A 223,101-nucleotide genomic window follows, 5' to 3' on the forward strand; every position below is an offset into this window, starting at 1 on the left:
CAGATACTGGATGCCATGCTCGCGCACCAGCGGCCCCATAAGCACCGCAGTAGAAGCCGTCGCCGCCGAAATCATCGCAGGCCGCCCGCCGCAAATCGCCGTCACACAGGCAATGGCGACGGAGGCAAACAGCCCGACTTTGGGATCGACCCCGGCAATGACAGAAAAACCGACGGCCTCCGGTATCAGCGCAAGCGCCACGACAATACCTGAGAGAATATCGGCACGAATGTTGGAGAACCACTCCAGCCGGTAGTTTGAAAGAGATCGCATCTGAGAATTTTTCACAGTTGAAGGCAACGACCGGAGGGACCGGTCCTGGGAGGTAAGGTTGCGTTCACGTGTTGTCTGGCGGATCGGCGGCCAGAAGAGCCACCCGGAGTTTCACCGGGTCCTTGTGGATGGGGCGTTGGTAGCGGAGATTGGGTGGGGACGCAATGGTTGATAGAGTAGTATTGTCGTTGGGCGGACCTTGCAACTCACGGCGGAAAAGGCGCCTATGTCGCGGTATTCAAACTCCGTCCGATTTAGCCTGTTCAACCTGGGTGATAAACGTTTCGACTAGAAAGGTTGCCATTGCTCCCGCCATATTTACAGCCAAGTTAGCATGACGGGGAGAAGGACGGACTGGGAGCTTTCCACCTTTCCCGTGAGCATGTGTCATGACAACTTCGCACTGAATCCTCCCGACGTCCCCCTCACCCCCTAACCTTGATCACATCCCCCAACGGCGCCTCCAGCCGAAACTCAAACCCCGCCGCCGCATAGCTCAGCTCCGCCTTCCCCTGAAACGAAGCCGGCAGCAAGCGTCCGATCATCCTCGTCCCGAACCCGTCCCGCGCCGGCGCACTGATGTCAGGCCCGCCGCTCTCCTTCCATTCCAGCGTAAACTGCCCTTCACCCGCGTCATCCCTCCTGACGCCCCACACGAGATCCACCACCCCCGCCTCACTGCTCAGCGATCCATATTTCAAGCTGTTCGTCGCAAGCTCGTGCAGTGTCAGCGTCAGCATCAGCGCCTGCTGCGGCGCAAGGTCGAGATCGGGGCCGGAGATGCGGATGCGCTCGCTGAAATCGCCGACCGAGATCAGGGATGCCTGGACAAGGCTGCGCAGGCTCGCATCCGCCCAGGCCGTCTCCGTCAGGATATCGGTCGCGCGCCCGAGCGAGACGAGGCGCGCGCTGTAGGTCTCGGCCGCCTCGGTGAGATTGTCGGCCTGGCGAAAGGTCTGGTTGGCGATTGATTGCACGAGGCTCAGCACGTTCTTCAGCCGGTGGCCAAGCTCGTGGTTCAGCATCTGCTGGCGCTGGCGGGCGTTCACCCGCTCGGTCACGTCGGCGGCCATGCCGAACCATTCGGCGATCTCGCCCTTGTCGTCGAAGATCGGGATGGCGCGCGAGAAGGTCCAGCCCTCCTCGCCATCGGCACGGCGCACGCGATGTTCAAGCTCGAAGGGCCGCCGTTCGCGGATGGCATGGGCAACCGCTAAGCGCAGCCGCGACCGGTCCTCGGGAAAGAGATAGTCTTCGATCCAGCGCACCGTCGGCCCCTCGACATCGGAGCCGCGGCCATCGAGCTGGCGCATTTCCTGCCAGTCCGGGCTCATGCGGTAGACGGCATCGGAGGTAGCATTGATCAGCGCGCGGGTGCGCTCCTCGCTGCGGCGCATCGCTTCCTCCGCCCGCCGCCGCTGGGTGATGTCCTGCATCACGGTCAAGAGCCGCGGCGGTTTCTGGCTGAGGCGCGAGACGAACATTTCCAGCACCATCTCCTGCGGCTCGGACTCCCGCTCGAAGCGGATGGGCTCGCCCGTCTCCAGCACCCGGTCGTAATCGTCGTACCAGTCCTCCACCTCGTCGGGGAAGAATTCGCGGATCGTGCGGCCGCTGAGATCGGCGATGCCGAACATCGTCTGCATCGCCTTGTTCATGACGATATAGCGATAGTCGCGCAGACCATCGGCGCCGACAGGCAGCCGCTCGATGATGCAGGCGCCTTCGTCGATGGAATCAAACAGCGCCCGGTATTGCACCTCGCTTTCGCGCAATGCTTCTTCCGCCTGCTTCTTCTCCTTGATGTCACGAAAGATGATGGCGACCTGCCGCTCTTCGGCAGCACCGATGCGGAAGGCATAGACCTCGAACCAGCGCCCGCCGAGCGCATCGGCCTGATGCTCGAAGCGGACGGGCTCGCCCGTCAGCGCAACCTTGCCGTAAACATCGAACCAAAATTCCTCGTGGTCGGGCGCAAGCTCCCGCATCGTCCGCCTGGCCGCGCCCGTCAGCCCCGTCTGCCGCTCGAAGGCCGGGTTGATGAGCAGGAAACGATAGTCCCGCGCCCGCCCCTCTTCGTCGAACAACAGCTTGATTGTGCAGAAACCATCATCGATGGAATCGAAGAGAACCCGGTAGTGATGTTCGCTTTCGTTCTCTGCCATTCCCGCCCGACCGGAGCCATTTGGCTCGGTACCTATCCAACCCGCCTTCGCGGCCGCTCGTGTCTGCACCCGCCACAGGCACATGGCTGGATGCAGATGCATCGGCAGCTGATCGCCCGGGCTGATGAACGGCCATTCCTCAAGCAGGAATTAGCGCTGGGCGGATTATTTCCAAGGGAGGTTTCCCCACCGGGCAGCCGATTGTCGGATGCCTATTGCACGGGTTCCAGGTCGCCCGGTTTCCAGCTCTTGTCGAACCAGGGCTCCAGCGGTGCATAGAGCCGCAGGATCACCTGCCAGCTCTTGCCCGGCCGCGTCTGCACCCAGTTGCCCTCATGCCCCTTGGGCGCGTCGGGGCCGAACCAGACGGTGTAGGAGCCATCGGCATGGGCTTGATATCCTTCGAATTGCTGTCGAGGCCGGCCGCCTTCTGATCGGTCTCGAGCATCGAGCGCGTCTGCGCGTCATAGACGGTGAAGGACCAGAATTGCCTAGCGGGCACCGGCCCCGGCAGCGTTACCTTGTAGGTCTTGCCCCCATCGAAATAGGCGCCCGTGGTGTCGCGCACGGCAAAGGCGTAGGCGGAGCCCGTGCCTGGCTTGGCGGCGGCCATCGCCGGGGTGATCCCGGTTGCCGCATAGTGAAAGAGCGTGCGGGCGTCGAGCATGCGCTCGCCATTGTTGAGGAATTGGTAGCTGTTGCCGATGAAGCCGTTGCCCCATTGCCGGTCGGGATAGAATTTCACTCGGGGATCGCGCGAGGAGAACAGGATGGCGCGCGCCGAAGCATTGCCGACAGCGACCGCATCCACGAGGATCGCCTTCATGCGGGCATCCGGCTGGAAAGGCTCGCCCTTCTTGATGCCAATGGCGGCGAAGAGGCCGACGACTTCCGGGTCGAAGGCATCGTCAGGTTCATGCTGGATGACTTCGTTGATCTCCTCATAGAAGTGGAAATCGTTGGAGTGGATGGTGTTGATCTTCTTGCCTGATATGTCGACATAAGTCGTCGCCGGCGGCTTGGCGGCCGCCGAATAAGGATAGACGCGGGCGTGCTCCCTGACCGCCTTCACCGCCGCCGCAACATCGTTATTCTCCACGAACACGCGGCAGAGGATCCAGTTGATGTAGGTCGGCGAGCGGGTGACGAAATAGCCGCTCTCGGGCAGCTTGCCCTTATAGTCGGGCGGCACGAACAGGTATTTGCCGCCCTTGCCCTTGTCGGGACCGGTCAGCCCTACATCGGTAACGAAACGGAAGAAGGCGTCGTCGACCGGCCCGAGCGCATTGGGCGGGATCTCGATGACGACAGGTCCGTCCTTCAGGTCGATGCAGAAGAAATTATAGACCGTGGTGGCATTCGGGGTCAGGAACAGCGAACGCGCATCCATCAGTTCCTCGGTAATGCCGATAGCCTTGTTGTTTTCCACACCCGCCTCGTTCAACCCCTTGCACATGGCATGCAGAGAGGCGGCCGGAATGCCCGAGAGAAAGGCCTGGATGCCGCGTGAGAAATCCAGCTGGTCGTAGACCTTCCGTACGGTCGCATCATCAGGCAGGCCATCGAAGAAATTCAGCGTGCCGATGCGCGTCTCCACCTTGTCGGGCGTGGTGATATCGGCCGGCACATCCGCTTTGTATTCAGGCTCCCCGGCAAGCGCCGGAACGGCCGACAACAGCAGCAGGGCGGCGCCGGCAAGGCGGCTCGGTAGGCTCATGTCTCATCTCCGCTGGATTGTCTGCCAATGATTGTCGCCCGCTCGCTCGTCCCGGCTTCAGCCGGCCGGTTCCGGCGACGGAAAGGTCCATGTGCCATCGAGGATTGCCGCCCGCGGACGGTAGAGCCGCACCGTGTAGTTCCAGTCCTTGCCGGTCGGCAGGCAATTGACGATCCTGCCGTCGCAGCCGCCGAACTGGACGGTAATCGAGCCGTCGGCGCTCTTGGCGGCGGTCACGTTGTTGAGGCTGTAGGCGTTATATGGATTTTTGTCGTAGAAACCCTGCGCATCATAGACGCTGACCGACCAGAACCCATCGACCGGCACATCCTTGACGGTGAGCTTGTAGATGGTCTTGCCGTCATTCTTCGCCGGCGTGACGTTGAGATACCGGGCGTCCTTGTCGGGGTTTCCGCCCCATCCGGCGGCAGCGCCGATCAGATGGCGGATCGGATCGACCTCCGCCTTCGTGCCGAATGCCCGGTCGAAATTGGAGACGGTGGAGGCCAGCACGAGCACGGCATCATGCACCTTCTTCAGGCTCGCCGTATCCCATCGCGGCAGGTCTAGCGCGCCGGAGCCCTCCTGGCTGATCTTGATTGCGTCCTGAAGGCCGTGCACCTGCGCAATATCCTTCTTGTCATTGGGATCGACCAGGATGCGGGTGCCGATCATCACATAGCGCGTGCCGATCGTCTCCTTGTCGAAACTGTGCGCTCCGGGGCCGTAAACCGTCGTCGCATAGTGATCCTGGCTTACCGCCATCAGCGACATGAAGCGGCTGCCGGGGTCAGGCAGATTGAAGGTGACCGGACCGGCATCAAGATCGAAAACGGCGTAGCTGTAGAGAGTGTCGCGGTTGAGCCGGATGACCGAGTGGTCGTCGATTGCGGCCGGTTCCCGGTGATGGACGAGCTTGGCGAGCCCGCCTGCCGCCTTGGCGAGATTGCCGATATAGGTATCGGATTCCGCCCGCACGAAATTGTCGGCAGTGACCTGCACCTTCGCATCGCCCGCCGCCGCTGTCAGCACACTTGCTGAAAGGCTGAACGCGGCAAGGATCGGCAGCGCGCAAATATCGAATTTCATCTTCATGGCTTGCCCCTGTCAGGAATGGGCCGAACCATGAAGCCGTCCGCGCTGCCGTATAAGTACGTTACCGTAACCGCGTGGGCGCTTTACCGTAAATGCCGCCGTAAACGCCGCTCGGGTGACACAAGCGAGCAGTCCCGTCGGGCGTGCCGAGCCCCCATATCCCGCGGGATATTCAGGCAAAGCTCGCCTGAAAGGTCGTCGCGGTCAACGACACATGCGCCTCCAGCGGCGGGTGGAGCTCGAAGGCCCTTGGCTCGCGTGAAAAGTTCCAGAGGCGCAGCAGGCACCATTCGCTGCGCCATTCCTCGGCCGCCGCCAGTTCGTTGCGCGAAATGTGGAAAGGCGTGCGCTCCCAGCCATTCGTCGTCTTCACCTCGATGCGGCGCGGGCGGCCGCCCGGCTCGAAGCTGGCAATGTCGAAGCCGGCACCATCGCCTTCTTCCTCCGATATCCAGCGGATTTTGCGGGCGAGATCCTCCCGGCCGGCGCTGACGAGCATCGCGCGCTCATGCGCCAGCACCCGCTCTTCGCCTGCCTTTCCGAGATTGCGATTGCGCTCGTCGCGGCCGGCGACATCGAACTTGCGGGCAATGAATTGCATCTGCTCCAGCTCCTGCGGCGGAGCCTCGTTGGAAAGCGTCGGCGGCGGCCCCACCCAGAGTGCAGTTTGCTCACGCAGCCCGGATAGCGCCGGCGCGCCGGGAGCCCGTCTCACCCAGCCCTCATTCTGCGAAAGCCAGCGCATGACGGCGTCCACCAGCGCCATCTGGAAATTGAAGGCCGGCTTGTAGCCGTTGATCCAGTCTTCGCCGAGCCCCTTCAGCACGGCGCTGATATTCTGGTGCTTGAATTCGATCGATGTCCGCGTCCGGCCGATCAGCGCCTGCAGCTGCCTGTTGTGCTCCGCCTTGTTGTAGGGCCGGCCGACAAGGTCGTCGGCAAGCATTGCGAAATAATCCGCAACGATCAGCGCATTCTCTTCCTCACTCCAGGGACCGTCTGCCATCATATCCCCTAGGGCACCACCGCCAGCACCGGCGTCGCCGTCGTGAGCACCGCCTCGCCGATCCCGCCATCAGGAAAAACCACCCTCGCCTCGCCGGTCTTGCGGGCGCGGTCGAGCCTGGCGAGGATCTGCCTGCCGCCGGCAAGGCCGCAGATCGAAAGCGAGCCGATCGCGCCGGGCTCGATGCCGTCGGCCGGTGCAAAGAGCAGCACCGCATCGTCCCAGATCGACAGCGACCCGGAGGAGGCCCGCACTTCAGCGGCGATGATCCGCCGGTTGCGGCTGGCGCCGATCGAGAGCTGCGCCTTGTCGAGCACGGCCTGCGGCAAGGGCTGCGGCTCGGCAAGCGAACGGACTTCGCCATCCTCGCCGATCACGGCCGAGAGCAGGATCTTCGGCCCGAGCCCCTCGCCTTCGCGTGTAATTCCGGCATGATGCATGACCTCGGTCACGGATACGCCAAGGAAGCCGGCGATCTCGGCCGCCTCCTCCATCGTCATGCGGCGTTTGCCCGAAAAGGTGCGGGAAACGGCAGACGCATCCTTGCCGAGATGGCGGGCGAGCGAGCGCAGCGATTGCCCCCTGTCATCAAGCTGGCTGTGAAACCAGCTGCCATCGATCTCAGCCATTCAGCGTCCCCATGCTATATGCAGCGTTGCTCATTTGTTGCAAAAAACGCAACGAGGCGCAAGCAACCGCACCGGGCTTTTTAGCGTCAACCTTTGACACGGTTGATCTGTTCAAGTTGTAGCTTCGCCCGCATTTCTGGTGCAGAACGTCACCGCAGGCGCCAAAAATAAAAGATAGGTATTTTTTCCTATTCTGGATTGACGTTGTGATTTCGACAACATAATCTCAACCACAACAACAAGAGCCGCATGGCAGGAGGAAGATCAGCATGGCAAAGGCCCGGACGCCCTGGCAGAAGGTTGCCGCCAAACTGGCGCTGACGCCGAGCGGGCTCGCAGCCGAGCTCAAGCGCCATCGCTCCAAGATTTCGCGGGCACTGAGGGATGAGCGCGGCCTCATCAATGGTCGCGACCAGCTGATGCTTCTGCAGGCGGCAAGGCGCCTTGGCGTTTCGCTCACGCTCGCCGACCTCATGCCGGAGGAAGAGGATGCGTAGGGAGCCGCTCTCCATGCTGGCGCAGTCCGAGCTGATCGATGCGCTCGTCGGGCGCTGCGTCATGCGCGGCGGGGCGGTCGCCGCCGAAACGCTGCTTTCCATCGATCGCAAAGATGTCGACGACCTCGTGCATCTCGCCAACCGGCTGCGCCGCCTTGCCCTCTTCGAAGACCGCATCCGGGCGATGGTGATGGCCTCTTCCTAGGCGCTGCCACGCCGGCACCAATTCGCATTGTCACAAGAATTCCAGATCCAGTGAGGCTCCATATGCAGACGATCACCACACGCCCGACCCCATCGGCGGGCCCCGCCCCTCTTACAATAACCCGGCCCCTGCTCTGCCCCTGCTGCAAGCAGCCGGTCACCACGCCCCAGCCCGAGATCGTCATCGATCACTTCGGCCTGACGCCGATGGAAGGCCGCATCTTCCATGCGGTCTGGAAGGGCAAGGGCATGCCCGTCATCACCGAGCGCATCTTCACCGCCATGTATATCGACGATCCCGATGGCGGCCCTTCGCCGGACAAGATGTATCTCGCCTTCAAGGTTGCCCTTTGCCACCTGCGCCAGAAGCTCGAAGGCTCCGGCATCGGCATTGCCAATGTCGGCTATCGCCGCGGCTACCGGCTGGTGCTGGAAGGCAAGTTTCCCAATTCCTCCTCGCGATAAGCCGCCCGCCCGACAATCCCCGAAAGCGCGAAATGACCATGGCCGCCGCCCGCACTGCGCCGGCCATGTTGCGATAACGACAACATTCCTTGCAAGAGCCGCAACATGCCTGCAGATCTCGAACGGCTTCGCCGCGATGTGTCGCTGTCTGAGACGGCGGCGCGCTATGGCTGCAGGCTGCAGAGGAACGGGCATGAGCATATCGCCTGCTGCCCCTTCCATGCCGAGGAAACTCCCTCCTTCACCATCTTCAGGGGGCAGGACGGCATCGAGCGCTTCCATTGTTTCGGCTGCGGCGCCGGCGGCGATGTGCTCGATTTCGTGCGACAGATCAAGGGCGTCGATCTGGCGGAAGCCATCCGCCTTCTCGACGGCGGCAGCCGTTCCGATGGCGCCGGGCATATCAGGCCGAACATAGTCCCGCGCGTGCAGCAGGTGCGCGATCCCTATGAAGGCATCACACCGCTTCCGCCTCCCTCCGAGCCGGTCACACCCGGCGTCCGCATCCGCCTCTACAACCCCAAGCGCAAGGGCGACCGCTCCGAATGGGGCGCTTTCGCTCCCTCCATGGTCTTTCCCTATCGGCAGGCCGATGGCGCCCTGATCGGCTATGTGCTGCGCCATGACCTGCCCGACGAGGGCAAGGAAACGCCGATGGTCATGTTCGTCCGCCTGCCGGACGGCAAGGAGACCTGGTGCCGCTACCCCTTTCCCAGGCCGCGCCCGCTCTACGGCCTCGAAACGCTCGGCAAGACAAAGCAGGTGATCGTCGTCGAGGGCGAGAAATGCCGCGACCGGCTCGCGAAAAAATCCGGCCGCACCGTTCTTTCCTGGGCCGGCGGCACGCAGGGCGTCAAACATACGGACTGGTCGCCGCTATCGGGCCGCGATGTGGTCATCTGGCCGGATTTCGATGCGCCCGGCCTTTCGACGGCAGACGAGATCGCAGCCCTCCTCTTGAGCCTCGGCGCGCGCGTCCGGCTGACGGGTCTTACCGATGCCGGAGCAGCCTCCGATCTCGGCCATTTCACCTATGCCGACTGGCAGGCGGGCCGTCTTCCCTGCCGCGGCTGGGACAGCGCCGATGCCGTCGATGCCGGCTGGACGCGCCTGGAGCTCGATGCCTTCATGCGCGCCACGATCCGCCGCCACCTGGCCGCGCCGGTCGAGCCGCCGCCGGCGACAGAAGAACCGGAGCAGAGCGCACCGAAGGCCCCGCCCGTGGGCGCCGATGGCATAGACAGCATGCCGGAATGGTTTCCGAGCCAGCCTTTCGGCTCCGAAGTCTGGCTGGCGCGCATCTTCAACGAACATCTGGCGAAAGCCTGCGGCGGGCGGATCGTGCGCGCCGACGGCAGGTTCTGGGCCTATGGCCCCTCCGCCTGGCGCTCCATCTCCGAACAGAAGATCCGCCTTGCCATGCATGCCTTCGATGCCATTGGCATCGGCCCGAAGGAAAAGCCGCTGAAGCTCGGCCGGCACATGATCGACGGCATCGTCAACGAATTCGGCACACGCACCACCGAGGCCGGCTTCTTCGGCAATTCCGCCATCGGCGTCAATGCGCTGAACTGCACCATCACCCTCGATGAGGCCGGCAAGGTGACCTGCCGCGCGCACGACCCTGATGACCGCTTCCGCTTCACGATCGCAGCGGATTACAACCTGCATACCGAAAGCCATCCGCCCGAGGGCTCGCTCCTGCACAAACTGCTCCACGGCGCCTTTCAGGGTGATCCCGATGCCGCCGGCAAGATCGACCTCGTGGCCGAAATGCTGGGAGCGGCCGCCTTTGGTCTCGCCACCCGCATCCGCCAGCCGAAAGCCTTCATCCTGCTCGGCGAGACCGCGAGCAACGGCAAATCGACCATCGCCTCGCTCTTTCGCGCGCTGCTGCCGGAAGGGGCCGTCTCCTCCATTTCGCCCGCCTTCTTCAATGATGAAAAGCGCATCATCAATCTCGCCGGCAAGGCGGCGAACGTCGCAGACGAGCTGAGTGCTGCGGCCATCGCGGGCGAAGAGTTCAAGGCGGCCGTCACCGGCAACCCGATTGAGGGCCGCAGCCTCTACAAGGATGTCGAAAGTTTCATCCCCCGTGCGCTGCATTGCTTCACGACCAATACCCTGCCCCGCTTCAATGGCGGCATAGATCGAGGCCTGCGCCGCCGCCTCGTCGTCATCCAGTTCAATCGCAGCATTCCCGAGCATGAGGTCATTCCCGATATTGCCGAGCGCATCGCAAGGGAAGAGCTGGAACTGCTGCTCGGCCTTGCCGTATCGGGCGCCCAGCGGCTGAAGCGCAACGGCCACTACACCATTCCTGCAAGCTCGAAGGAGGCGCTGAACGCCTGGCTGCTGCTCGACCCGCTCAACGAATGGTTCGATATCCGCATCGAACCCGCGGAAATCGAGCCATCGGGCGGCTGGCTGCGCACGGCCAAACTTTTCGAGGATTTCCGCAAATGGGCGATCGACCAGGGCTACCGCGAAAACTTCCTGCCGCCCGTCAACACCTTCTCCCAGCGCCTGAAATCCATGCCCGACGTGCGCCTGGTACGGTTTGCAAACGGCATGGTGGCCCAAGGGGTGATCCTGAAGGAAGTCGCACTTGCCGCTGCCAACAATTATGCCGACGTGTTCTGAGCCCTGCCGTGTGGTGTGAAACTCGCGCCGTCCGCTCTGCGCAAAAGACGAAGGCCTCCCTAGCCCAATATGATTAGGAACGATCCGCCCGGAATTCGGGTTGTTTTGTCGGCCCCTCAGTGGCCGGCCGCCGCGCCCCACTCCGCCTTCCTGTAGCGGAGGCGGCGGCCACTCTTTTCCCCCTCAGCCAGATCCGCAGGCGCCGCGATCCTCGCGTCCCGAACGGCCATCGAAGATGCCTGCCGGGCCCCGCATCCGGCCCCGCTTCCTCACATCGGCAACAGCCGCCGCATTGCCGCTTCAACACCTGATCTGCCGGCCGCTCCGCCTGCTGTCACCATGCCACGACCACAACTGTTGCGGTCGGAAGGTTGTCGCGATCCGATCGACAAAGGAACGTGACATGACCGCGGCAAATTTTCCCGAATGCCTCTCCATCACGCTTGCATCGGAAGGCGGCCTCTCCACCGAGCGTACCGACCCCGGCAACTGGACCGGCGGCAGGATCGGCAAGGGCACGCTGAAAGGCACCAAATACGGCATCTCCGCAGCCGCCTTCCCAAATCTCGACATCCGCAACCTCACCCTCGACGACGTCAGCCCCATCTACAAGGCGAAATACTGGGACCAGATCGGCGGCGACACCCTGCCCCCGGGCTTCGACCTCGCCACCTTCGACTACGCCGTCAATTCCGGCCCCGCCCGGGCCCTCCGCGACGCCCAGACCGTGATCGGCGCCCCCGCCGACGGCAAAACCGGCCCCATCACCCGCGTGCACGCAGCCACTGCCGGCGTGAAAGAAATCAAGGCGCTCTGCGCGAGAAGGCTGGGCTTCATGCAGAGCCTGGCCATCTGGAAAACCTACGGCAAGGGCTGGAGCGCACGCGTGGCGAAGATCGAGGCGAAAGCCGTGGCGATGTATCTCCGTGGACAGCCGGGTGTGGATGCCAAGGCCGTGCTGGCGGACGAGGCGGACAAGGCGGAGAAGACGGCGGGTACGCTGCAGAAGGCGGGCGCCGCAATCGCAGTGTCGGCATCGGGCGGCGCTGGCACGGGCGCGGCGCTGCCGGCCGAGCCGAATTTGCTCGTGCTTGGCGTGGTGATGGTTCTTGGACTGGTCGTGGCGGCTATGCTGGTCGTGAAGGCCGCAAGAGAGAAGGAACGCGCAGAGGCATACCGGGCGGCCGGGCGGTAACGACGGAAGCTGGTCCCCTCGGATGTGAACGTCACCGGCTCGCTGAGCAGCCCCATACATCCCTTTATCCCCCAAGGTGCTTCCGCGAAGCGCCTGTCGTTCGCTACTAAACACGCGTTTTCCTGAGGTTTTCAACCAAATCTAGAAGAAATAAGAAATTGCAAAGAACAGAATTCCCGCGTTACGAGAATCAAAATAAAGATACCCCGCCAATCACAGCACAAGAGGCTGTGCGCAGCATAATTGAGGGATAATCATGCGCGCCTATATTGCATTGACATTGATTGCCACCGGATTGCTCACCGGCTGTGTGCCGACCGAGAAACAATATGATGCAGCTGTCAGAGTGGCGCGGGGCAGCGAGAGTCAGAGAAACGGGCTTTTGAACGAGTGTATCAGGCAGCTCGGCTTATCCGACACGAAGGCCCGCCATAACGCCGCACTCTTTCTGAACGTGGCAGAAAAAGACGCTCCGAAGATTGCCTGTGGCCGATACACAAATGCGATCGTTTCCGGCGACATATCCTACCAGGATATGCTCGACATCAAAAATCACCGCTACACCCCGAAGCTGATCAAGATCTTCCGGGGCGGTTGAGGCAGACGCTTCGAGATGCCTCGCCAATCACAGCAAAAAACACTGTCCGCAGCATAATTGAGGAATAATCATGCGTGCCACTATTGCAATAACATTGATTGCCGGACTGCTCGCAGGCTGCGCGCCGACGCAGCAGGAATATCAAGCCACTGTCACGGCGCTGCAAGGCAGTCCTCGGTTGAGGAGCGAGGCGCTTAACAATTGCGTCCAGCGTCTGAGCAGGCTCGACAAGAGCACGCTTCACGACGGCGCCGTTCTCATGAACGTCTCGGATAAGGATGCGCCTCGGGTCGGCTGCGCGCGCATGCAAAAAGCTCTGGTCTCCGGCCGGGCAACCTATCAGGATGCGGTCGATATCACGAACAACCGCATGACGCCGAGAGTCATCAAGATCTTCCAGGACCGCTAAGGCGGAAAGCGTCAAATGTCGCTATGCGCCCGCCCTTGCGAACGGAAGGGCGGGCGCAGGGCGGCAAGACTCAGCCGCTCCATGACATGGCGGTCCTCGCCCAGTTGCCGCGCTGCGCCTCCGGAACGGGATCGATCCTGTTGAGCCTCATCGCTATCGAGCAAACCTCTTCGTCGCTGAGTTCGGCAGGTTTCGCCAGCTTGTTCAATTCGTCCATGGTCACGCCCAGGCGCTGCGTGATCATCTGCACGATGTCCTCAGCGGTGAGCGTAACGGCCGCAGGCCCCCGCACCTTTCCGTCCTCATAGGCCAGGCGCTTGGCTTCCATAACTTGCCAATAGCTCTCCTTGACCTGTGGAACGGCCTGTGCGGCCTGAGACACCCGCAGGCTCATGAGATCCTTGCAGCCCTGCGGATAATATCGCGCGAGAGCCTCGTTGAGCGCAGCTGTCTTCTTCAAGACATCGATAGCAATGGCATCGCTTGCGCGCGACAGCGCAGGATTGCCGTATTTCGCCACCATGGCAGCTACTTGCGCTCGCGGATCGATCTTGCCCCCCGAGGCTTCGACCTTGGCAAACAGCTGCCGCGTTTCAGCTTCGTGATCCATGAAGACCGCGTGAACGAAAGGATTGATACCGGCGAGAACCTTCATCTCCTTTTCGAAGGAGCCAGCCTTCTTTTCCTGCGCAACCGCACCCGGTGTGGCCTTCCCACCTGCGGCTGGCTTCCTCTTTTGCAGGGATGGACCGCCCCCGAGCCACGCCCTCCCCCAATCGCCCTGCAGCTCTTTCGGCAGAGCGCCGACATTGTTGAGCTTCTTTGCAAGAGCGCACATGTCTTCGTCGGTCACGTCGATAGGGGCCGTCAGCGACTTGAACACCTCGTCCGCAGTCATCCCAAGATACTGCGTCATGATGACGTGTCGTTTTTCGAAGGTCATCACTCCCATATCAGCACGGAACTTCCCGTCCTGATAGGCATAAGCTTTCGCTCTTAGATCAGCCATGCGCCCGTCTCTGACTTCGGGAACCAAGGCCCAGTTCGGCATATTGCCCGTGAAGAAATACTCACAGCCTTCGGGATATTTTTCGGCCACGATGTCGACAAGTGCAGCGGTCTTGTTCATGGCTAAGATCACACTACTGTCGCCGGCGCGCCCAAGGGCGGGACTGCCGTATGTCGCGATCACCTCGGCGAGAATGTTCCGCTCCTCATACACATCGGCCCACCCTTCCCCATAGACTTTCCGCGCCACATCCATGTGATCCTGATAGATAGCCTGCAGAAGAGGATTGATCCTCCCCATGAAACGAACCACCCCTTCCAACGGGTCCTTCTTCGCATCTTGCGCAAATGCGCCTGATGCGAAGACCGTGATCGCCGCTAACAGCAACAATAATCTTTTCATGAAATCCCACCCCAAATAGTTGCAATTCTTTTATGTCTGAAATTTCAGGCCGTCCACGGCCCACTCGGAAAATGGTAAAAATATCAGGGGAATGCGCGCGATGCCTCGGCGGCGGCGGCTTGCACATCCCGCAGCGTCAGCCCCCACAGATGATATCGAACGGCAGATTTCGGCCCCCCGTTCGGGCACTCACAAGGATAGTCCACCTCAGCTATTCAGCTTCAGCGCCAGCTGCTGCCCGCCAAACACCTTCAGCACATGTTTGTTGATCGGCCGCATCGCCTCGATGCGGCGTTGCTCTTCCCGCCTGCGCGCTTCGTGACGCTCGCGGTCTGCGCGCAGCTGCGCGGCAAAGGCCATGGCCTTGTCTGCTGCTCCTGAATAACTCGGGCTTGCTGCCATCGAACTCTCCATCAGAACATAGATGAGAACGTTTATTTGTTCTCATTTTGTTCTCATTTTCGGAGAAGTCAAGACGATCGTTTCAGGGCAATACAAAAGGTAGGGTTCCGGCGCGGGAAGAGCGGTGCCGGCAAATAGATGGGAAAGCGCCAAGTCTTTGACGCGAAAAAACTATTCTTTGGTCTGCAGCCACACCATGGCGAAAGACATCAGGCCGCAAAGCGTAGCGATCAGAAGCAGGTTGTCCATCGAAATCCTCCTATTTGTGGCAGAAACGCGGCAGGAGGATTTTGGTTCAATTGCCCTCTATTTAAGGTGATTTGCCGCCATGACCGGGGCGCTGCCTGCCTATGCCGGCCTGATCACGGTCATGATGACGATATTGCCGGCTTCGTCCCTGGCGCTGTCTGTCGTCGCGATCACCTTGCCGGCAAATTCCGCCTCTGCCTCGGCAAACGCCTCCTTCACCAGCCGGAGCGTTTCCAGATAGGCGCTGTTGTCTCGCCTCGGCATCGCCAGCAATGCCTTGATCCCTGCGCTATCGTCGGTCATGACGCTGATTTTACTCCTTTGCGTGATCCCTATATTGGGAATATCGGGACCTTCCTTCGCTGCCTTCCGGGAAAACGGCACCTGCGTCAAGGGCGGGAGCACCCTCCGGCCAGATGACGGCAGACACCCTCGAATGCGCGATCTCGCTTTATCTCCATCTCTCATGTATAAGCCCTCGTCCCGTTGCCAAGCCCGGCGCCGGCCCATCACCGGCAAGGGCTTGCAGGATAAGGCCTCCGCTACGAGATAAGGCCACGGGACCCGCGACCTGACGAAAGAAGACTTGAGATCATGACCACGGCAAAGACGGCTGCATCCGAAGGCATTCAGCGCTATTTCAAGGCGCCGGTTTTCGCGGTTGCGCCGATGATCGACTGGACGGATCGCCACTGCCGCTATTTCCATCGCCAGATCAGCCGCAATGCCCTGCTCTATACGGAAATGGTCGTCGCCGACGCCATCATCCATGGCCCGCGGGAGCGCCTGCTCTCCTTCGATGCGGCTGAACATCCCGCCGCCCTGCAGCTCGGCGGCTCCGATCCGGCCAAGCTTGCAGAAGCCGTGCGCATTGCCGAGCCCTATGGTTATGACGAGATCAACCTCAATGTCGGCTGTCCCTCGGATCGCGTCCAGTCCGGCACGTTCGGCGCCTGCCTGATGCTGACGCCGGAAACGGTTGCCGAATGCGTCGCCGCCATGAAGAAGGTCGCAAACGTCCCGGTCACCGTCAAATGCCGCATCGGCGTCGACGAGCAGGAGCCGGAAGCGGCCCTGCCCGCGCTGATGACCCGCGTGCTCGATGCCGGCGCCGATGCCATCTGGATCCATGCCCGCAAGGCCTGGCTGAAGGGCCTGTCGCCGAAGGAAAACCGCGAGATCCCGCCGCTCGATTACGATATCGTCTATCGCATGAAGCAGCGCTTCCCCGATGTCTTCATCGGCATCAATGGCGGCATCCACACGCTGGATGAGGCAGAAGCTCACCTCGCCCATGTCGATGGCGTCATGCTCGGCCGCGCCGCCTATCAGAATGCCGCTATTCTCGCCGATGTCGACCAGCGCTTCTACGGCGCCCCCGCCTCCGAGCCCGACTGGAATGCGCTGCGCGACCGCATGATGGCCTATGCTGCCGGCCATATAGCTTCGGGTGGCCGCCTGCAGCATGTCGCCCGCCATATGGTCGGCCTCTTTACCGGCCTGCCCGGCGCCCGCCGCTACCGCCAGATCCTTTCGACCGATGCGGCAAAGCCGAATGCCGGCCCGGAAGTGATCGCCGCAGCCTTCGCCGCTGTCGATTTCTCGGGTGCGACGGAAGCCGTCAGCGCCTGAGGCTGGTCAGGACCATGCTGCGGCCATAGGCAATCATGCGCGAACAGACCGGTCCGTTTCCCTTCCATGTTTGAACGAAGTTCGGCTGAACGCGTTTATAACGATCCCCCACGAAGGAAGGTGAAAGGAACCGCTCATGAAAACCCTCATGATAACAGTCGCCGCCGCTTCCCTCGGCTTTGTCCCCGTGGCTGAGGCCGCGAGCCAGCATAAGCAGCCGAAACATGCCGCCCAGCAGGTCGCAAATGAGCCGCAGCAACGTCTCGGCACCCTCTCCTGCGTCGTTGCCGGCGGGGCCGGCATGATCATCGGCTCCAGCAAGGCGATCGATTGCAGCTTCAAGCAGAACACCGGCAAGGTCGAGCACTATTCCGGCACGATCGGCAAGCTCGGTCTTGATGTCGGGGTCACCGGCAAATCCTACCTCAGCTGGATCGTCGTCAACACCGCCCCCACCCGCGTCGGCGACGGCGCTCTTGCCGGCACCTATGTCGGCGCCTCTGCCGGCGCTTCCGTCGGCGTCGGTCTCGGAGCAAACGCGCTTGTGGGCGGCAGTTCGAAGAATTTCGCATTGCAGCCGCTCAGCGGCGAAACCGGAACCGGCGTCAACGTGGCCGCAGGCGTCTCTCGCCTCCAGCTGAAGGCAACGCGCTAAATCCTGCCGGCGGCGGCCACCGGTCGCCGCCGGTATTTTCCGCGACTACCCGACCGGACAATGCCCGCCGCGCGTTTCATCCGGCGCAAGCCGTCCTGCCCAGTGCCATTGGCGTTTCCCAGGAATTGTCGTAATCCGGTGCCCGATCTCAGGCAGGAACGGACATGCGGATCAGACAGGCAACTCGGGACGATTTCGACACCTTGCGATCGATAGAGTTGGCCTCTTTCGAAACGCTGCGCGCCACAGGTGCTGTCAGCGGAGAGCCGGAAGCAAGCAGCGACGCCGAACTACAGCACTATCTCGACCACGCCCTCCTCTATGCCGCATGCGATCAGGATGACATCCCCGTCGGCTATGCCGGCGCCTATGTCGCGGAGGGCTGCCTGCATATCGGCGAAATGGACGTTCATCCGGATTTCCAGAGAAAAGGCCTCGGCCGCAGGCTCATGGAAACGCTTCTTGCAGAAGGCCGTTTGCGAAAGCTTGCCGCGGCAACGCTGACGACAGACCGCCTCGCCCCCTTCAACGCGCCTTTCTATGCATCGCTTGGCTTTCGGCCCCTCGAAAAGGAAGAATGCTCCCCGCGCCTGCGGGCCATCCTCGATTCTGAAGCCGAAAAGGGCCTCGATCCGCTCCGCCGCATTGGCATGGTTCTGCCATTCTGATACTCGACATATGGGAGGCCAGCCAGCATGAAAGATGTCGTCGCGTTGATAACAGGCGCAAGCCGCGGTGTCGGCCGCGGGATTGCGCTTGCCTTGCTCGCCGAGGGCGCCACGGTCCACGTGACCGGCAGGACACGTTCGGAGGCGGAGGCAAGCGCTGGCAAACGCGCAGGCTCGCTGGAGGGCCTCGCGGTCGAGGCCGAGAACCTGCCCGGACGCCTGATCCTTCATCATTGCGACCACGGCAATGACGCCGAGACCGAGCGCGTGGCCGAAGAAATCAAAGCCGGCAGCAGGCTGGACATTCTCGTGAACAATGCATGGCCCGGCTATGAAAACATGGTCGAGGACGGCGATTTTACCTGGCCCCGCGCCTTCTGGGAGCAGCCCCTCTGGCGGTGGGACGCGATGATGGGCACCGCATTGCGGGCGGCCTTCCTGATGTCGCGTGCTCTGGCACCCGTCATGATCCAGGCGCAGCGCGGCCTGATCGTCAATATTTCCTTCTGGGCAGCGCAATTCTACGACGGCAACGCGATCTACGGCATGGCCAAGGCCGCTGCCGACAAGATGGCCGCAGACTTCGCCCATGATCTGCGCCCGCACAATGTCGCCGCCGTCGCCCTCTATCCCGGGCTGGTCCGCACCGAAGCGGTCATGCAGAACGCCGAATATTTCGACCTGTCCAATTCCGAGTCACCGCAATTCATCGGCCACGTCATATCAGGCCTTTGGCGAGACCAGGCGCTGATGTCGAAATCCGGTCATGTCCTGGTCGCGGCCGAGCTCGGCCAGGAATATGATATAGCCGACGTCAACGGCTATAGACCTGCTCCCCTCACAGCAGCGGACTTCGCCAAAAGCTGAAGTCATTGCCGGGAGCGACGGCAAGCCGGAGCGTGGCTTCAAGCCGCCACCAAGAGCAGCACGTAGGCCACGACCGTCACCATCAGGCCGCGAAACGCAATCGTTACGAAGCGGTATTTGCTGCGCGCGATGTGCGAGAGAATATCGGCATTTTCCACATACTGATCGAAGAGATAGCGTTCGTCGCGCCGGTTCGCCGCATCGTAGAAGGCGTCGCGATGCCTGGGCCACGCGCCCCAGAACATCGAGGTGGACTTGTCGAGCCGCCGCGGCAGCACGACGAGGATCGCCGCCAGAATCGAAAAGACCGAGGCCGCAGCCAGGAGCCCGGAAAAGAGAATGGCCTGCGGCGTGCCCTGCGCATAGCGCGCCCAGGTGAAGACCGCCCTCACTTCGACGGAGCTCACAAGAAAGGCGAGCATGAAAGTAAAGATATACGCAGCCTTCTGGTCCGATATCTTGATCTGATCGTAGAATATATCGTTGATTTTCTTGATATGGTCGAAATATTCCGAGTCGACATCGTCCGTAGACGGAGAGCTGGAAGGCAGCTCCGCAAAATTTTCAAACTCACTCAAAGGAAACCCCACCCCGCAATAGTGTTTCCCTAATAATACACTTGACCGCGAAAGCAAGAACACGTGTGCACCCGACTTGACTTTTACACCGCACTTGGCCAAACGGGGAAAAGATGCGGGGGTATCTGAAATGTCGGGGCTGAGGTCTGTTCTGTGCGCAAGTACGTCTCTTGTGCTCATGTCAACGTTACTTTCATTTCCGGTTGCGGCCGAACCGGTTCAGCGCTCGACGCCGGTTGCAGGCTCCGTCATCGCCCGCAAGACAGGCGAGGAAGTGCGTTTCGTCGATGTCACCAACTGGCGCGTCGTCGATCTCAACCAGGACCTGCTCGATGGCGACGTACTGCGCACCAACGCCACCGGCCAGCTCGCCATCCTCTTTTCCGACCACACGCAGATCCGCCTTGGCCGCAATTCCGCGCTGCAGGTCAAGAAGATGTCGGCGACCGGCGACACGATCCTTAACCTGCAATCCGGCACCATCTGGGCCCGCGCCCAGCGCGGCGGCCAGGGCCTGACCGTCGAAACCCCGGCCGCCGCCGCCGCTATCCGCGGCACTGACTGGACGATGACCGTCGAAGGCGCCAAGACCTCGATGATCGTGCTCGAAGGCCGCGTCTCGCTGACCAACCCGCAGGGCAGCGTCGATGTCAACGAGGGCGAAGGCGCTGTGGCCACCATCGGCCAGGCGCCGCACAAGCTCATCAGCGTCAATCCTGACGACCGCGAGCAGATGCTCTTCTATCTCGACCTGCGCGACGGGTTCGGCCTGATGCCCACTTCACCGCTGCGCGCCGACCGCATGGCGACGGAACGGCGCCGCCTGCTTGCCCTGCCGCCAGGGCGCCGCACAACGGAAGACTGGCTGGAGCTTGCCGAGGTGCAGAGCGCCTTCGACGGGCGTCAAGCCGCAGCTGCAACATTGCAGAACATCCGCGGCCGCAAACTGTCGGTGGCCCAGCAGGCGCGCGTCGACCTGCTCGATGCCACCATCGCCGGTTCCGAAAAGCGCTATGGCGACGCCGCAAAGCTTTTCGCCAGGGCGCTGCCGCATCTCGACCCGACACGCCGCAACATGGCGCAATATGGCGGCTATTTCGCCCGCTCGCTGGCCGACCCCTCTCATTTCGAACCGCCGCCGGCAAACACGACCGGTCCCTATGGCGCCATCATGCAGGCCTATACGACAGGCTTCCTGGAAAACCCGCGCGCCGCGATCGAGATCATCCGGAAAGCGGAACAGCGCTATCCCGACGATCCGACCCTGCCGGCAATCCGCGCCCAGCTGGCGCAACTCATCGACGACCGCGCCCAGATGAAGGAAGCAGCCGACCGCTCGCTGTCGCTCGATCCCGATCATCCGATGGCCCTTGCCGCCCGTGCCGGTTACAGGGCGGCCTATGAGAGCGATATCAACGGCGCGCTCGCGGACCTGAACCGCGCGATCGAACTTGCGCCCGGCGCCTCGGGCACGCTCAATTCGCTCGGCCTGCTGCAGAGTTCGCGTGATGCCAACGGCGAGGCGGAGGAAGCCTTCAAGAAGGCGATCGAGCTCGACCCGCAGGACCCGCTGCTGCATGCAAACCTTGCGATCCTCTATCTCGACCAGGCCCGCATGAAGGAGGCCAAGCGCGAGATCGACACCGCAATCGCCCTCGATCCGTCCTTCGATATCGCCCTGCTCGCCCGCGGCCGCTACTATCTGCAGACCGGCGAGCGCGACAAGGCGTTGGAAGATCTGCTCGCTGCCAGCACCGCCAATCCCGGTCACTCGCAATCGCAGCTGATGCTTGCCGCCGCCCATTACGAAAAGGGCGATCGCCTCCCCTCCGAACAGGCGCTCGACAATGCCAACCGTCTGGATGACAACGATCCTGTCATCTCCGCCTTCCGCACCGCCGTCGATATCGACGATTACAATGCCGATGGTGCGATCGCCAACGCGCAGGAATTCCTGCGCCGCTCGCGCGCCCGCGGCGGCGATTTCAGCGGCCTCGGCGCCAATGCCAGCGCCGGCTCGACGCTGAACAACGCCTTCCGCCTGCAGGGTCTGGATGCCTGGGGCCGCTACTACGGCGATGCCGTCTTCGATCCCTTCAAGGGCAGCAGCTATATCGACCAGTCGATCAAGGGCAGCATCTTCCCCTTCGTCAACGCGACGAGCTTCAGCGATGACAATATCATCCAGAACCGCGGCAATGCATCGAGCTACTCGTCCTTCATCCAGGGGCTGCTGCTCTCTCCCCACGTGCTGTCCGGCCGTTCACGCGCAGCAACGCTGTTCGACGTGCCCTTCATCGAAGGCTCGGTCGGCGGCGGCATCAACAGCGTCGATGGCCATACGCGCCGTACCGGCGAAGCCGATATCCAGGGCTATTCGAACAGCACGATTCCGATCAGCTTCTACGGCAACCTGACCTGGGAGGAGCTCGCGCTCGACGGCACCTATTCCAGCTTCGGTGGCTATGCGACCGAGAACAAGCTGCTCGGTGGCAACGGCTATATAACGGCGACCGTGACGCCCGACGATCGTGTGGTGGCTTATGTCAACCATGCCAAGAACGACGGAACGCTGAATGCGCTGTCACAGGGCACGGCGCTGACGGATTTCCTCAATCTTTTTGGCGCCGGCCTTCCGGATATCGTGACCTCGCAATATTCCACTCGGCTCGTGGATGCCGAGATAACCAATGCCGGTATCGGCTGGAGCCATACGTTCGGCTACGAAAACATCCTGAACGGCGCCATCCTCTATTCGGAAACCAAGTCGAAGACAGAAAACTTCCTGAGCGTGGATGATGCACCGCTCTTCGGCCTGCCCGATCCGGACGTCATCCCCTTCCTGGACGGGACGGAGGAAACATCCTCGAAGACCTATATCGGAGCCCTGAGCCATTCCATCGGCAACGGTCCCCTGACGTGGCGATACGGCATTGAAGGCGGCTGGATCGATGGCAGTACGACCACGTCCTCTCGTCTGCATGAACTCTTTCCCAGATTTCCGGTTCTCCCGGCAACCACCGACGGCCCGAACACCGTCAGCAACACCGTCAATATCGGTCGCGCCTATATCGACGTTCTGCACGACATTACCCCCGATCTCAAAGGCGAATACGCTCTCTTTGGAACCCGCATGGAAGGCGACGGCGTCGATATAAGCCGGCTGGAACCGCGCTTCGGCCTTGCCTGGGCACCGGTCCAGAACCATTGGCTGCGCGCCGCCTTCATGCGCCAGAGCCTCGATCTCGGCGTTCCCACCCTTGCCCCGATCGGCATTCTTGGTCTGCAGGCAAATCAGTTTTCGGTCAGTGCCGAAGGTTATGCGGACACGGCAGCCTTCCAGTGGGACGCAGAGTGGACCGACAAATTCTTTACCTCGGTCGAATACCAGCACCAGGAGCTGCATGATTTCTCGATCGACCTGCCGTTGATCGCCCTTCCGGCGATCGAGAGCCTGCCGCTCTCGCGCGGCTCGATCGATCGCGCCGCCGTCACCGCCAACGTTGCGCTCGGCGCAGGTTTTGGCCTCTCGGCCACCTACGCCTATATGGATTCCGAAAACAAGGATCCGGGAACGCTGAATTTCGGTGGCAACCTGCCATATATCCCGCAAAACTCCGGCCAGATCGCGCTAACCTGGGTCAATGAAGCCAAGGTCAAGGCCACCGTCGCCGCCAACTATATCGGCGAGCGACACGGCGACGATATCGGCACCAAGCTCGACGACTACTGGAGCCTCGACGCCCATCTGATCTGGGAGCCCTTCGACAAGCGCATCGCGCTCGAAGCCGCGGCCTACAATCTTCTCGACGAGGACTTCGAGATCACTCCCGGTGTGCCCGGCTGGGGCCGCGCCTTCAAGGGCAGCCTGAAGATCCGCTTCTGATGATGGCGCGCCCGACCGCCCTGCAACGGCTTCAGGCAGAGCGCCCCATCGACACAGGCCGACAGCAGCGCCCGCCCGGCTGGCCTTTCTCCAGCCGCGGCATCCGTCTTCTCGTGCTGGCCCTGGTCACGCTGGTCACGATTTCGCTGATCTCCCGCCTGCCCGCCTGGGCGCTGACGGAACTGCGCACCTTCGACTATCTCTCCACGATCGACGATCCCTCGCCGCCGGCCGGCGGCCCGATCATCGTGGCGATCGACGAGCCGGCGCTTGCCGATATCAACGCCCAGTGGCCCTGGCCGCGCAGCCTGCATGCCGAGCTCGTCAAGCAGTTGCGCGCCGCCGGCGCAAAGGCCATCGCGCTCGACATCATCATGGCCGAGCCTTCGACGGCTGAAAACGATCAGGCGATAACCTCCGCCGTCGGCCCGGACATCGTGCTTGCCGGCGACGAAACGTTGATCGAGGCGCCGCAGGCCGATCAGCTGGTGCGCACCACGCCGCTGCCGCAGATGACGGAAGCCGGCGCGCGCACCGGCATCGCCTCGATCGCGCTGAGTGGCGATGGCATCTTCCGCAACATTCCATCCTATGAGGATGGGTTTGCCATGGAGCTTGCAAAGGCCGCGGGCATGAAGGCGCCGCATCTGCCGGCAGGCGCGCTCGTCCAGTCCCTCGGCCCGGCCCGCTCCTATCCCACCGTTTCCTATTATCAGGCGCTCGACCCGAAGAATTTCCTGCCGCCCGATATCTTCAAGGATCGCGTCGTGCTGGTCGGCCTCAGCCTGCAGAATGCGCCCGAGATCGACCAGGGCGGCGTCGATGCCTATGCCACGCCCTACACCGTTCACACCGGCAAGCTCATCTCCGGCGTCGAGGTGCAGGCCACCATCTACGATAATATCGTTCATGGCCTCGCCATCAATGAAGCCGGCCTGCCGGTCGTTTCGATCTGCATCCTCGTTGCCGTCGCGCTCGCCGCCGCGACGGTCTGGAAGGCCACGAGCTGGCGCACGCTGGTCGCGACCGCCGCCGCCGTCCTTGCCTTCGCCGCGGCAAGCTATGCCGGCATTCGCTTCACCCATGTCTTCGTCTCGCCGCTCGGGCCGACCGTCGCCTTTATCGCCGTCGCCTTCGGCCAGGCAGCCTTCGACTATGCGCAGGAGCGCCACCAGAAGCGCCAGATCACGCTCGCCTTTGCCCAATATATCTCGCCCGATCTCGTCAGGCGCCTCTCCAACGATCCCTCGCAGCTGAAGCTCGGCGGCGAGCGGCGAACCCTGACCGTCCTGTTCTCAGACGTACGCGGCTTCACCACCATTGCCGAGACCATGAAGGACGATCCCGAGCAGCTGACGACGCTCATCAACCGGCTGCTGACGCCGCTCTCGGATGTCGTCATGGACCATGGCGGCACGATCGACAAATATATGGGCGATTGCATCATGGCCTTCTGGAATGCGCCGCTCGACGACCCCGACCATGCCCTGCATGCGGTCAAGGCGTCGATCGCCATGCAGGATGCGATCGGCACGCTGAACCGCGAGCTGGAGCGGGAAGTGGCCGCCACCGGCCGGCCGCTGCATATCCTGAAAATGGGCGTCGGCATCAATACCGGCGAATGCATCGTCGGCAATATGGGCTCGACCCGGCGCTTCGACTATTCCTGCCTCGGCGACAGCGTCAATCTCGCCTCACGCCTGGAAGGCGCCTCGAAGAACTATGGCGTGGCATTGCTGCTCGGCGAGGAAACCGCCCGCCTCGTGGCCGAACATTACGCTGTTGTCGAACTCGACCGCATCATCGTCAAGGGCCGCACCGTGCCCTCGCCCGTCTTCACGGTGCTCTACGGCTCGCACCGCGCGGCGCTCCCGGAGCATAACGCCTTCCTCGATGCAAAATACGCGGGCACGCTCAGCATCTCCGACCCCGCCTTCGACACCCTGCCGAAGGCCATTCCTGAGCTTTCGGCCTATTACGCATTGGTGCGCGGCAGCCTCGCACAGGACATCGCGGCCCCCTAGAGCGATTAAAGCCAAAAAGCGCAGCGGTTTCCGGTCAGAACAAAGGTGGTTCCTTCCGCGCCTTTTGCAGTTGGAAGCGCGTCGCGATCTTTCATATCCGCCTGCCGCGCTCTAGTTCTTCGTCTTGCGCATGTCGTTATCGCAAAACCGCCGCGCAGTTTTGCGCGACATGCTTTACGATATCGCCAGACTCGCCCAGATCAATCAGCCAAGAAGTCCCATCATGTCCCTTCCCGCCACCGTCATTCCACTCCCGCAGCCTGTTCTCCTGCCCGTCGAAGGCAGCGCCGAGGCCTTTCCGGTCCGCCGCGTCTATTGCGTCGGCCGCAACTATGCCGATCACGCCATCGAAATGGGCCATGACCCGAACCGGGAGCCGCCCTTCTTCTTCCAGAAGAACGCTGACAACCTCTTCTCCGGCAGGGATTTCCCCTATCCGCCGCTGTCGAATGACGTGCATTTCGAGGTCGAATGCGTGCTGGCGCTGAAGGCCGGCGGCGCCGATATACCCTCGGAAAAAGCGCTCGACTGTATCTATGGCTACGGCGTCGGCATCGATTTCACCCGCCGCGACCTGCAGGCCGAAGCCAAGAAACTCGGCCGCCCGTGGGAGCTCGCCAAGGCCTTCGAACATTCCGCCCCGGTCTCGCCACTCGTCCCCGCGAGCCGCCTCGGACATCCCGTAAATGGCCGCGTCTGGCTTGATGTCAACGGCGTCCGCAAACAGGACGGCGACTTAAACCAGATGATCTGGAAAGTCCCGGAAATCATTGCAGAGCTTTCGAAACTCTTCGTTCTGGCGCCTGGCGATATCATCATGACCGGCACACCCGCCGGTGTTGCCGCCATCAACAAGGGCGACAGCATTTCCTGCGGCGTCGATGGCATTGCGACGCTCTCGCTGAACGTGGTCTGAGGAGGAAGACATGGCAATCTATGCGCTCGGAGGCCAGCACCCGAAACTGCCGCCGCACGGCACCTTCTGGATCGCCCCCGAAGCGCATGTGATCGGCCATGTGGAACTCGCCGAAGAGGTCGGTATCTGGTTCGGTGCCGTCCTGCGCGGCGACAACGAACCCATCGTCATCGGCAAGGCCACCAACTTGCAGGAAGGCGTCATGGTCCACACCGACCCCGGCTTCCCCACCACGATCGGCGATCACTGCACCATCGGCCACCACGCCATCATCCACGGCTGCACGATTGGCAACAACACCCTCATCGGCATGGGAGCCACCATCCTGAACGGCGCCAGGATCGGAAACAACTGCCTCGTCGGCGCCAATGCGCTCATCACCGAAGGCAAGGAATTCCCCGACAATTCCCTTATCGTCGGCTCACCCGCCCAGGCGATCCGCACGCTGGACGATGAGGCGATCGCGAAGATCACCCAGTCCGCAAAGAAATATGTCGGCAACTGGCAGCGCTTTGCGCGGGATCTCGAGCGGATCGATTGATAGCCGACCGCGGGCGGATCTGACAGCGAGGCGGTTTTCAGTCGGTCGTTGCGGCGAGAATCCTGCCGCCCCTCGGCTCCTGGACGATGACGGCGCTCTTGAGGTCGCCGGCGGCAGCCGGGATCGGCAGCCTCACCATCTTGCCGTCCCAGGTGCCGAGACGCGTCAATTCGTGCACGACATGGGCGTGCGGCAATGTCTCGCCTGCATTCTCGCCTCTGGCGACCGGAACCTGCACGGTGCCCGGAGCGTAGCGGACGAGCCAGACGTCGGCCGGAGCGCTCCGGCCCTTCGCAGCGTCGATGACAGCCACGTTCGGGGCCAGCGCGATCCCGGGGCCTGACAGTGCGGGCTCGGACGCGATCACGCGCCGGATCTGGTTGAGATCATAGCCGACGGTCGACTGGTGACCGTTGACGACCATCTGCGGCGTGAAAGGGCCGGATTGGCCGAGTGCGGGCTCGTAGGTCACCTGCCGCTCGGTGAATTCCTTCTTCCCGAAAATGTCCTTCCATCCGAGATAGTCCCAATAAGTCACCGAGAAGCTTAGCGCGAGCACATCAGGATCGTTGCTGAGCCTGACGAGATTGGCATTGGCCGGAGGGCATGAGGAACAGCCCTGGCTGGTGAACAGTTCGACGACCGCAGGCGATTGCCCGGCGGAGGCCTGAGAGGTGGAACCAAGGCCGAAGATTGCGGCGATGATCGCAAGATTGAACGGGGCTGAATATGTCATGGCGGTGCTCCCTGATGATCTGCATCTCGTTCTCCTTCGCAGGCGGAACACCATTCGTTACAGCCTCACGCACTTGTGACGGTGTCCGGAAAGCCGCACCGCCAGCCTTTCCGGGCCAAAGTCTCCGGCCGCAGCGAAAAAACTTCGGGACGCCTGTAACAAATCCCGCTTCGCCTACGTACATGCAGTAGGGGCGTGACGGTATCGGACATCGAAAACGATCATGGCAACACTCGACGATCACAGCCAGGCCACTCCAGCAGGCCCGACGATAACAGTCATCCGCCGGCACTCGCTGGCAACCCGCATTACACACTGGATCAACGTTCTCTGTCTCAGCCTGCTTTTGATGAGCGGGCTGCAGATTTTCAATGCCCACCCGGCGCTTTACTGGGGCCAGTACGGTGCGGATGCAGACCCGTCCTGGCTGTCGATCGGCGCCGTCGATGGCGGCACGCGCGGCGTGCTTCGCATCGGCAATCTGCAGATCACCACGACAGGCGTTCTCGGCGTTTCGGGAACGGGCGATAACGCAACCGAGCGTGGCTTCCCTTCCTGGATCACCATTCCGAGCTACCAGGATCTAGCAACCGGCCGCCGCTGGCATCTGTTCTTTGCCTGGCTCTTCGTCATCAACGGATCGATCTATGCGCTCATCGGCTTTCTGTCAGGCCATTTCCGACGCGATCTGGCGCCGAGCGGCGAAGAGATCTCGCCGCACCATCTGGGACAGGAGATCGCCGACCACGCGCGCCTGCGCTTCCCGAAGGGTGAAAAGGCAAGGCGTTACAATGTGCTGCAGAAGCTCGCCTACCTGATCGTCATCTTCATCCTGCTGCCGCTGATGTTTGCAACGGGCTTGACCATGTCACCCGCCATGGATGCCGGCTATCCCTTCCTGCTCGACCTTTTCGGCGGCAGGCAAACGGCCCGGTCGATCCACTTCATCTGCGCCTGGTCGATCGTCCTCTTCGTTTTCGTGCATATCGCCATGGTGATCCTGTCCGGCCTCTGGAACAACATGCGCTCGATGATAACGGGCCGCTACGTGATCGAAACCGAAAGGGACGATCGATGACCTTCTCCATTACACGCCGCGGCCTGCTGATCGGATCGGCTGCCGGACTCGGTGCATTCGGCCTGACCGGCTGCGACGATGTCGTCCAGAACCCCAATGTCCAGTCCGTTCTCGACATGGCCGAGACGCTGACGATGAAAAGCCAGCGGCTGCTCGTTCCCAAGGACAAGCTGGCGCCTGAATATTCCGAAGCCGATATCTCGCCGACATTCCGGCCGAACGGTACCAGCCAGCCAGACAGCGAAGCCTATGCGCAGATGATGGCAACCGGCTTCGCCAACTGGCGACTGAAGATTGACGGGTTGGTAGAGCGTCCCGTCGAGCTTTCGCTCGCAGATCTGAAGAAGCTGCCCTCGCGCACCCAGATCACCCGCCACGACTGCGTCGAGGGTTGGAGCGCGATCGGCAAGTGGACGGGCGCGCAGCTCGGACCGCTCCTGCAGAGCGTGGGGCTGAAACCCCAAGCCCGCTATGCCGTCTTCTACTGCGCAGACCAGCTCGAACAGACGCTGGACGGCAGCGGAACCTATTACGAAAGCATCGATCTCATCGACGCCTTCCACCCGCAGACCATCCTCGCCTACCAGATGAACGGCAAGGATCTGGAGGTCGCCCACGGCGCCCCGCTTCGCCTGCGCGTCGAGCGCCAGCTTGGCTACAAGCATGCCAAATACCTGATGCGGATCGAGATGAAGGACAGCTTCGCCGGCCTGTGGGGCGGCAAGGGCGGCTTCTGGGAAGACCGGGGCTACGAATGGTACGCCGGAATCTAGGCACTCGTGCCCCGAACAGTCTTACTGCGGGACAGTCTTGCCGCGCGACAGACTTGCAAAGGGCAATGGCGCCCGCAAGGAGGAGGAGAAGACCATGTTGAAATGCACAGCAGCAGCAATCGTCCTCGCAGCAGCGTCCGCGCTGCCTGCCTTTGCACAGGACGCGATGATGTCGGCGAAGTGCGACGAGGCTTCGATGATGAAAATGCAGGCCGACATGGATGCCATGACGGATCCCGCCATGAAGGAAAAGAAGGAAATGGCGTCCAAGGAAATGATGATGGCCAAGGATTCCATGAAGGCCAACAAGATGGAAGAATGCAAGACGCACATGGAAAAAGCCATGAAAAGCATGAGCAACATGTGAAGCCTGCCGGACAGATGCGGGCGGCCCTGGGGGCTGCCCGCGGCATGAACGCCGCTGCGCGATCGGCGGCAACCGCCCCACCGGCGCCAATGTGTTCGCCGCTGAACTAACGGAATTCCCAGACAACGGCCTGATCGCCGGCTCACCCGGCCATGCCATCCCTTACGCTGGAGGAGTCGGCGCAATCCGTCGGGCGCGCAACGCTCGTGCTGCCCGAGCGCCGGGCAAGCGCATTGTTATGCGCGGAACATCTGGCATCCGCACACCGACGCTGGCATAAATGAGCTTCATCGAGGGAGGCATCATGATGCAGAAGAACGCGCCGGACTTCAGCCTTGCGGGCAAGGTGACTTTGGTGACGGGAGCGAGCCGTGGCATCGGCCGGGCTTGCGCATTTGCCTGCGCCGCAGCAGGCTCCGATATTGTCCTGGGGGTCCGTGATATCGCAGCCTCAGCGGGCCTGGTCGCCGAACTCGAGCGCACGGGCCGAAAAGTTCTCCCGGTTGAACTGGATATTCCCAACAAGGCCCATATCGCACAGGCCGTCGACGCGGCGCTGGCCGCGTTCGGTCGGATCGACATCCTCGTCAACAATGTCGGCGTGGCTCCGGGCAATCTCGCGGAACTCGTCGAGGAGAAGGACCTTGACGAGATCCTCGATGTCAACATCAAGGGCACCTTTCTGATGACCCAGGCGGTCGGCCGTCACATGATCAAGCGCAATGGGGGCCGGATCATCAATATCAGCTCGCAGGCCGGTACCGTGGCGCTGCGTGGTGAGGCCATCTATTGCATGAGCAAGGCGGCAATCAATCACCTCACGCGCTGCCTTGCAGCCGAATGGGCACGCTACGATATCACCGTGAATACCGTATCGCCGACCTTCATTCATACCGACGGTACAGCACCTTTTCTATCCGATGCCGACAATCACAAAGCGACCCTCGGTCACATTCCGCTCGGTCGGATCGGTGAAACCGATGATGTGGTGGGTGCCGTAGTCTTCCTTGCATCACCGGCTGCAAGCCTGATCACCGGCGCAAACCTGCTGGTGGACGGCGGATGGTCCGTCGCCTGAGGCCGGGTCGGCTCCTGCAGCGCAAGTCCTATGCAAGCGAAAGCGACGTGCCCTGACAAGGGCGGCGTTGCATCATCTGCAAAGGCGATGGTGATCCAGCATTTCGACCATCGCACTGGCAATTTTTCAGTCTGTCGCGCGGCCCTTCACCCGGCCACCTTTACCTTCTTCGCAAACGGCACCCACAGCAGCGCGCAGGCCGTCAGCACCGCAACCACCATCCACGCCTCGTTGATTGCCTGAACACTCGCCGCCGTCTGCACCAGCGGATCGAGCATCGCCGTCGTATCCGCGTCGAACTCGCCGTGATGGCCCGCGACCGCCTGCAGCGGTGCGCCGACAAAGGCGGCAATGCCCGTGTCCCCCGCCTTCAGCCGCTCCCAGAGGCTGTCGCCGAGCGGTCCCGAGCGCGTATAGACGATAGTGTCGATCAGCGCGATGCCGATTGCACCGCCGAGATTACGCATCAGGTTGAACAGGCCGCTGGCGTCTGGAATGCGCTCCGGCGGCAGGGTGCCGAGCGCGAGGCGCGTCGGCGGCAGCAGGCAGAACATGATGGCGGTGCCGCGGATGACCTGCGGCCAGAACATCGCGTCGAAATCGGTCTGCGGGTCCTGAAAGGCGCTCATGCCAATGCCGATGGCAAAAAGCGTGAAACCGGCCGCAGACAGCAACCGCGCATCCATCCGTTTTTCGAGCGCCACCGCGATCGGCGCGGTGATGAGCTGGGCGATGCCCGTCACCAGCATCGTCATGCCGATTTCGAGCGCATTGTGCCCGCGCACGAAGGCGAGAAAGACCGGCATGAGATAGACCGAGCCGAAGAGGCCGATGCCGAGAATGAAGCTCATCGCAGAGCCCGCCAGAAAATTCCTGTCCCCGAAATTCCCGAGTTCGACCACGGGCAAGGCGCGATGCAGCGACCGCCACGCGAAGACAGCTCCCGCAACCACCGACAGGCAGATGAGGCCGGCGACGTAAAGCGAGGTCCAGCCGCTCGTCGGCGCTTCCTTCAGGCCGAGTTCCAGTGCCGCAAGGCTCGCCGCCATCAGGAGCAGCGAGACGATATCGAGATGCCACAGCTCGGAGAGATTGACGCCGTCGCGCGGAAGCGCGCGCATGGCAACGAGTGCCGCGACAATGCCGGGGATGATATTGATCAGAAACAGCCAGTGCCAGGAATAGGTCTCGGTCAGCCAGCCGCCGACGATCGGCCCGATGGTCGGCGCAAGCACCGCTAGAACGCCGGCGATCGTCGTCGCCAGCGCCTGCCGTTCGTCCGGAAACAGGATGAAGACGGCCGAAAACACAGAGGGAATGAGCGTGCCGCCGGAAAATCCCTGGATAACCCGCCACGCGACGAGCCCGCCAAAACTGTCGCTCGCCGCACAGCCCGCAGAGGCGATCACGAAGAACGACAGCGACACGACGAAGAGCCAGCGCATCGTCAGCAGGCGCGTGAGAAAACCCGTCAGCGGTATCGCCACCACTTCGGCGATGAGATAGGCAGTCTGCACCCAGCTCATCTGATCCGGATGGATATCAAGTGCCGACTGGATGGTCGGCAGCGAGGTCGCCACGACCTGAACGTCGAGGATGGCCATGAACATGCCGAGGCACATCGCCATGAAGCCGATCCACCGGAGGCTGTGGGGAACTGCTGATAAAACGGTTTGAGACCGGTCGGGCATGCAATGATCCTGCAAAAGCGTCGTTCTCAGGCGCGGCCTGGATGGCCGGAATCAACGCATGGCAGGCGACAATAGCAGGGCATGGCGCAGCATGCCAAAACACAATGGCAGGAGCCGCTTCGCCGCGCCGATGACGCGCTGCGGAACCCCACTATCAGCCGCGTCACGACGGGCGCATGGGCTTCGAACGGGAAGCGCCGTCATCGAGGAAAGGCGTTTCCATTCGCGGCAGCCATGCATGGGTGACAAGCCGCACCATGTGCGTTTTTCGAACATCAAGTGTTCGATCATATCGGTTTTCACATTGCCGCAAAGCATGTTTCATGCCCCTCGTACAAATGATCTGATCCATTCGGGAACAACAGCGCTGCCGTGACCGGCTTCGGCGCGACCACGCCCGCACGACCGCAAGAGGAAATGCCATGAAGGATGAACTGCGCGCGCTGGCTTCGCTTGCCGGCCCCTTCCCGCCATTCGATGCCGATGCCGTGCCCGACGACCCGCGCGATCTCTTCTCCGACTGGCTGCGCGATGCAATAGCGGCAGGCATCCGCGAACCGCATGCCATGGTGCTCTCGACGGTGGACGGGAACGGCGCGCCCGATGCCCGCCTTCTCATCCTGAAGAACCTCGATGCCAGGGGCTGGCATTTCGCAACGTCAGGCAACGGCCCCAAGGGCCGCCAGATCGCCCTCAACCCTTACGTTGCGTTGACCTTCTACTGGCCGGCGCTCGGCCGGCAGGTGCGGCTGCGCGGCACGGCTTTCGAAGCCGGCGAGCCGGAGCGCATGGCCGATTTCCGCAGCCGCTCGGCGAGTGCACGGGCCGCAGCCCTTGCCGGCCGGCAGAGCGAGCCGCTGTCCTCCCGCAGCGAACTCCACGCCGCCATCGACGAACAGGTCCGGCGCATCCAGGCCGAGCCGGATCTCGTAGCGCCGAACTGGCAGCTCTTCATCGCCATGCCGCATGAGGTGGAGTTCTGGCAGGGTGCAGAGGACCGGCGGCATCACCGCCTGCTCTATCGGCGGGAAAAGGCCGGCTGGCGGCGCGAAAGCCTCTGGCCCTAGGCCTTTCCTGGTCAGGCAGGCGATTACCGCGGCCTTTACCAGCGCCGGCGGCCCGAGACGCGCCTTACGGCAAATGCCGGCGCAAACGGCTGCCGGGCCGATGAGAGCAACGCCAGGACAAAATAATCAAGATTTCCGGAACCTGCCTCTTGCAATCGGTCGTGACGCGCATCATATCCCGGCTTCACCTGAAAACGAACTTGCGCTTGGTATCGACGTCGGTCGAGCCGCGTTCGAGCTTCACAGGACAAGGGCGCTCCCCGCAAGGGTCGAGCGCCCTTTTGATTCCGGCTCGTGGCCGCCGCTTCAGGCGTAAGGCGTCCCCTCGAGCGACGCCTTCACGCCAAGACTGCCCTGGTCGGTGAGTTCCAGAAACAGGGCCTTCGCTTTCCCCGTATCGCCGTGCTGCCGGAAGCTTCGGTGCGCCTCGATGAAGGCGACGCTCCAGGTGGCAAGCAGCATTGCGCTCGCAAGCCTTGCCGCGGGATCGTCAGCCGGTCGCCCCGCACTTTCGGCAAGCGCCGCCGCCAGTTCCCCCGCAATCTCGTCCCGGATCGCGCGCGCCCTCGCCTTCAGCGTTTCGCTGTTTTCCACCGTCTCGATGAAAGTCTGGCTCGCCGCCGAAAACAGCAGATAAGGCGTCTGCTGCCGCACAAGCTGATGCGCCAGCAGCCGCAATGCCTCGATCGGCGGCACCCCGCCATCGCGCTGCCGCAAGGCCGCGCGAAGTGTCTCGCGCGCCTCCTCGTCGCGATCGAAGAACATGTCTTCCTTGCGCGGGAAATGGTTGAAGACTGTCATTCGCCCGACATCGGCGGCCGCCGCAATCTCATCGACCGTCACATTCTCGAAGCCCCGCTCGAAAAACAGCCGGTCGGCGGCAAGCGAGATGGCGCGCCGGGTCGCAAGGCGCTTGCGGGATCTGCGATCCGAGGGTGCTTCGTCTGATGGCGTCGTCATGCGGCTTCCATAACAGGATTCATGTACTGAGTACACCGATGTTGACAGGCAGTGTTTCGCAGCCTATTACTGTACTCAGTACATATTAATATGCAGTACATCGATAGCAGATGGACGTGGATCCGTGCCCGGGACCGCGATCGGTCGAGCCTTGTCTGCATCCGCCGAAAGGAGAATCCCCAATGAAAGCCATTCAGTTCAGCCGCTATGGCGGCGCCGAGGTCCTCGATATCGTCGAGATCGATCCACCGCATCCCGGCCCCGGAGAGCTGCGCATCAGGGTGCGTGCAGCCGGCGTCAATCCCTCGGACTGGAAACGTCGCGAGGGACAATATCGCGCTTTCGAGGACGTCCGTTTTCCCTCCGGCGTCGGCGTCGAGGCCTCCGGCATCGTCGATGAAGTCGGCCCCGGCGTCGCCAGCACCTTCGTCGGCGATGCCGTCTTCGGCTATGGCCGGGCCACGATGGCCGAACATGCCATCCTCACCCACTGGGTCCACAAGCCCGACGACCTGCCCTTCGAGATCGCCGGCGGCCTGCCCGTAATATCGGAGACAGCCTGGCGCAGCCTTGATGAGCTCCACGTCAACGCCGGTGAGACGCTGCTTGTCAGCGGCGCCGCCGGCGGCATCGGCTCGGCCGTCATCCAGCTGGCGCGCATTCGGGGCATTACCGTAATCGGCACGGCAAGCCCGCAGAAACACGATTACCTGAAGAACCTCGGCGCCATCCCGACGACTTACGGGCCGGGCCTCGCCGATCGCGTGCGCCAGCTTGCGCCCGAGGGGATCGATGCGGCGCTCGATATCGCCGGCTCCGGCATCATCCCCGAGCTGATCGCCATGACCGGCGATCCCGCCCGCGTGCTGTCCGTCGCCGATTTCTCGGCGGAGGAATATGGCGCGAAATTCTCGCACGGACCGCCGAAGGAGCCCGAACGAGTGCTCGCCGATGTGGCACGGCTCTATTCCAGGGGCCAGTTCCGGCTGCACATCGAGCGAAGCTTTCCGCTCGAACAGACGGCTGAGGCCCAGACCATCAGCGCTGCCGGCCGCGTCACCGGCAAACTCATCATTTCCCCGTGAGCCAGACCATGAACAGACCCCTCATCGTCATCTTCACCGCCATCTGCCTCGATGCCGTCGGCATTGGCCTGATCTTCCCGATCCTCCCCCGTCTGCTTCAGGAGGTGACGCATTCAGCCGATATCGCCTTCTATATCGGCATCATGACCGCGCTCTATGCCGCCATGCAATTCGTCTTCGCCCCCGTGCTCGGCGCACTCAGCGACAGTATCGGCCGCCGTCCGGTGCTCCTGATTTCGCTTGCCGGCGCTGCCGTCAATTACGTCATCATGGCCTTTGCGCCCTCGCTCTCCCTGCTCTTTGCCGGCCGCGCCATCGCCGGCCTCACCAGCGCCAACATGTCGGTCGCATCCGCCTATATCACCGATATTTCGCCCGCCGATCAGCGCGCCCGTCGCTTCGGCCTGTTCAATGCCATGTTCGGCGCCGGTTTCATCATTGGACCGGTCCTCGGCGGCCTGCTCGGCGATTACTGGCTGCGCCTGCCCTTCATCGCCGCCGCCGTGCTCAACGCCGCAAACCTGCTGCTTGCCCTCTTCGTCCTTCCGGAATCCCGGGTGCCCTCCGGCCGGACGATAAATATCGCAGCCCTCAATCCGCTTGCACCCTTCAAACGGCTCGTCTCGATGAAGGCACTGCTGCCGATCGTGCTGGTCTATTTCGTCTTCAGTGCGGCCGGCGAATCCTACGGCACCTGCTGGGCGCTCTGGGGTTTCGATGCCTTCGGCTGGAACGGCGTCTCGATCGGCCTGTCGCTCGGCGCCTTCGGCATCTGCCAGACCGTTTGCCAGGCCTTCCTGCCAGGCCCCGCCACCCGCCTGCTCGGCGAGCGCTGGTCGGTGCTCACAGGCATCGCCGCCGCCTGCCTTGCCCTTCTTGTCATGGCCTTCGCGAACCAGGGCTGGATGATCTTCGCCATCATGCCTGTCTTCACCCTCGTCGGCATCGGCAACCCCGCCTTCCAGGCGCTTGCCACAAGCAGGGTTACCCCCGACCGGCAGGGTGAACTGCAGGGCCTGCTCGCCTCCACGATCAGCCTCGCCTCGATCATCGCGCCGCTGGGTTTCTCATCCCTCTATTTCCTCACGCGGGAGAACTGGCCGGGCGGCATCTGGCTCTCGGTGATCGCGCTTTATGCAGTCGCGGTGCCGCTTGTGCTGATAAGCACGAGAACCCGTGCCGTTGGAGAGGCCGTAAATGCTTGAAGGCTTTGCGTGACCAAAAGCCGCTGTCAGCGCTCGGGCAGCCCCGCCTGCCGCAAGCCCTCGGCCGTCCGGTCTGCCCATTCCGGCACGCCCCGAAACACGGGCCTCGACAGATATCGCTCGATTGTAAAATGCGGCTCGATCTGCAGCAGCTTGCCCGCGGCCCACCTGGCCGTCGTCAGGTCGCCACTCATCGCCGCCCAGGCCGCCATCATCCTGTAGCACCAGGTGACATCAGGATGTTTGTTGACGACCTCGCGGGCGATGGCAACGGCCTCGGAAAGGGAACCTGCCATGGCGAGCGAAAGGGCCATGCCCATCCGCATGTTGAATGTCAGCGGGTCTGCCGGGCTTAGCGTCAGAGCCCGTTCGAACCGTTCCGCAGCACCCGGCTCGCCCTTGTAGCTTGCAACCCAGCCATAGCGCGCCCATGCCCAGGCATTGTTCGGATCAAGCGCAAGGGCCCTTTCGAGATAGGCTGCCGCACGCTCCTGATCGCCGCAATGGCTGAGAGCCCCGCCGACCGCCGTCAGCGCCGTCGGATCATCATCGATGGAGCCCACTGCGGCCTCGACCGCCTTCAAGGAGCGTTCGAGGTCCCGCTCCGGTTCGTCGGTCCAGATGTAGCCGAGATGCTGTGCGTAGCACCATGACAGAAAGGCGTGAGCGCGGCCGTAAGCGGGGTCGATCGCGATGGCATCCTGCAGCAACGGTATCGCTCGCTCGTTCGTCGCCTTGCTCTGCCCCCAAAGGTACGGGTACGCGCGCATGACGAGATCGTAGGCCCGCAGGCTGTTTGGCGGCTTGCGCTTCGAAAGCTCGGTTTCAGCGCTGCGGATGGCCGGGTGGATGGCGCCGGCGACCTGGGCGGCGATCCTGTCCTGAAGCTCGAAAATATCCTCGGCCGCCCCCTCGTAGCGTTCGGACCAGAACTGCGTGCGCGTCTCGGTGTCCACCAGCTGCACCGAGATCCGCAGGCGGTCTCCGCCGCGCCGCACGGTGCCCTGGACCACGTAATTGACGCCAAATTCGCTCTCGAGGTCATGCACGTCGACGAAGCGGCCCTTGTAAGTGAAGGCGGACTGGCGCGCGATGACGAAGAATTCGCGAACGCGCGAAAGCGCCGCGGTGATTTCCTCCACGACGCCATCGACGAAATACTCATCGCCCTGACCGCTGAGATTGTCGAAGGGCATGACGACGATCGACGGCTGGTCCCTGCCGAAGCGCTGCGCAGGTGATGGCGTTGCTGGCCCTGTTCCTCTCGCTGATAGGGCATCCCCGCCTTCAGGCGCCTCCAGCAGCCAGTCGACCCGAAAGACGGATATCGGCCGGGGTATGTTCTTCATGGCGCGTTCGCCGAGGCTCGTCAGTACGAACGGAACCTTGCCATAGAGATGCTCGCGCACGGACCCGGAAATGCAGATGCCCGACGGCGGCGCCATCTCCTGCAGGCGCGCCGCAATATTGACGCCGTCGCCGAGCAGATCGTCGCCCGAAACGATGACATCGCCCAGATTGACGCCGATGCGGAATTCAAGACGGCGCTCCGCGGGTATGTCCTTCGGATTGCCGGCAAGGCGCCGCTGGATTGCGACCGCGCACCTGACAGCCTGAACAGCGCTTGCGAATTCGGCGACAAACCCGTCACCTGCTGTGCCGAAGATGCGGCCCTCATGCTCGCGCATGATCTCGGCTATCTGGCTGAGGCACAGGTTGAGGGTACGGATCGTGCCCTCCTCATCCAGCGCCGTAAGGCGGCTGAAACCGGCAACATCGGCGGAAAGGATGGCTGCGAGCTTTCGATCCACGGTGGTGGTTGCTCCTGCGGCATGGAGTACCGTTGGATGAATATGCGCGGATTTTGCGAGATTCATAGGGTTTTGTCGCAGCGAGAGCCCGCTTTCGGAACGGGCGCGAATAGCGGCTGGTACTTGTCAGCATGCCGAGCAGCCATGCGGGTGGTAAGTTCTGCCCCTTCGTGGTAGCAGGCGCGATACACAACGCACCTCTCCTATCCCTATGCCCGATGCTTCAACCTTCCTGACCTTTTTCATCGCACTCGCCGTTCTCGACATAACGCCTGGGCCAGACATGATGCTCATCGTCGCCCGCGGTGTCGGACAGGGGCGCAGGATCGCATTGCTCACCGTAGCGGGCATGGTTCTTGTGGCCGGTGTCGTGCAGGTCGGCCTTCTGGTTCTCGGGTTGGCATCCCTTCTGAAAGCCTATCCTTCGGCTCTGATCGTCCTTCAATGGGCTGGAGCGGCTTACCTCCTCTATCTCGGCGGCAGGATGATCTGGGCAAGCTTCAGGCATCATCCGGACGGTGGCGGCTTGAAGACGAAGCCTGTTTCGGGATGGACGGCCGTGCGCGAAGGCGCGCTCAACAATCTGACGAACCCGAAGTCACTACTCTTCATGTTCACCTTCCTTCCGCTCTTCGTCGATCCCAATGCAGGTCCGGTCTGGCTTCAGCTTCTGGTGCTGGGCTCGATTCAGAAGCTGACCGGCATCGTCTCACTCGGGGGCGTCGCCCTGGCATCCGGCTCGGTGGGCCAGTTCCTTCATCGCTGGCCGAAATTGCTTGCCTGGCAGGAGCGCTTCACCGGGCTCATCCTGATCGGTCTCGGCGTCAGACTGCTCGTCTCGGGCAATCCTGTGCCGGCGCCGACGGTTCGATAAAGAAGCGGTCGGCCTTCGCGGGATAGGCGAAAATGCGTCACATATCCTTCATCGTCCCCGGCTAGGCAGGCCGAAATCCGGAGACTGACCATGGACACGACCACCCAGCCAAACCGCCCGAAGATCGCCGAAACCGTCATCCACCCGACGGCAAGCCTCAGGGATTCGAGCATCGGCAAATGCTGCGAGATCCTGGAGCATACCTCCCTGCATACGGTCGAGCTCGGCGATTATTCCTATCTCGGCCAGCGCTGCATCGTCGGCGATGCCTCGATCGGGAAATTCTGCGCCATCGCCGCAGAGGTCAGGGTCGGCGCGCCCAATCACCCCATGGACCGCCCGTCCATGCACCGTTTCACCTATTGCCCGGAATATTACTCCGCCGATGCCGTGCGCGATCATTCCTTCTTCGCCGACAGAAAGGCGGACCGCGCCATCATCGGCAATGACGTCTGGATCGGCCACGGCGTCATCGTGCTTCCGGGCGTGACGGTCGGAGACGGCGCCGTGCTTGCGGCGGGCGCCGTCGTCACCAAGGACGTCGCGCCCTATACGATCGTCGGCGGCGTTCCCGCCAAATTCATCCGCGAGCGCTTTTCGCGAACGACAGCCGAAAAACTTGCCGCCATCGCCTGGTGGGACTGGCCGTTCGAGACCATCATGGAGCGTCTCGCCGAATTTCAATCCAGTGATATCGAGGCTTTCTGCGAGCGCTGGTCCGAGCCTGCCCATCTTGCGCAAGAGAGTGAGGATCGCCGGTCATGAGCGATGAAAGGCATCAGCATAGTGCGGCCTGCCACTGCGGCCGCGTGAAATTCCGGGTCCGGCTGGCGGATGAGTTCAACACGATCCGCCGCTGCACGTGCTCCTACTGCCGCATGCGCGGCGCCATCGCCGTCTCTGCCGATCTCAAGGATATCGAGTTCGTGGAGGGCGAAGACAACCTGACGCTCTATCAATTCAACACCCGGACGGCGAAGCACTATTTCTGCAGGACCTGCGGCATCTACACCCATCATCAGCGCCGCTCCAATCCAAACCAGTTCGGCATCAATGTCGCCTGCATCGAAGGCTTCAGCCCCTTCGATTTTCCGGAGGTCCAGGTCATGGATGGCGTCTCCCATCCCGCGGATTCCGGCTCTGCCGCAAGGGTCGCCGGGATTATCCGCTTCGAACAGGCAAAGTGAGCATCGCCACGCCGGCTTTTGCGCCGCTGGCGTGAGACGAGGCCCGGGCATTCGCCGGGCCTCGCTGATTGCGCCGGATACGGGGCCGCGCCCGTCAGTAGTCCCAGAAGATCGGCACCCAGCGAAACGCGTCGCCGTCGACAGCCACATGGCCGATGGACGGGAACGGCAGGTGGGTCGCCACCAGCAATTCGCCGGTCGCGGCCAGCTCGCGCAGAAGCCGGACGCGGACGCGGACCGCCCCCTCGGGGTCGTGCTCGAAACCGTTGAACCAGTCGGGATGCTCGAACCCGACCGCGAACACGGCATCGCCGGCAAACATCAGCTTGTCGCCGCCGGAGGCCACCCGGACGACGCTATGGCCGGGCGTATGGCCGCCTGTACGGGATACGACCACGCCCGGCGCCACTTCATACTCTTCGTCGAACAGCCGCAGCTGGCTCTGGTATTCCGTGCTGAAGCGCTTGGCAGCCGCCCGAAGCGCATCCGGAAAGCCCGGCGGCATGGAAACGTGCGAGAAATCCGGCGCTTCCCAGAATTTGACCTCTGCGGCAGCGACATGGATCCGCAGGTCCTTGCGCAGCCTTTCCTTGACCCCTTCGACCAGCAGCCCGCCGACATGGTCCATATGCATATGGGTCAGCACGACGTCGGTCACGGATCCAAGATCGATACCTGCAGCCTCCAGCCGCTTGATCAGCTGCCCTGCCCGCGGCAGGTTCAGGTCCGGGTCGATCCCCAGGCCGGCATCGACGAGGATGGTCTGGTCGCCGCTGCGCACCACGACCACGTTCAGCGACCAGTCGAAAGCATCCGGCGGCAGGAACATATCGCCCAGCCAGCCGGCTCGCACGGCCGGGTCGGCATTGTGGCCGAGCATCTTGGTCGGCAGCGGCAGCACCCCGTCGCTGACCACCATCACCTCGATCTCGCCGATATTAAGCGCATAGCGCGACGGAACCAGTTCGCCGGTCTTCGCTCCAACGGAGGGCGAAGCGTTTTGCGAAGACATATGTGTCTGCTGCGGCCCGGCGCTCCGGGCTTTTGTTTCTAACTGCGACATCACGCACTCCTGTGTTGTGTGGACATCAGCCCGTCACTCTCCATTCGCCGATACGCAGACGTGGCGTATCGGCATGGATCCGGCACTCGAATCTCACGTTCCAGACGCTTCCTTTTTCGAGCGCTTCTTCTGTGGCTGCCCCCAACAAGTACAGCCGCCCTCGGGCGCCGGTAATCCAAACTTACGTTTAAGAAGCAACGGCTGACGGGATGCCGCCTTCGGATCACGGTTTCAAAGCGATCGGCTTCCGGTTCAAACAGGAAACGAAATCAGGCCCTTGCCATCAAAGCCAGGCTCTTGCGCCTTCCCACTATCAAGGAGCTATCAAGCCGAGTTGGACGCCAGATGCGTAGGGCTCGTTCCCGTCTGTCGTCTGAGCATGGTGATGCGCTGGGCGATCCCCGCCCACGGACGGCGGCCAGCATTCGCCTAGCGAGGGCCCGCCGCCAAAACCGGCTGGAGAGCATCGAGCAGAGCGCCGGGTGATACCGGCGGGCTATCAGCATCCCATGCGTTCTGGAACTCGGCGATTTCTATCCCGACGAAGTCCTGTTCTGCGATAACCTCGCAGCAGGCCCGCACATCCTCCAGCGAAAGGCCGCCTTCGCATTGATAGTCTGTCGGCACGATGCCCGGCTCCAGAACATCGCAGTCGAAATGCACGTAGACGGGACGGCCGGCGATCGCGGTCCTGAGGTCGTTCGCAAGATCGGCCCCGGGTTTGATATGCGGTATGCCGTGTGTTGCGATCAGATCCAGTTCATAGGGATCGAGGTCACGTTGACCGACGAGAACGACCTGGTCCAGGCCGAGACCTGCACCGAGACCGGACGCCCAGAGGCCAAGCGGCCCCGCAAGCGCCAGCCCGCCGAGATAACCGGTGGGGCTGGCCTCCGGTGGGTTCAGGTCGCCATGCGCATCGAACCATACGATGCAGGCTGCGGGACGATGTTTCGCAACGGCCGGAAGGGTCGCCAGCGAGACCGCGCACCGGCTGGTGGCGGCAATCGACACTGCGCCTGCGGCCAGCACCTCCTCAAATCGGGACTGTAACTTCTTGAGCGAAGGCAGTGCCGCGTCGAGCTCTTCGCGCCACCCGCCGTTCGTGGCGGGTTCGGGAGTGCCGATTACTGTGGGAGAAATGCCGGTCCGGCGTTGCAATTCCTCGCCGATCGCCTTGGCACCCGGCATCGCCAGATCGTTGTGATCTCCTGCGCGCCCCTGGAACACGGTATATTCAGCTTTTCCAGCCACCGTCTGCAACCTTGCAATGTGTTGTTCCCACCCGTTTAGCCGGTTTCCAGGCGGAAAGCGAGACGGTCTGCAGGTGCCGCCCTAGCCCGGGAAAGGCTCCAGCGTCCCGAACCAGGCAACGAGCGCAACAACACAGACGGCGATCATGATCTCGCCCACGGTCCCCGCCGCCAGCGCTTTTCCGGCCGAATGCGACCGGCCCATCAGCGGCACCAGCCCGTAGCGGTTGAAGACGGCGATCAGCATCATCAGCACGGCAAGCGCGATCTTCAGGGAGAGCAGCCGCTGATAGGCGACGCTCCAGTCGAGCGGCAGCCCGCCGATGATCAGCAGGCTGTTTGCCACGCCGGATAAAATGACCAGCGCCACGGCCACATGCCCCGCCCTCGAGAAGCGGATCAGCGCCGTCAGGGCATCCGCTCCCGCCATCCCGTCTCCAAGCCGGCAAAGCACGAGCGCCACGGGGATCAGCGCGCCCACCCAGGCGCCGCCCGCGAGCACGTGCACCATGTCGTTCGCCCGGTGCAGCACCCGCAGCCATCCGTCGTTCATGGCCGCATGGCCGGTCAGCGACAGGCCGCAGAGCAGCAGGCCCGAAACGATGGCAGTCGCGGCAACCTTCCGCCGTAACGGCAGCAATGTCACCAGAAGGAGAAGAGCGGCAAATGCCGCCTGCCAGGCCCAGGCCGTGCCGATGGAGGTTGCCGTCAGCACCGATATCATCACATCGCCATCCAGCCCGTCCGCCCAGCCATTGCCGATCATGGCGCAGCGCACCGGCAGCAGCGCCAGCGTGGCGAGGACGGCCAGCACCACCGCCGCAATCCGCCAGGCCGCAAGCCGCGCCCAGATGCTGGCGCTCAGGCGCTCTGGCACGAGCAGCCACAGATAGGCAGCGCTGCCCCAGAGAAACAGGGCAGCTCCGTCAAAGACGAAACGGCAGGCGATGTTGGCGATATCCGGTGTCATCAGGGCTTTACGGTGAAGGTGAAGTTGCCCTCTGTCTTGTGCCCATCGGTCGAAAGCACATGCCAGTCGACCGTATAGCTGCCGGGCGCGAGCCTGTCGGACACCGGCACCATCAGCACCTTGTCGCCGTCCATGAGCATGACATCGCCGAGCTTGACCTCGCCCTTATCGGGGCCGGTGACGGTGACGCCGCTGAACTTGAGGTTCAGTTCCTCGGTGAAGGTGAGATCGAGTTCGCCGGGGGATGCAACGGCTGCCTTGTCTGCCGGCACGGAGCTTTTCAGATGCGCATGGGCGAATGCCTGGCCGGCAAGGGCAATGCTTGCGATGGTGGCAACGGAGAGAATGCGGGTCAGTCGTGACATCGGATTATGCCTTTCGGTTCATGGGGACAGGCGATGGCGCGTTTGGCCCTCGCTGAGTTAGACAGTCGGAGAGCGGATTTATTCCCCTCGATGCCGGAGTTTGTTGCCGGGAACCGCTTTTCACTGGGCGCGATCCCCTTGCTCGTTGCCATGCTCGGGCCATCTCACGCGCCTCCTCCGCCCAGCAACACATCACGGATCTTCGCCAGCGCCTCGTCACGATCCGTTCCATACGGAATCAACCCCTTCAGTCGTCCGTCGGCACCGATCAGCAGCAGCGAAACCGTATGGCTCATGTGATAATTGCCGTCCTCGGACGGCAGTTTCGCCGCATGGATGAACCAGCCGTCCGAAACCTTCCTCATCTCTTCCGGCGTGCCGGTAATACCCATGATCCGGCTCGAGAAGGCGGTGACATAATCATGCATCACCTCCTGCGTGTCGCGCTCCGGATCGATGGAGAAGAAATAGGCCTTCAGCGCCCTGCCCTGATCGCCGAGTGTGCCCAGCCAGTCGGCGACCTCGTAAAGCGTCGTCGGGCAGGCCTCCGGGCAATGCGTATAGCCGAAATAGACGAGCGCCGGATGGCCCCGGAAGATCGACTGGTCGACCGCGTTGCCCCTGTCATCGACCAGCGAAAACTGCCGGTCGAAAGGCCCCGTCCTCGGCTCCGAAAGATAGAGCGAAACCATCAGCGCGACGAGCGCGCCGACGAAGACCGCACTTGCGGCAAGGCCCGTGATGGCAAGGCTCTTCTGTCTCATTGCCCATGCCCCTCATGGCCGCCCTGACCGGCGTCGCCTGCCTCGGCCGCCATCATGACGGTGCCCTCGAAGCTCGCAAACGTCGCCAGCACTTTGGGGTCGAGCCTGGCCTCGGCATCGGCGAGATCCGCCGCCAGCGCCCTGGCATCGTCAGCCGAAAGCCCGGCCTTCTCCAGCGCTGCGGCCTCCCGGATGCCGTCACCGCTGCAGAGAAAGACGCTCCAGCCATGATGGCCCTTCTTCAGCAGTGCGCGGCCGCCGCGCCCATCCTGCTGCCAGCCGGCTATCGCCCAGTCGTTCCTGACGACCACGGGCAGGATTGTCAGAGGCTTGTCCGGCCGTTCGAACATGGTTTTCAGCGTCTCGGGGATCGCCTCCTCAGGCGGCGGCCCCGACATGTCCATGCCCTCCATGCCAGGCATATTCATCGGCCCATGGTCCATGCTGCCATGGTCCATGCCCCCGGCACCGCCGACATCGTCGAGCGGCCCGGCGATCTTGCCGACGGCGAAATCGACGGTGATGTCACCGGCCTTCTCGAAGCGCAGCACCGCGCGGATCGTCTCGCCCTGCCTGAAGGGCTTGGCCACGTCCTGGAACATCAGGTGGTAGTTCGGCGCGAGCGTGATTGTCTGCCCGGCCGGAATGGCGAGCCCGCCTTTCAGCTCACGCATGGTCATGATGCCGTTCGCCATGGTCATCTGGTGCAGCTGCACCGTCTTTGCCCGGTCCGAGCTTGCGGCAACAAGCCGGTCCGGCTCACCGCCGCTATTGGTGATAACGAGATAGCCGTCGCCGACCTTGGCGCCCGGCACCATGGAATGCGAGGCCGCATGCTCGATGCGGATAGTGTCCTGCGCCGCCGCACCGGTCGCAATCAGCAGGCCAAGGACGAGAGAAACTAAGGTCTTCATCATCCCCTCCTCAGGCAAAGGCGCGCTTCAGCGGCGGCACGAAGCGGATCACCGTCTGGTCGAGGGCGATCATCAGCAGGATCGTGAGGCCGCTCATCGGAAAGGCGATGGCGAAGGCGAGCACGATGGCCCATAGCCCGAAATAGACCGAGCGCCGCGGCGGCATCGGTGGCACGCCGAGCCGGCCGGTCGGCCGCCGCTTCCACCACATCACGATGCCGGTTGTGCAGGAGAGAATGATGGCAAGGCAGGTCGCCAGCATCAGCAACTGGTTGAGGAGCCCGAATTCCTGCCCCTGATGCACGTTGACGCCCCATTCGATCGCCCGGCCGAGGAAAGGATATTGCCCGAAGGAGAGATCGATGAGCGGCTTGCCGGAATACTGGTCGATGTGAAGCGTGCGCTCCTTGGTCAGGTCGTCGGGATAGATCGCCGCCGTATAGACGCCGCTCTCGCTGCCGGGAATGGCAAGATCGAAGCCCGGCGCCATGCCGAGACTGCGTGCAATCTCCACCGCCCGATCGAGCCCGATCGGCTTCTTCGACTGCGCGGCCGCAATCTCCGACAGCGGCACCGGCGCCTTCTCGACGATCCAGCCGGCCTTGGGCAGGATATCCTCGGTCACCTTCTGCGATTTCGGCACGGCATCCCAGAGCTGCACCGGATAGCCGAGATCGTGGCTCGTCAGCCAGGCATTGACATTGGCTCCCCAATAGCCGGACCAGGGCATGCCCGTCATCGCCATGAAGAAGATCAGGATGCCGGCAAATGCGCCCGTCACAGCATGCAGATCCCGCCAGAAGACCCGCCGCGAAGGCGTGCCGCGCACGGTGACCACCCCACCCGCCTGCCGCCGCGGCCACCAGAGATAGATGCCGGTCACGACCAGCACCATGGCAAAGCCGCCCGTGATCTCGATCAGCTTGTTGGGCATGCCCCCGAAGAGCGCGAGGCTGTGTATGCGCTTGACGACATAATTGAATTCCTCGGTCGTTCCGACGGTATCCAGCACCTTGCCGTCATAGGGATTGACGAAGACCAGCGTCGAGCCGGCATCCGAAGACGCCGTGACGATCGCCGACCGGTCAGGCCCGGCCGGATCCTTGTAGGAACTCGCAACCGAGCCCGGTACGGCTGCCGCCGCCAGATCGGCGATCCTTTGCGGCGCAAGCGGCTCGCCTGCAGGCTGCACGACGTAACGATAGGCAAAGACCGAATTGTTGATCTCGTCCTTGAAGAGATAGAGCGAGCCGGTAATGGCAAGGTTCAGCAGGAAGGGAATGACGAGCAGGCCGGCGAAAAAATGCCAGCGCCAGATCGCGCGATAGAGCGAAACGCCCGAGACGGCGTTCTCTGCCTCAGTGGCAGTGATGATAGACATGGAAGTAGATCCGGATCCTCGGCCGGCTCAACACAGCCCGGCCATGATTGCAGGAGGCATCACGGCCCGTGCCGCAATGCGGGTTCAGGCAAGGATCGGATTGGCAGGCGGGGCACGCGGCCCCGTATTCGGCGGGAAAAGCTCGCGATGAAAGGCTTCGACGCGGCGCGGCAGTTCGACGGCAACCGTGAAGCCGATCCGCGCACCGGTGATATCGGCAGGCTGCGGCAGCACGACGGAGGCACTGATACGGCAGGCTTCGCACGGATTGAGATGCGCGATCTTGCCGTGTTCCTTGCCGCTGTCGTCGGTGACGGTGACACAAAGCGTGGGCAGCGTACCGTCGGGCAGCACATATTGGGCAAGTGCCGCAGGGCTCAGGTCATTTTCGGCGGCGGCGGGTATCTGGTGTGCAAGACCGACGAAGACGAGCGCGATGGTGCACAGAATGCGCACCAGCCATTGCTCGATCCCGTTCAGACGGTGTTGCATCGTTCCCCTGCGCCGAAAGGCCCCTACCTCAGCATCGAATCCGTGATAGCGGCATCGGAGGGAAAGCTCAATGCGACATTCGTTCGCCGCGGCGAGAACGGTTCACATGCGATGCGAAAGCTCGTCCCGATGCCGCTCGTAGGCGTGCCTGGCATCGGCCAGCGCTTCGTCGATATTGTGCGACCGGCCGGCCAGCGGCAGATCGCCCAGCGTCCCATCGGCAATCAGCAGGCGCCACCCCCAGGGTTTTGCCATCGACAGGCTCTCGCTGCTGCCGGCGATCGTTCCGATATATTGGCCTTCGACAGTCAGGTGGAAGATATTCGGCTCGCCTGACGGCACAAGCGCGAAATTCGCGCCTTGCGGATGTCCGGTCATGACAATGCTCCCACTGATGATGATCGAGCCGAACCGCCCCGCCGTAGCTTTGTTCCAGAAAACCCCTCAGCCGGCGGCGATGAATGCGCCGACGGTAATGACGACAGCCACCGACACGATCAGGCCGATATAGATCGACATATGCTTGACCTGATATTTCGCCGCCGGCGTCATGGCGCTGCCTCCACGGGTATCCCGCCCTCGCCGGGATCGGGCGACGGTTCGTCATTGTCAGGCTTGTCCGGCGCGGGCTCCTTGACGGGCGGAGCGGGTTTTCCGGGTGGCGGAACGGGGACCGACGGAGGTTCCGGCGCCAGGATCCTGATGGCTGTGACAGGACTTGTCATGGTCTCATCCTCCGACTTGCGTGACAGGCTTTCATGACGAACCCAACGGGGCCGGAGCTGCAATGTTCCAGAGAGGGATTTCCGGCCGGCGGGAACCTCGGCCGCCTCATCAGTTTCAAAAGCCATTTCGAAGGGAAAGCCTGCTTCCTGCCGATTTCCCGGACCAGCTTGCCGTTGCAGAAAAAGATCCGCCGCCGCGGGCCGATCGAGCCCGGCAGCGCGGTCTGTCCCGCGCTGCCCTTGAGAAAAGACCGGGGCCCGCCGTGCCTGCCCTTCAACTCACATTTCCTGTTCCCACCAGCCGCGAGTGTTCACGTTGGCGGCGTCAGCGAGCGCTTCCAGTTCCGCAATATCGTTGCCGGAGAGCGTCATGGTGCGGGCTCGGGCCAGACCATCGACATAGTCGGGCCTGGTGACGCCGATGATCGGCGTCGCACCCTTGGCGATCGCCCAGGCTGTCGCGACATCGGGAGCTGCCGCACCCTGGCTCTGGCCAATCGAGACGAGCTTGTCCGTCAGCGCCTTTAGCTGGGACAGCATGCCATTGTAGGCATTCGCCCGGTTGCTGCCTTCGGGCAGCGGGTTCTCCGGACTGTATTTGCCGCTGAGGGCGCCCTGTTCGAGCACCATATAGGCGAAGAACGGGATACCCTGATGGCGGCAGTGGTCCAGGATGCCGGCATTCTCGGAGCCGCGGTAAAGGAGGCTGTAGTGGTTCTGGATGGCCTCGACCCGGAATCCGGCCTCTCCGAGGATCCGGTTGGCGAACTCGATTTCGCCGAGGTTGTGGTTCGAGACGCCGACATGTTTGACCTTCCCGCTCTTGAGCAACGGGATCAGGTAGGGAGTCCAACGCGCCACATCTGCCGGATTGTGAATCCAGTAAAGGTCGATGTAGTCGGTGCCGAGGCGCACCAGGCTCTGCTCCAGCATGTCTGCCACGGGATCATCGCCGGTCCCCGCAGCCTGCGGGGTGAACTTCGTCGAGAGCTGGTAGTCGCTGCGGGCGTAGCGTTTCAGGACCTCCCCGAGCACGGTCTCCGAACGGCCCATGCCGTATACCATGGCGGTGTCCCACAGGGTGAAGCCGGCCGCATGCGCCTTGTCGGCAATGTCTTCGAGGCCAGCCCGGGTCAAAGGGCTGCCGAAATAGCCGTCGCCAGCCTCGCCGCTGTCGCCCCAGGCCCAGGTCCCCAGTGCGACCGGGGGGATCTTCAGATTATCTGATGTCATGTTCGCTCCTGCTTGTTCTGCCGCCAGGTTTGCTGTGACCCGGGCAGTGCTCACATCATGATGCGCAGCGAAGCCGCACCGTTAGCCCGATACGCCGGGATTTCTGCCCAATCCTCCAGAAGCCGCTGCTCGCATTGCCGCCCTTCCGCGCATATGCAATGGTCGCCTCATGGAAATACTGACCGAAATCTCCACGTTGATTGCCCGGCATGTCTCGAAGGATGGCTTCCACGCCACCCCGATCGAGCGTGTGACGCTTGCTCGATCCTCCACGGTGACGATGCCGATGCCGAATGTCTATCGGCCGCAACTGTGCCTCGTCGCCCAGGGGCAAAAGGAGGTCACGCTGGGCAACCACGTATTCAGATATGCACCGGGCCGCTATGGGATCGTGACCTACGACTTGCCGGTGACGGGCCAGGTTGTCGAGGCGACGCCTGACAAGCCCTATCTCTGCCTGTTCATCGATTTCGATCCGGTCATGCTTGGGGAGTTGGCGTTGCGCGTGCCGCCGCCGCCGGGAACGCCCTTCCAGCCCATCGGCAAGACCGTGTCCGACGCCGGCGCCGGCCTGCTCGACGCGGCGCTGCGCCTGTTGCGCCTGCTCGACGATCCGGCGGCGCTGCCCGTGCTCGGGCCGCTTGCCGAGCAGGAAATTCTTTATCGCCTGCTTGCCGGCCCTGATGGCGCCAGGATGCGCTACATCACCTCCAGCCAGGGTCGGGTGGCCCAGGTCGGCCGCGCCATCGCCTGGATCGGGCAGAATTTCCGGGAACGCTTCAGCATCGAGCGGCTTGCCGCGGAAGTCGGCATGAGTCCCTCAAGCCTGCACGAGCACTTCCGCGCCGTAACGGCGATGACGCCGCTGCAATTCCAGAAGCAGCTCCGTCTGCAGGACGCACGCAGCCTGATGCTGGTCCAGGACATGGACATCGCGACTGTGGCCTTCCTCGTCGGTTACGAGAGCCCTTCGCAGTTCAGTCGCGAATATCGCCGCCACTTTGGCGAGCCACCGGCGCGCGACATAGCCCGCTTGCGCGCTTCGCCCGGCCTGGCCGTGGTCGCTTGAGTTCGGCTCCAGCGGCCATCCGCCGCTCGAGCGACCGGGCTTATTGGGCGCGACCGCGGCAAACTTCCCGGCAGCTTTACCTCGCCGCAAGCGATCCTTGGCCCGATTGACCGCAGGCCCTAGGCCGTCGGCTCGAAAACCGCGCGGTTCTGGTTGACAAAGGCCTCGATCGTCATCGACGAGGCCGTCAATGCCTATATTGAAGGCGCCCGGGCCGGCGGCAAGGCCGTACCCTCCTGCCCCATCTCCTCCCTCGGCAGCGAACTCGCCCGCTCCGGCCCTTCCGGCACCAGAGCCAGCCGCCGCGACGGAATTGCCGCCTTCGCCACGCTCGTCGGCGCGCTGACCTTGGCGAAGAGATGGCGGAGGAAATTCTGGATGTCGCCAGACTGAAGCTGCACCGCGCTGAGTGAGCCTGTCCATGCGGCCCTCTTGCGAATCGCATAAGTCTGTGCTTATGTGTTGTCATGATGGAACATGATATCTTTCGCGCTCTCGCCGACCCGACCCGCCGCACGATCTTCGAAAAGCTGGCGAACGGCAGCATGAATGCCAGCGCCCTTCGCCAGGGCATGGATATCAGCCAGCCGGCCATGTCCCAGCATCTCGCGGTGCTGCGGTCGGCACGGCTGGTGCGCGAACAGAAGGAGGGCCGTTTCGTGAATTACGAGGTCGATCCCGAGGGGCTTGCCCTCATCGCCCAATGGCTGGCGAAATACCGCGCCTACTGGCCAGCCCGTATCGATGCTCTGAAGCTCTTGCTGAAGGATATGGACCAATGAACGAGATGAAGGCCGAGATACAGGCCAGGGCGCCGCAAGCCGGCTTCGAACAGAAATACGAGCTGGATGCGCCGCCGGAAAAGGTCTGGCGGGCGATCAGCATTGCGGAATTCCGCGAGAAATGGCTGCCGAAGGAAGCGCTTGCCGAGCCGCAATCCGTCTCGGAGACGCCGGGCAAGGAAATCCGCTACCGAATGCGCGACGATGCCCCGCCCTACCTCGAAAGCACGGTCACCTTCACGATCGCGCCGAATGCAGCCGGCGGAACCAGTCTGCGGATCGTCCACGAGCTGACCGGCGCCACTGTCGAGCAGCTGAGGAAATCGGTCGCCAACGGCAACAGCCGGACCATGATGCTCGCCGCCTGACGCGGCAGGCCTCTCCCCATCAATCACCGGAAAATTGGAGTTCGCCGATGCGCGAAGCGATGCAACTCGTCCCTATGGTCGTCGAACAATCCTCCCGAGGGGAGCGATCCTTCGACATCTATTCCCGCCTCCTGCGCGAGCGGATCATCTTTCTGAACGGCGAGATCAACGACACGGTCTCCGCCCTCGTCTGCGCCCAGCTTCTGTTCCTCGAAGCGGAGAACCCGAAGAAGCCGATCAATCTCTATATCAACTCGCCGGGCGGCGTCGTCACCAGCGGTTTTGCCATGTACGACACGATGCGCTTCATCCGCGCACCGGTGCACACGCTCTGCATGGGAACGGCGCGCTCGATGGGCTCCTTCCTGCTGATGGCCGGCCAGCCGGGCGAACGGGCGGCCCTGCCCAATGCCAGCATCCTCATCCACCAGCCCCTCGGCGGCTTCCAGGGACAAGCGTCCGACATCTTCATCCATGCCGAAGAAATCCGGAAGATCAAGCTGCGCATGACCGGCCTCTACGCCGAGCATTGCGGGCGATCCTATGATGAGTTCGAACAGGCGATGGACCGCGACCGCTTCATGACGGCCGAGGAAGCCCTGGAATGGGGCCTCATCGACCGTATTCTGCAGGATCGCGAAGAACCGACGGAGGCCATGCCGGAATAGTCGATGCCATCTATCGATGACATCGACTCCGTTCGGTTAAGCCTCAGCCGCCGGCCTTGAGCGCCGTATTGCAGAGGCTCCAGTAGCCGCCGCCCTTCTGGATCCATTTCAGATCGTTCAGCGTGCCGGCATCCTTGTTGGCATGGTAGCTGTCGACGCAAGTATGCAGCCGGCCCTTGCCGGGCGTTTCGCTTGCATATTTCTTGTCGATCGCCTTCGGCATGGTCACGCCCTTGGGCGCCTTCATCGTCGCCTTTTCGGGCTCCTTGTCCGTCGTTGCGGCGACTGCCTTGTCATCGGCGGCATCTTCGGCGGCCGCATCCGCGCCGCAGAATTTCGCCCGGAAATCGTTCCACTTCATGTCCTTGGCCGAGCCATCGGCCTTGGCCGTCTGATATTTGGCGCTGCATTCCTTCATGGTCAGCGCAGAGGCCGGGGAGACGAAGAAGGCGGCGGCAATCAACGCTCCGGCGGAAGCGGGCACAAGCAATCTCGCAATCATGGGATATCCTCGGTTGGGGGCAGTCAAGGCACGCACGTCATCGGGGCCGCGCATCACCGTGGCCCCGCATCTTCCAGGCTTACGAAACGGTACCATTGGGCGTTGCCGCATCGACCGCTTGCGGCAGATGCTCGGCAAGCAGCTTGGAGACCTCGTCGGTGTTGACGCCGAACTTGGCGGCAAGGTCGCGCAGCTGATCGGAGGACAAGGCTGCCTCGATCTGTTCTGCCGATACCGGGAGATTGTGGCCGGTGCCGATCCAGGATGAAACCTGCTGGCCGAGACCCGCCGAGTTGAGCTGGGAGACAATGCCCTGCAGGCCGCCGGCATTGTCGAATATTCTGGTTGCAACCGCGACGTAATCGACTTGCCTGCCGGCAAGCACGTCAGAGAGAACGCCGCCTAAGCCATCGAAAATACTCATGGTTACTCCTCCGACCATCAGTAGATTCTACATTAGCACGAAGTCAAATTAGTGTCATTGCGGATTTGCAGGACCAAGGGTCGCACCGGGCACCGATCTTGCAGGCACCCTCGCCCTTGCCCTAAATATGTGAGGCAGCCGCCGCATTCCCTTTCACTCCTGAAGACAGATCAGCAATGAAGCGTCACGATTTCGATGATCTCGCCGCCTTCCTCATCGTTGCCGAGGAGCGCAGCTTCACCAGGGCCGCCGCCCGGCTCGGCATCTCTTCCTCCGGTCTCAGCCACATGATGCGCCAGCTGGAGGAGCGGCTCGGCATGCGCCTTCTCGCCCGCACCACCCGCAGCGTGGCCACGACAGAGGCTGGCGAGCGCCTGCTCCTCACCCTCCAGCCCGCTTTTGCCGAGATCAATCGCGGCCTGCAGGAACTCGGCAATCTCAGGGAAAAGCCCTCCGGCACCGTGCGCATCACCGCGGGCAAACATGCCGCGACATCGCTCGTCATGCCGATCCTGCCGGCGTTTCACCGCACCTACCCGGATATCCGCGTGGAGCTCATCATCGGCGATCGGTTCGAGGATATCGTCGCCTCGCGCTTCGATGCCGGCATTCGCTTCGGCGAACGCATCGACAAGGATATGGTGGGCCTGCGCATCGGGCCGGATATCCGCGCGGCGATCGTCGGCTCGCCCGAATATTTCGCCCGCCACCCGATACCGAAAACCCCGCGCGACCTCGCCGACCACGATTGCGTGACCTATTACATGACCTCTGTAGGAGGCGCCTATGCCTGGGAATTCACCGAGGACGGCCGCGATATCGAAGTGAAGGTCTCGGGCAGCTTCATGGTCAACGATTCGGACATGATGGTCGAAGCGGCGCTGTCAGGCTCCGGCCTCGTCTATGTCTTCGAGGATTTTACCGCCGAGCATATCAGAAGCGGTCGGCTGATCCGCGTGCTGGAAGACTATTGCCCGCCATTCACCGGCTATTCCATCTATTATCCGAGCCGGCGACAGATGCCACCGGCCCTTTCTGTCTTCGTGGAAGCGCTGCGCGCCATTCCGAAACGGTGAGCGACGTCAGGCCGCCTGCGCCGCCGGCATCGTTGCCATGTCGATGACGAAACGGTAGCGCACATCGCCGCGCTCCATCCGCTCGAAGGCCTTGGCGATATCGCCCATGGCAATGATCTCGCATTCCGGCAGGATGTTCTTGCGGCCGCAGAAATCCAGCATTTCCTGCGTCTGCCTGATCCCGCCGCTCGGCGTGCCGGCAATGCGCCGGCGCCCCCTGATCAGCGACAGGTTGCTGAATTTCGGCGTATCGACCAGCGAGCCGGCAATGACCAGCGTGCCGTCAGAATCGAGCGTGTCGAGATAGGGGCCGAGATCATGCTCGTAAGGCACGGTATCGATGATCACATCGAAGGCGAAGGCCGCAGCCTCCATCGCCTTGGCATCGGTCGACAGCAGCACCTTGTCGGCACCGAGTTCGCGTGCCGTCGCGACCTTGCCCGCCGAGCGCGTCAGAACCGTCACCTCAGCACCGAGCGCCGAAGCGAACTTGACGGCGAGATGCCCGAGCCCGCCAAGCCCGATCACGCCCACCCGGCTGCCGGGGCCGACATTCCACGTACGCAGCGGCGAATAGGTGGTAATCCCGGCGCAGAGCAGCGGCCCGACCCGCGAAAGATCCAGCCCGTCGGGCACGCTGAGAACGAATTCCTCGCGCACGACGATATGATCTGAATAGCCGCCATAGGTGGTCTCGCCCGTCACCCGGTCCTGGCCATTATAGGTGACGGTCACACCCTTGTAGCACATCTGCTCTTCATTGCGCCGGCAGTTGGGGCACTCCATGCAGCTGTCGACGATCGTGCCGACGGCAACATTGTCGCCCGCCTTGAAGCGTGAAACGGCGCTCCCGACGGCAGATACCCGCCCGACGATCTCATGGCCCGGCACGACCGGATAGGCCGAAAAGCCCCAGTCGTTGCGGGCCATGTGCAGGTCCGTATGGCAGACGCCGCAATAGAGAATATCGATCGCCACGTCCTCTGGACGCAGGTCCCGGCGGTCGAAAGAGAAAGGTTGCAACGGCGTGTTCGCATCGGTTGCGGCAAATGCTGATGTTCTCAATGGCTTATCCCTTGCAAGGCTGTTGAAAGCTGACGGACACCGGAAGCTGTGCCGGATGGGATATAGCGTCGATGGATTATCCGGATTAGACGAGGAATGCGGGAAAGGCTTGTGAGCTAGGCTCAGCAAACGCTTATCGATGGCCTGCGTCATACACCGCTATCCGGTCATGATGAAAAGCCGGCCAGACATCGAACAAGGCCGGCGCCCTGAATTTCTCAAAAATTCGACAGCCGCGACTGGACAAGGCAAATGTAACTTTATAACAACAGGGATGTAATGTTATTACATTAAAGGAGATTTCATGGCCCGGCACCTTTTCGCTATCTTCGCAGTCGCCACTGCGCTCACATCCGCCACCTTGCCATCGGCTTCCCGCGCCGAGGAGGAACAGCAGGAGAGTTGGCGGCTTTTCGTGGCTGATCACAGCCTGCCGGTCGTCCACGCCATCGATCTTGCGAGCGGCAGACAGATCGGCCGCTTCGATCTCAAGGGTTATGCCGCCCTGTCGCTGAGCGACACCGGGCGCACGGTCTTTGCCGTCCAGGGCGAAGAGAATGTCGTTCATGCCATCGATACCGGCATTGCCCTTTCCGATCATGGAGAGCATCGCGATCTCGAGGTGGCGCCGCCGAAGCTGATCGGCGCGACGATAAAGGGCGAGAAGCCGGGCCATGTGGTGACGCATGGCGATGACGTGGCGATTTTCTACGACCGGACCGACCGCTTCGATCTCTTGAAGGAGAGCAGCCTGCTGCAGGAAAAGCCGGAGCCGAAAGCTGTCAACACCATCGCCGCCCATCACGGCGTCGCTGTGCCGATGGGCAATCACCTGCTGGTCTCCGTGCCGAACATGCAGGCGCCGGTCAAGGAGGGCGAACTGCCGCCACGCCTGGGCCTGCGGGTGCTCGACCGGGATGGCCGGCAGATCGGCGATGTCGCGCCCTGCACCGGCCTGCATGGCGAGGCAACCTCCGCCCGCCTCGTCGCCTTCGGTTGCGAGGAAGGCGTGCTCATCGCCCGCCCCAGCGGCGCGGAAGGCCCGAGCGTGGAAATGCTCGCCTATGGCGCATCGCTGCCGCGGGGCAAGGTCTCGACGCTGCTCGGCGGCCGCTCGATGCAGTTCTTCCTCGGCAATTACGGAGAGGACAAGCTGGCGCTGATCGATCCTGATAATACGGACGCACCCTATCGCATCATCGACCTTCCAACGCGTCGCGTCGATTTTGTGCTCGATCCGGCAAAGTTTCAGAATGCCTATATCCTCACCGAAGATGGCAGGCTGCATCTGCTCGATACAGTCAAGGGCGAGATCGTCAGATCGGAAACCGTGACCGAGCCCTACAGCAAGGATGGTCATTGGCGCGATCCGCGTCCGCGGCTGGCCGTTGCCGGCGATGATATCGCCATCACCGATCCCCGTCACAGCTTGATTCGCCTCGTCAGCACGCAGACGCTGAAGGAGGTGCGTACGATCCCCGTCGAGGGCCAGCCCTTCGCGCTTGTCGCCGCCGGCGGCTCGGGCGCCAGTCACTAAGGCGGCCTCGGACCCGACACACTTCGCATTCCGGCGCTTGACGTCGCCCATGGCGGCGTCATAGATCGAGGCGACGGTTCCCCGAAGAGAACTCCGAGGGGAATAATAGGGAACACGGTGAGGACGACCCAAGAGGGACCGAGACCGTGGCTGCCCCCGCAACTGTAAGCGGATTGTCGATCTCGGGGTTGATCGCTTCAGCGATCATGCCCTCGGCCTCAGGGCCGTGCCACTGCGATTTCGCGGGAAGGCAGATGACCGGCACATATTCGCGAGCCAGGAGACCTGCCGTCGATCACGATCCAATCAAGCCGGGCGGGGATGCCCGGACAAGGAGCAGACATGATTGACGAGACCCCTCCCCACCTGCCGCCATCCATCCGTCTCGATTGGACGATCCGCCGCTAGCCTCCCGCTCGCTGGCCATCGTTCGCGCGCCGGCATCCGCTAGCCCTTTTCCTTTGATCGAGAGTTTTCCATGCGACAGCTTCTGAAGAGCTTTTCCCTCGCGCTCGGGCTGGCCGGCTTTGCTGCGCCCGCACTTGCCGCCACCCAATATCCCCTCACCCTCACCAATTGCGGCCAGCAGGTCACCTTCGAAAAGGCACCGGCCAAGATCGTCTCGATCGGCCAGGGCATGACCGAAGTGCTGTTCTCGCTCGGCCTTGCCGACAAGATTGCCGGCACGGCCGTCTGGGTCGGCCCGGTTCTGCCGCAATATGCCGATGTCAACAGCAGGATCAAACGGCTGGCCGACAATGACCCGAGCTTCGAATCCGTCGTCGGCGCGGAGCCCGATCTGGTGGCTGCCGAATTCGAATGGCATGTCGGCACGCAAGGCTCCGTCGGCAAGCGCGAGCAGTTTGGGGATCTCGGCATCAACACCTATGTCGCGCCGGCCGATTGCGTCGCCAAGATCAATACCGACGGCGGCGATGGCGTGCGCAAGGAACTGTTCACGATGGACCTGATCTATCAGGAAATCGCCGAACTCTCCGAGATCTTCGACGTGAAAGACCGCGGCGATGCTGTCATCGCCGACCTGAAGAAGCGGGAGGCCGCGGCCGTTGCCTCTGTTGCCGGTGCTGCGGCAAAGAACCTGCCGGTCGTCTTCTGGTTCTCCAGCAAGGAAGTGAAAGGCGATGCCTTCATCGCCGGCAAGAACAGCGCGCCAGCCTATATCCTGAAGACGCTCGGGGCGAAGAACGTCGTCACGACGGAAGAGGAATGGCCCCTCGTCGGCTGGGAAACGATTTCGCAGGCCAATCCCGCCGTCATCGTCATCGCCACCATGGACCGCCGCCGCTATGCCGCCGATGATCCCAAGGTGAAGGTGGATTTCCTGGAAAACGATCCGGTTACGAAAGAGCTCGATGCCGTCAGGAACAAGCGCTTCATCATGATGGACGCGCAGTCGATGAACCCGACGATCAGAACCATCGACGGCATCGAGACGCTGGCAAAGGGCATCCAGTCCTTCGGTCTGGCCCAGTGAGCCAGGCTGCCTTGCCACAGAGGAAATGGTGGGCGCTTGCCACGCTCACCATCGCCGCCCTCCTCCTGCTCGGTATCATGATCAGTCTCGCCGTATCGATCGGCGAGATATCAATCCCGCTCGCCACCACGGCAGAAGCGGTTTCCAACCGCCTCTTCGGCACGGCATTCGAGCTCAGCCGCATCCATCAGGGCATCGTCTGGGATTACCGCCTCAGCCGCGCGCTGGCGGCGGCCAGTGCCGGCGCATCGCTGGCAGTGTGCGGCACGGTGCTGCAGGCGCTGCTGCGCAATCCGCTTGCCGAACCCTATGTGCTCGGAATTTCAGCCGGCGCCTCCACCGGCGCGGTCTGCGTCATGATATCAGGTCTCGGCTATGGCGTGCTCAGTCTCTCCGGCGGTGCCTTCATCGGCGCCGTCGTCGCCTTTCTGCTGGTCGGCATCCTGGCGGCCGGTGCTGGCGGCACCAGCGAGCGCATCATTCTCTGCGGCGTGGCGGGCTCGCAGCTCTTCAATGCGCTGACCTCCTATATCGTCACGACCTCGGCCAATGCCGAACAGGCGCGTGGCGTGCTCTTCTGGCTCTTGGGGTCGCTTTCCGGCGTGCGCTGGCCGGATGTCTATCTTTCCGTGCCGGTCGCACTGACAGGCTTTGTCGTCTGCCTTGCCCATGTGCGTGCGCTCGATGCCTTCGCCTTTGGCACGGATGCCGCAGCCTCCCTCGGCATCGCCGTGCGCCGCGTACAGTTCACCCTGCTCGGCGTGACAGCGGCGATGACGGCAGGCGTCGTCAGCATTGTGGGCTCAATCGGCTTCGTCGGCCTCGTCATTCCCCATGCCGCCCGCTTTCTCGTCGGCCCCGCACATGGCCGCCTGCTGCCGGCGACAGCGCTCGGCGGGGCGATCTTCATGGTCGGCGCCGACATCGTCTCACGCATCATCATTCCGCAGCAGATCCTGCCGATCGGCGTCGTCACCGCGCTCTTCGGCGCTCCGGCCTTCGCCATCATCCTCTATCGCGTGCGGAGAAGCGCATGACCATCACCGTCGACAAGGTCACCTATGCCGCCGGCAATACCGTCATCGTCAACGGCGTCAGCATATCAGTCGAAAAGGGCAAGGTGCTCGGCCTGCTCGGGCCGAACGGCTCCGGCAAATCCAGCCTGCTGCGCCTGATCTGCCGGCTGCGGCAGGTCAGATCCGGCGTCATCCGCCTCGGCGACGATGATGTCTCCGGCCTTTCGCGCGCCGCCCTTGCCCGCCGCATAGCCTTCGTCGAGCAGCAGACGACGACGGATACGCAGCTCACCGTGCGCGATATCGTCCGCCTCGGCCGCACGCCGCATCGCGGCCTCCTCTCCTCCTGGGCACCTGATGACGATGCCGCGGTCGAAGAAGCACTCGCCCGCGTCGACATGGGCGAACGCGCCGGCCAGCTCTGGCAGACACTGTCTGGCGGCGAGCGGCAACGGGTGCATATTGCGCGGGCGCTGGCCCAGACCCCGAGCGAACTCCTGCTCGACGAGCCGACCAACCATCTCGATATCCAGCACCAGCTCGATATCCTGGCGCTGGTCGCCAAACTCGGCCTCACCTCCATCATCGCGCTGCACGATCTCAATCTGGCAGCGATGTTCTGCGATCACCTGGCCGTGCTGCAGAAGGGCGAGGTCGTGGCAGCAGGCACGCCCGAGGAAGTGCTGACCGAAGCGCTGATCGCCCGCGTCTTCGGCGTGCGTGCCCATATCGAAAAATCACCCGTGCATGGCCGCGCACATATCCAGTATCGGATGGGGTAAGACATGGATGGAGTGAATTTCGATCTTAAGGAAGAAATCCGCGACTACTGGTCGAAACGCTCGGAAACCTTCGACCTCGCCTTCGGCCACAGGATCGCCCCCGGCCCGGAGGCGGACGCCTGGCAGAAGCCGATCCGCAAAGCCCTCGGCCCCGAGCCGAAACGCGTGCTGGAACTTGCCTGCGGCACCGGCGAAGTGACCCGCCTGATCCACGATCTCGGCCATGACGTCACCGCTCTCGATTTCTCCGAAGCGATGCTGAAGGTTGCCCGCGCCAAACACGCCGGCAAGGAGCGCCTGCGCTTCATCCTGGCAGACGCCGAAAACACCCTGGAGCCGGACGCGAGCTATGACGCCATCATCTGCCGCCATCTCGTCTGGACGCTGACCCGGCCGCAAGAAACCTTTCGCGAATGGTTCCGCATCCTCAAGCCCGGCGGCCTGTTGCTTTTCTTCGATGGTGACTGGGCAAGCCCGAAACCGACCGGCCGCGTCGCCAGCCTGCTGATCTCCTGGATCGACCGCCTCATCGGCGCCGACAAGAACTATGACGGCGCACTCAGCACCCGCCACGCCCGCATCATGTCAGCCCTGCCCTTCGGCCAGGGTCTCCGCCCCAACATGCTCCTGCCGCTCTTGAGATCGGCAGGCTTTACAGACATCGCGCTTCATTCCCACGCCCCGATCGCGAGGGCGCAGCGCAGGAATGCCAATCTCCGAAATAGGCTCCGAACCCTCGTCTACCGCCGCTTCATCCTGGCCTGCCGGCGGCCCTGATGCCTGCATTTGCCGCACGCCCATTTCTGGAGGTGTCGCGATTTGCCGAGGTCTGAAGCCAGCCTGTGCCAAATGCCCGCCACCGTAAATGATCGATGCATTTACCGTTGCGTACTTGTCGGACGCCGTCAGCCGTTCAGGATGATCGACGAACGAAGCGGCAGTTCACCTGATGCAGGAAGGGAAAGGTGTTATGGCAAAGACCACCGCGCCCTCATCCGGCAAAAGCAGGCAACGCGCTCTGCCGTTCGCCATTCTGGCGTTTTTCCTTTGTCTGGCCGGATCCTTCCCACGGCACGCGTTTGCCGCTCCGCCTGAATTTCCGGACCGCGAACTGGTGGTCGGCACTAAGGAGGCCCCGCCCTTTGCCATGAAGGGGCCGGATGGCAGTTGGACCGGCCTGTCGATCGAACTCTGGCGCCAGGTCGCGGAAAAACTCGGGCTCAAATATCGGCTGGTCGAGGAACCCTCGGTGCAGCGCCTGATCGAGGCGACGAAGCGCGGCGACTACGATCTCTCCGTCGCCGCCATCACCATCACGGCCGACCGGGAGCGCAATGTCGATTTCTCCCAGCCATTCTACAATACCGGCCTCGGCATCGCCGTCTCCGTCCACAGCACTTCCGTCTGGTACGAAATCACCCAGACGATGACATCCCTCGGCTTCCTGCAGGCGGTCGGCGCCCTCATCGGCATCTCGCTGGCCGTTGGCGCCCTGATCTGGCTCTTCGAGCACCGCCACAACGAGGATTTCGGCGGCGGCGCCGCCAGGGGGCTCGGCGCGAGCATCTGGTGGTCGGCTGAAGCCATGACGCAGGCAAGTACCGGTCATCGCGGCCCGAAAACGCTCGGAGGACGAACGCTCGCGATCCTCTGGATGGTCATGTCGATCATCACCATCGCCGTCTTCACCGCAAGCGTCACCTCCGCGCTCACGACGCGTCAGATCAGGGGACTGGTGAACGGCGCAGAAGACCTGCCGCGGGCACGCGTCGGTGCCGTGTCGGGTTCGGCGACCACAGGATTTCTCGACGGGGAACGCATCAGGCACCGGGATTTCGCCAATGTGCAGGACGGCTTCCGCGCGCTGACGTCAGGCTCGATCGATGCCTTCGTCTATGACAAGCCGCTGCTTGCCTGGACGGCCGAACAGCAGTTTCCGACCAGCGTGCAAGTACTGGACACCGTCTTCGAGCCGCAGAACTACGGCATGGCGATGCCCGCCGGCAGCCGCTACCGCAAGCCTATCGATGTCGCCATTCTCGAAGCGATCCACGACGAGGCGTGGAAGGAGACGCTGTTTCAGTATCTCGGGGAGAAAAAATGATGGCCCGGGCGAGCGGTCCTCCCCGCCCCGGCACCTGCCATCCCGCCTACCAGTTACCTGGATCGGCAGTGTGATCGACGGCTGCGAATTCATCCGCCTTTGCCCGATCGAGCGTCACAGTCCGCGTCCGCTTCGTCTCATCGGCGACCAGATAGCGAAGCGGCGCCGCGTCCCTGGCAAGCTCCTGATAGAGGAGAAGCGCAGCCTCCTCGGCGGTATCGGCCTCGATCTCTCGCGTGATGGTTACGGTGAACTTGTTCATGGCATCTGGCCTTCTCGATCGTCGCGGGCATGGGCGCAATGTCCACCGCCTGACAATAGGCTGAGAGCGGAATAGTTCAAGCTACCCTGCCCTCGACAACCAGCCGTCCGCCATCCAGCCCCTCAGACCGACCGCATCAACCCGCCATCCACCTTCAGGCTCTGGCCGGTAATATACCCCGCCCCGTCGGACACCAGAAACGCGATGGTCGCCGCCACTTCCGCACTCGTGCCATAGCGCTGCATCGGCACGGTCTCGCGTCGCGCCTCGGTGGCCGGAAGGCTGTCGATCCAGCCGGGCAGCACGTTGTTCATGCGGATGTTTTCGGCCGCATAGGTGTCGGCAAAGAGCTTGGTATAGGCGGCAAGGCCGGCGCGGAAGACCGCCGAAGTCGGAAACATCGTCGACGGCTCGAAGACCCAGGCCGTCGAGATATTGACGATCGCGCCCTTCTTCTGCGCCTGCATGATCGGGGTGACCAGCCGCACCGGGCGGATGACGTTCATCAGATAGACGTCCATGCCCGTATGCCACTGCTCGTCGGTGATCTCGTTGAGCGCGGCGCGTGGCCCATGGCCAGCGCTGTTGACGAGAACATCGATGCGGCCCCAGGCGCCCATCGCGGCATCGACCAGCCGCTTCAGATCGTCGTTCGACTGGTTGGAGCCGGTCACGCCCACACCGCCGAGTTCCCGGGCAAGCGCCTCGCCCTTGCCGGATGAAGACAGGATCGCGACCTTGTAGCCATCGGCCGCAAGGCGTCTTGCGCTTTCGGCTCCCATGCCGCTGCCGCCTGCCGTGATTACGGCCACTTTTTCTACTGACATGCCGGTGCCCTCCTGAAACGATATCGTCGATTGATTGGTATCTGTGTGCACGGTATCATGTTCGCTGCGGGAGCGCGAAACAGTTCTCCTCTTCTTTGCCAGTAGAAAAACTACTCGATGAGCGATATCCCGGGCAAGCTTCCCTCCCTCAATGGCCTCAGAGCCTTCGAGGTCGCCGCGCGACACCTCAACTTCAGGCTCGCCGCCGAAGAGCTTGGTGTCACGCAGGGCGCCGTCGCCCAGCAGGTCCGCGGGCTCGAGGCGCAACTCGGCATGACCCTGTTCGAACGGCTTCCCCGCACGCTGGCGCTGACCGCCGAGGGCAGACGCTACATCGCCGATATCAGGCGCGCCTTCGAGATCATCGCTCGGGCAACGGACGAGCTGAAGCCGCAGGCGATCAAGCTTACGATCAGCACGACGCCGACCTTCGCGTCGAAATGGCTGATCCCGCGCCTGCCTGACTTCACCGCCCTGCATCCCGATCTCGACCTGCATATCCTGGCGACCGAGCGCATTTCGAATTTCGCCGCCGATGGCGTCGATCTCGCCGTCCGCTATGGCCGTCCGCCCTTCGGACCGGGGCTGAATGCCGAGCTCCTGTTCGAACAGGAGGTCATCGCCGTCTGCAGCCCGCTGCTGCTTGCCGGCCGCAACCCGCCGCGCACGGCCGAGGAGCTTTCAGCCTATCCGCTGCTGCACGATGCCCACAATCTCTGGCCTGAATTCGTCGAGCGCCACCTCGCCAACAGCAGCAGCCCCACCTTCAAGGGCATCAGCTTTTCGCAGACCGCGCACGCCATCGAGGCGGCGATTGCCGGACAGGGCATCGTTCTTGCCAATGGCGGCTTCGTCACCGAAGACCTCGCCCGGGGCCGGCTGGTGCGTGTTTTCGAAGCCAGGCTGCGCGGCCCTTCGGATATCTACCTCGTCTGGCCCCGCCACCGGAAATCTGCCGCGCGGGAAACCGTGATCGGATGGTTGTTCGCCGAAGCGCAGACGCCAGGCTGAGCGCTTGCGCCTGGGCCAAGGCCAGGCTGGCGAACATATAGACTGACGAGCCTCTTGTGCAGAACGCCGGAGACACCAGATTCAATCTCTTCATTGCCTCCAATAAGCATCGATAATCACAGGCCTATTTGATGTTCCATTTCGTTCTCGGGCTCCCCTGGCTCGTCGTCGTCCTGAGATTCATTCTCCCCCTGCCATGGATTTGGCCCGCCAAGGCCCTGCTTGCCGGCCTGCTCCTCATCGCCTCGCAGCAGGTGCTGCTGAACCGTATATCCTCGGGTTCCGTCTTCGCGCCCGAATATCCGCGCCCGCTGATTATCGTGCTGAATTTCCTCTTCGGCGCCACGCTCCTGCTCGCCGTCTTCCAGATCGCGCTCGATGTCGTCTCGCTTGTCCTTGCCCTCATCGAGGGCCGATTTCCGGCCGTGCCCCCTGAAGTCCGCTATGTCATCGGACTTGCAGCCTTCGGTCTGGCCGCTTTCGGCGTTGCCGGAGCCGTGCGCATTCCGCCCGTGAAAAATGTCGAGATATCGATCCGGGACCTCCCCGAAGCCTTCGAGGGCTACCGCCTGCTGCAATTGACCGACCTGCATCTCAGCCGCCTCTTCCCGGCCTCCTGGGCCGAAACCCTCGTCAGGAAGGCCAATGAGCTGAAAACCGACCTGATCGTCGTGACCGGCGATTTCATCGACGGCCGCCTCGAAAAGCGGCGGGCGGATGTCGCCCCTCTGGCGAAGCTTCGGGCGCCCGACGGCATCTTCGCCATCCCCGGCAATCACGAATATTATTTCGGCTACGACGAATGGATGCAGCACGACGCCAGTCTCGGCATGCGTATGCTGATGAACGAGCACGCCGTCATCGAGCGCGAGGCGAGCCGCATCGTCATTGCAGGCGTGACGGATCTTGCGGCTTTCGGCAGAACCATGCCGAATCCGGACCTTGCCGCGGCATTGAACGGCGCTCCGGCCGAAGCCCCGGTCATTCTCCTCGATCATCAGCCGAGAATGGCAGCCGAGACCGCCAAGAGAGGCATTGCGCTGCAGCTGTCCGGCCATACCCATGGCGGCATGGTGTTCGGCCTCGATCGTCTGGTCGCCCGCGCCAATGGCGGTTTCGTCTCCGGCCACTACCACGTCGGCGGCATGCAGCTCTATGTCAATAACGGGACTGCGCTCTGGCCGGGCTTTGCGCTCAGGCTCGGCCGCCCCTCGGAACTGACGGTATTCACGCTGCGCAGACGCGCCTGACCTCAATAAGCATGGTATGCCTTGTTATACGCCCCCAAGAGGGTTCAAGCCCGCTATATTCGCTCCGTCGTTTCGCGCGTCAGGATTTAATTGGTTAAGGAACGTTTCTGACGAGCACTTGCTCTACACACCCATCTTGAGTCTGCTCGCCAATATCCACTTCAAGATAAACTGCGACTTCAATGAAGAATATCCTCTCATAGAGAATATCAACTCTCTCCCCCCTATTTATTTTTGAGTTTTTACAGTCAACATAACGAGAAGCAGCAATAAAAAGCTCGTCACCTCGATCTAAAAATTCGAAATTTTTATAATTTTTTTTCAAATAGATCTGGTATAAATCTCTATTTTTATCGAAAAAAACATTATTGTATATAACACATCCCTCGATAGCAATGAAAAACATAAGTAAAAAATCGGTTATTACGATGATGTTTTTCCGAAGGCTTTTTAGATTTTCATATCTCGTTGCAGACATATTTTAAAATCTTCAACTGGTTATACGCCGCGCGATGGCGTGTTCGTCAACAACCATCATCAACAATCTTCGACAGATAGCCAATACTCCGTTTTATTCCATATAAATCAGACCGCGCGGACGAGGCTGCGAATACGCTCGGCGAGATCCGGATCGACGGGATTATAGACGACCATGTTGAGATCCGGCCTGCCGTCGATTGCAAAGCCGGAATATTCAAGCTCGATATCGCCGAGAACCGGATGCCTCAGCCGCTTGGTTCCTTCGCCATGGGCGATCACCTCGTTCTCCTCCCAGATCCGCTTGAACTCGGCGCTCGTGCGGCAAAGCTCCTCCACCAGATCTGCTATTTCCGAGGTCGCCCCCGCCCGCGCAGCATCCGCCCGGAAGGCCCCGACGACGAAACGCGCCATGGCATCCCAGTCGTGCTGGACGTTGCGGACGCCGGGATTGGAGAACAGCAGGCGCAAGACGTTCCGGTCATCAGGCGCAAGCTTGCCATAGTCGGTCATGACGATGGTGGCCGCGCGGTTCCACGCCACGATATCCCAGGCCGCCGTGCGCACCAGCGCCGGGCTCACCTCAAGCGTATCGAGAAGCCGTTGCAGGCGCGGGCTGATGCCCTCCACTGCACGGTAGCGCACCTCGGGCGGCCGGCCGAGGCCGAGGATGAAGAGATGCTCGCGCTCCGGCTCGGTCAGCATCAGGCCACTGGCGATTCTATCAAGGACGTCGGCCGATGGCGCTCCGCCCCGCCCCTGCTCCAGCCATGTGTACCAGGTCGGGCTTATATTGGCGCGCTGTGCCACCTCTTCCCGCCTCAAGCCCGGCGTGCGCCGGCGCCCGGAAAAACCGAATACAGCAGGATCGAGGCGCGAGCGGCGGTCGCGAAGGAAGGTGCCGAGGGAGTTGACGTCAGTGCTCATAGTATTCCTGTTAGCCATTATAATAGGATAACGTCACTACTTTAACAGCATAAAACATAGCGCAATAGTGGGCTTCATCGCAATAAGGAGACACAACATGCGCATTTTCCTCACCGGCGCCACCGGCTTCATCGGCTCGGCCATCGTCCCCGAACTCCTGCAGGCAGGCCATCATGTCATCGGCATGACCCGCTCGGACGCCGGCGCCAAAGCGCTCGAAGAGGCAGGCGTCGAAGCTTACAAGGGCGTGCTGGAAGAACCCGAGACTGTCCGTCGCGGCGTCGAAAAGGCCGATGCCGTCATCCATACGGCCTTCGACCATGATTTCTCCCGCTTCGTCGAGAATTGCCAGAAGGATAGCCGCGTCATTGCCGCCATGGGCGAGGCGCTGAAGGGCTCCAACCGCCCGCTGCTCATCACCTCGGGCACCGGCATCGGCAATGCCCATCTCGGCGAACCCGCGAGCGAGGACGTCTTCAACGACGAGCATCCCAACCCGCGCATCGCGTCCGAACGGGCCGGCAATGCGCTTCTCGACCAGGGCGTCAACGTCTCGGTCATGCGCCTTCCCCAGGTCCACAACACGTTCAAGCAGGGCCTCGTCTCCCCGCTCATCGAAATCGCCCGGCGGAATGGCGCCGTCGGCTATGTCGGCGAAGGCCGCAACCGCTTTCCGGCCGGCCACTTGCTGGACGTTGCCCTCCTCTACCGGCTTGCCATCGAAAGAGCGGTATCGGGCGCCCGCTACAATGCCGTTGCCGAAGAGGGCATCGCCACCCGCGAGATTGCGGAAGCCCTCGGCCGCGGCCTGAAGCTGCCGGTCATCTCGGTCGCGCCGGAAAAGGCGGCCGAGCATTTCGGCTGGATGGCGATTTTCGCCGGCCTCGACTTCCCGGCCTCCAGCGCAAAGACCCGCCGGATCCTCGGATGGAACCCGGTCGGACCCGGCCTGATCGCCGATCTCGACGCGATGGATTATGGCGCTCTCGCAGCCTGAGCCGCAAATGCACCTGCGGGGCCTTTCAGTCCCGCAGGTGCAGAGCGTTCCTGGTCGTCAGATCCCAAGCCCGCCGGCGACATCGATGACGCCGCCGCTCATGTAACCGCCATGCGGCCCCGCCAGATGGCAGATGAGCGCGGAAACCTCCTCAAGCGTCGCAATGCGCCTGATGGGATGCAGGTCGAGAAGTGCGTCGGGCACGGTGTCTCCCAGCGCTTCGACGGACATGTCGGTCGGCATCACGCCGGGCTGGACGACGTTGACGGTGATGTTGCGCCTGCCGAGATCGCGCGCCACACCCTTCGCATAGCCGATGAGCGCGGCCTTCGTACCGGCATAATCGGCGACACCCGGAACCAGCACGCGTGTACCGAACAGCGAACCGATGAAGAGAATCCGGCCGCCATCGGACAGCACCGGAGCCGCCGCCCGCGTCACCGACACCGGCCCCAGCACATTGGTCTGCCATTGGCGGTCGAGATTGACGACGTCGAGTTCGGGATCATCGACCGTCTTGCCCTGCACGGCGATCGCCGCATTGTTGACGAGGATGTCGAGCTTGCCGAAAGTGGCAATGACCGTGTCGATCAGCGGTTTGGCAGCGGCCGTATCGGCCTGGTCGCTCTGGATCGCCAGAGCCCGCACACCCTTCGCCCGCAGCCTCTCGACCACAGCCTCCGCCTTCCCGGCCGAAGCCACGTAGCTGATCGCAACATCAGCGCCCTGATCGGCCAGCGCTTCCGCCGTCGCCGCTCCAAGTCCGCGCGAACCACCGGTCACGAGAGCGACCTTTCCCTTCAAAATCTGAGACATGAGTGTCCTTTCTACCCCGTCCAGGCGCCCGCCTGCCGTCATCGGCAGGCTGTGCATTTTTTCGTAACGACCGTTACAGTAACGATTGGTATGAAATGTAGACAACGCATGTCAAGTAGTTTAATAACGGTCGTTATGAAATTGACCGGACTGACCTGATGGGACGCCATCGCGAATTTGACGTGGAAAAAGTGCTCGATTCCGCCTTGTGCCTCTTCTGGCGCAAGGGCTACGAAGGCACGTCCTATGCTGACCTGACGGAGGCCGCCGGCATCGAGCGCCCCGCCCTCTATTCCGCCTTCGGCAACAAGGAAGCCCTCTTCCGCAAGGCGCTGGACCGCTATTCCGAGCGCTATCTGGATTACCTCCCGGTGGCGCTGAAACTGCCGACCTCACGCGAGGTCGCCGCCCACATCCTCTACAAGGCCATCGAACTGAACACCCGCTTCCCCGACCATACGGGCTGCCTCGGCATCAATGGCGCCATGGCCGGATCGGATGAGACCGAGCCGGTGCGCCAGGCGCTGATCGATTTCCGCGCCGCCGGCCAGGCCGATATTCAGGAACGTTTCGAACGCGCCAGAGCGGAAGGCGACCTGCCGGAAACCGCCAGCCCCGAAACGCTGGCCGCCTTCATCCTGGCTATGACCCACGGCATGGCCGTGCAGGCCAAGGCCGGCTTCAGCCGCGAGATGCTGAACGCCATCGCCGATCAGGCGCTGTCTACATGGCCGACGAAATAGCCCTGAAGCCCGATAGCCGAAAACTATCCCGCCGCCGCATCCATACGGGCGCGCACGTCCAGAAAGGCCGCCGTCAGCCGCGCCAGGACCGGCGACTTGACGGATCCATTCGCCCCGCCGATCGGGTCCACGATATGGATCCGTCTCAGGTCCTCCATGAACTCGTCCCACAGCTTCTGCCCGCCCTCTTCCAGCAGCTCGGCGCGGATGCTCAGATCCTCGCTCACAGGCAGGAACCGCCGCCCCCAGGCGCCGATCATCGCGAACATGGGCACGAGCTGGATGGAGGCTTCCGTCAGGCTGTAGATCGCTTTCTGGCTGTGGGAGGGATCGTCGAGCTTGGTGATCAGCCCGCAGGACATCAGCCGTTTGAGACGCGCCGCCAGGATATTGGAAGCGATGCCCTCCTCCGATTGCGTCAGGAGCTCGCGAAAGTGCCGGCGATTGCCGAACATGATATCCCTGATGATGACAAGGCTCCATCGGTCGCCCAGCACCTCCATCGTCAGGTTGATCGGGCAGCCCGACCGCATCTCGATATCCATATTCGACTCCGTGAGAAAACCAGTTGCATTATAGGATCGGTCATGCGACAAGACAACTGATTTCAATATGCAATCAGATGGAGGCTGACATGGCACGTGTACGCGTTGCTGCATTTTCCCTTTCGGTGGATGGTTTCGGCGCAGGTCCGGACCAGAGTCTTGAAAATCCCCTCGGCAAGCGCGGCATGGAACTGCACCAGTGGTTCTTCGGCACCCGCACCTTCCGCGCCATGATCGGCAAGGATGACGGCTCCACCGGCACCGACGAGAAATATGCCTCGACCGGCAATACCGGCTTCGGCGCCTTCATCCTCGGCCGTAACATGTTCGGCCCGATCAGGGGCGAATGGCCGGACGACGCGTGGAAAGGCTGGTGGGGGCCGAACCCGCCCTACCACGCGCCGACCTTCATCCTCACCCACCATGCCCGCGAGCCCATCGTCATGGAAGGCGGCACCACCTTCCATTTCGTCACCGGCGGCATCGAGGAGGCACTGGAAAAAGCCAGGGCCGCAGCCGGTGACAAGGACATCAAGATCGGCGGCGGCGTCAGTACTGTCAGGCAATATGTGAAGGCCGGCCTGGTCGACGAGATGCATTTCGCCATCTCCCCGGTTGTTCTCGGCAAGGGTGAAGCCATGTTCGAAGGTATCGATCTGCCCGCACTCGGCTTCTCCGTCAGATCCCACGAGATGACGGAACTGGCGGCGCATGTCGTGCTGTCGAAATAGGGCGCAAGAGACTATCACCGGAGCATCCGCCGGGCGCGATCGAGCGTCCGGTTTTTTTTGCAGGACCGCGGCAGGCATTACAGGCGCGAAGCCGCCGTTACCGGGCATTTACCGTAACGTACTTCCGCAGCCCGCTGTTTTTCCCTACCGATCGATCCGCACGGTCAAAACCGCGCACGATCAATCCGGCCGGGAGAGCAGCAATGACATTTGCGGATTTTGTCACGCTCACTCTGAAGGCCAGCCTGTTCCTGATCGTTTTTGCGCTCGGGCTACGGGCAACGTTCAGCGACGTCACCTACTTGCTCGCCCGCCCGGTCCTGCTGTTCAAATCCATCCTGTCGATGAACATCGTCATGCTGGGTTTCGCCCTCGCGGCCGCGTTCTTCTTTCCGCTGCCCCTGCCGCTCAAGATTGCCCTCATCGGCCTTGCAATGGCGCCGGTTCCACCGATCCTGACGATAAGGCAGAGTAAAGCGGCCGGGACGTCTTCCTACGCGATCAGCCTCTGCGTCACGGCGTCATTTCTTGCCGTCGTGCTCGTTCCGCTCGCCATCGCACTGGCAGATGTCGTCCTTGGCGAGCGCTACCAGATGCCTGCCATCCGTGTCGTGCCGATCGTCCTCGTCTCTGTCATCCTGCCGCTCGTGCTCGGGATGATGGTCGAGCGCTTTGCCCCGGTCGTTGCGCGGCAGTTCGTGCAACCGATCGCACGGCTCGGAACCGCCCTGCTCATTCTGGCGGCTGTGCCGGTCCTCATCGTGACGCTGCCTGCGACCTGGGCGCTTGTCGGCAACGGGCTCATCCTGTCTCTGGCACTTTTTACCGCGTTCGGGCTGCTGGTCGGCCACGCCATGGGCGGGCCGCATGCCCACGATCGCGTGGTTCTGGCGCTGGCGACGGGCGCGCGCCATCCAGGCGTCGCGATGGCGATTGCCGCCTACAATTTTCCGGACGAGAAGGCGGCGGTGGCAGTGGTGCTGCTGCATGTTTTCATCGCCGCGCTCGTCGCGATACCCTATCTGAAATTCGCCCGAGTCAACGAGGCACCTGCCGAAAGCCTCGACACGTAGTATCCTCCAGCAGGCGCATCGGCCGATGCACTCGACACCGGCCGATGCCGCGGCAGGCTCAGACCAGCCCCTGGCTGAAGCCGAATTCGCCCTCCGCTTCCGCCGCGCTGACATCCTCGCCGAACAGCATGTCATTATGCGGCCGGCCGCTGCGGACCATCGGATAGACGTTTTCCAGCGCCGCGACCCGGCAGTCGAAGAGAACCGGCCGGTCGGTGGCGATCATCTCGCGGATCTTCTCATCCAGCTCCTCCGGCCTCTCGCAGCGCAGGCCCACGGCCCCATAGGCTTCCGCCAGCTTGACGAAATCGGGCAGCGAGGCGGAGTAGGATCTGTCCCGCCGGTTGCCATGCAGGATCTGCTGCCATTGCCGGATCATACCGAGCTGCGCATTGTTGAGGATGAAGATCTTGACCGGCGCCTGGTGCTGCATGGCCGCCGAAAGCTCCTTCAGCGTCATCTGCACCGAGCCATCGCCGACGATGCCGAGGACCAGCCGGCCGGGATGGGCGATCTGCGCGCCGATCGCCGCCGGCAGACCATAACCCATCGTGCCGAGCCCGCCCGAGGTGAGCCAGCGGTTCGGCCCTTCGATACCGAAGAGCTGTGCCGCCCACATCTGATGCTGGCCGACATCGGTGGTGACGATAGGGTCGAGATCGGTCGTCAGCGCATGCAGCCGCTCCAGCGCATATTGCGGCATGATCGCATCATGGCGCATCTCATAGGCAAAGGAGTTTCGCGTCCGCCATCGCTCGATCTCGCCCCACCAGGCATCCAGCCGCCCGCGCTCCGGTCGGGCCGGAAGCGCCCGCCAGGTTTCGATCATCTCCCGCAGCACATCGGCCGCATCGCCGGTTATGCCGATATCGACGGATACGTTCTTGTTGATCGAGGATGGATCGACATCGATATGGATCTTCCTCGACCCCGGCGAAAACCTGTCGACACGCGAGGTGACGCGATCGTCGAAACGCGCACCGATGGCAATCATCAGGTCGCAATCATGCATCGCCATGTTTGCCTCATAGGAACCGTGCATGCCGGGCATCTTCAGCCAGTTCGGTCCGCTCGCCGGATAGGCGCCGAGCCCCATCAGCGTCGAGGTGATGGGAAAGCCGGTCAGCTCCACCAGTTCCCCCAACAGGCGCGAGGCCTCCGGCCCGGAATTGATGACGCCGCCGCCGGTATAGAGGACCGGCCGCTCAGCCTGCGCCATCAGCCTGACCGCGGCAGCGATCGCCTCCTGATCGCCGGATATCGGTAGCTTATAGTTCGCAGGCATCGAAACCTCCTGCGGCCCGACATAGAGCCCGCTCGCAAACAGCACATCCTTCGGCATGTCGACCAGAACCGGCCCCGGCCTGCCTGACGTCGCGATCCTGAAGGCGAGATGGATGGTCCTTGCGAGATCGTCGATGTGATCGACGAGGAAATTATGCTTGGTGCAGGGCCGCGTGATGCCGACTGTATCGCATTCCTGAAAGGCATCCGTGCCGATCAGCGTCGTCGGCACCTGCCCGGTCAGGCAGACGAGCGGAATGGAATCCATCAGCGCATCCTGCAGCGCGGTGACGGCATTGGTGACACCCGGTCCTGATGTGACCAGCATGACGCCGACCTTGCCGGTCGAACGCGCATAACCCTCGGCGGCATGTCCCGCGCCCTGCTCGTGCCGCACCAGCAGGTGCTTGATCTCGTCCTGCTGGAAGATCTCGTCATAAATCGGCAGCACGGCAGCGCCCGGATAGCCGAATATGTGCTCGACGCCATTGTCGCGCAGCGCCCGCAGCACGATCTCGCCGCCGTTCATCAGGGGGCCGAAAGAAGAAGGATTGGGAGAATTTTGGGTAAAGCTGGCCTTATCGCCGGTCATAGCAATTTTCCGTCGTTGATAGGGTGATTGGGTTGCGACGGGGCACAAAAAAAGGCCCCGTCAGGGACCTTGTGTTCGGCGCATGGGTGGCTGATGCCGGACGGTTACACCGTCCTGCCCATGCGCGATATCACCACGACGAGAACCATTGCGATTTTCATGGGCGTAAGAGCTAACCGCAAATTTGCGGTCCGTCAATCGCATCTCTGCCTGCCCTATTGCTTATGGGACCGGCTGAGCAATATCCGTTGCTGTCGCTGCCCGCATGCCGTGCCAACGCCAGCGGTTAGATCATCCGATACCTGCGTCCACCTCATGCATATCGGACGGCGGTCGCGATCGATGCCTGACATTTTGAGGGCGCGGCTTTCGTCGCGCCCTCGCAGGGAGGCTTTCTCAATCGAATGTCGCCTGCACGATCCAGGCCTCTTCTTCGCTCGGAATATCGAAGCCTTGGATATATTTCGCGAGCAGCTCGTCCGTTATCGGAAACGCGGCATTTGCATCACGCCGTGCCGAGCGTTCTCTCAAGCGGTCGCGCAAAATCGCCTCGTCCACCTGAAGATAAATGATGCGGCACCGGTGATCCCGAGCTTCGACAAGCCCACGGTAGCGGGCGCGAGCCGCCCCATTCCAGAAGGCAAAATCGATCACTGCCTTGGTGCCGCGCATGAGCTGGTCTTCAAGGCGGAGCCGCAGCCGCGTTTCGGCGGCGGCCTGCAGATCGGCATAGGCAGCTTCCGGATAATCGACGCCAAAACGCCCGTCATGCCGCCAGACCTCTTCGTCGATCGAGAAACGCTCACATCCGAGCGCCTCCAGCCGCTGCGCAAAGGTCGTCTTGCCGGAACCTGCCAAACCGCACATCATGAACACGATCCGCGGCTCGGTCCGCACCAGATCTTCGGCGGCAGCCACTGCCTGCCGATAGGACATCACCATCCGAAACCCGCCTCCTGCGATCCTGATCGGCGACGAACCTCCGCGTTTGACATCGTGCCTCACGCCTCGACTGATGAGAGCCGGCCACCACCTATGTGCCTATTTCTATCCCTCTGAACTTGCTCACACAATGCGTCAGCGGCCGACACGCTTTCCGTCAACTGCCAACGAGAAGGCCGTCACCAGGGGATGGCGCCCTGCTCGCTCTGGCAAATGCCTTTCAGGTCCTGCCCTTGAAGCAAGGCCATTCGCACCGGAAATGCCGCAGCCTCCGATGGCGTCCGGTCGCCGCGATGGCCGCTGAGGTCGGTGGCCACGAGGCCGGGGCAAGCCGATACGGTGAGCTCCGCATTGAGCTGGACCGTCAGCATGTTCAGCGCCGCCTTCGACGCATTGTAGCCTATGAGCCGCACGCCATAGAACGGCCAGCTCGGATCGCCGTTCAGCGTCAGGGAGCCGAGGCTGCTGGTCATGTTGACGATGCGCCCGGCCTTGGCCTTGCGCAAAAGCGGCAGCATCGCCTGCGTCACCGCGAGCGCCCCGATGAAATTGGTCTCCAGTTCGCTGCGCACGGCATCGAGCGAGGCCTTGCCGGGAGCGCCGTCCGTGTAGTCGGCAATGCCGGCATTGTTGACGAGGATATCGAGACGTCCGCGCCGCGCATCGATCTCCGCGGCGGCGGCAGCAATGCTTGCCGCATCGCAGACGTCGATCCGGATGAACGATACGTCGAGCCCCTGCCCGGCGAGGTCATCCGCCGCGGCCTGGCCGCGCCCGGCATCGCGTGCGCCGAGAAAAACAGACACGCCTGATCGGGCGAGCTGTCTGGCGATTTCATATCCAATTCCCTTGTTTGCGCCTGTCACGAGCGCGATACGTCCAGTGCTGTTCATCCTGAAGTTCCTTGAAAATCTCGATCGGTGCGCGCAGATTGAAAATAAGAAGGATTCTTCAGGTTTTGAATTCGCATATGGTTTCCGCGCAGATATCAGCCGCAAATGCCCGCAAATCACCGCGTCAGGCGCGGTCGGTGAACACCGTCGAGGCGATTTTCGAAGCGACGATTCAGGTTTTGATAGCGGACGGTCCGGGTGACCTGACGACGACGCGGGTCGCCGAAAGAGCCGGCGTCTCCGTTGGCTCCCTCTACCAGTATTTTCCGAACAAGCAGGCGCTGTTCCACGCCGTCAACGAGCGCTACCTGACGATGCTGGCCGAACGCGTGGAAGCCGCCTGCCTCGCCCATCGCGGCGCGCGCTATGCCGAGATGGCCGATGCCCTCGTCAGCACCTATATCGAGGTGAAAATCGAGCGCCGCGACGTCACGATCGCCCTCTACCGCGCCGCCGCTGAGATCGATGTCGCCGGCATCGTCGAGGCGATGTCGCAACGCATCGAAGCGGCAAGCCATGCCATGTTCGCCACCGCCTCGGACGCAGAGTTCGACAATCTCGCCACCGTCAACGTGATGATGCTGAACGTGCTCTGCGGCACCGTTCGCAACGTCTTCGACCGCCACATGTCGGAACTGCTCATCGACGGCGGTTTGCAGACGCAGCTGAGGCTGATGTTCTGCACCTATCTGGCTGCCGCGAGAATTGCGGCCTGAAATCGCCCGCCTGCATCCTACTCCGCCAGCTCCCGCATGACCTTGATGAGGTCCGACTTGCCTTCGAAGCCGATGCCGGGCAGTTCCGGCATGGTGATGTGGCCGTCGATGACCTTTACCCCATCCGGGAATCCGCCATAGGGCTGGAAGAGATCCGGATAGCTCTCGTTGCCGCCAAGGCCGAGGCCGGCCGCAATGTTGAGCGACATCTGGTGGCCGCCATGCGGAATGCAGCGTGAGGGCGACCAGCCGAACTGACGCAGCACATCGAGTGTACGCAGATATTCCACGAGCCCATAGGACAGCGCGCAGTCGAATTGCAGATAGTCGCGGTCGGCGCGCATGCCGCCATAGCGCAGCAGGTTGCGGGCATCCTGATGCGAGAACAGGTTCTCGCCCGTCGCCATCGGCGCATCGTAGAATTCCGATATCGCCGCCTGCAGCGCATAATCGAGCGGATCGCCGATTTCCTCGTACCAGAAGAGCGGATAGTCGCGCAGCATCTTGGCATAGGCGATGCCGGTTTCCAGATCGAAACGCCCGTTTGCATCGACGGCAAGCCGCGCCTCAGGCCCGATTTCCGCGAGCACGGATTCGATACGGCCGCGATCCTCGTCGATCGAAGCGCCGCCGATCTTCATCTTGACCACGGTATAGCCGCGGTCGAGATAGGTGCGCATCTCCTTGCGCAGCGCGCTATTGTCCTTGCCGGGATAGTAATATCCGCCGGCGGCATAGACGAAGACCCTGGGATCGGCTTGCCTGCCCTTCATCTCCGCCAGCAACCGGAAGAGCGGCTTGCCCTCGATCTTGGCAACGGCATCCCACACCGCCATGTCGATCGTGCCGACAGCGACCGAACGCTCGCCATGGCCGCCTGGCTTCTCGTTCTTCATCATCGCTGCCCAGATCCGCTGCGGATCGAGATTGGTGCCGGCATCGTTGACGAGACTGTCGGGTGCCGCGTCCAGGATACGGTCCCTGAAGCGCTCGCGGATCAGCCCGCCCTGCCCGTATCGCCCATTGGAATTGAAGCCGTAGCCGACCACGCGCCGCCCGTCTCTGACGACATCCGTGACGACGGCGACAAGGCTCGTCGTCATCTTGCTGAAATCGATATAGGCGTTGCGGATCGGCGAAGCGATCGGCTTCGTCACTTCGCGGACATCGATGATGCGCATGGCAGTCTCCATTCTTCAGATGCTGATGTTCTAGGAGACAGGCGCCCTGTCGTCCAATGCCGATCCGGGCTCTTTCAATGCCGAAGCGGCATAGAGAATCTCGAAATTGCTTGAAATAATCGACAGGATGCCATTTCTTTAATGCCATCAAAGCATCACCAAAAGCGGATCGACATCAGTGGAAACGGCCTGGCTTGCCGACCTCAAGGCACTCGCGGAAACCCTGAACTTTTCGCGCGCCGCCGAAAAGCGCCATATCACGCAGCCCGCGTTCGGCCGCCGCATCAAATCGCTGGAGGACTGGTGCGGCGCCGAACTCGTCGATCGGTCCACGCACCGCCTGAAGCTGACCCCCGCGGGCGAAGCCATGCTGGCAGCGGCCGATGATGTCACCGCCCGTCTGGAGCGGGCCATCAGCGAAATCGAACAGATGCGGGCGGCGACCTCGACGGTGACCTTCGCCGCCACCCACGCACTGTCGTTCATCTTCTTTCCCGGCTGGATTCAAGGCCTCGGCCACGAGGCATCGACGATGCCCATCCGCCTCCTCTCCGACAATATGAACGAATGCGAGCGGATCATGATGGAGGGGCGTGCGCAGTTCCTGCTCTGCCACGATCATCGAAACAGCAGAATCCGTCTCGACATGAACGCCTACAGGCAGGTGCAGCTTGCGACCGACCGCCTGATCCCCGTCAGCGCACGGGACCGGGATGGCCGGCCGCTCCACAGCATTTCGGAGATCGCGGATCGCCCTGTCCCCCATCTTGCCTTCGAGGAAACGTCGGGCATGGGCCGCATCCTGTCATCCGCCCTTTCCGCCAGGACATCTTCGCTGCAATTCTCAACGGTCTTCACCTCGCATCTGGCAATGGCGCTGAAGGCACTTGCGATCGAGGGAAAGGGTGTGGCCTGGATACCGGAGAGCCTGGCGGCGGATGAGATGGGACCGGCTGGAAGACTGACCTCAGCCGGATCGGCGGATTGGGTGGTCGAGGTCAGGATCGTGCTGATCAGGCCAAGGGCGCGCATGACGGATATTGCCGAGAGCTTCTGGAACCTCGTTCAAGGCAAGGCTGGCATTCAAGCCGCCCATCGTGGTTCGTCATGACTCCGGCTCATTTCATGAGCGGCGCCTGTCTCAGCGCCGCATGAATATCGCTGACGACGGCAGCACCTTCGCCGACGGCGGCCGCTACCCGCTTCGTCGAACCGGCCCGGACATCGCCGATCGCAAAGACGTTCGGCAGACTGGTTTCCAGCTGCAGGGCGCGCCTTCCGAGCTCCTCTTCGACCTCAGGGCTGAAGGTCGTACCGGTCCTGATGAAGCCCCTGTCATCCGTCTTGATGCGGCACTTGATCCAGTCGGTATTCGGGTCGGCGCCGATGAACATGAAGACGCGGCGAAGATCGAAGTTCTTCTCGGACTGCGCCCTGAGCTCAGTGATGGTTGCCGCCAGCCGGCCATGCGGGTCTTCCGACAGCGCCGTCAGCTCGCATCCGAGATGCATCTCCACATTCGGCAGCGCCGCGATGCGATCGATGAGATAGGTGGACATGGTCTCGGCCAGGCTTCGGCGGATCACCAGGTGGAGACGCCGCACCCGCGGCGCAAGGAATGCGATCGCCTGGCCGGCCGAATTGCCGCCGCCGACGAGCGCGATATCGTCGTTTTCGCAGAGTTTGGCTTCGATCGCGGATGCCCAATAGGAAATGCCGGCGCCCTCGAAGCGCGCTATGTCGGGAATATCGGGCCTGCGATACCTGGCGCCCGAGGCAATGACGACGGTCCGTGCCTTGACCGCCCTGTCCCCGTCAATCCGCAGGACCATAGGGTCGGTCCTGCGTTTGCCGGCCGGGGCCGGAATGAGCTCGTTCACATCAAGCGGCAAGGCGATCTCCGCTCCGAACTTGAGCGCCTGATTGAAGGCGCGGCCGGCGAGCGCCTGGCCTGAAATTCCGGTCGGAAAGCCGAGATAGTTTTCGATGCGGGAAGAACTGCCGGCCTGCCCGCCGATCGAACGGTTATCGATGACGATGACGCTGAGCCCCTCCGATGCCGCGTAGACCGCAGCAGCCAGCCCCGACGGGCCGGCCCCGACGATCGCCACATCATAGACGGTTTCCGGATCGAGTTCCGGTGTTATGCCGAGGCAGCAGGCTGCTTCGGCATCGGTCGGATTTTTGAGCACCGTGCCGCTGGGGCAGACCATGAGCGGCAATTCGCTCGCCAGGATCCCAAGCCTCTCTACCAGGCCCCGGCCTTCATGGTCCGAGGCCGCATCGAGGACGACATGTGGATAACCGCTTCGGGTCAGAAAGCCCTGCAGGCGAACCAGATTGGGCTCTCCGGGATGGCCGATCAGAACGGAGCCGGCGCCGCCGAAATTGATCAGTTCCACACGCCGCAGGATATAGGCACGCATGATGATCTCGCCGATCTCGGCCGATCCGATGATGAGAGCCTTCAGATGCGCAGCATCGAATGCCAGCGCCACACATCCTTCCGGCCCGGCACGCCCGCCCGCAAGCACCGGCCGCCCGGAAAGCTGGCTGACCTCTCCCGAAAACTGCCCTGCATCATGGCTCGTGATCAGGGCTTCCGGCATCGACAAGCCGTCATGCCTGAAAACGTCGAGCCGGCCGGAAAGGATCAGCCATGCCGGCGAATGCCTGTCGCCGATCTGCGAGACGATCTCGCCGGGAGCAAAGGAATGCGGGCCACTGCTGGCAAAACGCCCGGCTATCTGGACTTGCGCGGCGCTCAGCACCGGAAACATCTGGTGACGGCGGGTTTCGAGACTGTCGGAGCTCATCTCGGCGCGCTCAATAATAGATCGGGATCGGGCCGCGCTGCGGCGTCTGATCCGGCAGTTCCACCATCGTCTCGTCGAGATAGCACCAGCCCCAGCCTTCCGGCGGGTCGTAGCCTTCGATGATGGGATGTCCCGTGGCATGGAAATGCGCCGTCGCATGCTTCCCGATCGACTGGTCGCAGCAGCCGACATGGCCGCATTCCCGGCAAAGCCGGAGATGGACCCATTCCTGCCCCTCCTCCAGGCATTCCTCGCAGCCGAGCGTCCTCGGTTCGACGGATCGAACGGCTGCGACATGTTTGCACACCGACATCTGCATCTCCTCTTTCTCTTGAAGTTCGCGCCTGCCGGAGGAAGATAGATCAAAAGACGATTTTCTCTAGCATAACCAGGCGCAGAACCGTTCCCCTCGCCGGCCAATATGCAGCGAGAGGGCCGCGCCCGCCATGCAGGCGAGATCGGTTAGTTCATCTTCCGCTAGAAAATATTGCAGCGCTGTGACCGCGGTCACTATCGGAAACAGCTACTGCTTGTATTTTGCCGCCGCTGGATGCTGCACCTACCAGCTGGAGAAGGGTCGCTGGGCCCCACTTGGTGGCCCTTCTCGTTTTTCCGCTGTCGATGATGGCGTGACGCGTCCGTTTACCGGAACATTTCGACGTGACTGCCGATCCTGCCGCCTTTTCGCACGCTGCTCACCGTGTCCTGCCGCGCGTCGGACGGCGTGTCGCCGAACCATGACACCATGAACAGAAGAAGCGCCGCTGCCATCAGCGGCGGGCCAAGATAGACGATCAGGAGGGAATTCAGCGGTCTCACGGTGGCGTCTTTTTCAGGTTTCTTTGTTTGACACGGATTTCAGGGCCGTTACGGCCGGTGCGGGCTCGTCGTCATCGGGCGTCACCGGGGAGCGCCGCGATATTGGCTGAAGCAAGGGTAACAGTCTGGGAGTGCGAAGCATTCAGCGAGAGATAAAGCCCCTGAACGCTATAGTAGGCCGCAACCCACATTAGCAGGCCGAGCTGAAGTGCAATGATAAAACAGTAGATCCTCATCGTTTCCCTTCGGAATCAGCTTTTACTAAGCCAAAACGTCAGAATTATTCTGTGCATCCAGGCACATAATAACGTCCTTATTTTCACAGATATCGCAAAGTTAGCCGATTTACTATTATCACCCACATAGCAAAAAGGTGGAAAAATAGGCCGACCGGATAAAACGGGCAGCATCGAAAGAATTATACTTGCCGCTCCGTTGGCGCGAGCGCCCGGTCCTCTCGAGCCCCATCATCGACTGGCGTGCCCCTGAACGACACTGATGGTGATCAAAGCTACCTAAACGATCTTGCCCATCACCGAACTGCCTCCGGCCGTCAATCAGATCAACCCAAGGTAGCCATTTACTTCGCCACATGCTAGGGTGCCGGCCAGAATAGGTACGTGAATGTCATTGTAGTTTCACTTGCCCCGGCAGGAGGCACTCAACAATATCCGGATTTAACAGCAATCGGAGGAAGACGCATGAGCGCCTTTTACGGCACAGCTGGAGATGATGTGTTTCGCACGCTGAACTCTACTCTTATAATAATCCCAGAGGCAGGACTTATCTTCGAGAACAGTGATGTTTACCTCGGCGATGAAGGCAACGACACCTTTCGCATCGCGACGTCGACTTTCGACTTGCCGGATCTCTTGGAAACATCAAACGATATTTTCGGGGGAGCGGATAACGACACCCTGATCTTCGCCCCTCCTCATGACTTTCCCGGCCAGATCGACGTCACGTTCTTCGGCAACGCAGGAACGGATTCCGCATACCTGAACTTTCAGCCGATGGGAGCTCTCGACGTCGATTTCACGAATTTCGGGCCGGGCACCTTCACATCCATCCTGGCCCTGACCCACGCAGACGGCAGTTATGCAGGCCAGTTCTTCATCGAACCTGATGTCGAGCATGTCTCGGTCATCGGTTCGAATTTCGCTGACCGGATGGTCGGCAATGCAGGCGACGACAAGCTGGATGGCAAAGGCGGGGCCGATACCTTCTTCGAAACGACTGGCAACGACACCTACATATTCGATGATACGGGCGATCGCGTCGCGGTTTATTCAGGGCCGCTGCTCACCCTTCCCGATGGCGGCGTAGACACGATCTGGACGACGGTCAGCGTGGATCTGCGTGACCAGGGGCCTGTCGAAAACCTGCGTCTGAACGGCACGGCGGATATCGATGCGACAGGCAACGACCTTGCCAACATGATCACCGGCAATGCCGGCAGCAATCTCATCGCCGGCGGTGCCGGCAATGACAGCCTCTACGGCAAGGGCGGCGCCGACACGTTCCATTTCGATGACATGGGCGCAGCCAGCAAGGACTTCATCTGGGACTTCGATTCGGACGACAAGATCAGCCTCGGCCCGGCCTTCGCCGGCCTCGATGTCGACAATAACGGCGTGGTGGACGCAGCCTCTTTCGAAATCGTCAACAAATTGGGTGCCGGCGGAACCAAGGCCGGCCCCGAGCTGATCTACAATTCCGCAACCGGCATTCTGTCCTACGACGCCGACGGCGCCGGCACGACCCATGCTGCCCAGGACATCGCGTTCATCGGCGTGAACAAGACGTTCTTCGACAATACCGACGTCCTGGCAAACAGCTCCCTGCTCGTCTGACCGCACGCCCCACATCTGGAAACGGCCGGTTTACCGGCTGTTTTCGCAGGGTATGGAGCATCCACCGGAAGGTGATTGAACCTTTAGCGATCTGCCCAAATCGCGCGAACGAGCGCATGCTGCCCTTGAGCCTGGCAAATAAGATTCAGGCCGGATGCTGGGGGGCATGAAATGCGCGATTTGCTGTCAAATTTCGAAGAAGACCATCGTAGTCTCGGTTATGGTGCAGAGGCTCCAACCCATGGGCATGGTTTTTCCCGGGTCCATGCGGTCGCCGCGATCTTGATCCTGTGTGCGGCGATCTTCTTTATCGGAGGCCATGGACTGGTCTAGAGCAACTCCGTCAAACGCTTTCAGCGGCATTTCCCGATTTGAAGAAGATCGGGATATCGGCAGCCTGCAATCATCCCGAACCGTCAGAACCCCGAACCGTCAGAACCAGAGATCGCGCACGCACCGCCCCTTGGAGGGCAGGTCTTCAAATGTCTCCAGCCCGTCGAAGTGATCGATCGGCAGATCGGAAACGAGATCCGGCGGCGCCAGCCGCAGGTTGACCGCCATCCGCCGGCGGCCATCCCTGTTGAGCCTCAGGCCGCGCCAGCTGAGCACGCAGGCGCAGGTCGGACAGAACAATATTTCCAGCGACGCAGTCTCCCGGCCGGTCCGCGTATAGGAGCCGGTCTCGCCGCTGACGGTGATCCGCTCGCCCTCGTAATCATAGGCCCAGAGCGCTCCATAGCGCCGGCAGAGCGTGCAGTTGCACGCCGTGATCGAGCCCGGATCGCCTTCCAGCGTCCAGCCCGCCTTGCCGCAATGACATGAGCCGACCAGCATCAGCGCACCGTTTGATCCCTGCCTGTTTGGAAGGATCCATCCTGCCTCAATCGGGCGCCACCTGCAAATTCCGTCCTTGCCGCCTGCAAATCAGATCATGCCTTGACTCCTTCTGAAATGAGAACATAATAAGAACATCCGTGGCGCTGCGGCCGCCATCCCGACAATCTGGAACTGAAATGCTCTGCAAGGAGAATGAGAACATGCGTCCGCAATTGGCCCCCAAAACCGATAGTGATGTCATCGCAAACGAAGACCTGAGCTGGGAGGTCGAGGCAGTGCTCTCCTGGCACGACGAGGATGCCAAGGCAGCTATCGCCACGCTTCTGCAGGACTGTCGCCACCTGCGCCAGCAGCTTGCGCTTGCCGAAGGCGCCCTCAGCCGGGGCATGACCCGCGGCTGGCGGCCTTCCTTCGAGCGCTCCTCCCTTGACCGGACATGAAACACCGCCGCAGCATCGATCTCGTCGCCAGCCATGAGGAGGTCGCAACCGACAGGGAGACGCTCGCCACCCTGCCGCAATGGTATGTCATCCAAGCCCAATGCCCGGCCTGTCAGCGCGAGACGAGGATCGACCGGCGCGTGCTCGCCTACCGCTACGGCAAGGACATATCGCTGGCGAGGATCAGCCTTCGCCTGAAATGCAGCGGTTGCGGCAACCGCACGGGAAACCAGCTGCTGCTCGGCAGGCTGCCACGCGATTGACCGCAATCCCCGCTTATCTGTCGGCCGAGGCAAGCAGCAGCCTTGCCGCCACCATCGCGCCGTCGGTTCGGATCGTGGGGGCAACATCCCCGGCGCGCTGGCGCATGTCGGGCTGCAATGCCGCCGAAAGCGCAGCGGAGAAGGTCTCCGGCGTCGGTATCGTTCCCGCATGCGCGACGCCGATGCCGAGTGCCGCAACGCGACCCGCCCAATAGGGCTGATCGGCTATCTGCGCCACAACCACCTGTGGCACGCCGGCACGGGCAGCGGCCGCCGTCGTGCCAGCCCCGCCGTGATGGACGATCGCCGCAACCCGCGGAAAGAGCGCCTGATGATTGGCCTCCTCGATGAGGAAGCAGTCGCGCGCGCCATCATCGGTCACCAGCCCGGCCCAGCCGCGCGACAGCACCGCACGCCGCCCTGCAGCGCGGATCGCCGCGAGGATGGCGCCCGAGGCCTCCTTCAGCGCATGCATCGGCATGCTGCCGAAGCCGACATAGACGGGCGCTGTTCCATTATCGAGAAAATCTTCCAGAGCCGCCGGCAGCGGCCGGTCGTCATCGAGCATCCAGGCGCCCGTCTGCACCGCGTCGATCAGATCCGTCGCAAGCAGCGGCCCGACCACAGGATCGGCCGCAAGCAACGGCCGGCGTGTCAGGACCGGATCGCGCACATTGTCCACCGTCGCCATGCCCATCGACGCGCGCAGCCGATTATAGGCCCCGCCGAAGATCGCATTCTTCGTTTCGATATCATAGTCCCAGAGGACCCGGTTGTCGGTCACGCCGGGCGGATGCGGACGGCCCTTGAATTCATGCGGCTTGTGATGATGCGACGGCAGGAAGATCGGGCAGAATGTCGCCCCGAAATAGCCGATGCCGGCCCGCTCTGCCACCAGCTGTGCCGCCGCCATTGCGGGAAACAGCCCCGCCGCGACGATGAGATCGCATCCTTCCGCGACTGCCGAAAGCGCCTCGAACTGGCCCGCCAATATCCCGGCTGCGCGTTCGGAAATGCCATCGGCCGAACGCTCCCGCGTATTGCTCTCGGCGCTCTTCATCACCTCGCTCACCCATTGCCGCACGGGCGTGTTTGCTGGCTCGAACGGCACGCCGAGCCGCTCGAGCAGCCCGGCAAACTCCGCATCCGGCGGCGCGCAGACCACCGCCTCTGCGCCAAGTCTCTGCAAGGCAACCGCCAGCGCCGCCAATGGCTGTACATCTCCGCGCGCCCCGTATGTGGAAAGCAAGACACGCATGCTCTTCTCCCGATGCTGTTGATCAGGATAAGCGTTCTACGCCTCGACCGGGGTCTTGCCGCAAGTCCCCCCTGCGCCATATCTAAAGGCATGGCAGGGATGATAATTGTTCTCGGCTGCATAATTTCCCGACATTTCCAGCGATGAGCGGCGGCGAAAGGCCGGCGGGTCTACGTCAGGAACCGGCTGAGATAGGCATAGCTGCGCGCCGCAAATTCGAAGGGCAGCCGCGGATTGTCGTGCTCGACGACGAAGAGCCGCGCGCCGCTTGCAACCGCCGCTCGCCAGAGCGACGGCCAGAGCAGCACGCCGGAGCCGACATTCGCCCAGCCGTCCTCGTCCGGGTCCATATCGTCAGGTGCCTGATCCTTGACATGCACGGAGACCAGCACCGACGCGTAATGCCTGATCCATTCGATGGCATTGGGCTGGGCTCGCGCCAGCCAGGCAATATCCGCCTGCCAGGTAAGCGGGCTGCCCCTGGCTGCCTCGAACATCAGCTCGAAGCCGTAGCGCCCGCCAATGGTGCGCTCGAAGCCCGCCATCTTGTTGTGATAGCCGAGCACGATGCCCTCTGCCTTCATCTGCTCCGAAAGCGACCCGAGCTCGTGGCCGATCCGCTGCCATGCGGCTTTCGTTTCCCTAGCCATCGCCGGCGCCGGATGCGGAACGAAAAGCTGCCCGATGCCGCATTGCTGGCAGGCATCGACAAAGCGCTGCCGCTCGCTGCGCAACGCCTCAAGCCCGACATGGGCGGATGGCGCCGAAAGCCCGTTCCTCAGAAGTCCGGCCTGCAGATTATCGGCATCGCGCAGATGCCCCTCGAGCGGCTCCACGGCGCCGTAACCGGCGCTCGCCGCCTTTTCAAGCTGCGTGCCGAGATCTCCGAGACCGCGCATAGAATAGAGCTGCAGCGAAAGCATCGGCTTCGTCATCGCTCATCCCCAGACCACTGTCGCCCTCGCCGGCAAGGCATCTTGACCGTTCCCTTAATCGAATCCGGGCACAGTTTCGCCTGTGTCGAGACAGATTGCGAGGGCAAAACGCCAAGATCACCCCAATGCCGGCAGGGCGGGCTTCGGCGACAGCTTGCGCTTCAGGTTGACGATATGGCGGCCGAAGGATCTGTCGATGCGTTTCACATCGATCAGCGTCAGGTCCCCGCAGGCGGAAAACGTGTGAAGGCCGTCGGGGTAGTCGGCAGTGGCGAGATCGCCCGTCAACTGCGCCGGCAGATGCGCGCAGGTCACATGCGTTTCGCTGAGCAGGCTGAAGCGCAGGAAGCGCAGGCCGCCGCCATAACTGACGCTGCAGTCCTGGACCGGCAGGATGACCTGACCCTCGGCGCCGATAAAGGGCGTGCCGCCGGGCCGGGCGCCGGAGCGATCCACAAGAACCGGATTTTGCGGATGGGTCTTCCACGGGCCGGTCAGGCGATCGGCAAAGGCGATATGCAGCTCGCGCTGGTCGCGCGCACCGGCACCGACGAGCGTGTAGAACATCCACCACTTGCCCTGATGCTCGATGAGGCAGGCCTCGGCAACGGGCATACCGGTCAGCAGCACCGTTTCCCGCACCCAGTCATCCGGGAACGAGCGGGCACGGTAAAGAGCGACCTCCCCCGCCTTATGGCTTTCCGGCATCATCAGCACCTCGCCATCCTGTTCGATCAGGAAGGGATAGGAGAGATGAAAAGGCCTGGTGAGCGCCACCGCCCTGCCGCGCCATTTGAGGTCCGGCCCCACCAGTTCGTGGCGCTCGATGAAACCGTGCTTGGTATGGTAATCATAGGCCTCCACGAAAACGTGCAGGCTATCGCCCTTCCTCACTGCGAAGGGATCGGCAAGATATCGCCACGGTCCGGGATCGGGCAGCCATGTGATGCGATCGGAAGAACTCGCCAAGGCTTTGGCATCGAGCAGCGTATCGGCGGGCGCCGGGACGATGCCCACCTGCCAGAAATCACTCTTGGGCTTCAGACGCATAGATCAACCGCGGCGGATCGATGTCGGGCACAGCCGGCACTGCGGCTGCGCGGGCAAGCCGGGAATAGAAATCGAGAACATTCGCAATACCTGCCGGACGGGAGAAAGGAGCCAAGTCGTAGCCTACGCGCGACAGGCGGACAACGGGCTGTTCCCGCAAGACATCGGCAAGCGCTTCGGCCAGCTGATCGATGGAGCCGGGCGCGACCAGCGTCACCGGCTGCTCACGCAGATATTCCGACGGGCCTTCGGCGGCCGTGGCAACGATCGGCAGCCCCTCGTGCATGGCTTCGAGAATGGCAAGGCCTGCAGACTCTTCTCGCGATGGTGAGACGAAGAGATCCAGGTTGCGCAGGAACCCCGGCACATTGTTGCAATGACCGAGCAGGTGGATGCGGCTGTCGCCTTTCGCGAGCTTCTCCAGCGCGGCGCGATGCGGCCCCTCGCCGACGATGACGAGAACGGCATTGTCGGGTGCCGACCGCCGGAAGGCCGACACGAGCACATCATAGCCCTTGCTGGGATGCAGACGCCCGACGCTGCCGACAAGCCGTGTTCCGCGCGACAAGTTCAGTTGCGCGCGCAGATCCATGCTCTCGGAAGATTTGACATCGGGCAGCCAGTTGGAAATCAGCGCCGACTGACCGTCAAATGTGCCGAGCCGCGTCGACTGGGCAGTGTTGACGCAGATCACTCCGTCGAGGCCGGCATGCTGCCTGGTCTTGTAGCCGACATGCAGGGTCGCGACCCTGGTGACACTGTCGCGCGCTGCGGCAAGCGCCTTGCAGCCGTGGCTGAGATGCCCATGCGCAATTTCGATTCCTGCCCGATCCATCAGCCGCCGCAGCCTCGGGCCACGCAGAAACGGAAAAGCGAAACCGTGAAAAGCCACCTCTTTCGAGAGCAGGCCGGCAATCGGCGAGCCGTATCGTCCCGCAACGTGAACCTCGTGGCCAAGGGAAGCCTGGCCGTTGGCAAGATCAGCGCAATATCGTTCCGATCCAGCGACCCTGGAGGAGAACAGGACATGCAGGATTTTCAACTTATGAGATGCTGCCGTATCGACAGCCTCATAGGCGCGCGGACGCAACTCACCCACGAAATCTTTTCGAGCGCTCACAATACACCTCAGACCGATAGCCGACCGAGTTGAGTTGTTGGCGAAACACTTCTCGATAGGTTTCGAGGATGATCTACATCGGAGAACCTACGCAAACAAGACTGCGTAACTATACAGAATCGTAAGCTTTTAGCCACGGAATAACCATTTTTTCGGTAACCCGCTGAACTAATTCTTGAAAAATTGCGACAGTATCCCGCACGACTGTAACGCCGATAAAACAGCCTGCCAAAGTGCCAGAAAAAGTCGTGTGACCGACCTTGCCAGCAATTGCGAGGTTGCGCGCTCTGAAAAGCGGGTCCGGTCCGGGCGCCTTATTTTTTCAATGCGTAGTTGATCCTGCGGGCCGTCTCGGCGATGCGGATCGCATAGGTCGGCAATCGCCTCCACCAGGGAAATTTGGTGGCCCTGTAGACTGACCGTGTCCCGATGTTCGAGCCGCCCTCTTTTACGACGGCTACATTCTGACGGGTCGTGTAGATCCGCGCCCGGGACGCCCAGCCCCGCTCCAGTTCGACATCCCAGGGAAACCGCATGGTGCCGATCGCCTTGAGGAGCTTCAGGGCGCCCATCCGCGTTACGACATAACAGGCGGCCGACCCCTGCGGACCATGCGTTGCCCGCCCGATCTCATCGCCGACTGCCGAGGCGGCAACCGGCCTGAAACCGACGATGCGGTGGTTGAAGAGCTTGATCACATCGGCACCCGGCACCGCCGCGATTGCCGCTTCGGCACGCGCGATGAGATCGGCAGACAGAATGATATCGTCCTCGACGATGATGCAGGCGGCCTTGCCGGTCTCCAGAAAGGCTTCGAGCACCTTCAGATGGCTCCGGTAGCAGCCATATTCGCCGGGCAGCATGGTGCGGCCGTTGTTGCGCTGAAAGGCGCGCTCGTCACAGGCCACGCGCTGATCCGCGGGAACCTCCCGACCGTCGACGCCGGCAACGCGAATGAGATCGAACTGCAAGGCTTCGGCCTGATCGGACAAGGCATTCCACCGCTCCGTTGAGCGGTCGAGATTGATCACATAAATGCAGGTCGTCATCGCCCAACCGTGGTTCTGCAGCCCAGGGCAGCCACAAGCCTCCGCGAGGCCGGGCGTCCCGTCATGAAAGTTCGCCTAGCACTTCCCCCGCCGGCTATGCAACCTGTCGTCGTTGCATGACAGCGATGTTGGTGACGAATTTCTCGTTATTCGACCAGGAGCAAGTCCGCGACCGCAATGACATCGGCTTGAATTGCGGGAGCGGAGCCTCTAGCACTCATACCCCATCGAACAGCATTTCAGGACGCATGACTTGCCCGCCTTCCCCTTCTCGCTAAACGACCCTATCCAGCATCACGGCCCTCTTCCGAAAACCTCCGACGTCGTCATCATCGGCGGCGGCGTCATCGGTGTTTCGACGGCGCTGTTCCTGGCAAAGCGCAAGATTTCCGTGACGCTCATCGAGAAGGGCCGCATTGCCGCCGAGCAGTCCTCGCGCAACTGGGGCTGGATCCGCAAGCAGGGGCGTGATGCGGACGAACTGCCCATCGTCATCGAGGCCTGCCGCCTCTGGGAAGAGCTTGCGGCAGAATGCGGCGAGGATATCGGCCTTTTCAAGACCGGCGTCACCTATCTCGCCAACTCGGACAAGGAGATGGCCGGCTTCGAGACCTTCATGAAGCTCGCGAGCGCCTACGATCTCGACACCCGCCTGCTCGATGGCGGGCAGACGGCTTCCCTCTTCCAGGGCATGTCCCGCAAATTCGCCGGCGCCATGACGACGCCGTCGGACATGCGCGCCGAACCATGGCTCGCCGTGCCCGCTCTTGGCCGGCTCGCCGCCCGACTGGGTGTCACGATTATCGAAAACTGCGCGGCGCGAACCCTTGATATTTCCTCGGGCAAGGTGAGCGGCGTCTGGACCGAGGCCGGCCGCATCGAGACCTCGAGCGTGCTCGTCGCCGGCGGTGCCTGGTCGTCGCTCTTCCTGAGAAGACACGGCGTCTCCATCCCGCAGCTCGCCGTCCGCGCCACCGTTGCCGCAACCGAGCCCCTGGCCGAAATCCACGCAGGTGCCGCCGCCGGGGCCGATGTCGCCTTCCGCCGCAGGCAGGATGGCGGCTACACGCTGGCGCCGAGAGACCATCGCCTCTATCTCGGCCCCGATGCCTTCCGCCACGTGACGAAATACCTGCCGGCGCTCATGGCTCACCCGTTCGGCACACGCTATTCGCCCGCGGCTCCCCAAGGCTTCCCGGACAGCTGGTCGACCCCGCGCAACTGGACTGCGGATGCAGAAAGCCCCTTCGAACGGATGCGCGTGCTCAACCCCGCCCCCGAACAATCCAGCCTCGAAGCGATCAGGCGCGATTTCCAGCGCCTCTTCCCGCAGTTCGGAACCGTGCGCCTGAAGGCGAGCTGGGCCGGCATGATCGACGCCATGCCCGATATCGTGCCGATCGTCGACCGCGCCGAGGCCATCGCCGGCCTCTTCGTCGCAACAGGCATGAGCGGCCATGGCTTCGGTATCGGCCCGGGCATCGGCCGCGTCGTCTCCGACCTGATCCAGGGCAACGCCCCCGGCCACGATCTCAACCGCTTCCGGCTGGCGCGCTTCACCGACGGCAGCCGCATCCGGCCGGGACCGGCGATCTGATCCGACGCGAATGCCTGCCACCTTGCCCGGGCAGGACAGATTACCGGATGATCAGGTATAGGGATTTTTCGGCGACACCTCGATCCGGAAGCCCTGCTTCTTCAGGTCGCGAAGAAGCTCCGGAGCAGGCGGTTTCTTCAGGCAGATCATGGTCACCAGCCCCGGCGACAGCAGCCGCAGGCTGCAAGCCATATCCTGCGCATAGATGCCTGACCAGTAACCCGCCAGCCGCGCAGAAGATTTCGATTTGCTTGCGCCGCTGAGCGGCCCCCACCAGAAGCCGTTCATGGGCCGCCAGGCGATCCCGTAATATCCGAGCGCCGTCATGATCTTGAATGTTTCCGATCGCGACAGGCGGAAGACGAAATTGCCGACAGGCTCAAACTGGTCGTAAGCATGCTCGCCGCGCAGGAAGCGCTTGATGCTTCTCTTGAGGTTTCCAAGCGGCGAATGACCATCCAATGGTTCGATGAGCACGACACCCAGGCGGGAAACGCGCAGCATCTCATAGAGGCCGACGGATGGCCGCGGGAAGTGATGATAGGCTTCCTTGCACAGCACATAGTCGAATTGCTCGTCGTCGAAGGATATCTTTTCGGCATTCTCTTCCGAATAGCCGTCGATCCAGTTTCGCCGCTTGGCAATTTCGAGCGTCGATGCGGATATGCTGGTTGCAAGAACCGATTGGACGTGCGGCCGCAGGAAATTGGCATCGGTCCCGAAGCGGCCATCGCCGACCGTCATCCAGCTCGTGCCTGCAGCGTGCCTGAGGAGCGGATTGAGCGACGCATACATCCGGTCGTGATGCAGGCAGTCGACCGTATCCTGGGCGACGTAGCGCGACGGCAGATGGCTTTCTGACGCATTGTTATCTTCATCGGAGCGATGCCGGAGATAGGTATCGCTGATGCGTGCGGAATTGGGATATTGAACTGAAACCATGGGAACCCACCCTCAACTATCAACCACGCGCACTCAAAGCGCCAGACTGTTTGCCCGGCTCACTGGACGCAAGGCCGCCCAACGCGGCCTCCTTCGCCCTAGGCCATCATCACTAGGCTACCGGCCAATAGGCACGCAGCACACATGCTCTTAAGGACAAATTCTCTAGACCGGCCACCAACCTTTGGGGGGCAAGTGCCACCCAAGGGCTTAGATGCGGCAACGTCATGAGCGGATGGCAATGCCCATCGGAAGTATCACCGGAGCGAGCCTGCCTGAGACTACTGCTATTCCATTCCCGCTCTACTTCCGCCTCGCGATGAAAACCGATGTCGTCATGTTCCTGGTGACGACACCGCCGAAATCACCCCTTGCGAGATCTTCCAGCGCGTCCAGCAGCTCTTCCCGCTTCTCCGCCTCCAATGCCACGACATTCGAATAGGTCGCGTAGAGCCGCCGCACCGCGGGCGGATCGAGCGTCAGCGTCCACTCGAACATGACAGGCGGATCGCAATGGAATGAGGCGGCCTCGAAATCCCGGAGCCGGGCCTCGCTGTCGAGCCCGTAAGGCGTCCGCGTCGTTCCCCCGCCCGATGGACTTTCGCGATGCCCCGCAAAGAGATGCGCACTCGCCTCATGGAAGGGATCGGGCCTGATATTGTCCCCGAAGACGTTCCAGATCAGAGCGACCGCGCCGCCATGCCGAAGCAAGGCATGGATATGCCGCAACGCCGGAACGGCATCGAGCCAATGAAATGCCGTTGCGCTGACGACGAGATCGAAGGATTCCGGCGCCTCGTTCAGTTCCTCGAAAGGCTGCTCGATCACCTCGAGTTCGGGGCGATGCAGCCGCGCTCGCAGGAATTCCGCAAGCCGGCTGTCCGGCTCCACCGCCAGAAGCCGCTGCGGCCCGTGATCCAGGAGATGCTCGGTAGCAAGCCCGGTCCCTGCCCCGATCTCCAGTATCGAAAAACCCGGTCGCAAACCCACCCGCTGCCGCAACACCTCCCACACCGAAGAAGGATAGGGTGGCCGGGCCAACTGATAGTTTTCAGGGCTCAGTCCAAAGGCTTGCCGGCCGAACGAACGGGCAAGGATGTCACCAGACATGACGATCTCCGCGCTGACAGCCCGTAGACCTATCCCATTCCGCAAGAAAGCGCATTCACGAACCGAGCAGGGACACGACCCCGCTCGCGATATCGTAGCGCGCCGCGACGACCTTGAGCTTTCCCTCCTTGGCAGCACCCGCAATCACGGTCGAGCTCCGGCTGATCAGCGTCGCCTGCATCTTGGCGTTGGCGTCGACGGCAGCCTCGAGATTATTGCCCGCAGCATTTACCGCAGGCCAGATCGGCGCATAGAGGGCCCCGATCTGACCGGGCACGGCCTTGCCGTCGATCGTGGCTTTCACCGCGCCGCAATTGCTATGGCCGAGCACCATCAGCAGCCGCGCGCCGAGAACGGCAACGCCATATTCGAGGCTGGCGATGATCTCGGGCGTGGCGATATTTCCGGCAACGCGCACGACGAAGAGCTGGCCGATGCTCTGGTCAAAGACGAACTCCACGGGCACGCGTGAATCGGCGCAGGAAAGCACCGCCGCGAAAGGCTCCTGCTTTTCCGCAGTCTTCGCCTTGAGGATCGACAGGTCCTCGTTGAGCGACTGGAGACGCCCCTCGGTGAACCGCTTGTTTCCCTCCATCATCGCCTTCAGCGCTTCGTCCGGCATCATCGTACTCTGCGCCGAAACAGGCCCGGCGGACGCGACGGCAATCCCGGCCGCCAACGCCGCACCTCCCAGCGCGCTGCACAGGAAACGCCGCCGCCCCTGATCGTCAGGCAGATCGGGACAGCTGCCGCAGCCGCAAGCCACACCGGAATATTGCTTGAAATCATGCATCTTCCCCTCCCCGGGTTGAACCCACGATTGACATGCCGAAACCCGCAGCCCGCTTGCCCATGGCAGCGCGAGCGCCGAGCTTGTGCAAGTCGCCCAAACGGGTGAGGCACAACCAGCCGTTATCGGCGGATGAATGGCACCCCCTGCGGAATATTTCACGGCGCGAACGCCCTCGGCCTATCGACGGCTTGTCCTTTCCATGCCCCCGATGCATCGAGAGACACGTCGGGGAGATGGGGGCGGCCAATGACATCGGGCATCGTTTTACTGCTGTTTCTGTCAGGCGTCGCGGGTGGCGTGATCAATGCACTCGCCGGCGGCGCGACATTGCTCACCTTCCCCGCCATGCTCGCAGCCGGCCTGCCGCCCATTACCGCCAATGCCTCGAATGCGGTAGCGATCGTGCCGGGCCATCTGCTCGCCGTCCTCGCCGACCGCGGCAAGGTACTGCCACTCGACGCAAAACTCTGGTCGTCCGTGCTGGTCTGTCTCCTCGGCGGCGCCATCGGCGCGCTGCTGCTGCTTGCCTTGCCCGAACGGCTCTTCGTCCTGCCCGTTCCGGCCCTGATCGGCATTGCCACCCTGCTCTTCCTCTTCTCGCCGCGCATCGCCGCCTGGGCGGAAGCAAGGCGCGGCGATGCCGGGCCCTCACGCGGCCTCGGCCTTTCCGTCCTCGGCCTCTCGTCGATCTACGGCGGCTTCTTCGGCGCCGGCCTCGGCGTCATCCTGACGGCGGTTCTCTCGATTGCCGACCCGGACGATATCCGCCGGGTGAAAGCCTTGAAAAACCTGCTTGCGACCTCGGTCAGCATGGCAGCCGTCGTCATCTTCATCGCCGAGCGCGCCGTCCGCTGGCCGGAGACCCTGACGATGCTGTCTGGCGCCCTGCTGGGCGGCTATCTCGGAGGCACCCTCGTGCGCGTGCTGCCGGCCATCGTGGTCCGCTGGTTCGTCATCGTCACCGGCGCTGCGATGACGATCGTCTACGCGGTCAAATACTGGAGTTGAGGCCCGTCGCGATCCTCACCCCAGCCGCCAGAACCGCTTCAACCCTTGCCACCGTTTCACGATACGGATCACGATGGGCGGCGGGATCTTCTTGGTGTCGGCCACCGTGCCATGCCGCGTGACAGGCGCTCGTGGATCAATCAGGAAGGCCACCATCACGCAGTCGCTCGCCGCCTCTGCCGTCAACACTTCGTCTGACAGCAGCAGCCCCTGCTCGCCTTCGCCAAAGGCCTGCCCGCCGGCGAGAACCGCGCCGCTGAACACGTAGAAATACAGCTCGCACCCCTGCTTATGCGGGAACTCCGCCCGCATGCCCGCCCCCAGCCGGATATCGAAGAAGTCGATCCGGTTGCGAACGAAGAACGGCGCATCGCCGCCTGCCGGCCCGACAAGATGCCGCCAGCAATTGGGCGCGCCGTTAGGCGTTGCCCCATACTGGATGCCGGGTTCGAGATCGACTGCATCGGGCCGCACTAGGATCTGCAGCATGCGCAGCGGCGGATCGGAGGCCAGCGTCTCCTCGGAGTGCCAGAAGCCGCGGCCGGCATTCATGACCATCAGATGCCCGCTGTCGCATACCAGCCGGCCCCGCGCCCTGTCTTCATGGCGCATGACGCCTTCAGGCACCCAGGAGATGATTTCGTCGTTGCGATGCTCGTGCATGGCAACGCGCCGGCCCGGATGCAGGATGGACTCGACCACCATCGCCAGCGGCCCGTGGCCATGGTCCCCAGGCTTCGGCTTTATCCATCCGGGCATGTTGACATGCGCGACAAACCCTCCCGCGTCGCGCACAACGAAGGTTCGTTCGCCCTTGAGCAGCATCGCATCCTCCTTGCCTGCAGGCGGTGACGATACCGGTCCATTAGCGCCCGGATGCCGTTCAAGGTCAATGAAGCGGGCTCCTGGCGGGCGCAGGTCGCGCCATTATTGCCGATGCTGGTCCGCTCCAAGCTTCGATATCAGTTCGGCAACCGCTTGGTCCGCACTCTGCTTCGCAGTGTCGATCACGATCGGGCTTGCGCCCCAATCCTCATAGTCGCGTGTGACGATCTCTTCCCAGCTCGGCTTTCTCAGCCCCGGAACATCGCTTGCACGCGTCTCCGCCCGTCGGCGATGCTCATCCCGGTCCGAGCAGACGATTTCGATCTCGATGGCCGGCACGCCCGATTTCGCCGCAACCGACAGCCAGGCATCCCGGGTCACCTTCAGGGGATTGACCGAGTCCGCCACGACAATCTTGCCAAGCTTGAGATTGTCTTCGGCGAGCCCGTATCCGACCATGTAGCCTGCCGGGCCGACCTCCGATCTCAACATGCCCGAAGCCCGTATGGCCTGCTCGATCGTGTCGATACGCAGATGGACCGCCCCAAGCTCCCTCGCCAGGGCACGCGCAATCGTCGTCTTTCCCGACCCCGGCAAACCGCCGAAAATGATCAGCATGAATAGGCACCTCCCGCGTGCTGATGAACCGCGTGAATTCGATCTTCGATCCCAATCGGGAACCGCGCCTACCTCGCAGGCTTCTGCGGTTGCCCATTCGTTGCCTCACCCGAGGCAGCAAGAATATCGTCCAAGGCCTGACGACGGTCCGCAGCGTGGGACAATCGCCAGCGAACGGCGTCATCCGCACCATCGCCTTCCCTGATCTCGAGATCCACCGGGCTCACCGCTTCGCCGGTTTTCTGATCGATGAACCCCCAGCGAATCTCCGCGCCCGTCTTGCGATTGACGAAGGTCATGGGCGGTCCCGAAGCACCTGACATGCCGAGGCTGTCGCCGATCTGGGCGAGCACCGGCATGATGGGCGCGATCTGCCAGCCCTTTCGGGTCAGGAGGTATTCAAACCGTTCCGGGTTCACCTGATAGCGCCGCCGCTCGATGAGGCCATTGGCTTCCAGGTGCTTCAGCCGGTCACTGAGCGTCGCATTGGTGATGCCTGACGACTGGCGAAAATCCTCATAGCGGCTGAGACCGCAGACGAGATCGCGCAGGATCAGCAGCCCCCACCGATCGCCGATCGCCGCCATGACGCCGGCAATCGAGCACACCATTCCATCGAAACCCTTCGACCGCATCGGATCCTTTCCCGGCACCCGCGTTATTGCCGGCACCTCTCATCATGAGAGCCACACTAGTTTGCCGGAATGACCGTTTCAAGAAAGCTCGACAGCCACGAGGCCTGCGACAAACCGGACCGGCAAACTGCTTGCCGCACAGTAACTCTTATTATAAGAGTTATAAACATCATTGGCGAGTGACCCACTCCCATTGATCGCAGCCAGCGGGCCGATGCCCGATCGAGATCGAGCCGGATCGCTGCAACATATCACCGGTTTTGCCAAAACGGGAGGATCTCACATTGGCGCCGAACTCAACCCCAACCTCCATTACCCCGACGTTTGCATTTGCCGGCAGCGCGGCGGCAACAGCCCTCTGGTTCGCAGCCCTTGTCGCAATACCGGAGCTTCAGCGCTCGGACCTGTCCATCTTCGTCGCGCGCATCGCAGTCCATCTCATCGTGCTCGGTGGAACCTGGGCAGCATTGTCCCGCACCGCCCTCACCACGTCAGAGCGGACGTGGACCTGGCTGGCGATCGCAGTTCCGCTCACCCTATGGCACGGCGCGGCCTGGATCATTGTCGCCGATGGCCTACTCCTGCCGGGAGCAATTTCAATCCCGTTGCTGCCGCTGATGATCGTGGTGCCGACGACGGTCGTCATCACGATCCTGTCGCGCTCGGACCGGATCGGTTTGCTGCTCGATGCCATGCCCGCCAGCTGGCTGATCGGCCTGCAGGCCTACAGGGTGATCGGCGGCCTGTTCTTCGCCAACTGGCTGGCCGGCACGGCGCCGGGCGTGTTTGCCCTTCCTGCCGGCACAGGTGACGTGATCACCGGCCTGATGGCCTTGCCGACAGCCGTATTGCTTGCAAGCGGCCGGCCAGGCAGCGCCCGGGCGGCTCTGTTCTGGAATCTCTTCGGCATGGCCGATCTCGTCGTCGCAGTCACGCTCGGCGCCCTCACGACGCCCGGCCCCCTGCAGCAGCTCGCCCTCGATCATCCCAACCTGACGACCGGGACCTACCCCACCGCCATCATTCCGGCCTTCACCGTTCCCACCTCTCTCGTCCTGCATGCGCTTTCACTGCGCCAATTGCTGAGGCGTACGCGGAATACGGCAGCCCTTGCCGTGTGACGGCGAAATATCTCCGGGCCTGAAGCCCGGAGCCCCCTCAGACAGGAACGCTGAGGCCCACCTTGATCCTGTCCATGGCGACGAACGTCCGAAACCGCTTCACATTTTTGTTGCCGAAGAACAGGCGCCGCGTCAGCGCCTCGTAATCGGCCATAGATGGCACGACGATGACGAGCACGAAGTCGGCCTCGCCGGTCACGTAATAACACTGCTGGATTTCCGGAGCGGCGGCGAATTCTCGCTTCGCCGCTTCGATCTGCTCGGCCGTTTCGCTGATGACCTCGATCTCGACGAAAATGGTGATGGCCTGCCCGACGGCGGCGGGATCGAGCACGGCGATATTGGCCCTGATCACGCCTTCCTCCGTCATCCGCTTGATGCGCCGCTGCACTGACGGCGCCGACAGGTTGACGGCCTCGCCGATCGTCCTTTGCGGCGTGGTATTGTCGCGCTGGAGGATCTCGAGGATCTTGCGGTCGAAGGCATCGAGCGCTGATATCGAAGGGGCAGGCATGGGCATCCCTCATGAAACAAACTTGCAAAAACGCCCTTCAATATCAGCGCATTTTTCGCTCGCTCTGCAATATGTTTCCATGCGGAAGCAAGCGAGGCCTTCATGTTCATTCTCAACACGACAAGCGATTATCGACATCCGCTCGAAGCGGCGGACGCGGAGACACTGGGCATTGCCGCTGCCACGGCCGTGGAAGACCACCTGCGCTATCGCGACGACAATGCGCAAACGCCGCTCATCTCCCTGCCGGCGCTTGCCGCCGCGTCAGGCGTTGCCACGATCCACGTCAAGGATGAGGGAAAGCGGCTCGGGCTCGGCAGTTTCAAGGCGCTCGGCGGCGCCTATGCCGTCAGCCGCCTCGTTCTGGAGGCAGCGGAAGCAAAGCTCGGACGCAAGGTCGAGATGGCAGACCTGCATGCCCCGGACGTGCGAAAACTCGCGGAGACCATGACCTTCGCCTGCGCTACCGATGGCAATCACGGCCGCTCGGTCGCCCAGGGCGCAGCCCTTGTCGGCGCGCGCGCTGCAATTTTCGTCCATGCCGGCGTCAGCGACGAACGCGTCGCTGCAATCGCCCGCTTCGGCGCTGAGATGATCCGGGTCGATGGCAGCTATGACGATTCTGTCAGGGACGCCGCCCGCGTCGCAAAAGAACGCGGCTGGACCGTCGTGTCCGACACGTCCTGGCCCGGCTATGAACGTATCCCCGGTCTCGTCATGCAGGGCTATACGGCCCTGGTGCGCGAGGTGCTGAAACAGATGCCGCAGCCGCCGACGCATGTCTTCATCCAGTCCGGCGTCGGCGGCATCGCCGCTGCCGTTGCCGGTCACCTCGCGATCGTGCTCGGCGCACAGCGTCCGGTCTTCACCGTCGTCGATCCCGCCCGCGCCGCCTGCCTGTTCGAAACCGCGCGCGCCGGCCATCCCGTCACCATTGCCCATGGCGAACCGACGGTCATGGCGATGCTGGAATGCTACGAGCCCTCGCTTGTCGCCTGGCGCATCCTGTCGCGTACCGCCGATGCCTTCATGACCGTCGAAGAGGAAGACGCGGTCTCCGTGATGCGCCGGCTTGCCGAGCCCTTGGATGGAGATCCTGCCATCGTCGCCGGCGAAAGCGGTGGTGTCGGCCTTGCCGGTCTCCTGAAGGCGCTCGCCGACCCCGCGGCAAAATCCGCTCTTTCCCTTGGCCCGGATTCGCGCATCTTCGTGGTAAACACGGAAGGCGCCACCGATCCCGGCCGATATCAGGAGATCGTCGGACGCTCGCCGGATGCGGTCCTGACGCGAGGTGCGGAATGAGCAAGACATCCATCGACGCATCGAGGCTCCTTGGCCGGCTTGCCGAACTCGGCGCGATCGGCCGCGATGCGGACGGCAGGCTGGTGCGCCTTGCCGCCTCCGACGCGGACAAGCTCGGCCGCGATCGTCTCGTCGCCTGGATCGAAGCCGCCGGACTGGAGCTCGCAATCGACCGGATCGGCAATATCTTCGGTATCTGGATGCCCGATGGCACGCAGGATCGCGCCCCGCTTTTGCTCGGCTCGCATATAGATACCGTCATCGACGCCGGCATCTATGACGGATGTTACGGTGTGCTCTCGGCCCTCGAAGTCATCGAAACGCTGAAGGCATCGGGCTTTGCGCCGTCCCGCCCCATCGCCGTAGCCGCCTTCACCAATGAGGAAGGCGTACGCTATGCGCCCGATATGATGGGCTCGCTCGTCTATGCCGGCGGGCTCGATACGGAGACAGCGCTGGCGACCACGGGAACGGACGGGTCACTGCTCGGTGACGAGCTGAAACGCATCGGCTATGCGGGCGACAGGAAACCGGGTTTCCTCACGCCACACGCCTATATCGAACTCCATATCGAGCAGGGTCCGGTTCTGGAGCGCGAGGGTTTGTCCCTCGGCGCAGTCGAAAACCTGCAGGGCATTTCCTGGCAGCGCGTGACGATCGAGGGCGACGCCAACCACGCCGGCACCACGCCGATGACCATGCGCCGCGATGCCGGTCATGCGAGCGCCCGCGTCATCACCTTCCTGCGCGAGCGGGCAATGGCATCGAACACGCCGACGGTCGCGACGGTCGGCTGTATGGAATTCCAGCCGAACGCCATCAACATCATCCCCTCGAAGGCGATTTTCACGGTCGATCTGCGCGATCCGGACGAGGACCGGCTGCGGGAGGAAGAGGCAGCCCTTGCCCGCTTCCTCGAAAGCCTGTCGGCGGAAGAGCAGGTCGCAATCTCCGTGCAGCGGCTTGCCCGCTTCGAGCCGGTCAAATTCGACGAGCGGATCGTCGCCGCGATCGAGACCGCCGCCCGAGCGCGCGCTCTGCCCTGCAGGCGCATGACCTCAGGTGCCGGCCACGATGCCCAGATGATCGCCCGCATCGCGCCATCGGCCATGATCTTCGTGCCGAGCAAGGGCGGCATCAGCCACAATCCCAGGGAATTTACCGAAAATGATGATCTTGTTGCCGGCGCCGACATCCTGCTCGATGTCGTCACCAGCCTGACGGAGGAGAAATGACTATGGATCTCGACCGACTGGCCGCCGACATGCGCGCATGGAGACGCCATCTCCATGCTTATCCGGAATTCGGCTTCGAGGAGAAGCAGACCTCGGCCTTCGTCGCCGAAAAGCTCCGCGAATTCGGCCTCGACGATGTCGCCGAAGGGATCGGCGGCACCGGTGTCGTCGGCACCCTGAAGCGCGGCAGCGGCAACCGCTCGATTGCGCTCAGAGCTGATATGGATGCGCTCCGCATCCCCGAACAGGCAGACCGGCCCCATGCTTCCCGCAATCCCGGCGTCATGCATGCCTGCGGCCATGATGGCCACACCGCCATGCTGCTCGGTGCGGCCAGAATGCTTGCCGAAGACGGCGGTTTCGACGGCACGGTGCGCTTCATCTTCCAGCCCGCGGAGGAATGGGGCAAGGGCGCGCTCGCCATGATCGAGGACGGGATTTTCGAACGCTTCCCCTTCGACGAGATCTACGGCATCCACAACCTGCCGGGCTTGCCCGTCGGCCATTTCCAGACGCGTCCCGGCGCCCTCATGTCGGCGGAAGACAATTTCGAGATCGTGCTCAAGGGCACCGGCGGCCATGCCGCCCGCCCGAACGCCACGAACGAAGTCCTGGTTGCCGCCTGCGCACTGGTCATGAACCTGCAGACCATCGTCTCTCGCCGCCTCGACCCCACCGATATCGGCGTCGTTTCCGTCACCGAACTCCTGACCGACGGCACCCGCAATGCCCTGCCCGGCCTTGCCCGCATCTTCGGCGACGCAAGGAGCTTCCACCCCGATGTCAGCGCCGAAATCGAAAAGCAGATGCGTGTGATCGCCGAAGGCACGGCGCTCACCTACAACCTCGCCGCCGAACTCACCTACACACGGGAGTTCGTTCCTCTGCTGAACGACCCCGCCCTTGCCGAAGAGGCGCTCGCCGCCGCCCGCGACGTCTTCGATCCCGCGAGCATCGAGATCCGGAAGGAACCGATGACGGCATCGGAGGATTTCGCCCGTTTCCTTGGCCTGGCACCCGGCTGCTACGTGTTCCTCGGCAATGGCGAGGATTCCGCACCGCTGCACAATCCGACCTTCGATTTCAATGATGACGGACTGCTCCATGGTGCAAGGTTGCACGCGAGCATCGTCCGCCGCCGCCTTTCACATGCTGACCGGAAATAATTGTCGGCGTCGGATCTAAAAGTGGATTGCAGAACTCCTCTTTAACGCCTAAAGCGACTCCGCCTAGTCTGTGGAGGATACGCAATGGCCACCAACGTCCGGAAATTCGCAACTCTCATCGGCCTCTTGTCCGCGATGGCGAGTGCCCCCGTGTTCGCTGAGGATGGTAAAACCATCTCTGTAATCGACGACCGTGGCGTCAAGGTCGAGGTTCCGGTCCAGCCCAAGCGGATCGCGGCAATTTCCTATTTCGCGGATGACGTCGCCCTTGCTCTCGGCATCAAGCCCGTGGCCAGCACCTACATGACAAAAGGGCGCGAGCCGGACTTCCTTCTCGGCATGACTGCCGGTTTGAAGCAGATCGGCCAGCGGGCAAAACCCAATCTCGAGCTTCTGTCCGAAGCAAAGCCCGACCTGATCGTGGCTATCCGCCGCTACACGGTGGGCAACGCGCCGCAGCTTGAGAAGATCGCCCCCTATGTCGCCTACAATATGGAACTGCTTGATGGCAGCGATCGCGAGATCGCCGAGCTTTCGAAAATCCTCGGCAACCCGGAGCGCGGCGTTCAGTTGAACAAGGAATTCCGGGAGCATCTCGCGGACTACGCCGCCAAAGCCCCCAAGGATGTCCATCCTCGTTTCGCGATCATGTGGGGCGGCGAAACGCCGTTCGCGTTCCACACCGAAAACACCTCCGCTTCGATCCTGGCAGCCATTGGAGGCGACAATATCGCCGGCAACATGACGCCGGGTGGTGAGTTCGGCATCGATCTCAGCCTGGAAACCATGCTGGAGAAGGATCCGGAAGTCCTCTTCATCTACGATTCAGGTCCCGACCGGCCGCATGAAAACAACCCGATCTGGCAGGAATTGACTGCCGTGAAGAACAAGCGGGTGTTCTATGTCGGCGACCAGTGGGTCGAAACGAACGGCCCCATCGCGCGCGAGATCGTGCTGCGCGAAGCGGCTCACTACCTCTATCCGGAGACGTTCCCCGCAGTCGACGTGCGGGCGGAAGCCGCCAAGATCATTCCGGCCGAAGCACAGAGATAACCGGTTGATCGCGACGACGATGAACGCTCGCAAATCCTCTTTTGCCATTGGGTTCGTCGTCGCCGCGACACTGCTGATTGTGCTCGCTGGCTTGCTGCCGGGCGCAAAGATGCTCTCCTTCGATACCGTGCTGCGCGTGCTCCTTGCCCCGGATGCAAAGATCGACTCGATCCTCGTCTGGACCTTGAGATTGCCGCGCAGCCTTGCAGCCGCCGTCGCGGGCACTGGTCTTGCCGTGTCGGGCTACCTTCTGCAGTCGTTGACGCGCAATCCGCTCGCCGATCCCGGCATCACCGGCGTCACAGCCGGCGCTGTCGCGCCGATCGTCGGGTGCTTCGTTCTCCTGCCCTGGATCTCGTCTGCCTATTACCCCCTGGTTGGCCTCGCCGGCGGACTGGCTGCTGCTTCGGTCACCTTCTGGGTGGCCAGAGGCGGCAACGGACGCCCCCTGCACCTGGCGCTCGGCGGCGTCAGCGTTTCGCTCTTCCTTGGCGCAATCACGATCTATGTCCTGCTGCTCGCAGGGCCGCAGTCGACCGCACTTCTCTTCTGGTTATCAGGAGGCTTCCAGGGCCGCACATGGTCGCATCTGGTCCATATGCTGCCGTGGATCGGCGTCGGCGTTGTCGGAGCACTATTGCTGCACCGGGTCATCGCCATGTTTGCGCTGAGCGAGCACGCGGCCGCGGCTATGGGTCTGCAGCTCGACGTCTGGAAGCCGGTCCTGCTTGTTCTCGCAATCTGTCCCGTGGCCGGCGTCGCTCCGGTGGCCGGCCCGGTCGCCTTCGTCGGCCTTGCCGCCCCGCACATCGCTCGTCTTATCAAGCCGCAGGGCACGATCTGGGAGATCGCGCTGACGGCGGCAACTGGAGCATTTATCGTGACCTGCGCGGATCTGGTTGCCCGAACGATCGCCATTCCCAAGGAATTGCCGGTCGGCATCATCACCGCGCTCCTTGGCGGGCCGGTCTTCGTCTACCTGATCCAGCGCGGCCGCCTCGACTTCCAGCGGGATGTCGCATGATCATGGCGTCCCCGGCACAGACCCGATCGGCCGCCTGGCTGCTGCCATCAGGCCTTGCGCTTGTCGTCCTGTCTCTCGTCGCCGCGGTCTTTCTGGGCGTGGTGGATATTCCTGCCGCAGATATCGCCGCCGCCCTGAGCGGACACGGGTCCCCGGAAGCCCGTTCGATCATCATCGATATCCGCCTGCCGCGGATCGTCACCGGCATATTGGCGGGCATTCAGTTCGCCGTCGCGGGCCTCCTGCTGCAAACCATCACCCGGAACCCTCTTGCAGACCCTTCCCTGATGGGTGTCTCGCAGGGCGCGACGCTGACGGTGACGATATTCCTGCTGTTCACCGTCTATATCTTCGACCCGGGCTCGAACACACTCGCCGAACTGCCGATCGCATGGCTGCCGGCGGCCGGCCTGGCCGGCGGTCTGGCAGCAGGCGGGATCATTTATCTGCTGGCCTTCCGGCTCGATCTCAGCCCTCTCCGGATCACCCTCTGCGGCATTGCGATCGGAGCGGTTCTGCATGCGCTCGCCATTGGATTGATTGCAGGCTGGGGTTCGGCGAGGATAGAAATCATTCTCGAATGGCTCTCGGGAAGTCTCTATGCCCGCACCTGGGATCACGCGCTCTTTCTCCTGCCGTTCACGATATCAGGCCTTGCCGTCCTGCCCTTGATCTATCGCCCACTGGTCCTGCTGCAACTGGATGCCTCGGTCGCCGCTTCCTTCGGCCTTTCTTACCGCAGGCAATTCTCCCTGGTGCTTCTGGTGTCCTGCGCTCTTGCGGCAAGCGCGGTCGGCGCAGTCGGCCCCATCATCTTCATCGGGCTTGTCGTCCCCCACCTCGCCCGCTTCCTGGCCGGACGCCACTTCCGGCTGGTCATTCCCCTGACGGTCGTCCTCGGCGCGGTTCTCGTCACGCTCGGCGATCTCGTTGGCCGCCTCGTCGGGGGCGCCGAAGAAATCCCGATCGGCGTGGTCACCGCAATCCTCGGCGTGCCCGTTCTTCTTGCCCTTCTCCGCAAAGTTCCCTGAGATCGCCCATGCCGCTGAGCTGTTCGCAACTATCTGTTTTCTACGGCCGCCGAAAGGCGCTCAGCGGCTTTCGCCTCTCCATGGAAAAAGGCGAAATCCGCACGCTGATCGGTCCCAATGGCTCAGGCAAGAGCACCGCGCTGCAGGCGCTCGCCGGATTGATCAAACCGGCAGAAGGATCTGCCACGATCGAGGATCTGTCCGTCGCTTCGATGTCACGGCGCGCCATCGCCAGGAAGCTTGCCTTCCTGCCGCAGCAGCCTTCGGCCCCTGATGAAATGACAATTGCGCAGCTCGTGCGCCAGGGCCGGTTTTCCCATGTCGGCCTGTTTCGCTCTTATGACGGCAAGGACGAAAAAGCCATCGAATGGGCGCTCGACAGCACCGGCCTGACGAGCATGGCGGACAGGGCACTGCGGGAATTGTCCGGAGGCGAGCGCCAGCGGGCATGGATATCGGCGGCCCTTGCGCAAGAAGCCGGCATCCTGCTCCTCGATGAGCCAACCTCCTTCCTCGACATCGGCTATCAGGTGGAGATCCTCGATCTCATCCACCGCCTCAGCCGGGAAAAGGACGTCACGATCGTCATGGCGATCCACGACATCAATCAGGCGATCGCCGTCAGCGACCGCATTTCACTTCTCGAGCGGGGAGAATTGCGTTTCGATGGTGAGCCGAGAGCGCTCGCAGAAAGCGGCCTGATCGAAAAAACGTTCCGGGTCAAAGGGCGGTTCGTCGAGGTTGATCCCGACAAGCCGCCGCATTTCGACGTCGAACTTACGCGGCTCGCCCGTCCGGGCGCTTGACGAGCCGGAAGACGATCTTGGTCTGGGTGTAGTAATCCAGCGCATCGGCAAAATCGGGTGTCCAGCCATCCTCGACGAAGGGGATGAAACCGTCATATTCCAGCTTCCTGCCTGAAACCTGGAAGCCAGCCTTGGCAAATGCGCGTCCGTAGTCGGTGATCGAGCGATCCTGCACCACCGTGTTCGTCCGCTTGGCGACAAGCTCACGCCATTTCGGCCAAAGTGGATTGTCGGTATGGCAGCCGGTCACCGCATAATAGACGCCACCCGGCTTGAGCGACTTCCAGATATCGGCAGCATGCGCATCGATGTCCTCGACGAGGTAGATGACTTCGTGGCTGATCGCCAGATCGAATTCCTCCACCCATCCGTCAAGTGTTCCGCCGACCGCATGCTGTACAGGAAGGTTGCCCTTGAGCGCTTCGGCCTTGGCGACCGACTGCTCGGCGATATCGATGCCCAGCGCCTTGCGAAACGGGCGGATGGCATAGAGGTGCCGCAGCAGACCGCCCTGATTGCAGCCGAAATCGAGAACGCTTTTTTCCGAAAGGTCGCGCTCGGTGATGATGTCGATGAGGTGTCGCCAGATTGGCGCATGCCCATCCGCCATCCGATCTTCTGCGTCGGGATCGACATACCAGGTGGTTATGGTTTTGCGGACATCATTGCTCATTGTTTCTCCGACGCATTTCATTCGATGCGAGGTTCATAAAGCGGCGAAGACGGTATGAAAAGGTCGGTACCCACTCCGGCTCGAATGACGTTTCGCGCCAACGCTATCAGCAGCCTTGTTCCTCACACCTGCTGCCCTAATTCCCTGACTGATTTAGGAGACAGTATGGACCAAGTTTTGAGCAAGAAGGCGAAGACCGGGGTAGAAGGCCTGGACGATATATTGGTCGGCGGATTTACACGCCGGCATGTATTCCTGCTGGAAGGTTCGCCCGGCACTGGAAAGACCACGATTGCGCTGCAATTTTTGCTTGAAGGCGCAAACCTGAATGAGCGCTGTCTCTACATAAGTCTGTCCGAGACCGAGGAAGAGTTGCGCGACAGCGCAGCCTCGCATGGGATGGAACTTGGCGACGGCATCGAAATCTTCGAACTCGTGCCACCTGAAAGCCTGCTCGATGCCGACCAGCAGCAGAGCCTTCTCTATTCATCGGACCTGGAACTCGGCGAAACCACCAAGCTGATCTTCGAGGCCTTCGAGCGGATAAGGCCGCAAAGGGTCGTCATCGACAGCCTCTCGGAAATCAGGCTGCTCGCCCAAAGCTCGCTGCGCTATCGCCGGCAGATCCTTGCGCTGAAGCATTTCTTCTCGCGGTCGGACGCCACGGTCCTTCTCCTCGACGACATGACCTCGGACAATCTCGACAAGACCGTCCACAGCGTCGTTCACGGGGTGATCCATCTGGAGCAGCTGGCCCCCGATTACGGCTCGGAACGCCGCCGGCTGCGGGTCATCAAATATCGCGGCCAGTCCTTTCGCGGCGGCTACCACGACTTCGTCATCAAGACCGGCGGCGTCGCGGTGTTTCCGCGGCTGCGCGCGATCGAGCACAAGACGGGCTTTGACAGGACGACACTCTCAAGCGGCATCCGGGAATTCGATGATCTCCTTGGCGGCGGGCTCGAGCGCGGCTCAAGCACACTGCTGATCGGCCCGGCCGGCACCGGCAAGAGCCTGTTTGCCCTGCAATTCGTCGATGCGGCCGTCAAGCGTGGCGAAAAGGCCGCGATCTTCATCTTTGACGAAGAGCTTGGGCTGCTCTTCACGCGGACGAAATCGATGGGTATCGACCTCGAGAAGATGAGCGACGAAGGGCTGATCCATATCGAGCAACTGGATGCGGCCGAACTCTCCCCCGGGGAGTTTGCCCAGCGTGTCCGGGACCGGGTTGCAAGCTACGACGCCAAGACCGTCGTGATCGACAGCATCAACGGCTACCAGGCATCGATGCCGCAGGAAAACGCGCTTATCCTGCACATGCACGAACTGCTTCAATATCTGAACCGCCAGGGTGCCAACACGTTCCTCACCGTTGCCCAGCATGGCCTCGTCGGCGACATGAAGTCACCCGTCGATGTCACCTATCTCGCCGACAGCGTGATCCTTCTGCGGTATTTCGAGGCGCTGGGAAAAGTGCGCCGGGCGATTTCCGTCGTCAAGAAACGAACCGGCAGGCATGAGGAGACCATACGGGAATTCCGGATCACGAGTACCGGGCTGACCCTGGGCGGGCCGCTTTCCGGCTTCCAGGGCGTGCTTCGCGGCGTTCCGACATTTGTCGGCGAAAAACAGCCGCTTCTTCAAATGCCAGAAGAGGACAGGGACAATTCCTAACTGGGACGCCATCGGCCTGATCCATGCCCCCATCGGGCGTGACGCGCAGATTGCCGCTTCGCTTCTGCAGGAAGCGGGTATTAAATCAAAAGCGGCGCCGGATCTTCCCTCCTTCGTCGAAAACCTCGATGACAATGTCGCCTTTGCCATTGCCACCGAGGAGGCGTTGCGATCAGCCGACCTTCGCGCCATCTCCGCCTGGATCGAGGAGCAGCCGAGCTGGTCAGACCTGCCGTTCATCATTCTGACCAACAGAGGCGGCGGTCCGGAACGCAATCCCGCAGCCGCCAGGCTTTCCGAAGTCCTGGGCAATGTCAGCTTCATCGAGCGCCCGTTCCACGCAACCACCTTCATCAGCGTTGCCCGCTCCGCCATGCGCGGGCGGCGACGGCAGTTCGAGGCCCGCTCCCGCATGGAAGCGCTCGATGAAGGCGAGCGCCGGCTGCAGACCGCGCTGGAAGCCGGACGGCTCGGCGCATGGGAACTCGACCTTGCCTCAGGCGTGCTGACGACCTCGACGACCTGCAAGGCCATTTTCGGCCGTCGCCCCGAGGAACCCTTCACCTATGACGATTTGCAGCGTTCCATTCACTCTGACGACAGGGAACGCATGCAGGCCGCGATGAGCAGGACCGTTGAAACCGGTGCGGACTATTCGATCGAATATCGCACGGTCTGGAGGGATGGCTCCGTCCACTGGGTCGAAATCCGGGCACAGCTCTACCGGGACCGCTCCGGCAGGGGCATCAAGCTGGTCGGAGTCTCTGCCGATATCACCGCGCGGCTGAAGGCGGAGGAACATCAGCGCCAGATCAATGAAATACTGGAGGAAAGGGTCGCCGAGCGCACACGCGAACTCGAGCAGGCCCATGCCGTGGTCATGGCGGAAGTCAGCCAGCGCGAACGCGCCGAAGAGCAGCTTCGCCAGGCCCAGAAGATGGAGGCGATCGGCCAGCTGACGGGCGGCGTGGCGCACGACTTCAACAATCTGCTGATGGCGGTCCTCGGTAATCTCGAACTGCTGCGCAAATATGTCGGAAACGATATCAGGGCCGCCCGCCTGATCGAGGGCGCCCTGCAGGGAGCAAAGCGCGGCGCCTCCCTCACCCAGAGACTGCTTGCCTTTGCCCGGCGGCAGGACCTGCACATCGATCCCGTCGACATGCGCACCCTCGTGCTCGGCATGACGGACCTGTTGAAGCGCTCCGTCGGCTCCACCATCATGATCGAAACCACGGTTCCCGATAATCTTCCCCTCGTGTCGGCAGATGCCAACCAGATCGAGCTCGCCCTCCTCAATCTCGCCGTCAACGCCCGCGACGCAATGCCGGACGGAGGCACGATCCGCATTGCGCTGAAGCAGGCGGAGCAGATTGCGCCAACCGACGAACTTGCCTCCGGCAGCTACGTCGTCCTGACCGTCGCCGACCAGGGCTACGGCATGGACAAGGAAACGCTGCAAAAGGCGATCGAACCCTTCTTTTCGACCAAGGAACTCGGAAAGGGAACAGGGCTCGGCCTCTCCATGATCCATGGCCTCGCCCTGCAATTGAAGGGCGACCTGAAACTGGAGAGCACGCCCGGCAAGGGCACGACGGCCGAACTCTGGATTCCCGTCTCCACATCGGCCAGCGTCCACGCCGAGCCGGATGAGACAATGCCCGCAGACGCGGACACGCTGTCGGGCCCGAAGCGCATATTGCTCGTCGACGACGACGTCCTGATCGCCATGAGTTCGGCCGATATGCTCACCGATCTCGGCCATGAGGTGGTCGAGGCCCACTCGGGCAAGGAAGCTCTCGAGTGCCTGGGCAGCGGCGCAGACTTCGATCTGATGATCACCGATTACTCCATGCCCGGCATGACCGGCGGAGACCTCGCCAAAGCCGCCCGCACGATCGCCCCCGGCCTGCCGATCCTCATCGCATCCGGCTATGCCGAACTCCCGCCCGGACTGGACCTCGACGTCGCCAAGCTCGGAAAGCCCTACACCCAGGATCAACTTGCGCAGGAGATCGGCAAGCTGATGGTCGCCCACTGAGCCGACGCGCATCTTGCGCACCGAATCCGGATGGCTCAATAGCCACCCGAATCCGATGTCGGGTTTAGATTACCTGTCCGACGTCGATACGGTTCCCGTCGATGTCTTCAAAGACGAAAGCACGCAGGCCATAATCCTTGTTCTGCAGGTTTTTGATGACCCTTGCGCCATGCTGCTTGCAAACCGCATGCAACGCATCGACATCGTCCACCAGCAAGTGGGCAACGTTGAAGTCCGCAGCCTTGTGAGTTTTCTGCAAGGTCAGATGCAGCTCGCCGCCATCCCGCTTCAGGATCATGAAACCGACGGGATTTCCATTTTCGAAGACTTTGTGAAAGCCGAGAACATTGGCGTAGAAGCCATAGGCTTTTTCCATGTCCTTGACGGGAATCATAGCGGCAATCCGACCGAAACGGACACCGTGATCAGCGATTTCATTCATCGCATAACCTCTGCTTGCGAAGCCACGCTCACAGTTCAGACGGTGCTGGATCGATGTGAGGCGCTTCGATGTTGGAATGAGATGGACGGTGCCAACAGGAAAGATCTAACGCGAAACCGCTTGCCTGAGAAGAGGCAGGGCCCATCTCTTGCCTCGCCGCAGCGCGAAACCGTGCAGAACGCCTGCTGCGTCACCATGCCGGCCATTTTGCAGAAGACGTCCCATCTCTTTCGCGCTATGAAGATTATCGATAATCCCGCCCCATCCGACACGGAGATCCCTTATGGCTTTGAAGATCCTTTTCATCGGCGGCACCGGCCAGATTTCCTATCCCTGCGTCGAGCGCGCGGTCGCTGAGGGCCATCAGGTCAGCGTCTTCAACCGCGGCCTCAGGGGCGATCCACTGCCCGCCGGCGTCACCTCCATCGTCGGCGAACTGGGATCATCGGCCTATGCCGATCTCGCAAAGGCCAATTACGACGTCGTCACCCAGTTCATCGCCTTCACGCCGGATCAGATCGCCCGCGATATCGAGATCTTCTCCGGCCATTGCGGCCAGTACATCTTCATCTCGTCGGCCTCGGTCTACGAAAAGCCGGCCCGCCATTACATCATCACCGAGGAGAAGACGCCGGCGATCAACCCGTACTGGCCCTACAGCCAGGCCAAGATCGCCTGCGAGGAACTGCTGAAGAAGGCGAACAATCTCCCCTGGACAATTGTGCGCCCCAGCCACACTGTCCGCACCGGCCTGCCCATCATGATGGGCGACAGCGATGTCATGGCGCGGCGCATGCTGGACGGCGAGCCGACCATCGTTGCCGGCGACGGCCACACGCCCTGGACGCTGACCCGCTCGGTCGATTTCGCCGTGCCCTTCGTCGGCCTCTTCGGCAAGCAGAAGGCCCTGCAGGACATCTTCCACATCACCAACGACCACGCCCACATCTGGGATCACATCCAGCAGGCGATCGCCCGCCTGCTCGGCGTCGAGGCGAAGATCGTGCACGTGCCGACGGATACGCTCGTCAAGTACAATCCCGAATGGATCGGCCCGCTGACCGGCGACAAGGCCTGGACCGCGATTTTCGATAATTCCAAGGTCAAGAGCGTGGCCGGCGACTTCACCTGCGCCCAAAGCCTGGATGAAATCCTGGCCGAACCGATCATGCACCTCAAGCAGCGTTTCGCGAAGGGCCGTCCGCCGAAAGGCGATTTCGACGCTCTGATCGATCGCATCTGCGCCGAACAGAGCGCGCTCGGCCGGGCCTGACTTTCTGGACCCCGGCGCTCGTCGACAGGCGCCGGGCATCCTCTCATATCTGCGTCGAGCCACCGTCGACGCTCAGCGCCACACCCGTCACGGAAGCCGCATCGCTGGAAGCAGGAAACAGCACGGCCCCTGCAACTTCATCGGCGAAGTCGCCGCTTGGGAGCATCCCTGCTACGTCTCGACAGCACGAAGGCATTTCATGACCTCGCGTAGCCCCCGCGTCAGATGTTTGTCGCGCCGGATCACCATGCCCAGCTGGCGCACGAGCGGCGGCTGGACGGCGGACGTCACGAACCGGCCCCGGTCGCGCTTCAGGGCAAGGCCGGGGAGTACCGACCACCCAAGCCCCGCGGCAATCAGTTCCTTGATCGCCTCGACGCTACCGAACTCCATCGCGGGTTCGCTCCTGAGGCCGGCAGCAGCGAACCAGTCGTCGGTCATGCGACGCGTATTGCCGCCGTCGTAGAGCATCATGATCTTGTCCTTGAAGAATTCGGGCGTCGGCCCGTCCTGCGGCATCGCGCTGCCCTTCGGCGCCACGGCGACGAGCTCATCCTCGTAGAAGGGCTCGATCTCGATGGAGCGGCCGGAAGCCGGCAGCGTGACGACGGCGATATCGAGCGCATTGGTTTCGAGATCGCGCACCATCTCGTCGGTATTGCCGACACGCACCACGATCTCCAGACCCGGCATGCGCTTCTTGGCGGCGGCGATCGCCCGCGGCAGCAGGTGGATCGAGGCCGTACCGCCGCTGCCGATCCGCACGCGACCCACCGCCCCCTGCCTGTAGGGCGCCATCGCCTCCTCGGCCGCCGCACATTCGCCGACGATCCGGCGTGCGTGGGCAAGCAGCTCGACGCCCGCCGCCGATGGCTGCGCCCGGCGCCCGACGCGCTCGATCAGCCGAACCCCCATCCGCTGTTCCAGAAGCTTGACCTGCAGGCTGACCGCCGGCTGCGTCAGCCCTGCCCTCTCGGCGGCAGCGGTGAAACTCCCGAGATCGACGACGCTGACAAAGGCAGCAAGCTGGTCGAGATTCAGCATCAGAAGAATTCCTTATGGATTGCATAAAAACCATAAGCTTCCTTGCAGGCGTTCGCCAGTCCATTTTCAAGGCGTCCGAGATGAATGCTGGAGATGCCCGATGGCGACTGACGTGGAACTGCCGATAACAATGGATCGCGCCCCGAGCGGCGGCATCGCCAGGCGCTGCCTCACGCGCCTTACCCTCTATTTCAGCAAGCGCCGTGAGCGACAGGTCCTTTCCCATCTGTCCGATGATCAGCTTCGCGATATCGGCGTCAGCCCTTCCGAGGCGAGGAACGAGATCAACAAATCCTGGTTCTGGGGGTAGCGGTCACGGTTTTGTCGCGCGGCCGGACTGGAGAAAAACGCTTTCCCCCTTATGTCTCTGCCATCAGGGAGAAAGCGACGGAGGAACGCGCAATGCACAAGAACACGATCTGCGTCTGGTATGACAAACACGCCGAAGAGGCCGCCCGCTTCTATGCCGGGGTCTTTCCGGACAGCAAGGTCGGCGCCGTCCACCGCGCCCCCGGCGATTATCCCGCCGGCCAGCAGGGAGACGTGCTGGTGGTGGAATTCACGGTTGCCGGAATCCCCTGCATCGGGCTCAACGGCGGCCCCTCGATCAAGCATAGCGAAGCCTTTTCCTTTCAGATCTCGACCGAAAATCAGGAAGAGACCGACCGCTACTGGAACGCAATCGTCGGCAATGGCGGCCAGGAAAGCGAATGCGGCTGGTGCAAGGACAAATGGGGCGTCTCCTGGCAGATCACCCCGCGCGTTCTGATGGAAGCGATGCAGGCTGGCGGAGCCGAGGCCAAGCGTGCTTTCGACGCGATGATGACCATGCGCAAGATCGACGTCGCGGCAATAGAAGCAGCCCGCCGCGCCTGAGGCCCCAATCGCAGGGTCGCAAGCGGCGCCTGTTCTCGGCGTCGTCTCTCCAGGCGGGGATCGCTTCGAACATGGCCCGTCATGGGCATGTTGAACTGATCCTCCGCTCGTGGCACATTCGAAAGTGCCGCTGCCGCTCGCAAGCGCCACACCCGGCATCTTCCCCGAAATCGCGATGTTCAATCCCCACGAAACAGGAGCTTCCGATGGCCGATGCCCGATGCAGCTGCGGCGCGCTCAGATTGGCGCTGCCGGATAATCCACATGCGGTGATTGCCTGTCACTGCATCGAATGCCAGAGACGGACAGGCGCCCCTTTCGGCGCCGGTGCCTTCTATCCCGCCGAAGCCGTCACTGTGTCCGGTTTCGGCAAGCAATACACGCGCGATGCGGCAAGCGGCGGAAAGGTGCATTCCTACTTCTGCCCGAACTGCGGCTCCTCGGTCTATTGGACAGCCGACAACCTGCCCTCGATGATCGGCGTGGCTTTGGGAGCCCTGACCGACGTGAGCGAGCTCCCGGCACCCGCCAAATCGATCTTCGAGCAATCGAAACATCATTGGGTGGGTATCGACGCTGCCGGCGAGCACTTCCGGCAAGGCAGCGTCGTGCGGACGTCGAGTTGATAGCGATCTCGAGATTTCCAAAATTTCTGATTGAGATTGCAGCCGGAAGATGATTCGATATGACGCGCGTCGCCTGATACGCCCGCCCTCTTCCCGATGCTGCACCCGAGAGGCTCAAGTCGGTCATGTCGATTTCAGATGCGATCTACCGTCCCTTCGAAACGCTGATCCGGCCGCTCGATATCCCCTACCGTCCGCTGCCGTCGAAAGGGCCGGTGACGGTGCTGCTGCACTTCATCTCGATGTTTCGCGGCATCCTGATCGCGCTCGCCCTCTGCACCATGGCGATCGAGGCCATGAATCTGACGATCGTCTGGGGCCTGTCGGTCATCGTCGATGGCGTCACGCAGCAGGGTGCCTCGGCTTTCCTGCGCAATGACCGGCCACTGCTGATCTTGCTCGGCCTGATGCTCTTCCCCGCCATCCCTATTGCCTCCTTCCTCGTCAACACGCTGAATTCGCATACGCTCGGCATCGGCATGCCGGCTGCCATTCAGTGGCAGGGCCACCGGGCGGTGGAGCGGCAGGATCTCGCCTTCTTCCACGATCTCTATGCCGGCCAGGTCGCCTCGCGCCTCCAGCAGGTGGCCTCCGCCGTCCAGCAGCAGGTCATATCGGCCTTCCAGTCCATCCCGCGCTTCATCATGCAGATGGTCGGCTCCGTCATCCTTCTGAGCGCACTGTCCTGGCAGCTTGCGCTGCCGACCATCGTCTGGATCACGCTCAACGTGGTGCTCGCCGTCAGGCTGGCGCCTGTCTTCACCGAACGGGCACGCCGCTCCGCCAAGCGCCGCAGCCTGATTTCCGGCGCCATTACCGATCTCTACGCCAATATGCAGATGGTGAAACAATTCGCCGCCGAAGACAGCGAGGCGGGCACTATCCGCGGCATCATCGGCAAGGCGATCAAGGCCCAGCAAAGCGAACAGCGTATCTATCGGACAGCAGAGGTCATCGTCGTCGTCCTCAACGTGACGCACTGGCTGGCCATCCTGTCGATCGGCTTTACCGGGCTCGTTGACGGCTTCGTCACGATCGGCGAATTCACCGCCGCCGTTTATGTTCTCAACCGGCTGTCCGGTCACACATTTACATTCCTGCAGATGGGCCAGCAGATTTTCCAGGCGATCGGCACGATCAAGGACGCCATGCCGGTCATGACGACACCGCCCACCATCACCGACCGGCCGGATGCGCGAGACCTTGTCGTCCCGAACGGCGAAATCCGCTTCGACGACGTTGGTTTCGCCTACAAATCCGGGAAGCCCGTCATCGACAACCTGTCATTGACCGTCCGTCCCGGCGAGAAAGTCGGCCTTGTCGGCCTCTCCGGTGCCGGCAAGACGACGCTCGCCAACCTGCTCCTGCGCTTCTACGACATCAAGGACGGCGTGATCCGGATCGACGGGCAGGATATCCGCTCGGTCACCCAGTCGAGCCTGCGCCGCGCCATCGGCGTTATCGCCCAGGATGTCGCGCTGCTGCACCGCTCCGTCGGCGACAATATCCGCTACGGCCGTCCGGAGACCACGCAGGAAGAGATCGAGGACGTGGCGAAGATGGCAAGCGCCGATCTCTTCATCGCCGACCTCGCCGACAGCGAAGGCCGCACGGGCTACGAAGCCTATGTCGGAGACCGTGGCATAAAACTCTCGGGCGGCCAGCGCCAGCGCGTGGCGATCGCCCGCGTGCTCTTGAAGAATGCCCCGATCCTGGTGCTCGACGAGGCCACCTCGGCCCTCGACAGCGAATCCGAAGCCGCCATCCAGGAGCGTCTGAACCTGGTGATGGAAGGCAAGACGGTCATCGCCATCGCCCACCGCCTGTCGACCATATCGAGCATGGACCGCATCATCGTGCTCGACCACGGCCGCATCGTCGAGGAAGGCCGGCCGGAAGAGCTGATCGAAGGCGACGGGCTGTTCGCGCGCCTGTGGCGGCGCCAGACCGGTGGCTTCATTCCGGAAGAGATTGAAGAGGGTGTGTCGGGTTAGCGGCAGCGGCGGGCAGTAATTGCGCCGACGCCGGAGAGCTTGACCCCTATTGCTCGCCAGCCTGCTCGGGCACATGAGAACATGCCCATTCGAACGCTTCGTCGATCGCCGCAAACTTGACCGCCTGCCAATACCGATAGTCCCGGACCAGCTCTGCCGAAATCCAGAAATCGCCGCGGTCGCCGGAAGCGTCCCATCCGGCAATTTCAAGCATCTGAGCACGCTCGAAAAGGCGCCGCGCGTGGGTTCGGGAGATGGCGTAGCGCTTGGAGAATTCTCCGACGCGCAAAGGCCCGATGGACATGCGCGTTTCCAGCTCCTTTTCCGGCGGCAATCGCGACATCAGGTCGTGCAGGATGTTGCTGCCGGAAGCGGTTCGAACGAAAGTATCCACGCTTTGCCGAGGGCTGGCCCAGTTCGGGTCGCGAAAGAGGCTCTCTGACATTCTTGGCTGCGCATACCACAGCAAGCGCCGATCGGCCGATGATCGCTGGAATCGGGTGCCCCGATCGAGCATATCGAGTGATTTCAGATGTTCGTCGAACCATTCGCGAATCAGCGTTTCGGCAGTTTCGGAAATTCTGAGCGGGCGAGCGCGCTTGTCCGCGCGTTCATGAACATCGACCAGAAGACCGTAATTGCGCATCTCCGCCAGATGCGCGAATACCGTGTTCTTGGAGGCAATGTCACTCTCGGCGATGAGGGCCTTCAGCTTGGCAGCCGTCAGGCCCGGGTGGGATGGCGATGTGACACGCCGAAAATGAAAAGCCAGAATTGACTGCGTCAGCAACCATCGCTTCATGTCGGCGGTATAGCGCACGATACGGGGCGCGGCGTCGTGCATGGCGATGAGCTTCAGCGCCGCATCCTTCAGGGCGAGTGCGTAAAGGCGATTTTCCACAATGGCTTCGACGGTCAAAACCTCGGCCGCATCAGTGGCGGAGCGCATTGCGGCTGATATGGACGTCAACGGATCTCTCCAGGCAAGTTCGAATTGGACAAACTACGGCCTGAGCGACCTGCAGCTGGCCTTCGCGGCGTTGGTATGCCCTTGCGCGCCCCAAGTTCTCGTGCGTGCACTTTCTTGAACGCGAAGCTTCGCCGGCAGTCGGCCATCACCTGCTGCACTATGTCCCTTAAAATAGAATTGCAAACTACAGCCACCCATCCCGCCGGGGCCGGTTTTGGCGCAAGACCGATCAAAATGCCGCACCGGTCCGCAATCATCACGCATCCGATACCGGCGATCCGAAAAGGCCCTGAGCGATATTCTCCAGCTCTATCGGCTTGTCGCAGAGAATATAGCCGCCAAACCGCTCCGGAATGATGGATGGATCGTACGCCGTGGCGAAAACGAACGGTATGCCGAGCTCTTCGAGCCGTTCCGCCACGGGAAAGACCATCGCGTCGGACAGAAAAACATCAAGGATGGCGGCATCGATCTGCTCATCTTCGATCAGGAAAAGCGCATCGTCGACGCGTGGCGTCGGACCGATCACGACCGCGCCGAGCTTGACAAGCTCCCTGCGGGTTTCCTCTGCGAGCAGAAATTCGTCCTCGACGACAAGCACCCGCTTTCCTGCAAAGAGGGAACTCCTGGGAAAGCTGGATTTCAATTGCTCACTCCACTTGGCCGCTAGCTGAGCGGGAACGAGAGGCTAACGGTTAAACCACCGGGAGCGAAATTAGTTTCAACCTGTCCGCCAAGTCGGTAGCCGATCTCCCCCTGCATCAGCGACATGCCAAAACCGTCCGACTGCGGATCCTTGACTGCCGGACCCCCACGTTCACTCCAGTCGAGGATGAAGGAGCGATTCCCGAGCTGCCAGCGGATATCTATGTGCCCCTCGCCATTACTCAAGGCCCCGTATTTGGCAGCATTGGTCGCGAGCTCGTGGATGACCATTCCGAGCGCAAGCCCGCGTGGCGGATTGAGCTTGTATTCCGGGCCGTCGAGCGTGACCCGATCGGCGCCGAATGGCGTCAGTTCCTGGGTGATCAGCTCCAGCACCGACGCTTCTTTCCAGTTCTCGCGTGAAAGCAGGCCGTAAGTCCGCGACATGGCTTTGAGCCGGCCGACGAAAGCTGCGTGAAACGCCTCCGGCGAGGCAGCCGATTCCAGCGTCTGGGTCGCGATGCTGATCGCCACCGCCAGCATGTTCTTGACACGATGATTGAGCTCGGAAATCAGCACCTTCTGGTGCTTTTCGGCTTCGGCCAGCGTGGTGACGTCGATCAGCGTCACGATCACACCGTCGATCCTGTTGTTGTCGCCGCGATAGGGAATGAGCCGGGCCAGAAAATGACGCCCCTGGTCGTCGCGCGGAAGGTGATGATCGAGGTTTTCCCCCGAAGCGAAAACCTCGCCAATATGGTCGTTCAGCTCCGGATAGTCGATATCGCTGGAGAGTTCGGTCAGTGGCCGGCCGACATCGGATGCACGTAGCTTGAAAAAATTCGACGCTGTCGGCGTGAAATTGCGGATCACCAGATTGCGGTCGAGGAAAATCGTCGGGATCTGTGTGGCGTCGAAGAGGTTTTTCAGATCGTTGTTGGCCCGGTCGAGCTCCTCGATCTTGCTGTTGAGCTCGGCATTGATCGTGTTGAGCTCCTCGTTGAGGGACTGCATCTCCTCCTTGGAAGCTTCGAGCTCCTCGTTGGAAGATTGAGCCTCTTCGTTGACCGATACCAGCTCCTCGTTGGAGGACTTCAGTTCTTCGAGCGCCGTCTCGTATTCCTCGATCGTCGACTGCAGGCGTTCGCGCGTGTCGCGCAACTCCCTCTCGAGGTCGGCCGTCCCTTCCAGGCTCCGCTGGACGCGTTCGGCTTCCGAGCGCGCCTGCGGCGGTCCAAGCGTCTGAAACAGGACGACGTAGAGCGCTTCGCCTGACTCGCGATTGCCGAGCGGCTCGACCGCCAGCGACACCGGCTGAACGCGGCCATCATCGTCATCAACGACGATATTGTCCTTGGTGACACGCTGTCTCGACGAGACGCATTCCCGCAGGGCTGCCCTGAGATCAAGCCGCAGATCCCGTCTTGCCATGTTGATCAGCTGGCGGCTCGGCGCGCCCTGCGGCACTTCCAGAAATTTGCTCGTGCGCCCGGACGAATAGACGACATCACCGTCCGCATTCACCACGACGTGAGCCGGTGCGAATGATTCCAGCACCTGCGCTTCGACCGCCTGCCGCAACTGCACACCGCCCAATCCACGCGGCTCGATTTTTGCAGAGGCCGTGAACGGCGCATATCGTTCGTCCCCGATCAGGATCGGAAGACGGTGCGCGCTGGCATGTTCCCGCGTCTGGAAGATGCGGTTCTTCTTGTCGACGGTGGTAAAGAGATCGCCATGCTGGGCGATCCCCTCCGACGTACCGAGAAAGAGGTAACCGCCGGGTTTCAGCGCATAATGGAATGTCGGGATGACCCGGTTCTGTACTTCAGGTCCGAGATAAATCAAAAGGTTGCGGCAGGACACGAGGTCCATCCGGGAAAACGGCGGATCGCGGATGACGCTATGCGGAGAGAAGATGCACAACTCGCGGACGCTGCTGCTGACGACGAAACTGGCTCCGTCGCTGCTGAAGAATTTCTTCTTGCGCGTGCTCGAAACGCCCTCCAGCAGCGCCTCCGGATAACGCGCCGTCCTGGCGATCTGCAGCGCCGGCTCATCGATATCGGTCGCAAATATCTGCACCCTTGGTACGTGCGACAGCCGCTCCATGTGTTCGCGCATGAGAATGGCGATCGAATAGACTTCCTCCCCCGTTGCGCAGCCCGGCACCCAGATACGCACGGTATCGGTCGCAGTTCTGGAGGCGAACAATTGCGGGATGACGGTGGTTTCGAGCACCGCAAACGCGTCGGCATCGCGGAAGAAATTGGTCACGTTGATCAACAGATCGCTGAAAAGCCGCGAAACTTCATCGGGATCCTGCTCCAGCACGGCGACATAGGCCTCGATGGTCTTCAATTGCTTGACCTGCATGCGTCGACGCACGCGCCGCAGGAAGGTCTTGGTCTTGTAGCCGGAAAAATCATGGCCGGTCTGATTGCGAAGGATCGCGTAGATACGCTCGCGTGCCTGTTCGAGATCGCTCGCCTTGTTATGTTCGCCAGCCTCCCCGACATCTGAAAGAAGATCGAAGCTGCGTGCGAAGGCGACCAGCTTTTCACCCATCTGCTCGGCCGGCAGGGCGAGATCGATGAGACCGCTGGAAATCGCGCTTTGCGGCATATCCGGATTGCGGGGGCCGGAACCGTCGGCAATCTGCGCGATCGTCAGCCCGCCGCGCTCCTTGATGGCCTTGACACCGAGCGTCCCATCCCCGTCGCCGCCGGACAGGATAATGCCGACGGCATAGTCGCCCTGGTCTTTCGCAAGCTCGCCGAAGAAGACGTCGATGGGCTTGCGCTCCCTGGAATTGACGTCGAGCGGCTTGACGGAAAGCACGCCGTCATGAAGGCTCAGCACCACATTTTCCGGCATGACGTAGACTGTTTCGGAAACCACCTTCAGCTTGTCGGCGGCAAGCACCACTTCCATGTCGGTATAGCGGGCAATCACCTCATGCAGGCGGCTTTCGCGGTCCGGGTTCAAATGGGTCACGACGACGAACGCCATGCCGCAGCGCTCCGGCAAGCCCTGAAAGAACCCTTCCATGGCAGGGATCCCTCCCGCCGAAGCGCCAATGCCGACGATCGGGAATTTCGGATTTGCGTGTACCATTTCACCGCTCCTCAAGACCGAAGATGGCGGCCTTACAATCGGTAGAATTAGGGAGCGGAAGTCTCTTTGGCAATCTCCATTTACTCAGCGCGTTTCTGCCATATTTCACTCTTGAAACCGCGACGATATGGAGCGCTCAGGTGGAAGAAAAGCTCGGCCATGTGCTCATTCTGGAAGATGAATATCTGATCGCATTCGATCTTGCGGAAGCGTTCGAAAAGTACGGGGCAATGATCGTCGGCCCGTTTGCAAGCCTCGCGTCTGCCAGGGCAGCGATCGAAAACACTCCAGAGCTCGACGGCGCCGTGATCGATATCAATCTCAGGGGAGAATTGAGCTTTCCTATCGCCGAGATGCTGCGGGAAAGGCACGTCCCCTTCATCTTTACGAGCGGTTACGACCAGCTCGCCATACCCTCATCCCTCTGCCAGGTGCCGCTGGTAGCGAAACCCGCCGATGCCGGAGAAGTAGCCGGGCTGCTCGCAAACCTCATCGGCAAGGGGCGCCCGACCCTTCAGTGACCGCACATCGCCAGCCACGCGCTCTTCGCGCGTGACGCAGGCCCCCGCCAAAAACCTAGGCCAGCGGCTTCGTCGCGCAGATCGCAAAACGGTCCTGCACCATGCGCTCGAGCCCGCGCAGGAAGGGCATCTTGCGCGCCTGCGCCCAATGGATGTCGGAGAGCTTGCGGTCCACGACGATATTGTCGAAGCCCGCCTGGCGCAGAAGGTCGACGATCGCTTCGGCCGGCATCTTGTCGGAGAAATGGACACGCGAGCGGATCGCCTGGTGACGGGCCATCATCTCGGGCTTCATGTGGCTCGCCGGCGCCTTGCCCGTCAGCTTCGTCCAGACTTTCTGCAGACTCTTGACCCAGGTCTCCTTGCCCATGTTGCCGTCGACGATCAGCACCTTGCCGCCGGGCTTCAGCACGGAGAACCATTCCCGGAAGGCCGAGGCCGGATCGACCAGCGTCCAGACGAGGTGCCGGTTGGTGATCACGTCATAGCTATCCTTCGGCTCCATGGTGTTTTCCGCGTCCCCCGAGACGAAGCGGATATCGGTGCCGCGCTTCCTGGCCTTGGCGCGCGCCTGCGCCAGCATCGCATCCGACCAGTCGAGCCCCGTCACCTTGAAACCCGCCCCGTGCATCAGATGCGAAATGACAGCCGTGCCGCAGGCAAGATCGAGCGCTGCCCGCCCCTGTCCCTCGCCGAGATGCTTGCGGATCAGCCGCTGCCAGCCGGTGCGCTCGGCTTCGGAAAAGATTTCATGGCCGACACTCTCGTCGAATGTCGCTGCGCGTTCAGACCAGAAGTCCCGGATTTCATCGCGAATAGAGTAATTTGTGTTCATCGTGTTCATTATCTGCACCCAGGCGCCGTACTACTTTGGAAATGCTCTAAAACATAAAACTTGATTCCGAAAGTCAGTTTTTCTATGCCTCGGGACATTACCAAGGACCGGGGGAGTTTCCAGTTGAATCTTTTGAGTTTGCTTAGACTATCCGTAGTTGCAGTTGCAGCCATTCTGCCACTCCAGGCTATGGCCGAGCCCTTCACCATCAAGGATGTGGCTGGCCGCGAGGTCACCTTCGACAAACCGGTCGAGCGTGTGATTCTCGGCGAAGGCCGCATGCTCTATGCCGTCGCCCCGATCGAGAAGGATGATCCCTTCGCCAAGATCGTCGGCTGGCGCAACGATCTCTGGACCACCGACAAGGATGGCTTCAACGCCTATGTCGAGAAATTCCCTAGGGGCAAGGACCTGCCCTTCCTCGGCAACCTGACGGACGGCACGCTGCAGACCGAGACCGTCGTCGCCCTTCACCCCGACGTCATGCTGCTGCCGATCGGCAACAAGAAGGCGGCCGACGAGGTGAAGCTCGAGGACATGCTGAACAAGATCGGCGTGAAGATCGTCTATATCGATTTCCGCGAACACATCCTCGCCAATACCGAGCCGAGCCTGGAAATCCTCGGCAAGCTCTTCGGCCATGAAGACCGCGCCGAGGCCGTCGCCGCCTACTGGAAAGAGCAGATGGCGCGCGTCACCGACAAGCTTAAGGAAGCCAATCCCAAGAAGCCCAATGTCTTCATGTATCGCGCCGCCGGCCTCGTCGAGTGCTGCGGCACGTTCGGCCCCGACAATTTCGGCCTGATGGTCGATTGGGCCGGTGGCCACAATCTCGGCTCCGATTTCCTGCCCGGCTATACCGGCTCGATCAATGCCGAACAGGTCGTCGCGTCCAATCCTGACGTCGTCGTCGTCACCGGCTCGAACTGGAGCCAGACCAAGGACGCCAAGGATTACGTCAATGTCGGCCCGGCCGCTGCCGGCACCATCGACGACAGCCGCAAGGCGCTCGATGCGCTGATGCAGAACCCGGCCTTCACCGGCTCCAAGGCCGTTGCCGGCGGCAATGTCCACGCGATCTGGCACCAGTTCTACACGAGCCCCTACCAGTTCGTCGCCGTGCAGCAGATGGCAAAGTGGTTCCATCCGGACCTCTTCGCCGATCTCGATCCGGATGCGACTTTCAAGGAATTCCACGAGAAGTTCCTGCCCGTCGCCTATCAGCCGGGTTACTGGGTCGACGCCAAGGCTGGAAAGTAAGGCCAATGGCAGAGATCGCCGCCATGCCGATCGAAGCCGAGGAAGGCAGGGCGCGTTACCGCGCCCTCGCCCGCCGCAAGTTTTTGATCCTCGTTGCCATGACGGCAGCGCTCTGCCTGTCCTTCGCCGTCGATCTCGCCTGGGGGCCGGCCCGCTACGGCCTCGACGAGGTCGTGACGGCGCTCTTCGACCCCGACGCCGTCTCGGCGCAGGTCCGCGCCGTTGTCTGGGATATCCGCATGCCGGTCGCCGTCATGGCGATCGTCGTCGGCGCCTCGCTCTCGGTCGCGGGCGCGCAGATGCAGACGATCCTTGCGAATCCGCTGGCAAGTCCATTCACGCTCGGCATTTCCGCCGCCGCAAGCTTCGGCGCGGCACTCGCGATCGTCACCAGCGTGCCGATCCTGCCCGTTGCCGCCGGCCTGCTCGTGCCGGTCAATGCCTTCATCATGGCGCTGGTCGCAACCCTCTTCATCCATTTCATCTCGCAGGCGCGCGGTGTCTCGGTGCAGACGGTCGTGCTGCTCGGCATCGCGCTTGTCTTCACCTTCAATGCGGCTCTCGCCTTCCTGCAGTATCTCGCCTCCGAACAGGCGCTCTCGGCCGTCGTCTTCTGGACCATGGGCAGCCTCACCAAGGCCACCTGGCCGAAGATCTGGATCACCCTTGCCGTATTGCTCTTTGCGCTCCCGCTCTTTGCCCGCCATGCCTGGGCGCTGACGGCGATCCGCCTCGGCGAGGACAAGGCGGCAAGCTTCGGCGTCAATGTGCGCCGCATCCGGCTGGAGACGATGCTGATCATCTCGCTGCTGGCGGCCGTGCCCGTCAGTTTCGTCGGCACGATCGGCTTCGTCGGCCTCGTCGGCCCGCATATTGCCCGCATGATCCTCGGCGAGGATCAGCGCTTCTTCCTGCCGGGCTCGATCCTTTCAGGTGCGCTGCTGCTCTCGCTGACCTCGATCGTCTCGAAGTCGATCATTCCGGGCGTCGTCTTCCCGATCGGCATCATCACCGCACTCGTCGGCGTGCCCTTCTTCTTCTCGCTCATCCTCTCGAACAGGAGCCGCTCATGGTAGCACTTCAGCTGCAGTCGGTCGGCGCCTATCACGGCCGCAAGCTCTTCGTCGAAGACGTGACCACGCCGAAGATGAATGCCGGCGAACTCATCGCCGTCATCGGCCCGAACGCCGCCGGCAAATCGACCCTCTTCAAGCGCATCACCGGCCTGCTGAAGGGCCCGGGAAACGTGCTGGTCGAGGGCGCCAGGACGAAAAACGCCATCAGCTACATGCCGCAGGATACGTCGGCCAATGCCGTGCTGACGGTCTATGAATCCATCCTGCTTGCTCGCAAGCAGGGTCACTCCTGGGGCGTCAGCGATCAGGAACTGCGGCTGATCGACGACATCATGAAGGCGCTCAACATCGAGGCGATCGCCTTTCGCGATCTCGGCGCACTCTCCGGCGGCCAGCGCCAGCTCGTCTCCATCGCCCAGGCGCTGGTGCGTGAGCCCGAAATCATGCTGATGGACGAGCCGACCAGCGCGCTCGATCTTCACCGCCAGGTGGAAGTCTTGGATTTCATGCAGCGTCAGGCCCGCAAGCGCGGCATGATCGTGCTGATCGCCATCCATGATCTGAACCAGGCGCTCCGCTTCGCCGACAAGGTTCTGATCATCCAGAACGGCCGCATGCGTGCCTGCGGTGAACCGCGCGACGTCGTCACCGTCGATATGCTGCGCGAGGTCTACAAGATCCACGCCCGCATCGAGAAATGCTCCAGGGATCACGACCACGTCATCGTGGACGGCACGGCGCATTAAAGGCGCACCGGTAAACCGGCGCGCCCTTATGTCAATGCATCACTGATTTATAATCGCTATCGGCCCCGCGGCAGCGTCTGGTCCTGCCGCATCCCGTCGATATCCTGAGCCTGGCGAAGCTCGCGTTCCGCGCGCTCCTGGGACTCTTCCACCGTGCGGTGATGTCCTGTCGGCGCGATGTCATCGCGCAGATCCTGATCGAGCGGCGCCTCGTCGTCGAGATCATAGGCGCGGACGCGCGGGGAGTTGGGATCGAGCCGGCGGGTGTAGTGTCCGGCAGGCATCGCCGGGCCGGCAACGCCTGCGGCATCGGCGGCAAAGACGTCGTCCTGTGCGGCACGGGCCTGCCGCGCCCGCTCGGCCTCATCCGCCTCGCGAGCCCTGCTTGCATCATATTGCGATGTTGCGAAAGCCTCGTTCGACTTGCTCGTGTTCCAGCCCTCGGCGCGCCAGAGGTCGGCCCGTTCATCCATGTCGATGGAGCCTTCGTCATCGAGGATATCGTGGGCGATGCCGTAGGTCGCGTCGTCGACCTCGACGGAGATCAGAAAGCCGCCACGGCGCAGGCCCTCGGCATAGACCGACCGGTCCTCGTCAGGGAAAAGCCAGTCCTCCAGCTTCGACCAGAAGCCGCCACGGTCGTCCCCGGCAACGCCGGCCTTATCGCCGTCGGCTTCATATCCCGGCATCATTCGGACATTGCTGATGTCGAGGTTCTTCAGCCGGTCGATCGCACGCTCGGCGTCGTCACGGCTGTCGAAGAAGGCACTGAGCGTACTGTGGCCCCCGCCGCCTGAGAATGCGGGAGCGCTGTCATTGCGGAGATTGCTCATCGGGATTCCTCCTCCAGGTTTTCCTCTCCGCAAACGGACGAAAAAGCCCGATGTTCCCCATCCATGTGGAGAAATGCGATCTTCTAGGAGCGCAATGTCCTGAACGCGGCCCGGACCTCCCCGGCGAAGAGTTCCGGCTCCTCCCAGGCAGCGAAATGCCCGCCCTTTTCAGCCGCATTGTAATAGATCAGCTGCGGGTAGGCCCTGGCGAGCCAGTGCCGCGGCGGCCGGTAGACCTCGCCGGGAAAAACAGTGACCGCGACCGGAACCTTGAGCGGTTCCAGCTTCGCTCCCCCTGCGACATTCTCCCAATAGATGCGCCCGCTCGAAGGCCCGGTATTGGTGAGCCAATAGAGCGTGATATTGTCGAGAATGGCCTGCCGGCCGAGCGCCTGTTCGGGATCTCCGCGGGTAAACACCCAGTCGGCGATCTTGTCATAGAGCCAGGCCGCAAGCCCGACGGGAGAATCCGCAAGCCCGTAGCCGATCGTTTCCGGCCGCGTTCCCATGATCGCGGCATAACCGAAGCCATTGGCGAGGAAATCCCGGGCTTCCGCGAAGATCACCTTCTCCTCCGGTGACAGGCTGTCGGGCGCCGGCGCACCGCTCATCAGCGCCTGAGCGGCGTCAGGCGGAAAGGTGGTAGCGCGCTCGACCCTGTTGACGTGAATGCCGAGCAGCCCCTCCGGCGCCTGCCGCCCCAGCGCATCGCTGATGATCGCACCCCAGTCGCCGCCCTGCGAGACATAGCTGGAATAGCCGAGCCGTTTCATCAGCGTGTCCCAGGCGGCCGCGATGCGTTGCGAGTTCCAGCCCTTTTCCGTGGGCTTGCCGGAGAAGCCGAAACCGGGGATCGAGGGGATCACCAGATGGAAGGCATCGCCAGCCGTACCGCCATGCGCGGTCGGATCGGTCAGCGGGCCGATCACATCGATCAGCTCGAACACCGATCCCGGCCAGCCATGCGTCATGATCAGCGGCAGGGCGTTCTCATGGCGGGAGCGCACATGGATGAAGTGGATATCCACCCCGTCTATCCCGGTCACGAATTGCGGAAAGGCATTCAGCCTCTGCTCCGCCTTGCGCCAGTCGTAGGAAGACTGCCACTCGTCCACGAGTGCCTTCAGCCGCTCCGGCTGCACACCCTGCGCACGGTCACGCACGGTTTCCCCGTCAGGCCAGCGGGTGGCGGCAAGCCGCCGCCTGAGATCGGCAAGTGCCGCCTCGGGAATATTGGCCCGGAACGGCCGGATTTCGCCGGCCGGCGCTTCCGCCGCGACGGGATCGGCCGCAGCCGCAACCGAAGCAAGCGTCGCTGCAACCCCGGCCGCCGCGCCCGCAAATAACAGCGAACGCCGCGACATCTTCAACGTCTCGATTGATTGCCCTGATTTCATGACATGCCTCCATTCCATCGGAAGGTTCGCGGCCACATTTCAGACGCCTGACATCATGCGCCTGAAATGGACCGGAAGCGATCTCAGGCCTCGTCAGGTCCGGCCCGGTAAACCAGGAACTTGTTGCCCTCGGGGTCGCGGAAATAGGCGCAGTAAGGCCCCTCGCCGTTCTCCCCGCGCGGCCCCGGCGCGCCCTCGTCCGAACCTCCTGCCTGCAGCGCAGTTGCATGGACTTCGCGTACCTGAGCGCGGGAGCGTGCCTCGAAAGCCACCATGCCGCCATTGCCGACATTGGCCGGCCGGCCGTCGAAGGGCTTTATCACGCCGAATTCCAGCGTGCGCTCGCCGTAATAGACGGCCCTGCCGGGCTGGACCAGAAACCGGCCAATCCCGAAGACGGCCATCAGCCTGTCGTAGAATTCGGCCGCAGCCTCGAGATTATTGGTGCCGACGGTCGAGTGACCCGGCAGGCCGCGCACTCTTTGAGGCTCGGCGCTTTTCAGATTTACGGTCATGTCGTTCATGTCTCATCATCCTTTCATGCGACAGCACGGCCTCTGCCTGCTGCCTGCGTTGGACGCGGGCCATTCCCCGGCGCCGCGGATGGAGACGATTTACGGCGTGGACGGATCATCCGGTACTGCGGGAAAGTGAGAGGCAGGCTCTCACCGATGCGCTCTACCGGCGCCAGGCGCGATGCACGATCCTTGTCATCGAGAATGCACCCGGCCGCGACCACGAGGCTCAACAACAGCCAGCACGGCCGCCGGAGAGAAGGACAACGGACATGATGACATCGTCACTTGGAGCATTGCTCGCCGCCGCCGCAATCACAGGCGCGACACTGACACCCGCAAGCGCCGGCGCGATTGCAGCCGCAAGGCCTGAAGCCAGCACCATTGCCATCGGCGGCGATATCACCCTCAGGCAGTTTGTCGTGCACAATCCGGCCGCGAAAGGCACCGTGCTCTTTCTGCACGGCTTTCCCGAAACCGCTGCCGTCTGGGGCGACATTGCAGCCGCGCTCGGCGATGAATTCGAGGTGCGCGCCTTCGACTGGCCGGGATACGGCCTGTCATCGCGGCCCGAAAACTTCTCCTATTCGCCGCGTGATTATGCCGGCGTGCTGAAGGCCTATATCGACAAATCAGGCATCGACCGCTCGAAGCTGACCATCTATGCCGCCGATATCGCCGCCCTGCCCGCGCTGCTCCTGGCACTCGACGAGCCCGATATCGCACGGCGTATCATTGTCGGCGACTTCGCCCCCTTCAACCGGCCGGCCTATATGCATGAGCGCCTGCAGAACCTGAAGAGCGAGCCGGCGGCTTCCCTTACCCGCGAAGTCATGAACCAGACGAGCGACGAGATCCTTCAAAACGTCTACAGGCGCGGTCTGGCAGAGGATGAGCAGTTCGATCTCGCTGCCGGCGTGAAGGAAGACATGGTCCGCGGCTGGAGCAACGGCGCCCTTACTTCCGCCGATGCCTTCTACCATTATTATGCGGCCTTCACCCGCGACCAGGATTGGCTGGAAACAAACCTCGGCAGTCTCAGGACGCCGTTAAAGGTGATCTGGGGCGAAAAGGACATCTATATCGACAGCCGCATGGGCGCAGAATTTGCCGAAAGGACCGGCGCGCCGTTCGACGTCCTGCCCGGCATCGGCCACTATCCGCATCTGCAGGCGCCGGAACGCGTCGTCGCCGAAATCCGTGCCTTACTGGATTGAACCATAGCTCCGGCAGGCTTCGCGCAGCCGTGGCAGGGTCCAGTCGATGAAGGAGCGAACCTTGAGCGCCAGGAAGCCCTGGCGCGAATAGACGATATGGATCGGCTGCGGCGCGCCAGTGTAACCATCAAGAACAGGCACGAGAGAACCGGAGGCAAGTTCGCCGGGGATCTGGTAATCGAAAAGCCTGGCGATACCGGCTCCGCCCACGGCGGCGGCAACGCAGTTTGCCGCCGTATTGACCTCTATGCGATGGCGCGGCACCACCTCCACCGGCCGGCCATCGATATCGAAGGTCCAGAAGAAGGTCCTGCTGTTGAAGATGATCCCGTCATGATCGGGCAGATCGCCCGGATGCTGCGGACACCCGCAACGCCTGAGATAATCCGGGCTCGCGCAGGTCAGGACCCGAAACTCGGCAACCTTGACGGCATAGAGCGAACTATCCGCCAGCGCCCCCAGCCGGATGGCGACATCCACCTGCTCGCTGACGAGATGAACGGTGCGATCGAGCGAGAGCAGGTTCAGCGAAACCTCCGGATGCTCGGCCATGAAATCCAGCGCGATCGGCAGCACATAGCGATTGCCGAATTCCACCGGCATGGTGATCGTCAGCGTTCCCCGCGGTCGCTGATATTCGCCGGAAGCCCGGCGCTCCGCCTCCTCCATATCGGCAATGATCTTGCGCGCCGCCTCCACATAATCGCGCCCGGCATCGGTGAGCTGCAGTTTCCGGCTGGTGCGGATGACGAGACTGGCGCCGAGCGACCGCTCCAGCTCGGCCACCTTGCGGCTGACGCTCGGTAGCGGCGCATTCAGCCGCTTGCTGCCCGCCGACAGGCTGCCGGCATCGACAACGGCAAGCAACACGCGCATGGCATCCAGCCGGTCCATCCCCGCAGCCTTATCCCGCCTTCCCCGTGGAGATCTTAAACCCTCGAAACTCCGACCGATAGATGGGTGGCTGCCGATCGCAGTCAGCTCATCCGCTCCGCCCGACACCGCGGAAACGATCTCTTCGGCCTCGGCATGGGAAGTGGTGATCATGGTGGACGGATGCTCGCCTGCTCGGATACGGATAATTGCGAGAACAACCGGAACCCGGAATGAAAACCGTCCGCATCGCCGCCGCCCAGACCTTGGAATATCGCGAAAATGTCGAGGCCGCCCTGACATGCGCGCTCGATATGATCCGTCAGGCCGAAGCGGAAGGCGCCCGCCTCCTCATCTTTCCCGAAGGTTTTCTGCAGGGCTATCTGACGGAGCCCGAAACGGCACGACGAGCCGCCATGGATCTCGGATCCCCTGCATTCGCCGCCGTGATGACCCGGCTCGCCGATGCCGGCCCCATGATCGTCATGGGCATGATCGAAGCTGAAGGCGAAGCGCTGTTCAACACCGCCGTCGTCATCGAAAACGGCAACCTGATCGGCCGATATCGCAAGGCGCATCTGCTCAAGGGAGAAAACTTCTTCCAGCCGGGCGCCGAGACATCCGTCTTCACGGTCGAGGGTCTGCGCTTCGGCATCAATATCTGCTACGACACCGGCTTCCCCGATGCCGCCCGCAAGGTCGCACTCACAGGCGCATCCCTCCTCGTCTGCTGCGCCAACAACATGATGCCGCGCGCCAATGCCGAAAAATTCCGGGACGTGCACAACGCCGCCAGAGGCGAGCGCTGCCGGGAAACCGGCCTGTGGCTCATCTCCGCCGACGTGACGGGCGAACGCGAGGGACGCATTTCCTGGGGACCGACGGCGGTATTGAACCCCGCGGGAGACGTTGTCGCACAGCTCCCACTCGAAGCCCCCGGTCTGCTCGTGTTCGATATCGCCGGAGATATGTAGAGCGCAGCAGCGCTGCTGGATGTCCGACCGGATCAGTCGGTTCACAGATATCTGGGAACCTTGCGCTCCAATAGGCTGACCAGCATCGGATCCATGAATTCGTAATCATCGGGAATGTCGAGGCAAATGATGCGCTTGCCGTTCAGCGACTTGCGGAATTTGCGGGTGATTTTGCCACGATGCGCCTTCTCCATCACAAAGATGATGTCGGCCCACTCCACCTGTTCGGCATCGAGCGGATTGCAAGCATCGTTGTTTGTTCCCGCCGACGATACCTCGATGTCCTCGCGCGTAGAAAACACCTGCTCGGCAGTGGGGCTTCTAAGCTTGTTCTGGCTGCAGACAAACAGCACGTTTCGAGGTTTGATCGACATATCGGAGCCTGTCCGCAAACTGGGATCGAACGGATGATTGCACCAGCATAAGCATCGTCCTTGCGTCCGGCAAAACGATTCCGTTGCGGGGAAGCGCCCTCCGCGCGCGCCAAAACAACATCACGCCTTCGTTACCACCACGCCTGTAACAACCCGCTTTCCCGTTGCGAATACCTCGACGTGCCCCGCTGAAACAGGGGCGTTTCAAGCAACGGAGACTACCAATGTTGAAGACTTCCATCAGCACCGCCCTTCTTGCCGGCGCGATCACGTCAGCTCTTGCCACGATGGCCAGTGCCGCCCCGCTGACCAAGGCTGAAGCTGCTGCTGCAACCGCCGCCCACAAGGAGAAGTGCTACGGCGTTGCGCTCAAGGGTCAGAACGATTGCGCCGCCGGCCCGGGCACGACCTGCCAGGGAACTTCGGTGAAAGACTTCCAGGGCAATTCGTGGAAATTCGTCCAGGGCGGAACCTGCGCCTCGCTCGATATTCCAGGTGGCCGTCACGGTTCGCTGAAGCCGCTGACGCGCGACATCTAAGCCGCCCGCAATCAGACCAGGATCAAGGAAAGCGGAGGCGAAGATGAAAAACGTCGACAAGGCGTCCAACCTTCCCATGGAGACGGAGAGCACCCTCCGCTTTCCGACATATCAGCTTGCCGGCGTGGCCGGTACCAGCTTCAAGCCGGAACATCTTGCGGCGATCTCGGCCATATCCGGCCCGCAGGGCTTCTTCGAGATCCATGCCGAGAATTACATGGGCGCCGGCGGCCCACCGCATCGCGCACTCGAAAGAGTGCGCCGCGACCACCCGATTTCATTGCACGGCGTCTGCATGTCGCTCGGCGGCCCGCAGCCGCTCGACAAGTTACACCTCAGGCGCTTCAAGGACCTCGTCGACCGCTATGAGCCGGCGCTGATTTCAGAGCATCTCGCCTGGTCGACGCATGTCGATACCTATCTGAACGACCTGCTGCCGCTGCCCTATACCGGTGCGACGCTCGCCCATGTCTGCGATCACGTCGATGAGATGCAGAACGCGATCGGCCGGCAGATCCTGCTGGAAAACCCATCTACCTACGTGCTCTTTGCGGAATCCTCGATGAGCGAGACGGATTTCATTCGCGAGATCGCGCGGCGCACCGGCTGCGGCCTGCTGCTCGACATCAACAATGTCTTCGTGTCCGCCACCAATCACGGCTTTTCGGCGCTGGAATATCTGCGTGACTTCCCGCTGTCTCAGGTCGGCGAGATCCACCTCGCCGGCCACGCCGAACAGGAGGATGACGAGGGCGAGCTGCTCTTGATCGACAGCCATGACGGCCCTGTCGCCGATGCCGTCTGGCAGCTTTACGAGATCGTCATTGCCAGATGCGGGCCGATCTCGACCCTGATCGAATGGGACAGCAAGATCCCCGACTGGCCGGTGCTGCGCGCCGAGGCACTGGCTGCGCAGGCAATTCTGGATCGCCATGCCAATAACAGGGGAACTGCCCATGCGCTCGGCTGAAATCGTGCCGATCCGGCCAATGCTGCCAGATTTCGCCGGGCAGTTCTCCGCCACGCTGCTCAATCCGGATGCCCCGGCGCCCGCTCTGGTCACCGGCCCGCGCGGCAAACGGGCGGAGAAGCGATACAATGTCTATCGCAACAATGTCACTGTCAGCCTGATTGCCGCATTGTCGTCGATCTTCCCGGCGGTCGAGCGTATCACCGGGCCGGATTTCTTCCGCGCCATGGCCCGCTTTCATGTGCGCGAGACGCCGCCCTCCTCGCGGTTGCTGTTCGAATACGGACGTGACTTTCCCGACTTCATCGACCGCTACGAATATGCGCAGGAAATGCCCTGGCTCTCGGACGTGGCGCGCATCGAACGCGCCTGGCTGGATGCCTATCACGCCGCCGATGCGGCTGCATTGACGGCCGAAACACTCGCCGCCGTGCCGCAGGAAGAGCTGGGCGGCGTAACGTTTCGTCCGCATCCGGCAACGCGGCTGGTTTCATCCGCCTATCCGGCCGTCACCATCTTTGCCATGAATCGCGGCACGGATCCCGTTACCCGCGTCGAAAATCGCCCCGAGGACGGGTTGATTACGCGTATCGACGACGACGTCACAGTACGCCTCCTGCCGCCGGGCGGAGCCGCCTTCTTCAATGCGCTGCTCTCGCGCGAATGCCTTGCCGCAGCCGTCGCCGCCGGCCTCGACGCCTGGCCTGCCTTCGATCTGTCCGCCGCCATCGGCGAGACGATCGCAGCCGGCGCATTTTCCGCGATCGAACTGGAGAATTCCAATGTCTGATATGCTTGGCTCCAATGCCCACAACAAGCCTCGCAACGGCGCTCTCTCCCCGCTGACGAGGTTGGTGGCGACGGCCGACGGACTTGTCCGGGCCGTCGCCCAGCCCGATATCGTCCAGGCCGTCATCCGCGTGGCGCTTGCCGTTCCCTTCTGGCGCTCCGGCATCCTGAAATGGGATGGCTTCCTGCAGCTGAACGATACGGCAATCGATCTCTTCACTCAGGAATTCATGCTGCACCTGCCAGGTGGCCCCTATCCCTTCCCGATGCCCGCGGTCATGGCCTTCCTGTCCGGTTGCGGCGAGATCACCTTTCCGACGCTGCTCGTCTTCGGTCTTGCTACCCGCTTTGCCGGTCTCGGCCTGCTGTTCATGACCCTGATCGTCGAACTGACAGTGCCCGATGGCTGGCCGATCCATATCACCTGGGCGGCAATGGCCCTTGCCATCATGCGCTACGGGCCCGGCCGCCTGTCGCTCGACCATCTGATCGCGCGGATGTCAGGCACTGCCAAAAGCTAGAACATTCGACGTCAGTCATCGACATGATCAACCGCCCGGCTCCTCATCGCGCCGGGCGGCTTTTGCGCTTTGTTGCCGCACCACTCTTGCCGTTTGCCCGCCGATGCGCTCAATAGGCGCCGACGCCGGCTCTGCCTCACGCGCCGCGTCATCAAATTTTTCAGGATGACGGTAACAAACACGTGGCTACGTGCGTAGAGGTGAGTAGCGGATGAAATATTCGGCCCGCGAAGAGGAATGGGCGGCCTGGATGCGCGCGGCGATCGCCGGCGACGCAACGGCCTATGACCGTTTCCTGAAGGCCGTGACACCTTATCTGCGTTCGATCGCGCGCAGGCGCTGCGACCAGTTCGGTGCCCCGCCGAGCGAGGTGGAAGACGTGGTGCAGGAAGTTCTGCTGGCAGTGCACCTGAAGCGCGGGACCTGGGATATATCCCGCCCCATCGGTCCCTGGCTCTCGACGATCGTGCGCAACAAGCTGATCGACAGCCTGCGCCGGCGCGGCCGCCATGTCTCGGTCCCGATCGAGGATGTGATGGAGACGCTCGAAGCCGACCACCAGGAGGATGGCGCCGACCGCATCGATGTCGACCGCATGCTGGAAGGCCTGCGCGACCCGCAGCGCGAGATCGTGCGATCCATTTCGCTCGGCGGCGCCGGCATCCGCGAAACGGCCGAGCGGCTACAGATGACGGAGGGCGCCGTGCGAGTGGCGCTGCACAGGGCGCTCAAGGGATTGGCGGCCCTCTATCGGAGCAATACGCGTGAAAACGGATGACCTGATCAACATGCTGGCAAAGGATGCGCGCGTTCGCATCCGCTTCGGTCGCGTCTTCATGATCGCGCTTGCCATCGGCGTGGTGATTTCAGCCGCACTTCTCATCTCCACCATCGGCATCCGCAGAAATATGGCCGAGATGATCGAGACGCCGCGCGTCCTCTTCAAGCTCGGTACCACCCTGCTGATCGCCGTGACGGCCACCCGCCTCGCCTTCCGGATCGGCAAACCCGGCCTGTCCTTGCGCTCCGCGGCCCTGACCCTCATCCTGCCGCTGGTGGTATTGATCGCCGGTATTGCGACCGAGCTCTTCGTCGTGCCGCAGGCGGACTGGGCGGCGAGCATGGAGGGGCATTTTTCCGCCTTCTGCCTGTTCTTCGTGCCGACGCTTTCGATCGCGCCGCTTGCCGCCATCCTCTATTCGGTCCGTCAGGGGGCGCCGGAAAATCCGGGCACGGCGGGCGCGGTGGCGGGTCTTGCCGCAGGCGGCATTGCGGCCGCCATCTATGCCTGGCATTGCCCCGATGACAGCCCTCTGTTTCTGGCGACATGGTACTCGATCGGCATCCTGGTCGCGACGGCAGCCGGGTTCTTGCTTGGCCGGAAAATTCTTCGCTGGTGAGGCGCGCGAGGTCTGCATCGATCGATGCCGCGCGGACTTGGCAAAATATCGCCAACCACCGGGAACTTTTGGCGCCGCTCCCAGTCTGATACCCGGACCGTACGGCGTCCTTTTCTTTGATAAAAGCATGCACCACACGGGCGTCGTGCGATCCAGCCTGTTGTTTCCCAATTGTTGGCCCGCTTCGGCGGGCCTTTTTATGCCAGGCGGCTACAACGCTCTAGCGTATGCGCTTGCCTGTCAGCGCCTGCCAGGCAAGCCGCAGCGTATCGAGGCGGGAGCGTATGCGCTCCTGTTGCGGGATGGCCAGCCGGTTGCGAAAATCGGCGAGCGCCTGGGCCTCAAGCCTGCTTCCGAGTTTTTCCGGCAGATGCGGCACGGGTGCGCCCGTCAGCCGGTCGATCACAGTCCAGTCGTCGTCATTCCGGCGCTCGATGTCGTAACGGTTCATTGCGGTCGTGAGGTCTCTGAAAGAGGGATGAGGATGACAAGAAAGCGGCTTTCCCGCAGACATGCAATCGGCGAAATGTGAGTGAACGTCAGAAAATACGTTCATGGTCAAAATTGCGTTGCCAAGGCCTGATGTCATAGGTCCAGCTTTGCCATTTTCCTCTTGCCGATGCGCTTGCGCACCTTTGCGGGCCGGGCCTTCAATACGGCCGGCGCATATATCAAGTCCATGAGAGGCAGGGGTTTGCCGTTGGTCGTGCTGCTGTCAGTCTCTCGCGGGGCCATCCGCATGATGATCTCGTCGAACATTCTTGCTCCCCCATGCCTGCCTTCCATATGACCGTCCTCCCCTACGGTTTCTTCTGGGGCGCTACGGTAGCATCCGATAAAATGGCAGACCAATCGCACATTGGAGCTAGCCCGAATGAACCTCAAATGCCGTCTTTTCGCCATCGCTGCGACATGCATTGATAGCAATACGGATCTAGAATGCCGCAAGCGTCGGAAACCAGTCACTGGAGATAACCATGCACGAGATGACACCATCGGAAATGCTGAGAGATCCACTGATCCGCCAGATGCTTCGCGCTGACAAGATCAGTCTGGCAACCTTTGCAGCCCTGCTCGACGCTGCAGCCCGTCAGCACGCCCGTCCCGCAGGCGATGGCAGCTTCCCGACATCGAAGATGTCGGAAACCTGGAGCGTCGATGCTGCGGCCTATATCTGACCGACCGTTTTTCCGCGATGCCCGTCCGACTCCGGGCACCCCTGAGGCCCGCTCCCTGGTGAGCGGGTCCTTTTTATTTGCGAAGACGCAAACCTCGAAAATTCCATTGAAATCCGCGGATCCGGCCGAAATGGCAGATGATGAAGGCGGCAGGCCCTCATGTATGCCTGCCGCCTCCCGCCTCCGAGCGTCCGCCGCCCAGCGCTCAAGGAGGGAGGGACACCATAGCCCGGCATTGTGGCCTTTAGGGCAGTTTGCCCGGAAGATATTCCCGGTGTCGTCCGAGAGTCACATCACCCATCTGGAGCACGCTGGTCGTGATCTGGCATATGTTGTTGAAAGCGTTGGCCGAGATCGGGCCGTGCCTGTGGATAACCTGTGGAAATCTTGTGGACTGCAGACCGCTTGCAGGCGTCGCCGGGCGCCGAGCGTTGCCATTTCGTTCCAAATGCGGTCTTCTGATCTCGCCTGCCATCGGCCTCCGCCGCAACTGACGCCGATGCAGCCACAGGGCGCTCCGACATCAGGTCGTGGAGCGCCCTTTCTTTTGGCCGCGGCAAATAAGTCACGCACTCAACATTCACGCATTCCGCAATTCCGAATTTCATAATTCACGCGTATAGTGTGTTTGAGGGTCTCAATCTCCGTGCCTTGAGGGGTCGAGGACAATGAGTTGGAATACGTCATCGGTATTCGCGCCGGTCGGGCTGGTTTTGCGCGGTCGGGAGACGCACACTGTCGTGCGTACCCTCGGCGATGCCGCATATCTGCTGATCCGGGATTGGCCTTTCGATGATGGCGAGGAATACATGATCGCCGTCAAAGCCTGCATCGACGCCATCTGTGGAGAAGTCGCTCCGGAACAGTTCCGCGAAGCATTTCTGCGCGCCGCCGACGAGGCGGGTATCGCGGCGTTGACGATTGTCCATTGAAGGACGCCTTTTGGGCAAAAGACATAGACTGCATTGATTTTCTCGGTAGAACCGTCATCTGCTTCGGCGGCGCCATGACGCGCGCAGGTTCGAAGACCCGAGAGGCAATGAAGACAGCAGCAATAACAGGGGCAATCGTCTGCATGGCCTTTACGCAGGCCGCGGTTGCACAATCGACGCTCGATGCCTCCCCGCTCCAGCCGGACTACGTCGCCGTGATGCAGGCGCTCGACAAGGATGGCAGGCCGGTCGACCCGACTGTCACCATCATCCATCACGACGGCATGTTTCTGAGCGAGACGCTGCGCGGCGGCCGGACCAGCATCGGCTTCGGACCGGATGAGGCCAGGCCCGTTCTGCGCTGGAGCAGGCAGGCGGATGGTGAAATTACATATCTCGAGCTTCTTCTTCGCGCCCGCAAACCTGACATCGCGAAAGCGGACGCGCCGCAGCCGCTCGCGGAGGTCTCGTCCATCGCCGGCGAAGGCTGCACATGGAGCGAAACGGTAAGCAGGCCGCCCTCACCAGGGACGTTCATTTCGCGCGAGCAGAATTGCGCCACCAAGGACGGCATCGTCATTGAGACAAGGCTGCTGACCCCGAACGACGTGCCGATCTACCACACCCGCCTCGTCAGCCTCCAGCGCCGTGATGTCGCCCCCGCCGAGGTCCTTCCGCCACTGGAAATCCTCACCCCGGAATATTGGCTCAGACCGACCCGCAGCAGCAATGCCGATCCCTCCCAGCCCGATTTCGACATCACGCTGGAGAGCCCCGGCGGCGCGACGATCCGCTTGTTGCGGCATTATCCCTGGCACTACCGGGAACAGCGGCACGGCGATGGCTCCGTCAGCATCAAGATCTGGAACAAGCGCGAAGATCGGGGCGTCTCCTATCAGCAGGCAGACGGCTATCGCCGGCTCACCGCCGCACGTCCGGCAGACGACGGCTCATCGTCGTTGAAAGTCGATGAGGCAACCGGAAGGACTTCGCTCGACAAAAGCGAAACAATCCTCGGCGAGACCTGCGAATGGTTCGATCTGATGCCGGGAGTTCAGGACGCGGGAAACAGGCAGTGCCTCACACCTGACGGCCTGCCGCTCAAGCTTGATGCCAGCGGCATGAATTTGGCCTTCCCCTACACCGCCACATCATTCCGCCGCCGCCCGGTCGATCTCTCCGAAATGCGCTTGCCGGCCGCAGCCTTTTCGCTGGACGAATGGGGCCTGCCGGCACTGCGGTGATGCAGATTGCATGAGCTTGAACTGTGCCGTGGACACTGTTGGCAGTCATGCCGGACGCCCCTATGGCATGCCTATCGAAAAGAGACTTGATCAGATTCCGCTAAAAAACGCCTTGCATCCCAGCGACAGCATAAAGACATAGGAAATACGCTTACCCCGTGTCGCAATCAGCCCGGCACTTTCGTCTTAAGGCAGAACTCCTTCTTTCAGATATGGATATAGGAACGCCATGACCAGTGAACCTTTGCTTTCAGAGATCGAAGAACAGGCCGAATTGCCGGTCGAAGACCATAGTGCCCGCAACAGGCTGGTGATTGGCCTGCTGCTTGTCTCCGCCTTCGTGGTCATCCTCAATGAGACCATCATGGGTGTGGCAATCCCGCACCTGATGGCCGATCTCAAGATCCCCGCGAGCTCCGCCCAATGGCTGACCTCGGCCTTCATGCTGACCATGGCCACCGTCATCCCCGTGACAGGCTATCTCCTGCAGCGGCTGAACACGCGGCCGGTCTTTATCCTCGCCATGGCGCTCTTTTCCGCCGGCACGCTGGTCTCCGCGCTTGCCCCCGGCTTCCCCATGCTGGTCGTCGGCCGCATCGTCCAGGCCTCGGGCACGGCGATCATGATGCCGCTCCTGATGACCACGATCATGAACCTCGTGCCGCCGCATTCGCGCGGCAAGACGATGGGCAATATCTCGATCGTCATATCCGTCGCGCCGGCCATCGGCCCCACGATTTCGGGCCTCATCCTCTCCTCGCTCGACTGGCGCTGGCTCTTCCTGCTGGTGCTGCCGATCGCGCTTGCGGCTCTTGCGCTGGGTGCTGCGAAAATCGAGAACGTCACCGTGCCGTCGAAGGCACCGCTCGATATACTCTCGGTCATACTTTCGGCTATCGGCTTCGGCAGTTTCGTCTTCGGCATCAGCGAGCTCGGTGCGCCCGAGGGCGGTGCGACGCCGCTCGATCCCCGCGTCATGCTTATTGCCGGTGCTGCCGTGATCGCCATCTTCATCTGGCGGCAGCTTTATCTCCAGAAACACGAAAGGGCGCTTCTCGACCTGCGCACTCTTCAGACGAAGACCTTCACGATCGCCGCTGGCATGATGGCGATCCTGATGATGTCGATGTTCGGTGTCTTCATCCTGCTGCCGATCTATCTTCTGTCGGTTCTCGGCCAGACAACGCTGACGACAGGCCTCCTGCTTCTGCCGGGCGGCCTGATCATGGGCCTTTGCGCCCCCTTCGTCGGCAGGCTTTTCGACCGCTACGGCCCTGCCCGCCTCGTCATCCCCGGCGCCATCCTCTTCAGCGGCGTGATGTGGAGCCTGACCTTCATCTCCACGACGACCCCGGTCTGGGTCGTGCTCGCCATCCATATCGTGCTCAGCATCGGCCTTGCCCTGATGTTCACGCCGCTCTTCACCGTCAGCCTCGGCTCGCTGCCGCCGAACCTCTATTCTCACGGCAGCGCCATCATCGGCACCACCCAGCAGGTCGCCGGTGCCGCCGGCACCACGCTCTATGTCGCCATCATGACCTGGCGCGCCGGCGTGTTGACTCAAGGTGAGGCAGATGCCGCAACGGCAACCGTCGGCGGCATGCAGTCCGCCTTCTTCGTCGGCGCGCTGATTTCGCTGGCAGCGGTCGTGGCATCTCTTTACGTGAGACGCCCGCCCAACCAGCCTGACGGCCAGCCGATGGGCGGGCATTGAAGGCTTCCGGCGAGCCTAGAGCAATTCCAACAAAAGTGCGCAGCGGTTTTGTGTCCGGAATTGCGTGAAAACAAAGAGTTAGAACATTTCCGTGTTTCGAAGAAAAACGGAAATGTTCTAACGCGCGTAATAGCCGGGCTGGTCGAGATCGTCGATGAGGCCCCGGCAGGTCGGCTGCCAGCCGAGCAGCCAGCGCGTATGGGCGCTGGAGGCTGCCATGTTCGTTGCTGCCATGGTGGCGAACCAGCCGAAATGTTCGCGGGGGCGAGACTCCACCGGCAGGCCGAGCTGGCGTCCGATCACCTCTGCTATCTGCCGGAACGGCACCGCCTCGTCAGCGACAGCATGATAGGCCGCTTCGGTCACGCCGCTTTCGAGCGCCAGGCGATAGAGGCGGGCCGCGTCCAGCCGATGCACGCCCGACCAGCAATTCGTCCCATCGTCAGGATAGGCGGATACGCCGGTCTCGCGGGCAATGCGCACGAGGATCGGGATGAAGCCGTAATCGCCGATGCCATGCACGCTCGGGGCAAGCCGCATCGTCGCCGCACGGATCCCCTGCCCGGCAAGCGCACGGGCGGCGGCTTCCGATTTGCGCGGTGACGCCGGGTTCGGCAGGTCCGCTTCCGTGGCGCCCCGCGGAAAGCCCAGCAGCCCCGATGTGACGATGAGCGGGCGATCCGACCCGGCAAGCCCATTCCCGAGCGCATGGATCGCGCGCTCGTCCTGCGCCGCATTGTCGAGAAATTTCGAGAAGTCATGGTTGAAGGCGGTGTGGATCACCGCATCGGCCTTGGACGCGGTCTCGGCGAGAAGGTCGAGGTCATCGAGCGATCCTGGAACGAGCTTTGCGCCGATGACCGCAATCGCCTTTGCTTTTGCGATCGAGCGAACAAGCCCGCTGACCTTGTGTCCGGCGCGGACCAGTTCCTCGACGATGGCGGTGCCGACCCAGCCGGTCGCACCCGTTACGAATATGTGCATTGCTGAGATCTCCATTGCCGGACTGCCGTCAGGCAGCCGGTGTTGAGGTTATTGCGTTGTGCGAAGACTAGTCGAAGTCACGCCACGCGCATCGACAGCTCGATGTCGTCGGCAAAGGGCGTGGACATGTATCCGCTCGTGGGCGAACGCACGTGGTCGAGATATTGCGGGCAATAATCGGCATCGTCGGCAATGACGAGCGCCCCAGGCCGAAGCCGGCTTTCGACCAGCGCCAGCACCTCGGGATAGAGCGACTTCGCCCCGTCAAGCAGAAGCAGGTCGATACAATCGGGAAGATCGGCGCTCAATGTCTCGAGCGCATCGCCTGGTCGGATTTCGACGAGATCGGCAAGGCCGCCTTCGGCAATGTTCTGGCGAGCCCGCGCAACCTTCGAGACCTCGAATTCGCTGCTGATCAGCCGCCCGCCGCCATTGTCGCGGAGGGCCGCGGCAAGATAGAGCGTCGAGATGCCGAAGGACGTACCGAACTCGACGACGGTCTTCGCGTTGGTGCTGCGCGCCAGCATGTAGAGCAGCTCTCCGGTCTGGCGCGAGACGGGCAGCCACAGATCCTTCAGGCGACCGTAGAAATCGAGATATTCGGTCTTGCTGTGTATCAGCCGCTCCCGCTCGTCGTGCGAGAGCCCGGCCATGGCCGGGCTGGTGGCTCTGTCGGCCTCGGCAAACAGCTGATCGAGAAGCGGCGCGAGCGGTGCGCTTGTCATGGTGTTCATCAGGAAAATCCCTCATTTCGGATGGCTTGCTTTCGAAATGAAAATACGAATAATCCGTCGCATTCGCTAATCGCATTTGCGGAACGTCAATATGGCAGAACGTCCAAGCCACGGAATTTCCTCAAGAAAATCACCGAGACAAGCGCGCTCGAACGAGCTCGTAAACGCCATTCTGCAAGCTGCTGTTCAGGTTTTGGAGCAGGAAGGTGCGCAGCGTTTTACGACCGCTCGCGTAGCCGAAAGAGCCGGCGTCAGCGTTGGCTCGCTCTATCAATATTTCCCCAACAAGGCGGCCATCCTCTTCCGGCTGCAGAGTGACGAATGGCGGCAGACCTCGAATCTGCTGGGCGACGTCCTTGGTGACGAGGCCCGTCCGCCGCTCGACCGGCTGCGCTCCCTGGTCCACGCCTTCATCCGCTCCGAATGCGAGGAAGCCGCCGTCCGCGTCGCGCTGAACGATGCCGCACCCCTCTATCGCGACGCTCCCGAAGCGCAGGAGGCACGGGGTGCCGCCGATGACATTATCGAGCAGTTCATGCGGGAAGCACTGCCCGATGCCTCGGACGCAATCCGGACCATGGCCGGAGACCTGATCATGACGACGATGAGCACGGTCGGAAAGGATTTTTCCGAGGCAGCGCATGCCGAGAACGAGATCTCAGCCTTCGCGGACGCGATGTCGGACATGTTCTGCGCCTACCTCCGCAGCCTCAACTGACCAGCGCGGCTGGCTGCCGGCTCAATGATAGGTCACGACGGGATTGAACATCCTTTGCAGGAAGGAGCGCTGCGCGGCCTGCGCATATTCCCGGGGAATGTCGTGCCCGCACTCGAAGACATGGAGCGTCACCGGCACCCCGGCGTCGGTCAGCGCATCCGAGAACTGTTCGGCCTGGGCAACGGGAGCCCGCTCATCAAGCCTCCCGTGCAGCAGAAGGGTTTCCGCCCGGATTTTTGATACGTGATGCAGGGCGGAGCGGGCCAGGAAGGCTTCGCTCGACAGGCCGGCCTCCTGCTCGATCGTCCACCGCAAACCTTTCGAACTCACCTCATAGGCAGCCTTGAGATCGTAGACCCCGCTGCGCAAAATGACGGCCCTGAGATCGGGAACCTGGGCCGCGACCATGGCCGAGGCAACCGCTCCCCGGCTGTTGCCGTAAAGAACGATCCGACCGGCATCGACTGATGGCTGCTCCCGCAGGAAAGAGAGTGCGGCCATGATTGCTCGCTGGGTGTTTGGACCGCAAAAATCCGCAGGTCCGTCAGAAGCTCCGAAGCCCGGCTGCGAGACCGCCGCCGCGGTGATATTCAAACCGGAGCAGAACCGAAGGAGCGTGCCGCTATCGACCGCCTCCTGCGCGCCGATCAGACGGCCACCCTGGTTGCCGTGGACAAACAGGATTGCGCCGGCAGGCGTAGTGCTTTCAGGCTGCGCCTGAAAAAGCTCCACATTCGCCCCGTCGCCCCTGTCGATCAGATGTCGCGTCACATCCAGCATCGCCACCCCGCCCTTCGATCCGCCGAAACTGCCATGCGCAGACGGCGCGGTCTCCATAAATTTTCGCAGTATTTGTCGGCTAGCCCTCGCCCAATTCGTCCTGTGGCCGAGATCATCTGAAAGACCATCACCACGAGGAGACCATAATGAGAAAGATCATAGCCTCTACCTTCGTCAGCCTGGACGGCGTCATGCAGGCTCCGGGCGGCCCGCAGGAAGATCCCGTCAACGGCTTCAATTTCGGCGGCTGGGTATTCCACTACTGGGACGAGGAATCCGGCAAGGTGATCGACGAGCTCTTCGCAAAGCCCTTCGCCCTGCTGCTCGGCCGCAAGACCTACGATATCTTCGCGGCCCATTGGCCCTATCAGGATGACTCGATCTCCGCGGTCTTCAACCCCGCAACCAAATACGTGGCGACGCACCGGCCTGATACGCTCACATGGGAAAACAGCAAGGCTCTCGGCTCCGATATCGTCGCCAGCCTGAAGAAGATCAAACAGGAGGATGGACCCGACCTGCTCATCCAGGGCTCCGGCAATCTCATCCAGACCCTGCTTGCCAACGACCTGATCGACGAAATGACGGTGATGACCTTCCCGCTCCTCCTCGGCAAGGGCAAGCGCCTGTTCGAGGGCGGCGCCACGCCTGGTGCTCTCAAGCTTAACCGCTCGTCGATCTCAGGCAAGGGCGTCATCATCGCCACCTATGAGCGGAGCGGCGAAGTCCCGACCGGCTCGTTTGCCGACGACAATCCGTCCGAGGCCGAGCTGGAACGCCGGCGGAACTGGAAGTAGTCGCACTCGTTTCGCGGTATCCTGCCTGCCCTGAAAGAGAGGCCTTCGTGCCGTGCCGAAGCGCGGCTTCTCACAAGCGCCGTGAAAAGCCACCTTCGCCTCAGGCTGCGTTGCGCCCCTGCTCCTGCCCGCCGCGATTGCCGGTCCAGTTCGACTTGACGGACGATCCGTCCTCGCGCTGGACGGCGCGGCGGTTGAGCTTGAAGAGGCTGACGAGTTGGGCGAGCGCATCGGCTCCGACGGCAAGCGTGGCGCTGATGACGGTCGTGCGCGCGCTCATGGCGGCGTTGTCCTGCGTCAGGCGGTCGAGCCGCAAAACGGCCTTGCTGATCTCGCCGAGACCTGTCGTCTGCTCGTCTGCAGCCTTGGCGATCCTGTCCACATTGCCGTCGATCTGGCGCACGAGCACATCGATCTGCTTCAGCGCCTCGCCGGTCTCGCCGACAAGGCGCACGCCTTCGAGAACTTCCGCACCGGAATTGTTGATGAGCGCCTTGATCTCCTTGGCGGCGTTGGCCGAGCGCTGCGCGAGTTCGCGCACTTCCTGCGCGACGACGGCAAAACCCTTGCCGGCCTCGCCCGCACGCGCAGCTTCCACGCCGGCATTCAACGCCAGAAGATTGGTCTGGAAGGCGATCTCGTCGATCACGCCGATGATCTTGCTGATTTCGCCCGACGCCGTCTCAATGCGCTGCATGGCATTGACGGTCTGGCGCACCACCTCGGTCGAGGATGCCGTCGAGGCGCGGGCGCTCTGCACGAGTTGGCGCGTCTCCTTCGTGTTCTCGCTCGACGAGCGCACGGTGGCGGTGATCTCGTCCAGCGCCGCCGTCGTCTCTTCCAGCGCCGTGGCCTGCTCGCGGGAGCGTTCGGCGAGATGTTCGGAAGCTTCACGCACTTCCTGGCTGCTTTTCGAAAGGTCGCCGGTCTGGCCGAGCACATTGACCAGCGTCTTCTGGAATTCGCCGATCGACTTGTTGAAATCGCGCCGCAGCCGCTCGAACTCGCCGACGAAGGGTTTGTCCAGCGTGATGCGGATATTGCACTCGGAAAGCCGCTCGAGTGCCGCTCCCAGTTCCTCGACCGCATCCATCCGGTCGGTCACGTCGATCGCGAATTTGACGACCTTGAAGACCTGACCTCGGTGATCGATGATCGGATTGTAGGATGCCTGGATGAAGACGCGCTTGCCATCCTTGCCGAGCCGCATGAACTGGCCGGTCGCAAATTTGCCGGCGCGCAGCTCATCCCAGAAGCTGCGATACTCGGCGGAGCGGGCATAGTCAGGCTCGCAGAACATCGAGTGGTGCTTGCCGATGATCTCTTCCGCGCTGTAGCCGAGTGCGGCGAGGAAATTCTCGTTGGCACCGAGGATCTTGCCGTCGGGCGTGAATTCGATAACGGCCTGCGCCCGAGACAACGCCGCAAGCTTGCCTTCGTCTTCGGCACTCTTGCGCTTGATTGCCGTAATGTCGGTAGCGATCTTCACCACCTTGTATGGCTTGCCGAAGCGGAAGACCGGATTGTAGGAGGCCTCGATCCAGATTTCCTGGCCATTCTTGGCCCGACGGCGATACTGGCACTGGTCATACTCGCCGCGCGCCAGCTTCGCCCAGAAGGCCTTGTACTCCCTGGAGGCCGCCTCCTCCGGCAGGACGAACAGGCTGTGATGGCGTCCGACGATTTCCTCGCGCCGATAACCGACCGCTCTGCAGAAATTCTCGTTCGCCGTCAGGATAGTGCCGGTAAGATCGAACTCGATGATGGCCTGCGACCGGCTCAGGGCATCAAGCACGGCCGATGCGTCGAGGCCGGGTATGGGAAAGCGAGACATGCCTTTGGACCCTCAGAGGTGGGAAGAACCGGACCACTTCGGGTAGCCGCAGCACTTTCTCAAGACATTAGTCGGACACCCTTAATTAGCCATTAAGCATATCTGAAATTGCCGTCTGGTCGCGCATCGAAAGCCGTCCTGCCGCGTCGAATTCGCCTGGAGCGCGCGCTAGGCTTACCTTGCCGCTGACATCCCGCCCTCGCGAAAAACGAGTTCCAGCAGGATGCCGCCCGGCGTGCGCACGAAGAGGCGCCGTTCGCCAAGCTCGACAAGATCCATGGTCGAATAGACAATCCCGTCATCGTCGAGCCGAGCCCGGAAGGCATCATAACCTTCCAGCCGGAAGCCGATATGGTCGATCGCCTCAACATCCCGGCCGATGGCCCTGCCGCCGCCCGGAATGAGATGCACGACGGGTTCCCCGTCATTGTAGAGCCAATAGCCGGCAAAGCCGAAATCCGGACGGTAGCCAACCGTCAGGCCCAGCAGGTTCTGGAGGAACTGTCGCGTCCCTTCCAGATCCGCCGTGCGCAAAGTCACATGATCGAGCTGCATGGCATCACCCGATCACTCCGCCGCCATCGACGCGCACCGTGGAGCCGGTGGCAAAGGGCGTCATCATGAGGAAGAGCACGGCATTGGCTATATCGGAGGCCTGCCCGACCGTCTTTGCCGGCAGCGAGCCTGCGACACGTTCGAACATTGCGTTACGGTTGCCTTCCTCCATTTTCGACCAGAGCGGCGTGTCGATCAGACCGGGCGAAACCGCGTTGACCCTGACCGGTGACAATTCCAGTGCCAGGCCACGAGCCAGGGATTCCAGTGCGGCATTGATGGCGCCCTGCAAGACGGAAGACGCTGACGGACGTTCGCTGAGGAAGCCGGAAATAAAGGTCAGCGTGCCGCGCTCGGCAAACCGTGCCGCCCGCGCAACCCGGTAAGCGCCCCAGAACTTGCTGTCCATGGCCCGCGCAGCATCATCGAGTGAAAGCTTGCGCACCGGCCCGCTCGGCGTCTGGGCGGCGGAGATGACGACATGATCCCATGCCTCGTGCGAAGCGAAGAAAGCTTCGACACTGCTGTTATCGCCGGTATCGAGCACTGCCGTCTCGACCTTGCCTTCGATCGACTTTGCAGCCTCGGCAAGCTTGTCTGCCGAGCGCGAAGCGATCGTCACCTCAGCACCGGCAGCTGCCGCCTGCTGCGCGACCGCAAGGCCGATGCCGGAGCTCCCGCCGACGACGAGAACGCGTTGTTTGGCCAAGGATTTCATGGTCGAAGTCATCTTTTCTCTCCGGTTTGCGGCAATCCCGCCCTGTTTCGATGTCTGGAAGTTAGCGCGACAGGGCTCTTGCCGGAATGGATATTGTCGTAGACTGTCTCTTGCGATATCAGCAAGAATATGAGCGACAACTTCCTCGACATGCTGGTCTTCGTACGCGTGGTTCAAGCCGGCAGCCTCTCCGGTGCGGCCCGTGATCTGAACTTCTCGCTGACCGTCGTCAGCCGCAAGCTGTCGCGTCTGGAGGAAAGGCTCGGTGTGCGTCTCGTCAACAGGACGACACGCTCCCTCTCCCTCACCGAGGAAGGCGTGCGCTTCTACGAACGCTGCTCTAAGATCTTGACCGAGATCGACGATGCCGAAACCGAGGCGACGAGCGGCAGGGATACGGCAAGCGGCCTTCTGAAGGTCACCGCCACCTATGCCTTCGGCCGCCGCTGGCTGGCGCCGCTCCTGCATGACTTCCGGGAGGCTCATCCCGATCTCACCATCCATCTCGATACCGAGGATGGCCTGGTGAACATCGTCGAGGCGGGCTACGATCTCGCAATTCGTTTCGGCGCGCTGTCAGACTCCAGCCTGATCGCCCGGCAGATCGCGCCGAACCGTCGTGTCATCTGCGCCTCCCCTGCCTATCTCGACCGCCGCGGCCGTCCCGAGACGATCGACGATCTGCCCGCCCACGAGGTCATCGCTTTCGGCGAGCCGCCCAACACGCACTGGACCTTTGCGGATGGGCGCAGCGCCAATGTCACCGCCAGGCTCACCACCAACAATGGCGAGCTCGCCCATCGCTGGGCGCGTCTAGGGGCCGGGCTCGTGCTGAAGTCGATCTGGGACGTCAAGGACGACATCGACAGCGGTGCGCTGGAGATTGTGCTACCGGAGGCAAGGCTCGCCGCCGCCCCGATCCATGCCGTCTTCCCTCACAGTCGGCTTGCCGCCGCCAAGGTCCGCCTCTGCATCGATTTCCTGTCGCAGAGACTGCGCAAGGCATCGCCGGCGGAAGTGTCGACGGATCACAGCTGATTTGTCGAAAAAGTGATTTCGTTCCAAAGACTTCTGGCTTATGTGGACTTGCCAGACGCAAGCAATGCCCATCTTCTGCCCGATTGTTGGCGCTTTAGTCAGCCAATGCCCCCACTCAGACTGCCCGCGCGCGCTGGGCCCAAGACTGCGCGCCGAGACAGTGTTTCAATCAGCTTTCAAGGACGTCAGAATGTCGCTGAAAACATCTTCCCGCTGGATCGCACCGCTCGCCGGTCTTCTGGTGCTCTCGGGGAGTGCAATTGCCGTGCGCGCCGAGCCGCTGCCGGCATCGCCCGTCACCCAGGCGAGCCCGAGGCCCAACTATACGGTTCCAGCCCGCCGCCCCGTCCATATCCTCCGGCAGGATACGGGCGCGTCGCTGTCGGCCCTCTTTGATTCAGCCAGCGGCAATCAGGCCAAGGTGCTGAACGAGATGGACGGCCTCCAAGTCTTGATGAACAACGACATCGCCGAGGCGGTCGAGGCCTATTACGCCCAGCCGAAGGCAAAGCTCATCTGGGTCGATGGCAAGGGACCGACCCCCAAGGCCGCGCAGGCGCTCAGCCTCCTGAAGCAGGCTGAGGACTGGGGATTGAATGCCGGCGACTATGCCGTTGCTCCTCCTCAAGGATCGGACCGCGCGAGAGCACTGGCCGAGTTCGAAGCCTCCCTCTCGGCCAAGATGCTGATGTTCCTGCAGGATAATTTCCGCGGCCGCATCGATCCCAACAAGCTGTCCAACTATTATGACTTCAAGCGCAAGCCGGTCGATCTGAGGGCGACGATCGCCCAACTCTCGGCCACGCCCGACCTCATGGTGGTCTTCGACCGCCTTCTGCCGAGCAATCCGAAATTCGCCCAGCTTGCCGCCGAGTTGCATTACCTGCGCACCTCGGGCCAGGGCGGTGACACTGCCGCCAACATCAACAAGGTGATCGTGGCGATGGAGGAAATGCGCTGGCTGCCGCAGGAATTCCCGGAGCGCTACGTCTTCATCAACCAGCCGGCCTACATGGCCTATTATTACGAAAACGGCACGCTGACGCTCTCGATGAAGGCGGTGATCGGCCAGCAGGATCACCAGACCAACTTCTTCGACGCCTCGATCAAGACGGTCGAATTCAACCCCGACTGGGGCGTGCCGCAATCGATCATCCGCAACGAGATGCTGCCGCATCTGAAGCGCGACCCCGCCTATCTCGACAAGGAAGGCTATGTGGTCTCGGTCAAGGGCAAGACGATGCCATCGGCCAAGGTCGACTGGTCACAGCCACTTGAGAATATCGGTGTCGTCCAGCCGCCCGGTCCCGATAATGCGCTCGGCCAGCTGAAGATCCTTTTCCCGAACTCGCACGACATCTACATGCACGATACCCCTGCCCGCGGTAAATTCGCCTCGCAGGACCGCATGTTCAGCCATGGCTGCGTGCGCCTGGAAAACCCGAAGGCGATGGCCGCCGCCGTCCTGAAGACCTCGGTCGAGTTCGTCGACCAGCAGATCGCCGATGGCGCCAAGAAGGACATGCCGGTTCCGGAACAGGTTCCGGTCTACGTCTCCTATTTCACCGCATGGCCGACGGATGATGGCGTCATCCACTATTTCGACGACATCTACGGCCGCGATGCGGAAACCTTGACGGCGATTTCAGCGACGACCGCAAGCCGCGCTCAATCGTAACTCGGCCGGGGCTGTGCCAGCCCCGCCCCTTCATCGCCAGCTGCCTCTGCCAATCCTCTCGTCGTCCCTGCCGACAATCGTCGGCGGATGAAGATATGTGCATTTTACACATATTCATTGACGACATGTCGCGCCCCTGATATATGTGCATTATACACATAATGGAGTGGATATGGCACAGCAAATCTCAACCGGCGCACGCAAGTGCGGCGCCGGCGCAGCAGAACCGCGCGCGGCAATCATCGGGAGCAGCTCCGATGGCCGCTAGGATCACCACACGCAGCTGGGCGACACCCCTGACGATCGGCTCCTTCCTGCTGATGGCAGGCACGGGCGTCATGATGTTCTTCGAATGGGAACGAGGCCTGATGACCGTCGTCCACCAATGGTTCTCCTGGTTTTTCGTTATTGGCGCCATCGGCCACATCGTCGCCAACATCAAGCCCTTCCAGTCGCATCTGAAGGCGCGCTGGGGCCGCTACAGCATCGCGGTTTTCGCGATCGTGCTTGCCGCTTCCGTCTTCAGCTGGGGGCAGATCACCGGGCCGCAGCTGGAGCGCCCGATCGAACAGGCGCTTGTCTATGCCCCTCTCTCGGCCCTTGCCGATGTCACCGGCCAGTCACAGGCCGATCTCCTGGCCAGGCTCAGGCAGCAGGGCATAGAGGCGGAGGCGGATCAATCCGTCGGAGATCTCGCCCGCCTGCACGGCATCGATGAGAACCGCGCCCTTGCGATCATCTTCGGCGTGGAAGGATAAGCCTGCGTCCTACCGCTTATTGCCGACAGCGCCTTCACCTGTGCGGCGCCCGGAATTTGTGGCATAACTGGGCGATGGCGATACATGTCTTGGCAGTCCATGGTGATAGTGTCGGGACGGAACGGGCGGCAGGCGGCTCGCTTGCAGGCGCCTATTCCGTGGGCGTTCTCTGCTGGCTCCTCTCAGCCGGCGTCTATATCGCCGCCAAATGGGTCTCCACCGAAATGCCGCCCTGGGCACTCTGCTTCTGGCGCGTGCTGATCGCCTTCGCGATCCTGTTGCCGATCGTCCAACGCCATTTTTCAGAGATGCTCGCGCTGGTGCGGGGGCGCGGCATGGAATTGCTTTTCATCGGCGGCATGGGGCTTGCCATCTGCCAAGGCATGATCTTCATCGGCCTCGAACATGCCGATGCCACCACCGCCGGCATCATCATCGCGCTGATCCCGATCATCACCATGATCCTTGCCCGCGTCATGCTGTCAGAGCCGATGGGAAGCTGGCAGGTGGCCGGCTCCATCCTTGCCTTCCTCGGCATCCTCCTCATCATCGTCAAGGGCAGCCCCGATGCGCTGCTGCGCCTCGACTTCAATCCCGGCGAACTCTGGATCGTCGCCGGCGCCTTCTGCTTCAGCCTGTATACGGTGCTGCTGCGGCGCGCGAAATTCGACCTGAACCGCCTTGCCCTGCTCGTCCTGCTGCTCGGTGCCGCGGCGCTGACTGCACTGCCCTTCTACCTCTACGAGCTTACCGCCGACGAACGCACGACGCTGAATACGAGCGGCCTCATCGCGCTCGCCTATGTGGCAATCCCCGGCGGCGCGCTCATGTACTATCTCTTCAACCGCAGCATCGAGGCACTGGGTGCCGCCCGCGCCGGCGTGCTCCTCTACATACAGACGATCTTCATCGCCGTGCTCGCCTATCTGATCCTCGGCGAAAAGCTGCAGACCTATCACCTCGAAGGGGCGGCCCTCATCATCGCCGGGTTGCTGCTGATCATTTTGCTGAAACCGAAGGAAAAGACAGCGGCGGCCTGAAGACAGGCGGCGAGGATCAGGACCCTCAGCCCTTCACGCCCGCCCCATAGCGCAGCCCGTCCACCAGCAACGCAAGCATCCGCCGCGTCGTCGCCGGATCATCCCCCTGCCCGAGATTGGAAAGCTGTGCGCCGGCGCGCAGGAGTTCGCTCGCCTCGATATCGCCGCGTGCGGCTCCGGCGGCAACGGCCCTGTCCAGCAGGCCCTGCAACGCCGGGATCATGCGCTGCTCGAAATAGACGGGCAGCGCCTGATAGGCCGGGTCGCCGGAATGGAGTGCCGCGGCAAGGCCGCGCTTGGCCATGATGAAGTCCGTGAAGCGCAGCATCCAGCGCGACAACGCCTCTCCCGGCTCGTGTTCGGCGGCAAGCGTCACGGCGGCATCGGCGCAGGCATCCATCTCGTTGCGCACGACCGCCTTGATGAGATCCGAGCGCTGCGGAAAATGGCGGTAGAGCGTGCCGACGCCCACCCCTGCCTTGTCGGCGATCTCGCGCACCGGCGCATCCACGCCGGAAGTGGCAAATACATCCAAGGCGGCTTTCAGCAGCGAATCCAGGTTGCGCCGCGCATCCGCCCTTACAGGCCTCTCATGGCCGCCATCAGCCTCACGCGCCTCGCCCGGGCGGTCCGTCCCGTCAGTCACATCAACACCTCTTGCAAAACGGAACATTGTTCCGTATAAACGGAACCGCGTTCCGGATGCGCTCTTATACCTCGTTTGCCAGGACTTTGCCAGCCGCAAAGCCTGCCTGACGGGCAGCTCAAGATTCACCTGCTCCCGCGAGCAGTCCAAGATTCGAAGGAAACGAAGATGCAATACCGTCCCCTTGGCCGCACCGGCATCAAGGTCAGCCCCTATTGCCTTGGTGCCATGATGTTCGGCGCCATCGGCAATGCCGATCACGATGACTCCATCCGCATTATCCACAAGGCCCTCGACGCCGGCATCAACTTCATCGACACCGCCGATATGTATAGCCACGGCGAATCCGAGGAGATCGTCGGCAAGGCGCTGAAAGGCCGGCGCGACAATGTGGTTCTCGCCACCAAATGCTTCATCCCGATGGGCCAGGATCCGAACCAGCAGGGCAGCTCGCGCCGCTGGATCTATCGCGCCGTCGAAGATTCTCTGCGCCGCCTGCAGACCGATTATATCGACCTCTTCCAGATGCACCGCCCGGCACAGGATACCGATATCGAGGAAACGCTCTCGGCCCTCACCGATCTGATGCGCGCAGGCAAGATCCGCGCCATCGGCTCCTCCACCTTCCCCGTCTCCGAGATCATCGAGGCGCAATGGGTGGCCGAAAAGCGGGGGCTCGCCCGCTTCCGCACCGAGCAGCCGCCCTATTCCATCCTGCATCGCGGCATCGAGCGCGAAGTCCTCCCCGCCCTCGAACGCTACGGCATGGGCGCGCTGGTCTGGAGCCCTCTCGCCATGGGCATGCTGACCGGCCGCTACCGCAGGGGTGCGGCCCAGCCGGACAGCACCCGCGTTGCCTATTTCCCGAAGCAGATGTCGAACGAGAACAGCCTCGATGCGGTCGAGCAGCTCATTCCGCTCGCGGAAGGGGCCGGCATCTCGCTCACCCACATGGCGCTTGCCTTCGTCATCGCCCATCCGGGCGTCACGTCGGCTATTCTCGGCCCCCGCACCATGGCACAGCTCGACGATCTCCTGGCCGGCGCGCAAGTGCGCCTGAGCGACGAACTGCTCGACGCCATCGACGCCATCGTACCCCCAGGCACCGAAACGGGCCCGCTGGAGGCCAATTACCAGCCCCCGGCGATCAAGACCGCGAGTTTGCGCCGCCGCCCGCCCGCCGAACGCGCCGCCGGCTGATCGGAAACACAGGTTGAAGGCTCCGCCATTCCGGCGGGGCCTTCAGCACGTCGGCAATATGGTCGGGAACAAGGCCTTGTTGGCAGCAGCCAGTTCGCCGGAACCAGGTTCGGTGCATGTTTGCCGAACGGTTTCGAAAATCGGGCTGATCAAAGGTCTGCGGCAGGCAATTGCTGCAGCCGGCGCTGCGCCTCTTCCACCTCGATCGCAAGCCCTTCCAGAAGCTCGTCCCACATATCGAGCGCCCGCAGGCCTTCACGTGTACGAAACAGATAATCGGCGGAACTGCCGATACTGCCTGCCGCCGTGGCAAGCCGCTGTACGGTCGCTTCCCTGGAAAGGCCGCCGGCATAGGTATTTGCCAGCGGGTTCATGGTGAAAGCGATACCGCTTCCAAAACGCGCGCCGTCTTCGTCAAGCAGGTCGACCCAGCGTGGGATATAGGCCTCGGCCACCATCTCCCGCCGCCACAGCAGTTCGAGCTCGTGCAGGAGATCGTCTTCCTCCAGGCGCAAGGCCACGCCGTCGCAGTTGCCGCCTGCATCCAGCCCGAGCACGAGGCCCGGATTTTCCGGCGAGCCGCGTCCGGAAGCGGTGGCAAGGCAAAAGGACCGGCGCCAGCCCTCGATACGGGCTTTCCGGCTTTCCACACTCAGAATGATCGGATTCCAGATCAGCGACCCATAGGCGAAAATCCAGACAGGGCCTTCCGGCCGCTCGGCAAGGATCGATGCGAGCGACGCCTGCCGCTCCTCGTCGCTCAGAAGCCGGAGCGTCGGCGCCGCCCCGGCAATCAGGTCTGCGAAAACGCCGCTCAGCAGCAGTTCGCGCGACAGGATTTCCTCGCCGCAGCAGGCGACCGTTTCCGAGTTTTTATTCTTGATGGTCATGACACCCCCAAATACCGGCCGCGGACATCGTCAACGGCCTTATTCCGTCGCCATCATCCACGCCTCGCGCGCCGGATAAAGCCCGTCGGCACGGACACAGTGTCTCCGCAGGCGCAACAATCGACGCATCGTCGCCTCCCTCTTCCCGCCGCAAAGATCAGCACCACATGTTTCTCGAAGAGACTCAATGAACGGGAGCCCGACATGAGCGAAATCGGCCGTCTGCTCGGCGCCGGCAAGGAAGCGGAAGTCTTTGAACATGGCACGCTGGCGCTGAAGCTCTATAAGCCCGGCCGGCCGAAAGCCCCCGCCTTTCGCGAAGCCGCCAGTCTGGCGATCGCCGAGAAACTGTCGCTGCCAGCGCCCAGGGTTCACGTCGTCGGCGATTATCACGGCCGTTGGGGCCTTTTGATGGATCGCGTGACCGGGGCAAGCCTTGCCGATGAGATGGCGCCCGAACCGCCATTGTCAGCCATCAAGGAAATGGCCGCCCTTCACCTGCGCCTGCACCGCGAACCCGGCACCGGCCTCCCCTCGCTGAAATCGAGGCTGTCGGCCAATATCGAAAGCGCCGAACCCCTGACACAAGACCTGCGCGACCGGCTGCTTCTCACACTTGCCGCCCTGCCCGATGGTGACAGGGTCTGCCACGGTGACTTCCATCCCTGGAATATCCTGGGCTCCGGCAGTGACGCGATGATCGTCGACTGGCTCGATGCCTGCAGCGGCAACCCGGCCGCCGATGTCTGCCGCACCTACCTCCTGATGCGCCGCGTGCTCCCGGCAATCGCCGAGGCCTATGTCGTCACCTATGCGAAGGCGGCCGAATTACCCGCGGACGAGATCTTCACCTGGCTGCCGGTTATCGCCGCAGCCCGCCTGGCAGAGGAAGTGCCCGAGGAGAACGAAGATCTCTTGCATCTTGCAGCACTCGCCCCTGTCGACGGATAGGGCCACTTCCTGATTCGCATCGCCTTTCGCCGTCTGCACCTGATCCTTGCCAAGCTGCCTCAGCCTGGAGAGGAATAGTGCCAGCGTCGGCGAGCTGTTCGGCCTCTTATGGCCGACGGCAAGATCGATCGTCGGCGGTTCGCCTTTCAGCGGGCGGCTGGTGACGGACCAGGGAAGGACGTTTTCGGCATGGGCGGGCAAGAGCGCCACGCCGCTCAGCTGGTGGTACGCGGCGGTCTCCGCCCGCCCCAGCGCCAGTGCTTGATCATGAAAGACGTGACGGCCCTCTCAATGCCCCTTCCCGATTACACCTTCGGTTCGACAGGGCAGCAGATTCCTTCGTTTTCTGTTGCGAATAGTTCGCAATTATGTTTTGCTAATGCAAGTGATTAGCAATCGCATTTCAAGCAGATTCCGGATTGATCGTTGGGGGCGGTCGTGGCTCAGACCAAGGGTATCGACGAAATGACGAGGGAAGAGATCGAGCGGCTGCTGCTGAAGCTCAGCAACATGCTCCACGCCTCTTCGACCGCACTCGAGGAAAGCAATAGCCTGTCACAGGCAATGGAGAACATTGCCGACCTGCTGCAGAACTACGAGACCATTTCAGGCGACGCGGATGAGGTCGCAAACCGGATCGCTGAAGCGATAAAGATGGTCGGACAGGCCGATTTTATCCGCCCTGATGAATCGACGGTCCACTGAGCATCGGCCCTGTAACCAGGCCCCGCTTCCGGTTCAGGCCGCACAAGCCTCGCAGGTGCCGCGGATTTCGATCGTCGTTTTCGCCGGCTTGAACTTCTGGCTGCGCACCCATCCCATCAGGCGGTGGTCCACCTCATGGTCGTGGAATTCGATCACCTGGCCGCAGCTTTCGCAGATCGCGAAAGCGACGATGCCGTGGCTGTGGCAATCCTCGCCCGGGTGGGCGCAGGCGACGAAGGAATTGATGCTTTCGAGGCGATGCACGACGCCATATTCGAGCAGCTTTTCCAGCGCCCGGTAGACCTGCAGCGGTGCTCGAAAACCCTGGTCGCGCAGCTTGTCGAGGATCGTATACGCGCTGAGCGGTCCCTCGGCCTTTTCGAGCACGTCGAAAACGAGCGCCTGGTTGCGGGTCATTTGCGGTGCGGTCATGAGCCTTGTCCTTGCAGGTCCCTGCGCCCGCGCCAGGCGGGAAGCAGGCTCAGAATGAAGAGAATGAGGGCGGCCACCACGATCGACGGGCCTGATGGCGTGTCATAGGTCAGCGAGCCGAAGAGCCCGCCGACGACGGCGACAGCGCCGACCAGCGAGGCAAGCACGGCCATCAGTTCCGGTGTCGAAGAAAAGCGCCGCGCGGTTGCCGCCGGAATGATCAAGAGCGAGGTGATCAGCATGATGCCGACGATCTTCATGGCAATGGCAATGACGACCGCCATCAACAGCATGAAGAACAGCCGCGCGCGCTCCGGCTGAAGGCCTTCGGCCTCAGCCAGTTCCGGATTGACGGTGGCCGCAAGCAGCGGCCGCCACAGCCAGGCGATGGCCGCCAGCACGAAGATGCCGCCGCCCCAGATCAGCGCGATATCCGTGGTGGAAACCGCAAGAATGTCACCGAACAGGAAGGCGATGAGATCGATGCGCACCCATGTCATGAAGGCGACCATGACGAGGCCGATCGCAAGCGTCGCATGCGACAGAATGCCGAGCAGCGCATCGGCCGACAGCGCCTGACGCTTCTGCAGGAAGAGAAGCAGGATCGAGACGACAGCGGCCACCACGAAGACGGCAAGCGTCAGGTTGAGTTCGAAGAGCAGCGAGAGCGCCACGCCGAGCAGCGCCGAATGGGCGATCGTATCGCCGAAATAGGCCATGCGCCGCCAGATGATGAAGCAGCCGAGCGGCCCCGTCGTCAGTGCCAGACCGACGCCGGCAAGAATGGCGCGCACGAAGAAATCGTCAAGCATGACGGTCCTCCGCGCTGCTGGCCGTGCTCTGCGCGCCACTCTGAGAATGCGTGTGAGTATGGGCGTGAGCCTCCGCATGCGCATGCCCGTGGTGATGATCGCCATCAGCCTGCGCATGAGCATGAGCGTGCGAATGCGCGTGCCCGTGATCATGGTGATGCCCATCCTCGGGATGGCAATGATCGGTCACCGAGCCGTCTTCATGCAGAACGCGCCCGTCGGGCAGATGCGTATGGTCGTGATGGTGGCTGTAGACGGCGAGCGTCGGCGCAGCCCGACTGCCGAAGAGGCGCACATATTCCGGGCTCTGGCTGACGGCCTGCGGCGTGCCGCGGCAGCAGACATGGCCGTTGAGGCAGATCACGGTATCCGTTTCCGCCATGACGACATGGAGATCGTGCGAGATCAGCAGGATACCGCAGCCGGTCGTATTGCGGATCGACTTGATGAGTTCGTAAAGCGCGATCTCGCCGGCGAAATCGACGCCCTGCACCGGCTCGTCGAGCACCAGAAGATCGGGTTTGCGGGCAATGGCGCGCGCCATCAAGGCGCGCTGGAATTCGCCGCCGGAGAGGTGCTGCACCTGCGCATCCAGCATATGCGCCATGCCGGAGGCTTCAAGCGCGGCCATGATATCGGCCTCGGGCAGCGGCCCGGTCAGCGTCATCAGCCGCCGCACCGAAAGCGGCAGCGTCCAGTCGACGGCAAGCTTCTGCGGCACATAGCCGACCTTGAGGCCGGCAATGCGCGTCACCCTGCCCTCATCCGCCTTCAGGACGCCGATCGCCGCCTTCGCGCTCGTCGATTTGCCGGAGCCGTTCGGGCCGATCAGCGTGACGATCTCGCCGCGAGAAACGGAGAAATCCACACCGCGCACCAGCCACCGGCCGCCGCGGCGAATGCCGACATTCTCAAGCGAAACCAGCGGTTCGGCCTTCATACCAGCAGGGGTATTTGCGGGAGAGAGCATCAAATTTTCCGAAAGTGCTGTTGCGTCCTGCTATTGCACACGTTATAGCATAACGCAATTGATGTAATAACATAACAATTGCAATTCAAGCGGAGCATGCTGATGAAACTGGCGATGGGCATTACCCTCGCGATCCCGGCCTTCCTCATCGCCGGGGCTCTTCAGGCGGCCGATGCACCTGTCGTCGTCACCTCGATCAAGCCGATCCATTCGCTGGTATCCGCCATCATGGACGGCGTCGGCAAGCCTGAGCTGATCGTCGATGGCGCCGCCTCCCCGCACACCTATAATCTGAAGCCTTCCAACGCCCGCGCCCTGCAGGAAGCCAAGGTGATATTCTGGGTCGGCCCCGGCCTCGAAGCCTTCCTCGAAAAACCACTGGAATCGCTGGGTTCCGACGCGATCGTCGCCCGCCTGGACGATGCGCCGGGCCTGGTGAAGCTGCCCTTCCGCGAAGGCGGCGCGTTCGAGGCTCACGACGACGACGCGGACCACGATGGTGCTTCCGCGGAGCACGATGGTGCTTCCGCGGAGCACGATAGTGCTTCCGCCGAGCACGGCGAAGCCGGCCATGACCACGCAGCTGATGCCCACGCTCACGATGAAGACGGCCACCACGGCTTCGATACCCATCTCTGGCTCGATCCCATGAATGCAAAAGCCATGGCAGCCGAAATCACCACCACGCTGGTTGCCGCCGACCCCGCCAACGCTCTGACCTACGAGGCCAATGCAAAGGCGCTGGACGACAAGCTGGATGCTTTGGACAAGGAAGTCGCCGCGACCGTTGCGCCGGTAAAAGACAAGCCTTTCGTGGTCTTCCACGATGCCTATCAGTATTTCGAGCACCGCTACCATATCCGCGTCGCCGGCTCGATCACCGTCAGCCCGGAAACCATCCCGGGTGCGGAGCGCATCTCGGAGATCCACAAGAAGGTCGGCGATCTCGGCGCAACCTGCGTCTTCGCCGAGCCGCAATTCGAGCCGCGTCTCGTCAACGTGGTCATCGAAGGCACCAAGGCGAAGTCGGGCGTGCTCGACCCCGAAGCCGCCACCCTGCCTGCTGGCCCCGATCTCTACTTCTCCCTCATGCGCGGCATCGCCGACAGCATGAGGAACTGCCTTGCCAGCGCATAGTCCGAACGAGTTTCGGCAGCGGTGTGCGCATTCTACAAGTAGGGAAATGCCCAAAAGGCACCCTGTCGAACTTGCAGCCCGCCCCCGCGAGCGCTGCGGCGAAAGAAGGCGGCGACACCCCCGTTCCGCCTTTTTTTGTCGACCCATATGTTACGTTATAACATAATAGGATGATATCATGGACAAGAGACTTCCGGTTACTGTGCTCTCCGGCTTCCTCGGCGCCGGGAAAACGACGCTGCTCAATCATGTGCTCGGGAATCGCGAAGGCATGCGCGTCGCCGTCATCGTCAATGACATGAGCGAGGTGAATATCGATGCCGCCCTTGTGCGCGACGGCGGCGCCAATCTCTCCCGCACCGAGGAACAGCTGGTGGAAATGACCAATGGCTGCATCTGCTGCACGCTGCGCGACGATCTTCTGAAGGAAGTCCGCCAGCTCGCCGAACAGGGCCGCTTCGACTACCTGCTGATCGAATCGACAGGCATTGCCGAGCCCCTGCCCGTCGCCACCACCTTCGAATTCCGCGACGAGAATGGGCTGAGCCTCTCCGATATCGCCCGCCTCGACACGATGGTGACCGTCGTCGATGCCGCCAACCTGCTTGCCGACTACGCCTCCGCCGATTTCCTCGCTGACCGCGGCGAAACCGCCGGTGACGGCGACAACAGGACGATCGTCGATCTCCTCGTCGAGCAGATCGAATTCGCCGATATCGTCGTTCTGAACAAGATCGGCACGGCAAGCGAGGAGCAAAGCGATGCGGCAAGAAAGATTATCACCGGCCTCAACCCCGATGCCCGCATCATCGAGACGGATTTCGGCAAGGTCGGGCTGAAGGATGTGCTCGGCACCGGCCGCTTCGATATCGACAGGGCCGAGACTCACCCGCTCTGGTACAAGGAACTGCACGGCTTCAAGGATCATGTGCCGGAAACCGAGGAATACGGCATCCGCTCCTTCGTCTATCGCGAAAGACGCCCCTTTCACCCCGCCAGATTGCAGGCCTTCCTCGATAAATCCTGGCCGGGCGTGGTGCGCGCCAAAGGCTTCTTCTGGCTTGCCACGCGCCCGCATTATGTCGGCGAAATCAGCCAGGCCGGCGCGATCGTGCGCACCGGCAAGATGGGCCTCTGGTGGGCGGCCGTCCCGCGTGAACAATGGCCGCAGGAGACCGGCTTCCTCAACGGCATCGGCCCCTATCTCGACCCTATCTGGGGCGATCGCCGCCAGGAAATCGTCTTCATCGGCGCCGATCCGATGGATGAGTCCTGGATCAGGCGGGAGCTCGACGCCTGCCTGGTGGAGAGCGCCAGCTTCACGCCGGAGCGCTGGCGCAATCTGCCCGACCCCTTCGCCAGCTGGAGCCGGCAGGCAGCATGAAGGCGACGGCGATCAGGCCCTATCGTTGCCTGTGCATCGAATGCGAACCGCTGCCGCCGATCGAGGGGCTGCATCCGCTCACTTACGGAGATGGAACCGGGAATGAAGCAAGCAAACCGAAGCCTGTCCTAAGAACCATCGCCGAACTGGTCATGCCTTCGCGCCGGCGGGACTAGGCATTGAACAGGGTCGCACCTGCGCCTGCCGGGTCGAGCCTCGCCTTGGCAGCCTGCCCCTCGGATGAAACTTTGCGCAGATCGACTTTATGATCTTTTTTTCATCATCCCAAATTCAATAAATGGGCACGAACCCCAAAACTGTGGGCCCTCCCCGAGCCGATCTCCCGCAGCCGCGGGGCTCGGCCGAAATTCCCGCGACTGGCACACCGCTTGCAACGGCTTCGTTCGAAACAATCGGATGTGCCATGCCGCCTGTCTTTACCGACCTCCTGCTCGGAGCCGCCCTCGCCCTCAGCCTGCGGCGCTTCATTCTCCCCTATGTGGTGGAGGATGACATCGTCCGGGCGTCGGCACCGGTGACGATGGTGGCGAGCGCGGTATTCCTCGCCGCCCTCGCGCTCACTTGCGCCGACAAGAGTTTCTGGAGCGCCAGCGTAACGCTCACCGGCGGAGCCTTGCTCGCCTTCGTCTTTGACGACAGGTGGCCGAAACTTGCCGTCACCGCTGCGGCAGCATGCCTTCTCGTCTATCTCGGGATGCGCTGATTGCGCGTCGCGCCCGCGGATTTGCTTTAGGCCGCGACTTCCGGCCGCTTGCCACCCTTCGGTAAGGCCCGTGCAACAGCGCTCAGCAGATCCGTCTGAGAAATCAATCCGAGAATACGCCTCTCCCCATCGACGATAATGACTGCGTGGGTGCGCCCGTCCGTCAGATCCGGCAGCAGGCCCATCGCCACGTCATCGGCACGCGCAGTCGTCGCCGGCGAGACCAGCCGCTCGACCGAACCGGCGGCGACTGCGAGCTCCCGCAGACCGACGGTGCCGATCAGCTTTCCGGCCTCGTCGCGCACCGGCAATGTCCTGATATTGTGGTTCAGCAGCAGCCAGCGCGCCTGCTCGACCGTTGCATCGGCATCGATCGCGATCACATCGCGCGACATGATATCGGCGCATCGGATCTCGGCATTCGAACGGGCAACCGCCTCAAACTCCACTTGGCGCAACAGCCGGCCGAGATCGGCGCGGTCGATATCGAAGGTCTCGTTGAGCTTGGCGAGTGCCGCATCGATATCCTCCTCCTGAAAGCCGGTGCGTTCAGCCGCCGGCCGGTCCGCCGTCAGGTGCGTGTTGACGGGTACTGCCACCACATGCGGGTAATTGTGCCGCGACAGCTTGTGAAAAACGAGGCCGAGCACCACCAGCAGGCAGGAATTCAGCGCGACCGGCACAAAGGGAAAGAGCATGCCCCAGCTGGCGACAACCGGACCGCCGAGCACGGCCGTCAGTGCCGCCGCCCCGCCGGGAGGATGCAGGCAGCGGGTGAAGGACATGGCGGCGATCGCCAGTGACACGCCGACCCCGGTTGCAATGATCGGATCATGGATCAGGCTCGCCGCCACCACCCCCATGATCGCCGAGATCGTATTACCGCCGATGATCGACCAGGGTTGCGCGAGCGGGCTCGCCGGCACCGCAAAGAGCAGCACGGCAGACGCCCCCATGGGCGCCACGATCAGCGGCAGATGAGAACCTTCGCCGAAAAGCGCGCCGCAGAGCAGGCCCGTCAGCGCAATGGAGACAAGCGCGCCGAGACAGGCCAGCAGCCGGTCGCGCAGCGTCGCACCGGCAAGAATGGGGTGGAAGAGCCGCGAAATGGAGGACCGGCGGGGCTCGTCGGGATTTGGTAAGCGCATGAGAAACTCTTTGAAGACGACTGCGAGCGAAGTTGAAAGGCGCTGCTATTGCAGCATGGCGGGCGGATTGGCCGACATGAGCATGACCTGCTCGAAGGCCTGCAACGGATCGGATCGCTGCTGCCGCCTGGAAATCAGCAGCGTATCGACCAGGCCGAGCCGGTGGATGGTAACTTCTTTGTTCCAGGGCAGCATGTCGAGCACCGAGCGCGGCATGACGCCGACGGCATTGCCGGCGATGACCTGGGCAAGGATTGCATGATAGGACGTCATCTCCACCGTCGGCAGATTGGCGCCGGCGCGCATCCATCGCTCGGCAATCTGCCGGTAGGTACAGCCGGGCTCGAGCGCGGCGAGCGCCGGAAGGCGGATATCCTGAGGTACTGCGACCGAGGCATGATGCGGCGGCATCACCAGCAGGAGGTCCTCCTCGTAGACGCGCGCAGAATGGAGATCGCCGACATCCGGACCTGCGGATGACAGCCAGCCGGGTTCGCCCTGTGGTGTGGCAATCAGCGCGCAATCGAGCTCGCCGGATAAAACCGCCTTTGTCAGCTCCCGCGTGGCGCCAAGCGTGAGCTTCAGGGCAATATCCGGGTTCTGCTCATTGAAACGGGCAAGTACAGGCGGAAGCCGGCTTGCGGCCGTGCTTTCCATTGTACCGAGACGCAGCACCGGTTGCGGACGGATACCCTTGAGCGCAAGCTGCGCCTCCCCGGCCAGGGCCGTCAACCGTTTCGCATAGGAAAGGAAGGTCTGCCCCTCCGGCGTCAGCGTCATGCGCTTGCCGTCGCGGCTGAACAGCACCGCATCCATCTGCCCTTCCAGGGCCTGGATACGGGTCGTGACGTTGGACGGCGCGCGCGAGAGCCTCCTGGCTGCGCGGGTCACGCTGCCCTCTTCGGCGACGGCAAGGAAAATTTCCAGGGAAGACAGATCCACATCGATCTCGCTTGATGAACGAACTTGTCTATTATTCCAAATCAGAGAATGATCGCAATCGTCCCACGGCCCAAAATCGTCACATGAACTGAAAACTTCTTCCGATCGGACCGCCAGATGCAGAAAGACGAACCAGAGGCCTATGCCTCGCCCGCATGCCTAATGCACGAAGTCGATCCCGCCTATATGGGTCTCGAAGAGCCGTGGGAGGTGGTGCGGGAATGGCGCCGCGGCGAGCGCAGGCGGCTGATCGACGCCCGCAAATCGATAGGATCAACCGATCGGGAGCAGAAGACGGCGCTGATATCGGCGCAGCTCGACCGCCTTCTGGGTCCTGTCGTCGCGGGAAAATCCGTCAGCGTCTACTGGCCCTTTCAGGGAGAGCCGGATCTGCGCGGCTGGATGAAGGAGATCGTGGGGCGCGCGGCCTGCCTTCTGCCTGTCGTGGCAGAAAAAGCGGGTCCGCTGACATTCCGCGCCTGGACGCCGGGAGCCAAGCTGGAGCGCGGCGTGCTCGGCATTCTCATTCCCGCCGGCGGCGAGGAGCAGCGGCCCGATATCGTCATTGCGCCTGTGGTCGGCTACGACCGCGGCTGTTATCGTCTTGGTGTCGGCGGCGGTTATTTCGACCGGACATTGGCGGCACTCTCCCCCAAACCACTCGCAATTGGCATCGGATACTCGCAACAGCAAATCCGAACGATCAAGCCGCAGCCGCACGATGTTCCAATGGATGCAATCGTCACGGAGGATGGCGTGATCATGCGCCCCGGCGGTGCATTGGCCTGACGGCTAAAGACCGCGATTCGCGCGGCGAACAAAAAAGGGCGGCCGAAGCCGCCCTCTTTTCGGGATTGCGCGTGAACTCAGCGATTGGCGGCGATGATGCTGGAGATCACGCCGCTGGCGATACCGACGAGAAGGTAGTCGTTATCGGCCCTCACCCAGTGATAGCCGCGCGGCGGCGGTGCCAGGCGATAGCGGCGATAGTCGCGGACTTCGCCGTAGCGGCCACGCTCGGCAGCCGACATGCGGTAACCCCTGGCCCAGTAATGCGGACGGATGACCTTTTTGTGGACGATGACCTTCTCGTGAACGACGACCGGCGGACGGCGATGATCGGCGGCGCTGGCTTGCGATGCGACGATCGGCGAGAGCAGGAAAGAAGTAGAAAGAAGTGCTGCGAAGATCTTTTTCATGGGGTTTCCTCGTGTTGAACACGCCCCGAAATTACGTCCCTGAAAATGAACGGAATCTGAAAATAAAATTAAAGATCTGTAATGGAATCGGGCACTTATGCGCGATTCCTAATATCCTAATTTCAGGATAACGGAAGGTGGCGAGATCATGTTGCCGGATATCACGTCTGCGTAATCGGGCGTGATGAAACGGTGTTTTGAACGGGCGGTTTCCCCCTCTCCTCAGCGGGGGGGTCGAAGGACGGGTCGAGACCCGTGGCTCGACCCTGGTCGGTGGCGTAAAGCGTCGGATGAGGAGACCACGCCCATTGCTTCCACAGCCCCTGCAGGCACGGTCTCTCCGATGGGGAAGCGAAAACCCGGCAGCCGCCGCTCGAAACCTATCGCGCAATCAACGCCATTTCGATCACGTCCTTATAAACCCCATCGACGCAAAACGCATCGCGGCTCACCCCTTCGCGTACGAAGCCGATCCCCTCGTAAAGCCGGATCGCCCTTGCATTGTCGGCATGCACGCCAAGTTCGATACGAAGCATGCCCACCTGCTGCGCGCCCTCAATCGACGCCTCGATCAGCCGGCGGCCGAGCCCCTGTCCACGGTAGGCGGGAAGCAGGCCCATGCCGAGCGTGCCGCGATGGGCGTGGGAGGGAAAGTGATGCCGGCGGATGTCGCACCAGCCGATCACCTCGCCGCCATCGAGGGCGACGAAGTGCACATTGCCGCTGGCAATGGAAGACAGCGCAAACCTGCGCGTCTCCTCCGGCGGCGGGGCTTCAAGCAGGCTCAGATATTTCCGCTCGCGCACCACAATGTCGAGAGCCCGGTGAAAGCCCTCGACATGCGTTTCGTTCAGCCGCTCGATGCCGGTATCGCCAGCCATGAAGCCCTCAAAGCTCGTCGTAATTGAACCAGTCGAAATCGGCCGTCTTTGCCCGGCCCGACGTATCGAAGGCGAAAACGCCGGCAAAGGCGCCGGTAAAGGAGCCATGCTCGCCGCGCCCGCCCTCGTCCGAGATGACACCGGCATCGAGAACCGGGCCGATCGGCTGCCAGGCGCCCTTGCCTTCCGTCTGCCAGAAGAATTGCAGGTCGTTTTCGCGGATCTCCATGGAGAGCTGCACGCGCCCTTCAGCCGGGATCGCGACGCCGGCTTCCGCCGGGAAGCTCATGCGCCCATGCGGATAGTCGCCGTCGCAGGAGAAAATCGTGACACAGCGGCCGAGCTTTTCATGCAGGGTTACGACGACGGCATGGAACTTGTGGCGGTTATAATAGTGTATCAGGCCGGCGACCTGCTGATAGGTATCCGGCGCAAACTCCACCACCGTTTCCGCGCGAAAACTGTGATGCTCCTGCCGGCGGGCGACGAGCGCCTGCTCGAACCAGGAACCGATGCTCTCGCGGCCGATCAGGCGCAGATGGCCGGGGCGCTCCGTCAGGTTGAAGATGCGCTCCGGCTGCGGCGTGCGCAGCCACTGGAAATCACCCGGCAACTTGCCGCCATCGAAGGAATACTCGCTGCGAACAGGTTTTTCAGCGCGCTTTGCATCGCCAAGACCCGGCACCTCGACATCGGGAACAACAGTGCCGTTTTCCAGATAGAGCCAGCCATCCTCGCGCCAGACACATTTCTGCAGAGCCGTCTCGCGCCCCAGCGTGCACCGACGCTTCGGCGGCAGCGGCCGGCCGCAAAGATGCGTGTGATAGACCTGGCCATCTGGTGTCTCGACGTATTGCCCGTGCCCTGCCCTTTGCAGCGCCGCTTCCGGATTGTCCTTCGAGGTGACCAGGTGCCGGTTCGGATGCAGCTCATAAGGGCCGTCGATATTGCGCGAACGCGCCATCGTCACCGCATGGTCGTAACCGGTGCCGCCTTCGGCCGTCGTCAGGTAGTACCAGCCGTTCTTGCGGAAGAGATGCGGTCCCTCGACCAGGCCGAGCGGGCTGCCGGCGAAAATGTTCTTGATCGGGCCCTTCAGCGCCTTCGTCTGCGGATCCCATTCCTGCAGCAGGATACCGTCAAAGGCTGGGGACTTCGGCGAGCCGCCATAGCTCTCGGTGCGGTGGTTCCACTGCATGTTGACGAACCACTTGCGCCCGTCCTCGTCATGGAAGAGCGACGGGTCGAAGCCCGAGGAGTTGACGTAGACAGGTTCGGACCATTCGCCCTCGATCGTGGGCGAGGTCACGATGTAATTATGCGCATCCTTGAAGTTGCCGTCGAAGCGCTTGACGTCGGTATAGACCAGCCAGAACTGCCCGTCCGCATAGGAAAGGCACGGCGCCCAGACACCACAGCTGTCGGGATTGCCGCGCATGTCGAGCTGCGAAGCCCGCTCCAGCGGCCGGCGCACCAGCTTCCAGTTCACCAGATCGCGCGAGTGATGGATCTGCACACCCGGATACCATTCGAAGGTCGAGGTCGCGATGTAATAATCGTCACCGACGCGGCAGATGGACGGGTCGGGATTGAACCCGGGCAGGATGGGATTGCGGATCATGGCGGCTCCTCCGTTGAGCAAGGTTCTTGCTATACGTACGTCAAACTATACCAGAAAAACGCCCGGGGTTTTGCCCCGGGCGATCAAAACTTTTCCAGCTCTGCGGACTTGGCCCAGAGGTTGATGTCGGCCTCCTTGGCATAGACATCGATCTGCTTCAGCTCCTCTGCCGAGAACTCGAGATTGCCGAGTGCGGCAACGCAATCGACGATCTGCGAGGAACGGCTGGCGCCGATGAGCGCCGAGGTCACGCGTCCGCCGCGCAGCACCCAGGCGATCGCCATCTGCGCCAGCGTCTGGCCGCGCTTTTCAGCGATCTCGTTGAGCTTCTTGATATTGTCGATGATCGAAGGACGGATGAAGTCCTTCTTCAGGAAGTGGTTCTGCGCCGCGCGGCTGTCGGCGGGAATGCCGCCGAGATATTTCGTCGTCAGCATGCCCTGCGCGAGCGGCGAGAACACGATCGAGCCCATGCCGACCTCGTCAAGCGTATCGAGCAGCTTGTCGTCCTCGACCCAGCGGTTGAGCATGGAATAGCTCGGCTGGTGGATGAGGCACGGCGTGCCGAGATCCTTCAGAATGGCAGCTGCCTCGCGGGTGCGCTGCGAATTGTAGGAGGAAATGCCGACATAGAGCGCGCGGCCCGAGCGCACGATATAGTCGAGCGCACCGCAGGTTTCTTCCAGCGGCGTTTCCGGGTCGAAACGGTGCGAATAGAAGATGTCGACATAGTCGAGGCCCATGCGCTCAAGGCTCTGGTCGCAGGAGGCGACGAGATACTTGCGGCTACCCCACTCGCCGTAAGGACCCGGCCACATGTCGTAGCCGGCCTTGGAAGAGATGATCAGCTCGTCGCGCAGGCCGGCGAAATCGGTGCGCAGGATCTCGCCGAACGCCGTCTCTGCACTGCCGGGAGGCGGGCCGTAATTGTTGGCGAGATCGAAATGGGTAATGCCGAGATCAAAAGCCGTGCGGCACATGTCGACCTTGCGGTCATTCGGGGTGTCGCCGCCGAAATTGTGCCACAGGCCGAGGGAAACGGCCGGCAGCTTCAGGCCGGAACGGCCCGTGCGGTTATATTTCATCTTCGAATAACGGTCTTCGGCCGGTTGCCAGCTCATCTGAGGTCTCCTCAACCTGTAAAAGTGCTTCTCTTTCGTGACCGCATCAGGCGGCAGTCGAAAGCTGAAAACGTCGCTGCCCCTCGTATGGGGCCGGGCGCGACGGCACTATTGGATCAAGCACACCGATACGGCAAGCGCGTGGCGCGTGTTCTCGACAACTTCAACGGAGCCAGCTTTGGGGCCGGCCCTCCCCGCCTGTCGTCACCCTCGGGCTTGTCCCCAGGATGACGGAGGCGTGCGCCGCACGACAAGCGTACGGCGCACCGCTTACCTTACTTCAAGAGCGCCTGCGCCTCTTCGATACCGAGCGCCGCCGGCTGCGTGCAGGTCGTGGTGAGATCCACGAACCGGCCTTCTGCACCCGACTTCAGGATCGAAGTCATGATGTCGACGCCGTGCAGCGTGCGGTCGAGCGAGCAGCGTGCATCGCGGCCCTCGATCAGCGCCATGGCCATGTCGGCAAGGCCGGCCGTGCGGTAGTTGGCGCGCGGGCCGTTCGGGCTTTCCTGGTTGAACTTGCCGAACGGGTGGTCCCAGGCTTCCAGCGCCTTGATGTCCTTGTCGCGGCCGCTGGCCTCTACGACGCCGCCGAAGAAGTTCGGGTCTGGCACGTAGAGCGAACCATCCGTGCCGTAGAGCTCCATATTGGCATGGCGGTGCGACCAGACATCCCAGCTTGCCGTCAGCGTGATGGTTGCGCCGGAAACGAATTCCAGGAGCGCCTGGATCGTCGTCGGCGTCTTGACCGGGATGATCTCGCCATTGCGCGGCTGGCTGGTGATCGTGCGGGTTTCCGACGCCATCGAAGTCAGGCCGGCAACGCGCTTCACTGGTCCGACCAGGTTGATCAGGTTGGCGATGTAATACGGCCCCATGTCGAGGATCGGGCCGCCGCCCGGCAGGAAGAAGAAGTCCGGGTTCGGGTGCCACATTTCCATGCCCGGGCCCATGACGTAGCAGGCGCCCGACGTGATGCGGCCGATACCGCCGTCGTCGATGAATTTACGCGCAAGCTGGTGCGCGCCGCCGAGGAACGTATCGGGCGCGCAGCCGACGGCGAGGCCCTTTTCCTTGGCGATGCGGCGAAGCTCTTCGCCCTGCTCGAGCGTCAGCACGAGCGGCTTTTCCGAGTAGACGTGCTTGCCGGCTTCGAGCGCCGCCTTCGACACCGGATAATGCGCATCCGGGATCGTCAGGTTGACGACGACGTCGATCTCGTCATTGGCGAGAAGCTCTTCGATCGTCTGCGCGACAACGCCATATTCTTCGGCGCGCTGCTTTGCAGCCTGCGCGTTGATATCGGCGCAAGCCAGCACCTTCAGCCCCTTGAAGAGCGGTGACAGCGAAAAGTAGGTGGTGGAGATGTTGCCGCATCCGATGATGCCGACGCCAAGTTCCTTGGTCATGATCTGCCTCAGTAGGTCTTGAAGGAAGCGATCGAGCGCGTGATGTTGCGGTCGATATCATTGGGATTGTCGTGCTCGACGACGAAATGCTTGGCCTTGGTTTTCGCCTTGACGACCGGAAGCAGCTTCGCCCAGCCGATCGTGCCATGGCCGACATCGGCCCAGCCGCCTTCGTCTGTGGCTTCGCCAGCCGGTGCGATATCCTTGACGTGAACGGCGCTGATACGGTCACCGAGCTTTTCGACCCAGGCATAGGGATCGGCACCGCCGCGAACGACCCAGGCGATATCCGCTTCCCAGGTGATGCCGGGGGCGGCTTCGAAGATGCGCTCGATCGGCAGCGAACCGTCCGAAAGCTTCACGAATTCGAAGTCGTGATTGTGCCAGCCGAATTCATAGCCCGCATCCTTGTAGGGCTTGCTCATTTCCTGCAGGCGCTTGCCGAAGGCGAGCCAGCCGGCTGCATCCGTCGGGCGCTGGTCGGGCATCAGGTGCGGCGCATAGATCGAATCCATGCCGAGGATCTTGGCGATCTGCAGCGACTTCTCGACATTGCCGTCGAGGAAATCGGGGCTGAAATGGCCGGTCGCCATCACGAGGCCGTTCTTGTCGAGATCGGCGCGCAGGCTCTTGAGGCCAGCCTCATCGAGTTCCGCATAGATGCCGCCGAAACCTTCGACTTCGGCGTAACCGGCCTTGCCGAGCTTTTCGAAGATCGTCGAAAGCGGCGGGAAATTGCGGGCGCTATAGAGCTGATAGCTGAGCTTGGTCATGTCATCCTCCTCGGGCCTCGTGCCCGTTCTCACGTAAGATCAATCTGCCGACTGGCAGGAATGCAGGTCATAGAAGCGGAATTCCGGCAGCTTGCCCTTTTCGAGAGGCTTTGCCGGGGTAAAGGTGATGCGGCGGCTTTCGCCGGCAGCCAGGTCGAAGGCATTGTCGGAATATTTGCCGTCAACATCCGTCTCGATCATCACGAAGAGCGCCAGGCCCTTGGCGGTGACGTCGAGGTCGATCGAGCCGTTCTCCTCGACGAATTCGCGGACGACGGAAAGACCCGCCGGCTCCAGTTCCAGCGCCTTGTAGGTGCCGTTGACGAAATGCCCCTCGCCGCCCATGCCATTGGAGGCGGTGAAATGCCAGGCAAGCAGCGTGCCCTCCGGAATCTCGGAGATGTCGAGCGTGGCGGCAGTGCAGGCCGCATCCGGCGCGCACATGGCCTGCACGTTCTTCAGATGCTTGCGCTCGCCCTTCATCGTCAGGACCGAGATCGAAAGATCGACGCTGACATCTTCGAGCGTGTCATTGACCAGCGAGAAGCGGATCGACTTGCCATCCTCCGAGGGGATCGCGGCCACCGCCACCGGCTGGAAGAAGCGCTTGACGAGATAGTGCATCGCCTTCCAGCGACCGCCGTAATCGAGGCTCGACCAGGACGCGACCGGCCAGGTATCGTTGAGCTGCCAGTAGATCGTGCCCATGCAATGCGGCTTCAGCGAACGCCAGTATTCCACCGCCGTCTTGATCGCGAGACCCTGCTGGATCTGGCTGAGATAGACGAAATTCGGGAAATCCTTCGGGAAGCGGAAGTAGCGGAACATCGTGCCGGCAATACGCTCGTTGCCGCCGGCATTCTTCTGGTGCAGCTCCATGACGGGCGATGCCACGTTCATGTCCTTGGCGTCGGCATAGGTCTTGATGACGGGCAGCGACGTATAGGACTGGAAGCCGAATTCCGAGCAGAAGCGCGGGCGCACCGAGCGGTAATTGTCGAACGACTTGTTCTCATGCCAGACCGACCAGTAGTGCATGTCGCCGGAACCATCGGCATGCCAGGCATCGCCATAATCAAGATAGCCGGAGGCCGGGCTCGACGGCCACCAGAGGGCGCCGGGCAGCGCCTTCTTGACCGCTACTTCGATGGTGCGGTTCAGGCGGTCGTAGGAAACGAGATAGCGGTCACGATCCTTGCGGGACTCCTCGAACCAGGTGAGCGCGCCGACGAGCTCGTTATCGCCGCACCAGAGCGCGATCGAGGCATGCGAAGAGAGCCGGCGGACCTGATAATCCACTTCGACTGCAACATTCTCCAGGAAGTCCTCGGTCGAGGGATAGAGGTTGCAGGCGAACATGAAGTCCTGCCAGACCATGAGCCCGAGCCGGTCGCAGATATCGTAGAACCAGTCGTGTTCGTAGAAGCCACCGCCCCACACACGGATCATGTTCATGTTGGCGGCCTTGGCCGACTGTAAGAGATCCTCTGTCTTTTCCTCAGAAGATAGCGAGAAGAGCGCGTCCGCCGGGATCCAGTTGGCGCCGCGGCAGAAGATTTCACGGCCGTTGACCTTGAAGGCGAAGCGGCTGCCGGCAGCATCCGGCGTGGTGATGAGCTCGATGGTGCGCAACCCGATCTGCTTCGTCACGCTGTCGGCCGGCAGTTCGACGGTCAGTGTATAAAGCGCCTGCTCGCCGCTGCCCGAGGGCCACCAGAGGCGCGGATTGTCGATCTGGAAGACGTGGTTGACGCTGGTCTCGCCGGCACTGACGCCGACATCGAGCCTTACGCGCTCGCCGTCGAGATCGAAATAGAGCTGCGCGATGCCGGGATCCTTGGCAAAAAGCGTCGCCGTAACCTGCAGTTCCACCGAACCGTCGGAATTGTGCGTCTGGCGCGTCAGAACATGCTCGATGCGCGCAGTCTCCAGCTTCTTCAGCGCAATCGTGCCGTAAAGCCCGAGCGGGGCAATGGCGATATTCCAGTCCCAGCCGAAATGGCACTGCGCCTTGCGCAGCATGTTGCCGTCAGGGATCGGCGAGTTGCCGGTGCTGTAGGGAATATAGAAGGGCTGCTGCTTTTGCCGCGCGGCACCGGCTGCGACGTTGGAGGCAAACACGATGCGGATCGTGTTCTCACCCTTCTTCAGCATGCTCGAAACATCCGGCCGGTAGCGGCGGAAGCTGTTATCGGCCTCGAGCGCCAGGAAGCCGTTGACGTGGACGCTGGCGACCGTGTCGAGATAATCGATGTCGAGATACCAGTCGCCCTCGGCGTCAGGAAGCGTGAAGCTGCGCTCCACCGTCCATTCGCGCTCGGCGACCCACTGCACCTTTTCCTCGTTTCGGCCGAAATAGGGATCCGGGATCAGTCCCGCGCGGTGCAGCGCCGTGTGCACGTCGCCCGGCAGCGTGATGACGCTGCGGATCTCGCCATCGGCGGAAGCAAGCTGCCACGAACCCGAAAGTTCGATGTTGAAACCGTTCTTCGGCAAGGATGTCATAGTCTTATCCTGATCGCGCCGCTCCTGGGAGTGCCGGGCAAGCCGGACTGCGGCCGAAATTGGCTGGCCAGACGGCCAATTGGAGGATCGGGCAACGCCGTTTCCGGCGCCGCCCGCAGAACTTTCTAGAGGCGCAACTCGCTTTCGGCATCGAAGACCGAGGCGAGCGCCATGTCGAAGCTGAGCTTCACCTTGCTGCCGACATTGAAGCGGCGCGCACCATTGATGCGTACCGACATCGTGTGACCGGCATGTTTCAGCCAGAGAAGATTGTCCGCACCCATCGGTTCTTCGATGTCGACGGTGGCGTCGTGTTCTTCGCCGCCGGTATTCTCGTTGACCTTGATATGCTCGGGGCGAACGCCGAGCACCACCTTGCGGCCGGGCTGCAGCTTCTCCACGCCGTCATAGGCGGCGAGCGAGAAATTCACGCCGTTGGCGGCGAAAGCAATGCCATCGCCTGATTTCACCAGTTCGCCCTGCAGGAAATTCATGGACGGCGAGCCGATGAAGCCGGCGACGAAGAGATTGCGCGGCCTGTTGTAGATCGTCGTCGGATCGTCGAGCTGCTGGATGATGCCGCTCTTCATGATGGCGATACGGTCGGCGAGCGTCAGCGCCTCGATCTGGTCATGCGTGACGTAGATCATCGTGTTCTTCAGCGACTGGTGCAGACGCTTGATTTCGACGCGCAGTTCCGAGCGCAGCTTGGCGTCGAGGTTCGACAGCGGCTCGTCGAAGAGGAAGACGTCGACATCGCGCACCAGGGCACGGCCGATCGCCACGCGCTGGCGCTGGCCGCCGGAAAGCTCGGCCGGCTTGCGCTTCAGGAGCGGCTGGATCTGCAGGATCTCGGAGGCACGCGCCACGCGCTTGTCGATCTCGGACTGCGGCACCTTGGCGACGCGAAGGCCGAAGGAGAGGTTCTTCTCGACAGTCATCTGCGGATAAAGCGCGTAGGACTGGAACACCATGCCGATGCCGCGGTCCTTGGGCTCTTCCCAGGTGACGTTCTTGCCCTTGATGAAGATCTGCCCTTCCGAGGCGTCGAGCAGCCCGGCAATGCAGTTCAGCAGGGTCGACTTGCCGCATCCCGAGGAGCCGAGAAGCACCAGGAATTCGCCGTCGTTGATGTCGAGGTTCAGATCCTTGAGCACGCTGACCGCGCCGAAGTTCAGCGACAGGTCCTTGATGGAGACACTTGCATTCATGTTCATTGGATCAACCCTTCACTGCGCCAGCGGCGATGCCACGGACGAAAAGTCGCCCCGACACGAAATAGACGACGAGCGGCACGAGTCCTGTCAGGATCGTTGCGGCCATGTTGACGTTGTATTCCTTCACGCCCTGGACGGAATTGACGATGTTGTTGAGCTGTACGGTCATCGGATAGGTATCCGGCCGGGTGAAGACCACGCCGAACAGGAAGTCGTTCCAGATGCCGGTGACCTGCAGGATCATCGCGACGACGAAGATCGGCAGCGACATCGGCAGCATGATCTGCAGGAAGATCTGCCAGAAGCCCGCCCCGTCGACACGCGCCGCCTTGAACAGTTCCTCCGGCAGAGACACGAAGTAGTTGCGGAACAGCAGCGTCAGGATCGGCATGCCGAAGATCGAATGCACGATGATGAGACCGGTGAGCGATCCGTAGATGCCGATTTCGCGCAGGATGATGACGATCGGATAGATCATGACCTGATAGGGAATGAAGGCGCCGATGATGAGGACCGAGAAGAAGAATTCCGATCCCTTGAAGCGCCAGTTCGCCAGCGCATAACCATTGACCGAGGCGATCGCGATGGAAACGATGACCGACGGAACGGTGATGCGGACCGAGTTCCAGAAACCGCGCGAAAGACCGTCGCAGTTGAGGCCGGTGCAGGCCGTCGCCCAGGCCTTGACCCAGGGTTCGAAGGTGATTTCCATCGGCGGCGCGAAGATGTTGCCGAGCCGGATCTCCGGCATCCCCTTGAGCGACGTGACGACCATCACGTAAAGCGGGATCAGATAGTAGACGGCGGCCACGAAAAGCGTGCCGTAGACGATGATGTTGCGGGCCGAAACCACCGGCCGCGGCTTTGGTCCGGCCGGACCGGAAACCGCCCCCTTCTGGAGGGAAGTATCGCCGTCGTTAACGGCCTTGAGAGCGATATTGTCAGCCACGTTTGCGCCCTCCGCCAAATTCCAGATATGCCCAGGGAACGATGATGATCGCTACTGTCACCAGCATCATGGTCGAAGCCGCGAAGCCCTGACCGAGATTCTGCGCCTGGAACATGTAGTCGTAGACGTATTTTGCCGGAACTTCCGACGAGATGCCCGGACCGCCGCTGGTCTGGGCGACCACGAGGTCGTAGACCTTGACGATGCCGCTGGCGATGATGACGAGCGTGGTGATGAACACCGGGCGCATCATCGGAATGACGACGAAGAGATAGGTCCGCCACATCGGAATGCCGTCGACGCGGGAAGCCTTCCAGATATCCTCGTCGATGCCGCGAAGCCCGGCGAGCATCAGGCACATCACGAGGCCGGTGCCTTGCCAGAGGGCGGCAATCAGCACCCCGTAGATGACGATTTCGGACGTATAGAGCGGATCGAAACTGAAACTCGTCCATCCCAGCGACCGCACGACCGCCTGGACCCCGAATTCCGGATTGAGGATCCACTGCCACACGAGACCGGTGACGATGAAGGACAGCGCGAAGGGATAGAGGAAGATCGTGCGGAACGTATTCTCGAAACGGATCTTCTGATCCATGAGAGCCGCCAGCATGAAACCGATGACCAGGCTGAAGATCAGCGACAGAATGCCGTAGATCGCCAGATTCTCGATGGACACGACCCAGCGCGGGGCGGCCCAGAGACGCTGATATTGCTCGATGCCGACGAAGTTCAATCGCGGCAGGAGCTTGGAATTGGTGAAGGAATAAACCACCGTCCAGACCGTGCCACCGAGAAAGATGACCATGGCGGTGAGGATCATGGGAATGGAAGCAATCTTCGAATTCAGATTGCGGAATAGTTTAAACGGTCGGCCGGCTTTCGCTTGACCTGTCATTGAGTTTCCTCCTGAAGCACGGTCGCTTCGGTGATCGGGGCTCCATCCGAAGACGGCCACCCTTCCCGCCCCCGTCTCGACCGCAACGCGGTCCTGGCGCGATCGCACCCGGGTGTGACGTGACGTCGCCGGAAGGACCGGAGATCAGGGCGGCGCGATCCGGTCCTGCAATGCGCAGGACCGGACCTGATGGGCTTGAGGACCGAGGATCAGTCGGCGGCGGCGATGATGTCGGCGAAGCGCTTCTGCGCTGCGTCGGGCGTCATCGTGGTATTGGCGAAGAACTCGGCGAAGAGGTCTTCGATCTGCTTCGTCGTATCCGGCGAAGCGAGCTGATCCGAGCTGGTGACGATATTGCCCTTGGCGAGGATTTCGAGACCCTTCTTCATGCAATCGTTGGCGGCCGAGATATCGACGTCACCGCGAACCGGCAGCGAGCCCTTCTTCAGGTTGAAGGCAACCTGCGTCTTCGGGTCGAGAAGCGTGGCGGCAAGCACGTCCTGAGCCTTAGCCTTCTCGGCATCCTTCTGGAGCGGGAAGTAGAAGGCGTCACCGCTGGTCGAGATGATCTCGTTCACGCCGAGGCCCGGAAGGCAGGTATAGTCCTTGCCGGCGACCTGCTTGGCGACCTGGAATTCGCCCTGCGCCCAGTCACCCATGATCTGGCCGCCGGCCTTGCCGGTGATGACGAGATTGGTGGCCTGGTTCCAGTCCTGCACGTTGCTGCCCTTGGACATGCGGCGTGCATCGTCGGCAGCCTTGAACACCTTGGCGATCTCGGGGCCGGCTGCCACTTTGGCATCCTTGTCCTTGAAGACCTTCAGGTAGTTGTCCTTGCCGCCGATGGCGATCATCAGAACGTTGAAGGCGCCGCTTGCCTGCCAGCCCTGACCGCCGACTGCGAGGGGAACGATGCCGGCCTTTTCCAGGGCCGGAGCGGCAGCGACGAACTCATCCCAGTTCTTCGGAACCGCAACGCCAGCCTTCTGGAAGGCTGCATTCGACAGCCACAGCCACTGCCAGGAGTGGATGTTGACCGGTGCGCAATAGATCTTGCCGTCGATCGTGCAGGAATCGAGCAGGGTCGACGGACGGATGATGTCCTTCCATTTGCCTGCGGTCGCCACATCGGTCAGGTCCTTCATCAGGCCAGCCTGGACGAGTTCCTCGGCCTGGCGGCCGTGGTTGAACTGGGTCGCGCCCATCGGGTCACCGCCGGTGATGCGGCTGATCATGATCGGGCGTGCTGTGCTGCCGGAACCGGCAATTGCGCCGTCAACCCAGTGGTTGCCGGTGGCGTCGAATGCCTTTGCCAGCTCAGCCACGGCGGCAGCTTCGCCGCCAGAGGTCCACCAATGGGTGACTTCGAGATCGGTAGCCTTTGCGGCGCCAAAAGGAATAGCTACGGAAGCGGCAAGCACAGCCGCCATAATACGGATTTTCATGAGTTCTCCTCCCTCACTGAAACGTTGCCGGAAAAACTTAGAGCAATCGATTTATCCGCGCAACCGCCCGCTCGTAAAATTTTCTGTGAAAGTCACCATTACATCCTATGAGGGCAATCAACGGCTCGACCTTTGCTTCACAAGAAAAGCGTAAGCAAGCAATTTCGCAATTGCGGCATTGCATTATACATTTGATTCTGCTTATTAATTTTTGATTAATCTGATAATTTCAACCTTTCCTGGCTTCGCAGGTGCAAAAAATCGCGTGCGGGACAGGCGATTCAACCAGAGAGGATCCCTATGCAACGCTGGTCAGAAAAAGCGCTCGACATTTCTACTGTATCGTTACAGATTGTCTGGCTCAGGGAGGAGAGCTTTTCCGCAGCGGCGTACTTACAGCGCGGCGAAAAGCCTCTATAAGGCGAAGCAAATCGCGCGAGGCGGGCCTAGAGGGATGGAAAACAACGGAAATTTCGGCGGAGCGGCATCCGGTTCCGTTCCGCGCGAGCGCCCGACATTGAAGACGATCGCCTTCATGACGGGCCTTGGCGTGACCACCGTATCGCGGGCACTGAAAGATGCACCGGATATTGGCGCGGAAACCAAGGAACGCGTGCGCATGGTCGCCCGTCAGCTCGGCTACCAGCCGAACCGGGCCGGCGTGCGCCTGAGAACCGGCAAGACCAATGTCATCGCCCTCGTGCTCAGCATCGACGAGGAGATCATGGGCTTTTCCAGCCAGATGGTCTTCGGCATTTCAGAGGTGCTGACCGGCACCCCCTACCATATCGTCGTCACCCCGCATTCGCACAGCAAGGATCCCATGCTGCCGGTGCGCTATATCCTCGACACCGGCTCGGCGGACGGCGTCATCATCTCGCGCGTCGAGCCTGACGATCCGCGCGTGCGCCTGCTCGCCGAAAGCGGCATGCCCTTTACCACCCATGGCCGCACCGATGCCGGCCTCGTCCACCCCTATCACGACTTCGACAACGAGGCTTATGCTCATCAGGCCGTCGAGAAGCTGGTCAAGCGCGGCCGCAAGCGCATCGCCCTGCTGCAGCCGCCGAGCAAGCTCACCTACTACACGCATACCCGCATAGGCTTTCAGACCGGCCTCCACGATTACGGCGCCGAGGAAGTGCCGCTGCGTGTCAACATTGACGCCCCGCTCGCCGAAATCCGCAACGCCGTGGAGCAGCTGATGCGCTCCCCCGGCGCCCCCGATGGGATTGTCTCGTCGGCCGGCAGCGCCACCATCGCCGTCAACGCCGGCATCGAAGCCGCCGGCAAACGCCTCGGCCATGACGTCGACCTCGTCTCCAAGCAATCCGCCTCTATCCTCAACTGGATCCGCCCCGAGATCATCACCGCCCACGAAGACGTCCGCCACGCCGGGCGCGAGATGGCCAAGCAGGTGATTGCGCGCATCGATGGCGTGGATGCCGAACTGCTGCAGAGCATCAGCAAGCCGGAATGGCCGGACGGACGGTAGAACGGCTGATCACTTGTCGCGGCTAAGGTTTTTCCGGGCCGGCGTAAGACGACCGGCTGCCCGGGCCTTCCCATGCCGGAACCCGGAGTCTTACTTGCCTACCGCGCGTTCTCCAGATCCGCCCGCGTAAACACCGGGAATACCCCAAGCTCGGGCACGCCATCGATGCGCGCGGCGCCCTCGCCGCGCCAGATCGCGCAGACGACACCAAGCACTTCTGCCTTCTCCCCGATCGCCAGCTGGTAGGCATCCTTTACCGCACCGCCGGTGCTGATCACATCCTCGATGAAGGTCACGCGCCGGCCAGCCACGTCCTGCCCCTCGATCGCCCGGCAGGTGCCATAGGTCTTGGCCTCCTTGCGGATGAAGGCGGCGGGCAGGCCGGTTTCCAGCGAGATCGCGGTCGCGAGCGGCACGCCGCCGAGTTCCAGCCCGGCGATGATTTCGGTATCGGCGGGCAGAAGGGCTGCCATTGCCTGCGCCAGCGGCTTCAGGAGAGCCGGCGTGCCTTCGAAACGGTATTTGTCGAAATAGCGGTGCGATACCTGGCCGGAGCGGAGCACGAATTCGCCCTCCAGCGTGGCGATGTCGGCGATCTGCCGGGCGAGAGCCGCGTGGTCGATGGATTCCTTGATCATTTTATCCCCTGCCAAAATAAGTCCGGACGGCGCTTGCTCGCCTTAAGCCATAAGATCCCGGCCCTGCCCTTTCAGAATAGGCAGCGCGCGGCAAGAGACGAGATACGGAAAGCCGTTCAGCCCCCGCACTTGTGCTGCGCATCGGGCAGTATCCAGCTTTCTTTCGTCCTGCCATTGGTGACGAGGAAAAGCCGGCCATCCTCATCCGGCTCGCAGTCGCGATCGATCTCTACCAGGCATTGGGTGACCGGATCGCCGGGCTTGGAGCGGATCAGCATCTGCTCGCGGTTATACGAGACCTGGTAGCCGTCATTGGCATAATCGATGCCCGTGCCATTGCCAAAATCCTCATCGGTCACGGGTGCGTCGCCACTCTCGACGCGCGGATGCACCGCCAGGATCGTGGTTGCAGCGCATTGCCCGGGCTTTGTCGGGATGTCCGAAGTCCCGGGCTGCTTGCCGCCCGTCAGCGACTTCGCGGAGATGCCCTGCATGAAGCTGCTCTTGTCCGGTGATATCTCCCAGAGAATGGCAAGATAGGTGCTGAGGATACAGGCCCGGTCGTTACCGCAATCACGCCGGTCGGCCAGGAAATTACGGGCCGAGTGGACGACATCATCCTCATCGGGAGCTGTCTTGCGTGCCGCGCCATAGCGGGCATTGAAGACATCGTCGAGGTGGGAAAGCTGAGTATCGCCGCAGACGATCTTTTCGTCGGCGCTGGCTGCCTTGGCGCAATTGAAGCCCGCGGCTTCTGCTGATGCGGTGAAGAGGAGGCCGAGGCAGAAGGTAATGAGAAAGGTGGAAATCGGTCGCATGATGGTCCCCTCTGTCCGGCGGGTCGGCCTCAACCTAAATGCGGCGGCGAGCTTGTGCGAGTGTTGTGCAGCGTCGTTCTAATGTCTGGCGGGGGTATTCCACATCACAACGTGAACCGAGGCATGCCGGATATACGTCCGCAGCTCTGTTCCAATCGGCGCGCCAGCCTCACTTCACCTGATTGAAAACCGCCTCGATACGATATCCATCGGGATCGACGACAAATGCAGCAAAGTAATTCGGCCCGTAGTGCTGCCTGAGCCCCGGCGCACCATTATCGACGCCACCCTGGGAAAGCGCTGCGGCATGGAAATCAATGACCGACCGCTGATCCGGCGCGGCAAAGGCCAGATGGAAGCCCGCACCCGGCGCACCCTGCCCCGCCTCGACCGATTTGATCGCCAGCTTGTCGCCGCCGCCGGGCATACCATAGCCGACGGCCTGTCCGGCCTCCCCGGGGCGCAGATCCTCCCAGACCCTGACATAGCCAAGCGCGCCGAGGGCAGCATCATAGAACCGCGCGGCTCGTTCGATATCGGCCACCCCGAAAGATGCATGGTGGAGCATATTATGGACCTCCCGATTGCAATCAGCCGCTTCGCGGCAGGATAACAAAAAGCCCGGCACAATGGCCGGGCTTTCAACTCTGTTTTCGCAAACCTCAGAAGGTCGATGCACCACTGCCCCAGGGGCCATGGTGGAAGTCCTTGCCGTCGAGGCGGTCGAAGCCGTGGGCGCCGAAGAAGTCGCGCTGCGCCTGGATCAGGTTGGCAGTGCCGCGGCCCTGGCGGTAGGCGTCGAAATAGCTGAGCGCCGAGACAAGCGCCGGAACCGGCAGGCCGGCGGCCAGAGCTGCGGTGACGACGCGGCGCAGTGCCGGGATCGATTCCTTGACCATGGCCGAGAAGGCTGGCGTGACGATGAGGTTCGCCGCATCAGGCGCATCGGTGAAGGCCTTGGTGATCTCATCCAGGAACTGCGAGCGAATGATGCAGCCTGCGCGCCAGATACGGGCGATGACAGGCATCGGTAGCGACCAGTTGAACTCCTTGGAAGCTTCCGCCATCACCGCAAAGCCCTGCGCATAGGCGCCGATCTTGCCGGCAAACAGCGCCAGTTCCAGATCCTTGTTGAACTCGGGGCCGTAGGCGACCGGGAAGGCAGCACCGAGGTCACCGAAGATCTTCTGGGCGGCCTCGCGCTGGTCCTTCATCGAGGACAGGCTGCGGGCCGCGACAGCGGCTTCGATGCCGGTTGCCGGAATGCCCATGTTCTGCGCTTCGATCGCCGACCACTTGCCGGTGCCCTTCTGGCCGGCCTTGTCGAGGATCATGTCGACCATCGGCGTCTTGGAGATCGGGTCGGTGGCGGCCAGAACCTTCTCGGAGATTTCGATCAGGTAGGAGTTCAGGCGGCCCTTGTTCCATTCGCCGAAGATGCTGGAGATTTCCGATGCGCTCTTGCCGAGGCCGTCGCGCAGGATGCCGTAGATTTCGGCGATCATCTGCATGTCGGCATATTCGATGCCGTTATGGATCGTCTTGACGAAATGGCCGGCGCCGTCATTGCCGAGCCAGGCAACGCAGGGATCGCCATTATACTTGGCGGCAATAGAGGTCAGAACCTTCTCGACACGCTTCCAGGACTCTTCCTTGCCGCCGACCATGATCGACGGACCGTGGCGGGCACCTTCCTCACCGCCCGAAACGCCCATACCGATGAAGGTCAGGCCGGTATCCTTGAGGCGGTCGAAGCGGGCAACCGTATCGCGGAAATTGGCATTGCCGGCATCGATCATGATGTCGTTCTTTTCCAGATGCGGGCGCAGCGCCTCCATCTGCTGATCGACAGGCTCGCCGGCCTTGATCATGATGATGATCGGACGCGGCGGGCGGATCGCCTCGACGAACTCCTCGATCGTCTTGCAGGGAATGATCTGCTTCTTCAGATCGCCGGCACTCTCGTAGAATTCATCCGTTTTTTCAGGCGTGCGGTTGAAAACCGCGATCTTGTTGCCCTTTTCCGCAATGTTGAGAGCCAGGTTGGACCCCATGACGGCAAGGCCGATCAGTCCGATTTCTGCCTTTTCCACGACAAACCTCCGATGAGTGAAATGGTGCGATGTTGTGGCACTCTCTCGCTCAAACGGCAAGGTCGAAGACGGCGATTCGGGTCGAAAAAAGGCTGTCGGAACAGGCTTTTCGAATGACCGGGGAAGCACCATATGCATGGGTTTGGGAGGCTGAAATGACTGTTGCTGCAAGGCAAGTCGATATCGGGCCGCTGCTCGCGAAGAGTGCCGGGCGCTACCGCGAATATGCGCCCCTGCCTGCCCTTGCGCCGCATTTCCGCTGCCTCTGGTCGCACGAGATTCGAACCGCAGGCCCGGTCGCCATTGTGCCCGATGGTTATTGCGACCTGCTTTTCGCGAATGGCCGCCTCTTCGCTGTCGGGCCGGACCGCACCGCCGCCTTCCCGCCGATGGCGCCGGGCATGCGCATTATCGGCGCGCGTTTTGCACCGGGCGCCGGCGCCGCATGGCTGAAGCTGCCCCTGTCGGAGATCACCGGCCTCTCCATTCCCCTCAGCGATCTCGCGCCCAAAAAGGCTGCCCTCCTCGAACCGCGCCTTTCCGACTGTCCGGATGGAGCTGCCGCCCTCTCGCTCTTCGCCACCCTCTTGAGCGAACTGGCAAGGGAAGAAGCGGAGCCGGACCCCGAGGCGCGCCTGATCTTTGCCGCCGCCGACCATAGGCCCGGCCGCATCGGCGAGCTGCAGCAGAGGCTCGATATCGGCGAACGGCAATTGCGGCGCCGCGCCCACCATCATTTCGGCTACGGTATCAAGACGCTGGAACGCGTCCGCCGGCTGCAGCGTTTCATGACCTTGTGCCGCGCTGGCGAAACCCTGTCCCTGGCCGCCCTCGCCCTCGAAGCCGGCTTTTCCGACCAGGCGCATATGACCCGCGAGATCGGCGACCTGACGACACTGACGCCATCAGCCATGCTGGCTCAATTGACGGCCCGCTGACCGTTTTGTTCAAGACGGTCCGTGCCGGCCTGCTAGTCTGACGCAAAGCAAAAGGACAGACCGATGAACACAATGCCCGCACGCATCGTCCACATCACGATCAAAAGAGACTGGCGCGATGTCTATGATTTCGCCGGCAGGCCGGAGAACATGCCGCTCTGGGCCTCCGGCCTTGCGAGCGGCCTGGAACCCGATGGCGAGGACTGGATCGCCCATGGCCCGCTCGGCAGCGTCCGGGTGAGCTTCGTGCCACCCAACGAATTCGGCGTCATCGACCATACCGTCACCATCGAATCCGGCCTGCGCGTCTATAACGCGCTGCGCATCGTGCCGAATGGCGACGGCTGCGAGGTGATGTTCACGCTGCTGCGCCTGCCGGGCATGACCGACGAACAATTCGCGGCCGACGCCGCCCATATCCAGAAGGATCTGGCGTCCCTGAAATCGATGATGGAGAAGTTAGATGGCTGAGAACGATGCTCGAAATGACCGCCGCATCGACTATGTCGAGTTCAACGTGAAAGATATCGGCGCTTCAAAAGCCTTTTACGGTGCGGCCTTCGGTTGGCGCTTCACCGATTACGGCGAGAACTATTGCGAGTTCGACGACGGAAGATTGAAAGGCGGCTTTACCAATCTCGGCCCGGTGCGAGCCGCAGGCGGCCCGCTCGTCATTCTCTATGCCGAGAAGCTGGAAGACGTGCTGGCAAGCGTCGAAAAGGCCGGCGGCACCGTAGCAAAACCGATCACGCCCTTCCCCGGCGGCCGGCGCTTTCATTTTCTCGACAAGGACGGCTACGAACTCGCCGTCTGGAGCAAGGATTAGACGTCCGCGGATACGGGGCCGTTCATGTTCTGGATGGTGATCAGCGCGCCGATCACCTTCCTCGCAGCATCATGCAGCGGCAACATGCGGCAGCGGCTGCGCATCGCCGAGCGCTCGTAGATGTAGTCGACCGTCGCGCCGTCGAAGCAGGCGTCGAGCTTTTCCTTCACCTCGCCGGCAAACCGTTCTTCGCCGATGAATTCGAGGATATGCCGGCCGATGAGCTGCATGGCATTCTTGCCGAGATGGGCGCAGTTGACGGGATTGGAATAGAGGTAGCGGTAATCCTTCGTCAGCACCGCCACGCGGTCCGGCAGCGTCTGCAGGATCGCCGCATTGAGGAACTGGCCATTGTCGGTGTCGGGAACATAGGCGGGCGGCGGCCTGAGTTTCATTTCTACCGGCAACGGCACCCGCCAATCCGGCGCATGGGCGCCGAAATAGCGATCAAGCAGATAGGAGAGCACGGCGGCATATTGCGTCACGAAAGCACCGTCATCGGCGTCTTGAGCAATGAGGTAGCTTACAAACTGAAGTTGCATGTAGACTTCGATGAGATTGGATGCCCTGCATGCGAGGATCGCCTCGACAAGCGGCTGGATATCACGGTCGAGCGCCTCCACGCGCCCATCATCCCCTAGCCTTATCGCTTCCTCGATCTGCGCGCAGCGCAAGGAAAAGGCCCTGAACAACTCAAGCAAGATACCCCCAATATCCATTTCCTGAGAAACGTTCCGAACACCGGTCGAGGCCTATGCTTCATGCAAGATTACGCCTTACGGTAGGCACTTTACGCGCCCTAGTAGAGACGCGTAACATGAACTGTGCTCATTTTCAACTGACGCAAACCTGTCGCTTTTCACTGATTATAAATCGGGAGCAAAAACTTACAGGCAGAATCTTACAGGCTGACGGAACGTTTGATATCCCACCGGTCGTGATACCACAGCCATTGGGCCGGGTATTCGCGCACCCAGCTTTCCACCTTGTCATTCATCATCTGCGCCGTGGCGGGAAGGTCCAGGTTGCCCTTCTCGTCGCGCGGCATTTCCATCTTCGGCTCGATTTCAAGCCGGTAGCGATTGCCCGGAAGACGGATGCAGCGGGCAGGATAGACCTCGCAATTGAACTGGCGCACCAGTTTCGGCAGCAGCGGATTGGTCTTGGTTTCCAGGCCGAAGAACGTCGTCTTCAACCCGCGGCTGAATTTCTGGTCAACGAGCACGCCAACGCCCTGCCCTGCCTCGAGCTGACGGGCAAGCGCAAAGGAAGAGCCGGCATGCGAAGGCACCAGCTTGCCCATGCGGCCGCTGCGGAAATCGAACACCTTCTGCGCCACATAAGGATTGTTCGGCGGGCGAAAGAGCACGGTCACACTGAGACCGAAAGCGTTACCGGCGACCGGCAAAAGCTCGAAATTGCCGGTATGGCCGGTAAAGACGATGAAGGGACGCGGATTGTCGCGCAGTTCCAGGAAGATCGGAATGCCCGAGACTTCCACTCTGCCCGGCTTGTCGCTCGTTGGATCGAAATCGAATAGCTGGTCGAGAAAAACATATTCGGCCGCGAGCCTGCCCATATTGCCCCAGCTTTCGAGCGCGATCTCTTCCAGCTCGGCATCGCTCTTTTCCGGGAAGGCCCGGCGCAGATTGTAGAGCATCAGCTTATGGCGCTTCATCCGCTTGCCGACCCGGCGCGTCAGCCAATCGGCAAAGCGCATGGCGCCGTCAGCCGGGAAAAGCTTGAGGAAGTTCAGGAAGCCGAACATCAGCTGCGCCACCAGCCATTGCTGGAAGTGCCTGAGCGCCAGAACGATCCTCGTGATGAAAAGCTTCACGCGGATCAGTCCATCTTCAGGATGATCTTGCCGAAGATCTGGCGGCCTTCCATGCGTTCCAGCGCGCGGTCGATATCGTCGAAGCCGACTTCGGTATCGATGACGGGATGAACGAGGCCACGGCCCATCTTCTGCATGGCGTCGGCCATGTTCTCCATGCGGCAGCCGAAGGAGCCCAAGAGCTTCAGCTGCTGCTGGAAGAGCATCATCAGGTTCATTTCGGTCGAAACACCCGAGGTCGAGCCGCAGGTGACGAGACGCCCGCCGCGCTTCATGCAGAGCATGGAGCCCGCCCAGGTATCCTTGCCCACATGTTCGAAGACGACATCGACGCCCTTCTTCTTGGTGAGCTTGCGCACAACGCCTTCGAAACGGTCGGTGCGGTAATTGATGACGTGATCGGCGCCGAGCGCCTTCGCCTTCTCGATCTTGTCGTCCGAGCCGACTGTCGTGATCACAGTGCAGCCGATCTTCTTGGCAAGCTGGATCGCCGCCGTGCCGATGCCGGAGCCGCCGGCATGAACGAGGATCGTCTCGCCGGGCTCGAGCTTGGCATTGTCGAAGAGCATATGCTCGACCGTGCCGAAGGTGACGGGTGCAAGGGCTGCGCCGATCGCATCGACGCCGGGAGGTGCGGGAACCAGCAGACGCGCCGGCAGGTTCACCTTCTCCTGCGCAAAGCCATCGAGATGGAAGCCGTGCACGCCGGAGACATGTTCGCAGAGATTGTCACGGCCTTCGCGGCACGGACGGCAGAGGCCGCAGGTGCGCGCGCCGTAGATCGACACGAGCTGGCCCGGCAGGACGTTTGCAACGCCGGGACCGATCGCTTCTACCACGCCGGAGGCTTCCGCGCCGATGACGAGCGGCATCTTGCGTTTGGCAAAAGCCATGCCGCGCCAGCCCCAGACATCGATATGGTTCAGCGCAACTGCCTTGACGCGCAGCGTCACTTCGCCGGCGGAAGGTGCATCCGGTTCCGGCAGGTCGGTGATCTCAAGCTTGCGGTCATCGATCAGTTGCAAAGCGCGCATGGCAAAACCTCTCGCCTCTGGGGCGTTTTTTTATCGGTTGATTTGTCGGGAACCGCTTATGCCGGTTCGAGCGCCATGACAAGGCTTGCGTTCTGTCCGCCGAAGCCGAAAGAGTTGGAAAGCACGGCCGAAACCTGGGCTTCCCGCTTCTTGTTCGGCACGACATCGAGAACGATCGACGGATCCGGATTGTTGTAGTTGATCGTCGGCGGCAGCGTGCCTGATAGCATCGTCTGCAGCGAGAACACCGCCTCGACCGCTCCTGCCGCCGTCAGCGTGTGTCCGATCATCGACTTGTTGGAGGATACCGGAATGCCGACCAGCCTTTCGCCGAAGACGGCGGACATGGAGCCGTATTCCATCTTGTCGTTTTCGGGCGTCGAAGTGCCGTGCGCATTGATATAGCCGATATCGTTCTCGCTCATGCCGGCATCGGCGAGCGCTGCGCGGATCGTGGCAATCGCCGGACCGCCATCGGGCGAAGAGCGCGTGCGGTGGAAGCTGTCGGCCTTGTCGCCGGCACCCTTCATGATGCCGAGCACCCTGGCGCCGCGTGCGATGGCGGATTCAAGCGATTCCAGCACCAGCGTCGCCGCACCCTCGGCAATGACGAAGCCGTCGCGATCCTTACTGAAGGGCTTGGAGGCCTTGGTCGGAGGATCGTTCTGCGTGGAAAGGGCCGAAAGCAGCGAGAAGCGGATCAGCGCTTCCGCACTCAGCGAACCGTCGGTCGCAACCGTCAGCGCGCGCTCCGTGCGGCCCTGGCGGATCGCCTCGATACCGAGCTGGATCGCCGTCACACCCGATGCACAGGCCGTCGACAGCGTCACCGGCAGGCCGCGCGTGCCAAAGCGGTCGGACAGGCGCTCGGAGATCGCGCCGAACAGCGCTGCCTCATGGAAGGCCGGATCGGGACGCTGGCGCATGGCGGCTAAAAATCGCTCATAGGCATCGCCGGGATGATCGGCGGCCGGCGAACGGTCGGCAAGCTCGAAACGGGCGCTCCATTCCGGCTCGATCGGCGGTGCTGCCAGGAACAGCGGACCGTTGAAATCGCCGGAAAGACCGGCATCGGCAAGCGCTTCGATCGTCGTCTCGCGCGCAAAGGCATAGGAGCGCTCGACAGCGTTCGGCACCGGGATGCCGATGAAATCGACCGTTCCGGCAATGCGTGTCGAAAGCCCATCGGTCGGGAAGCGGGTGATATCGTGAATGCCCGATGTGCCTGACGAAAGGGCTGCCCAATTGTCCTTCAAACCCTGGCCGAGCGAAGTGATGATGCCCATGCCGGTGACCGCGACGATCGGACGGCCGAGATGATCCTTATAAGCGGATGCTGTCATTTCAGTCACTCCTCACGCTTCTGCCGAGAGAACGGCGACGCCTTCGCCGCGCTGATGTCCAACTGTCGTCACGACGGCAGCCTTCGTAGCTGATTTCATCGGTGCCTCGTGCGCGGCATCGAAAGGCGGAACCTTGGCCTTGGCATCGATGGCAAGCGCTGCGAGTCCCAGGCCGAGCGTGAACTGCGCCTCGAGCGTGTGACCGGAAACGCCGCCGAAGCCGCGGATCGCGGCGCCCGGAAGCTGATGCTCGAGCACGGCCTTTTCGCGGGCAGCAAGCTCATGCATGCCGGTCGAGCCGGAGAAAACAGCCGTGCTCTCGGCCGGCAGATCGGCAGCAGGCTTCAGCAGCCGCTCCATGCGCACTTCGAAATTGCCCCCGGCGCGATTGCCGCGATCGCCTTCGACGGCACCAATCGTTGCATAGATATGCGCGCCGCGCTCTTCTGCATGTTTGCGCGATTCCAGCACCAGGAAGGCACCGGCGGAACCCAGGATTATGCCACCGCCCTCAAGGCCGGTGCGCGACCAGAGCGGCGCCCAGTCGCCGCGCGTATTGGCGCCGATCGATTCGGTCAGCAGGATCATGTCCTGACGCTCGGCAGCAAAGGCGGCGCCGACGAGCGCATGGGTGGATTCGCCCGACTTGATGCGCCAGAAGGCCGTCTCGACGGCGGAAACGCCGGATGCTTCCTCACCCATGAAGGTGCGCGAGGAGCCGGTGACCTTGTGAACGATGGAAATATTGCCCGCCAGCAGGTTGGAAAGCTGCGCCAGGAACAGCGTCGGGCGCAGCTCCGTCGTCAGCTTCTCGTTGAGCAGCAGCTCGCGGTCGTTGCGCTTCAGGCCCTCGTCGACGATCAGCGTATCGACATTGATGTCGCGTTCGCCGCCGCCGGCTGCAACGATCATGTCCATCGTGCCGCAGGCTTCGAGATCATCCTTGAAGCCCGCATCGTCGAGCGCCAGACCGGCCGCAAAAACGCCGATGCGCTGCCAGTTTTCCATCTGGCGCTGGTCGCCGCGCTTGGCGATCTGCTGCGACCAGTCGATCTCAGGCAGCGGATGGACCGGATAGGGCTTGAACTTCTCGGTTTCGACAATGGTCGCGGGCGCGGCATCGGCCGTCAGCAGCGCAATATGCGCATCCTTGCCGACGCCCTGACAGGTTACGATGCCGACACCGGTGATGACGACGTCATTGGCGGCCTTGCTCATCTATTCACTCCCCTGGGCTTTCGCCCGCTGCGCAGCGATGGCGTCCATCAGGCCCACTTCGCCGGCACGTTTCTTGACGATATCACCGAGCGGAATTTCGCTGAACGGCATGGTGCGCAGCTTGAGCTGCGCGTCGCAGACCTTCTTGCCGCCGCTGGTGATCTTTGCCTTGGTGACGGCAAAACCGGAGCCGTCATGTTCGAGGAAGGCCTCGATGTCGAGTACCGCTTCCGGCTCGACGAAGGTGCGCATCTTGGCGCCATCGACCGACATCAGGAAGGGCATGGACGTAAAATCGGTGGCGGCAAGCACCAGCATGCCGGAAGCCTGCGCCATGGTTTCGATGAGAAGCACACCGGGAACGAGCGGCATGCCCGGGAAATGCCCTTCGAAAACGGGGCTCTTGGCCGGCACGACCGAGCGCGCAACGAGCGTGCGCTTCTCAAGGTCTACCGCCTCGACACGGTCAATCATCTGGAAATATTCCAGCAGCATCAGACTTCTCCGGCGCGACGCGCAAAAAGCCCGTCGGAAGGCCTACTTAGGAACAAAATCGCCCGGCCGCCATATCAATGGCGGCAGGGCGTGAAAAAAACCTGATGACTTGGCGTCAAGCCTTGGCGGCGCGCAGCTCGTCGATCTTGGCACAGAGGTTCTTCAGCACGAAGTATTCTTCGGTGGAAACCTTGCCTTCATTGACTTCCTGCGTCCACTTCTCGAGCGGAATCTTGATGCCGAATTCCTTGTCGATGGCGAAAACGATATCGAGGAAGTCGAGGCTGTCGATACCGAGGTCGTCGATCGTGTGGCTCTCCGGCGTGATCGTTGCGCGGTCGATCTCGCTGGTTTCAGCAATGATGTCGGCAACTTTATCGAATGTAGCGGTCACTCGCTCTACCTCTTGGGAAATGAAGATTCCCCTCCTCATAGGCAAATCCATTTCAAAAGCCAATGCTTTCGTCCCGGTTGCAAGCCAATTTGACGAACAGGTGTTGCTTAAACAGCAATGGAATGGCGCCCTTTGCCCTCGGTGAGATAGGCATCGAACCATGAAGCGACCACCCGGCTAAGCACTTTTCCGCTCTCCGTGATGCAAAAACAGTCCGTCTCGACGGCACAAAGACCGTCCTGATCCATGGCTGCAACACGCCGCGCCTGCGATATCAGCGGCTCGGCAGCAGCACCGAATTTCTGCCTGAGATCACGGAAGGAAAAGCGGAAATCACACATCAGCCGCTCAATCACATGGCCCCGTAGTCGGTCATCGTCGGAAAGCGCAATGCCGCGCACCACGGCAAGCCCGCCGGCGTCGGCCATGCGCTGATACTCGCCCGTCGCGGGTATGTTCTGCACGTAACCCTGCGGCAATCGCCCGATCGAGGATGCGCCGAGCCCGATCAATACCGGCGCCTCGTCCTCCGTATAACCCTGAAAATTGCGGTGCAGGCGCCCCTCCCGGGCTGCAACCGCCAGCCCGTCGTCAATCTTGGCGAAATGGTCGATGCCGACGGGCTGGTAGCCTGCCGCGCGTAGCATTGCGGCCGCATGCGACATCTGCCGGAAGCGTTCGGCCGCATCGGGCAAGGTCTCCTCTGCGATCATCGTCTGGTGCTTCTTCATCCACGGTACATGGGCATAACCGAAGAGCGCGATCCGGTCCGGGTCGAGTGTCAGGATATCGGATACGGTGCGCTCGAGGCTTTTGAGCGTCTGGTGCGGCAACCCGTAGAGCAGGTCGCAATTGACGGAGCGAACGCCCCTCGCCCGGACGGCATCGACGACATCCTTGGTCTGCTCGAATGTCTGCAGCCGATTGATCGCCTGCTGCACGACGGGATCGAAATCTTGCACGCCGAGGCTTGCCCGCGTCAGGCCGATCTCCGAGAGCGCCTCGTAGCGCGCCTCGTCGAGATCGTTCGGGTCCATCTCCACGCTGATGGAAGCATCCGCGTCGAACCGGAAGCGTGCCTTCAGATGGCCGACGAGGTCGATCATATCCTCTGGCTTCAGCATGGTGGGCGAGCCGCCCCCCAAATGCAGCGCGTTGATGCGCGCCTCAGGGATCAGTTGCGCCACCATGTCGATCTCGCTCTTCAGCGAGCGCAGATAGGCGGCAATCGGCTCGTAGCGCAGCGTCTGCTTCGTATGGCAGGCGCAGAACCAGCAGAGCCGGTCGCAATAGGGAATATGCACGTAGAGCGAAACCGCGGTGCCGGGCGCAATCTCGTCCAGCCACAGCGCATATTCGCCGGCTCCTATACTTGCGTTCAATTGCGGCGCTGTCGGATAGCTCGTATAGCGCGGAACAGGGCCGGAATATTTCTTCAGCAGATCTGTTTTCAAGGCCGGAACTTCCTTCACGGATGTTCCCCTTCAAATAAACCTGCTGAAAAAGGAAACTTTGACATGGATCAAATCGGATCCGTGGCGGAATTGATAAAGATCAAGACGTAACCGCAAGAAATCGGGATAGATGACCAGCGGGCCAAGGCGTATCACGAACGCAGGCCGAATGGTCGGATCGGGGCATCGACATGGATATCGCGCGCAGTGAAGATCCAGACATAAGCATTCCCGCAGCGTGCCGCGTCTGCGAGGCACGCCACGGCGCCGTCTGCAGCGCGCTGACAACCGCACAGCTTCGCGAACTCTGCAAGCATTCGATGCGCCGCAAGATCGATGCAGGCAGCGAGATCGTCGCCCAAGGTGAGGAAGTTTCGTCCTATTCCAACATCATGAATGGCGTGGTGAAGCTCTGCAAGGTGATGCCCGATGGCCGCCAGCAGATCGTCGGCCTGCAATTCGCGCCCGATTTCATCGGTCGCCCCTTCCTGCCGGAAAGCACGCTGTCGGCCGAAGCGGCCACGCCGGCGGAAATCTGCGTCTTTCCCCGCCGCCTGCTCGATCGCATGATCACGGATACGCCGGAACTGCAGCATAGCCTGCACGCCCAGGCGCTGAAGGAACTCGATGCTGCGCGGGAATGGATGCTGACACTCGGCCGCCGCACGGCCCAGGAAAAGGTCGCAAGCCTTCTCTATCTCATCGCCACGCATGCGGAGCCGGAAACGACCTGCAGCACGGCTTTCGATCTGCCGCTCTCACGCGCCGAAATCGCCGATTTCCTGGGGCTGACGATCGAAACCGTCAGCCGCCAGATGACGAAGCTGCGCAAGCAGGGCGTCATCCGCATCGAAAACAACCGGCATATCACCGTTCCCGATATGGACGAGCTGGAGCGTCTGATCACTGCGTGATGTGATTACCGCGTGATGACCACGCGCGTATTGGCGAGACCGTTTTCCCGCGTCATCGAGAAGAACTCGGCCGCATTGGCAGGATCGAGGCGCACGCAACCATGCGAGGCCGGCGTGCCGAGCCGCTTGCGCTCGAAGGTGGCGTGAACGGCATAACCGCCGTTGAAGAACACGGCGAACGGCATCGGCGCATTGTCGTATTTCTTCGAGCGGTGATCGCGCGACAGCCACTTGGCGCTCCACGAACCCGTCGGCGTGGAATAACCCTTGCGCGCGGTGGAAACCTTCCAGCGATACTTCACCCAACCATTCTCGGTAACGGTCATCGTCTGCTTGCTGAGACTGACATTGGCAACCAGCGTTGCTGCCTCAGCCGCAACGGGAGCAAATTGCAATAACAATACTGCGGTCGCCGCCGCCAAAAACGTCTTCATGGTCGTCCCTCTATCGAACCTTTAAAGGCTTTTTTCTGCCTAACGAGAGAAGACAGTACGGCAATACTCACTATTTTGCTTTAAGCCGAATGGTAATCACATTTTTAACAAGTGAGGGCGAATTACGGCACCGGGCAATGTTGGTAACACTGGATTTCAATCAATTCTTGCAGTTAAACGGAGCATAATTCTTCATGGAAATGTCAGAAGATATTAAAAACTTGGTCGACAGGCTCTTCCAGGAGGGAGAGTCGTGGGAGCGCCTGATCAAGGATATCAGAGAGGCATTGGGGGTTGGGATCGTCGAGGCGCAAAGGATCGCGCTCCAGCACAAAGGCTGGCGGCGCCTATGCAACTACCGCATCAACCATGAGCGTCAATGCCGCAAACAGGCACTCTCACATATCAAGCAACATGGACCGGATGCGTTCGTAGCCGCGCATGGCAATATACTTCTCGTGGTAGAGGAAAAATTAGGTAAGGACGCAGCCACTTCAGAGATTAGCTGACGCACTCACTCCGGAAACCCGGCCTTGCGATAGCGATCGATGAAATGCGCAAGCGTGGCTTCGTCGTCACGGGCGGCATATTGCGCCCGTCCGAGTATGAGATAATACCAGCTGGCCGGAGACAGGTTCAGCTAGAGGGCAGCCCTTCATCGATGTAAGGCGTTGCCGAGCAAAGTCCTTTATGTTCCAACAACGCAGCCAGTTGATCCCGAGGTGCCAATGCGCAGTGAAAACGTCGAAATACTGTCGGACAAGACCAATGCTGCCATCATGCGCCATCCTGATCGCGCCTTCCCGGGCGTCCTCGTCCAGGGCGACAACCTCTACGCCATGTGCTGGAAGGCGGACCTGATCTGCAACGAGGTCGGCAGAGCCGCGCCGGGCTATAAGAAACTCAACGAGCTTCGCAACACTCTATGGGCCTATCTGAACCACTATAAGGTAACGCTGATCGAGCACGGCCACAAATTGCCGTTCGACGACGCGCAATCAGCTGACGCATTCACTCCGGAAATCCGGCCTTGCGATAACCATCGATGAAATGCGCAAGCGTGGCCGCATCGCGGAAGGGCTCCATCTCGGCCCAGTGGCCGATCGAAAATTGCGGATTGGCGACGAGAAACAGCTCGACCTCGGCGCGCGCCTCTTCGATCTGCCCGAGCTGTGCCAGGGCTGCCGCCAGAAACCGGCGTGAACTGGTGCGATAGGTCTCGTCGCGCCGCAGCGTCTCTATGACGGCTTCATAGTTGCGGCAGGCATATTGCGCCTGACCGAGCGTCAGATAATACCAGCTGGCCGGAAACGGGTTCAGCCGGAAGGCCTTGCCGATCTGTTCGAGACCTTCCTCGATCCGCCCGGCGAGAACGGAAATGTCCGACAGCGCCGCCCATGTGTCGGCCTCGTTCGGGTCGAGTTCGATCGCCTTTTCGAACTCCGCATCCGCCTCCGTAAAACTCCGCTCATAGGCAAGGAGATAGGCAAGCACCCAGCGGCAGCCGGCATCGTTGGCATCGAGCGCCACCGCCTTGCGCGCCAGTTCCAGCGCCCTGCCGCGATCGGCCTTGGTCGGACCGCCGCTATGCACCCATCCCATCCAGTGGTTCAGCGCAAGCCAGCGATGCGCCTCGGCATAATCAGGATCGAGCGCAATCGCCCGCGTCAGCATCAGCTGCGTTTCCCGCGCAGTTTGCGGCGCATCGTCCATCAGCGTGCGCGCCCGCACGCAGAGATCATAGGCCTCCAGATTCTTCGGCCGATTGCGTGGCGGCAGAGGGCGCAGCCTGCCAAGCAGCGCTTCGACGATCTTTGCGGTGACTTCGTCCTGAACGGCAAATATATCCTCAAGGCTGCGATCGAAACGCTCCGCCCAGAGATGATCGCCGCTTTCGGCATCGACGAGCCGGGCATTGATGCGCACGCGCCCGGCGGCCCGTCTGGCGCTGCCGTCGAGCAGATAGCGCACGCCGAGTTCGCCTGCGATATCACGCACATCGATCGCCCTTCCCTTGTAGGCGAAGCTCGAATTGCGGGCGATGACGAAGAGATCGGAAGTCCGGGAAAGATCAGTGATCAGGTCTTCGGTCAGCCCATCCGCAAAATCTTCCTGCTCCGGATCGCCTCTGACGGTGACAAAGGGCAGAACGGCAATCGAGGGTTTGTCCGGCAGCGCCAAATGCTTCCGCTTCTCGCCGCCAAGCTGTCTTATGGTGCCGGTGAAGCGGTAGCCGATGCGCGGAATCGTCGAGATCCATTCGCCGCCATCCGCGGCAGGCCCCAGAAGCTTGCGCAGCTGCGCGATCTGGACGGTGAGATTGCCCTCCTCGACCGCCGTGCCCGGCCAGGCCGCGTCCATCAGCTCGGTCTTGGCCAGGATTTCGCCGGGCCTCCCGACAAATGCGGCAAGCAGCCTTACCCCGCGATGCCCGACCGCAACGGGATCTTCATTCCGCAGAAGCGTTCCCGCCTCCGGATCAAGCACGAACGGACCAAAGGCAAAACGCGCTCCCTGCATGGCGCGCATCCTAGAGGCTTTCATGCCAGGTTGGAACCGCTCTGCCTGGTGCCGATGCTACGACAGCAGGCAGTGCTTCAGCCCTGCCTGACGATGGCGCCGATCGCGTTGACGAGCAGGCGCGATGCGGTGAGCGCTGACAGGCCGTCAATGTCGGCCGGAGGATAAAGCTCCACGAGGTCGAAACCGGCGATGCGCGCCCGCCTGCCGAGCCCGGCAATCAGGTCGATCGCCTGCGTATAGGTGAGCCCACCCGGGCTGCGCGCTGCCACTCCCGGCATGATGCCAGGATCAAGGCCATCGCAATCGAGAGTGACGACGACCCGCGCGCCCTCGGGAATATGCTGCAAGGCAGCTTCGACACCGCCGGCATGAACCTCGCGCGCCGTGACGAGACGGCTGCCATAGCTTAGTGCGGCTTCGATCTCGGTCGGCCGCGCACTGCCGACGCCACGCATGCCGACCTGGACGATGCCCGCGACATGCGGCATCTCGCTGACCCGTCGCATCGGGTTCGAATAGCCATGGCGCTCGCCATGAAGTTCGTCGCGCCAATCGATATGGGCATCGATCTGCAAGACCCAGACAGGCCCGTGATCCGCAAAGCCCGCAAGGAAGGGAATGGGCACGGAATCATCGCCGCCGAGCAGGATCGGCACGGCCGGCAATGCCAGGATCTCACGCGTCTTCGCCTCGATCCGTCCCCGGTTGCCGGCATTGTCATGCATGATGGTCTTGATGTCGCCGGCGTCCACGCAGGAGACCGGCCCGCCGGCAAAGAGCGGGCCGCCGAGATCGAAATCCCAGTGCTCGACGAGATCGGCATCCTCCCGGCTCGCGGCGCGGATGGCGGCGGCCGCGAGCGCATAGCCGCTGCTGTCCTTGCCGGGATAGGTGCTGCCGTGCGCGGCCGAGAAGATCACCGCATGCGGCGTGCGGCCATCGGCGAAGTGATCGGGAAGACCAAGAAAGGAAGATGGGGCCGTCATGTCCTGATGCGTCATGCCGATAGTCTCGTATCCGTTGCCAGGAAGTCCTCCAGCGATTTCAGCAGCGCCGTCCACCCGTGTTTGCGGCCGTCTGCGCCGTCACTCGGAGGAATGACACACATCTGTTCGGTATATGTCATCCGGGTGCCGCCGCCGTGGTCTGCAAATATGACTGTGGCAAGCGACACCGTGTGAACTCTCCCATTCAGTGCCATCGAATAGGCAAAGACGATCCGTTCACGGTCCTTGATCTCGAAATACCGCGTTTCGTTGGTGTGCGTGCCCATATCCGAGACATGCGTGAGATGCTCGGCCCCGCCGGGCCAGAATTCCAGTTTGGTCATGCCGTGGCCGAACCACGCTTTCTTTTTCTCGATCAACGCCCAGGCGGACCAGACATGGTCGCGGCAATTCGGCAGGACGCGCTCGATCACTATGGTTTCGTGAACTTGTTCCGGACTCGTCATCTCATTGCTCCTGATTAAGAAACGTGGCCAGGCGATCGAAGCGATCTTCCAAGGCCCGGCGATGCGTGTGCACCCATGACTCGACCCAACCCAGTGCAACCGGCGAAAGACTGACGGTCCGAACCCTGCCCGATTTGACGGATGTCACAAGCTCGGCCTCTTCGAGAACCCGCAGGTGCTTGAGAAAGGAAGGGCGTGCGAGATCAAAGGGTTCGGACAGTTCGGAGACCGACGCCGGGCCCCTCACGAGCCTTTCGACGACCGCGAGCCGCGTCGGATCGGAGAGAGCGCCAAAGATACGGGGCAAGTCTGGTTGATACGTAGCCATATGGCTACCTAAGCATGAGGCGGCCTCGCTGTCAATATAGGTAGCCAAATGGCGACCTTTCGACGGTTTGGAATTTTTTGAGAACTTTTTGGAAGCGCTTAATTACGGCGCCCGCCGCATCGTCCAGACTCCAGGCCCGTTCGAAGTCGAAGGTTGCGAACCTTCAATGCCAATGGAGGTAATCATGAGCGATTGCTGCACCCTTGCTTGCGCCCCGCATAGCAGACCGCCGCGCCAGCATCAGGGCCTGCTCATCCCGGCAGGCGTGATCGCACGCTGGTTCCGGCAGATCCTCATCCGCCGGCAATGGAAACAAAGGTCGAAGATCAGCCCCGCTCTGCTCGACGACATCGGCCTGACGCCGCAACAGGCAGGGTTCGAGGCCTCTGGGTTCTTCTGGCACGTGTGAGGAATGTCGCGATGATGGATGATCGCCAGTTTTCGCTGGCAGCAACAATCGACGGGTCGGCAGCGACACCGCCACAAGATGCGCGCCTCCCATGGGCCGCTATGACAGGCATCATCGCCACCGTCACGGTCTTCGCGATGGCGCAAGGCCTGACCTATCCGCTCCTGAGCTTCATCCTTGAGCGGCAGGATACACGATCCGGCCTGATCGGCCTGTCCGCGGCGATGACACCGACAGGCTTCATCGTCTCGGCCCCCTTCATTCCTGCCCTGTCGCGCCGCTTCGGCCCCATCAGGCTTGCCATCCTCTGCTCGGTCCTCGCAGCCTTGAGCCTGATCGCCATTGCCGCGATCCAAGACGTCTGGGCCTGGATGCCGCTGCGCTTCCTGCTCGGCGTCTTCGCCAATCCGCTCTACGTCATCAGCGAAACCTGGCTGCTCGCCGTCACGCCCGCCGCGCGCCGCGGCCGCATCCTGGGCCTCTATTCCTCGGTCGTATCAGGCGGTTTCGCCCTCGGCCCGCTAACCCTCGGCCTTGCCGGCACGGAAGGCTGGCCACCCTTCCTGATCGGTATCGCGGCCTTCCTCCTCTGCGGCCTGATCGTATTTGCCGTCGCAAGGCGCCTGCCCGCCATGCCCCAGGAAGGCGAAGCAACATCGGTCGCCGGTTTTTTCCGGCTGGCTCCGCTCCTGCTCCTTGCCGTCTTCGTCGCCGCCGGTTTCGAACAGGTTCTGCTCGGCCTCTTCGCCGTCTATGGCGCCGCCCTCGGCAGCCCCGAGCAGCGCATCGCCGCGCTGATTACCTGCTTCATCGCAGGCAATGCGGCGCTGCAGATCGTGCTCGGCCGCCTCGCCGAACTATCCGGCTCGCGCCGCACACTTTTCGGCTGCGTGCTGAGTTCGCTCGCCGGCTGCCTGCTCCTGCCCGTGCTGTTCGACACATGGCTCGTCTGGCCGCTGTTTTTCGCCTGGGGCGGCGTCTCCTTCGGCATCTACACGCTGTCGCTGATCCAGCTCGGCGAGCGCTTCACCGGCCAATCCCTGATCGCCGGCAACGCCGCCTTCGCCCTCGTCTGGGGCCTCGGCGGCATCGTAGGCTCGCCCGCAACGGGCATGGCGATGCAACTGGCAGGCCACCAAGGCCTGCCGCTGTCGCTCGGACTGCTCAGCTTGGCTCTTGCGGTACTGTTGATGGCGGAGAAACGCCGATACTGACTGCCGTGTTGATCCTACGCTACGCCGGCAAATCCAATCGACTTTCCCACTCCGCGTCGAAGTTATCTCTCCAGCGGGATAAAACGCCATAGAAAAGGTCAGCGTCCAACCACACTTCCCTGATCGTACCAATCATGTCGTCGGCGACGTCGGTATTGTTGAAGGCAATAAGACGAACCCTATTCTCCACGTCCAGATGGAGAACGACGCTCCCATCATCAAACGCCTCGTCACCATCAGGCGCCCATCTGATCGCGCTGGAGTGGACCACCTCAACAAAACCCTGATGCGACAGTCCAAAATAATCAGTTCGCGACGTGTCTCGGTAAATGGCATCGAGATAAGCCTCCGCTACATCCGCAGCGTTAATATCGCGCAGGACACGAGCGCAATGTGTTCCGCAGCGCTGCAGACGGCTATTCACCTCCTCGAAGGAGCATCCAAGCATCGAAGCATCAGGTTCCCGCACACCAAATCTTCGTCCACAAACGTGAATGACAAAGAATCCGAGAGCGCGCTGGGAAATACTGGGAACGACTTTCGTGATCTCGCTTTCGATGGCAAATAGGCTGGCTTCTCCGACAATCACTGCGCCCATCTCCGGTGACATTACCCCGATATCATCTACGAGGCTTAAGCTAGTACATCGTCACAGCAGGCAGACGAAGGCCACGAAGGTAAGCAGCGTCAGCGCCATGCAGCTTGCCTGGAAGACCGAAATCCCGTCCTCCACATCGCCTGCCGTCGCCACATCCCGGCCCGTGCCGTTGATCATCGGCTCGCGTACGACAACGCCCGAATAGACGCGTGGGCCGGCAAGCTGGAGATCGAGCGCGCCGGCCATGGCCGCCTCCGGGCGGCCGGAATTCGGCGAACGGTGCAGCTTGCCGTCGCGGACACCCACGCGGAAGGCATGGCTGAAGGCGGTTGTGCCGCGGCGGATGCCGGCGCCGACGGCGATCAACAGGATGGAGAGGCGCGCCGCCGGCCAGTTGGCGATATCGTCGAGCCGGGCCGACGCCCAGCCGAAATCGACATATTTCTCCGAGCGGTGGCCGATCATCGAATCTGCGGTATTCAGCATCTTGTAGAAGAACAGGCCCGGCAGGCCGAAGATCGCATACCAGAGCGCCGGTGCGACGACGCCATCGGAGAAATTCTCGGCGAGGCTCTCGATCGCCGCACGGCAGACACCCGGCTCATCCAGCGTTTCCGGATCGCGCCCGACGATGCGCGACACCGCCTTGCGCCCGCCGACGAGACCTTCGGCCCTGAGCGCGGTTGCGACAGCCGCGACGTGATCCGACAGGCTCTTCTGCGCCAGGAAGATCGCCACGCAGAAAACCTCGAGCAGGATGCCGACGGGGCCGAAGAGCATGAGAAACCAGTGCAGCACCAGCCCGGTGACGACGGCGAGCACCGACAGCGCCAGGATCACCACAACACCATTCTGCCGGCGTTGTGCCTTGCTCAGGATCTCGCGGTTGAAATGCTGGTCGAAATAGCCGATCGCCTTGCCGAAGATCGCGACGGGATGCGGCACGCGCATCCACAGCCATTGCGGATCGCCGATGATGCGGTCGAGCAGCAGCGCCAGAACCAGCACCAGAAAATGTTCATCGAAATTCATCGGTCAATGCTCCGAAGGGCCGCGGCAAGTCTTGCATCATCGGCAGCGTCGGGGGCAAGGCCGAAGCGCAGCCAGTCCGGCGCATAATCGAACCGGCGGACGAGAATATGATGGCGGCAGAGAGTCGTGTAAATGTCACCGGCCCTGGCGTCGGCAACAAGCGTAAAAAGCGGTGTACCACCGGCAATGACGAGGCCGGCCCCGGCCAGCACCGCATGCAGGCCCGCCTGCCGCTCGGCAATCGAGGTGGCGATCCCGGAGACATCAGAATTCAACAGCGAACCGGCAATCGAAAGAGCCGGCCCCGATACGGCCCAGGGGCCGAGCCAGTCCTCGAAACGCGCGAGAATATCGCCCCGCGCAATGGCAAAGCCGAGCCGCAGCCCCGCCAGCCCGAAGAATTTTCCGAAGGAGCGGAAAATGATCAGGTTCGAAAGCCTCGCTGCACGCGGCGCAAGGCTCGTGTCCGGGCTTGTGTCCCCGAAAGCCTCGTCGACAACAAGGAAACCGCCGCCCGCCTTTAGCCGTTCATGCAGCGCTTCCAGCCTGTCGGCAGCATGGATCCGGCCATCCGGGTTGTTCGGATTGACCACGACTGCCAGCCTGTGCTGCGCGCCGATATCATCGATATGATCAACCGCATCGACGACGAAACCGGCCGCCGTAAAAGCTCGCGCATACTCTCCATATGTCGGGGAGAGGATCGCCACGCGCCGGCCCTCGGCGGAAGGCCCGCCGACCGCAACCAGGCGCGGCAGAAGCTGGATGACGGACTGCGTGCCCGGAACCGGCAGCGGCAGGATTCCGCCGCTGCGATAGTGATCCCGCGCCGCATGCCGCGCCGTCTCGATAAGATGCCGATCCGGCAGGCGATGCCAGGCCCTTGCAGGGATTTCCGGCAGCGCCGCCGGAATGGGATTGATGCCGGTCGAAAGATCGAGCCAGTCCTCCAGCCGGCCGCCGAAGCTTGCCGCCGCCGCGGTAATGCCGCCGCCATGCACGATGGGCGCGTTCATGCGGCTGTCCCGGCAAGATCGATCAGGTGCATGTAGGAGCCGGCCACCTGCCCGCGCCTGAGACCCGCCGCGCCGAGATCGTTTCCAAGCGCATCCTGCGTCGAAAACAGCCGGTCGCCCTCGCCTTCGGAGACGATGGTGGAATAGTGGAATTCATGCGCCGTCATCGCCTTGTCGAAGAAGGCGCCCGCAAGCGGCGTCACCTGCCGATAGCCGAGGTGCCGCTGGCGCGTCTCATAGCTGGTGACGACCGGCAGCAGGCCGAGCATTTCATGGCGCACGCCTTCCCCATCGATCAGTCCGTCGCCGAGCACCATGTAGCCGCCGCATTCGCCGTAGATGCGCAGGCCGCGGGCCGCCGCGGCCCTTATCGCCCTGGCAAAATTCTGTGCGGCCGCCAGCTTTCCTGCATGCAGTTCCGGATAGCCGCCGGGAAGATAGATCGCATCGGCGTCGGCTGCCGGCGCTTCATCGGCAAGCGGCGAGAAGAAGGAAATCTCCGCCCCGCGCCGCCGCCAGCCGAGCAGCATGTGCTCATAGCAGAAGGCAAAGGCGATATCGCGGGCAACGGCGATGTGCCGGCCGAAGGGCATTAGCCGGGCGATATTGGCAGCCGAGGGCCGGTTCAAGCCCTGCCGCGCGATGCGCATCAGGAATTCGAAATTGCACTCTTCGGAAACGGCATTGGCCGCATAATCGATGAATTCCTCGAGCGCCCCATGCTCGCCGGCCTGCACCAGCCCGAGATGCCGCTCGGGCAGCGCCAGCATCGCATCCTTGCGGATGACAGCGACGATGGGCATGCGGATAGCTTCCAGCGCCTGACGCAGCATCATCTCATGCCGGTCGCTGCCGACCTTGTTCAGGATGACGCCGGCAATGCGCACATCGGCGCGAAATCCCGCAAAGCCGCTGACGAGGGGCGCCACCGATTGCGACAGCCGCGAGGCATCGACGACCAGCACCACGGAAAGCCCAAGCTGCGCCGCAAGTTCCGCCGCCGTGCCGCGCCCGTCGGCCGCCCCGTCGAACAGGCCCATCATGCCCTCGATGAGCAACACGCGGTCGCCGGAACGATGCAGTGTCGCGTTGGCTGAAATCAGCTCCTGTCGCATGCCCCAGGGATCGAAATTCAGGCAGAGCGAGCCACTCGCCGCGGCATGGAAGGCCGGATCGATATAGTCAGGGCCGGCCTTGCCGGGAGCGACGGCCACGCCGCGGTTGCGCAGCGCCCGGAGCAGCCCGAGTGTCACCGTGGTCTTGCCGGAGCCGGAGGATGGCGCAGCGATCAGCAATCCGCTCATGCCGTCTCCTTTCCCTGCCCGCCGGCATGACGAAAGGGATCGGGCTGCAGGCGGCGCCCGCCGAGCGCGCCGAGCCAGTCAAGCGAAGCGCGAAGCCGTACCACCTCGCCGACGACGACGACCGCCGGTGGCTCCAGCCCGGAAGCGGCAACCGCTGCAGGCGCTTCTCCAAGCGTGGTTTCCAGCACCTGCTGATCGCCGGTCGCAGCATTGCAGACGAAGGCGACAGGCTCGGATGCCGAACGGCCCGATGCAATCAGATTGGCGCTGATCTGGGCGATATGTTTCATCGCCATATACATGACGATGACGGGCGAACCCTGGCCGATCGCGCCCCAGTTGATCGCATCGGGCACGATGCCGGAGGAATCATGGCCGGTGAGGAACGTCACGGCATGGTTGATCTCGCGATGCGTGACCGGAATGCCGGCATAGGCCAGCCCGCCGATGCCGGCCGTGATGCCCGGCACGATGCGGAACGGGATATTGTGCTCGACCAGCGTCAGCGCCTCTTCCCCGCCACGGCCGAAAACGAAGGGATCGCCGCCCTTCAGCCGCAGCACGCGTTTGCCCGCCCGCGCCAATTCCACCAACCGCAGGGAAATATCCCGCTGTTTGGCCGAGGGCTTGCCGCCGCGTTTGCCAGCATATTCGAGCTCCGCACCCCGTCGTGCGAGCTTCAGACAGTCTTCGTTGACCAGCGCGTCGTGGACGACAACATCGGCTTCCGCCAATCCCTTCGCAGCTAGCAGCGTCAGCAGGCCCGGGTCACCCGGACCAGCGCCGACAAGCCAGACGCTGCCCGGCTCCAGCGCCGGCAGATGTGAGAATGCACCATCGATCATCCAGCTGATCTAGGCCCGCCGGATGACGAGGTCAACGGCGTCGAGGGCCGCGCACTGGAAGTTGACAAAACGCGATTGAATCAACTCCGCAAGAACCGGAATCAAGCTCGCAAACAATCCAGATAAACGATTGATTGGATTCCGGAATCAGAATCGGGCCGGCAGCAGATCGCGCATCCGGCCCGTCTGAGGCAATCAGACGCGCAGCAGTGTATCGCGGATCAGGGAGAGCACCTTTTCCGACTCGATACCGGTTGCAACCACCTGGCTCGGCAGGCCATCCCAGTCGCCCGGCGGGAACCGACGGCCGTCCGGCTTGATCACCGTCTGGCCATCGGCAATGCCGCCGCAGACGACGCGCAGCGCGCCGGTAATCGTCTTGAACAGGTCCGGCGCCACGACATAGACGGCAGCACAGCTGTCATGCACCATCATTCCGTCCTCGACCGCATGCTTGTAGAAGTCGATATAGGATTGCGAGAGCTCGTCGAGCTGCTTGACCGCCTTGTCGCCCTTGTCAGCCATGTCGCGCAGATAGGCCCTGCTCATCGTCGTGATCGCGGTCACATCGAGACCGATGACGACGACCTTCCACGGCGCGGTCAGCACGATATCGGCCGCTTCCGGATCGCCATGAATATTGGCTTCGGCAACCGGCGAGACATTGCCCGGCACATAGAAATTGCCGCCCATGATGACGACTTCCTTCACGAGGCCTGCAATGCCGGGATCTTCCTTCAGCGCCAGCGCGAGGTTCGTCATGCGCCCGACGGCAACCAGCGTCACCTCGCCCGGATTGGCCCGCACGGTCTCGATGATGAAGCGATATGCCGGACGTGGATCGAGCGGCAGGTCGATCGTCTCGGGCACCGGCATGTCGCCAAGCCCATTTTCGCCATGCACCATGGTCGGCCAGGGGCGCTCGTGACGCTTGGGATCGACGGTGACGCTTGCACCCTTGGCAACGGGGGCCGCGATATCCCATTCCCGCTTCAGGAACAGCGCATTGCGCGTCGTCGTCTCGATCGAGGCATTGCCGAAGACAGTGGTGATGCCGATCAGATCGATCTCCGGATGACGGTGCAGGAAAAGCAGCGCCATTGCGTCATCAACGCCGGGATCAGTGTCATAAATGACCTTGTGCATGTGTATCCTCCAGAACAATTCCAGCAAAACCGTGCGGCGGCCTTGTACTCGAAATTGCATAAAAACAAAGGGATAGAGCAAATCCGTGAATCAGGATCGGAAGTGCTCCGGATGCGAGTCGCCGGCAGCCGGATGGCGCCGCGAAGTGCCGCCACCATAGCGCGCGTCAGGCTTTGTGCAACCCGATGCGGGCGACGGCCACTGTCGCATGTCGAGATTTGATCTTGCCGAGCACGAGTTCAGCATCCGCGCCTAGTGCCGCCAGTGCTGCCGCTTCCGCCACCCCATGGCAGCCGACACGGGCAAAGACGATCTCGGAGGGATTTTTCAGCCGCGGCGTCTCCGCTTCCAGTCGCGCCGCATCGAAGAACACGGCAGGCACGGAAAAATGCGCGGCAACGGCAAGGATCGCCGGCTCTTGCCTGCGGCTTTCGATCGAGGCAACCGCAGCCAGCGCCATGCCCGCGATACCGGCCGCGTCCAGCGCCTGGGCTGCTAAAGCCATCACCTCGGCAGGCGGCGTCCCGCGCTCGCAGCCGAGCCCGAGCACATGCCGCCTTGTCTCATCAATGGTGATGTCGCTCATTCCCATCAGCCGATTGCACCCCGCTGTGTCCGCCATGCCATTGCAGCTCATGGCCGGAAATGCAACAAGGCCGCCCGAAAGCCCCCGCCCCGAATGCCCCTCCCGGAATAATCTCTTGCCTGACATCGCCATCCATCTGCTTCTGCTGCTCTGCGCGGCTGCCTTCTTTGCCGGTTTCGTCGATTCCATCGCCGGCGGCGGCGGCCTCATCACCGTCCCTGCCATGCTGATCGCAGGCATTCCACCGCTGCAGACCCTCGGCACCAACAAGGTGCAGTCCCTCTTCGGCGCCGCCTCTGCAACCATCGCCTATGCCCGCAAGGGCCATGTGAAGCTTTCGGAACAATTGCCGATGGCGCTGATGGCCGTCATGGGTGGCTCGCTGGGCGCGGCCCTTGCCACGCTCGTGCCCGGCCAGGTTCTGCAGGCCGTGATGCCGGTGCTCCTGATGGCGATCGCCCTCTTCTTCGCCGTCAAGCCGAACCTGAATGACTCAGACACGCACCGCCGGATGACGCCCTTCCTCTTCGGCCTGACGCTGGTGCCCCTCATCGGCTTCTATGATGGCGTCTTCGGCCCCGGCACCGGCTCCTTCTTCATGCTGGCCTTCGTCACGCTTGCCGGCTTCGGCATGCTGAAAGCAACCGCCCATACCAAGCTTCTCAATCTCGGCTCGAATTTCGGCGCGCTCATCGTCTTCGCAAGCTTCGGCGCCACGCTCTGGAAAATCGGCCTGCTGATGGGTGCCTGCCAGTTCCTCGGCGCGCAGCTCGGCTCGCGGCTCGCCATGCGCATCGGCGCAAGGCTCATCAAGCCGCTGCTCGTCATCGTCTGCATCGCCTTTGCGATAAAGCTGCTCTCCGACCCCGCAAACCCGCTGCGTGTCTGGCTTGGCGTCTAGAATTTGATCTCGTCGATGGTCGTCAACACCGTCTTGGCCGAAACACCCGGCGCATTGGCGAAATGCCAGGCGACATATTGCTCGGCATAGGGATTGGTCGACGACATGCCGTCGACCGGCAGGATGATATTCATGCCGGTCAGCGCCGCATAGGCCGCCGTATTCAGCACCGCCCCTTCGGATGCCGTGCCGGCCACAATGATGGTCTTGATATGCTTTTCGGTCAGGATCTTTTCGAGATCGGTGTTGATGAACTTGTTGGCTCCACCCTGCACCACCGGATCGCCCTCTCTCGGCGCCAGTACGCTGGCGATATCGCCCTTCGTTGCGCCGCCGGTAATGCTGTAGATGATGGGCACGCCGCTCTTGCGTGCCTCGTTCAAAAGCTTTTCCACCTTCGGCAGCGAGGCGATGCAGCGGGGCTTGGTCTTCGCGTTGCACGGGCCTTTCGATGGGTCCTGCGCGCCGTTGAAATCGAGCAGCAGCAGCGCCGTATCCGATAAATTCACATTGACCGGCCTCAGCACCGGTGCAGCGGGCACCTTGATCGTATTCCAGTCGTCGATCACATTCGCTTGCGTGGCCGAAGCGCCGAGAAGTGCGATGGCGAAGGCGGCTAAAGCCTTGCAGGAACGGGTTTTCATGGGGTTTCTTCTCCCGGGGCAAAAGAGTTGCCGCAAATCTTCGGGCTCGCTCCTCACCTGTCAAATCACCAAGCCGCGACCTGGATTTGATTCCGGCAATCAGGCTTCCATTACGTCAGGCGTAATTGATAGGCTGCACCGCTTTCGCCGATGATCGCCCTGCCTGAACATGGCAGGAGATCAAAAGGAGACGACCCGATGAACGACACCCAGATGAACAAGGCAAGGACCAGCGCCGAGCGCTATCTCGCAATCTGGAACGAGACGGATGCCACCCGCCGCCGTGCGCTGATCGCCGAGAGCTGGACGGAAGCCGCAACCTATATCGACCCGCTGATGCGCGGCGAAGGCCATGAGCAGATCAATTCGCTGGTCGAGGCCGTGCAGAGCCGCTTCCCCGGCTTCCGCTTCGAACTGATCGGCACCGCCGATGGCTACGGCGACAACCTGCGCTTCTCCTGGGGCCTCGGTCCCGACAATGGCGAAGCGCTGATCAAGGGCACGGATTTCGCCGAACTCGAAGACGGCAAGCTGAAATCCGTCCGCGGGTTCATCGACCAACTGCCGGAAGCCGCCTGATGAGCCCGACCGCCCGCTCTCTCGGAGATCATCTGCGCGAATGGCGCCAGCGCCGCCGCATGAGCCAGCTCGATCTCGCGCTGGAAGCCGATATCTCGCAACGGCACCTGAGCTTCATCGAGAGCGGGCGCTCGACCCCGAGCCGCGAAATGCTGTTGCATCTGGCCGAACGCCTCGGCGTCCCCTTGCGTGATCGCAACCCGCTGCTTCTGGCAGCGGGTTTCGCCCCCGTCTTTGCCGAACGCAAAATGGACGATCCGGCCCTTCTTCCTGCACGCCGCGCCATCGACAGGGTGCTGAAAGGCCATGAGCCCTATCCTGCCATCGCGATCGACCGCCACTGGACGTTGATCGCGGCCAACGCCGCCCTGACGCCGCTGCTCGAAACCATCGCCGATCCCACATTGCTGGAACCACCCGTCAACGTGCTCCGCCTCAGCCTGCACCCGCAGGGCCTGGCACCGCAAATCGCCAATCTCGCCGAATGGCGTGCCCACCTGCTCGATAGGCTACGCCAGCAGATATCGGTCTCGGGCGATCCCGTGCTGGAAAAGCTCTTGAAGGAACTGCTCTCCTACCCCGCGCCCCAAGAGGCGGCCGAGCCCCACACCGACCTCGCCGGCATCGCCGTGCCCCTGCAGCTTTCGACCAAAGCCGGCCTTCTCTCCTTCATCTCGACGACAACAGTCTTCGGCACGCCCGTCGATATCACCCTGTCGGAACTCGCGATCGAAACGCTCTTCCCGGCCGATGAGGAAACGGCCGCAATCCTGCGCAGCCATCTGGCCAATTAGACCTTTTCCGCGCAATTCCGGACGCAAAACCGCGGACATATTTGCTGGAATTGCTTTAGAATTCGACCCCCGGCTGCCCCTTGATGCCGGAGCGGAACGGATGCTTGACGAGCTCCATCTCGGTCACCAGATCGGCAATCTCGATCAGTTCGTCCTTGGCATTGCGCCCCGTCAGCACGACATGCGTCATGTAAGGCTTCTCGTTCTTCAGGAATTCGACGACTTCGTTGATATCGAGATAGTCGTAGCGCAGTGCGATATTGATCTCGTCGAGCAGCACCATGGAATTGCGCTCGTCGCGGATCAGCTCCTTGGCCTTTTCCCAGGCAGCCCCCGCCGCCGCCACATCCCGCGCCCGGTCCTGCGTCTCCCAGGTAAAGCCTTCACCCATCGTGTGGAACTGGCAGAGATCGGAGAAGTGCTTCTCGATCAGATCCCGCTCGCCTGTCCACATCGCGCCCTTGATGAACTGCACGACGGCCGAAGGCTTGCCGTGGGCGATGTGGCGGAAGATCATGCCGAAGGCGGACGACGACTTGCCCTTGCCCTTGCCGGTATGGACGATGATGAGGCCCTTCTCATCCGTCTTGGTCGCCATGATCTTGTCACGCGCGGCCTTTTTTTTCGCCATCTTCTCGTTGTGACGGGCATCGTCCTTTTCGGCTGGTACGACTGGCTCTTCGCTCATGATTGGCTGCCTGCTTTTTTCTTGGTTTCGTTGATGTCTGTAAGATCGAATTGCGCCGAGTTGCTGCGCGGCGTCCAGAGCCTGCGCTCGATCGCCTCCAGCAGCCGCTCCTTCATTTCGGAGAGCGCCGCCGGGTTCTTCTCTTCCATGAAATCGCGCACTTTGGGATCAGCGACGAAGGCCTGATAGACCGCCTCGAAATGATGGTTGCCGACAGCCCCCGTCGTCGCCGCGAAGGCGAAGAGATAGTCGACCGTCGCAGCAATCTCGAAAGCCCCCTTGTAGCCATGGCGCATCACGCCCTCGATCCATTTCGGATTGACGACGCGCCCGCGCACCACCCGCCCGATCTCCTCTTCGAGCGAGCGGATCACAGGCTTTTCCGGCCGTGAATGATCATTGTGATAGATCGCCGGCCGCACTCCGCGCAACGCCTCGGCCGCCGCCGCCATGCCGCCTTCGAACTGGTAATAATCATCGCTGTCGAGCAGGTCATGCTCGCGGTTGTCCTGATTCTGGACAACCGCCTGAATGGAGCGCAGCCGCTCCTCGAAGACGCCGCGCTCGGCCTTGCCTTCTTCACCCGCACCATAGGCATAGCTGCCCCAGACGAGATAGGCTTCGGCAAGATCGGCCCGCCGCTCCCAGCCCTTCTCGTCGATCAGCGCCTGCAAGCCCGCCCCATACGCACCCGGCTTGGACCCGAAGATGCGATAGCCCGCCCGCTTTGCCGCCGCTTTCTCGTCGAGCCCGGCAGCGATTAGCCGCGCCGCCTCGCCGCGCATGCGCCCGGCTATCGGATTGTCGGCCGCATCCTCGTCGAGTGCGCCGACAGCGCGGATCGCCTTGTCGAAGAGCGCGATCTGCTCGGGAAAGGCATCGCGAAAGAAACCGGAAATGCGCAATGTCACATCCACCCGCGGCCGCCGCAGCATGGCTGGCGGAATGATCTCGTAGCCGGTGACGCGCCGCGACGCCATGTCCCAGACCGGCTTCACGCCGATCAGCGCCAGCGCCTGGGCGATATCGTCGCCGCCGGTGCGCATGTTGGACGTGCCCCAGGCCGTCAGCCCGAAGGAGACAGGCCATTCGCCGTGATCCTGAACGTAGCGGCGGATCAGCAATTCGGCCGATTTCTTGCCGAGTTCGTAGGCGGCCGGTGTGGGCACCGCGCGGCTGTCCACGGAGTAGAAATTCCGCCCGGTCGGCAACACGTCAGGCCGCCCGCGCGTCGGTGCACCGGATGGACCGGGCGGGACGAAACGACCGTCGAGGCCGCGCAGCAGACTGGTGATTTCAGCCGGACCGCAGGCGAGAATGGAAGGTTTGAGGCGAGCTTCGATTTCGTCAAGCACCCGTCTGGTTTGGGACCAGAGGGTTGAGCAAGCGAGTTCGCCGGAGACGAGCTTGGCGGCGAGCAGCTCGATGCGCTCGACGGTGTCGCCGTTTGTGCGCCAGGGGGCATCGGTGATTTCTGCTAGGATTGCCGGGCGTGAGCCGACCCAAGTGCCGGCCATGTCACAATCAAGTGGATCGAAGGAACGCTGAAGCACGCGACTCCCCTTCTCCCCAGCGGGGAGAAGGTGGCCCGTAGGGTCGGATGAGGGGGCCATAGGCTCGGCCTCGCCTTCGCTCAGCCGCTCGCTCCTCACGTCGCTTGCCCCCTCATCTGTCCTGACGGACATCTTCTCCCCGCTGGGGAGAAGGGGGAAAGTCAATACATCCCCCGCAATCGCCCGCTGCAAACTCGCATCCCCGCCCTCACCCAACCCACGCGGCACCCGCGCCAGCGCCACGGTGAGATCCGTCAGCAGCCGGCCCTCGGGCGACACGCCAAACACATGTAACCCGTCGCGGATCTGCATTTCCTTGAGATCGCACAAATAGGCATCGAGCTTCTTCAAAGCCTCGCCTTCGCTCTCACCCTTTGCAATCCCCGCGTCCCGATCCAGCCCGATATCGGCAACAAGCTCGAGGATCTGCCGCGACAGCAGCCGGATACGCCGGGGATCGACGCCCGAGGCCTCGTAATATTCATCGACCAGCGTCTCCAGATCCTTGAGCGGCCCGTAGCTTTCGGCCCGCGTCAGCGGCGGCGTCAGATGATCGATGATGACGGCGGCCGTGCGGCGCTTCGCCTGAGTGCCCTCGCCGGGATCGTTGACGATGAATGGATAGAGATGTGGCAGCGGCCCGAGAATCGCTTCGGGATAACAGACCTCCGACAGCGCCAGCGCCTTGCCCGGCAGCCATTCCAGATTGCCGTGCTTGCCCATGTGGATCACCGCATCGGCGCCGAACTCTTCGCGCAGGAAGGCATAGAAGGCGAGATAGCCGTGCGGCGGCACGAGATCGGGCGAGTGATAGCTTTCCTTCGGATCGATATTGTAGCCGCGTGCCGGCTGGATGCCGACGAGCAGCCCGCCGAAACGCGCAAAGGGGAGCGCAAAAGCACCCTCGCGCATATAGGGATCGGCCTCCGGATCGCCCCATCGCGCGTTGACTTCATCCTGAATCTGATTGGGAAGAGAGGCGAAGAAATCCTTGTATCGACTCAAGGAAAGCCGCTCGCGCACAACCTTGCCGTCGAGACCGGAATTGGTCGGCCCGGCCATCAGATGCCGCATGAGCGCATCGCCATCATCGGGAATATCGGCGAGCGGATAACCAGCCTCCGCCATCGCCCGCATCACCTCGATCGTCCCGGCGGGCGTATCGAGCCCGACGCCATTGCCGAGCCGTCCGTCCCGGTTCGGATAGTTCGCCATGACCAGCGCGACACGCCGCTCCGAAACCGGCCGCTGCCGCAACCGCGCCCAGTTGGCGGCAAGGGCTGCGACATAGGCCATGCGTCCGGCATCCGGCTCGCTGGAAACGATATTAGCCTCGACCGCGGCATCGTAGCGAGCGGCAGCCTTGAAGGAGACGGCGCGCGAAAGCACGCGGCCATCCACCTCCGGCAGCGCGACGTTCATGCCGAGATCGCGGGCCGACAAGCCTTGCGATGAGGCTGCCCAGGCCTCCCGCGACGAGGCGGAAAAGATCGCCTGCAGCACGATCGCGTCGTTGGCCTCCAGCACCGTCGGCTCGCGATCAGCACCGGGTGCGGACACGGCAAAGCCTGTCGTGTTGATGACCACGTCGGGTTGGAGATCGGCGAAGATGGCTTCGAGGATGCCCTTGGAAACCGGGTCCTTGAGGCTGTAGGCAAAGACCGGCAATGGGCGAAGACCCTGCGCCTCCAGGGTTTCGATCAGTGCCTCGACAGGGCGGGTTTCGCCGCTCTGCACGAGTGCGCGGTAGAAGGCGATGGCAACGACGGGTGCTGCCTGTCCCTTCTCCCCAGCGGGGGTCCGGAGGACGGGTCGAGACCCGTGGCTCGACCCCGGTCGGTGGCCCGAAGGGTCGGATGAGGGGGCCACTCCACAAACCTCGAAATCGTGCTCCTGTTGCTCGCTCTCTCCGTCGCTCGCCCCCCTCATCTGCCCTGCCGGGCATCTTCTCCCCGCTGGGGAGAAGACAGAACCGGTGAGCTTCCGCCACTCCTCGACCCCAACAAGCCCCCGCCCCGGCCACCAGATCCCGGCCTTCATCAGCGGCACAGCCGGCGCCGGCTTCTCCTCTCCCGAGAGCATCGCCGCCGCATAGGCCAGAAAGCCCCGTGCATTGGCATCCCCGCCCTCGATCAGATAGGCCCAGAGCGCATTCAGATCATCCAGCGCCACATTGGAAAACGGCGTCAGCCCGGCATCCGGCTTCGAATCCCCCGGCAGCACCGCAATCAGCGCACCGCTGCGCGCCGCGATCGCATGCAGCGCCTCCAGCGCATAGTGGAAATAGCTCGCCCCGCCGAGCGCCCGCACGATGATCAGCTTCGCATGCCGCGCCGTCCGCTCCACATAGGCATCGACCGACATCGGGTGCTTCAGGCTCATCAGGCTCGCAAGCCTCAGCGAATAGCCTCCTTCTCTGCCGCTATGGGCCGCGGCAATCGCCGCAAGCTCGGTATCGGCAGCGGACAGGAACAGGATATCGCCGGGCGACTGGCCGAGGTCGATCGCCTCGTCCCCGTAGCTGATCGTCCCCTGTTGAGCGAGAAGCAGATGCATTGTTTACCCTCGGACGAGCGCTTCGATCGCCTTGCGCACTGCGTCCTGATCCATCTCGTGCAGACCGATGACGACGAGACGCGTATTGCGGGCCTCACCCGGCGCCCAGGCACGGTCGAAATACTGGTCGATGCGGGCACCCACGGCCTGTAGCTGCAGGCGCATCGGCTTGCCGGAGACATCGATGAAGCCCTTCAGGCGCAGCACGTCATGCTCGGCGATGATGCCCTTCAGCTTCTCGACGAAACCTGCCGTATCCGAGACAGCGCCGAGTTCGACGACGAAACTGTCGAATTCATCGTGGTCGTGCGGCTCGCCATCCTCATGCTCCAGCTCGTGATGGGACTTGCGGTTGACGATATCGTCTTCCGTGCCGATGCCGAGGCCGAGCAGCACGCTTGCCGGCACCTCGCCGTTCTTCGCTTCGATCATGACAGGCTTGCGGGCAATGCGCGAGGCGACTTCGCTCTTCACGCGGCCAAGCCCGTCCGCGTCGATCAAATCGGTCTTGTTGAGCACGATCAGGTCGGCGCAGGTCAGCTGATCCTCGAAAAGTTCCTCGATCGGGCTTTCATGATCGAGCGATTCATCCTCGACACGGCGCGCATCGACGGCATCGTGGTCATCGGCAAAACGACCGGCAGCAACGGCCGCACTATCGACCACGGTGATGACGCCATCGACGGTGACTTCGCTGCGGATATCCGGCCAGTTGAAGGCGGCGACGAGCGGCTGCGGCAGGGCAAGGCCCGAGGTTTCGATGACGATATGGTCAGGGCGCTGGTCGCGCTCCAGAAGCTTGGTCATGGTCGGAATGAAATCGTCGGCAACGGTGCAGCAGATGCAGCCATTGGTGAGCTCGATGATGTCGTCCTCGGTGCAGTTTTCCGCACCGCAGCCCTTCAGCACGTCACCATCGACGCCGAGATCGCCGAACTCGTTGATGATCAGCGCGATCTTCTTGCCGCCGGCATTGGTGAGCAGGTTGCGGATCATCGTCGTCTTGCCGGCGCCGAGAAAGCCGGTGATGACGGTTGCGGGGATTTTCTGCTGCATGGAACTAACCCTTCATTTTCAGCGGCAGACCCGCTGCGATAAAATAAACATCCTCGGCCGAAGCCGCGATCATCTGGTGCAGCCGGCCTGCATGGTCGCGAAATTCCCGCGCCATGCGGTTCTCGGGCACGATGCCGAGGCCGACTTCATTGGAAACGATGACGAGCCGCGCCTTAGCATGAGGCAGAAAGCCAGCAAGGGCGGCAGACTGGGCGGCGATATCGCGCCCCTCCATCATCAGATTGGTGAGCCACAGCGTCAGGCAATCGACGAGGATGGCCCTGCCCTCCGCGTCGATGGCGGTCAGGCGCTCGGTGAGATCGAGCGGTTCCTCATGCGTCGTCCAGGAGGGGCCGCGATCGGCCCTGTGCTGGTCGATGCGCGCCTGCATCTCGTCGTCCCAGGCGCGGCCGGTGGCGATGTAATGGCGCTCGAGACCGCTCGTGGCAATAAGATTTTCGGCGAAGCGGGATTTGCCGGAGCGAGCGCCGCCGAGGATGAAGGTGGTGGTCATGACAGCACCGTCCGTTGAGGATGGGCACGGCCTTCGCCGCACCCCTCATTCCTGTGCTTGTCACAGGAATCAGGGAAGAGAAAACGGCCTGCGCCAGAAGCTCATCACAGAGGGGCGGCGGAACACCGCGCCCATATCGCACCACCAGAGGCAGCGCTGAATAACATCCTTCAGCCAAGACAACCTCCGTGCTGGCAGCGGGCAAAGCGCCCAAATTGGGCATTATGCCCGGCACGGATAGCAGGTCTCCTGGCTCGCAGTTATCGGCCGCGACAGGGGCGACCGCTCGGTCGCCCCTTATCGTGCCAGCGGATCCGCCTCGCCTTCCCGGCTGCATCTCGTGAAAAGGCGGACGATTCGTAGAATTAGAGGCGTCCTGCCCCGGCTGATCACGATGCATTTCCAGTGGCTTTTCCGGCACTTGTCCGCCTTGCCCGCTTGCAGAATGCAAGACTGTCGGCGCCGCAATCCAAATGCCGGATGGAAGACCCTGACTGCTCTACAGTCGCGGGGTCGGCTGTGATGAAGGCGCCCGGCTTGGGTCCGCCCCGTCACATTCCCTTTTAATCCGGAAGGCGTTTGCCGATCCGGAACCATCCATTATGTGGATTCATGGTTAGGCGCGTGCAACCCCCATGTCAATTGCCGCGCAACGTCCCGCTCATGTTCATCTCGACTTACACTACCGATATTATCGTCTTTAATCAAAGGCTTACGTCACAAAAACTTTACGGCCCGGCCGGTTTTTTGCCGCAATTGCCGCTCATGCGGATGCCGGCTCCGCCCTTGACCCCTATTCTTGCCGCCTAATTTCCCCATGATGCTCTCCCGAATGCACATTCGCCGCCTCGGCCCTCTAGGCACCGCCTTCGATCCGGGGCGCCTGCGCGCGCTCATTCGCCACAGCGAAATGGGCATGGTCTTTGCCGGCGCGCTTGTCGGCATCGTATCGGGGCTTGCGGTCTCAGCCATGAGCTATGCCTCGGAAGAGATGCACAGCCTGATCTTCGGCATAGACGGCACGACGAGGCTCAGCGCCTCGCAGATCGACAGCAAGTTTCTGCTGATGTCGGCCCCGGTAGCCGGCGGCATGCTTCTCGGGCTCTTGCTCTTCATTCTCGCCAAATGGCGCAAAAAGCCGATGGTCGACCCGATCGAGGCCAATGCGCTGCATGGCGGCCGCCTGTCGCTGACGGACAGCATCCTTGTCGCGATCCAGAACCTCGTTTCCAACGGCTTCGGCGCATCCGTCGGCCTGGAAGCCGGTTATACGCAGCTTGCGGCCGGCATCGCCTCGAAATTCGGCCTGAAGCTGCAGCTGCGCCGCGCGGACCTGCGTGTGCTCGTCGGCTGCGGCGCAGCCGGCGCCATCGCCGCCGCCTTCAATGCGCCGCTGACCGGCGCCTTCTACGCCTTCGAGCTTATCATCGGCACCTACACCATTATGTCGCTGACGCCTGTCGTCGTCTCAGCGCTTGTCGCAACTCTTGTTGCGCGCCTTCTTGCTGGCAGCGATTTCATCATCGATGTCGGCAGTTTCGGCGCTGTACAGCCGGCAGACTACGTGCCGGCCATTGCGCTCGGCGCCTTCTGCGCCGGCGTAGGCATCCTCATCATGCAGGGCGTCTCCTTCGTAGAGGAATTGGCGCGCAAGAGCGCCATCGCGCTGCCCTTCCGCCCGGCGCTCGGCGGCATCGTCGTCGGCCTGCTGGCGCTGGTCTCGCCGCAGGTGCTGGCCGCCGGCCACGGCGCGCTGCATCTGAACCTCTCCCACGAGATCACGATCCCCGCGCTGATCGGTCTCTTCCTTCTGAAGTCGGTGGCATCCGCCGTCTCCATCGGCTCCGGCTTCAGGGGCGGCCTGTTCTTCGCCTCGCTTTTCATGGGCGCGCTGCTCGGCAAGCTCTTTGCCTATTCCGCCCCCTATTTCGCCGATGCGACGCTGACGCCCGTGATCTATGCCGTGGTCGGCATGAGCTCGCTCGCCGTCGCCGTCATTGGCGGGCCGCTGACCATGACCTTCCTGGCGCTGGAGATCACCGGCGACTTTCCGATCACCGCACTGGTGCTCGCAGCCGTCATCACCTCCTCGCTCGTGGTGCGCACGACCTTCGGCTACTCCTTCGCCACATGGCGCTTTCACTTGCGCGGCGAAAGCATCCGCAGCGCCCATGATGTCGGCTGGATCCGCAATCTCACCGTCGACAAGCTGATGCGTTCAGACGTGAAGACCGCAAGACTCGGAATAACGCTGGACGCATTCAGGGAGGCTTTCCCCATCGGCTCGACGCAGCGTGTCATCCTCGTCGATGAGGGCGACAAATATGCCGGCCTCGTGCTCGTGCCGGAAATCTACGCAAACCCCACCAGCGCGCAGGACGAAGCCCAGAATCTCGGTGATTTCATCCGCTATAAGAACGATTTCCTGCAGCCGCAGATGAATGCCAAACAGGCGGCCGCGATCTTCGACAAGACGGAAAGCGAAGCGCTTGCCGTCGTCAACAACCTCATCGAGCGCAAGGTGATCGGCCAGCTCAGCGAAAGCCACACGCTGCGCCGCTACAGCGAAGAACTCGACCGCCGGCGCCGCGAGGTGTCAGGCGAGATCTGAGGCCTTTGCCGCCGATTTTCGAGCCGATGCCACGATCGGATCCGCAAGCTTGAACACGTCGGCCTTCCTCGAAACGCCGCGCAACTCGAACGATCCCAGGCGTTCGCAGGCGACACCGCAGGCAGCCGCGAAGCTTTCCGACATCAGAAGCGGCTGGCCAAGTTCGCCGCAGAGTTTCTCGATCCGCGAGGCCTCGTTGACGGCCCTGCCGATCACGGTGAAGTCGAGCCTGCCGCGGGCGCCGATATTTCCGTAAAACACTTCTCCGAGATGCAGGACGACGTCCACACCGATGTCAGGTCCACCGTTGCCTGCCCGCTCCCGGTTCAGTGCCTCGTTGGCCTTCAGCATGTTCCGGGCCGAGGCGAGTGCTGCGCGGCAAGCCTTTTCGGGATCATCCCCCTCTTCGCTGCCGGTCGGAAAGATCGCCAGCACGCTGTCGCCCATGAACTTGAGGATCTCCCCGGAATTTTCCTCGACATGCCTGCCGATCAGCTCGAAATGCGCATCCAGAAACCCAGCGATTTCGCCCGGCTCATAGACGTCGGTCAATGCCGTGAAATTCCTGAGATCTGCAAGCAGGACCGCAGCACTGATGGATCCGCCCTTGCCTCTCTGAGCCTCGCCCGCAAGGATGCGTGCGCTTGTCCTGGCGCCCGTGTAGACGGCCAGAATATCGGCAGCGGTTTTCGATGCGGCCATGCGGTAGCAGGCGAGCCCCAGAGCCGGAATAAGCTCTGCGACCGTCCTCAGCTGCTCGTCGGAAAATCCACCCGATGCGTCGCTGGTCAGCGCGAGGCTGAAGCCGCGCAACGCGACCTCCTTCGGAAACTCGAAAATGCTGACCACGTGATCGGTCGCTCCGGCAAGGGCGAATTCCTTGAGCCGCGGGTACTCGAGACCCTCTCCCTTGGCTAAGCTCCAGCGCCCCGCTCTCTCACCGCGGCTCAGCAGATGAAATGTCGGCGTTTTCTCGAAGTTGCGCTCGTCCACGCCGCCGTGCTCGGAATTTTCGAGGGTCGTTACCCCGCCTCGCACGAAATTGGCGGAGATGCCGCGGTACATCGGATGAAGGGATGGCATCATGATACTGGCCCGCCAGATCGGAAACCCGTCAGCGACCAGCCGGTCGCACAGGCCTCCAACGAGGTCGCCAATATTGTCGCTCGCGATTCCCTGCTCTATAAGCCACTGAATATGATCGTTAATTTCGGAATCTCCAGATGGTTGAAACCGTTCTATGATCGGGAAATCCGGCGAATGGGCGGCAAGGCCGGACCGTGCCGGCACAAAATCCGGCAATCGTCGCGCCAGCCGGGGTTCCTAGCCATCGCGCCCGGCGACGACAACCGCCGGGCAGGCACGGAGAGAGTGATACCTGGCATCATCAATCGCCTGCTTCACCTCATCATGCCATTCACGGGCGACCGAGGCAGTGCGGAATTCGATGATGATCAGCCTGTTCATCTGCCGCTCTCCCTGAACCGGATGGACCGCGCCGCCACAGGATCGCACATTGCCTCCATGGAACGTCACGTCGGGCGATATGCATGCGAGATAATCATCGATCGTCTGATCTTCGATATCGGGATGGATTTCGAGAATGAAATAAGCGCTCATCGATCGCTGCCTCCGACAAGGACCGGGCAGCCATGCGAGAGTATCGACATGACGCCGACAGTTCCTTAGAATATCGAAACAATTATTAGTTCGGAGATCTAAACGTTTTGCCGCAAAAGTCAACCGGCCGCCTCGCGCGCTACATCCCGACGGTCCAGCTGTTTTCAGCCAGGCTCGTACTGTTCCATCAGAAGATGGCCGAGAAAGTTGGTCTGACCGGCACCGAATTCAAGTGCTTCCGGCTGTTGGAGCAGCTCGGTCCGCTGTCGATGACGGCCCTGTCGCGCGAGGTCGGGTTGAAGGTCGGAACGGTCAGCGGATTGATCGACAAGCTGGAGGCGACCGGTTTCGTCGTCAGGCAACGTGATGAGACGGACAAGCGCCGCCTTGTCCTGGTTGCCTGTCCCGAGGCCTCGGCACGCGCCAGCTCGCTATACGAGGAGCATGGCGAGGCGATGGCCGCACTGCTGGAGACCTACAGCGAAGCCGAGTTCAATCTGCTGCTGACGTTCCTCACCGATATCGGCAATGTCCTCGCCCGGACCTCATCCGCACCATCGGAAGAACCGCTTCCCGAGCGGACCTCCGCCCTTTGAGGAGCGGCGGGAACGCCCGTCTGCGCTTACATCCTGACGGTCATGCCGCCGTCCACGGTCAGCACATGGCCATTGACGAAGGAGGCGGCACTGCTCGCAAGAAACAGCGCTGCACCGGCGATCTCATCCGGGCGACCCCAGCGCTGGACCGGGATGCGCTGGCGCACGAAGGGCGTCAACTCCTCGTTCGCAGCCATCTCCGCGTTCGTCTCGGTGGCGAACCAGCCGGGTGCAATCGCGTTGCTGGTGATGCCGTATGGGCCGAACTCGACCGCCATGCCGCGCATCAGGCCGGTCAGGCCCTGCTTGGCCGCCGGATAGACGCAATCGCCGGGCATGACGACATGGCCGCTGATCGAGGTGACCGCGATCAGGCGGCCATGATTATGCCGCTTCATCAGCGCGGCGGCATCCCGCGAGAGCGTCATCGCGGCCGCCAGATCGGTGCGCAACAGCTCGATAATGGCATCGTCATCGAATTCGGCCAGCGGCCGCCTGTCGCGGGCGCCGACATTGTTGATCAGAATATCGAGACGGCCATGGATCTTTTCGATGT

General features: G+C 62.2%; 234 protein-coding genes, 1 pseudogene, 2 riboswitches and 1 other annotated feature (2 of these 238 cut by a window edge). Of the genes and pseudogenes, 109 read left to right on the forward strand and 126 right to left on the reverse strand.

All coding sequences use genetic code 11. From position 1 onward, the window contains the following. From FHX06_RS00890 to FHX06_RS00920, 7 genes and pseudogenes are all read right to left on the reverse strand, one after another. Positions 1-273 carry the 5' end (the start) of a SulP family inorganic anion transporter gene (locus FHX06_RS00890; protein WP_113015246.1) on the reverse strand. The gene continues 1,215 nt to the left of window position 1, outside the view, so only the first 273 of its 1,488 coding nucleotides appear in the window; the start codon lies at positions 271-273; its stop codon lies off the left edge, out of view. Positions 274-342: 69 nt separating this feature from the next. Further along, positions 343-398 (reverse strand) — a sequence feature (sul1 is cis-regulatory element that is thought to sense ions involved in sulfur or methionine metabolism; They are found in Alphaproteobacteria). Positions 399-511: 113 nt separating this feature from the next. Continuing rightward, positions 512-664, reverse strand: a complete 153-nt coding sequence (locus FHX06_RS00895; RefSeq protein ID WP_246715459.1) for an abortive infection family protein — start codon at positions 662-664, stop codon at positions 512-514. Between the two features lie 34 nt (positions 665-698). Then, positions 699-2,438, reverse strand: a complete 1,740-nt coding sequence (locus tag FHX06_RS00900) for a PAS domain S-box protein (RefSeq protein ID WP_183877690.1) — start codon at positions 2,436-2,438, stop codon at positions 699-701. A 212-nt stretch (positions 2,439-2,650) separates the two neighbouring features. Next, positions 2,651-4,155 (reverse strand): annotated as a pseudogene (locus tag FHX06_RS00905) (DUF1254 domain-containing protein). Positions 4,156-4,212: 57 nt separating this feature from the next. After that, on the reverse strand, positions 4,213-5,244 hold the full coding sequence (locus FHX06_RS00910) for a DUF1214 domain-containing protein (protein ID WP_183878372.1): 1,032 nt from the start codon (positions 5,242-5,244) through the stop codon (positions 4,213-4,215). Between the two features lie 178 nt (positions 5,245-5,422). Continuing rightward, on the reverse strand, positions 5,423-6,256 hold the full coding sequence (locus FHX06_RS00915; protein WP_183877692.1) for a DUF3883 domain-containing protein: 834 nt from the start codon (positions 6,254-6,256) through the stop codon (positions 5,423-5,425). Positions 6,257-6,264: 8 nt separating this feature from the next. Then, complete coding sequence (locus FHX06_RS00920; protein WP_183846658.1) at positions 6,265-6,885, reverse strand: helix-turn-helix domain-containing protein; 621 nt, start codon at positions 6,883-6,885, stop codon at positions 6,265-6,267. 269 nt (positions 6,886-7,154) lie between these two features. On the opposite strand from FHX06_RS00920, the gene FHX06_RS00925 reads away from it, so the two are divergent. From FHX06_RS00925 to FHX06_RS00955, 7 genes are all read left to right on the forward strand, one after another. After that, complete coding sequence (locus tag FHX06_RS00925; protein ID WP_112546760.1) at positions 7,155-7,382, forward strand: hypothetical protein; 228 nt, start codon at positions 7,155-7,157, stop codon at positions 7,380-7,382. Next, a complete protein-coding gene (locus FHX06_RS00930; RefSeq protein ID WP_183877694.1) occupies positions 7,375-7,587 on the forward strand; it encodes a hypothetical protein in 213 nt (70 codons plus the stop codon). The genes FHX06_RS00925 and FHX06_RS00930 overlap by 8 nt, the downstream gene beginning before the upstream one ends. Positions 7,588-7,649: 62 nt before the next feature. Continuing rightward, positions 7,650-8,051, forward strand: coding sequence for a helix-turn-helix domain-containing protein (locus FHX06_RS00935; RefSeq protein WP_183877696.1), 402 nt, complete (start codon positions 7,650-7,652; stop codon positions 8,049-8,051). 105 nt (positions 8,052-8,156) lie between these two features. Continuing rightward, complete coding sequence (locus tag FHX06_RS00940; RefSeq protein ID WP_183877698.1) at positions 8,157-10,694, forward strand: CHC2 zinc finger domain-containing protein; 2,538 nt, start codon at positions 8,157-8,159, stop codon at positions 10,692-10,694. Between the two features lie 403 nt (positions 10,695-11,097). Then, positions 11,098-11,889, forward strand: a complete 792-nt coding sequence (locus tag FHX06_RS00945; RefSeq protein ID WP_183877700.1) for a glycosyl hydrolase 108 family protein — start codon at positions 11,098-11,100, stop codon at positions 11,887-11,889. Between the two features lie 256 nt (positions 11,890-12,145). After that, positions 12,146-12,487, forward strand: a complete 342-nt coding sequence (locus FHX06_RS00950; RefSeq protein ID WP_113016803.1) for a hypothetical protein — start codon at positions 12,146-12,148, stop codon at positions 12,485-12,487. Positions 12,488-12,557: 70 nt separating this feature from the next. Next, positions 12,558-12,896: a hypothetical protein gene (locus tag FHX06_RS00955; protein WP_183877702.1), complete on the forward strand. Its 339-nt coding sequence runs from the start codon at positions 12,558-12,560 to the stop codon at positions 12,894-12,896. A 70-nt stretch (positions 12,897-12,966) separates the two neighbouring features. On the opposite strand, the gene FHX06_RS00960 is transcribed toward FHX06_RS00955, so the two are convergent. From FHX06_RS00960 to FHX06_RS00970, 3 genes are all read right to left on the reverse strand, one after another. Then, entirely contained in the window at positions 12,967-14,307 is a 1,341-nt protein-coding gene (locus FHX06_RS00960; RefSeq protein WP_162738736.1) for a hypothetical protein, read from the reverse strand. A 207-nt stretch (positions 14,308-14,514) separates the two neighbouring features. Continuing rightward, positions 14,515-14,709 carry a hypothetical protein gene (locus FHX06_RS00965; protein ID WP_007818517.1) on the reverse strand — a complete coding sequence of 65 codons (195 nt, stop codon included), beginning with the start codon at positions 14,707-14,709 and terminating at the stop codon, positions 14,515-14,517. Between the two features lie 348 nt (positions 14,710-15,057). Then, on the reverse strand, positions 15,058-15,261 hold the full coding sequence (locus tag FHX06_RS00970; protein ID WP_112547103.1) for a hypothetical protein: 204 nt from the start codon (positions 15,259-15,261) through the stop codon (positions 15,058-15,060). 291 nt (positions 15,262-15,552) lie between these two features. On the opposite strand from FHX06_RS00970, the gene dusA reads away from it, so the two are divergent. The 4 genes from dusA to FHX06_RS00990 all read left to right on the forward strand — a co-directional run bounded on the left by dusA (position 15,553) and on the right by FHX06_RS00990 (position 18,780). Beyond that, a complete protein-coding gene (dusA, locus tag FHX06_RS00975) occupies positions 15,553-16,590 on the forward strand; it encodes a tRNA dihydrouridine(20/20a) synthase DusA (RefSeq protein WP_183877704.1) in 1,038 nt (345 codons plus the stop codon). Between the two features lie 136 nt (positions 16,591-16,726). Continuing rightward, entirely contained in the window at positions 16,727-17,245 is a 519-nt protein-coding gene (locus FHX06_RS00980) for a DUF992 domain-containing protein (protein WP_018114544.1), read from the forward strand. 164 nt (positions 17,246-17,409) lie between these two features. After that, on the forward strand, positions 17,410-17,913 hold the full coding sequence (locus FHX06_RS00985) for a GNAT family N-acetyltransferase (RefSeq protein WP_183877706.1): 504 nt from the start codon (positions 17,410-17,412) through the stop codon (positions 17,911-17,913). A 27-nt stretch (positions 17,914-17,940) separates the two neighbouring features. After that, entirely contained in the window at positions 17,941-18,780 is an 840-nt protein-coding gene (locus tag FHX06_RS00990; RefSeq protein WP_183846675.1) for an SDR family NAD(P)-dependent oxidoreductase, read from the forward strand. A gap of 38 nt (positions 18,781-18,818) precedes the next feature. Here FHX06_RS00990 and FHX06_RS00995 read toward each other — a convergent pair whose 3' ends face one another. Then, positions 18,819-19,358, reverse strand: coding sequence for a Pycsar system effector family protein (locus FHX06_RS00995; protein WP_018114541.1), 540 nt, complete (start codon positions 19,356-19,358; stop codon positions 18,819-18,821). Positions 19,359-19,536: 178 nt separating this feature from the next. Here FHX06_RS00995 and FHX06_RS01000 point away from each other — a divergent pair, with 178 nt between their 5' ends. The 4 genes from FHX06_RS01000 (at position 19,537) to FHX06_RS01015 (ending at position 26,725) form a co-directional block, all read left to right on the forward strand. After that, the gene (locus FHX06_RS01000) at positions 19,537-23,244 is read left to right on the forward strand and encodes a FecR domain-containing protein (protein ID WP_183877708.1); all 3,708 of its coding nucleotides are present in this window, start codon (positions 19,537-19,539) and stop codon (positions 23,242-23,244) included. After that, positions 23,244-25,268 carry an adenylate/guanylate cyclase domain-containing protein gene (locus FHX06_RS01005; protein WP_210300359.1) on the forward strand — a complete coding sequence of 675 codons (2,025 nt, stop codon included), beginning with the start codon at positions 23,244-23,246 and terminating at the stop codon, positions 25,266-25,268. The genes FHX06_RS01000 and FHX06_RS01005 overlap by 1 nt, the downstream gene beginning before the upstream one ends. A 223-nt stretch (positions 25,269-25,491) precedes the next feature. Beyond that, the gene (locus tag FHX06_RS01010) at positions 25,492-26,184 is read left to right on the forward strand and encodes a fumarylacetoacetate hydrolase family protein (RefSeq protein WP_113115312.1); all 693 of its coding nucleotides are present in this window, start codon (positions 25,492-25,494) and stop codon (positions 26,182-26,184) included. Positions 26,185-26,194: 10 nt separating this feature from the next. Beyond that, positions 26,195-26,725, forward strand: a complete 531-nt coding sequence (locus FHX06_RS01015) for a gamma carbonic anhydrase family protein (protein ID WP_183877710.1) — start codon at positions 26,195-26,197, stop codon at positions 26,723-26,725. A gap of 37 nt (positions 26,726-26,762) precedes the next feature. Here FHX06_RS01015 and FHX06_RS01020 read toward each other — a convergent pair whose 3' ends face one another. Then, complete coding sequence (locus FHX06_RS01020; protein ID WP_183877712.1) at positions 26,763-27,461, reverse strand: DUF1223 domain-containing protein; 699 nt, start codon at positions 27,459-27,461, stop codon at positions 26,763-26,765. A 223-nt stretch (positions 27,462-27,684) separates the two neighbouring features. Here FHX06_RS01020 and FHX06_RS01025 point away from each other — a divergent pair, with 223 nt between their 5' ends. The 4 genes from FHX06_RS01025 (at position 27,685) to FHX06_RS01040 (ending at position 30,757) form a co-directional block, all read left to right on the forward strand. Continuing rightward, a complete protein-coding gene (locus FHX06_RS01025; RefSeq protein WP_183877714.1) occupies positions 27,685-28,539 on the forward strand; it encodes a cytochrome b/b6 domain-containing protein in 855 nt (284 codons plus the stop codon). Beyond that, positions 28,536-29,312: a molybdopterin-binding protein gene (locus tag FHX06_RS01030; protein WP_112969485.1), complete on the forward strand. Its 777-nt coding sequence runs from the start codon at positions 28,536-28,538 to the stop codon at positions 29,310-29,312. The genes FHX06_RS01025 and FHX06_RS01030 overlap by 4 nt, the downstream gene beginning before the upstream one ends. 94 nt (positions 29,313-29,406) lie before the next feature. After that, complete coding sequence (locus tag FHX06_RS01035; protein ID WP_112547111.1) at positions 29,407-29,679, forward strand: hypothetical protein; 273 nt, start codon at positions 29,407-29,409, stop codon at positions 29,677-29,679. 307 nt (positions 29,680-29,986) lie between these two features. After that, positions 29,987-30,757, forward strand: coding sequence for an SDR family NAD(P)-dependent oxidoreductase (locus FHX06_RS01040; protein ID WP_183878376.1), 771 nt, complete (start codon positions 29,987-29,989; stop codon positions 30,755-30,757). Positions 30,758-30,903: 146 nt separating this feature from the next. On the opposite strand, the gene FHX06_RS01045 is transcribed toward FHX06_RS01040, so the two are convergent. Next, positions 30,904-32,448, reverse strand: coding sequence for a DHA2 family efflux MFS transporter permease subunit (locus FHX06_RS01045; RefSeq protein WP_183877716.1), 1,545 nt, complete (start codon positions 32,446-32,448; stop codon positions 30,904-30,906). A gap of 422 nt (positions 32,449-32,870) precedes the next feature. Here FHX06_RS01045 and FHX06_RS01050 point away from each other — a divergent pair, with 422 nt between their 5' ends. Further along, positions 32,871-33,515: a pyridoxal 5'-phosphate synthase gene (locus FHX06_RS01050; protein WP_183877718.1), complete on the forward strand. Its 645-nt coding sequence runs from the start codon at positions 32,871-32,873 to the stop codon at positions 33,513-33,515. Positions 33,516-33,821: 306 nt separating this feature from the next. Here the strand turns inward: FHX06_RS01050 and FHX06_RS01055 are convergent, their stop codons facing one another. Beyond that, positions 33,822-34,475 carry a TetR/AcrR family transcriptional regulator gene (locus FHX06_RS01055; protein ID WP_113203921.1) on the reverse strand — a complete coding sequence of 218 codons (654 nt, stop codon included), beginning with the start codon at positions 34,473-34,475 and terminating at the stop codon, positions 33,822-33,824. 182 nt (positions 34,476-34,657) lie between these two features. On the opposite strand from FHX06_RS01055, the gene FHX06_RS01060 reads away from it, so the two are divergent. Beyond that, the gene (locus FHX06_RS01060; RefSeq protein WP_183877720.1) at positions 34,658-35,560 is read left to right on the forward strand and encodes an NADP-dependent oxidoreductase; all 903 of its coding nucleotides are present in this window, start codon (positions 34,658-34,660) and stop codon (positions 35,558-35,560) included. Between the two features lie 8 nt (positions 35,561-35,568). After that, the gene (locus FHX06_RS01065) at positions 35,569-36,765 is read left to right on the forward strand and encodes a TCR/Tet family MFS transporter (protein WP_183877722.1); all 1,197 of its coding nucleotides are present in this window, start codon (positions 35,569-35,571) and stop codon (positions 36,763-36,765) included. Between the two features lie 26 nt (positions 36,766-36,791). On the opposite strand, the gene FHX06_RS01070 is transcribed toward FHX06_RS01065, so the two are convergent. After that, positions 36,792-38,576, reverse strand: coding sequence for an adenylate/guanylate cyclase domain-containing protein (locus tag FHX06_RS01070; RefSeq protein ID WP_183877724.1), 1,785 nt, complete (start codon positions 38,574-38,576; stop codon positions 36,792-36,794). 211 nt (positions 38,577-38,787) lie between these two features. Between FHX06_RS01070 and FHX06_RS01075 the strand changes: the two genes are divergently transcribed. The 3 genes from FHX06_RS01075 (at position 38,788) to FHX06_RS01085 (ending at position 40,637) form a co-directional block, all read left to right on the forward strand. Next, a complete protein-coding gene (locus FHX06_RS01075) occupies positions 38,788-39,450 on the forward strand; it encodes a LysE family translocator (protein WP_183877726.1) in 663 nt (220 codons plus the stop codon). Positions 39,451-39,540: 90 nt separating this feature from the next. Beyond that, a complete protein-coding gene (locus tag FHX06_RS01080) occupies positions 39,541-40,215 on the forward strand; it encodes a DapH/DapD/GlmU-related protein (protein ID WP_183877728.1) in 675 nt (224 codons plus the stop codon). Then, positions 40,212-40,637 carry a GFA family protein gene (locus FHX06_RS01085; protein ID WP_018115064.1) on the forward strand — a complete coding sequence of 142 codons (426 nt, stop codon included), beginning with the start codon at positions 40,212-40,214 and terminating at the stop codon, positions 40,635-40,637. Before FHX06_RS01080 ends, FHX06_RS01085 begins: the two co-directional genes overlap by 4 nt. Positions 40,638-40,731: 94 nt before the next feature. Here FHX06_RS01085 and FHX06_RS01090 read toward each other — a convergent pair whose 3' ends face one another. The 11 genes from FHX06_RS01090 to FHX06_RS01140 all read right to left on the reverse strand — a co-directional run bounded on the left by FHX06_RS01090 (position 40,732) and on the right by FHX06_RS01140 (position 49,797). Further along, positions 40,732-41,649 (reverse strand): MBL fold metallo-hydrolase, encoded by a 918-nt coding sequence (locus FHX06_RS01090; protein ID WP_246715460.1) that lies wholly within the window; start codon positions 41,647-41,649, stop codon positions 40,732-40,734. A gap of 480 nt (positions 41,650-42,129) precedes the next feature. After that, positions 42,130-42,954: an arginase family protein gene (locus FHX06_RS01095; RefSeq protein ID WP_183877732.1), complete on the reverse strand. Its 825-nt coding sequence runs from the start codon at positions 42,952-42,954 to the stop codon at positions 42,130-42,132. An 81-nt stretch (positions 42,955-43,035) separates the two neighbouring features. Beyond that, positions 43,036-43,923, reverse strand: a complete 888-nt coding sequence (gene copD / locus FHX06_RS01100) for a copper homeostasis membrane protein CopD (protein WP_183877734.1) — start codon at positions 43,921-43,923, stop codon at positions 43,036-43,038. Next, positions 43,923-44,288, reverse strand: coding sequence for a copper homeostasis periplasmic binding protein CopC (gene copC / locus FHX06_RS01105; RefSeq protein ID WP_183877736.1), 366 nt, complete (start codon positions 44,286-44,288; stop codon positions 43,923-43,925). Before copC ends, copD begins: the two co-directional genes overlap by 1 nt. Before the next feature lie 164 nt (positions 44,289-44,452). Further along, positions 44,453-45,052 (reverse strand): SCO family protein, encoded by a 600-nt coding sequence (locus FHX06_RS01110; protein WP_112969471.1) that lies wholly within the window; start codon positions 45,050-45,052, stop codon positions 44,453-44,455. Further along, positions 45,049-45,969: a copper uptake system-associated protein gene (locus FHX06_RS01115; protein ID WP_246715461.1), complete on the reverse strand. Its 921-nt coding sequence runs from the start codon at positions 45,967-45,969 to the stop codon at positions 45,049-45,051. Before FHX06_RS01115 ends, FHX06_RS01110 begins: the two co-directional genes overlap by 4 nt. 7 nt (positions 45,970-45,976) lie before the next feature. After that, positions 45,977-47,347, reverse strand: coding sequence for a PepSY-associated TM helix domain-containing protein (locus tag FHX06_RS01120; RefSeq protein WP_183877738.1), 1,371 nt, complete (start codon positions 47,345-47,347; stop codon positions 45,977-45,979). Positions 47,348-47,431: 84 nt separating this feature from the next. After that, positions 47,432-47,839 (reverse strand): hypothetical protein, encoded by a 408-nt coding sequence (locus tag FHX06_RS01125; protein WP_113115021.1) that lies wholly within the window; start codon positions 47,837-47,839, stop codon positions 47,432-47,434. A gap of 102 nt (positions 47,840-47,941) precedes the next feature. Continuing rightward, positions 47,942-48,217 (reverse strand): hypothetical protein, encoded by a 276-nt coding sequence (locus FHX06_RS01130; protein ID WP_113147307.1) that lies wholly within the window; start codon positions 48,215-48,217, stop codon positions 47,942-47,944. Positions 48,218-48,387: 170 nt separating this feature from the next. Next, positions 48,388-48,564, reverse strand: a complete 177-nt coding sequence (locus tag FHX06_RS01135) for a hypothetical protein (RefSeq protein WP_162733363.1) — start codon at positions 48,562-48,564, stop codon at positions 48,388-48,390. 279 nt (positions 48,565-48,843) lie between these two features. Then, positions 48,844-49,797, reverse strand: coding sequence for an aldo/keto reductase (locus FHX06_RS01140; protein ID WP_183877741.1), 954 nt, complete (start codon positions 49,795-49,797; stop codon positions 48,844-48,846). Between the two features lie 169 nt (positions 49,798-49,966). On the opposite strand from FHX06_RS01140, the gene FHX06_RS01145 reads away from it, so the two are divergent. From FHX06_RS01145 to FHX06_RS01165, 5 genes are all read left to right on the forward strand, one after another. Beyond that, on the forward strand, positions 49,967-50,866 hold the full coding sequence (locus FHX06_RS01145; protein WP_183877743.1) for an AraC family transcriptional regulator: 900 nt from the start codon (positions 49,967-49,969) through the stop codon (positions 50,864-50,866). A 153-nt stretch (positions 50,867-51,019) separates the two neighbouring features. Next, the gene (locus tag FHX06_RS01150; RefSeq protein WP_183877745.1) at positions 51,020-51,259 is read left to right on the forward strand and encodes a hypothetical protein; all 240 of its coding nucleotides are present in this window, start codon (positions 51,020-51,022) and stop codon (positions 51,257-51,259) included. 74 nt (positions 51,260-51,333) lie between these two features. After that, on the forward strand, positions 51,334-51,648 hold the full coding sequence (locus FHX06_RS01155) for an ArsR/SmtB family transcription factor (protein WP_018115049.1): 315 nt from the start codon (positions 51,334-51,336) through the stop codon (positions 51,646-51,648). Then, positions 51,645-52,016, forward strand: a complete 372-nt coding sequence (locus FHX06_RS01160) for an SRPBCC domain-containing protein (RefSeq protein WP_113210497.1) — start codon at positions 51,645-51,647, stop codon at positions 52,014-52,016. Before FHX06_RS01155 ends, FHX06_RS01160 begins: the two co-directional genes overlap by 4 nt. Positions 52,017-52,063: 47 nt before the next feature. Next, complete coding sequence (locus FHX06_RS01165; protein ID WP_112969464.1) at positions 52,064-52,684, forward strand: ATP-dependent Clp protease proteolytic subunit; 621 nt, start codon at positions 52,064-52,066, stop codon at positions 52,682-52,684. Between the two features lie 43 nt (positions 52,685-52,727). Here the strand turns inward: FHX06_RS01165 and FHX06_RS01170 are convergent, their stop codons facing one another. Further along, positions 52,728-53,186, reverse strand: coding sequence for a hypothetical protein (locus FHX06_RS01170; RefSeq protein WP_112969463.1), 459 nt, complete (start codon positions 53,184-53,186; stop codon positions 52,728-52,730). A gap of 79 nt (positions 53,187-53,265) precedes the next feature. Then, the gene (locus FHX06_RS01175; protein ID WP_018115045.1) at positions 53,266-53,610 is read right to left on the reverse strand and encodes a YidB family protein; all 345 of its coding nucleotides are present in this window, start codon (positions 53,608-53,610) and stop codon (positions 53,266-53,268) included. Positions 53,611-53,786: 176 nt separating this feature from the next. Here FHX06_RS01175 and FHX06_RS01180 point away from each other — a divergent pair, with 176 nt between their 5' ends. Continuing rightward, positions 53,787-54,686 (forward strand): LysR family transcriptional regulator, encoded by a 900-nt coding sequence (locus tag FHX06_RS01180; RefSeq protein ID WP_113115026.1) that lies wholly within the window; start codon positions 53,787-53,789, stop codon positions 54,684-54,686. Positions 54,687-54,692: 6 nt separating this feature from the next. Here the strand turns inward: FHX06_RS01180 and FHX06_RS01185 are convergent, their stop codons facing one another. Continuing rightward, positions 54,693-55,751: an NAD(P)-dependent alcohol dehydrogenase gene (locus FHX06_RS01185; protein WP_113210496.1), complete on the reverse strand. Its 1,059-nt coding sequence runs from the start codon at positions 55,749-55,751 to the stop codon at positions 54,693-54,695. Positions 55,752-56,055: 304 nt separating this feature from the next. On the opposite strand from FHX06_RS01185, the gene FHX06_RS01190 reads away from it, so the two are divergent. The 6 genes from FHX06_RS01190 to FHX06_RS01215 all read left to right on the forward strand — a co-directional run bounded on the left by FHX06_RS01190 (position 56,056) and on the right by FHX06_RS01215 (position 62,685). Then, positions 56,056-57,288, forward strand: coding sequence for a metallochaperone AztD (locus FHX06_RS01190; protein WP_113210495.1), 1,233 nt, complete (start codon positions 56,056-56,058; stop codon positions 57,286-57,288). Positions 57,289-57,345: 57 nt separating this feature from the next. Then, positions 57,346-57,596, forward strand: a riboswitch (cobalamin riboswitch). A 170-nt stretch (positions 57,597-57,766) separates the two neighbouring features. Beyond that, positions 57,767-58,783 carry an ABC transporter substrate-binding protein gene (locus FHX06_RS01195; RefSeq protein WP_112969459.1) on the forward strand — a complete coding sequence of 339 codons (1,017 nt, stop codon included), beginning with the start codon at positions 57,767-57,769 and terminating at the stop codon, positions 58,781-58,783. Between the two features lie 11 nt (positions 58,784-58,794). Further along, positions 58,795-59,820 (forward strand): iron chelate uptake ABC transporter family permease subunit, encoded by a 1,026-nt coding sequence (locus FHX06_RS01200; RefSeq protein WP_210300365.1) that lies wholly within the window; start codon positions 58,795-58,797, stop codon positions 59,818-59,820. Next, entirely contained in the window at positions 59,817-60,581 is a 765-nt protein-coding gene (locus FHX06_RS01205) for an ABC transporter ATP-binding protein (RefSeq protein WP_183877749.1), read from the forward strand. Before FHX06_RS01200 ends, FHX06_RS01205 begins: the two co-directional genes overlap by 4 nt. A gap of 3 nt (positions 60,582-60,584) precedes the next feature. Then, a complete protein-coding gene (locus FHX06_RS01210; RefSeq protein ID WP_183877751.1) occupies positions 60,585-61,358 on the forward strand; it encodes a class I SAM-dependent methyltransferase in 774 nt (257 codons plus the stop codon). Positions 61,359-61,551: 193 nt separating this feature from the next. Beyond that, on the forward strand, positions 61,552-62,685 hold the full coding sequence (locus FHX06_RS01215) for a transporter substrate-binding domain-containing protein (protein ID WP_183877753.1): 1,134 nt from the start codon (positions 61,552-61,554) through the stop codon (positions 62,683-62,685). 46 nt (positions 62,686-62,731) lie between these two features. On the opposite strand, the gene FHX06_RS01220 is transcribed toward FHX06_RS01215, so the two are convergent. Then, positions 62,732-62,947 carry a hypothetical protein gene (locus FHX06_RS01220; protein WP_018115036.1) on the reverse strand — a complete coding sequence of 72 codons (216 nt, stop codon included), beginning with the start codon at positions 62,945-62,947 and terminating at the stop codon, positions 62,732-62,734. Positions 62,948-63,069: 122 nt separating this feature from the next. After that, complete coding sequence (locus tag FHX06_RS01225) at positions 63,070-63,774, reverse strand: SDR family oxidoreductase (RefSeq protein WP_113016774.1); 705 nt, start codon at positions 63,772-63,774, stop codon at positions 63,070-63,072. Positions 63,775-63,891: 117 nt separating this feature from the next. Here FHX06_RS01225 and gcvA point away from each other — a divergent pair, with 117 nt between their 5' ends. Then, entirely contained in the window at positions 63,892-64,785 is an 894-nt protein-coding gene (gene gcvA, locus FHX06_RS01230) for a transcriptional regulator GcvA (RefSeq protein WP_113016773.1), read from the forward strand. Between the two features lie 131 nt (positions 64,786-64,916). Next, complete coding sequence (locus tag FHX06_RS01235) at positions 64,917-66,035, forward strand: metallophosphoesterase (protein WP_183877755.1); 1,119 nt, start codon at positions 64,917-64,919, stop codon at positions 66,033-66,035. Positions 66,036-66,129: 94 nt separating this feature from the next. On the opposite strand, the gene FHX06_RS01240 is transcribed toward FHX06_RS01235, so the two are convergent. Next, the gene (locus tag FHX06_RS01240) at positions 66,130-66,513 is read right to left on the reverse strand and encodes a hypothetical protein (RefSeq protein WP_183877757.1); all 384 of its coding nucleotides are present in this window, start codon (positions 66,511-66,513) and stop codon (positions 66,130-66,132) included. Between the two features lie 107 nt (positions 66,514-66,620). Further along, positions 66,621-67,439: a helix-turn-helix transcriptional regulator gene (locus tag FHX06_RS01245; protein ID WP_018115032.1), complete on the reverse strand. Its 819-nt coding sequence runs from the start codon at positions 67,437-67,439 to the stop codon at positions 66,621-66,623. Positions 67,440-67,536: 97 nt separating this feature from the next. Between FHX06_RS01245 and FHX06_RS01250 the strand changes: the two genes are divergently transcribed. After that, complete coding sequence (locus FHX06_RS01250) at positions 67,537-68,436, forward strand: SDR family oxidoreductase (protein ID WP_183877759.1); 900 nt, start codon at positions 67,537-67,539, stop codon at positions 68,434-68,436. Positions 68,437-68,493: 57 nt separating this feature from the next. Here the strand turns inward: FHX06_RS01250 and FHX06_RS01255 are convergent, their stop codons facing one another. Next, entirely contained in the window at positions 68,494-69,252 is a 759-nt protein-coding gene (locus tag FHX06_RS01255) for an SDR family NAD(P)-dependent oxidoreductase (protein WP_029616452.1), read from the reverse strand. A gap of 158 nt (positions 69,253-69,410) precedes the next feature. Between FHX06_RS01255 and FHX06_RS01260 the strand changes: the two genes are divergently transcribed. After that, positions 69,411-69,995: a TetR/AcrR family transcriptional regulator gene (locus FHX06_RS01260; protein WP_183877761.1), complete on the forward strand. Its 585-nt coding sequence runs from the start codon at positions 69,411-69,413 to the stop codon at positions 69,993-69,995. A gap of 23 nt (positions 69,996-70,018) precedes the next feature. Here FHX06_RS01260 and FHX06_RS01265 read toward each other — a convergent pair whose 3' ends face one another. After that, the gene (locus FHX06_RS01265) at positions 70,019-70,540 is read right to left on the reverse strand and encodes a winged helix-turn-helix transcriptional regulator (RefSeq protein ID WP_183877763.1); all 522 of its coding nucleotides are present in this window, start codon (positions 70,538-70,540) and stop codon (positions 70,019-70,021) included. A gap of 89 nt (positions 70,541-70,629) precedes the next feature. On the opposite strand from FHX06_RS01265, the gene FHX06_RS01270 reads away from it, so the two are divergent. Then, on the forward strand, positions 70,630-71,271 hold the full coding sequence (locus tag FHX06_RS01270; RefSeq protein WP_113147319.1) for a dihydrofolate reductase family protein: 642 nt from the start codon (positions 70,630-70,632) through the stop codon (positions 71,269-71,271). Positions 71,272-71,474: 203 nt separating this feature from the next. Next, positions 71,475-72,344: a Na+-dependent transporter gene (locus FHX06_RS01275; protein WP_112546942.1), complete on the forward strand. Its 870-nt coding sequence runs from the start codon at positions 71,475-71,477 to the stop codon at positions 72,342-72,344. Between the two features lie 58 nt (positions 72,345-72,402). On the opposite strand, the gene FHX06_RS01280 is transcribed toward FHX06_RS01275, so the two are convergent. From FHX06_RS01280 to FHX06_RS01290, 3 genes are all read right to left on the reverse strand, one after another. Next, positions 72,403-74,220: an acetolactate synthase 3 large subunit gene (locus FHX06_RS01280; protein ID WP_409564299.1), complete on the reverse strand. Its 1,818-nt coding sequence runs from the start codon at positions 74,218-74,220 to the stop codon at positions 72,403-72,405. A 396-nt stretch (positions 74,221-74,616) separates the two neighbouring features. Next, on the reverse strand, positions 74,617-75,162 hold the full coding sequence (locus tag FHX06_RS01285) for an AAA family ATPase (protein WP_183846742.1): 546 nt from the start codon (positions 75,160-75,162) through the stop codon (positions 74,617-74,619). A 179-nt stretch (positions 75,163-75,341) separates the two neighbouring features. Continuing rightward, on the reverse strand, positions 75,342-76,055 hold the full coding sequence (locus FHX06_RS01290) for an SDR family NAD(P)-dependent oxidoreductase (RefSeq protein ID WP_183877765.1): 714 nt from the start codon (positions 76,053-76,055) through the stop codon (positions 75,342-75,344). A gap of 137 nt (positions 76,056-76,192) precedes the next feature. Between FHX06_RS01290 and FHX06_RS01295 the strand changes: the two genes are divergently transcribed. Beyond that, positions 76,193-76,771, forward strand: coding sequence for a TetR/AcrR family transcriptional regulator (locus FHX06_RS01295; protein ID WP_312866390.1), 579 nt, complete (start codon positions 76,193-76,195; stop codon positions 76,769-76,771). Between the two features lie 17 nt (positions 76,772-76,788). Here the strand turns inward: FHX06_RS01295 and FHX06_RS01300 are convergent, their stop codons facing one another. After that, a complete protein-coding gene (locus tag FHX06_RS01300) occupies positions 76,789-77,952 on the reverse strand; it encodes a mandelate racemase/muconate lactonizing enzyme family protein (protein WP_183877767.1) in 1,164 nt (387 codons plus the stop codon). A gap of 178 nt (positions 77,953-78,130) precedes the next feature. Here FHX06_RS01300 and FHX06_RS01305 point away from each other — a divergent pair, with 178 nt between their 5' ends. Beyond that, positions 78,131-79,063, forward strand: a complete 933-nt coding sequence (locus FHX06_RS01305) for a LysR family transcriptional regulator (RefSeq protein WP_112546936.1) — start codon at positions 78,131-78,133, stop codon at positions 79,061-79,063. 7 nt (positions 79,064-79,070) lie between these two features. Here FHX06_RS01305 and FHX06_RS01310 read toward each other — a convergent pair whose 3' ends face one another. From FHX06_RS01310 to FHX06_RS01320, 3 genes are all read right to left on the reverse strand, one after another. Beyond that, complete coding sequence (locus FHX06_RS01310) at positions 79,071-80,768, reverse strand: FAD-dependent oxidoreductase (protein ID WP_183877770.1); 1,698 nt, start codon at positions 80,766-80,768, stop codon at positions 79,071-79,073. Positions 80,769-80,778: 10 nt separating this feature from the next. Continuing rightward, positions 80,779-81,081 (reverse strand): UBP-type zinc finger domain-containing protein, encoded by a 303-nt coding sequence (locus tag FHX06_RS01315; protein WP_112969439.1) that lies wholly within the window; start codon positions 81,079-81,081, stop codon positions 80,779-80,781. Positions 81,082-81,410: 329 nt separating this feature from the next. Beyond that, positions 81,411-81,587 (reverse strand): hypothetical protein, encoded by a 177-nt coding sequence (locus FHX06_RS01320; RefSeq protein ID WP_018115235.1) that lies wholly within the window; start codon positions 81,585-81,587, stop codon positions 81,411-81,413. A gap of 701 nt (positions 81,588-82,288) precedes the next feature. Here FHX06_RS01320 and FHX06_RS01325 point away from each other — a divergent pair. Beyond that, positions 82,289-83,440: a calcium-binding protein gene (locus tag FHX06_RS01325; RefSeq protein WP_183877772.1), complete on the forward strand. Its 1,152-nt coding sequence runs from the start codon at positions 82,289-82,291 to the stop codon at positions 83,438-83,440. Between the two features lie 432 nt (positions 83,441-83,872). Here FHX06_RS01325 and FHX06_RS01330 read toward each other — a convergent pair whose 3' ends face one another. Beyond that, the gene (locus tag FHX06_RS01330; RefSeq protein WP_113147437.1) at positions 83,873-84,274 is read right to left on the reverse strand and encodes a GFA family protein; all 402 of its coding nucleotides are present in this window, start codon (positions 84,272-84,274) and stop codon (positions 83,873-83,875) included. A gap of 203 nt (positions 84,275-84,477) precedes the next feature. Here FHX06_RS01330 and FHX06_RS01335 point away from each other — a divergent pair, with 203 nt between their 5' ends. Beyond that, on the forward strand, positions 84,478-84,717 hold the full coding sequence (locus FHX06_RS01335; RefSeq protein ID WP_113206027.1) for a hypothetical protein: 240 nt from the start codon (positions 84,478-84,480) through the stop codon (positions 84,715-84,717). Further along, positions 84,714-84,980 carry a hypothetical protein gene (locus FHX06_RS01340; protein ID WP_018115229.1) on the forward strand — a complete coding sequence of 89 codons (267 nt, stop codon included), beginning with the start codon at positions 84,714-84,716 and terminating at the stop codon, positions 84,978-84,980. The genes FHX06_RS01335 and FHX06_RS01340 overlap by 4 nt, the downstream gene beginning before the upstream one ends. A 13-nt stretch (positions 84,981-84,993) precedes the next feature. Here the strand turns inward: FHX06_RS01340 and FHX06_RS01345 are convergent, their stop codons facing one another. From FHX06_RS01345 to FHX06_RS01365, 5 genes are all read right to left on the reverse strand, one after another. Beyond that, positions 84,994-86,238: a glycosyltransferase gene (locus FHX06_RS01345; protein WP_183877774.1), complete on the reverse strand. Its 1,245-nt coding sequence runs from the start codon at positions 86,236-86,238 to the stop codon at positions 84,994-84,996. A gap of 170 nt (positions 86,239-86,408) precedes the next feature. Then, complete coding sequence (locus tag FHX06_RS01350; protein WP_183877775.1) at positions 86,409-87,173, reverse strand: sugar phosphate isomerase/epimerase family protein; 765 nt, start codon at positions 87,171-87,173, stop codon at positions 86,409-86,411. Between the two features lie 117 nt (positions 87,174-87,290). Then, the gene (locus tag FHX06_RS01355; protein ID WP_183877778.1) at positions 87,291-88,223 is read right to left on the reverse strand and encodes a glycosyl hydrolase family 43; all 933 of its coding nucleotides are present in this window, start codon (positions 88,221-88,223) and stop codon (positions 87,291-87,293) included. Then, on the reverse strand, positions 88,201-89,343 hold the full coding sequence (locus FHX06_RS01360; RefSeq protein WP_312866392.1) for a glycosyltransferase family 4 protein: 1,143 nt from the start codon (positions 89,341-89,343) through the stop codon (positions 88,201-88,203). The genes FHX06_RS01355 and FHX06_RS01360 overlap by 23 nt, the downstream gene beginning before the upstream one ends. A gap of 314 nt (positions 89,344-89,657) precedes the next feature. Next, a complete protein-coding gene (locus FHX06_RS01365; RefSeq protein WP_183877780.1) occupies positions 89,658-90,392 on the reverse strand; it encodes a glycosyltransferase family 25 protein in 735 nt (244 codons plus the stop codon). A gap of 253 nt (positions 90,393-90,645) precedes the next feature. Between FHX06_RS01365 and FHX06_RS01370 the strand changes: the two genes are divergently transcribed. After that, entirely contained in the window at positions 90,646-91,989 is a 1,344-nt protein-coding gene (locus FHX06_RS01370; protein ID WP_183877781.1) for an NAD(P)/FAD-dependent oxidoreductase, read from the forward strand. Between the two features lie 51 nt (positions 91,990-92,040). Here FHX06_RS01370 and FHX06_RS01375 read toward each other — a convergent pair whose 3' ends face one another. From FHX06_RS01375 to FHX06_RS01385, 3 genes are all read right to left on the reverse strand, one after another. Further along, a complete protein-coding gene (locus FHX06_RS01375) occupies positions 92,041-92,931 on the reverse strand; it encodes a class I SAM-dependent methyltransferase (RefSeq protein WP_183846759.1) in 891 nt (296 codons plus the stop codon). 303 nt (positions 92,932-93,234) lie between these two features. After that, positions 93,235-94,041 (reverse strand): class I SAM-dependent methyltransferase, encoded by an 807-nt coding sequence (locus FHX06_RS01380; protein WP_183877783.1) that lies wholly within the window; start codon positions 94,039-94,041, stop codon positions 93,235-93,237. Between the two features lie 55 nt (positions 94,042-94,096). Next, positions 94,097-94,834: a carbonic anhydrase gene (locus FHX06_RS01385; protein WP_183877785.1), complete on the reverse strand. Its 738-nt coding sequence runs from the start codon at positions 94,832-94,834 to the stop codon at positions 94,097-94,099. A gap of 246 nt (positions 94,835-95,080) precedes the next feature. On the opposite strand from FHX06_RS01385, the gene FHX06_RS01390 reads away from it, so the two are divergent. After that, a complete protein-coding gene (locus tag FHX06_RS01390; protein WP_183877787.1) occupies positions 95,081-95,842 on the forward strand; it encodes a sulfite exporter TauE/SafE family protein in 762 nt (253 codons plus the stop codon). A gap of 15 nt (positions 95,843-95,857) precedes the next feature. Here the strand turns inward: FHX06_RS01390 and FHX06_RS01395 are convergent, their stop codons facing one another. The 3 genes from FHX06_RS01395 to FHX06_RS01405 form a co-directional block, all read right to left on the reverse strand. Then, the gene (locus FHX06_RS01395) at positions 95,858-96,667 is read right to left on the reverse strand and encodes a pirin family protein (RefSeq protein WP_183877789.1); all 810 of its coding nucleotides are present in this window, start codon (positions 96,665-96,667) and stop codon (positions 95,858-95,860) included. A 102-nt stretch (positions 96,668-96,769) separates the two neighbouring features. After that, positions 96,770-97,285: an AAA family ATPase gene (locus FHX06_RS01400; protein ID WP_183877791.1), complete on the reverse strand. Its 516-nt coding sequence runs from the start codon at positions 97,283-97,285 to the stop codon at positions 96,770-96,772. Between the two features lie 68 nt (positions 97,286-97,353). Continuing rightward, positions 97,354-97,920: a winged helix-turn-helix transcriptional regulator gene (locus tag FHX06_RS01405; RefSeq protein WP_183877793.1), complete on the reverse strand. Its 567-nt coding sequence runs from the start codon at positions 97,918-97,920 to the stop codon at positions 97,354-97,356. 284 nt (positions 97,921-98,204) lie between these two features. Here FHX06_RS01405 and FHX06_RS01410 point away from each other — a divergent pair, with 284 nt between their 5' ends. Then, the gene (locus tag FHX06_RS01410) at positions 98,205-99,041 is read left to right on the forward strand and encodes a hypothetical protein (RefSeq protein ID WP_183877795.1); all 837 of its coding nucleotides are present in this window, start codon (positions 98,205-98,207) and stop codon (positions 99,039-99,041) included. A 37-nt stretch (positions 99,042-99,078) separates the two neighbouring features. Here FHX06_RS01410 and FHX06_RS01415 read toward each other — a convergent pair whose 3' ends face one another. Then, complete coding sequence (locus FHX06_RS01415; protein ID WP_183877797.1) at positions 99,079-99,555, reverse strand: Lrp/AsnC family transcriptional regulator; 477 nt, start codon at positions 99,553-99,555, stop codon at positions 99,079-99,081. Between the two features lie 102 nt (positions 99,556-99,657). On the opposite strand from FHX06_RS01415, the gene FHX06_RS01420 reads away from it, so the two are divergent. From FHX06_RS01420 to FHX06_RS01450, 7 genes are all read left to right on the forward strand, one after another. Beyond that, positions 99,658-100,857: a diaminopropionate ammonia-lyase gene (locus FHX06_RS01420; protein WP_183877799.1), complete on the forward strand. Its 1,200-nt coding sequence runs from the start codon at positions 99,658-99,660 to the stop codon at positions 100,855-100,857. Then, positions 100,854-102,092: a Zn-dependent hydrolase gene (locus FHX06_RS01425; RefSeq protein ID WP_183877801.1), complete on the forward strand. Its 1,239-nt coding sequence runs from the start codon at positions 100,854-100,856 to the stop codon at positions 102,090-102,092. Before FHX06_RS01420 ends, FHX06_RS01425 begins: the two co-directional genes overlap by 4 nt. A 2-nt stretch (positions 102,093-102,094) precedes the next feature. After that, positions 102,095-103,258 carry a M20 aminoacylase family protein gene (locus tag FHX06_RS01430; protein WP_409564328.1) on the forward strand — a complete coding sequence of 388 codons (1,164 nt, stop codon included), beginning with the start codon at positions 102,095-102,097 and terminating at the stop codon, positions 103,256-103,258. Between the two features lie 84 nt (positions 103,259-103,342). Further along, positions 103,343-104,311, forward strand: a complete 969-nt coding sequence (locus tag FHX06_RS01435) for an ABC transporter substrate-binding protein (protein ID WP_113203967.1) — start codon at positions 103,343-103,345, stop codon at positions 104,309-104,311. A gap of 19 nt (positions 104,312-104,330) precedes the next feature. Then, on the forward strand, positions 104,331-105,335 hold the full coding sequence (locus FHX06_RS01440) for a FecCD family ABC transporter permease (RefSeq protein ID WP_183877806.1): 1,005 nt from the start codon (positions 104,331-104,333) through the stop codon (positions 105,333-105,335). Then, entirely contained in the window at positions 105,332-106,366 is a 1,035-nt protein-coding gene (locus tag FHX06_RS01445) for a FecCD family ABC transporter permease (protein WP_183877808.1), read from the forward strand. The genes FHX06_RS01440 and FHX06_RS01445 overlap by 4 nt, the downstream gene beginning before the upstream one ends. A gap of 8 nt (positions 106,367-106,374) precedes the next feature. Beyond that, complete coding sequence (locus FHX06_RS01450) at positions 106,375-107,172, forward strand: ABC transporter ATP-binding protein (RefSeq protein WP_183877810.1); 798 nt, start codon at positions 106,375-106,377, stop codon at positions 107,170-107,172. On the opposite strand, the gene FHX06_RS01455 is transcribed toward FHX06_RS01450, so the two are convergent. After that, positions 107,144-107,845, reverse strand: coding sequence for a class I SAM-dependent methyltransferase (locus FHX06_RS01455; protein ID WP_018115206.1), 702 nt, complete (start codon positions 107,843-107,845; stop codon positions 107,144-107,146). The genes FHX06_RS01450 and FHX06_RS01455 overlap by 29 nt on opposite strands. Before the next feature lie 165 nt (positions 107,846-108,010). Between FHX06_RS01455 and FHX06_RS01460 the strand changes: the two genes are divergently transcribed. Both FHX06_RS01460 and FHX06_RS01465 read left to right on the forward strand, forming a co-directional pair. Further along, positions 108,011-109,519, forward strand: a complete 1,509-nt coding sequence (locus tag FHX06_RS01460) for an ATPase domain-containing protein (RefSeq protein WP_183877812.1) — start codon at positions 108,011-108,013, stop codon at positions 109,517-109,519. Continuing rightward, the gene (locus tag FHX06_RS01465) at positions 109,512-111,560 is read left to right on the forward strand and encodes an ATP-binding protein (protein WP_183878382.1); all 2,049 of its coding nucleotides are present in this window, start codon (positions 109,512-109,514) and stop codon (positions 111,558-111,560) included. The genes FHX06_RS01460 and FHX06_RS01465 overlap by 8 nt, the downstream gene beginning before the upstream one ends. A gap of 64 nt (positions 111,561-111,624) precedes the next feature. On the opposite strand, the gene FHX06_RS01470 is transcribed toward FHX06_RS01465, so the two are convergent. Further along, positions 111,625-112,002 (reverse strand): VOC family protein, encoded by a 378-nt coding sequence (locus tag FHX06_RS01470; protein ID WP_183877814.1) that lies wholly within the window; start codon positions 112,000-112,002, stop codon positions 111,625-111,627. A 283-nt stretch (positions 112,003-112,285) separates the two neighbouring features. Here FHX06_RS01470 and FHX06_RS01475 point away from each other — a divergent pair, with 283 nt between their 5' ends. Continuing rightward, positions 112,286-113,275 (forward strand): SDR family oxidoreductase, encoded by a 990-nt coding sequence (locus FHX06_RS01475; protein ID WP_183877816.1) that lies wholly within the window; start codon positions 112,286-112,288, stop codon positions 113,273-113,275. Positions 113,276-113,318: 43 nt separating this feature from the next. Here FHX06_RS01475 and FHX06_RS35990 read toward each other — a convergent pair whose 3' ends face one another. Together FHX06_RS35990 and FHX06_RS01480 are read right to left on the reverse strand one after the other, a co-directional pair. Continuing rightward, a complete protein-coding gene (locus tag FHX06_RS35990; protein WP_018115201.1) occupies positions 113,319-113,441 on the reverse strand; it encodes a hypothetical protein in 123 nt (40 codons plus the stop codon). A 5-nt stretch (positions 113,442-113,446) separates the two neighbouring features. Beyond that, on the reverse strand, positions 113,447-114,319 hold the full coding sequence (locus FHX06_RS01480; protein ID WP_183877818.1) for a LysR family transcriptional regulator: 873 nt from the start codon (positions 114,317-114,319) through the stop codon (positions 113,447-113,449). A 100-nt stretch (positions 114,320-114,419) separates the two neighbouring features. On the opposite strand from FHX06_RS01480, the gene FHX06_RS01485 reads away from it, so the two are divergent. From FHX06_RS01485 to FHX06_RS01500, 4 genes are all read left to right on the forward strand, one after another. Beyond that, complete coding sequence (locus FHX06_RS01485) at positions 114,420-114,629, forward strand: DUF1127 domain-containing protein (protein WP_183877820.1); 210 nt, start codon at positions 114,420-114,422, stop codon at positions 114,627-114,629. A 92-nt stretch (positions 114,630-114,721) separates the two neighbouring features. Further along, entirely contained in the window at positions 114,722-115,195 is a 474-nt protein-coding gene (locus FHX06_RS01490; protein ID WP_183877822.1) for a VOC family protein, read from the forward strand. A gap of 206 nt (positions 115,196-115,401) precedes the next feature. Next, positions 115,402-115,821, forward strand: coding sequence for a GFA family protein (locus FHX06_RS01495; protein ID WP_183877824.1), 420 nt, complete (start codon positions 115,402-115,404; stop codon positions 115,819-115,821). Between the two features lie 125 nt (positions 115,822-115,946). Next, complete coding sequence (locus FHX06_RS01500) at positions 115,947-117,815, forward strand: ABC transporter ATP-binding protein (RefSeq protein WP_183877826.1); 1,869 nt, start codon at positions 115,947-115,949, stop codon at positions 117,813-117,815. A gap of 46 nt (positions 117,816-117,861) precedes the next feature. Here the strand turns inward: FHX06_RS01500 and FHX06_RS01505 are convergent, their stop codons facing one another. From FHX06_RS01505 to FHX06_RS01515, 3 genes are all read right to left on the reverse strand, one after another. Beyond that, positions 117,862-118,785 carry a hypothetical protein gene (locus FHX06_RS01505; RefSeq protein WP_246715462.1) on the reverse strand — a complete coding sequence of 308 codons (924 nt, stop codon included), beginning with the start codon at positions 118,783-118,785 and terminating at the stop codon, positions 117,862-117,864. Positions 118,786-119,041: 256 nt separating this feature from the next. Then, positions 119,042-119,431, reverse strand: a complete 390-nt coding sequence (locus tag FHX06_RS01510; protein ID WP_210300367.1) for a response regulator — start codon at positions 119,429-119,431, stop codon at positions 119,042-119,044. A gap of 20 nt (positions 119,432-119,451) precedes the next feature. Then, complete coding sequence (locus tag FHX06_RS01515; protein ID WP_113203978.1) at positions 119,452-122,547, reverse strand: CheR family methyltransferase; 3,096 nt, start codon at positions 122,545-122,547, stop codon at positions 119,452-119,454. Positions 122,548-122,687: 140 nt separating this feature from the next. Here FHX06_RS01515 and FHX06_RS01520 point away from each other — a divergent pair, with 140 nt between their 5' ends. Continuing rightward, a complete protein-coding gene (locus tag FHX06_RS01520; RefSeq protein WP_018115192.1) occupies positions 122,688-123,068 on the forward strand; it encodes a response regulator in 381 nt (126 codons plus the stop codon). A 55-nt stretch (positions 123,069-123,123) separates the two neighbouring features. Here the strand turns inward: FHX06_RS01520 and FHX06_RS01525 are convergent, their stop codons facing one another. Beyond that, positions 123,124-123,912 carry a class I SAM-dependent methyltransferase gene (locus tag FHX06_RS01525; protein WP_113203979.1) on the reverse strand — a complete coding sequence of 263 codons (789 nt, stop codon included), beginning with the start codon at positions 123,910-123,912 and terminating at the stop codon, positions 123,124-123,126. A gap of 180 nt (positions 123,913-124,092) precedes the next feature. On the opposite strand from FHX06_RS01525, the gene FHX06_RS01530 reads away from it, so the two are divergent. From FHX06_RS01530 to FHX06_RS01540, 3 genes are read left to right on the forward strand one after another with little or no spacing between them, the layout of a single operon-like run. Then, positions 124,093-125,163, forward strand: coding sequence for an ABC transporter substrate-binding protein (locus FHX06_RS01530; RefSeq protein ID WP_409564329.1), 1,071 nt, complete (start codon positions 124,093-124,095; stop codon positions 125,161-125,163). A gap of 5 nt (positions 125,164-125,168) precedes the next feature. Then, positions 125,169-126,239 carry a FecCD family ABC transporter permease gene (locus tag FHX06_RS01535; protein WP_183877829.1) on the forward strand — a complete coding sequence of 357 codons (1,071 nt, stop codon included), beginning with the start codon at positions 125,169-125,171 and terminating at the stop codon, positions 126,237-126,239. Next, complete coding sequence (locus FHX06_RS01540) at positions 126,233-126,985, forward strand: ABC transporter ATP-binding protein (protein ID WP_018115188.1); 753 nt, start codon at positions 126,233-126,235, stop codon at positions 126,983-126,985. Before FHX06_RS01535 ends, FHX06_RS01540 begins: the two co-directional genes overlap by 7 nt. A 56-nt stretch (positions 126,986-127,041) precedes the next feature. On the opposite strand, the gene FHX06_RS01545 is transcribed toward FHX06_RS01540, so the two are convergent. The 3 genes from FHX06_RS01545 to FHX06_RS01555 form a co-directional block, all read right to left on the reverse strand. Continuing rightward, a complete protein-coding gene (locus tag FHX06_RS01545) occupies positions 127,042-127,818 on the reverse strand; it encodes a hypothetical protein (protein ID WP_112546899.1) in 777 nt (258 codons plus the stop codon). A gap of 83 nt (positions 127,819-127,901) precedes the next feature. Then, positions 127,902-129,215, reverse strand: a complete 1,314-nt coding sequence (locus FHX06_RS01550; RefSeq protein ID WP_183877832.1) for an epoxide hydrolase family protein — start codon at positions 129,213-129,215, stop codon at positions 127,902-127,904. An 83-nt stretch (positions 129,216-129,298) separates the two neighbouring features. Then, positions 129,299-129,739 (reverse strand): VOC family protein, encoded by a 441-nt coding sequence (locus FHX06_RS01555; protein ID WP_113115075.1) that lies wholly within the window; start codon positions 129,737-129,739, stop codon positions 129,299-129,301. A 263-nt stretch (positions 129,740-130,002) separates the two neighbouring features. Between FHX06_RS01555 and FHX06_RS01560 the strand changes: the two genes are divergently transcribed. Then, the gene (locus FHX06_RS01560; protein ID WP_113016722.1) at positions 130,003-130,947 is read left to right on the forward strand and encodes an alpha/beta fold hydrolase; all 945 of its coding nucleotides are present in this window, start codon (positions 130,003-130,005) and stop codon (positions 130,945-130,947) included. Here FHX06_RS01560 and FHX06_RS01565 read toward each other — a convergent pair. Next, positions 130,936-131,841, reverse strand: coding sequence for a LysR family transcriptional regulator (locus FHX06_RS01565; RefSeq protein WP_113016721.1), 906 nt, complete (start codon positions 131,839-131,841; stop codon positions 130,936-130,938). The two genes, FHX06_RS01560 and FHX06_RS01565, sit on opposite strands and share 12 nt — an antisense overlap. Positions 131,842-132,053: 212 nt before the next feature. Between FHX06_RS01565 and FHX06_RS01570 the strand changes: the two genes are divergently transcribed. Further along, a complete protein-coding gene (locus tag FHX06_RS01570) occupies positions 132,054-132,794 on the forward strand; it encodes a carbon-nitrogen hydrolase family protein (protein ID WP_183877837.1) in 741 nt (246 codons plus the stop codon). Between the two features lie 41 nt (positions 132,795-132,835). Here the strand turns inward: FHX06_RS01570 and FHX06_RS01575 are convergent, their stop codons facing one another. Next, a complete protein-coding gene (locus FHX06_RS01575; RefSeq protein WP_113203988.1) occupies positions 132,836-133,168 on the reverse strand; it encodes a low molecular weight protein tyrosine phosphatase family protein in 333 nt (110 codons plus the stop codon). A 224-nt stretch (positions 133,169-133,392) separates the two neighbouring features. On the opposite strand from FHX06_RS01575, the gene FHX06_RS01580 reads away from it, so the two are divergent. From FHX06_RS01580 to FHX06_RS01605, 6 genes are all read left to right on the forward strand, one after another. Beyond that, positions 133,393-133,707 carry a DUF2282 domain-containing protein gene (locus tag FHX06_RS01580; protein ID WP_018115181.1) on the forward strand — a complete coding sequence of 105 codons (315 nt, stop codon included), beginning with the start codon at positions 133,393-133,395 and terminating at the stop codon, positions 133,705-133,707. 43 nt (positions 133,708-133,750) lie between these two features. Beyond that, positions 133,751-134,677 (forward strand): DUF692 domain-containing protein, encoded by a 927-nt coding sequence (locus tag FHX06_RS01585; protein WP_183877839.1) that lies wholly within the window; start codon positions 133,751-133,753, stop codon positions 134,675-134,677. Further along, the gene (locus FHX06_RS01590) at positions 134,664-135,467 is read left to right on the forward strand and encodes a DNA-binding domain-containing protein (protein WP_018115179.1); all 804 of its coding nucleotides are present in this window, start codon (positions 134,664-134,666) and stop codon (positions 135,465-135,467) included. Before FHX06_RS01585 ends, FHX06_RS01590 begins: the two co-directional genes overlap by 14 nt. Before the next feature lies 1 nt (position 135,468). Beyond that, on the forward strand, positions 135,469-135,987 hold the full coding sequence (locus tag FHX06_RS01595) for a DoxX family protein (RefSeq protein ID WP_409564330.1): 519 nt from the start codon (positions 135,469-135,471) through the stop codon (positions 135,985-135,987). 211 nt (positions 135,988-136,198) lie between these two features. Beyond that, on the forward strand, positions 136,199-136,765 hold the full coding sequence (locus FHX06_RS01600) for a sigma-70 family RNA polymerase sigma factor (RefSeq protein WP_018115177.1): 567 nt from the start codon (positions 136,199-136,201) through the stop codon (positions 136,763-136,765). After that, complete coding sequence (locus FHX06_RS01605) at positions 136,752-137,387, forward strand: NrsF family protein (protein WP_018115176.1); 636 nt, start codon at positions 136,752-136,754, stop codon at positions 137,385-137,387. The genes FHX06_RS01600 and FHX06_RS01605 overlap by 14 nt, the downstream gene beginning before the upstream one ends. Before the next feature lie 220 nt (positions 137,388-137,607). Here FHX06_RS01605 and FHX06_RS01610 read toward each other — a convergent pair whose 3' ends face one another. Both FHX06_RS01610 and FHX06_RS01615 read right to left on the reverse strand, forming a co-directional pair. After that, positions 137,608-137,838, reverse strand: a complete 231-nt coding sequence (locus FHX06_RS01610; RefSeq protein ID WP_029616469.1) for a hypothetical protein — start codon at positions 137,836-137,838, stop codon at positions 137,608-137,610. A 134-nt stretch (positions 137,839-137,972) separates the two neighbouring features. Then, a complete protein-coding gene (locus FHX06_RS01615; RefSeq protein WP_246715463.1) occupies positions 137,973-138,146 on the reverse strand; it encodes a hypothetical protein in 174 nt (57 codons plus the stop codon). A 218-nt stretch (positions 138,147-138,364) separates the two neighbouring features. Between FHX06_RS01615 and FHX06_RS01620 the strand changes: the two genes are divergently transcribed. The 4 genes from FHX06_RS01620 to FHX06_RS01635 all read left to right on the forward strand — a co-directional run bounded on the left by FHX06_RS01620 (position 138,365) and on the right by FHX06_RS01635 (position 142,455). Next, positions 138,365-138,565 carry a hypothetical protein gene (locus FHX06_RS01620; protein ID WP_018115173.1) on the forward strand — a complete coding sequence of 67 codons (201 nt, stop codon included), beginning with the start codon at positions 138,365-138,367 and terminating at the stop codon, positions 138,563-138,565. Positions 138,566-139,233: 668 nt separating this feature from the next. Further along, entirely contained in the window at positions 139,234-139,497 is a 264-nt protein-coding gene (locus FHX06_RS01625) for a DUF982 domain-containing protein (RefSeq protein ID WP_018115171.1), read from the forward strand. 107 nt (positions 139,498-139,604) lie between these two features. Further along, positions 139,605-140,741, forward strand: a complete 1,137-nt coding sequence (locus tag FHX06_RS01630) for a hypothetical protein (RefSeq protein ID WP_246715464.1) — start codon at positions 139,605-139,607, stop codon at positions 140,739-140,741. Between the two features lie 229 nt (positions 140,742-140,970). Further along, positions 140,971-142,455: a DHA2 family efflux MFS transporter permease subunit gene (locus tag FHX06_RS01635; RefSeq protein ID WP_183877845.1), complete on the forward strand. Its 1,485-nt coding sequence runs from the start codon at positions 140,971-140,973 to the stop codon at positions 142,453-142,455. A gap of 117 nt (positions 142,456-142,572) precedes the next feature. Here the strand turns inward: FHX06_RS01635 and FHX06_RS01640 are convergent, their stop codons facing one another. Then, complete coding sequence (locus FHX06_RS01640; protein WP_183877847.1) at positions 142,573-143,439, reverse strand: SDR family oxidoreductase; 867 nt, start codon at positions 143,437-143,439, stop codon at positions 142,573-142,575. Positions 143,440-143,516: 77 nt separating this feature from the next. Continuing rightward, positions 143,517-144,173, reverse strand: coding sequence for an O-methyltransferase (locus FHX06_RS01645; RefSeq protein WP_183877849.1), 657 nt, complete (start codon positions 144,171-144,173; stop codon positions 143,517-143,519). 91 nt (positions 144,174-144,264) lie between these two features. Here FHX06_RS01645 and FHX06_RS01650 point away from each other — a divergent pair, with 91 nt between their 5' ends. Next, the gene (locus FHX06_RS01650) at positions 144,265-144,891 is read left to right on the forward strand and encodes a TetR family transcriptional regulator (protein ID WP_018114416.1); all 627 of its coding nucleotides are present in this window, start codon (positions 144,265-144,267) and stop codon (positions 144,889-144,891) included. Positions 144,892-144,912: 21 nt separating this feature from the next. Here the strand turns inward: FHX06_RS01650 and FHX06_RS01655 are convergent, their stop codons facing one another. Beyond that, positions 144,913-145,671, reverse strand: a complete 759-nt coding sequence (locus tag FHX06_RS01655; protein WP_183878387.1) for an alpha/beta hydrolase family protein — start codon at positions 145,669-145,671, stop codon at positions 144,913-144,915. A gap of 146 nt (positions 145,672-145,817) precedes the next feature. Between FHX06_RS01655 and FHX06_RS01660 the strand changes: the two genes are divergently transcribed. Further along, positions 145,818-146,468: a dihydrofolate reductase family protein gene (locus FHX06_RS01660; RefSeq protein WP_113016710.1), complete on the forward strand. Its 651-nt coding sequence runs from the start codon at positions 145,818-145,820 to the stop codon at positions 146,466-146,468. A gap of 100 nt (positions 146,469-146,568) precedes the next feature. Here the strand turns inward: FHX06_RS01660 and FHX06_RS01665 are convergent, their stop codons facing one another. From FHX06_RS01665 to FHX06_RS01675, 3 genes are all read right to left on the reverse strand, one after another. Then, on the reverse strand, positions 146,569-148,302 hold the full coding sequence (locus FHX06_RS01665) for a methyl-accepting chemotaxis protein (RefSeq protein WP_112969385.1): 1,734 nt from the start codon (positions 148,300-148,302) through the stop codon (positions 146,569-146,571). 174 nt (positions 148,303-148,476) lie between these two features. Further along, complete coding sequence (locus tag FHX06_RS01670) at positions 148,477-148,857, reverse strand: VOC family protein (protein ID WP_183877851.1); 381 nt, start codon at positions 148,855-148,857, stop codon at positions 148,477-148,479. Positions 148,858-148,861: 4 nt separating this feature from the next. Beyond that, a complete protein-coding gene (locus FHX06_RS01675; RefSeq protein ID WP_183878389.1) occupies positions 148,862-149,575 on the reverse strand; it encodes an SDR family oxidoreductase in 714 nt (237 codons plus the stop codon). A gap of 129 nt (positions 149,576-149,704) precedes the next feature. Here FHX06_RS01675 and FHX06_RS01680 point away from each other — a divergent pair, with 129 nt between their 5' ends. From FHX06_RS01680 to FHX06_RS01695, 4 genes are all read left to right on the forward strand, one after another. After that, positions 149,705-150,613, forward strand: a complete 909-nt coding sequence (locus FHX06_RS01680; protein ID WP_183877853.1) for a LysR family transcriptional regulator — start codon at positions 149,705-149,707, stop codon at positions 150,611-150,613. Between the two features lie 190 nt (positions 150,614-150,803). Beyond that, entirely contained in the window at positions 150,804-152,291 is a 1,488-nt protein-coding gene (locus FHX06_RS01685) for a murein L,D-transpeptidase (RefSeq protein ID WP_112546878.1), read from the forward strand. 257 nt (positions 152,292-152,548) lie between these two features. Further along, positions 152,549-153,049 carry a DUF4405 domain-containing protein gene (locus tag FHX06_RS01690; RefSeq protein ID WP_018114287.1) on the forward strand — a complete coding sequence of 167 codons (501 nt, stop codon included), beginning with the start codon at positions 152,549-152,551 and terminating at the stop codon, positions 153,047-153,049. Between the two features lie 74 nt (positions 153,050-153,123). Continuing rightward, entirely contained in the window at positions 153,124-154,089 is a 966-nt protein-coding gene (locus FHX06_RS01695) for a DMT family transporter (protein WP_183877854.1), read from the forward strand. 25 nt (positions 154,090-154,114) lie between these two features. Here the strand turns inward: FHX06_RS01695 and FHX06_RS01700 are convergent, their stop codons facing one another. Further along, positions 154,115-154,735, reverse strand: coding sequence for a TetR/AcrR family transcriptional regulator (locus FHX06_RS01700; RefSeq protein WP_112546959.1), 621 nt, complete (start codon positions 154,733-154,735; stop codon positions 154,115-154,117). A 168-nt stretch (positions 154,736-154,903) separates the two neighbouring features. Here FHX06_RS01700 and FHX06_RS01705 point away from each other — a divergent pair, with 168 nt between their 5' ends. Next, entirely contained in the window at positions 154,904-155,935 is a 1,032-nt protein-coding gene (locus FHX06_RS01705) for an aldo/keto reductase (RefSeq protein ID WP_183877856.1), read from the forward strand. A 149-nt stretch (positions 155,936-156,084) separates the two neighbouring features. Here FHX06_RS01705 and FHX06_RS01710 read toward each other — a convergent pair whose 3' ends face one another. Continuing rightward, a complete protein-coding gene (locus FHX06_RS01710; protein WP_112546874.1) occupies positions 156,085-156,825 on the reverse strand; it encodes a gamma-glutamylcyclotransferase in 741 nt (246 codons plus the stop codon). A gap of 204 nt (positions 156,826-157,029) precedes the next feature. Here FHX06_RS01710 and FHX06_RS01715 point away from each other — a divergent pair, with 204 nt between their 5' ends. Both FHX06_RS01715 and FHX06_RS01720 read left to right on the forward strand, forming a co-directional pair. Next, entirely contained in the window at positions 157,030-157,776 is a 747-nt protein-coding gene (locus FHX06_RS01715) for a phosphotransferase family protein (protein WP_183877858.1), read from the forward strand. Between the two features lie 438 nt (positions 157,777-158,214). Further along, positions 158,215-158,481, forward strand: coding sequence for a hypothetical protein (locus tag FHX06_RS01720; RefSeq protein WP_113144569.1), 267 nt, complete (start codon positions 158,215-158,217; stop codon positions 158,479-158,481). Positions 158,482-158,514: 33 nt separating this feature from the next. Here the strand turns inward: FHX06_RS01720 and FHX06_RS01725 are convergent, their stop codons facing one another. The 3 genes from FHX06_RS01725 to FHX06_RS01735 are packed head-to-tail and all read right to left on the reverse strand — an operon-like array spanning position 158,515 to position 160,695. Continuing rightward, a complete protein-coding gene (locus FHX06_RS01725; RefSeq protein ID WP_112546871.1) occupies positions 158,515-158,913 on the reverse strand; it encodes a Fur family transcriptional regulator in 399 nt (132 codons plus the stop codon). After that, positions 158,910-159,725, reverse strand: a complete 816-nt coding sequence (gene znuB, locus FHX06_RS01730) for a zinc ABC transporter permease subunit ZnuB (protein ID WP_113016702.1) — start codon at positions 159,723-159,725, stop codon at positions 158,910-158,912. Before znuB ends, FHX06_RS01725 begins: the two co-directional genes overlap by 4 nt. Then, positions 159,718-160,695 (reverse strand): metal ABC transporter ATP-binding protein, encoded by a 978-nt coding sequence (locus FHX06_RS01735; RefSeq protein ID WP_183877860.1) that lies wholly within the window; start codon positions 160,693-160,695, stop codon positions 159,718-159,720. Before FHX06_RS01735 ends, znuB begins: the two co-directional genes overlap by 8 nt. Positions 160,696-160,797: 102 nt before the next feature. On the opposite strand from FHX06_RS01735, the gene FHX06_RS01740 reads away from it, so the two are divergent. The 4 genes from FHX06_RS01740 (at position 160,798) to FHX06_RS01750 (ending at position 163,940) form a co-directional block, all read left to right on the forward strand. Further along, positions 160,798-161,832 carry a zinc ABC transporter substrate-binding protein gene (locus tag FHX06_RS01740; protein ID WP_183877862.1) on the forward strand — a complete coding sequence of 345 codons (1,035 nt, stop codon included), beginning with the start codon at positions 160,798-160,800 and terminating at the stop codon, positions 161,830-161,832. Between the two features lie 178 nt (positions 161,833-162,010). Next, positions 162,011-163,216 (forward strand): zinc metallochaperone GTPase ZigA, encoded by a 1,206-nt coding sequence (gene zigA, locus FHX06_RS01745; protein WP_113210638.1) that lies wholly within the window; start codon positions 162,011-162,013, stop codon positions 163,214-163,216. Then, positions 163,213-163,392, forward strand: coding sequence for a hypothetical protein (locus FHX06_RS35520; protein ID WP_112546866.1), 180 nt, complete (start codon positions 163,213-163,215; stop codon positions 163,390-163,392). Before zigA ends, FHX06_RS35520 begins: the two co-directional genes overlap by 4 nt. Positions 163,393-163,640: 248 nt before the next feature. Beyond that, positions 163,641-163,940, forward strand: a complete 300-nt coding sequence (locus tag FHX06_RS01750; protein WP_112546865.1) for a hypothetical protein — start codon at positions 163,641-163,643, stop codon at positions 163,938-163,940. Positions 163,941-163,966: 26 nt separating this feature from the next. On the opposite strand, the gene FHX06_RS01755 is transcribed toward FHX06_RS01750, so the two are convergent. Beyond that, on the reverse strand, positions 163,967-165,088 hold the full coding sequence (locus FHX06_RS01755; protein ID WP_112969368.1) for an HPP family protein: 1,122 nt from the start codon (positions 165,086-165,088) through the stop codon (positions 163,967-163,969). A gap of 45 nt (positions 165,089-165,133) precedes the next feature. After that, positions 165,134-166,030, reverse strand: coding sequence for a LysR family transcriptional regulator (locus tag FHX06_RS01760; RefSeq protein WP_113210639.1), 897 nt, complete (start codon positions 166,028-166,030; stop codon positions 165,134-165,136). A 117-nt stretch (positions 166,031-166,147) separates the two neighbouring features. On the opposite strand from FHX06_RS01760, the gene FHX06_RS01765 reads away from it, so the two are divergent. Then, a complete protein-coding gene (locus FHX06_RS01765) occupies positions 166,148-166,819 on the forward strand; it encodes a 5-formyltetrahydrofolate cyclo-ligase (protein ID WP_113016697.1) in 672 nt (223 codons plus the stop codon). 77 nt (positions 166,820-166,896) lie between these two features. Here the strand turns inward: FHX06_RS01765 and FHX06_RS01770 are convergent, their stop codons facing one another. The 11 genes from FHX06_RS01770 to FHX06_RS01820 all read right to left on the reverse strand — a co-directional run bounded on the left by FHX06_RS01770 (position 166,897) and on the right by FHX06_RS01820 (position 180,048). After that, positions 166,897-167,229: an RcnB family protein gene (locus FHX06_RS01770; protein WP_112546861.1), complete on the reverse strand. Its 333-nt coding sequence runs from the start codon at positions 167,227-167,229 to the stop codon at positions 166,897-166,899. A 380-nt stretch (positions 167,230-167,609) separates the two neighbouring features. Next, the gene (locus tag FHX06_RS01775; RefSeq protein WP_183877864.1) at positions 167,610-168,110 is read right to left on the reverse strand and encodes a GNAT family N-acetyltransferase; all 501 of its coding nucleotides are present in this window, start codon (positions 168,108-168,110) and stop codon (positions 167,610-167,612) included. Between the two features lie 7 nt (positions 168,111-168,117). Then, the gene (locus FHX06_RS01780) at positions 168,118-169,731 is read right to left on the reverse strand and encodes a glycoside hydrolase family 43 protein (RefSeq protein WP_113210641.1); all 1,614 of its coding nucleotides are present in this window, start codon (positions 169,729-169,731) and stop codon (positions 168,118-168,120) included. Between the two features lie 83 nt (positions 169,732-169,814). Continuing rightward, on the reverse strand, positions 169,815-170,852 hold the full coding sequence (mgrA, locus tag FHX06_RS01785; RefSeq protein WP_183877866.1) for an L-glyceraldehyde 3-phosphate reductase: 1,038 nt from the start codon (positions 170,850-170,852) through the stop codon (positions 169,815-169,817). Positions 170,853-171,127: 275 nt separating this feature from the next. Next, complete coding sequence (locus tag FHX06_RS01790; RefSeq protein WP_112546857.1) at positions 171,128-172,261, reverse strand: Gfo/Idh/MocA family protein; 1,134 nt, start codon at positions 172,259-172,261, stop codon at positions 171,128-171,130. Positions 172,262-172,269: 8 nt separating this feature from the next. Then, on the reverse strand, positions 172,270-173,034 hold the full coding sequence (locus FHX06_RS01795; protein ID WP_113204825.1) for a sugar phosphate isomerase/epimerase family protein: 765 nt from the start codon (positions 173,032-173,034) through the stop codon (positions 172,270-172,272). 39 nt (positions 173,035-173,073) lie between these two features. Beyond that, complete coding sequence (locus FHX06_RS01800; protein WP_183877868.1) at positions 173,074-175,539, reverse strand: beta-mannosidase; 2,466 nt, start codon at positions 175,537-175,539, stop codon at positions 173,074-173,076. A gap of 125 nt (positions 175,540-175,664) precedes the next feature. After that, positions 175,665-176,756 carry an ABC transporter ATP-binding protein gene (locus tag FHX06_RS01805; protein WP_183877870.1) on the reverse strand — a complete coding sequence of 364 codons (1,092 nt, stop codon included), beginning with the start codon at positions 176,754-176,756 and terminating at the stop codon, positions 175,665-175,667. Positions 176,757-176,760: 4 nt separating this feature from the next. Further along, positions 176,761-177,693 (reverse strand): carbohydrate ABC transporter permease, encoded by a 933-nt coding sequence (locus FHX06_RS01810; protein ID WP_112969564.1) that lies wholly within the window; start codon positions 177,691-177,693, stop codon positions 176,761-176,763. A gap of 4 nt (positions 177,694-177,697) precedes the next feature. Beyond that, entirely contained in the window at positions 177,698-178,603 is a 906-nt protein-coding gene (locus FHX06_RS01815) for a carbohydrate ABC transporter permease (RefSeq protein WP_112546854.1), read from the reverse strand. Positions 178,604-178,812: 209 nt separating this feature from the next. After that, positions 178,813-180,048 (reverse strand): ABC transporter substrate-binding protein, encoded by a 1,236-nt coding sequence (locus FHX06_RS01820; protein WP_112546853.1) that lies wholly within the window; start codon positions 180,046-180,048, stop codon positions 178,813-178,815. 454 nt (positions 180,049-180,502) lie between these two features. Between FHX06_RS01820 and FHX06_RS01825 the strand changes: the two genes are divergently transcribed. After that, complete coding sequence (locus FHX06_RS01825; RefSeq protein WP_112546852.1) at positions 180,503-181,543, forward strand: LacI family transcriptional regulator; 1,041 nt, start codon at positions 180,503-180,505, stop codon at positions 181,541-181,543. A 98-nt stretch (positions 181,544-181,641) separates the two neighbouring features. Here the strand turns inward: FHX06_RS01825 and pyrE are convergent, their stop codons facing one another. From pyrE to gndA, 4 genes are all read right to left on the reverse strand, one after another. Next, positions 181,642-182,181 carry an orotate phosphoribosyltransferase gene (pyrE, locus tag FHX06_RS01830; RefSeq protein ID WP_183877872.1) on the reverse strand — a complete coding sequence of 180 codons (540 nt, stop codon included), beginning with the start codon at positions 182,179-182,181 and terminating at the stop codon, positions 181,642-181,644. Positions 182,182-182,297: 116 nt separating this feature from the next. Continuing rightward, positions 182,298-182,999, reverse strand: a complete 702-nt coding sequence (locus FHX06_RS01835) for a lysozyme inhibitor LprI family protein (protein ID WP_183877875.1) — start codon at positions 182,997-182,999, stop codon at positions 182,298-182,300. A 169-nt stretch (positions 183,000-183,168) separates the two neighbouring features. Further along, a complete protein-coding gene (locus tag FHX06_RS01840) occupies positions 183,169-183,567 on the reverse strand; it encodes a VOC family protein (protein ID WP_113147387.1) in 399 nt (132 codons plus the stop codon). A 94-nt stretch (positions 183,568-183,661) separates the two neighbouring features. Then, positions 183,662-185,092, reverse strand: a complete 1,431-nt coding sequence (gene gndA / locus FHX06_RS01845) for an NADP-dependent phosphogluconate dehydrogenase (protein WP_183877877.1) — start codon at positions 185,090-185,092, stop codon at positions 183,662-183,664. A gap of 155 nt (positions 185,093-185,247) precedes the next feature. Here gndA and FHX06_RS01850 point away from each other — a divergent pair, with 155 nt between their 5' ends. From FHX06_RS01850 to FHX06_RS01860, 3 genes are all read left to right on the forward strand, one after another. Continuing rightward, entirely contained in the window at positions 185,248-186,030 is a 783-nt protein-coding gene (locus FHX06_RS01850; protein WP_183877880.1) for a DUF6597 domain-containing transcriptional factor, read from the forward strand. Between the two features lie 63 nt (positions 186,031-186,093). After that, positions 186,094-186,501, forward strand: coding sequence for an SRPBCC family protein (locus FHX06_RS01855; RefSeq protein WP_112546846.1), 408 nt, complete (start codon positions 186,094-186,096; stop codon positions 186,499-186,501). Continuing rightward, a complete protein-coding gene (locus FHX06_RS01860) occupies positions 186,494-186,856 on the forward strand; it encodes a VOC family protein (RefSeq protein WP_183877882.1) in 363 nt (120 codons plus the stop codon). The genes FHX06_RS01855 and FHX06_RS01860 overlap by 8 nt, the downstream gene beginning before the upstream one ends. Here the strand turns inward: FHX06_RS01860 and FHX06_RS01865 are convergent. The 8 genes from FHX06_RS01865 to hemN all read right to left on the reverse strand — a co-directional run bounded on the left by FHX06_RS01865 (position 186,853) and on the right by hemN (position 194,631). Then, a complete protein-coding gene (locus FHX06_RS01865; RefSeq protein ID WP_183877884.1) occupies positions 186,853-187,557 on the reverse strand; it encodes a PAS domain-containing protein in 705 nt (234 codons plus the stop codon). The genes FHX06_RS01860 and FHX06_RS01865 overlap by 4 nt on opposite strands. A 200-nt stretch (positions 187,558-187,757) precedes the next feature. Continuing rightward, positions 187,758-188,693, reverse strand: coding sequence for a lipid A biosynthesis lauroyl acyltransferase (locus FHX06_RS01870; protein WP_113210646.1), 936 nt, complete (start codon positions 188,691-188,693; stop codon positions 187,758-187,760). Between the two features lie 5 nt (positions 188,694-188,698). Next, on the reverse strand, positions 188,699-189,727 hold the full coding sequence (locus FHX06_RS01875) for a zinc-binding dehydrogenase (protein ID WP_112546842.1): 1,029 nt from the start codon (positions 189,725-189,727) through the stop codon (positions 188,699-188,701). Positions 189,728-189,783: 56 nt separating this feature from the next. Further along, entirely contained in the window at positions 189,784-191,070 is a 1,287-nt protein-coding gene (locus FHX06_RS01880; protein WP_112546841.1) for a beta-ketoacyl-ACP synthase, read from the reverse strand. Between the two features lie 12 nt (positions 191,071-191,082). Then, the gene (locus FHX06_RS01885; RefSeq protein ID WP_113147392.1) at positions 191,083-192,288 is read right to left on the reverse strand and encodes a beta-ketoacyl-ACP synthase; all 1,206 of its coding nucleotides are present in this window, start codon (positions 192,286-192,288) and stop codon (positions 191,083-191,085) included. After that, on the reverse strand, positions 192,289-192,783 hold the full coding sequence (locus FHX06_RS01890) for a 3-hydroxyacyl-ACP dehydratase FabZ family protein (protein WP_112546839.1): 495 nt from the start codon (positions 192,781-192,783) through the stop codon (positions 192,289-192,291). A 115-nt stretch (positions 192,784-192,898) separates the two neighbouring features. Next, complete coding sequence (locus FHX06_RS01895; RefSeq protein ID WP_112546838.1) at positions 192,899-193,216, reverse strand: acyl carrier protein; 318 nt, start codon at positions 193,214-193,216, stop codon at positions 192,899-192,901. A 68-nt stretch (positions 193,217-193,284) separates the two neighbouring features. Then, positions 193,285-194,631 carry an oxygen-independent coproporphyrinogen III oxidase gene (gene hemN / locus FHX06_RS01900; RefSeq protein ID WP_113210766.1) on the reverse strand — a complete coding sequence of 449 codons (1,347 nt, stop codon included), beginning with the start codon at positions 194,629-194,631 and terminating at the stop codon, positions 193,285-193,287. Between the two features lie 191 nt (positions 194,632-194,822). On the opposite strand from hemN, the gene FHX06_RS01905 reads away from it, so the two are divergent. Next, entirely contained in the window at positions 194,823-195,545 is a 723-nt protein-coding gene (locus FHX06_RS01905; protein WP_113210648.1) for a Crp/Fnr family transcriptional regulator, read from the forward strand. Positions 195,546-195,550: 5 nt separating this feature from the next. Here the strand turns inward: FHX06_RS01905 and FHX06_RS01910 are convergent, their stop codons facing one another. Further along, complete coding sequence (locus FHX06_RS01910; RefSeq protein ID WP_113210649.1) at positions 195,551-195,979, reverse strand: L,D-transpeptidase; 429 nt, start codon at positions 195,977-195,979, stop codon at positions 195,551-195,553. Positions 195,980-196,173: 194 nt separating this feature from the next. On the opposite strand from FHX06_RS01910, the gene FHX06_RS01915 reads away from it, so the two are divergent. Both FHX06_RS01915 and FHX06_RS01920 read left to right on the forward strand, forming a co-directional pair. Further along, positions 196,174-196,488: a hypothetical protein gene (locus FHX06_RS01915; protein WP_113210650.1), complete on the forward strand. Its 315-nt coding sequence runs from the start codon at positions 196,174-196,176 to the stop codon at positions 196,486-196,488. Between the two features lie 219 nt (positions 196,489-196,707). Continuing rightward, the gene (locus FHX06_RS01920; protein WP_113210651.1) at positions 196,708-197,028 is read left to right on the forward strand and encodes a DUF6959 family protein; all 321 of its coding nucleotides are present in this window, start codon (positions 196,708-196,710) and stop codon (positions 197,026-197,028) included. Here the strand turns inward: FHX06_RS01920 and FHX06_RS01925 are convergent. From FHX06_RS01925 to FHX06_RS01940, 4 genes are all read right to left on the reverse strand, one after another. Then, positions 196,991-198,499, reverse strand: coding sequence for a winged helix-turn-helix domain-containing tetratricopeptide repeat protein (locus FHX06_RS01925; protein WP_183877886.1), 1,509 nt, complete (start codon positions 198,497-198,499; stop codon positions 196,991-196,993). The genes FHX06_RS01920 and FHX06_RS01925 overlap by 38 nt on opposite strands. Before the next feature lie 77 nt (positions 198,500-198,576). Further along, complete coding sequence (locus FHX06_RS01930; protein ID WP_113210768.1) at positions 198,577-199,488, reverse strand: agmatinase; 912 nt, start codon at positions 199,486-199,488, stop codon at positions 198,577-198,579. A gap of 11 nt (positions 199,489-199,499) precedes the next feature. Then, the gene (locus tag FHX06_RS01935; protein WP_113210652.1) at positions 199,500-199,955 is read right to left on the reverse strand and encodes an SRPBCC domain-containing protein; all 456 of its coding nucleotides are present in this window, start codon (positions 199,953-199,955) and stop codon (positions 199,500-199,502) included. A 1-nt stretch (position 199,956) separates the two neighbouring features. Continuing rightward, positions 199,957-200,283, reverse strand: a complete 327-nt coding sequence (locus tag FHX06_RS01940; protein WP_113210653.1) for an ArsR/SmtB family transcription factor — start codon at positions 200,281-200,283, stop codon at positions 199,957-199,959. Between the two features lie 67 nt (positions 200,284-200,350). On the opposite strand from FHX06_RS01940, the gene FHX06_RS01945 reads away from it, so the two are divergent. Further along, positions 200,351-200,692, forward strand: coding sequence for a DUF1127 domain-containing protein (locus tag FHX06_RS01945; protein ID WP_183877888.1), 342 nt, complete (start codon positions 200,351-200,353; stop codon positions 200,690-200,692). Between the two features lie 101 nt (positions 200,693-200,793). After that, positions 200,794-201,906, forward strand: coding sequence for an MFS transporter (locus tag FHX06_RS01950; protein WP_246715488.1), 1,113 nt, complete (start codon positions 200,794-200,796; stop codon positions 201,904-201,906). A gap of 19 nt (positions 201,907-201,925) precedes the next feature. Here the strand turns inward: FHX06_RS01950 and FHX06_RS01955 are convergent, their stop codons facing one another. From FHX06_RS01955 to FHX06_RS01985, 7 genes are all read right to left on the reverse strand, one after another. Continuing rightward, positions 201,926-202,516 (reverse strand): Imm42 family immunity protein, encoded by a 591-nt coding sequence (locus FHX06_RS01955; protein WP_113115110.1) that lies wholly within the window; start codon positions 202,514-202,516, stop codon positions 201,926-201,928. Positions 202,517-202,555: 39 nt separating this feature from the next. Further along, on the reverse strand, positions 202,556-203,536 hold the full coding sequence (cbiB, locus tag FHX06_RS01960; protein ID WP_112969347.1) for an adenosylcobinamide-phosphate synthase CbiB: 981 nt from the start codon (positions 203,534-203,536) through the stop codon (positions 202,556-202,558). Further along, a complete protein-coding gene (gene cobD, locus FHX06_RS01965; RefSeq protein WP_113210656.1) occupies positions 203,533-204,552 on the reverse strand; it encodes a threonine-phosphate decarboxylase CobD in 1,020 nt (339 codons plus the stop codon). The genes cbiB and cobD overlap by 4 nt, the downstream gene beginning before the upstream one ends. Continuing rightward, positions 204,549-205,856, reverse strand: coding sequence for a cobyrinate a,c-diamide synthase (locus FHX06_RS01970; protein WP_113210657.1), 1,308 nt, complete (start codon positions 205,854-205,856; stop codon positions 204,549-204,551). Before FHX06_RS01970 ends, cobD begins: the two co-directional genes overlap by 4 nt. Next, positions 205,853-206,701 (reverse strand): uroporphyrinogen-III C-methyltransferase, encoded by an 849-nt coding sequence (cobA, locus tag FHX06_RS01975; RefSeq protein ID WP_113210658.1) that lies wholly within the window; start codon positions 206,699-206,701, stop codon positions 205,853-205,855. The genes FHX06_RS01970 and cobA overlap by 4 nt, the downstream gene beginning before the upstream one ends. Before the next feature lie 195 nt (positions 206,702-206,896). Then, positions 206,897-207,847: a nucleoside hydrolase gene (locus FHX06_RS01980; RefSeq protein ID WP_113016674.1), complete on the reverse strand. Its 951-nt coding sequence runs from the start codon at positions 207,845-207,847 to the stop codon at positions 206,897-206,899. A gap of 166 nt (positions 207,848-208,013) precedes the next feature. Beyond that, the gene (locus tag FHX06_RS01985) at positions 208,014-208,433 is read right to left on the reverse strand and encodes a cobalamin biosynthesis protein (RefSeq protein WP_113210659.1); all 420 of its coding nucleotides are present in this window, start codon (positions 208,431-208,433) and stop codon (positions 208,014-208,016) included. A gap of 115 nt (positions 208,434-208,548) precedes the next feature. Between FHX06_RS01985 and FHX06_RS01990 the strand changes: the two genes are divergently transcribed. Further along, positions 208,549-209,334 (forward strand): TSUP family transporter, encoded by a 786-nt coding sequence (locus FHX06_RS01990; RefSeq protein WP_113210660.1) that lies wholly within the window; start codon positions 208,549-208,551, stop codon positions 209,332-209,334. On the opposite strand, the gene FHX06_RS01995 is transcribed toward FHX06_RS01990, so the two are convergent. Beyond that, positions 209,331-209,978, reverse strand: a complete 648-nt coding sequence (locus FHX06_RS01995) for an isochorismatase family protein (protein WP_113210661.1) — start codon at positions 209,976-209,978, stop codon at positions 209,331-209,333. The genes FHX06_RS01990 and FHX06_RS01995 overlap by 4 nt on opposite strands. Positions 209,979-210,191: 213 nt before the next feature. Between FHX06_RS01995 and FHX06_RS02000 the strand changes: the two genes are divergently transcribed. Continuing rightward, positions 210,192-210,557 carry a nuclear transport factor 2 family protein gene (locus tag FHX06_RS02000; protein ID WP_113210769.1) on the forward strand — a complete coding sequence of 122 codons (366 nt, stop codon included), beginning with the start codon at positions 210,192-210,194 and terminating at the stop codon, positions 210,555-210,557. Then, positions 210,557-211,351 (forward strand): helix-turn-helix domain-containing protein, encoded by a 795-nt coding sequence (locus tag FHX06_RS02005; RefSeq protein WP_113210662.1) that lies wholly within the window; start codon positions 210,557-210,559, stop codon positions 211,349-211,351. Before FHX06_RS02000 ends, FHX06_RS02005 begins: the two co-directional genes overlap by 1 nt. A gap of 55 nt (positions 211,352-211,406) precedes the next feature. Here the strand turns inward: FHX06_RS02005 and cobO are convergent, their stop codons facing one another. Genes cobO through cobU form a run of 4 tightly spaced genes read right to left on the reverse strand, consistent with a single transcriptional unit; the run spans position 211,407 to position 217,718 of the window. Then, positions 211,407-212,039: a cob(I)yrinic acid a,c-diamide adenosyltransferase gene (gene cobO, locus FHX06_RS02010; RefSeq protein WP_112969338.1), complete on the reverse strand. Its 633-nt coding sequence runs from the start codon at positions 212,037-212,039 to the stop codon at positions 211,407-211,409. Further along, positions 212,036-216,148: a cobaltochelatase subunit CobN gene (cobN, locus tag FHX06_RS02015; RefSeq protein WP_183877890.1), complete on the reverse strand. Its 4,113-nt coding sequence runs from the start codon at positions 216,146-216,148 to the stop codon at positions 212,036-212,038. The genes cobO and cobN overlap by 4 nt, the downstream gene beginning before the upstream one ends. Positions 216,149-216,151: 3 nt before the next feature. Further along, on the reverse strand, positions 216,152-217,204 hold the full coding sequence (gene cobW / locus FHX06_RS02020) for a cobalamin biosynthesis protein CobW (protein WP_113204803.1): 1,053 nt from the start codon (positions 217,202-217,204) through the stop codon (positions 216,152-216,154). A gap of 4 nt (positions 217,205-217,208) precedes the next feature. Next, complete coding sequence (cobU, locus tag FHX06_RS02025; RefSeq protein ID WP_183877892.1) at positions 217,209-217,718, reverse strand: bifunctional adenosylcobinamide kinase/adenosylcobinamide-phosphate guanylyltransferase; 510 nt, start codon at positions 217,716-217,718, stop codon at positions 217,209-217,211. 221 nt (positions 217,719-217,939) lie between these two features. Next, positions 217,940-218,331: riboswitch (cobalamin riboswitch) on the reverse strand. A 207-nt stretch (positions 218,332-218,538) separates the two neighbouring features. On the opposite strand from cobU, the gene FHX06_RS02030 reads away from it, so the two are divergent. Beyond that, a complete protein-coding gene (locus FHX06_RS02030; RefSeq protein WP_183878391.1) occupies positions 218,539-220,329 on the forward strand; it encodes a chloride channel protein in 1,791 nt (596 codons plus the stop codon). On the opposite strand, the gene FHX06_RS02035 is transcribed toward FHX06_RS02030, so the two are convergent. Together FHX06_RS02035 and FHX06_RS02040 are read right to left on the reverse strand one after the other, a co-directional pair. Continuing rightward, positions 220,315-221,574: an adenylate/guanylate cyclase domain-containing protein gene (locus tag FHX06_RS02035; protein WP_312866439.1), complete on the reverse strand. Its 1,260-nt coding sequence runs from the start codon at positions 221,572-221,574 to the stop codon at positions 220,315-220,317. The genes FHX06_RS02030 and FHX06_RS02035 overlap by 15 nt on opposite strands. Before the next feature lie 78 nt (positions 221,575-221,652). Continuing rightward, complete coding sequence (locus tag FHX06_RS02040) at positions 221,653-221,949, reverse strand: DUF1330 domain-containing protein (protein ID WP_112969335.1); 297 nt, start codon at positions 221,947-221,949, stop codon at positions 221,653-221,655. 107 nt (positions 221,950-222,056) lie between these two features. Here FHX06_RS02040 and FHX06_RS02045 point away from each other — a divergent pair, with 107 nt between their 5' ends. Beyond that, complete coding sequence (locus FHX06_RS02045; protein ID WP_113210666.1) at positions 222,057-222,545, forward strand: MarR family winged helix-turn-helix transcriptional regulator; 489 nt, start codon at positions 222,057-222,059, stop codon at positions 222,543-222,545. A 26-nt stretch (positions 222,546-222,571) separates the two neighbouring features. Here the strand turns inward: FHX06_RS02045 and FHX06_RS02050 are convergent, their stop codons facing one another. Continuing rightward, positions 222,572-223,101 carry the 3' portion of an SDR family oxidoreductase gene (locus FHX06_RS02050; protein ID WP_113210771.1) on the reverse strand. Its footprint extends 241 nt past the window's final position, so the window shows 530 of its 771 coding nt (coding positions 242-771); the start codon falls outside the window, past its right edge; the stop codon is at positions 222,572-222,574.

Origin of the sequence: Rhizobium sp. BK512 (assembly GCF_014194915.1) — a bacterium.
Classification (GTDB): Bacteria; Pseudomonadota; Alphaproteobacteria; order Rhizobiales; family Rhizobiaceae; genus Rhizobium.

Excerpts from the sequence above, each read along its gene's own strand:
- FHX06_RS00895 (WP_246715459.1), bottom strand. The coding sequence starts at position 664 with ATGACACATGCTCACGGGAAAGGTGGAAAGCTCCCAGTCCGTCCTTCT.
- FHX06_RS00900 (WP_183877690.1), bottom strand. The coding sequence starts at position 2,438 with ATGGCAGAGAACGAAAGCGAACATCACTACCGGGTTCTCTTCGATTCC.
- FHX06_RS00910 (WP_183878372.1), bottom strand. The coding sequence starts at position 5,244 with ATGAAATTCGATATTTGCGCGCTGCCGATCCTTGCCGCGTTCAGCCTT.
- FHX06_RS00915 (WP_183877692.1), bottom strand. The coding sequence starts at position 6,256 with ATGGCAGACGGTCCCTGGAGTGAGGAAGAGAATGCGCTGATCGTTGCG.
- FHX06_RS00920 (WP_183846658.1), bottom strand. The coding sequence starts at position 6,885 with ATGGCTGAGATCGATGGCAGCTGGTTTCACAGCCAGCTTGATGACAGG.
- FHX06_RS00925 (WP_112546760.1), top strand. The coding sequence starts at position 7,155 with ATGGCAAAGGCCCGGACGCCCTGGCAGAAGGTTGCCGCCAAACTGGCG.
- FHX06_RS00930 (WP_183877694.1), top strand. The coding sequence starts at position 7,375 with ATGCGTAGGGAGCCGCTCTCCATGCTGGCGCAGTCCGAGCTGATCGAT.
- FHX06_RS00935 (WP_183877696.1), top strand. The coding sequence starts at position 7,650 with ATGCAGACGATCACCACACGCCCGACCCCATCGGCGGGCCCCGCCCCT.
- FHX06_RS00940 (WP_183877698.1), top strand. The coding sequence starts at position 8,157 with ATGCCTGCAGATCTCGAACGGCTTCGCCGCGATGTGTCGCTGTCTGAG.
- FHX06_RS00945 (WP_183877700.1), top strand. The coding sequence starts at position 11,098 with ATGACCGCGGCAAATTTTCCCGAATGCCTCTCCATCACGCTTGCATCG.
- FHX06_RS00950 (WP_113016803.1), top strand. The coding sequence starts at position 12,146 with ATGCGCGCCTATATTGCATTGACATTGATTGCCACCGGATTGCTCACC.
- FHX06_RS00955 (WP_183877702.1), top strand. The coding sequence starts at position 12,558 with ATGCGTGCCACTATTGCAATAACATTGATTGCCGGACTGCTCGCAGGC.
- FHX06_RS00960 (WP_162738736.1), bottom strand. The coding sequence starts at position 14,307 with ATGAAAAGATTATTGTTGCTGTTAGCGGCGATCACGGTCTTCGCATCA.
- FHX06_RS00965 (WP_007818517.1), bottom strand. The coding sequence starts at position 14,709 with ATGGCAGCAAGCCCGAGTTATTCAGGAGCAGCAGACAAGGCCATGGCC.
- FHX06_RS00970 (WP_112547103.1), bottom strand. The coding sequence starts at position 15,261 with ATGACCGACGATAGCGCAGGGATCAAGGCATTGCTGGCGATGCCGAGG.
- dusA (WP_183877704.1), top strand. The coding sequence starts at position 15,553 with ATGACCACGGCAAAGACGGCTGCATCCGAAGGCATTCAGCGCTATTTC.
- FHX06_RS00980 (WP_018114544.1), top strand. The coding sequence starts at position 16,727 with ATGAAAACCCTCATGATAACAGTCGCCGCCGCTTCCCTCGGCTTTGTC.
- FHX06_RS00985 (WP_183877706.1), top strand. The coding sequence starts at position 17,410 with ATGCGGATCAGACAGGCAACTCGGGACGATTTCGACACCTTGCGATCG.
- FHX06_RS00990 (WP_183846675.1), top strand. The coding sequence starts at position 17,941 with ATGAAAGATGTCGTCGCGTTGATAACAGGCGCAAGCCGCGGTGTCGGC.
- FHX06_RS01000 (WP_183877708.1), top strand. The coding sequence starts at position 19,537 with ATGTCAACGTTACTTTCATTTCCGGTTGCGGCCGAACCGGTTCAGCGC.
- FHX06_RS01005 (WP_210300359.1), top strand. The coding sequence starts at position 23,244 with ATGATGGCGCGCCCGACCGCCCTGCAACGGCTTCAGGCAGAGCGCCCC.
- FHX06_RS01010 (WP_113115312.1), top strand. The coding sequence starts at position 25,492 with ATGTCCCTTCCCGCCACCGTCATTCCACTCCCGCAGCCTGTTCTCCTG.
- FHX06_RS01015 (WP_183877710.1), top strand. The coding sequence starts at position 26,195 with ATGGCAATCTATGCGCTCGGAGGCCAGCACCCGAAACTGCCGCCGCAC.
- FHX06_RS01020 (WP_183877712.1), bottom strand. The coding sequence starts at position 27,461 with ATGACATATTCAGCCCCGTTCAATCTTGCGATCATCGCCGCAATCTTC.
- FHX06_RS01025 (WP_183877714.1), top strand. The coding sequence starts at position 27,685 with ATGGCAACACTCGACGATCACAGCCAGGCCACTCCAGCAGGCCCGACG.
- FHX06_RS01030 (WP_112969485.1), top strand. The coding sequence starts at position 28,536 with ATGACCTTCTCCATTACACGCCGCGGCCTGCTGATCGGATCGGCTGCC.
- FHX06_RS01035 (WP_112547111.1), top strand. The coding sequence starts at position 29,407 with ATGTTGAAATGCACAGCAGCAGCAATCGTCCTCGCAGCAGCGTCCGCG.
- FHX06_RS01040 (WP_183878376.1), top strand. The coding sequence starts at position 29,987 with ATGCAGAAGAACGCGCCGGACTTCAGCCTTGCGGGCAAGGTGACTTTG.
- FHX06_RS01045 (WP_183877716.1), bottom strand. The coding sequence starts at position 32,448 with ATGCCCGACCGGTCTCAAACCGTTTTATCAGCAGTTCCCCACAGCCTC.
- FHX06_RS01050 (WP_183877718.1), top strand. The coding sequence starts at position 32,871 with ATGAAGGATGAACTGCGCGCGCTGGCTTCGCTTGCCGGCCCCTTCCCG.
- FHX06_RS01055 (WP_113203921.1), bottom strand. The coding sequence starts at position 34,475 with ATGACGACGCCATCAGACGAAGCACCCTCGGATCGCAGATCCCGCAAG.
- FHX06_RS01060 (WP_183877720.1), top strand. The coding sequence starts at position 34,658 with ATGAAAGCCATTCAGTTCAGCCGCTATGGCGGCGCCGAGGTCCTCGAT.
- FHX06_RS01065 (WP_183877722.1), top strand. The coding sequence starts at position 35,569 with ATGAACAGACCCCTCATCGTCATCTTCACCGCCATCTGCCTCGATGCC.
- FHX06_RS01075 (WP_183877726.1), top strand. The coding sequence starts at position 38,788 with ATGCCCGATGCTTCAACCTTCCTGACCTTTTTCATCGCACTCGCCGTT.
- FHX06_RS01080 (WP_183877728.1), top strand. The coding sequence starts at position 39,541 with ATGGACACGACCACCCAGCCAAACCGCCCGAAGATCGCCGAAACCGTC.
- FHX06_RS01085 (WP_018115064.1), top strand. The coding sequence starts at position 40,212 with ATGAGCGATGAAAGGCATCAGCATAGTGCGGCCTGCCACTGCGGCCGC.
- FHX06_RS01090 (WP_246715460.1), bottom strand. The coding sequence starts at position 41,649 with ATGTCTTCGCAAAACGCTTCGCCCTCCGTTGGAGCGAAGACCGGCGAA.
- copD (WP_183877734.1), bottom strand. The coding sequence starts at position 43,923 with ATGACACCGGATATCGCCAACATCGCCTGCCGTTTCGTCTTTGACGGA.
- copC (WP_183877736.1), bottom strand. The coding sequence starts at position 44,288 with ATGTCACGACTGACCCGCATTCTCTCCGTTGCCACCATCGCAAGCATT.
- FHX06_RS01110 (WP_112969471.1), bottom strand. The coding sequence starts at position 45,052 with ATGAGACAGAAGAGCCTTGCCATCACGGGCCTTGCCGCAAGTGCGGTC.
- FHX06_RS01115 (WP_246715461.1), bottom strand. The coding sequence starts at position 45,969 with ATGATGAAGACCTTAGTTTCTCTCGTCCTTGGCCTGCTGATTGCGACC.
- FHX06_RS01120 (WP_183877738.1), bottom strand. The coding sequence starts at position 47,347 with ATGTCTATCATCACTGCCACTGAGGCAGAGAACGCCGTCTCGGGCGTT.
- FHX06_RS01125 (WP_113115021.1), bottom strand. The coding sequence starts at position 47,839 with ATGCAACACCGTCTGAACGGGATCGAGCAATGGCTGGTGCGCATTCTG.
- FHX06_RS01130 (WP_113147307.1), bottom strand. The coding sequence starts at position 48,217 with ATGACCGGACATCCGCAAGGCGCGAATTTCGCGCTTGTGCCGTCAGGC.
- FHX06_RS01135 (WP_162733363.1), bottom strand. The coding sequence starts at position 48,564 with ATGACAAGTCCTGTCACAGCCATCAGGATCCTGGCGCCGGAACCTCCG.
- FHX06_RS01140 (WP_183877741.1), bottom strand. The coding sequence starts at position 49,797 with ATGACATCAGATAATCTGAAGATCCCCCCGGTCGCACTGGGGACCTGG.
- FHX06_RS01145 (WP_183877743.1), top strand. The coding sequence starts at position 49,967 with ATGGAAATACTGACCGAAATCTCCACGTTGATTGCCCGGCATGTCTCG.
- FHX06_RS01155 (WP_018115049.1), top strand. The coding sequence starts at position 51,334 with ATGATGGAACATGATATCTTTCGCGCTCTCGCCGACCCGACCCGCCGC.
- FHX06_RS01160 (WP_113210497.1), top strand. The coding sequence starts at position 51,645 with ATGAACGAGATGAAGGCCGAGATACAGGCCAGGGCGCCGCAAGCCGGC.
- FHX06_RS01165 (WP_112969464.1), top strand. The coding sequence starts at position 52,064 with ATGCGCGAAGCGATGCAACTCGTCCCTATGGTCGTCGAACAATCCTCC.
- FHX06_RS01170 (WP_112969463.1), bottom strand. The coding sequence starts at position 53,186 with ATGATTGCGAGATTGCTTGTGCCCGCTTCCGCCGGAGCGTTGATTGCC.
- FHX06_RS01175 (WP_018115045.1), bottom strand. The coding sequence starts at position 53,610 with ATGAGTATTTTCGATGGCTTAGGCGGCGTTCTCTCTGACGTGCTTGCC.
- FHX06_RS01180 (WP_113115026.1), top strand. The coding sequence starts at position 53,787 with ATGAAGCGTCACGATTTCGATGATCTCGCCGCCTTCCTCATCGTTGCC.
- FHX06_RS01190 (WP_113210495.1), top strand. The coding sequence starts at position 56,056 with ATGGCCCGGCACCTTTTCGCTATCTTCGCAGTCGCCACTGCGCTCACA.
- FHX06_RS01195 (WP_112969459.1), top strand. The coding sequence starts at position 57,767 with ATGCGACAGCTTCTGAAGAGCTTTTCCCTCGCGCTCGGGCTGGCCGGC.
- FHX06_RS01205 (WP_183877749.1), top strand. The coding sequence starts at position 59,817 with ATGACCATCACCGTCGACAAGGTCACCTATGCCGCCGGCAATACCGTC.
- FHX06_RS01210 (WP_183877751.1), top strand. The coding sequence starts at position 60,585 with ATGGATGGAGTGAATTTCGATCTTAAGGAAGAAATCCGCGACTACTGG.
- FHX06_RS01215 (WP_183877753.1), top strand. The coding sequence starts at position 61,552 with ATGGCAAAGACCACCGCGCCCTCATCCGGCAAAAGCAGGCAACGCGCT.
- FHX06_RS01220 (WP_018115036.1), bottom strand. The coding sequence starts at position 62,947 with ATGAACAAGTTCACCGTAACCATCACGCGAGAGATCGAGGCCGATACC.
- FHX06_RS01225 (WP_113016774.1), bottom strand. The coding sequence starts at position 63,774 with ATGTCAGTAGAAAAAGTGGCCGTAATCACGGCAGGCGGCAGCGGCATG.
- gcvA (WP_113016773.1), top strand. The coding sequence starts at position 63,892 with ATGAGCGATATCCCGGGCAAGCTTCCCTCCCTCAATGGCCTCAGAGCC.
- FHX06_RS01235 (WP_183877755.1), top strand. The coding sequence starts at position 64,917 with ATGTTCCATTTCGTTCTCGGGCTCCCCTGGCTCGTCGTCGTCCTGAGA.
- FHX06_RS01240 (WP_183877757.1), bottom strand. The coding sequence starts at position 66,513 with ATGTCTGCAACGAGATATGAAAATCTAAAAAGCCTTCGGAAAAACATC.
- FHX06_RS01245 (WP_018115032.1), bottom strand. The coding sequence starts at position 67,439 with ATGAGCACTGACGTCAACTCCCTCGGCACCTTCCTTCGCGACCGCCGC.
- FHX06_RS01250 (WP_183877759.1), top strand. The coding sequence starts at position 67,537 with ATGCGCATTTTCCTCACCGGCGCCACCGGCTTCATCGGCTCGGCCATC.
- FHX06_RS01255 (WP_029616452.1), bottom strand. The coding sequence starts at position 69,252 with ATGTCTCAGATTTTGAAGGGAAAGGTCGCTCTCGTGACCGGTGGTTCG.
- FHX06_RS01260 (WP_183877761.1), top strand. The coding sequence starts at position 69,411 with ATGGGACGCCATCGCGAATTTGACGTGGAAAAAGTGCTCGATTCCGCC.
- FHX06_RS01265 (WP_183877763.1), bottom strand. The coding sequence starts at position 70,540 with ATGGATATCGAGATGCGGTCGGGCTGCCCGATCAACCTGACGATGGAG.
- FHX06_RS01270 (WP_113147319.1), top strand. The coding sequence starts at position 70,630 with ATGGCACGTGTACGCGTTGCTGCATTTTCCCTTTCGGTGGATGGTTTC.
- FHX06_RS01275 (WP_112546942.1), top strand. The coding sequence starts at position 71,475 with ATGACATTTGCGGATTTTGTCACGCTCACTCTGAAGGCCAGCCTGTTC.
- FHX06_RS01280 (WP_409564299.1), bottom strand. The coding sequence starts at position 74,220 with ATGACCGGCGATAAGGCCAGCTTTACCCAAAATTCTCCCAATCCTTCT.
- FHX06_RS01285 (WP_183846742.1), bottom strand. The coding sequence starts at position 75,162 with ATGGTGATGTCCTATCGGCAGGCAGTGGCTGCCGCCGAAGATCTGGTG.
- FHX06_RS01290 (WP_183877765.1), bottom strand. The coding sequence starts at position 76,055 with ATGAACAGCACTGGACGTATCGCGCTCGTGACAGGCGCAAACAAGGGA.
- FHX06_RS01300 (WP_183877767.1), bottom strand. The coding sequence starts at position 77,952 with ATGCGCATCATCGATGTCCGCGAAGTGACGAAGCCGATCGCTTCGCCG.
- FHX06_RS01310 (WP_183877770.1), bottom strand. The coding sequence starts at position 80,768 with ATGAGCTCCGACAGTCTCGAAACCCGCCGTCACCAGATGTTTCCGGTG.
- FHX06_RS01315 (WP_112969439.1), bottom strand. The coding sequence starts at position 81,081 with ATGTCGGTGTGCAAACATGTCGCAGCCGTTCGATCCGTCGAACCGAGG.
- FHX06_RS01325 (WP_183877772.1), top strand. The coding sequence starts at position 82,289 with ATGAGCGCCTTTTACGGCACAGCTGGAGATGATGTGTTTCGCACGCTG.
- FHX06_RS01330 (WP_113147437.1), bottom strand. The coding sequence starts at position 84,274 with ATGCTGGTCGGCTCATGTCATTGCGGCAAGGCGGGCTGGACGCTGGAA.
- FHX06_RS01335 (WP_113206027.1), top strand. The coding sequence starts at position 84,478 with ATGCGTCCGCAATTGGCCCCCAAAACCGATAGTGATGTCATCGCAAAC.
- FHX06_RS01340 (WP_018115229.1), top strand. The coding sequence starts at position 84,714 with ATGAAACACCGCCGCAGCATCGATCTCGTCGCCAGCCATGAGGAGGTC.
- FHX06_RS01345 (WP_183877774.1), bottom strand. The coding sequence starts at position 86,238 with ATGCGTGTCTTGCTTTCCACATACGGGGCGCGCGGAGATGTACAGCCA.
- FHX06_RS01350 (WP_183877775.1), bottom strand. The coding sequence starts at position 87,173 with ATGACGAAGCCGATGCTTTCGCTGCAGCTCTATTCTATGCGCGGTCTC.
- FHX06_RS01355 (WP_183877778.1), bottom strand. The coding sequence starts at position 88,223 with ATGCGTCTGAAGCCCAAGAGTGATTTCTGGCAGGTGGGCATCGTCCCG.
- FHX06_RS01365 (WP_183877780.1), bottom strand. The coding sequence starts at position 90,392 with ATGACGACCTGCATTTATGTGATCAATCTCGACCGCTCAACGGAGCGG.
- FHX06_RS01375 (WP_183846759.1), bottom strand. The coding sequence starts at position 92,931 with ATGGTTTCAGTTCAATATCCCAATTCCGCACGCATCAGCGATACCTAT.
- FHX06_RS01380 (WP_183877783.1), bottom strand. The coding sequence starts at position 94,041 with ATGTCTGGTGACATCCTTGCCCGTTCGTTCGGCCGGCAAGCCTTTGGA.
- FHX06_RS01385 (WP_183877785.1), bottom strand. The coding sequence starts at position 94,834 with ATGCATGATTTCAAGCAATATTCCGGTGTGGCTTGCGGCTGCGGCAGC.
- FHX06_RS01390 (WP_183877787.1), top strand. The coding sequence starts at position 95,081 with ATGACATCGGGCATCGTTTTACTGCTGTTTCTGTCAGGCGTCGCGGGT.
- FHX06_RS01395 (WP_183877789.1), bottom strand. The coding sequence starts at position 96,667 with ATGCTGCTCAAGGGCGAACGAACCTTCGTTGTGCGCGACGCGGGAGGG.
- FHX06_RS01400 (WP_183877791.1), bottom strand. The coding sequence starts at position 97,285 with ATGCTGATCATTTTCGGCGGTTTGCCGGGGTCGGGAAAGACGACGATT.
- FHX06_RS01405 (WP_183877793.1), bottom strand. The coding sequence starts at position 97,920 with ATGCGGTCGAAGGGTTTCGATGGAATGGTGTGCTCGATTGCCGGCGTC.
- FHX06_RS01415 (WP_183877797.1), bottom strand. The coding sequence starts at position 99,555 with ATGCCTGCCCCTTCGATATCAGCGCTCGATGCCTTCGACCGCAAGATC.
- FHX06_RS01420 (WP_183877799.1), top strand. The coding sequence starts at position 99,658 with ATGTTCATTCTCAACACGACAAGCGATTATCGACATCCGCTCGAAGCG.
- FHX06_RS01425 (WP_183877801.1), top strand. The coding sequence starts at position 100,854 with ATGAGCAAGACATCCATCGACGCATCGAGGCTCCTTGGCCGGCTTGCC.
- FHX06_RS01430 (WP_409564328.1), top strand. The coding sequence starts at position 102,095 with ATGGATCTCGACCGACTGGCCGCCGACATGCGCGCATGGAGACGCCAT.
- FHX06_RS01435 (WP_113203967.1), top strand. The coding sequence starts at position 103,343 with ATGGCCACCAACGTCCGGAAATTCGCAACTCTCATCGGCCTCTTGTCC.
- FHX06_RS01440 (WP_183877806.1), top strand. The coding sequence starts at position 104,331 with ATGAACGCTCGCAAATCCTCTTTTGCCATTGGGTTCGTCGTCGCCGCG.
- FHX06_RS01445 (WP_183877808.1), top strand. The coding sequence starts at position 105,332 with ATGATCATGGCGTCCCCGGCACAGACCCGATCGGCCGCCTGGCTGCTG.
- FHX06_RS01450 (WP_183877810.1), top strand. The coding sequence starts at position 106,375 with ATGCCGCTGAGCTGTTCGCAACTATCTGTTTTCTACGGCCGCCGAAAG.
- FHX06_RS01455 (WP_018115206.1), bottom strand. The coding sequence starts at position 107,845 with ATGAGCAATGATGTCCGCAAAACCATAACCACCTGGTATGTCGATCCC.
- FHX06_RS01460 (WP_183877812.1), top strand. The coding sequence starts at position 108,011 with ATGGACCAAGTTTTGAGCAAGAAGGCGAAGACCGGGGTAGAAGGCCTG.
- FHX06_RS01470 (WP_183877814.1), bottom strand. The coding sequence starts at position 112,002 with ATGAATGAAATCGCTGATCACGGTGTCCGTTTCGGTCGGATTGCCGCT.
- FHX06_RS01475 (WP_183877816.1), top strand. The coding sequence starts at position 112,286 with ATGGCTTTGAAGATCCTTTTCATCGGCGGCACCGGCCAGATTTCCTAT.
- FHX06_RS35990 (WP_018115201.1), bottom strand. The coding sequence starts at position 113,441 with ATGCTCCCAAGCGGCGACTTCGCCGATGAAGTTGCAGGGGCCGTGCTG.
- FHX06_RS01480 (WP_183877818.1), bottom strand. The coding sequence starts at position 114,319 with ATGCTGAATCTCGACCAGCTTGCTGCCTTTGTCAGCGTCGTCGATCTC.
- FHX06_RS01485 (WP_183877820.1), top strand. The coding sequence starts at position 114,420 with ATGGCGACTGACGTGGAACTGCCGATAACAATGGATCGCGCCCCGAGC.
- FHX06_RS01490 (WP_183877822.1), top strand. The coding sequence starts at position 114,722 with ATGCACAAGAACACGATCTGCGTCTGGTATGACAAACACGCCGAAGAG.
- FHX06_RS01495 (WP_183877824.1), top strand. The coding sequence starts at position 115,402 with ATGGCCGATGCCCGATGCAGCTGCGGCGCGCTCAGATTGGCGCTGCCG.
- FHX06_RS01500 (WP_183877826.1), top strand. The coding sequence starts at position 115,947 with ATGTCGATTTCAGATGCGATCTACCGTCCCTTCGAAACGCTGATCCGG.
- FHX06_RS01515 (WP_113203978.1), bottom strand. The coding sequence starts at position 122,547 with ATGGTACACGCAAATCCGAAATTCCCGATCGTCGGCATTGGCGCTTCG.
- FHX06_RS01525 (WP_113203979.1), bottom strand. The coding sequence starts at position 123,912 with ATGAACACGATGAACACAAATTACTCTATTCGCGATGAAATCCGGGAC.
- FHX06_RS01530 (WP_409564329.1), top strand. The coding sequence starts at position 124,093 with ATGGCCGAGCCCTTCACCATCAAGGATGTGGCTGGCCGCGAGGTCACC.
- FHX06_RS01535 (WP_183877829.1), top strand. The coding sequence starts at position 125,169 with ATGGCAGAGATCGCCGCCATGCCGATCGAAGCCGAGGAAGGCAGGGCG.
- FHX06_RS01540 (WP_018115188.1), top strand. The coding sequence starts at position 126,233 with ATGGTAGCACTTCAGCTGCAGTCGGTCGGCGCCTATCACGGCCGCAAG.
- FHX06_RS01545 (WP_112546899.1), bottom strand. The coding sequence starts at position 127,818 with ATGAGCAATCTCCGCAATGACAGCGCTCCCGCATTCTCAGGCGGCGGG.
- FHX06_RS01550 (WP_183877832.1), bottom strand. The coding sequence starts at position 129,215 with ATGAAATCAGGGCAATCAATCGAGACGTTGAAGATGTCGCGGCGTTCG.
- FHX06_RS01555 (WP_113115075.1), bottom strand. The coding sequence starts at position 129,739 with ATGAACGACATGACCGTAAATCTGAAAAGCGCCGAGCCTCAAAGAGTG.
- FHX06_RS01560 (WP_113016722.1), top strand. The coding sequence starts at position 130,003 with ATGATGACATCGTCACTTGGAGCATTGCTCGCCGCCGCCGCAATCACA.
- FHX06_RS01565 (WP_113016721.1), bottom strand. The coding sequence starts at position 131,841 with ATGGACCGGCTGGATGCCATGCGCGTGTTGCTTGCCGTTGTCGATGCC.
- FHX06_RS01570 (WP_183877837.1), top strand. The coding sequence starts at position 132,054 with ATGAAAACCGTCCGCATCGCCGCCGCCCAGACCTTGGAATATCGCGAA.
- FHX06_RS01575 (WP_113203988.1), bottom strand. The coding sequence starts at position 133,168 with ATGTCGATCAAACCTCGAAACGTGCTGTTTGTCTGCAGCCAGAACAAG.
- FHX06_RS01580 (WP_018115181.1), top strand. The coding sequence starts at position 133,393 with ATGTTGAAGACTTCCATCAGCACCGCCCTTCTTGCCGGCGCGATCACG.
- FHX06_RS01585 (WP_183877839.1), top strand. The coding sequence starts at position 133,751 with ATGAAAAACGTCGACAAGGCGTCCAACCTTCCCATGGAGACGGAGAGC.
- FHX06_RS01590 (WP_018115179.1), top strand. The coding sequence starts at position 134,664 with ATGCGCTCGGCTGAAATCGTGCCGATCCGGCCAATGCTGCCAGATTTC.
- FHX06_RS01595 (WP_409564330.1), top strand. The coding sequence starts at position 135,469 with ATGCTTGGCTCCAATGCCCACAACAAGCCTCGCAACGGCGCTCTCTCC.
- FHX06_RS01600 (WP_018115177.1), top strand. The coding sequence starts at position 136,199 with ATGAAATATTCGGCCCGCGAAGAGGAATGGGCGGCCTGGATGCGCGCG.
- FHX06_RS01610 (WP_029616469.1), bottom strand. The coding sequence starts at position 137,838 with ATGAACCGTTACGACATCGAGCGCCGGAATGACGACGACTGGACTGTG.
- FHX06_RS01615 (WP_246715463.1), bottom strand. The coding sequence starts at position 138,146 with ATGTTCGACGAGATCATCATGCGGATGGCCCCGCGAGAGACTGACAGC.
- FHX06_RS01620 (WP_018115173.1), top strand. The coding sequence starts at position 138,365 with ATGCACGAGATGACACCATCGGAAATGCTGAGAGATCCACTGATCCGC.
- FHX06_RS01625 (WP_018115171.1), top strand. The coding sequence starts at position 139,234 with ATGAGTTGGAATACGTCATCGGTATTCGCGCCGGTCGGGCTGGTTTTG.
- FHX06_RS01630 (WP_246715464.1), top strand. The coding sequence starts at position 139,605 with ATGAAGACAGCAGCAATAACAGGGGCAATCGTCTGCATGGCCTTTACG.
- FHX06_RS01635 (WP_183877845.1), top strand. The coding sequence starts at position 140,971 with ATGACCAGTGAACCTTTGCTTTCAGAGATCGAAGAACAGGCCGAATTG.
- FHX06_RS01640 (WP_183877847.1), bottom strand. The coding sequence starts at position 143,439 with ATGCACATATTCGTAACGGGTGCGACCGGCTGGGTCGGCACCGCCATC.
- FHX06_RS01645 (WP_183877849.1), bottom strand. The coding sequence starts at position 144,173 with ATGAACACCATGACAAGCGCACCGCTCGCGCCGCTTCTCGATCAGCTG.
- FHX06_RS01650 (WP_018114416.1), top strand. The coding sequence starts at position 144,265 with ATGGCAGAACGTCCAAGCCACGGAATTTCCTCAAGAAAATCACCGAGA.
- FHX06_RS01655 (WP_183878387.1), bottom strand. The coding sequence starts at position 145,671 with ATGCTGGATGTGACGCGACATCTGATCGACAGGGGCGACGGGGCGAAT.
- FHX06_RS01660 (WP_113016710.1), top strand. The coding sequence starts at position 145,818 with ATGAGAAAGATCATAGCCTCTACCTTCGTCAGCCTGGACGGCGTCATG.
- FHX06_RS01665 (WP_112969385.1), bottom strand. The coding sequence starts at position 148,302 with ATGTCTCGCTTTCCCATACCCGGCCTCGACGCATCGGCCGTGCTTGAT.
- FHX06_RS01670 (WP_183877851.1), bottom strand. The coding sequence starts at position 148,857 with ATGCAGCTCGATCATGTGACTTTGCGCACGGCGGATCTGGAAGGGACG.
- FHX06_RS01675 (WP_183878389.1), bottom strand. The coding sequence starts at position 149,575 with ATGAAATCCTTGGCCAAACAACGCGTTCTCGTCGTCGGCGGGAGCTCC.
- FHX06_RS01680 (WP_183877853.1), top strand. The coding sequence starts at position 149,705 with ATGAGCGACAACTTCCTCGACATGCTGGTCTTCGTACGCGTGGTTCAA.
- FHX06_RS01685 (WP_112546878.1), top strand. The coding sequence starts at position 150,804 with ATGTCGCTGAAAACATCTTCCCGCTGGATCGCACCGCTCGCCGGTCTT.
- FHX06_RS01690 (WP_018114287.1), top strand. The coding sequence starts at position 152,549 with ATGGCCGCTAGGATCACCACACGCAGCTGGGCGACACCCCTGACGATC.
- FHX06_RS01695 (WP_183877854.1), top strand. The coding sequence starts at position 153,124 with ATGGCGATACATGTCTTGGCAGTCCATGGTGATAGTGTCGGGACGGAA.
- FHX06_RS01705 (WP_183877856.1), top strand. The coding sequence starts at position 154,904 with ATGCAATACCGTCCCCTTGGCCGCACCGGCATCAAGGTCAGCCCCTAT.
- FHX06_RS01710 (WP_112546874.1), bottom strand. The coding sequence starts at position 156,825 with ATGACCATCAAGAATAAAAACTCGGAAACGGTCGCCTGCTGCGGCGAG.
- FHX06_RS01715 (WP_183877858.1), top strand. The coding sequence starts at position 157,030 with ATGAGCGAAATCGGCCGTCTGCTCGGCGCCGGCAAGGAAGCGGAAGTC.
- FHX06_RS01725 (WP_112546871.1), bottom strand. The coding sequence starts at position 158,913 with ATGACCGCACCGCAAATGACCCGCAACCAGGCGCTCGTTTTCGACGTG.
- znuB (WP_113016702.1), bottom strand. The coding sequence starts at position 159,725 with ATGCTTGACGATTTCTTCGTGCGCGCCATTCTTGCCGGCGTCGGTCTG.
- FHX06_RS01735 (WP_183877860.1), bottom strand. The coding sequence starts at position 160,695 with ATGCTCTCTCCCGCAAATACCCCTGCTGGTATGAAGGCCGAACCGCTG.
- FHX06_RS01740 (WP_183877862.1), top strand. The coding sequence starts at position 160,798 with ATGAAACTGGCGATGGGCATTACCCTCGCGATCCCGGCCTTCCTCATC.
- zigA (WP_113210638.1), top strand. The coding sequence starts at position 162,011 with ATGGACAAGAGACTTCCGGTTACTGTGCTCTCCGGCTTCCTCGGCGCC.
- FHX06_RS35520 (WP_112546866.1), top strand. The coding sequence starts at position 163,213 with ATGAAGGCGACGGCGATCAGGCCCTATCGTTGCCTGTGCATCGAATGC.
- FHX06_RS01750 (WP_112546865.1), top strand. The coding sequence starts at position 163,641 with ATGCCGCCTGTCTTTACCGACCTCCTGCTCGGAGCCGCCCTCGCCCTC.
- FHX06_RS01755 (WP_112969368.1), bottom strand. The coding sequence starts at position 165,088 with ATGCGCTTACCAAATCCCGACGAGCCCCGCCGGTCCTCCATTTCGCGG.
- FHX06_RS01765 (WP_113016697.1), top strand. The coding sequence starts at position 166,148 with ATGCAGAAAGACGAACCAGAGGCCTATGCCTCGCCCGCATGCCTAATG.
- FHX06_RS01770 (WP_112546861.1), bottom strand. The coding sequence starts at position 167,229 with ATGAAAAAGATCTTCGCAGCACTTCTTTCTACTTCTTTCCTGCTCTCG.
- FHX06_RS01775 (WP_183877864.1), bottom strand. The coding sequence starts at position 168,110 with ATGGCTGGCGATACCGGCATCGAGCGGCTGAACGAAACGCATGTCGAG.
- FHX06_RS01780 (WP_113210641.1), bottom strand. The coding sequence starts at position 169,731 with ATGATCCGCAATCCCATCCTGCCCGGGTTCAATCCCGACCCGTCCATC.
- mgrA (WP_183877866.1), bottom strand. The coding sequence starts at position 170,852 with ATGAGCTGGCAACCGGCCGAAGACCGTTATTCGAAGATGAAATATAAC.
- FHX06_RS01790 (WP_112546857.1), bottom strand. The coding sequence starts at position 172,261 with ATGACCAAGGAACTTGGCGTCGGCATCATCGGATGCGGCAACATCTCC.
- FHX06_RS01795 (WP_113204825.1), bottom strand. The coding sequence starts at position 173,034 with ATGACCAAGCTCAGCTATCAGCTCTATAGCGCCCGCAATTTCCCGCCG.
- FHX06_RS01800 (WP_183877868.1), bottom strand. The coding sequence starts at position 175,539 with ATGACATCCTTGCCGAAGAACGGTTTCAACATCGAACTTTCGGGTTCG.
- FHX06_RS01805 (WP_183877870.1), bottom strand. The coding sequence starts at position 176,756 with ATGAACATGAATGCAAGTGTCTCCATCAAGGACCTGTCGCTGAACTTC.
- FHX06_RS01815 (WP_112546854.1), bottom strand. The coding sequence starts at position 178,603 with ATGACAGGTCAAGCGAAAGCCGGCCGACCGTTTAAACTATTCCGCAAT.
- FHX06_RS01820 (WP_112546853.1), bottom strand. The coding sequence starts at position 180,048 with ATGAAAATCCGTATTATGGCGGCTGTGCTTGCCGCTTCCGTAGCTATT.
- FHX06_RS01825 (WP_112546852.1), top strand. The coding sequence starts at position 180,503 with ATGGAAAACAACGGAAATTTCGGCGGAGCGGCATCCGGTTCCGTTCCG.
- pyrE (WP_183877872.1), bottom strand. The coding sequence starts at position 182,181 with ATGATCAAGGAATCCATCGACCACGCGGCTCTCGCCCGGCAGATCGCC.
- FHX06_RS01835 (WP_183877875.1), bottom strand. The coding sequence starts at position 182,999 with ATGCGACCGATTTCCACCTTTCTCATTACCTTCTGCCTCGGCCTCCTC.
- FHX06_RS01840 (WP_113147387.1), bottom strand. The coding sequence starts at position 183,567 with ATGCTCCACCATGCATCTTTCGGGGTGGCCGATATCGAACGAGCCGCG.
- FHX06_RS01850 (WP_183877880.1), top strand. The coding sequence starts at position 185,248 with ATGACTGTTGCTGCAAGGCAAGTCGATATCGGGCCGCTGCTCGCGAAG.
- FHX06_RS01855 (WP_112546846.1), top strand. The coding sequence starts at position 186,094 with ATGAACACAATGCCCGCACGCATCGTCCACATCACGATCAAAAGAGAC.
- FHX06_RS01860 (WP_183877882.1), top strand. The coding sequence starts at position 186,494 with ATGGCTGAGAACGATGCTCGAAATGACCGCCGCATCGACTATGTCGAG.
- FHX06_RS01875 (WP_112546842.1), bottom strand. The coding sequence starts at position 189,727 with ATGCGCGCTTTGCAACTGATCGATGACCGCAAGCTTGAGATCACCGAC.
- FHX06_RS01880 (WP_112546841.1), bottom strand. The coding sequence starts at position 191,070 with ATGACAGCATCCGCTTATAAGGATCATCTCGGCCGTCCGATCGTCGCG.
- FHX06_RS01885 (WP_113147392.1), bottom strand. The coding sequence starts at position 192,288 with ATGAGCAAGGCCGCCAATGACGTCGTCATCACCGGTGTCGGCATCGTA.
- FHX06_RS01890 (WP_112546839.1), bottom strand. The coding sequence starts at position 192,783 with ATGCTGCTGGAATATTTCCAGATGATTGACCGTGTCGAGGCGGTAGAC.
- FHX06_RS01895 (WP_112546838.1), bottom strand. The coding sequence starts at position 193,216 with ATGAGGAGGGGAATCTTCATTTCCCAAGAGGTAGAGCGAGTGACCGCT.
- FHX06_RS01905 (WP_113210648.1), top strand. The coding sequence starts at position 194,823 with ATGGATATCGCGCGCAGTGAAGATCCAGACATAAGCATTCCCGCAGCG.
- FHX06_RS01910 (WP_113210649.1), bottom strand. The coding sequence starts at position 195,979 with ATGAAGACGTTTTTGGCGGCGGCGACCGCAGTATTGTTATTGCAATTT.
- FHX06_RS01915 (WP_113210650.1), top strand. The coding sequence starts at position 196,174 with ATGGAAATGTCAGAAGATATTAAAAACTTGGTCGACAGGCTCTTCCAG.
- FHX06_RS01920 (WP_113210651.1), top strand. The coding sequence starts at position 196,708 with ATGCGCAGTGAAAACGTCGAAATACTGTCGGACAAGACCAATGCTGCC.
- FHX06_RS01925 (WP_183877886.1), bottom strand. The coding sequence starts at position 198,499 with ATGCAGGGAGCGCGTTTTGCCTTTGGTCCGTTCGTGCTTGATCCGGAG.
- FHX06_RS01930 (WP_113210768.1), bottom strand. The coding sequence starts at position 199,488 with ATGACGGCCCCATCTTCCTTTCTTGGTCTTCCCGATCACTTCGCCGAT.
- FHX06_RS01935 (WP_113210652.1), bottom strand. The coding sequence starts at position 199,955 with ATGACGAGTCCGGAACAAGTTCACGAAACCATAGTGATCGAGCGCGTC.
- FHX06_RS01940 (WP_113210653.1), bottom strand. The coding sequence starts at position 200,283 with ATGGCTACGTATCAACCAGACTTGCCCCGTATCTTTGGCGCTCTCTCC.
- FHX06_RS01950 (WP_246715488.1), top strand. The coding sequence starts at position 200,794 with ATGACAGGCATCATCGCCACCGTCACGGTCTTCGCGATGGCGCAAGGC.
- FHX06_RS01955 (WP_113115110.1), bottom strand. The coding sequence starts at position 202,516 with ATGTCACCGGAGATGGGCGCAGTGATTGTCGGAGAAGCCAGCCTATTT.
- cbiB (WP_112969347.1), bottom strand. The coding sequence starts at position 203,536 with ATGAATTTCGATGAACATTTTCTGGTGCTGGTTCTGGCGCTGCTGCTC.
- cobD (WP_113210656.1), bottom strand. The coding sequence starts at position 204,552 with ATGAACGCGCCCATCGTGCATGGCGGCGGCATTACCGCGGCGGCGGCA.
- FHX06_RS01970 (WP_113210657.1), bottom strand. The coding sequence starts at position 205,856 with ATGAGCGGATTGCTGATCGCTGCGCCATCCTCCGGCTCCGGCAAGACC.
- cobA (WP_113210658.1), bottom strand. The coding sequence starts at position 206,701 with ATGATCGATGGTGCATTCTCACATCTGCCGGCGCTGGAGCCGGGCAGC.
- FHX06_RS01980 (WP_113016674.1), bottom strand. The coding sequence starts at position 207,847 with ATGCACAAGGTCATTTATGACACTGATCCCGGCGTTGATGACGCAATG.
- FHX06_RS01985 (WP_113210659.1), bottom strand. The coding sequence starts at position 208,433 with ATGAGCGACATCACCATTGATGAGACAAGGCGGCATGTGCTCGGGCTC.
- FHX06_RS01995 (WP_113210661.1), bottom strand. The coding sequence starts at position 209,978 with ATGAAAACCCGTTCCTGCAAGGCTTTAGCCGCCTTCGCCATCGCACTT.
- FHX06_RS02000 (WP_113210769.1), top strand. The coding sequence starts at position 210,192 with ATGAACAAGGCAAGGACCAGCGCCGAGCGCTATCTCGCAATCTGGAAC.
- FHX06_RS02005 (WP_113210662.1), top strand. The coding sequence starts at position 210,557 with ATGAGCCCGACCGCCCGCTCTCTCGGAGATCATCTGCGCGAATGGCGC.
- cobO (WP_112969338.1), bottom strand. The coding sequence starts at position 212,039 with ATGAGCGAAGAGCCAGTCGTACCAGCCGAAAAGGACGATGCCCGTCAC.
- cobN (WP_183877890.1), bottom strand. The coding sequence starts at position 216,148 with ATGCATCTGCTTCTCGCTCAACAGGGGACGATCAGCTACGGGGACGAG.
- cobW (WP_113204803.1), bottom strand. The coding sequence starts at position 217,204 with ATGCAGCAGAAAATCCCCGCAACCGTCATCACCGGCTTTCTCGGCGCC.
- cobU (WP_183877892.1), bottom strand. The coding sequence starts at position 217,718 with ATGACCACCACCTTCATCCTCGGCGGCGCTCGCTCCGGCAAATCCCGC.
- FHX06_RS02030 (WP_183878391.1), top strand. The coding sequence starts at position 218,539 with ATGCTCTCCCGAATGCACATTCGCCGCCTCGGCCCTCTAGGCACCGCC.
- FHX06_RS02040 (WP_112969335.1), bottom strand. The coding sequence starts at position 221,949 with ATGAGCGCTTATTTCATTCTCGAAATCCATCCCGATATCGAAGATCAG.